The 230,686-nt window shown below is 60.3% G+C and carries 204 protein-coding genes and 3 tRNA genes (1 of these 207 cut by a window edge); 74 read left to right on the forward strand and 133 right to left on the reverse strand.

Annotated features, from left to right (window positions below):
* A protein-coding gene (locus tag VSP_RS24530) for a hypothetical protein (protein ID WP_157211037.1) crosses the window boundary here: on the forward strand, positions 1-1,013 show its 3' portion. The gene continues 49 nt to the left of window position 1, outside the view; 1,013 of the gene's 1,062 nt are visible here — the last part of the coding sequence; the start codon falls outside the window, past its left edge; it ends in the stop codon at positions 1,011-1,013.
* Between the two features lie 76 nt (positions 1,014-1,089).
* On the opposite strand, the gene murQ is transcribed toward VSP_RS24530, so the two are convergent.
* The 22 genes from murQ to VSP_RS24640 form a co-directional block, all read right to left on the reverse strand.
* Complete coding sequence (gene murQ, locus VSP_RS39990) at positions 1,090-2,949, reverse strand: N-acetylmuramic acid 6-phosphate etherase (protein ID WP_009964027.1); 1,860 nt, start codon at positions 2,947-2,949, stop codon at positions 1,090-1,092.
* A gap of 244 nt (positions 2,950-3,193) precedes the next feature.
* Positions 3,194-3,520 (reverse strand): hypothetical protein, encoded by a 327-nt coding sequence (locus tag VSP_RS24540; RefSeq protein WP_009964028.1) that lies wholly within the window; start codon positions 3,518-3,520, stop codon positions 3,194-3,196.
* Positions 3,521-3,585: 65 nt separating this feature from the next.
* Positions 3,586-4,422, reverse strand: a complete 837-nt coding sequence (locus VSP_RS37275; RefSeq protein WP_009964029.1) for a DNA adenine methylase — start codon at positions 4,420-4,422, stop codon at positions 3,586-3,588.
* Positions 4,423-4,466: 44 nt separating this feature from the next.
* A complete protein-coding gene (locus VSP_RS24550) occupies positions 4,467-5,162 on the reverse strand; it encodes a hypothetical protein (RefSeq protein ID WP_156346286.1) in 696 nt (231 codons plus the stop codon).
* A gap of 127 nt (positions 5,163-5,289) precedes the next feature.
* Positions 5,290-5,565, reverse strand: coding sequence for a helix-turn-helix domain-containing protein (locus VSP_RS24555; RefSeq protein ID WP_009964032.1), 276 nt, complete (start codon positions 5,563-5,565; stop codon positions 5,290-5,292).
* Entirely contained in the window at positions 5,565-5,891 is a 327-nt protein-coding gene (locus tag VSP_RS24560; protein WP_009964033.1) for a hypothetical protein, read from the reverse strand. The genes VSP_RS24555 and VSP_RS24560 overlap by 1 nt, the downstream gene beginning before the upstream one ends.
* 1 nt (position 5,892) lies before the next feature.
* Positions 5,893-6,255, reverse strand: a complete 363-nt coding sequence (locus VSP_RS24565; RefSeq protein ID WP_157211269.1) for an ASCH domain-containing protein — start codon at positions 6,253-6,255, stop codon at positions 5,893-5,895.
* Positions 6,256-6,260: 5 nt separating this feature from the next.
* The gene (locus VSP_RS24570; RefSeq protein ID WP_009964036.1) at positions 6,261-6,512 is read right to left on the reverse strand and encodes a hypothetical protein; all 252 of its coding nucleotides are present in this window, start codon (positions 6,510-6,512) and stop codon (positions 6,261-6,263) included.
* A gap of 6 nt (positions 6,513-6,518) precedes the next feature.
* Positions 6,519-6,977 (reverse strand): hypothetical protein, encoded by a 459-nt coding sequence (locus VSP_RS24575; protein WP_009964037.1) that lies wholly within the window; start codon positions 6,975-6,977, stop codon positions 6,519-6,521.
* Positions 6,964-7,425: a hypothetical protein gene (locus VSP_RS24580; protein ID WP_009964038.1), complete on the reverse strand. Its 462-nt coding sequence runs from the start codon at positions 7,423-7,425 to the stop codon at positions 6,964-6,966. The genes VSP_RS24575 and VSP_RS24580 overlap by 14 nt, the downstream gene beginning before the upstream one ends.
* A gap of 51 nt (positions 7,426-7,476) precedes the next feature.
* On the reverse strand, positions 7,477-7,821 hold the full coding sequence (locus VSP_RS24585; protein ID WP_009964039.1) for a hypothetical protein: 345 nt from the start codon (positions 7,819-7,821) through the stop codon (positions 7,477-7,479).
* A 66-nt stretch (positions 7,822-7,887) separates the two neighbouring features.
* Entirely contained in the window at positions 7,888-8,085 is a 198-nt protein-coding gene (locus VSP_RS24590) for a hypothetical protein (protein ID WP_009964040.1), read from the reverse strand.
* Between the two features lie 3 nt (positions 8,086-8,088).
* Entirely contained in the window at positions 8,089-8,481 is a 393-nt protein-coding gene (locus VSP_RS24595) for a hypothetical protein (protein WP_009964042.1), read from the reverse strand.
* A 49-nt stretch (positions 8,482-8,530) separates the two neighbouring features.
* Positions 8,531-9,148, reverse strand: a complete 618-nt coding sequence (locus VSP_RS24600) for a host-nuclease inhibitor Gam family protein (RefSeq protein ID WP_009964044.1) — start codon at positions 9,146-9,148, stop codon at positions 8,531-8,533.
* A 28-nt stretch (positions 9,149-9,176) separates the two neighbouring features.
* Positions 9,177-9,506 (reverse strand): helix-turn-helix domain-containing protein, encoded by a 330-nt coding sequence (locus VSP_RS24605; RefSeq protein WP_009964045.1) that lies wholly within the window; start codon positions 9,504-9,506, stop codon positions 9,177-9,179.
* A gap of 20 nt (positions 9,507-9,526) precedes the next feature.
* Positions 9,527-9,721, reverse strand: a complete 195-nt coding sequence (locus VSP_RS24610; RefSeq protein ID WP_009964047.1) for a hypothetical protein — start codon at positions 9,719-9,721, stop codon at positions 9,527-9,529.
* A 30-nt stretch (positions 9,722-9,751) separates the two neighbouring features.
* Entirely contained in the window at positions 9,752-10,723 is a 972-nt protein-coding gene (locus VSP_RS24615) for an AAA family ATPase (RefSeq protein ID WP_009964048.1), read from the reverse strand.
* Positions 10,724-10,752: 29 nt separating this feature from the next.
* The gene (locus tag VSP_RS24620; RefSeq protein ID WP_009964049.1) at positions 10,753-12,780 is read right to left on the reverse strand and encodes a hypothetical protein; all 2,028 of its coding nucleotides are present in this window, start codon (positions 12,778-12,780) and stop codon (positions 10,753-10,755) included.
* Positions 12,781-12,808: 28 nt separating this feature from the next.
* Entirely contained in the window at positions 12,809-13,363 is a 555-nt protein-coding gene (locus tag VSP_RS24625; protein WP_009964050.1) for a hypothetical protein, read from the reverse strand.
* 35 nt (positions 13,364-13,398) lie between these two features.
* A complete protein-coding gene (locus VSP_RS24630; RefSeq protein WP_009964051.1) occupies positions 13,399-13,728 on the reverse strand; it encodes a hypothetical protein in 330 nt (109 codons plus the stop codon).
* A gap of 4 nt (positions 13,729-13,732) precedes the next feature.
* Complete coding sequence (locus VSP_RS24635) at positions 13,733-14,821, reverse strand: hypothetical protein (RefSeq protein WP_009964052.1); 1,089 nt, start codon at positions 14,819-14,821, stop codon at positions 13,733-13,735.
* A gap of 4 nt (positions 14,822-14,825) precedes the next feature.
* Entirely contained in the window at positions 14,826-15,041 is a 216-nt protein-coding gene (locus VSP_RS24640; RefSeq protein ID WP_009964053.1) for a hypothetical protein, read from the reverse strand.
* 266 nt (positions 15,042-15,307) lie between these two features.
* Between VSP_RS24640 and VSP_RS39995 the strand changes: the two genes are divergently transcribed.
* The 26 genes from VSP_RS39995 to VSP_RS24775 all read left to right on the forward strand — a co-directional run bounded on the left by VSP_RS39995 (position 15,308) and on the right by VSP_RS24775 (position 38,266).
* Entirely contained in the window at positions 15,308-16,168 is an 861-nt protein-coding gene (locus VSP_RS39995) for a helix-turn-helix domain-containing protein (RefSeq protein WP_009964054.1), read from the forward strand.
* Positions 16,169-16,177: 9 nt separating this feature from the next.
* Entirely contained in the window at positions 16,178-16,822 is a 645-nt protein-coding gene (locus VSP_RS24655) for a DUF4339 domain-containing protein (RefSeq protein ID WP_157211038.1), read from the forward strand.
* Positions 16,823-17,019: 197 nt separating this feature from the next.
* Positions 17,020-17,688: a hypothetical protein gene (locus VSP_RS24660; protein ID WP_009964056.1), complete on the forward strand. Its 669-nt coding sequence runs from the start codon at positions 17,020-17,022 to the stop codon at positions 17,686-17,688.
* On the forward strand, positions 17,685-18,074 hold the full coding sequence (locus VSP_RS24665) for a hypothetical protein (RefSeq protein WP_009964057.1): 390 nt from the start codon (positions 17,685-17,687) through the stop codon (positions 18,072-18,074). The genes VSP_RS24660 and VSP_RS24665 overlap by 4 nt, the downstream gene beginning before the upstream one ends.
* A gap of 3 nt (positions 18,075-18,077) precedes the next feature.
* Positions 18,078-18,524: a TIGR02594 family protein gene (locus VSP_RS37285; RefSeq protein WP_009964058.1), complete on the forward strand. Its 447-nt coding sequence runs from the start codon at positions 18,078-18,080 to the stop codon at positions 18,522-18,524.
* Between the two features lie 28 nt (positions 18,525-18,552).
* Positions 18,553-19,104, forward strand: a complete 552-nt coding sequence (locus tag VSP_RS24675) for a hypothetical protein (RefSeq protein WP_009964059.1) — start codon at positions 18,553-18,555, stop codon at positions 19,102-19,104.
* A 43-nt stretch (positions 19,105-19,147) separates the two neighbouring features.
* Positions 19,148-19,630, forward strand: a complete 483-nt coding sequence (locus tag VSP_RS24680; RefSeq protein WP_009964060.1) for a hypothetical protein — start codon at positions 19,148-19,150, stop codon at positions 19,628-19,630.
* Positions 19,627-19,893 (forward strand): hypothetical protein, encoded by a 267-nt coding sequence (locus VSP_RS24685; RefSeq protein WP_009964062.1) that lies wholly within the window; start codon positions 19,627-19,629, stop codon positions 19,891-19,893. The genes VSP_RS24680 and VSP_RS24685 overlap by 4 nt, the downstream gene beginning before the upstream one ends.
* Positions 19,894-19,896: 3 nt before the next feature.
* Complete coding sequence (locus VSP_RS24690) at positions 19,897-20,409, forward strand: hypothetical protein (RefSeq protein ID WP_029190730.1); 513 nt, start codon at positions 19,897-19,899, stop codon at positions 20,407-20,409.
* Complete coding sequence (locus VSP_RS37290; RefSeq protein ID WP_053332385.1) at positions 20,406-21,761, forward strand: terminase large subunit domain-containing protein; 1,356 nt, start codon at positions 20,406-20,408, stop codon at positions 21,759-21,761. Before VSP_RS24690 ends, VSP_RS37290 begins: the two co-directional genes overlap by 4 nt.
* Before the next feature lie 183 nt (positions 21,762-21,944).
* On the forward strand, positions 21,945-23,507 hold the full coding sequence (locus VSP_RS24700; RefSeq protein ID WP_009964065.1) for a phage portal protein family protein: 1,563 nt from the start codon (positions 21,945-21,947) through the stop codon (positions 23,505-23,507).
* A gap of 8 nt (positions 23,508-23,515) precedes the next feature.
* Positions 23,516-24,709 carry a phage protease gene (locus VSP_RS24705; RefSeq protein ID WP_009964066.1) on the forward strand — a complete coding sequence of 398 codons (1,194 nt, stop codon included), beginning with the start codon at positions 23,516-23,518 and terminating at the stop codon, positions 24,707-24,709.
* 68 nt (positions 24,710-24,777) lie between these two features.
* Positions 24,778-25,275: a capsid cement protein gene (locus VSP_RS37295; RefSeq protein WP_232289507.1), complete on the forward strand. Its 498-nt coding sequence runs from the start codon at positions 24,778-24,780 to the stop codon at positions 25,273-25,275.
* A gap of 97 nt (positions 25,276-25,372) precedes the next feature.
* Positions 25,373-26,410 carry a hypothetical protein gene (locus VSP_RS24715; protein ID WP_009964068.1) on the forward strand — a complete coding sequence of 346 codons (1,038 nt, stop codon included), beginning with the start codon at positions 25,373-25,375 and terminating at the stop codon, positions 26,408-26,410.
* Positions 26,411-26,521: 111 nt separating this feature from the next.
* On the forward strand, positions 26,522-26,998 hold the full coding sequence (locus tag VSP_RS24720) for a C40 family peptidase (protein WP_009964069.1): 477 nt from the start codon (positions 26,522-26,524) through the stop codon (positions 26,996-26,998).
* A gap of 4 nt (positions 26,999-27,002) precedes the next feature.
* On the forward strand, positions 27,003-27,467 hold the full coding sequence (locus VSP_RS24725) for a phage protein Gp36 family protein (protein ID WP_009964071.1): 465 nt from the start codon (positions 27,003-27,005) through the stop codon (positions 27,465-27,467).
* Between the two features lie 4 nt (positions 27,468-27,471).
* Positions 27,472-28,416, forward strand: a complete 945-nt coding sequence (locus tag VSP_RS24730) for a hypothetical protein (RefSeq protein WP_009964072.1) — start codon at positions 27,472-27,474, stop codon at positions 28,414-28,416.
* A complete protein-coding gene (locus VSP_RS24735; protein ID WP_009964073.1) occupies positions 28,409-29,032 on the forward strand; it encodes a hypothetical protein in 624 nt (207 codons plus the stop codon). The genes VSP_RS24730 and VSP_RS24735 overlap by 8 nt, the downstream gene beginning before the upstream one ends.
* A gap of 9 nt (positions 29,033-29,041) precedes the next feature.
* Positions 29,042-29,782: a chitobiase/beta-hexosaminidase C-terminal domain-containing protein gene (locus VSP_RS24740; protein ID WP_009964074.1), complete on the forward strand. Its 741-nt coding sequence runs from the start codon at positions 29,042-29,044 to the stop codon at positions 29,780-29,782.
* Between the two features lie 38 nt (positions 29,783-29,820).
* Positions 29,821-30,759, forward strand: coding sequence for a hypothetical protein (locus tag VSP_RS24745; protein ID WP_009964075.1), 939 nt, complete (start codon positions 29,821-29,823; stop codon positions 30,757-30,759).
* A gap of 50 nt (positions 30,760-30,809) precedes the next feature.
* Positions 30,810-31,538: a hypothetical protein gene (locus tag VSP_RS24750; protein ID WP_009964076.1), complete on the forward strand. Its 729-nt coding sequence runs from the start codon at positions 30,810-30,812 to the stop codon at positions 31,536-31,538.
* 51 nt (positions 31,539-31,589) lie between these two features.
* Positions 31,590-32,093: a hypothetical protein gene (locus tag VSP_RS24755; RefSeq protein ID WP_009964077.1), complete on the forward strand. Its 504-nt coding sequence runs from the start codon at positions 31,590-31,592 to the stop codon at positions 32,091-32,093.
* Positions 32,094-32,164: 71 nt separating this feature from the next.
* The gene (locus tag VSP_RS24760) at positions 32,165-33,784 is read left to right on the forward strand and encodes a hypothetical protein (RefSeq protein WP_009964078.1); all 1,620 of its coding nucleotides are present in this window, start codon (positions 32,165-32,167) and stop codon (positions 33,782-33,784) included.
* A 30-nt stretch (positions 33,785-33,814) separates the two neighbouring features.
* Complete coding sequence (locus tag VSP_RS37300) at positions 33,815-35,770, forward strand: hypothetical protein (protein WP_009964079.1); 1,956 nt, start codon at positions 33,815-33,817, stop codon at positions 35,768-35,770.
* A gap of 15 nt (positions 35,771-35,785) precedes the next feature.
* A complete protein-coding gene (locus tag VSP_RS24770; RefSeq protein ID WP_009964080.1) occupies positions 35,786-37,489 on the forward strand; it encodes a hypothetical protein in 1,704 nt (567 codons plus the stop codon).
* A gap of 12 nt (positions 37,490-37,501) precedes the next feature.
* Positions 37,502-38,266, forward strand: coding sequence for a hypothetical protein (locus VSP_RS24775; RefSeq protein ID WP_009964082.1), 765 nt, complete (start codon positions 37,502-37,504; stop codon positions 38,264-38,266).
* 610 nt (positions 38,267-38,876) lie between these two features.
* Here VSP_RS24775 and VSP_RS24780 read toward each other — a convergent pair.
* The 6 genes from VSP_RS24780 to VSP_RS24805 form a co-directional block, all read right to left on the reverse strand.
* Positions 38,877-39,758 carry a metallophosphoesterase gene (locus VSP_RS24780; protein ID WP_009964083.1) on the reverse strand — a complete coding sequence of 294 codons (882 nt, stop codon included), beginning with the start codon at positions 39,756-39,758 and terminating at the stop codon, positions 38,877-38,879.
* Positions 39,755-41,026, reverse strand: coding sequence for an outer membrane protein assembly factor BamB family protein (locus tag VSP_RS24785; protein WP_009964084.1), 1,272 nt, complete (start codon positions 41,024-41,026; stop codon positions 39,755-39,757). The genes VSP_RS24780 and VSP_RS24785 overlap by 4 nt, the downstream gene beginning before the upstream one ends.
* Before the next feature lie 30 nt (positions 41,027-41,056).
* The gene (locus VSP_RS24790) at positions 41,057-41,851 is read right to left on the reverse strand and encodes a thymidylate synthase (protein WP_009964085.1); all 795 of its coding nucleotides are present in this window, start codon (positions 41,849-41,851) and stop codon (positions 41,057-41,059) included.
* A 113-nt stretch (positions 41,852-41,964) separates the two neighbouring features.
* On the reverse strand, positions 41,965-42,390 hold the full coding sequence (locus tag VSP_RS24795) for a peptide chain release factor family protein (protein ID WP_009964086.1): 426 nt from the start codon (positions 42,388-42,390) through the stop codon (positions 41,965-41,967).
* A 101-nt stretch (positions 42,391-42,491) separates the two neighbouring features.
* Positions 42,492-43,856, reverse strand: a complete 1,365-nt coding sequence (locus tag VSP_RS24800; protein WP_009964087.1) for a Gfo/Idh/MocA family protein — start codon at positions 43,854-43,856, stop codon at positions 42,492-42,494.
* A 40-nt stretch (positions 43,857-43,896) separates the two neighbouring features.
* Positions 43,897-44,751: a sugar phosphate isomerase/epimerase family protein gene (locus VSP_RS24805; RefSeq protein WP_009964088.1), complete on the reverse strand. Its 855-nt coding sequence runs from the start codon at positions 44,749-44,751 to the stop codon at positions 43,897-43,899.
* 195 nt (positions 44,752-44,946) lie between these two features.
* On the opposite strand from VSP_RS24805, the gene VSP_RS43680 reads away from it, so the two are divergent.
* A complete protein-coding gene (locus VSP_RS43680) occupies positions 44,947-45,474 on the forward strand; it encodes a LysM peptidoglycan-binding domain-containing protein (RefSeq protein ID WP_009964089.1) in 528 nt (175 codons plus the stop codon).
* A 94-nt stretch (positions 45,475-45,568) separates the two neighbouring features.
* Positions 45,569-45,835 carry an SDR family oxidoreductase gene (locus VSP_RS24815; RefSeq protein WP_009964090.1) on the forward strand — a complete coding sequence of 89 codons (267 nt, stop codon included), beginning with the start codon at positions 45,569-45,571 and terminating at the stop codon, positions 45,833-45,835.
* 77 nt (positions 45,836-45,912) lie between these two features.
* Here the strand turns inward: VSP_RS24815 and VSP_RS24820 are convergent, their stop codons facing one another.
* Positions 45,913-46,314 carry a hypothetical protein gene (locus tag VSP_RS24820; RefSeq protein WP_009964091.1) on the reverse strand — a complete coding sequence of 134 codons (402 nt, stop codon included), beginning with the start codon at positions 46,312-46,314 and terminating at the stop codon, positions 45,913-45,915.
* 179 nt (positions 46,315-46,493) lie between these two features.
* Here VSP_RS24820 and VSP_RS40000 point away from each other — a divergent pair, with 179 nt between their 5' ends.
* Positions 46,494-49,961 carry a PVC-type heme-binding CxxCH protein gene (locus VSP_RS40000; RefSeq protein WP_009964092.1) on the forward strand — a complete coding sequence of 1,156 codons (3,468 nt, stop codon included), beginning with the start codon at positions 46,494-46,496 and terminating at the stop codon, positions 49,959-49,961.
* Between the two features lie 343 nt (positions 49,962-50,304).
* On the opposite strand, the gene VSP_RS24830 is transcribed toward VSP_RS40000, so the two are convergent.
* The 6 genes from VSP_RS24830 to VSP_RS24855 form a co-directional block, all read right to left on the reverse strand.
* Entirely contained in the window at positions 50,305-51,096 is a 792-nt protein-coding gene (locus VSP_RS24830; protein WP_009964093.1) for a TatD family hydrolase, read from the reverse strand.
* 129 nt (positions 51,097-51,225) lie between these two features.
* Positions 51,226-52,128, reverse strand: coding sequence for a formylglycine-generating enzyme family protein (locus VSP_RS24835; protein WP_081452698.1), 903 nt, complete (start codon positions 52,126-52,128; stop codon positions 51,226-51,228).
* A 222-nt stretch (positions 52,129-52,350) separates the two neighbouring features.
* Entirely contained in the window at positions 52,351-53,556 is a 1,206-nt protein-coding gene (locus tag VSP_RS24840) for a hypothetical protein (RefSeq protein ID WP_157211039.1), read from the reverse strand.
* An 84-nt stretch (positions 53,557-53,640) separates the two neighbouring features.
* On the reverse strand, positions 53,641-54,582 hold the full coding sequence (gene lgt, locus VSP_RS24845) for a prolipoprotein diacylglyceryl transferase (protein WP_029190734.1): 942 nt from the start codon (positions 54,580-54,582) through the stop codon (positions 53,641-53,643).
* An 85-nt stretch (positions 54,583-54,667) separates the two neighbouring features.
* Positions 54,668-56,734, reverse strand: a complete 2,067-nt coding sequence (locus VSP_RS40005) for an FAD-dependent oxidoreductase (RefSeq protein ID WP_081452699.1) — start codon at positions 56,732-56,734, stop codon at positions 54,668-54,670.
* Between the two features lie 109 nt (positions 56,735-56,843).
* Positions 56,844-57,794: a DMT family transporter gene (locus tag VSP_RS24855; RefSeq protein WP_029190735.1), complete on the reverse strand. Its 951-nt coding sequence runs from the start codon at positions 57,792-57,794 to the stop codon at positions 56,844-56,846.
* Positions 57,795-58,003: 209 nt separating this feature from the next.
* Between VSP_RS24855 and VSP_RS24860 the strand changes: the two genes are divergently transcribed.
* Both VSP_RS24860 and VSP_RS24865 read left to right on the forward strand, forming a co-directional pair.
* Positions 58,004-58,864 carry an aminotransferase class IV gene (locus VSP_RS24860; RefSeq protein ID WP_044133660.1) on the forward strand — a complete coding sequence of 287 codons (861 nt, stop codon included), beginning with the start codon at positions 58,004-58,006 and terminating at the stop codon, positions 58,862-58,864.
* A gap of 94 nt (positions 58,865-58,958) precedes the next feature.
* Complete coding sequence (locus VSP_RS24865; protein WP_009964100.1) at positions 58,959-59,420, forward strand: AP2 domain-containing protein; 462 nt, start codon at positions 58,959-58,961, stop codon at positions 59,418-59,420.
* A gap of 249 nt (positions 59,421-59,669) precedes the next feature.
* On the opposite strand, the gene VSP_RS24870 is transcribed toward VSP_RS24865, so the two are convergent.
* Entirely contained in the window at positions 59,670-59,948 is a 279-nt protein-coding gene (locus VSP_RS24870; protein WP_009964101.1) for a DUF167 domain-containing protein, read from the reverse strand.
* Between the two features lie 228 nt (positions 59,949-60,176).
* On the opposite strand from VSP_RS24870, the gene VSP_RS24875 reads away from it, so the two are divergent.
* Entirely contained in the window at positions 60,177-60,818 is a 642-nt protein-coding gene (locus VSP_RS24875) for a 3-keto-disaccharide hydrolase (protein ID WP_009964102.1), read from the forward strand.
* 93 nt (positions 60,819-60,911) lie between these two features.
* Here VSP_RS24875 and VSP_RS24880 read toward each other — a convergent pair whose 3' ends face one another.
* The 8 genes from VSP_RS24880 to VSP_RS24915 form a co-directional block, all read right to left on the reverse strand.
* A complete protein-coding gene (locus tag VSP_RS24880) occupies positions 60,912-61,655 on the reverse strand; it encodes an FkbM family methyltransferase (RefSeq protein ID WP_198141226.1) in 744 nt (247 codons plus the stop codon).
* 614 nt (positions 61,656-62,269) lie between these two features.
* Entirely contained in the window at positions 62,270-62,683 is a 414-nt protein-coding gene (locus VSP_RS24890) for a hypothetical protein (protein WP_009964107.1), read from the reverse strand.
* Positions 62,684-63,160: 477 nt separating this feature from the next.
* Positions 63,161-63,481 (reverse strand): M28 family peptidase, encoded by a 321-nt coding sequence (locus tag VSP_RS37315; protein WP_009964108.1) that lies wholly within the window; start codon positions 63,479-63,481, stop codon positions 63,161-63,163.
* Positions 63,478-63,825: a L,D-transpeptidase family protein gene (locus VSP_RS44020; protein ID WP_053332386.1), complete on the reverse strand. Its 348-nt coding sequence runs from the start codon at positions 63,823-63,825 to the stop codon at positions 63,478-63,480. Before VSP_RS44020 ends, VSP_RS37315 begins: the two co-directional genes overlap by 4 nt.
* 69 nt (positions 63,826-63,894) lie before the next feature.
* Entirely contained in the window at positions 63,895-64,605 is a 711-nt protein-coding gene (locus VSP_RS24900) for an NlpC/P60 family protein (protein WP_157211042.1), read from the reverse strand.
* 19 nt (positions 64,606-64,624) lie between these two features.
* A complete protein-coding gene (locus VSP_RS24905) occupies positions 64,625-64,960 on the reverse strand; it encodes a hypothetical protein (RefSeq protein ID WP_029190738.1) in 336 nt (111 codons plus the stop codon).
* Between the two features lie 93 nt (positions 64,961-65,053).
* A complete protein-coding gene (locus VSP_RS24910) occupies positions 65,054-65,446 on the reverse strand; it encodes a VOC family protein (protein WP_009964111.1) in 393 nt (130 codons plus the stop codon).
* Positions 65,447-65,640: 194 nt separating this feature from the next.
* Entirely contained in the window at positions 65,641-66,981 is a 1,341-nt protein-coding gene (locus VSP_RS24915; protein WP_009964112.1) for a class I adenylate-forming enzyme family protein, read from the reverse strand.
* 361 nt (positions 66,982-67,342) lie between these two features.
* On the opposite strand from VSP_RS24915, the gene VSP_RS24920 reads away from it, so the two are divergent.
* From VSP_RS24920 to VSP_RS24945, 5 genes are all read left to right on the forward strand, one after another.
* Complete coding sequence (locus tag VSP_RS24920) at positions 67,343-68,617, forward strand: beta-ketoacyl-[acyl-carrier-protein] synthase family protein (protein WP_009964113.1); 1,275 nt, start codon at positions 67,343-67,345, stop codon at positions 68,615-68,617.
* 17 nt (positions 68,618-68,634) lie between these two features.
* Positions 68,635-69,735 carry a beta-ketoacyl synthase N-terminal-like domain-containing protein gene (locus VSP_RS24925; protein ID WP_009964114.1) on the forward strand — a complete coding sequence of 367 codons (1,101 nt, stop codon included), beginning with the start codon at positions 68,635-68,637 and terminating at the stop codon, positions 69,733-69,735.
* Between the two features lie 68 nt (positions 69,736-69,803).
* Positions 69,804-70,532, forward strand: coding sequence for a 3-oxoacyl-ACP reductase FabG (fabG, locus tag VSP_RS24930; RefSeq protein WP_009964115.1), 729 nt, complete (start codon positions 69,804-69,806; stop codon positions 70,530-70,532).
* Between the two features lie 82 nt (positions 70,533-70,614).
* Positions 70,615-70,878 (forward strand): phosphopantetheine-binding protein, encoded by a 264-nt coding sequence (locus VSP_RS24935; protein ID WP_009964116.1) that lies wholly within the window; start codon positions 70,615-70,617, stop codon positions 70,876-70,878.
* A gap of 611 nt (positions 70,879-71,489) precedes the next feature.
* A complete protein-coding gene (locus VSP_RS24945; RefSeq protein ID WP_157211043.1) occupies positions 71,490-71,837 on the forward strand; it encodes a hypothetical protein in 348 nt (115 codons plus the stop codon).
* 116 nt (positions 71,838-71,953) lie between these two features.
* Here VSP_RS24945 and rimO read toward each other — a convergent pair whose 3' ends face one another.
* Positions 71,954-73,390 carry a 30S ribosomal protein S12 methylthiotransferase RimO gene (rimO, locus tag VSP_RS24950; RefSeq protein ID WP_009964121.1) on the reverse strand — a complete coding sequence of 479 codons (1,437 nt, stop codon included), beginning with the start codon at positions 73,388-73,390 and terminating at the stop codon, positions 71,954-71,956.
* A gap of 711 nt (positions 73,391-74,101) precedes the next feature.
* Here rimO and VSP_RS24955 point away from each other — a divergent pair.
* The 3 genes from VSP_RS24955 (at position 74,102) to VSP_RS24965 (ending at position 76,440) form a co-directional block, all read left to right on the forward strand.
* Positions 74,102-74,473 (forward strand): hypothetical protein, encoded by a 372-nt coding sequence (locus tag VSP_RS24955; protein ID WP_009964123.1) that lies wholly within the window; start codon positions 74,102-74,104, stop codon positions 74,471-74,473.
* A gap of 144 nt (positions 74,474-74,617) precedes the next feature.
* On the forward strand, positions 74,618-76,036 hold the full coding sequence (locus VSP_RS24960) for a hypothetical protein (RefSeq protein ID WP_009964126.1): 1,419 nt from the start codon (positions 74,618-74,620) through the stop codon (positions 76,034-76,036).
* Positions 76,037-76,074: 38 nt separating this feature from the next.
* Complete coding sequence (locus VSP_RS24965) at positions 76,075-76,440, forward strand: hypothetical protein (RefSeq protein WP_009964127.1); 366 nt, start codon at positions 76,075-76,077, stop codon at positions 76,438-76,440.
* A 248-nt stretch (positions 76,441-76,688) separates the two neighbouring features.
* Here the strand turns inward: VSP_RS24965 and bla are convergent, their stop codons facing one another.
* Positions 76,689-77,600, reverse strand: coding sequence for a class A beta-lactamase (gene bla / locus VSP_RS24970; protein WP_029190740.1), 912 nt, complete (start codon positions 77,598-77,600; stop codon positions 76,689-76,691).
* Between the two features lie 326 nt (positions 77,601-77,926).
* On the opposite strand from bla, the gene VSP_RS24975 reads away from it, so the two are divergent.
* Both VSP_RS24975 and VSP_RS24980 read left to right on the forward strand, forming a co-directional pair.
* Positions 77,927-79,243, forward strand: coding sequence for a hypothetical protein (locus VSP_RS24975; RefSeq protein WP_009964129.1), 1,317 nt, complete (start codon positions 77,927-77,929; stop codon positions 79,241-79,243).
* Positions 79,244-79,649: 406 nt separating this feature from the next.
* On the forward strand, positions 79,650-80,930 hold the full coding sequence (locus VSP_RS24980) for a glycosyltransferase (RefSeq protein ID WP_009964130.1): 1,281 nt from the start codon (positions 79,650-79,652) through the stop codon (positions 80,928-80,930).
* A gap of 1 nt (position 80,931) precedes the next feature.
* On the opposite strand, the gene VSP_RS37325 is transcribed toward VSP_RS24980, so the two are convergent.
* From VSP_RS37325 to VSP_RS25050, 14 genes are all read right to left on the reverse strand, one after another.
* Positions 80,932-82,002 carry an FAD:protein FMN transferase gene (locus tag VSP_RS37325; protein WP_157211044.1) on the reverse strand — a complete coding sequence of 357 codons (1,071 nt, stop codon included), beginning with the start codon at positions 82,000-82,002 and terminating at the stop codon, positions 80,932-80,934.
* Between the two features lie 88 nt (positions 82,003-82,090).
* A complete protein-coding gene (locus VSP_RS24990) occupies positions 82,091-83,851 on the reverse strand; it encodes an SUMF1/EgtB/PvdO family nonheme iron enzyme (RefSeq protein WP_157211045.1) in 1,761 nt (586 codons plus the stop codon).
* A 208-nt stretch (positions 83,852-84,059) separates the two neighbouring features.
* Positions 84,060-85,358, reverse strand: coding sequence for a Gfo/Idh/MocA family protein (locus VSP_RS24995; RefSeq protein WP_009964134.1), 1,299 nt, complete (start codon positions 85,356-85,358; stop codon positions 84,060-84,062).
* Between the two features lie 180 nt (positions 85,359-85,538).
* Positions 85,539-86,000, reverse strand: a complete 462-nt coding sequence (locus tag VSP_RS25000) for a hypothetical protein (protein ID WP_009964135.1) — start codon at positions 85,998-86,000, stop codon at positions 85,539-85,541.
* 92 nt (positions 86,001-86,092) lie between these two features.
* On the reverse strand, positions 86,093-86,416 hold the full coding sequence (locus VSP_RS25005; protein ID WP_009964136.1) for a hypothetical protein: 324 nt from the start codon (positions 86,414-86,416) through the stop codon (positions 86,093-86,095).
* A 259-nt stretch (positions 86,417-86,675) separates the two neighbouring features.
* The gene (locus VSP_RS25010; RefSeq protein WP_009964137.1) at positions 86,676-87,392 is read right to left on the reverse strand and encodes a ubiquinone/menaquinone biosynthesis methyltransferase; all 717 of its coding nucleotides are present in this window, start codon (positions 87,390-87,392) and stop codon (positions 86,676-86,678) included.
* 34 nt (positions 87,393-87,426) lie between these two features.
* A tRNA-Leu gene (locus tag VSP_RS25015) sits at positions 87,427-87,511 on the reverse strand.
* A gap of 94 nt (positions 87,512-87,605) precedes the next feature.
* Positions 87,606-89,435 carry an SLC13 family permease gene (locus tag VSP_RS25020; RefSeq protein ID WP_009964138.1) on the reverse strand — a complete coding sequence of 610 codons (1,830 nt, stop codon included), beginning with the start codon at positions 89,433-89,435 and terminating at the stop codon, positions 87,606-87,608.
* A 72-nt stretch (positions 89,436-89,507) separates the two neighbouring features.
* On the reverse strand, positions 89,508-90,755 hold the full coding sequence (locus VSP_RS25025; protein ID WP_157211046.1) for an L-dopachrome tautomerase-related protein: 1,248 nt from the start codon (positions 90,753-90,755) through the stop codon (positions 89,508-89,510).
* 18 nt (positions 90,756-90,773) lie between these two features.
* Positions 90,774-91,145 (reverse strand): hypothetical protein, encoded by a 372-nt coding sequence (locus VSP_RS25030; RefSeq protein ID WP_009964140.1) that lies wholly within the window; start codon positions 91,143-91,145, stop codon positions 90,774-90,776.
* A 302-nt stretch (positions 91,146-91,447) separates the two neighbouring features.
* The gene (locus VSP_RS43485) at positions 91,448-92,101 is read right to left on the reverse strand and encodes a prepilin-type N-terminal cleavage/methylation domain-containing protein (RefSeq protein WP_029190742.1); all 654 of its coding nucleotides are present in this window, start codon (positions 92,099-92,101) and stop codon (positions 91,448-91,450) included.
* Between the two features lie 99 nt (positions 92,102-92,200).
* Positions 92,201-93,481 carry a type II secretion system F family protein gene (locus tag VSP_RS25040; RefSeq protein WP_009964143.1) on the reverse strand — a complete coding sequence of 427 codons (1,281 nt, stop codon included), beginning with the start codon at positions 93,479-93,481 and terminating at the stop codon, positions 92,201-92,203.
* Between the two features lie 124 nt (positions 93,482-93,605).
* On the reverse strand, positions 93,606-95,276 hold the full coding sequence (locus VSP_RS25045; RefSeq protein WP_009964144.1) for a GspE/PulE family protein: 1,671 nt from the start codon (positions 95,274-95,276) through the stop codon (positions 93,606-93,608).
* Between the two features lie 107 nt (positions 95,277-95,383).
* Positions 95,384-97,039 carry a GspE/PulE family protein gene (locus VSP_RS25050; protein ID WP_009964145.1) on the reverse strand — a complete coding sequence of 552 codons (1,656 nt, stop codon included), beginning with the start codon at positions 97,037-97,039 and terminating at the stop codon, positions 95,384-95,386.
* Between the two features lie 177 nt (positions 97,040-97,216).
* Here VSP_RS25050 and VSP_RS25055 point away from each other — a divergent pair, with 177 nt between their 5' ends.
* Entirely contained in the window at positions 97,217-98,272 is a 1,056-nt protein-coding gene (locus VSP_RS25055) for a DUF3500 domain-containing protein (RefSeq protein ID WP_009964146.1), read from the forward strand.
* 87 nt (positions 98,273-98,359) lie between these two features.
* Here VSP_RS25055 and VSP_RS25060 read toward each other — a convergent pair whose 3' ends face one another.
* A complete protein-coding gene (locus VSP_RS25060) occupies positions 98,360-99,259 on the reverse strand; it encodes a peptidylprolyl isomerase (RefSeq protein ID WP_009964147.1) in 900 nt (299 codons plus the stop codon).
* A gap of 91 nt (positions 99,260-99,350) precedes the next feature.
* On the opposite strand from VSP_RS25060, the gene VSP_RS37330 reads away from it, so the two are divergent.
* Entirely contained in the window at positions 99,351-100,412 is a 1,062-nt protein-coding gene (locus VSP_RS37330; protein ID WP_009964149.1) for a D-alanyl-D-alanine carboxypeptidase family protein, read from the forward strand.
* A gap of 67 nt (positions 100,413-100,479) precedes the next feature.
* Here the strand turns inward: VSP_RS37330 and VSP_RS25070 are convergent, their stop codons facing one another.
* On the reverse strand, positions 100,480-101,157 hold the full coding sequence (locus VSP_RS25070) for a YggS family pyridoxal phosphate-dependent enzyme (protein ID WP_029190743.1): 678 nt from the start codon (positions 101,155-101,157) through the stop codon (positions 100,480-100,482).
* Between the two features lie 52 nt (positions 101,158-101,209).
* Between VSP_RS25070 and VSP_RS25075 the strand changes: the two genes are divergently transcribed.
* Complete coding sequence (locus tag VSP_RS25075; protein ID WP_009964151.1) at positions 101,210-102,091, forward strand: LysR family transcriptional regulator; 882 nt, start codon at positions 101,210-101,212, stop codon at positions 102,089-102,091.
* Positions 102,092-102,107: 16 nt separating this feature from the next.
* A complete protein-coding gene (locus VSP_RS25080; RefSeq protein WP_081452704.1) occupies positions 102,108-103,052 on the forward strand; it encodes an endonuclease/exonuclease/phosphatase family protein in 945 nt (314 codons plus the stop codon).
* Positions 103,053-103,059: 7 nt separating this feature from the next.
* Here the strand turns inward: VSP_RS25080 and VSP_RS37335 are convergent, their stop codons facing one another.
* Positions 103,060-103,734, reverse strand: a complete 675-nt coding sequence (locus VSP_RS37335) for a 3-keto-disaccharide hydrolase (protein WP_009964153.1) — start codon at positions 103,732-103,734, stop codon at positions 103,060-103,062.
* Positions 103,735-103,788: 54 nt separating this feature from the next.
* Here VSP_RS37335 and VSP_RS25090 point away from each other — a divergent pair, with 54 nt between their 5' ends.
* From VSP_RS25090 to VSP_RS25105, 4 genes are all read left to right on the forward strand, one after another.
* Positions 103,789-104,472, forward strand: a complete 684-nt coding sequence (locus VSP_RS25090; RefSeq protein ID WP_009964154.1) for a L,D-transpeptidase — start codon at positions 103,789-103,791, stop codon at positions 104,470-104,472.
* Positions 104,473-104,506: 34 nt separating this feature from the next.
* Entirely contained in the window at positions 104,507-105,799 is a 1,293-nt protein-coding gene (locus VSP_RS25095; protein ID WP_009964155.1) for a 4-hydroxy-3-methylbut-2-enyl diphosphate reductase, read from the forward strand.
* Positions 105,800-105,894: 95 nt separating this feature from the next.
* Positions 105,895-105,969, forward strand: a tRNA-Val gene (locus tag VSP_RS25100).
* Between the two features lie 264 nt (positions 105,970-106,233).
* Entirely contained in the window at positions 106,234-107,052 is an 819-nt protein-coding gene (locus tag VSP_RS25105) for a DUF899 domain-containing protein (RefSeq protein WP_009964156.1), read from the forward strand.
* A gap of 16 nt (positions 107,053-107,068) precedes the next feature.
* On the opposite strand, the gene VSP_RS25110 is transcribed toward VSP_RS25105, so the two are convergent.
* From VSP_RS25110 to VSP_RS25125, 4 genes are all read right to left on the reverse strand, one after another.
* On the reverse strand, positions 107,069-108,376 hold the full coding sequence (locus VSP_RS25110; protein WP_009964157.1) for a leucine-rich repeat-containing protein kinase family protein: 1,308 nt from the start codon (positions 108,374-108,376) through the stop codon (positions 107,069-107,071).
* Between the two features lie 67 nt (positions 108,377-108,443).
* The gene (locus VSP_RS25115) at positions 108,444-109,697 is read right to left on the reverse strand and encodes a Gfo/Idh/MocA family protein (RefSeq protein WP_009964158.1); all 1,254 of its coding nucleotides are present in this window, start codon (positions 109,695-109,697) and stop codon (positions 108,444-108,446) included.
* A 74-nt stretch (positions 109,698-109,771) separates the two neighbouring features.
* A complete protein-coding gene (locus VSP_RS25120) occupies positions 109,772-110,182 on the reverse strand; it encodes an OsmC family protein (RefSeq protein ID WP_009964159.1) in 411 nt (136 codons plus the stop codon).
* 33 nt (positions 110,183-110,215) lie between these two features.
* Positions 110,216-111,892: a nucleotidyltransferase domain-containing protein gene (locus tag VSP_RS25125; protein ID WP_029190745.1), complete on the reverse strand. Its 1,677-nt coding sequence runs from the start codon at positions 111,890-111,892 to the stop codon at positions 110,216-110,218.
* Positions 111,893-112,034: 142 nt separating this feature from the next.
* Between VSP_RS25125 and VSP_RS25130 the strand changes: the two genes are divergently transcribed.
* Genes VSP_RS25130 through VSP_RS40015 form a run of 4 tightly spaced genes read left to right on the forward strand, consistent with a single transcriptional unit; the run spans position 112,035 to position 115,757 of the window.
* Complete coding sequence (locus tag VSP_RS25130) at positions 112,035-112,466, forward strand: PqqD family protein (RefSeq protein ID WP_009964162.1); 432 nt, start codon at positions 112,035-112,037, stop codon at positions 112,464-112,466.
* 8 nt (positions 112,467-112,474) lie between these two features.
* Positions 112,475-113,566, forward strand: a complete 1,092-nt coding sequence (locus VSP_RS25135; RefSeq protein WP_009964164.1) for a hypothetical protein — start codon at positions 112,475-112,477, stop codon at positions 113,564-113,566.
* Entirely contained in the window at positions 113,566-114,675 is a 1,110-nt protein-coding gene (locus VSP_RS40010; RefSeq protein ID WP_009964165.1) for a glycosyltransferase family 4 protein, read from the forward strand. Before VSP_RS25135 ends, VSP_RS40010 begins: the two co-directional genes overlap by 1 nt.
* A 26-nt stretch (positions 114,676-114,701) precedes the next feature.
* Positions 114,702-115,757: a glycosyltransferase family 4 protein gene (locus VSP_RS40015; RefSeq protein WP_256199082.1), complete on the forward strand. Its 1,056-nt coding sequence runs from the start codon at positions 114,702-114,704 to the stop codon at positions 115,755-115,757.
* An 8-nt stretch (positions 115,758-115,765) separates the two neighbouring features.
* On the opposite strand, the gene VSP_RS25150 is transcribed toward VSP_RS40015, so the two are convergent.
* From VSP_RS25150 to VSP_RS25210, 13 genes are all read right to left on the reverse strand, one after another.
* Positions 115,766-116,464, reverse strand: a complete 699-nt coding sequence (locus VSP_RS25150; protein ID WP_157211047.1) for a glycosyltransferase family 2 protein — start codon at positions 116,462-116,464, stop codon at positions 115,766-115,768.
* Positions 116,465-116,530: 66 nt separating this feature from the next.
* Positions 116,531-117,505: an N-formylglutamate amidohydrolase gene (locus tag VSP_RS25155; RefSeq protein ID WP_009964168.1), complete on the reverse strand. Its 975-nt coding sequence runs from the start codon at positions 117,503-117,505 to the stop codon at positions 116,531-116,533.
* A gap of 48 nt (positions 117,506-117,553) precedes the next feature.
* A complete protein-coding gene (gene tatC / locus VSP_RS25160) occupies positions 117,554-118,723 on the reverse strand; it encodes a twin-arginine translocase subunit TatC (protein ID WP_009964169.1) in 1,170 nt (389 codons plus the stop codon).
* 59 nt (positions 118,724-118,782) lie between these two features.
* On the reverse strand, positions 118,783-120,168 hold the full coding sequence (locus tag VSP_RS40020) for an NUDIX domain-containing protein (protein WP_156345110.1): 1,386 nt from the start codon (positions 120,166-120,168) through the stop codon (positions 118,783-118,785).
* Complete coding sequence (gene argH, locus VSP_RS25170) at positions 120,165-121,529, reverse strand: argininosuccinate lyase (protein ID WP_009964172.1); 1,365 nt, start codon at positions 121,527-121,529, stop codon at positions 120,165-120,167. The genes VSP_RS40020 and argH overlap by 4 nt, the downstream gene beginning before the upstream one ends.
* A 66-nt stretch (positions 121,530-121,595) precedes the next feature.
* Positions 121,596-124,151, reverse strand: coding sequence for a DEAD/DEAH box helicase (locus VSP_RS25175; protein WP_009964173.1), 2,556 nt, complete (start codon positions 124,149-124,151; stop codon positions 121,596-121,598).
* A gap of 69 nt (positions 124,152-124,220) precedes the next feature.
* Positions 124,221-125,225: an OmpA family protein gene (locus VSP_RS25180; protein WP_081452706.1), complete on the reverse strand. Its 1,005-nt coding sequence runs from the start codon at positions 125,223-125,225 to the stop codon at positions 124,221-124,223.
* 59 nt (positions 125,226-125,284) lie between these two features.
* Positions 125,285-126,232 carry a hypothetical protein gene (locus VSP_RS40025; protein WP_009964176.1) on the reverse strand — a complete coding sequence of 316 codons (948 nt, stop codon included), beginning with the start codon at positions 126,230-126,232 and terminating at the stop codon, positions 125,285-125,287.
* A gap of 128 nt (positions 126,233-126,360) precedes the next feature.
* Positions 126,361-127,014 (reverse strand): Verru_Chthon cassette protein D, encoded by a 654-nt coding sequence (vccD, locus tag VSP_RS25190; RefSeq protein WP_157211048.1) that lies wholly within the window; start codon positions 127,012-127,014, stop codon positions 126,361-126,363.
* A gap of 2 nt (positions 127,015-127,016) precedes the next feature.
* Entirely contained in the window at positions 127,017-128,102 is a 1,086-nt protein-coding gene (vccC, locus tag VSP_RS25195; RefSeq protein WP_081452708.1) for a Verru_Chthon cassette protein C, read from the reverse strand.
* Positions 128,103-128,144: 42 nt separating this feature from the next.
* Entirely contained in the window at positions 128,145-128,693 is a 549-nt protein-coding gene (vccB, locus tag VSP_RS25200; RefSeq protein WP_009964179.1) for a Verru_Chthon cassette protein B, read from the reverse strand.
* Positions 128,694-128,730: 37 nt separating this feature from the next.
* Entirely contained in the window at positions 128,731-133,317 is a 4,587-nt protein-coding gene (vccA, locus tag VSP_RS25205; RefSeq protein WP_198141227.1) for a Verru_Chthon cassette protein A, read from the reverse strand.
* Positions 133,318-133,410: 93 nt separating this feature from the next.
* Positions 133,411-152,154, reverse strand: a complete 18,744-nt coding sequence (locus VSP_RS25210; RefSeq protein WP_081452710.1) for a beta strand repeat-containing protein — start codon at positions 152,152-152,154, stop codon at positions 133,411-133,413.
* A 248-nt stretch (positions 152,155-152,402) separates the two neighbouring features.
* Here VSP_RS25210 and VSP_RS25215 point away from each other — a divergent pair, with 248 nt between their 5' ends.
* A complete protein-coding gene (locus VSP_RS25215) occupies positions 152,403-153,626 on the forward strand; it encodes a hypothetical protein (RefSeq protein WP_009964183.1) in 1,224 nt (407 codons plus the stop codon).
* Between the two features lie 5 nt (positions 153,627-153,631).
* Here VSP_RS25215 and VSP_RS25220 read toward each other — a convergent pair whose 3' ends face one another.
* The 3 genes from VSP_RS25220 to VSP_RS37360 are packed head-to-tail and all read right to left on the reverse strand — an operon-like array spanning position 153,632 to position 156,801.
* Complete coding sequence (locus VSP_RS25220; RefSeq protein WP_009964184.1) at positions 153,632-154,336, reverse strand: response regulator; 705 nt, start codon at positions 154,334-154,336, stop codon at positions 153,632-153,634.
* A gap of 24 nt (positions 154,337-154,360) precedes the next feature.
* Positions 154,361-155,734: a sensor histidine kinase gene (locus VSP_RS25225; RefSeq protein WP_029190748.1), complete on the reverse strand. Its 1,374-nt coding sequence runs from the start codon at positions 155,732-155,734 to the stop codon at positions 154,361-154,363.
* A 17-nt stretch (positions 155,735-155,751) separates the two neighbouring features.
* On the reverse strand, positions 155,752-156,801 hold the full coding sequence (locus tag VSP_RS37360) for an ABC transporter substrate-binding protein (protein ID WP_198141228.1): 1,050 nt from the start codon (positions 156,799-156,801) through the stop codon (positions 155,752-155,754).
* A 145-nt stretch (positions 156,802-156,946) separates the two neighbouring features.
* On the opposite strand from VSP_RS37360, the gene VSP_RS25235 reads away from it, so the two are divergent.
* Genes VSP_RS25235 through lpxA form a run of 3 tightly spaced genes read left to right on the forward strand, consistent with a single transcriptional unit; the run spans position 156,947 to position 159,592 of the window.
* Positions 156,947-157,402: a hypothetical protein gene (locus VSP_RS25235; RefSeq protein WP_009964188.1), complete on the forward strand. Its 456-nt coding sequence runs from the start codon at positions 156,947-156,949 to the stop codon at positions 157,400-157,402.
* A gap of 58 nt (positions 157,403-157,460) precedes the next feature.
* Entirely contained in the window at positions 157,461-158,774 is a 1,314-nt protein-coding gene (locus VSP_RS25240) for a bifunctional UDP-3-O-[3-hydroxymyristoyl] N-acetylglucosamine deacetylase/3-hydroxyacyl-ACP dehydratase (RefSeq protein WP_009964189.1), read from the forward strand.
* Positions 158,775-158,803: 29 nt separating this feature from the next.
* The gene (gene lpxA, locus VSP_RS25245) at positions 158,804-159,592 is read left to right on the forward strand and encodes an acyl-ACP--UDP-N-acetylglucosamine O-acyltransferase (RefSeq protein ID WP_009964190.1); all 789 of its coding nucleotides are present in this window, start codon (positions 158,804-158,806) and stop codon (positions 159,590-159,592) included.
* A gap of 16 nt (positions 159,593-159,608) precedes the next feature.
* Here lpxA and VSP_RS25250 read toward each other — a convergent pair whose 3' ends face one another.
* The 9 genes from VSP_RS25250 to VSP_RS25290 all read right to left on the reverse strand — a co-directional run bounded on the left by VSP_RS25250 (position 159,609) and on the right by VSP_RS25290 (position 167,310).
* The gene (locus tag VSP_RS25250) at positions 159,609-160,190 is read right to left on the reverse strand and encodes an HNH endonuclease (RefSeq protein ID WP_009964191.1); all 582 of its coding nucleotides are present in this window, start codon (positions 160,188-160,190) and stop codon (positions 159,609-159,611) included.
* 153 nt (positions 160,191-160,343) lie between these two features.
* Positions 160,344-160,982, reverse strand: a complete 639-nt coding sequence (locus tag VSP_RS25255) for a hypothetical protein (protein ID WP_157211051.1) — start codon at positions 160,980-160,982, stop codon at positions 160,344-160,346.
* A gap of 48 nt (positions 160,983-161,030) precedes the next feature.
* A complete protein-coding gene (locus VSP_RS25260; protein WP_009964194.1) occupies positions 161,031-162,116 on the reverse strand; it encodes a type IV pilus twitching motility protein PilT in 1,086 nt (361 codons plus the stop codon).
* Positions 162,117-162,158: 42 nt separating this feature from the next.
* On the reverse strand, positions 162,159-163,220 hold the full coding sequence (locus VSP_RS37365; protein ID WP_009964195.1) for a type IV pilus twitching motility protein PilT: 1,062 nt from the start codon (positions 163,218-163,220) through the stop codon (positions 162,159-162,161).
* 449 nt (positions 163,221-163,669) lie between these two features.
* Positions 163,670-163,744 (reverse strand) — tRNA-Glu (locus VSP_RS25270).
* Between the two features lie 64 nt (positions 163,745-163,808).
* The gene (locus VSP_RS37370; RefSeq protein WP_157211052.1) at positions 163,809-165,152 is read right to left on the reverse strand and encodes a 3-deoxy-D-manno-octulosonic acid transferase; all 1,344 of its coding nucleotides are present in this window, start codon (positions 165,150-165,152) and stop codon (positions 163,809-163,811) included.
* Positions 165,040-165,720 (reverse strand): 16S rRNA (guanine(966)-N(2))-methyltransferase RsmD, encoded by a 681-nt coding sequence (rsmD, locus tag VSP_RS37375; RefSeq protein WP_053332388.1) that lies wholly within the window; start codon positions 165,718-165,720, stop codon positions 165,040-165,042. The genes VSP_RS37370 and rsmD overlap by 113 nt, the downstream gene beginning before the upstream one ends.
* Positions 165,721-165,810: 90 nt before the next feature.
* Complete coding sequence (locus VSP_RS25285; protein ID WP_009964198.1) at positions 165,811-166,782, reverse strand: rhomboid family intramembrane serine protease; 972 nt, start codon at positions 166,780-166,782, stop codon at positions 165,811-165,813.
* Positions 166,783-166,812: 30 nt separating this feature from the next.
* Complete coding sequence (locus VSP_RS25290) at positions 166,813-167,310, reverse strand: YfcE family phosphodiesterase (RefSeq protein ID WP_009964200.1); 498 nt, start codon at positions 167,308-167,310, stop codon at positions 166,813-166,815.
* 146 nt (positions 167,311-167,456) lie between these two features.
* Here VSP_RS25290 and VSP_RS25295 point away from each other — a divergent pair, with 146 nt between their 5' ends.
* On the forward strand, positions 167,457-168,053 hold the full coding sequence (locus VSP_RS25295; protein ID WP_009964202.1) for a hypothetical protein: 597 nt from the start codon (positions 167,457-167,459) through the stop codon (positions 168,051-168,053).
* 198 nt (positions 168,054-168,251) lie between these two features.
* Here VSP_RS25295 and VSP_RS25300 read toward each other — a convergent pair whose 3' ends face one another.
* The 3 genes from VSP_RS25300 to VSP_RS42570 form a co-directional block, all read right to left on the reverse strand.
* Positions 168,252-170,783 carry a M16 family metallopeptidase gene (locus VSP_RS25300; protein ID WP_009964203.1) on the reverse strand — a complete coding sequence of 844 codons (2,532 nt, stop codon included), beginning with the start codon at positions 170,781-170,783 and terminating at the stop codon, positions 168,252-168,254.
* A gap of 91 nt (positions 170,784-170,874) precedes the next feature.
* Complete coding sequence (locus tag VSP_RS25305; protein WP_009964205.1) at positions 170,875-171,267, reverse strand: Minf_1886 family protein; 393 nt, start codon at positions 171,265-171,267, stop codon at positions 170,875-170,877.
* Positions 171,268-171,318: 51 nt separating this feature from the next.
* A complete protein-coding gene (locus VSP_RS42570; RefSeq protein WP_009964207.1) occupies positions 171,319-171,483 on the reverse strand; it encodes a hypothetical protein in 165 nt (54 codons plus the stop codon).
* A 106-nt stretch (positions 171,484-171,589) separates the two neighbouring features.
* On the opposite strand from VSP_RS42570, the gene VSP_RS25315 reads away from it, so the two are divergent.
* Positions 171,590-173,293 (forward strand): glutamine--tRNA ligase/YqeY domain fusion protein, encoded by a 1,704-nt coding sequence (locus VSP_RS25315; protein ID WP_029190750.1) that lies wholly within the window; start codon positions 171,590-171,592, stop codon positions 173,291-173,293.
* Between the two features lie 63 nt (positions 173,294-173,356).
* Entirely contained in the window at positions 173,357-173,710 is a 354-nt protein-coding gene (locus VSP_RS25320; RefSeq protein ID WP_009964211.1) for a translation initiation factor, read from the forward strand.
* A 13-nt stretch (positions 173,711-173,723) separates the two neighbouring features.
* Here VSP_RS25320 and VSP_RS37380 read toward each other — a convergent pair whose 3' ends face one another.
* From VSP_RS37380 to VSP_RS42575, 8 genes are all read right to left on the reverse strand, one after another.
* A complete protein-coding gene (locus VSP_RS37380; RefSeq protein ID WP_009964213.1) occupies positions 173,724-174,971 on the reverse strand; it encodes an alpha/beta hydrolase in 1,248 nt (415 codons plus the stop codon).
* Positions 174,972-175,456: 485 nt separating this feature from the next.
* Positions 175,457-175,726 carry a hypothetical protein gene (locus VSP_RS25330; protein ID WP_157211053.1) on the reverse strand — a complete coding sequence of 90 codons (270 nt, stop codon included), beginning with the start codon at positions 175,724-175,726 and terminating at the stop codon, positions 175,457-175,459.
* 415 nt (positions 175,727-176,141) lie between these two features.
* Positions 176,142-176,504 (reverse strand): hypothetical protein, encoded by a 363-nt coding sequence (locus VSP_RS25340; protein WP_009964216.1) that lies wholly within the window; start codon positions 176,502-176,504, stop codon positions 176,142-176,144.
* A 181-nt stretch (positions 176,505-176,685) separates the two neighbouring features.
* Entirely contained in the window at positions 176,686-177,219 is a 534-nt protein-coding gene (locus VSP_RS25345) for a hypothetical protein (RefSeq protein WP_029190751.1), read from the reverse strand.
* 189 nt (positions 177,220-177,408) lie between these two features.
* Positions 177,409-178,188 carry a glycoside hydrolase family 71/99 protein gene (locus VSP_RS25350; protein WP_157211054.1) on the reverse strand — a complete coding sequence of 260 codons (780 nt, stop codon included), beginning with the start codon at positions 178,186-178,188 and terminating at the stop codon, positions 177,409-177,411.
* A 1,662-nt stretch (positions 178,189-179,850) separates the two neighbouring features.
* Positions 179,851-180,279 carry a hypothetical protein gene (locus VSP_RS25360; RefSeq protein ID WP_009964220.1) on the reverse strand — a complete coding sequence of 143 codons (429 nt, stop codon included), beginning with the start codon at positions 180,277-180,279 and terminating at the stop codon, positions 179,851-179,853.
* A gap of 389 nt (positions 180,280-180,668) precedes the next feature.
* Positions 180,669-181,208, reverse strand: coding sequence for a hypothetical protein (locus tag VSP_RS25365; protein WP_009964221.1), 540 nt, complete (start codon positions 181,206-181,208; stop codon positions 180,669-180,671).
* Between the two features lie 462 nt (positions 181,209-181,670).
* Positions 181,671-182,138 carry a hypothetical protein gene (locus tag VSP_RS42575; RefSeq protein ID WP_157211055.1) on the reverse strand — a complete coding sequence of 156 codons (468 nt, stop codon included), beginning with the start codon at positions 182,136-182,138 and terminating at the stop codon, positions 181,671-181,673.
* 114 nt (positions 182,139-182,252) lie between these two features.
* On the opposite strand from VSP_RS42575, the gene VSP_RS37385 reads away from it, so the two are divergent.
* The 4 genes from VSP_RS37385 (at position 182,253) to VSP_RS25390 (ending at position 189,123) form a co-directional block, all read left to right on the forward strand.
* Positions 182,253-183,824, forward strand: a complete 1,572-nt coding sequence (locus tag VSP_RS37385) for a formylglycine-generating enzyme family protein (protein WP_009964224.1) — start codon at positions 182,253-182,255, stop codon at positions 183,822-183,824.
* 33 nt (positions 183,825-183,857) lie between these two features.
* Positions 183,858-186,524 carry a glycosyltransferase family 4 protein gene (locus VSP_RS37390; protein WP_044133662.1) on the forward strand — a complete coding sequence of 889 codons (2,667 nt, stop codon included), beginning with the start codon at positions 183,858-183,860 and terminating at the stop codon, positions 186,522-186,524.
* 143 nt (positions 186,525-186,667) lie between these two features.
* The gene (locus VSP_RS25385) at positions 186,668-187,585 is read left to right on the forward strand and encodes a sugar phosphate isomerase/epimerase family protein (RefSeq protein WP_009964228.1); all 918 of its coding nucleotides are present in this window, start codon (positions 186,668-186,670) and stop codon (positions 187,583-187,585) included.
* 89 nt (positions 187,586-187,674) lie between these two features.
* The gene (locus VSP_RS25390) at positions 187,675-189,123 is read left to right on the forward strand and encodes an MFS transporter (RefSeq protein ID WP_009964229.1); all 1,449 of its coding nucleotides are present in this window, start codon (positions 187,675-187,677) and stop codon (positions 189,121-189,123) included.
* Positions 189,124-189,203: 80 nt separating this feature from the next.
* Here VSP_RS25390 and VSP_RS25395 read toward each other — a convergent pair whose 3' ends face one another.
* The 10 genes from VSP_RS25395 to gcvT form a co-directional block, all read right to left on the reverse strand.
* The gene (locus VSP_RS25395; RefSeq protein WP_172682583.1) at positions 189,204-189,773 is read right to left on the reverse strand and encodes a hypothetical protein; all 570 of its coding nucleotides are present in this window, start codon (positions 189,771-189,773) and stop codon (positions 189,204-189,206) included.
* Positions 189,774-189,794: 21 nt separating this feature from the next.
* On the reverse strand, positions 189,795-191,330 hold the full coding sequence (locus VSP_RS25400; RefSeq protein WP_076611853.1) for an IS66-like element ISVsp4 family transposase: 1,536 nt from the start codon (positions 191,328-191,330) through the stop codon (positions 189,795-189,797).
* A 217-nt stretch (positions 191,331-191,547) separates the two neighbouring features.
* Complete coding sequence (tnpB, locus tag VSP_RS25405; RefSeq protein WP_009960173.1) at positions 191,548-191,904, reverse strand: IS66 family insertion sequence element accessory protein TnpB; 357 nt, start codon at positions 191,902-191,904, stop codon at positions 191,548-191,550.
* Positions 191,898-192,245, reverse strand: coding sequence for an IS66 family insertion sequence element accessory protein TnpA (gene tnpA / locus VSP_RS44025; RefSeq protein ID WP_075090741.1), 348 nt, complete (start codon positions 192,243-192,245; stop codon positions 191,898-191,900). The genes tnpB and tnpA overlap by 7 nt, the downstream gene beginning before the upstream one ends.
* 262 nt (positions 192,246-192,507) lie before the next feature.
* A complete protein-coding gene (locus tag VSP_RS25415) occupies positions 192,508-196,320 on the reverse strand; it encodes a glycosyltransferase (RefSeq protein WP_009964232.1) in 3,813 nt (1,270 codons plus the stop codon).
* 65 nt (positions 196,321-196,385) lie between these two features.
* Complete coding sequence (locus tag VSP_RS25420) at positions 196,386-197,657, reverse strand: class I SAM-dependent methyltransferase (protein WP_157211057.1); 1,272 nt, start codon at positions 197,655-197,657, stop codon at positions 196,386-196,388.
* A 134-nt stretch (positions 197,658-197,791) separates the two neighbouring features.
* Positions 197,792-198,274, reverse strand: a complete 483-nt coding sequence (locus VSP_RS25425) for an 8-oxo-dGTP diphosphatase (RefSeq protein WP_009964236.1) — start codon at positions 198,272-198,274, stop codon at positions 197,792-197,794.
* On the reverse strand, positions 198,264-201,092 hold the full coding sequence (gene gcvP / locus VSP_RS25430; RefSeq protein ID WP_009964238.1) for an aminomethyl-transferring glycine dehydrogenase: 2,829 nt from the start codon (positions 201,090-201,092) through the stop codon (positions 198,264-198,266). The genes VSP_RS25425 and gcvP overlap by 11 nt, the downstream gene beginning before the upstream one ends.
* A gap of 16 nt (positions 201,093-201,108) precedes the next feature.
* A complete protein-coding gene (gcvH, locus tag VSP_RS25435) occupies positions 201,109-201,483 on the reverse strand; it encodes a glycine cleavage system protein GcvH (protein WP_009964240.1) in 375 nt (124 codons plus the stop codon).
* Between the two features lie 45 nt (positions 201,484-201,528).
* Complete coding sequence (gcvT, locus tag VSP_RS25440; RefSeq protein WP_009964242.1) at positions 201,529-202,644, reverse strand: glycine cleavage system aminomethyltransferase GcvT; 1,116 nt, start codon at positions 202,642-202,644, stop codon at positions 201,529-201,531.
* A gap of 106 nt (positions 202,645-202,750) precedes the next feature.
* On the opposite strand from gcvT, the gene VSP_RS25445 reads away from it, so the two are divergent.
* Entirely contained in the window at positions 202,751-203,518 is a 768-nt protein-coding gene (locus VSP_RS25445; RefSeq protein WP_156345855.1) for a hypothetical protein, read from the forward strand.
* A 14-nt stretch (positions 203,519-203,532) separates the two neighbouring features.
* Here the strand turns inward: VSP_RS25445 and VSP_RS25450 are convergent, their stop codons facing one another.
* The 7 genes from VSP_RS25450 to VSP_RS25480 form a co-directional block, all read right to left on the reverse strand.
* Positions 203,533-204,222 carry a response regulator transcription factor gene (locus VSP_RS25450; protein ID WP_009964246.1) on the reverse strand — a complete coding sequence of 230 codons (690 nt, stop codon included), beginning with the start codon at positions 204,220-204,222 and terminating at the stop codon, positions 203,533-203,535.
* A complete protein-coding gene (locus VSP_RS25455; RefSeq protein WP_086010732.1) occupies positions 204,219-205,889 on the reverse strand; it encodes a sensor histidine kinase in 1,671 nt (556 codons plus the stop codon). Before VSP_RS25455 ends, VSP_RS25450 begins: the two co-directional genes overlap by 4 nt.
* A gap of 88 nt (positions 205,890-205,977) precedes the next feature.
* On the reverse strand, positions 205,978-207,351 hold the full coding sequence (locus VSP_RS37395; RefSeq protein WP_157211058.1) for a vWA domain-containing protein: 1,374 nt from the start codon (positions 207,349-207,351) through the stop codon (positions 205,978-205,980).
* 148 nt (positions 207,352-207,499) lie between these two features.
* On the reverse strand, positions 207,500-208,180 hold the full coding sequence (queC, locus tag VSP_RS25465) for a 7-cyano-7-deazaguanine synthase QueC (protein ID WP_009964250.1): 681 nt from the start codon (positions 208,178-208,180) through the stop codon (positions 207,500-207,502).
* A 21-nt stretch (positions 208,181-208,201) separates the two neighbouring features.
* Entirely contained in the window at positions 208,202-208,663 is a 462-nt protein-coding gene (gene queF, locus VSP_RS25470; RefSeq protein WP_009964252.1) for a preQ(1) synthase, read from the reverse strand.
* A gap of 127 nt (positions 208,664-208,790) precedes the next feature.
* Positions 208,791-210,569 carry a phosphoenolpyruvate carboxykinase (GTP) gene (locus tag VSP_RS25475; protein WP_009964253.1) on the reverse strand — a complete coding sequence of 593 codons (1,779 nt, stop codon included), beginning with the start codon at positions 210,567-210,569 and terminating at the stop codon, positions 208,791-208,793.
* Between the two features lie 118 nt (positions 210,570-210,687).
* On the reverse strand, positions 210,688-211,545 hold the full coding sequence (locus VSP_RS25480; protein ID WP_009964254.1) for a hypothetical protein: 858 nt from the start codon (positions 211,543-211,545) through the stop codon (positions 210,688-210,690).
* Here VSP_RS25480 and VSP_RS42580 point away from each other — a divergent pair.
* The gene (locus VSP_RS42580) at positions 211,544-211,717 is read left to right on the forward strand and encodes a hypothetical protein (RefSeq protein WP_156345852.1); all 174 of its coding nucleotides are present in this window, start codon (positions 211,544-211,546) and stop codon (positions 211,715-211,717) included. The genes VSP_RS25480 and VSP_RS42580 overlap by 2 nt on opposite strands.
* 239 nt (positions 211,718-211,956) lie before the next feature.
* Positions 211,957-213,162, forward strand: coding sequence for an MFS transporter (locus VSP_RS25490; protein ID WP_009964257.1), 1,206 nt, complete (start codon positions 211,957-211,959; stop codon positions 213,160-213,162).
* A gap of 50 nt (positions 213,163-213,212) precedes the next feature.
* On the opposite strand, the gene VSP_RS25495 is transcribed toward VSP_RS25490, so the two are convergent.
* The 7 genes from VSP_RS25495 to VSP_RS40040 all read right to left on the reverse strand — a co-directional run bounded on the left by VSP_RS25495 (position 213,213) and on the right by VSP_RS40040 (position 218,659).
* Positions 213,213-214,142: a LysR family transcriptional regulator gene (locus VSP_RS25495; protein WP_009964259.1), complete on the reverse strand. Its 930-nt coding sequence runs from the start codon at positions 214,140-214,142 to the stop codon at positions 213,213-213,215.
* A 34-nt stretch (positions 214,143-214,176) separates the two neighbouring features.
* Positions 214,177-214,902 carry a YebC/PmpR family DNA-binding transcriptional regulator gene (locus tag VSP_RS25500; protein WP_009964260.1) on the reverse strand — a complete coding sequence of 242 codons (726 nt, stop codon included), beginning with the start codon at positions 214,900-214,902 and terminating at the stop codon, positions 214,177-214,179.
* 42 nt (positions 214,903-214,944) lie between these two features.
* Positions 214,945-215,937, reverse strand: coding sequence for an alpha/beta hydrolase (locus VSP_RS40035; RefSeq protein ID WP_009964261.1), 993 nt, complete (start codon positions 215,935-215,937; stop codon positions 214,945-214,947).
* Positions 215,938-216,188: 251 nt separating this feature from the next.
* On the reverse strand, positions 216,189-216,980 hold the full coding sequence (folE2, locus tag VSP_RS25510) for a GTP cyclohydrolase FolE2 (RefSeq protein ID WP_009964262.1): 792 nt from the start codon (positions 216,978-216,980) through the stop codon (positions 216,189-216,191).
* 120 nt (positions 216,981-217,100) lie between these two features.
* Positions 217,101-217,340, reverse strand: a complete 240-nt coding sequence (rpsR, locus tag VSP_RS25515; protein WP_009964263.1) for a 30S ribosomal protein S18 — start codon at positions 217,338-217,340, stop codon at positions 217,101-217,103.
* Between the two features lie 30 nt (positions 217,341-217,370).
* Entirely contained in the window at positions 217,371-217,544 is a 174-nt protein-coding gene (gene rpmG / locus VSP_RS25520) for a 50S ribosomal protein L33 (protein ID WP_009964264.1), read from the reverse strand.
* A 20-nt stretch (positions 217,545-217,564) separates the two neighbouring features.
* Complete coding sequence (locus VSP_RS40040) at positions 217,565-218,659, reverse strand: TraR/DksA C4-type zinc finger protein (protein ID WP_009964265.1); 1,095 nt, start codon at positions 218,657-218,659, stop codon at positions 217,565-217,567.
* 454 nt (positions 218,660-219,113) lie between these two features.
* On the opposite strand from VSP_RS40040, the gene VSP_RS25540 reads away from it, so the two are divergent.
* The 5 genes from VSP_RS25540 to VSP_RS37410 all read left to right on the forward strand — a co-directional run bounded on the left by VSP_RS25540 (position 219,114) and on the right by VSP_RS37410 (position 222,944).
* The gene (locus tag VSP_RS25540) at positions 219,114-219,419 is read left to right on the forward strand and encodes an ArsR/SmtB family transcription factor (RefSeq protein WP_009964267.1); all 306 of its coding nucleotides are present in this window, start codon (positions 219,114-219,116) and stop codon (positions 219,417-219,419) included.
* A gap of 78 nt (positions 219,420-219,497) precedes the next feature.
* A complete protein-coding gene (locus VSP_RS25545) occupies positions 219,498-220,358 on the forward strand; it encodes a phosphate ABC transporter substrate-binding protein (protein WP_157211059.1) in 861 nt (286 codons plus the stop codon).
* Positions 220,359-220,467: 109 nt separating this feature from the next.
* Positions 220,468-221,337 (forward strand): phosphate ABC transporter permease subunit PstC, encoded by an 870-nt coding sequence (gene pstC / locus VSP_RS25550; protein ID WP_009964274.1) that lies wholly within the window; start codon positions 220,468-220,470, stop codon positions 221,335-221,337.
* Entirely contained in the window at positions 221,330-222,181 is an 852-nt protein-coding gene (locus VSP_RS25555) for a PstA family ABC transporter permease (protein WP_009964275.1), read from the forward strand. The genes pstC and VSP_RS25555 overlap by 8 nt, the downstream gene beginning before the upstream one ends.
* On the forward strand, positions 222,174-222,944 hold the full coding sequence (locus VSP_RS37410; protein ID WP_009964276.1) for a phosphate ABC transporter ATP-binding protein: 771 nt from the start codon (positions 222,174-222,176) through the stop codon (positions 222,942-222,944). The genes VSP_RS25555 and VSP_RS37410 overlap by 8 nt, the downstream gene beginning before the upstream one ends.
* A 51-nt stretch (positions 222,945-222,995) precedes the next feature.
* Here the strand turns inward: VSP_RS37410 and thiH are convergent, their stop codons facing one another.
* The 6 genes from thiH to VSP_RS25590 form a co-directional block, all read right to left on the reverse strand.
* Positions 222,996-224,117, reverse strand: a complete 1,122-nt coding sequence (gene thiH, locus VSP_RS25565) for a 2-iminoacetate synthase ThiH (RefSeq protein ID WP_009964277.1) — start codon at positions 224,115-224,117, stop codon at positions 222,996-222,998.
* A 48-nt stretch (positions 224,118-224,165) separates the two neighbouring features.
* The gene (locus VSP_RS25570) at positions 224,166-225,251 is read right to left on the reverse strand and encodes a prephenate dehydratase (RefSeq protein ID WP_157211060.1); all 1,086 of its coding nucleotides are present in this window, start codon (positions 225,249-225,251) and stop codon (positions 224,166-224,168) included.
* A gap of 9 nt (positions 225,252-225,260) precedes the next feature.
* Positions 225,261-226,562 (reverse strand): tyrosine--tRNA ligase, encoded by a 1,302-nt coding sequence (tyrS, locus tag VSP_RS25575; protein ID WP_009964282.1) that lies wholly within the window; start codon positions 226,560-226,562, stop codon positions 225,261-225,263.
* Between the two features lie 97 nt (positions 226,563-226,659).
* Positions 226,660-227,622: an MBL fold metallo-hydrolase gene (locus VSP_RS25580; protein WP_053332390.1), complete on the reverse strand. Its 963-nt coding sequence runs from the start codon at positions 227,620-227,622 to the stop codon at positions 226,660-226,662.
* A gap of 112 nt (positions 227,623-227,734) precedes the next feature.
* Positions 227,735-228,646 (reverse strand): thiamine pyrophosphate-dependent enzyme, encoded by a 912-nt coding sequence (locus tag VSP_RS25585; RefSeq protein ID WP_009964286.1) that lies wholly within the window; start codon positions 228,644-228,646, stop codon positions 227,735-227,737.
* Positions 228,647-228,700: 54 nt separating this feature from the next.
* The gene (locus VSP_RS25590) at positions 228,701-230,503 is read right to left on the reverse strand and encodes a 2-oxoacid:acceptor oxidoreductase subunit alpha (RefSeq protein ID WP_198141229.1); all 1,803 of its coding nucleotides are present in this window, start codon (positions 230,501-230,503) and stop codon (positions 228,701-228,703) included.
* Positions 230,504-230,686 lie beyond the last annotated feature (183 nt).

Here is a 230,686-nt window from a genome sequence, read left to right on the forward strand (position 1 = left end):
TCTGTCCGACCGCTTCCGCTCAAGAAGCCCCCGCGCTCACTCCCGAGCAGACCGCGAGCATCATGAAGCAACTCGAACAAATCGAGGGGCAGATCACCAAGAACCGCGGCGATGCCCTCAGCGCGGCCTTGACCCGCTTCCGAGCCGCCATGAACGGAGACAAGGAGGCGATCGACCTGTGGCTTGCCTGTAACAAACTTGAAAACTTCGACAAGCGCGACCTCAAGGCCACGGAATTCCAGACCTGGAAGGATCAGCAGGATAACCGGATGAAGGACCCTGATTTCGCCACCGGTCTGCGTCTTCAGTTGGAATATCTTGTCCTCAGCATCCAGGCTCAAGATATCAAGGACATCGAGAAGATGGGCCCAACTGTCGCCGCATTGCAGGCCTACCTTCCTAAGACCATCGGTGCCGTACAGGCCACCATGAAGCACAACGCTTCCGGGGCCGTTGAGGAAAAGAATCCTGGAGGTCGTGGGCCTGGCGGCAACAGAGGCGGCGGCGGTGGCAACCGAGGAGGCGGCGGCGGCAACTTGGGACAGATGCTCCGTCAGCCCGTTAAGGGCTCCATCTTCAGCCAGGCTTACACGCTGGACCAGATGATGAACCGTCAGGATTGGGAGTACTCCCCCCTGAACATCAACGGCATCTACAAGAACGTCATCCTCCCCTACTACCTGGATCAGAAACCAGCGGATGTCCCTGCCCAGTATGATGCGATGATCAACGCTGAGCTGACCATGCGAAAAGGGACCATGAGCGAAACGGAGTTTGCCCAATACTACAAGGAAGAAGGTCCCGACCTCCAGTGGGGCAGGGCCAGCTACCTCCTCCAGCACAAGATCACGCCAATTCTGGCCATGGCCGACATGCTCAAGATCATCCGTGAGAACCCCACCCACCCCAAGGCGGGCGGTTGGGTGAAACAACTTCGCGAGGCGGTCAACCAGACCCAGATCCCCACCACGCCGACCTCCTCAGAGCCGGCACCCGCCGCCCCCCAAACCTAGCGGCAGGCAGGGTCACTCCCGGCCATCGTTTCCTATAGCCGGACCCCCAGCGGGGCCCGGCTTTTTTACGGCCGGATCACGGCTGTTCAGGTGACCGGTGACTGCTGCCCTGCACCAGCCGGACCGCCTCCTTCACCCGCCAGCCAGCCGTCTCCAGCATCGCCAGCGCCGCCGCCGCCTCGCATCCTGTTATTTCCCTTACCAGGCGTACCGCACGATCCTTGAGTTTCACATTGCTCGCATTCAGGTCCACCATCAGATTGCTCACCACCTTGCCGGTGTGCACCATGGCCAGGGTGGTCAGCGTATTGAGCACCACCTTGGTGGCCGTGCCAGCCTTCAGTCGCGTGGAGCCCGTGAGCACTTCCGGCCCCGTATTGACCCTCAAGATGCGATCTGGAGCGTGCTTCGGAGCCACTTCCAGCGCGGGATTGAAGCACAACATGGCCGTGACCGCACCAAGCCGGCGGGCCTCATGCAAAGCCCCCCAGACAAACGGTGTGCGCCCGCTCGCAGCAATCCCCAGCACCACATCTCCACGACGGACGCCGCGATAGCGCACCGCATCCGCACCTGCCGCCGAGTTGTCCTCCGCCCCCTCCACCGCCGACCAGATGGCCCGCCGGCCACCGGCCATGATTCCTTGAACCTGATCCGGTGGCACGCGAAATGTCGGAGGACACTCGCTGGCATCCAGCACGCCCAGCCGGCCGCTGGTGCCAGCGCCCACATAATAGAGGCGCCGCCCCGCCTTGAAGGCGCGCACCGTTTGCTCAACCAGCCACTCCAAGTCCTCGGCCACCTCCAAGACCGCCGCGCAGGACGCTTCACTCTCCCGGATCATGAGGCGCACCGCCTCTGAAAGCGGCATGGTGTCCAGATGCATGGAAGCAGGATTGCGCTGCTCGGTGGGAGACTTTGCCAGTGAAGCCAGAGCGACTACCTCCACATCGCTAGTCAACGGCGCAGCGCCTCGCGGACGAAGTGACTGCCCGGTCTGCAACAAGGGAGCCCGTGATCGGGCCAGTGCCACCGCCCCCCACACGCTTTCGCGGTCCAGGGGACGAATGCTTGATTGGGGTCGATGAATAGACAGCAGGCTGGACACTTCACCAGAAAAACGGGGCTGTTTGAGAAGCGTGCTCCCCGCCAGGATGTATTGCACCTTGGCGTCAGCATGCACCAGATGGTGCGTGCATCGGGCCGCCATGTCGGCAAGCTTTTGCGCAGCATCGTGCACGAGCTGAGTGGCCAGATCGTCACCCCGGCCCGCCTCAGTGAAGACGGTGATCGCCAGCCGGGCAATCTCCTGTTTCTCCGCCTCCTGGGTCCACGGGATCAGATCATCCGGATGATTCAGCAACAGAGCCTGCAAGATGGCCTCACCCAGGGCCGGGAACCGGCCGTTGACATCATGCTGGTACACCACCGCACGGAGAGCCTGGAGCGCGATGTCTGAGGCGCTGCCTTGGTCGCCTAAAATGTGCCCCCGCCCTCCCACTTTCACCACCCTTCCCTCGGAATTCCGACCATAGGCACAAGAACCAGTTCCACTTAGCAGAAGCACACGGGCCTCCGCATCATCCGGCCAGTCGCCAGCGGCCTCCAGGGCGGTCTCAAGGTCATCAGTTGCCAGAAAGGGTGTGTCGGGCCAGATGCCTTGAACCAGATTCACGACCCTCCGCCGGTCGTCTTCATTGCGCAACCCCGCGAAGCCGCCGCCAATGGCGGAAGGAGCGATGGTGAGCCGGTCACGAATCGACTCAAACAGGTGAATGAGCTCTGCGGACGTGGCCAGCCGGATGTTGGCCGGCCCGAGATCGAAGCGATCGATCACTTCATTCTCACCTCGGACCGAAAGCACCGTCGTGTGAGTGGCTCCGGTTTCAATGCCCAGCCAGACAGGACCTGGCAGGCGGCTCGCAGCAGTGCTCATGGGTGTTCGGTGGGCAACTAGCCCCATAAAGATACGCCTTCTGGAGGCGGAGCAACCGTGAAAAACACAGCCCCTGGTGATCACGGTCATCAATTCAGCCTTAGAGGGTTAGCACGAGACCCTAAAACCCCGATAGAGGGTGAAAAACGCTGAAGATCAGCACGATCCAGCGAGGACGGCGGCCCTGGGCAATTCTGAGAAAGTTCGGAGACGAATGCATCGAATTGCAGCGATCTGAGAAACTTCAGGCCCTCGGTGCGGCACTGTCCGTGGAGGCCGCCTTGCCGAGATCGGACTGCCAAACCATCGCCAGGGAGAGCACCTCCTGAGAGTCGACGCCGGTGCCGATAAAGGCGCGGCCTTGACCACCGTTGACTAGCTCCAGCATGGCGGCCGTGACTTGGGGAGTGACCGCAATGGGCAACGTACTCATAGCCATGGGAGTGATCGGCCAGGTGACGGCGGCAGCAAACGCCTCGTGAGCCTCCGAGGCTTCCATGTCCGCCAGCCCATGAGCGATGGTGGTGGCCATCTGAGCGTCGATGTAGGTGGCAATGGCTGGCGTGGACATGGGGCGAGTGTAATGGCCGCTGCATGGGCTTTGCAAGCCTCTTGCAGCGGCCGTGCATTGAGGGCCTATACGGTGCAGGCGGCGGCGAGCTGGACCAACTTGGTGCGCTCCGAGGTGGCGGGTGCAGGCGTCTTGCGGATGATGATCTCCCCGAAGGTCTGCTTGCCCTTGGCCTGGGCCTGGTTGAGCGCCCCGTTGCGTGTCTTCACGGCGGTGGTGTGCCAGCCGTGGAAGAGGCGGCGGTTCAGTGGCGAATCGTCGACTGTGACGATCCAGTCCCCTTTCAGCTCGGCCACCTGGGCAGAGAACTTGGTCATCTGGGCCTCGTTCCAGCCATCGTAGCAGTCGACGTCGCTGACGGTGTACGGTGGGTCCATGAAGAAGAGCGTGCCTGGGGCGTCGTACAGGCGCAGCATGCGCTCGTAGGACAGGTTCTCGACGCTCACACGGTCAAGGCGAGCACTGAGGTCCCGGATGGCTTGCTGCACGTTCTCACGGCTTCCTGTGGCGGCACCGCCGCTGGTGCGGGAGACGCCGTAGCTCGTCATGGAGGTCCCGAAGCCGATCTTGTTGCGGATGAGCCAACGGGCCGAACGCTGGAGATCCGTGAGGCCTGGTTGAGCAATGAAGTCCTTGAGGTTCTGACGGGCGTTGAGCGTCCACTGGAGCTCGGCGATCAGGGCCTCGGGATGGAACTGGACGCAGCGGTAAAGCGTGACCAGATCGCCGTTCAAATCATTGACCACCTCGACGGTGGACCTTGATTTTGCGAGGAGTACTGCGAGGCCACCAGCGAACGGTTCTACGTAAGCGGTGTGCTCTGGCAGTGGTAGGAGGTGCTTGAGCAGGCGGGATTTTCCGCCTGCCCAGCGGATGAGCGGTTTGGTGCGTTGCGCGGTCATTGGGGCGACTGACGCAATTCGAAGACTGACGTTCAATGAATGATCTATCGACCAAACCACTTTGTCAGGTGGTGCAGGGCATCTTTGGTTTTCTTAAAGATTGAAATCCCTGCGGTAGGTCCTGCACTGCTTCCGTTTGTGCTCCCTGTGGTAGGTCCTGCGCTGCTTCCTGATGTCGTGTCATCCGCCTGGAGCTCAACGTACGCTTCCTCCATTTGTTCAAGCAGCTGTTTGAGCCGTGTCAGCGTCTTACGGACGTCAGAACGATTTGCGGAATGAACTCCCATCATTCCTGTCTTTTCAATGGGTTTCGTTAGCAGATCATTGATCTTCTCGACCCCGAAGCCATCCACTTGTTCCAATTTGAAGACTTGTGGGGCAAGCGCATGGAGCCAAGTGCGTTGCTGACAGATCAAGACCGGTAGAGCTGTTAATAGTCCTGCAAGCTGTGCATGCCTAGTCTGCTGCTTCATGAATCTCAGGTTGGAGCTGTACTCAAATTGCTGAAATATAAGCCCGATGAAAAGTATGATGAAGGCGTAGGCCGCGAACTGCGCATTTAGGGAGCCAAAGATGTCACCAAATTGGCCCACCTCAGCCAAAGTCACAGTTTCATCGGCTTTAACTGCTTCCCCACCAGCGTTTGAGATCGCAATTTCCTGTTTGAATTTTTTGAGTCGATCCAGAGTCACCGAGGGGTGGGAGGTGGTCATCCAGTATACCAGAATACCAATCGCCATGAGCGACAAACTGTAGAGAACACTGTGCCTTTGATGGTGCCTTTGATTCATGGAGGCACCTATCATGCAATTTTGGCGTTCGCAATAGCCGTGAAACTTTCGTTAAACTGCGAAACGCAGCCTAGGTTTACTCCACCGTGGTCTTATGGGCGAGGGCTTCGACCTCGGAGCGGTCGAGGCGGAGGCGGGCCTTGGGCTTGGTCTGCTTGGCCGTGAGGAGTCCTTCCTTCACGTAGCGGTAGACGCTGAACTGAGAGCAGCCGAGGATCACGGCGGCCTCTTTGGCCGAGATCTGGGGCAGCTTGGGGACGGGCTTCCCGGCCTTAATCACCCAGGCACCATCGCTCCGCTGGAGGGCGATGGTGGGAAACTGAAATTCAAGCTGTGATCCGGGGACGGGCATCAGAGCAAGGTCAACTGTGGGTCAAGGGCTTTGCGCTGTTGCTCCGTAAAGTGTGCAAGCGCCTCTTGATAGCTGTACGCACGATAGACACCCTCACGGCCGCGCTGATCGCCCGCACCGTGCCACACCGTGATGAAGCCGAGCTGGAGCAGCTCCGTGGTGCGTGGGCGAAACGTGAGGATATCCATGTTGGCTTTGGCCGCGATCTGACGGGTCGTGCCGGGGCCGTGTTGTTTCCACGCCTCATAGACCGCCAACCGCAGCTCACTGAGGCGAGACTGGAGGCTCTCCCACGTTTCGATTGAGTAGTCGATGGCGGTGTCCATATCAGAGGTCGTGGTATTTGAAGCAGGAGTCGAGGTATTCGAACTCGATGCGGGTGACGGTGGTTTGCGGGCTGCAGCCCTTGTGGGTCTTGCAGAAAAAGGCGATGAACTCGTCTGGTGTCATGTCTGGGAAACCTTCACGGGCGGTTTCGTTCGGTCGGTTGAGCAGGGCTGAAAGCGGCTCCCGGATGACGCTGATGATCTGGATCCGGCCGAGCTGCACGTGCTTCTCACCCTTCTTGAGGCCCATGCCCTTTTCGATGCCCATCACGATATCACCCGCCTTGAGGTCAAGCCACCCGAGGCGACGGGTGACGTCTTTGGTTCGGGCCTTGAACTGCGGCGTCGTGAGGGCGAAGGACATGCGCTTCATGGCTTGAGTGCCTCCTTGGCTTCGCGGTTGGCTGTAGTGACCTGCTCGAACTCTTCGACGGCCCGGGCGTACTGGGCACGGAGGACGGCGAGTGCCTGGTCCCACGTGAGCTCCCCTGCGGGTGGCAGGTTGTTGGCAGCGGCGATATCGACATCGACGCGGAGACGGAAGGTGCCCCAGTAGAGCGAGACACGATTCTGACGCAGCTCATCGGCCAGCGGAATGGGTTCGTGAGGTGGACGGGGCATGGCGGTCTATTTGCGGAGTTGCTTGAGCTTTGCCTCCAGGAGCTTGATGCGGCTCTTCTGGCTTGTGGGCGATTCGTTGGCCAGGCGTAGGGCCTCGAAGATGATGGAGGGCTCGTTGGTGTGAGGGAGGCTGGCGCGGCAGTCGTCGACGCTGGTGTGGACCAGGGCGAAGGCGGTGTGCAGGCCGTGCTCAGCGAGCACGCAGGCAGAGCAGAGGTCTGCCTTAACCCAATGGCAGGCCCTGCCATTGCGGTCGGTGCAGCCATGGCAATCCATGTCGGTGCAGTGGCAAACGCGGCACTGCCTCGGAGTGGTGAACTCGTGGCCCAGGAAGGCAGCGCGAGATCCGCAGCACATCGGAGGCTTGGTGTCTGGGAAGACCTTGGGCACGTAGAGGTCCGATTTGCAGACGCGGCAGAACCAGTGAATGCAGTCGTACTGCTTGATGGGCTTAGGCTTGGCCATGGGTGGAGTTCCTCCTGTTTCTGATGGTGTACATGAGCTGCCAGGTCTGCTTGGGGCTGGCCTGGGCGATGGAGCACTTGTAGGTGCTCATGCAGATGGCCTCGGCATAAGCTCGGTCGAGACCGGCCTTGGTAAGCTCGCTGTCGAGCTTGTGAAGGGCCTGGCGCTTGGGGTCGTTCTGGGCGCGCATGGTGCTTGCAAAGGCCTTGCCGCTGTCTCCAGCGAGAGACTGGAAGTGAGCCAGCAAGACGAGGTAGTCACCGTTGGTGGCCTCACTGATGCGGCGGCCACAAGCGGCAATGGATTCGCGGCCGCGCCAGTCGGCTTCCTTCTCGTCAGTGAGGTCCAGCTCCTTGGCGCGGGTGTAGCCCTTCTTGGCCCACTGTGAGAGTGTGGCCTTTTGGAGATTGGTGAGGGGCTTGCTCAGCGTGGGGATGGGTTTGGGCATGGCGTGTGCGGGTTTGAGAAACCACTAATTGACGCTGATGAACGCTAATGGTCAGCCGTCGATGATCATCTTCAGTGTAGCTGCGAGGGCTTGGTCATCGTCACTCATGAGGTCTTGGGTGTCTGGGTCTTCGCAGACCTCGATGTAGTGACGGACGAACTGCTTCACCTGGCTGCGAAGTTCGCTGGTGAACTCCGGGCTGTTGGTGACGCGGTCTCTGACCTCGTCGTAGTAGTCATCCGCCCGGAGACGAGCCGTAGGATGAACTGTTTTGGCCATCAATAAGACGTCAGCCAGGGTTTGCGTCCCGATGCCCGCGAAATAGCGGAGAGCTGGGCTGGTGGCAAAGCGACGAAGGACACGGGTAGCAGCGTGGGTAACATCAGTGTTGGACATGGCGTGGCGTGGGTGGTGGTGGTGAATGAGTGATGGAGCAGCTCCGGGGAGCTGCTCCAGTGAGGGTCAGGATTCGAGAGAGGTCTCGCCCAGGGCGCTGAGTTCGCAGCCCACTACAGCGAGGCCCATGAGGCCGTAGTCACCGAGACTCTTGACCGTGGTCTTGATGGCCTGGGCGGCCATAGCGATCTTGGCCTCTGCTTCCGGTCCCATCTGTTTGATCTGAAACTGGAGGGCGGCGAGTTGGAGTTCTTCTGTGGTCATGGCTCAGGGGTTGGGAAGGTTGACTTTGAACAAGGGAGCGGTGCGACGTTGGTGGTGCTGCTCCTCCAGCACTTCCGCACGGCCGTCGTAGAGGGCGCGGAGACGGGTTCGAGAGGTCACAACCCACAGGAGAGCGGACCAGTGGGCGAGGATCAGGGCGATGAATCCCCAGGTCAATCCAGCGGGTGCCTCGGAGAGGAGGCCGCAGAACTGGCGGGGCCATTCCCACAGGCTGTCGGCCTGCGGGGCCTCAGCGGGCACGGTGGCCGCGCTGAGGTTGGGTGGGGCGTCCATGATGATGTAGAGGGGTTCCTCTGCGACATCCATGGGCGGCATGGTGGTGGTGGCGTTGTCGCCACCGAAGGCGATGAGAGCGGCCAGGAGCAGTGTTTTCATAGGCTTTGCAGTGGGCTTGCGGTTGAGGTTGCGGTTGAGGTTGCGGTGATCAGGCGGTGGCGACGGCGGGCTGGACGATTTCCGGTTGAAGGTCGAGATCGATCACGAACTTCTCTTCCTGAGTGACCTCCACGCCCATCGCTGAAAGGTCTGCCTTCAACTCCACCAGCTTGGTCTGGTCTCCGGACTTTTTGCAGAGTTCCTCCGTGGCCCGGTACTCGATGATGATGGCTTCCTTGTTGATCTCCTCCTTCGTGCGGACAAACTTTTTGACGTACTTCACGAAGGCCTTCACTGCGGCAAGAAACCCCTCCACGGTCTGCTTCTTCTTGGTGCCAGTGGGACGAACGAAGGTCACCGCAGGCGGTGAGGTGTGCCAGCCGATCTTGTGGCCACCGTAGAGCTCCACCTTCTGGCGCTTCTGAAACAGTTCGGGGTGACCCTCAGCATACTGCATGAGCACGGTCTCATGCGCGTCCCTGAACGCGACGATAGGACGCGCTTTGTCGTCATATTTCTTCTTCAATTTCTCCACCAGTTTGGCGGCCTTGATTTCAAGCGCCTCCACCTTGAGGTGGGCCTCAATGTAGGAGGCCAGGCTGGCGCGGGCCTGGGCCTCGGTGGGGACGATGGCGGCGACGGTGCGAGATGTGGTACGTGTGCTCATGTGGTATGTGGCGTTATAGGGTGATGGGTTACTCGGCGGTCATGAGGACGGCCTGGATCAGGGCAGTCACGCGGATGCGGCCTTCCTCGGTGAGGGTGTGGAAGTCACCGCGATGGGTGGCAATGAGGCGGTGACGGTGCAGGGACTGACGGACGGCTCCGAGCTCGGCCTCGCTCATGCCCAGCTCCTCCAGGAGCTGGTCTTCGCTCATGCCCCGGCTGTGTTGAGCCAGGGCCACGAGCACCAGGCTCGGAGCCACGGTGATCTTGGATGCGTGCAGGTATTGTAGGAGAGCGCGGGTGCCGTTGAGCACCTGCTGGGCTCCTGGCATTTCGGCGGGATCGTATTCGATGGGCATGGCGTGGCTTGGGTGGAGAGTTAGCGGAGGCACTTAGGACGAGAGGCATCACGGCGGCGGCGTTTCACAAGGCGAGCGTGCATGCGGTAAAAGCGCCGGCGGGTGATGCGCAGCGCGAGGTGGTGCTGCTGGCGCTCGGGGTAGTCAGCGGGCAAGGCATTGAAGCCTGCTTCGGCGAGGGCAAGGGTGTACTGGAGAGCTTCGGTGACGTTCATGGCGTGGCGTGGTGATGGGTTCCAGGAGTCTTAGGACGGGTCTTCCAGGAGGCGGTAGTTCCGCACCAGGTGCTCGTGGGCGAGCTGGAAGGCTTTGGTCGGGGTCTTGGCCCCTTTGGTCATCAGCTCGCGGGCAATGCGGATCTGGTGCCACAGGGCACGCAGGCGGCCGTGGTGGGTGACGACGGTGGTGGCCAGGTCGAGCAGCTCGGCGACGGCCTCGGGCCAGACGCGGGTGAGCAGCTCGCCAGCGGCTTCCTCGGCCTTGTCCTTGAGGTCGGCCTTCATGCGCACGCCGACGCGGCTGAACTGCTGGTCGTTCTCTTCAATGGCGTCGAGCAGCTCGGGATTGCCGACCAGGGCAATGGGGCACCCGGTGGCATCATGGAAATCGAAGAGAGCCTCCCGGCCCACCCGGGTGAGACGATGGGCGTTGTCGATGATCAGCATGCGGCCGGACCCCTTCAAACGTTCCACGAGGAACGAGCCGCGATTCCCGTCACGCTTGCGGCGGTAGGCGCTGGTGTCGATCTGACGCCAGATGGCGGTGATGATGCCGTTGGTATCTGAGCCACTGAAACGGCTCAGCGTGATCTGGAGGCTCAGCGGGGTCTTGCTGGTGTAGAGCTGGATGGCGCGGCTCTTGCCCACACCCGCGTCGCCGAAGATCAGACCGACGTGAGAGTTCTTGCGGATCAACTCCAGGGCGTTGTGGACCTGCTTGGTGACCAGCGTGGGAAAGGTCTCGATCTCCTGGATGACCAGGGCTCGCATTTCATCGAGCTTGATGAGGTCGCGGATCTTGAGCTCAATGCCGCCGACGTCGCCCTCAAAACGGTCGCTGAGGTAGCGGCTGACCATGGCCTCAGAGGCGTCGATGCGTTTGCCGAGGTCCTTGAGGGAAAGGCTCTCGCGGTCCTTGTACTTCTGGAGCTGCTGACGCAGCAGCTGGTCGATGGGCTTGACGCGGTCGTTGGCGGGCGTGGCGGTGGGCGGTGTCATGGCGTGGCGTGGCGTATGAGTTGAGGAAATTACAGGTCGAAGATGCTGCACCCATCCCCAGCGTCCGGGGCGGGAGTGGTGGCCGGAATGATCATCACTGGCTCCTCGTCGAGGATGCTGGCGGCCTCGCGGGCGGCGGCCTTGCGCTTTGTCCTGGCCTCGTGCTCCTTGGGTGTTACGGGCAGACCCTTGATGACGCGGTCATTGTGCTCCTGCTGCTCGGCACGCTCGGCGGCCAGGGCCTCGGCACGGTGGGCGACGGGAGCCTCGACATCGGCATTCATCTGGCTGACGCGGCCCATGCGGCTGATGACGGCAGCGTGGTCAATGCGGGTGCTGGCGACAATGCGGTGGAGCAGGCCGATGGCCGCGCCTGTGGTGTCGCAGCACAGGGCGATATCAGGAGAGAGCGGATTGGAGAAGATCATGAACTGCTCACCCGGGCGGAGCATGATATCGCGGCCTGTGGAGGTCTTGGCGTGGGCGTCGTAGCGGAGGATCTCGCCGCCGCCGTAGACGCGGATCTCGCGGTCCTCGACATGGCGGACATGAGCCATACGGCCTGGCAGGATCTGATTCCAGGTCCAGGGCGTGAGGCGGGTCAGCTTGTGCTTTCCTCCATCCCACACCTCACGGGGGCTGAGGTTACGGATCTCAATGAGCTTGTCCTTCTGGGCCTGGCTGGCGAAGGCCATGGTGATCAGCTCGGCCCTCTCGGGTGGGAGCATGAGGAGCTGCTGCTGCATGTCCTCAATGGGCACAAACTGGTCGTCTCCCCACTCGGGCAGGCGGTAGAGGGTCTTGGTATGGCCGAGGGTCTTCCAGCCCTCCAGCGTGTGCCAGTGGCGGTCACGCAGGGCCTCCTTGAGATCGACCATCAGGCTCATGAACTGGGCCTCGGTGAGGACGGGCAGCTTGAGCAGGTGCCAGCGTTCCTGGGGCACCTTCTTGAGCAGCTTCTCCACGTAGGAGATGATGGCCTTCTGCTCCTCCGGGGATTCCTCACGGTTGCGGCCCGTGGCACCGGGAAGGGCGGCGATCATGTTTCGCCAGAGGTTGAAGACCGATTCACGTGATGCCTTGAACCGGAAGTTGCCCTTGGCAGGACCGTCGTAGATGAGGCCTTTGAGGGCGCGGTTGTCCATGCCGCCCTTGTCGATGATGATCTTCTTATCGGTCGCGGCCAGGAATCCCTCGGCCAGCTCATTGCGGACCGTGGCGGTCCCACGCTCGACAATGACATGGGTGCCGAGGTCGGCCCGGTAGCCGTTGGTGGAAAAGTGGGTGAGGATCATCCAGAACGCGTCCTCTTCCTTGAGGCCGAGTTTGGAGCCGTCCTCCTTTTCCAGACGGGGCTGGAATCCATCCATGATCTCGTAGCCGCTGAAGAAGTCGAGCAGGTTGAAGGACTGGGGGCGGGCCACCTGGCCGTTGGACCAGGCGACATTGATGTCGTGGTACTGGTCATCAATCATGAGGACCTGGCCGACGTCCAGGCCGACGCGGGTGGTGTACACCTTGGAGAGCAGAGCCTTGGCCTTGCTGCGCCCCTGGCGGGCCAGGGTGCGCTCCACCTGGTCAGGGAGGTGCTTGGTCAGGTTCTCATAGCTCCACCCGCGAGGGTGCAGGCATCCGGGCTGGTTGGCCGGGGGCTCGCTGTAGCCAGGGATGACCGAGGCGGTATTTCCTCGACGCCACTGGCGCAGACGGTCCATCAGGACGCGGTAGGTCTGCTTGGCTCCGCCATTGCGCTGGAAGCGCTCGTACTCGCCCTGCCAGTAGCTGATGAAGGCCGGGGGCAACCCGCGCACATCACCTTCCCCCAGGTACTTGGCGTACTTGCGCTTGTCGATGAGGCCGAGCACGCCCTCCTTTTGGTAGGCATAGAAGAAGCGGGTCAGCGTGGCCTGGCTCACGCCCCAGGCCTGGGCGAGGGTGCGGGATTGCGTAGTCCATCCGCGCCCAATGGCTGTGAGCTGCTCCATGCGGGCAGTCCAGAGCTGGACATGGGTGCGGGCCTCGGGTGGGAGGCATGAAGCGGTGATGGTGGAGAGCATGAGAGTGGGAGCGGTTGAGGCGATGCGATCAGGCAGCGCAGGCGATTTGTTTGGCGGCGGCCTCACGGGCGGCACGGCGTTTGCAGGCAAAGCGGAGGGAGACCCAGGCCCCACGTCCATGGCGCACGCCTGCGACATTGAGCAGGATGTCTATATCCCGCTGGTCGAGCTGGCAGAGTTCGCGGAGATAATCCTCATCATCCATCTGGCCAAGACGCAGGAGCTGACCCTCGGCAGCAGCAGTGACCACCTCAACGCGAGGTGGAACCTCACTCCCAAGGATGACTGGGACGGACAGGGCGCGGAGGTATTCTGCCGCTGCTGGATCTTGAGCGATCTGCTGTCCTGCCATATCGCTAATGCGGATCTCGGGCTTCCAGCGCTGATCACAGTCTTCCAGCTTGGCACTCAGGGCCTGCATGGCGTCTTTGAGGCGCTTGGCCCAGGCGATGAACTTGAGGATGCCGTAGTCGTCGTCAGTGCCGCCCCGGGTGAGGTAGGCGCAGTACTCGAAGCCGTTGTGCAGGACTTGAATGTGGTAGTCCATGGCGTGGGTCGTGGGGGTGGTGGCGTGGCTTTGCATGGCGTTTGCAAGTGGGTTGACTGTGGACAAAACGGTCAGAGGTCTGCGGCGATGTAGTGGCCCCGGGAGGTGCGGGTGATGAAGTTTTCCAGGTAGAGGTTCTGGAGGATGTTGCTGACCTTGATCTTGTCGGCCCGGAGGATCATGACGATATCCTGCGAGCAGACTGGGATGCGGCTGGAGCGCACCACGGCCAACACTTGCCCCACGAACCCACGCGGCCCGAGCCGCCGCCTGTTTTCGTAAGCCGCCTCACTGAGCAGGCTCCGTCTGGAGCGGCGGGGTGCCCGGGCGATGGCGACATGGACGGTTGACTCTGCCTCGCGGCAGATGCGGGACTGAGACCAGATGGGGTCGGTGATCATGGCGTTATTTCCCTTCTCCTTTCGTGGGTTTGGGTTTCTTGACTGGGGGGAGCTTGAAGTCCTTGCCGGGGCCTTCGTAGCCGACGTGGCAGCCCTTCCCGTACACCCGGGTCCAGGCCTCGCGCTCGGCGGCGGTGACCAGGATGTGGATGTTGCCGGGTGCTCCGGTGGGGGCGTCGGGCGGCCAGGTCACGAGGACCTCAGTGGTGCCCATTTCCTTGATGGCGGTCGCGGCGTCCTTGAGCGTGGGGTGCTGCTTGGTCTGCGCGATGAGAGCCTTGGCCTCCTCGTCCAGGATCTGCTCCCGGGCCTCTGTCTCCCGGGCCTTGGCATCCTTGGTCTTGCTGGCGTGCATGGCCTTGGCCATGCGCTCCTTGGCCGTCTGCACCACGCCGAGCCAGTTGGTCAGCTCTTCTTCGAGGTCCTCAATGGACACGTGGCCCGTGATCTTCTGGTTGGGGTCACGGGCCAGGGGCAGGCTGTAGACCAGGGTTTCCCACTTGGTGATATTCTCGGTGCGGAGGCCGATCATGTGCTCGGTCACGCTGCCGAAGTAGCCCTGGGCCTGCTGCTCCGGGGTCTCGATGGGCTTGGTGGAGTTGCCGCCCTTGTGCCGGTCCTTGTCGAGGTTGGCTCCTGCGTCCTTGCGGGCGATGCCCAGTTCCTGCATCACCTCCTTGGCCGTCTTCCCGTCCGTGAGGTTCTGCACGGCGGCGGTGATTTCCTGCTGCTCCGCTTCGGTGAGGGAGGACAGTGGAGCGGTGAGGAGTTTCTCCTCCAGCTTCTCCAGCATGGGGATGCGCTTTTTTGAGCCCTCCGCCATCAGGATGTACTTGGTGGCGGTGTCATCAGTGATGCCGACCTCCTGCTGTACGAGCTCGCCCCAGGAAATACCCGACGCGTTCGGGTTTTTGCGTCCCCGGGTCTCCCCGAGGTTCTTTTTGAGCCGCTTCAGTTCAAGGCCCATCAAGATCATGAGGCTGGAACCAGCCGTCAGGTGCATCTTGATGTGGCGGTAAAGCTTGCGGACGCCTTCGAACTCCTGGGACAGGGCAACGGTGGCTGCGGGCTGGGTGGTGAGTGAGCTAGTCATGAAGTTAGGGCTGGGTGTCTTGAAGGCTTAGGGGCAGTTCCATTTGCAGGCGCTCTGCATGGCGGAAGTGGGCAGCGGCTACCTCGCACTTGGAGGCGAACTCGTGATCCTCCCGGAGTTGCCTCGAAGCCTCTTCTAGGATTTCCGCCCGCTCCCCCAATGACGGCACATCGGGGAGGTGCTTGAGGGCCAACCGAATCAGTTTGCCAGTGGCGTTCATGGTTGGATTTGAAGGTGGGTTGCGATGCGTGCCCTCAGATGGGGACAAAGCTCAGTGTCGATTGCCCATCGCACTGAGTTCCGATGGGAGCCCAGTTCCTTCGCCAGCTTGGTGATGCTGGAATCCCGGTCGATCAGGGCTTTGCGGACAGCCTTACCAAATTTTGATTGGCGGCTCTTTTGTGCTGTGTTAGGGTGCGCCATAGTGCTCTTGCACTATGCAATAGCACACAGTGCTATTTCGGCAAGACTAAAAATGACACACAGATGGATTTTTCTGAGAGGTTGAAGGCGCTACGGACCCGTTTGGGTCTCACACAGAGGGATTTTGCAGAAAAGCTGAAGCTCAGTGTTGGTTATGTGTATCAGCTTGAGGCTGGGAAACGTGCACCGAGTGAGAGTCTCCTCGTGTTGCTCGATCTCATTGAGAAGGAAGCGGCGGCAACGCCCTCCCCACGTAGCAAAATGCGGGATGCTCGCGAAGCCAAAGGGTGGACGATCAGAGACCTGTCCAAAGCCACCGGATACGCCGTGGGGGTGCTTCAGGCCATGGAGGAGGCTTCAGGGCGTGCCAGTGAGAAGATGATCAATGCGATATCGACCGCATTGGGCATTCCAGTGGAGGATCTGATGCAAGGCTCTGATGCGCCCAAGATCATCGACGAGACTGGCCGCACTGGCACCATGGGGGCGATCCCCAATCTCCAAGTGCCGCCTGGGACAACGGCCCGGATCATCCCCCACTTGTCCTTTGCCCAGGCCGGGAAGATGGAGGCCTGTTGGGAGGATGGCGGCTATGAGTACGAAGGGCGTGTCGCTCTGAATGTCAAAGACCCAAAAGCGTTTACTGTCGAGATCCGAGGGGATTCGATGGAGGACAAGATTTCCCCAGGCGATACCATCATGGTCTATCCCAGCAAGGAGCCTCGCAATGGAAGCGTCGTGCTGGCCCGCCTGACTGACGACGCTGGGGGGGATGTGTTTTGCAAGCTCTACACCGCTAAAAACCAGGGCAAGGAAGTGCTTCTTACCAGCTTTAACCCGGCTTACCCTCCGATGGAATATCGTCGGGAGGACTTCCGTTTTATCTATCCCGTTGTCGAAGTCAGGAAACCCTTAACCTATTGAATGTCCGCTATGAGCGATTCCAAGACGTTGTATCAGGTCCACACCGGCTCAGAGGAGCTTGGCCCGTTCACTCTCACGCAGCTGCGGTCCATGTGGAAGGCTGGCCAGTTCACTGCTGACTCCAATTGCCGCGTGGCGGGGAGGGATCAGTGGTTTCCCTTGATGCGGGTTGCCGAAAGGCAGCCATTCTTTACGCGGCTGAGGATCGTGGGGTTAACACTTATCGCGGGCGTGGTCACTCTTTACGGGCTGGCGTTTTGGCAGAACAACACTCGCGAAATGGCGGTGGCGGCGACACTGGAACGGTTTCCCAATGAGTATGTTTTCCCGGATGACCCCCTGGCACTGCGGTTTCGTGCATATGTACTTGAGAGGATGGCAAAGAGCATCGTCCGCAACGCGCCGTTCATGGGGGGGAATGTGCGCCCCGTTCATAGGCTTGCCGCTCAGGCGGTATCGTTGGCAAAAGACATGGTGGCGACTGCTGATGAATTGGGCGTGCCTGCTGAAGGCGTGAATGTGGATGATGCACAAAGAGAGGCAATCGAGCAAAAGGCATCGCCAACGAGCGACTTCATGTACCCATTGAGGGAAAAGCGTGTGGAGTTGATCAGAGCGCAAAATGAGCTGCTGAAGCAACTGAAGCAGCGCTGATTGCCAAACGGCCGCCAGTGTGCGATAAGGCGGCCTGAAATACTGAGTGCATCCCGACAAGTGCCCCTGCTGGGCCTGTCTGGATGCACTTTTCTTTTGCGGATCATGCGGCTTTTGCGGGGTTGTTAGACCCTCGTACCAAGTGGGGTTAAGAGGCGGGCGTTCCACCGAACGTCCCACTTCAACCCACGCCGCCCATGCCGCCCAACCTTGATTCGTTTCCCCGCCGTCGTCAGGACGCCCCGGCTCCTGAGCCTTCCTTTGCCACCCTTGAGCAGGTGGCCATCCAGAAGCCCCAGTTCCTCCAGGGGCACATGACCAAGCTTGGCCTGGTGCTCACGGGTCTGAGTTTGATCGGCGGCCTCTTCGGGATTGTGGTCCCGGCTGAGGAGTTGAAGGCCCTGGCCAAGACGGCCTCTGACAACTGGGGGGTGATCGGCACGCTCGTCGGTCTGGCCCTGGCCGCCTACGGCAAGATCCGGCGCAACTGGCGTCAGGACAATCTCGCTCAAATCATCGAGCCTGGCATCGACCCCTATGTGGAGGAAGGCCGGGCCTCACAAGGTTCCCCTGCGGACATCAGCGGGAAAAGCGCGGCGGCGGACGGTGGGCCAGGCGTGGCGCGCACCGTCGCCGCGCTCCTGCTGGCAAGCTGCTTGCTGAGCAGCTGCGCCACGCAGAACTCGCCCATTCAACAGGCCATCGCGGATCGCATCCGGGGTGCCCTGGTGGTGCCAGAGTCGGGGCTCGTGGGCGGCATTGGTGCCAGGGCCTTGGGTGGGGCGGTGCCTACTACACCTTTTCAGGCGTTCTTTGCAGCGCCCTTGCAAAGTGGTGCCAACCTCAACCAGGGGGTGCAGCCGTGAAAGGTGTTGTTTCCTCTCTCTGTCTGCCTGTCCTGCTGGCGTCCTGTGTGGTCCAGGGCGAGAAGATGCAGCGGCCTGATCAGTCCAGCTACACTTACTTCTATGGCCAGCTGGGCGGTGCGGCCAACGCGACCAGCTCCTCGGGTACATCGATCACAGCGGACCTACAGAAGTCCTTCCAGGACTTCCTCGCCATGGTCGGCGTCTCGGTCGCCGCCTGGTCACAGGCTGCCATCGCCAAGGCCAAGGAGATCTCAACCCAATACCAGGCGGGACAGCTCACGAAGCAACAGGCCCAGAGCCAAATGCATGCCCTCCAGATGGCTGAGTTGGCCAGCAAGGAGCGCATGGCCCTGACGCCCGTCACCGCAACCCCACTCCCCTGAGCCATGCCTACTCCTACCGTGAATCAACGCATCTATGCCGAGGGGCTCAAATACATTGGGGTCAAGGAATGGCCGGGGCCGAAGACCAACCCGCAAATCGCGGAGATGTTCCGCCTTGCGCCCGACTGGCTGGACCAAGACGACAGCAAGACTGCCTGGTGCGGGATCTTCCGGGGTACCGTGGGGCACCTCACGGCCACGGGTGTGCCTGCTGAGCACTACCGGGCCGCCAACTGGCTCAACTGGGGCGAGCCGGTGAAACTGGATGATGCCCGCCAGGGTGACACCGTGGTCTTCAGCCGCACGGGCGGCAATCACGTGGCCATCTTTGACCGCCTGGAAGGCGACAAGGTCTGGGTCCTGGGTGGCAACCAGGGCAACGCCGTCAGCATCGCCCCCTATGCCCGCTCCCTGGTGCGCGGGGTGAGGCGGTTCAAGGAAAGTAAGTGAAGCGCCTCAACCTGACCCCGATTCGAGCATGATCATTCCACCCATCTACATCGCCCCCTTCCTGGGCATCCTCTTCCTGTTCCTGGTCGACTTCGGGACGGCGCTGCTGCTGACATGGCTGTGCACCGTGGCCGTGGTCCACTTCGTGGAGGAGGTGCAGGGGGAGCTCTGGACCTACTTTGGCCGGATCTCAGGCAACCGCCTGGTGGAAGGCTTTGGGTTCATCGCAGGTGTGGTCTTGGTGGTGTTGCCTGCCCTGGGGCTCCAGGTGGTGGCCTCCTGGCTGACCTTCCGGCATGGCCTGCTCGCGCCTGACCCGGTGTGGCTGGGTGTGCTGGTGGGAGCCCTGGTGGGGGATGCCCTGGCATCCCATCTCTTGCTGGTGGCCCAGGGGCACACTCCCAACCCCGGCATCGGCAGTGCCCTGGTCTATGTGGTCCAGGGGGTCATGCTCACGGCCCTGTGCCAGCCCACCATTGCAGAGCATCCCTGGCTCGCAGGTCTCGGCTTCGCGGCCGGGGCGGGCTTCTTCGCCTCCGTGTTGCCCCTCATGCGGGCCACGGCACGACTGACCGCCTGAAGGCGGAACTCCAACACTCAACACGACTCCCACGCTCCCACGTATGTTATTTCCGCTACTCGCCGAGACCTTGCCCCAGACGCCCCCTGTCGATTCAGGCTTCTTCAAAGACTGGATCTCCATGGCGGTATTTGTCGGGGGGCTGGCTCTGGCCATCTACGGTCGGTTTGCCAGTCGCAAGGTGATGGTAGAGCCCAACCCTGTGCAGGTGCAGGTGCAGACTGCTCCCGTCTATGCGACCAAGGAGCAACATGAAGACCTGGCCAGGCGGATGGACCGCTTTGAGGCGAAGTTCGACAAGGCTTTCGAAGACCTAAAAAAGTCCCGGAGCGAGGATATTCAGAACCTCCACCGTCACCTGGATTCGGTGGTCAAGACGGTTGAGGAGCATTCCAAGGACGTCTCTCGCATGCACCAGGACTCGATCAAAACGGCGTTCGACCGGATCAACGAAGTCTCTGAACAGGCCAGCAAGACGGAAGGCGTGGTCGAGATGCTGAGACAGAAAGGAGCCCGTTCGTCATGAGCAATGCCAAAGCATCAGGAGAGCTGATCAAGGAAGTGCGGCGCATCTTGAGCGCCTTCCCGACTGGGAAGCGGGCCACGGCCCAGTGGCTGGCTGGCAAGATCAACAACGACACGCCCCTGGTCACCGACGAGGACCTGGTGAACGCCGCCCTGCTGTGGAACCAGGGCAAGGGTTATGTCTCTTACACCCACAACGAGGAGATGGACCAGGACGAATGGATCCTGACCGAACGCGGCCGGAAACAAGAGGGATTGGCATGAACCATGTCTACCAGGAAACCACGCGGAGACGCGAAACTCAAGATGCTATCAGACGAGCTCCAGGAGGAGATCTGGGAGCGTCAGAACAAGTCCACGCACGCTGCGGTGTGCAAGTGGCTGGCCGAGGAGATGGACGTCTGCACCTCGGTGGGTGCCTTGTCGGACTTCTATGCCTGGTTCTCGCTGCGACGGGATCTGCGGGAAGCGGACACGGAGATCACCGGTCTGATGGATCTCATCAAGGAGCGCGGCTCCAGCCTCGACTTGCAGCAGCTCCAGGAGCTGGAGCAGGCCCTCTTTCTGCTGCGTGCCCGGAAGAGCGGGGATTGGAAACAACAAAAGGCAGCGCTGGAGCTGGTGATCAAAGCCCAGACGGGAAAACGGGAGGATCGCAAGGTGGCGCTCATGGAGCAGAAGGTGGCCCAGGCCGACAAGGCCAAGGAGCTGCTCGGCGACAAGGCGCTCACTCCCGAGGAGCGGGATCGGAAGATGAAGGCGGTGTTTGGAATCTCATGATGAAGTCTCCATTAGATCTCTTGCTGCCCTACCAGCGGAAGTGGGTGGATGATGAATCGCGGTTCAAGTATGGGCTGTGGTCCCGTCAGACCGGCAAGGACTTCTCCTCTGCGGCTGAGATCGTGCGTGACTGCAAGCTGCGAGACAAGACGACCTGGATGATCGCTGCACCGTCTGAGCGGCAGTCCCTGGAGACGCTGGCAAAGTGCAGTGAGTGGTCTGAGGCATTCGACCTGGCCAGTGAGGGCATCCGTGAAGAGCGTGATGGTCCCGAGGCGCTGCTGAAGCAGGGCGAGATCAAGTTTGCCAACGGCTCCCGGGTGATCGCGGTGCCTGGTCGGCCAGACACGGTGCGTGGCTTCAGCGCCAACGTGCTGATGACTGAGTTTGCGTTCTTCGAAGATCCTGACGCGACCTGGCGGGCGATCCTGCCATCCATCACCAACCCGCTGAGGGGTGGCGAAAAAAAGGTGCGTCTCATCACCACGCCCAATGGCCAGGGCAACAAGGCACATGATCTTTGGACCAAGGAAAACTCCACCAAGCACAAGTGGAGCAAGCACAAGGTCACCATCCATGACGCGGTGGCCGCTGGTCTGCCCGTCGATCCCGAGGAGCTGCGGGCCATGCTGGATGATCCCGAGGGCTGGGCACAGGAGTACGAGTGCGAGTTCCTGGATGCTGCTGGGGTGCTGCTGTCCTACGAGCTGATTGGTTCCTGCGAGGCACCGGAGGCCACGACGACACAGCCTGATGCATTCTGGGCCGCCCGCCCACAGTTCCCGCTCTATGCTGGGTGGGACTTCGCCCGAAAGAAGGATCTCTCCGTCCTGTGGACGGCCCAGAAGATCGGCCCGCTCCTGGTGACCAAGGAAGTGCTGGTCATGCGAGGCATGAGCACCCCCAAGCAGGTGGAGCTCGTGAGTCACCGCCTGAAAAACATCACGCGCCTGTGCCTGGACTACACCGGAGCGGGTGTGGGCGCGGGCGATCTCCTGGTGGAGAAGTTTGGCGAGTGGAACTTCGACAAGCACCAGTTTGGCAAGGTGGAGCTGTGCACCTTTACCGACTCCCTGAAGCGTGACATCTTCCCCAGCCTGAAGGTGGCCATGGAACAGCGTGGCCTCCTCGTACCAGGCACTCGTGAGATCCGTGAGGACTTGCACTCCATGTATCGGGTGGTGACAGCGGCGGGCAACGTGACCTACCGCGCTCCTCACTCCCCCAATGGGCACGCGGACCGTTGCACTGGACTGGCTCTCTGCCGTCGTGCTGCGGGTACTGGTGGAGCTGTCGGCGGCATGCAGTCTGTGAAGTCTGCGCGTCCTCGTGAAAGGAGGATGGCAGCATGATTGTTTCATCGCACATTCCAAGCCACAGAAACGGCCGCTGCTGCGTCGGGGCGAATCACCGCCCGAAGACCGGGCGTTTCGCCACGCGCCAAAATGCAAGGCCCTTGCAAGCGAATGCAAGGCCGTTGGGACGGTCATCCCATCGACCAAGGCAACTCGTGATCAGAAAGGGGGGCGTGAGCCATGTCTGACCGTCACCAAAGTGGACTGATCAACAAGCCTGCCACGGGCAATGCGGCCAGGCAGTGGAAGCAGACGCGCTACAACCCGTTGCGCAACTGCACGCCCGCCACGCTGAGCCGTGATCTCGACATGTTCGAAAGCGGCTGGGTTCGCAATGCTGCCTTGCTCTGGAATGCCATCATCGACCGCGATGACATGGTGCGCACGGTGGTGTCCAAGCGCACCAAGGCGGTGGCACATCGACCGTGGGACATTGTGCTGGTGGAAGAAGACAGCCCGGAGGCGCAGAGCCACAAGGATGCGCTGGAGACGTTCTTCAACCGGCTCACGGTGACCGATTGCCTGGACCTCAATGTCCGTGGCGGGTTCAGCTTGCTGGTGCGCCAGATGATGGGCGCGCAGATGCACCAGTATGCGGTGCATGAGATCATCTGGAAGCCGGGCCGCGAATTGCAGGCCGAGCTGAAGTTTTGCCCACTGTACCTTTTCGAGAACACCGAGGGCAAGCTGCGCTACACCGGGCCGATGAGCCAGGCGTCTGGCATGGAACTGGATCCAGATGGGTGGATGGTCACTGTGGGCGAGGGTCTCATGAAGGCCATCTCGGTCTGCTGGATGTTCAAGAAACTCTCATTGGCCGACTGGCTCAACTTTAGTGAGCGATTCGGGATCCCGGGTGTGCATGGCACGACCAACGCGCAGATCGGCACCCCTGAATGGGATGCGTTCGTCACTGCCCTGGAGGAGTTTGCCAACGAGTGGGTCATGGCCTCCAGCACAGGCAGCGAGGTGAAGCTGATCGAAGCGGGCAAGACAGGGGAAGCCCCGTTCCGCCCAATGGTGGACCGCATGGATGCGGCCATCGCCCGCCTGGTGCGTGGAGGTGACCTCTCCACCATCAGCCGCACGGACGGTGTGGGAGCCAGTCTGCAGGGCGAAGAATCGGGCATCCTGGAGAAGGACGATTGCGAGCTGATCTCCGACACGCTCAACATCCAGCTGACCCGCCAGGTTATTGCCTATGTCTTTGGGCCTGCGGTTGAGCCGCTGGCTTACATCAAGATTCAGCCCACTCCCGACCAGGACAACCGGGCGGAGATGGAGATCGACAACCACTTTGAAAAATTGGGCATCCCGCAGTCCAAGGCAGATATCGCCGAGAGATACGGCCGTACGCTGCCGGACGAGGGCGACGACCTGGCCGGTGAAGCGGGCAAGGCCCAGGCAGCGAGTGTGGCTGCTGCTGTCACAGCTGCCGCCCCTTCCACTACTGTGCTGGCCAATGAGGCCCCTGCTGAAGAGCAGGCCCTACGTGAGGCCGTGGTCACTGACCTGGCTCCGATCTATGCCGCCATCGCCAAGATCCTGGAGGCGGATGACGACCAGGACCTGGAGACACGTCTCCGCGAGCTGGACGGCAAGTGGGATGAGATCACCGAGGCCGTGCTGGATGGCGAGGCCACCGAGGCCGCCCTGAGCCGCATCCTGGGTGATGCCTTTGTTGAGGGCTTGAACCCTGTTGCAATCACCCGGGAAAACCTCGCCACCAAGACCAACCCTTGATACCGATCATGCACACCCGTCTTCTCACCGCTGCTGCCAGCCTGCTGCTCCGCCTTGTCTCGATGTTCCGTGCCGCGCCTGGTCGTGTGGCAATGGCCAATGAAGCCATCGCCAACGCCCTCCTGGGCGATGCCGGGTTCGAGGTGGTGGACCAGGGGCATCTGTTCGTGCCTTATGGCAACTACGCGCACAAGCTGGGGGAGCAGCGCTTTGATCAGGCGGCGGCCCAGCAGCTCGTCTCGAATTTCAACAAGCCCTGGTCCCGTATCAAGCGTTTGGCCAATGTGGGCACGCCTGTCTACATCGGGCATCCTGACGTGCCAGGGCAAGGCCACCTGTATCCCGATGGCAAAGCCTATGCCTGGATCGAGTCCCTCCAGGCTGAAGCCACGGGCCTGCGCATCGTGCCCAAGTGGAGCAAGCCTGGGGCGGAGATGATCGCCAACGCCCACTACCGCTACCACTCCGTGTACTGGGACGCCATGCCAGACGGCAAGGGCGGCTACCGCCCCGTCTACCTCATTTCCGTGGGCTTGACCAACACGCCCAACATCCCTGTGCCCGCTCTCGCCAATGAGGCGGACAACACACCCACCAACGAAATCGCACCCATGAAACTAAGCCCTGAGCTGCTCAAACTGCTGGGTCTGGCTGAGACCGCCGATGAAGCGGCCGTCATCCAGGCTGTCACCAAGATCGTCGCCGACCTGGCCGCCCTTAAAGATGCCAAGACTGGCGCTGACCAGGCAAAGAAAGACGCGGAGGTCGCGAAGACGGACTTGGAAACTACCAAGACGGGTCTGGAAAACGCGGTCAAAGCCGCCCGCTCCGCCCGCATTGAGCTCGCCCTGGACCGCCTGGTCACTGAGGGCCGCGTGCTCCCCGCTGAGCGGACCGCAGAGTCCACCCGCCTGCTGGCCCTCGCCAACGATGCCGCCATCGGCACCGAGCTGGAGACGCTCGGCAAGGCCGACCCCAAGCTCAAGACGAAGAGCCAGACGACCGAAGCCGCCGCCCGCCGTGCAGAGGCCTTGCAGCCGAAGACGGACCCGACCCGTGCCCAGGCCATCGCCAACGCGGTGCAGGTGGAGCGGGACATCCTGGAGCGGACCTACCCAGGCAACCCCAACAACCACGCGCAGTCCTTCACCAACGCCCGCAGGAAGCATCCCACCGTTTTCCAGCCGCAGACGGCCGCCTGATCAGGTGGCAACACGACGGCACGGACCGCAACCCAGAACCCACAGAACCCACCCACATGAAATACACGATGAAACAACTACTCGTGGCTGTTGCGACCGCTGTCGTCACAGCCGGTGACCGCCTGTTTGGCGGACGGCCCCGCCACGGCGTGGCCATGGCCAATACCTATGAGGAGGCAGTCGGCACGCATCACAGCGCCGTCGACCGCAAGGCGGAGGCCGCCATCACCACCCGCCATCTCCTCTACAAGAAAGGGACGGCGGACAACCAGGTCTCCGCCTGCGGAGCCGCTGAAATCCCCCTGGGCACGGTGGACAACATTGTCGATATCGATGAGCGCGTGAGCGTGCTCCTGCTCGGCAAGGGGTCCACCAAGAAGATGGTAGCCTCCGAGGCCATCACTGTGGGCGAGCAAGTCTTCACCGCCGCCGCTGGCAAGGTGCAAGATCTGCCTGCGGGTGCTGGCACCTACTACGGGGTCGGCACGGCACTCACTGCGGCGGGTGCAGACGGCGACCTCATCGAGGTGCAGGACTGCGTGCCTGTGAAGCTGGTCGTGACCTAAGCCCCAACCAATCAACTGCCGAGAGGGGAACGCCACCTGGGATCAGGCGTGACAGTCGGAGAGACGGCAATGGTTCAACTTCAAATTTCCATTCCATATGAAACAATCTTTTTATCTTGGTCCTGAAATGACGGCGTTCCACAACGCCGCCCCGGCCGACCTTTTCACCATGCGTGCAGGTATGATGTACGCATTGACCGACGAGACACTCGGCACCCTCCATGGCTTCGCCAACGACGCCAACCTGGACGCCGCCACGCTCTCTGAGCCGCTGCAACAGTTCATCGCCACCATCGTGGATCCGACTGATTTGCTCGGCACCCTGGAATCCCTGGCTCCCTCAGTGCCAGCGGCCCGCCGCTTCAGCTACCGCACGCATTCCAACAAGGAAGCGTTCATGACGGATGACGATGATTCTGACATGCGTCAGATCGGTGGAGACTTCAAGACGGTCGACGCCAAGGGTGATGATGCGAACGGCAAGACTCACAACAAGGGTCTGGCCATGGTCATCGATCACGATGAAGGTGGCGAGATGCCGGAGATCCAGCAGCGGGCCGTGGAGAGCCTGCGCAACCGCCTCCTCCGCACCGAGATCATCCGCGTGCTGCGCATCCTTGATGCCAACGACAGCAACACCGGGGTGAACTGGGGACCGACCAACGCCGCTCGCGATCCAGACGCTGACCTGTTGAGTCTCGTGGACGGTTCGGGAGACAAACGTGGCTTCAATCCGAGCCTCGTGGTGCTGGGTGGTGGAGCAGCTCTGAAACGAGTGATCGCCCTGCGCACCAAGACCGCGCCGGATGAAGTGGGTGCCCGTCTCACCGACGAGCAGCTCGCCGACTTCCTGAAGGTCGAGCGGGTGGTCACGCTCAACGCTCGTCGTCAGTCGACGGTGTCGACGAAAGCCAAGCTGCTGGGTGACGTCGCGTTCGCCTACGACGCTCGGAAGGGACTCAGCAAGGAGGATCCGTCCAACATCAAGCGCTTTGTGACGCCGACTACGAGCGGCCCGATGAGGGTGCACGTGATCCCGAAGATGAAGCGCACCCTGGTGGCCGTGGAGCACTACAGCGACATCATCTGCACCAGCGACGTCGGCATCGAGAAGCTGACCGTCACCTTCAACTAAGCCTGTTCTGCCCGGTTCATCGGGCCTGCTGACACCAGACAAGGGGCGTGGCTGCTCCGCTGCACTGCGCCCCTTGTCTTCTCTTCAACTGTTGATTCCTGCATCCTGACCATGTCACTCAAAATCTCATCACCTGGTGTGATCCTGCTCTTCAAAGGGCGGGGCATTGTGAGTGGCCTGATCCGGCTGCAGACCCGCAGCGTGTACAGCCACGCGGCCCTGCTTTACCCCGACAACCACACCCTTATCGAGAGCTGGCAGGGGGCCGGGGTACGGAAGAAAACCATCACCGACTGGGAGGGCGTGGATGCCTTCATTGTGCCCGGCATGACCGAGGCCCAGTGGAAGCAGGCGTTCCGGTTTGCGGAGGCGCAGATCGGCATGGGCTATGACTACCGATCTGTAGCGCGGTTCGTGTCACGTGTGTCTGCCCGGGAGAATGAGCGTTGGTTCTGTAGCGAGCTCGTGTTCGCCGCCCTGCACCATGCCGGGGTGGATCTCCTGGCCCGCATCCCAGCCGCAGAGGTGGCTCCAGGGCACCTGGCCTGGTCAACGCTCATGCAGCCCGTGCAGCTCTCCACCATCTGACCTCATGGCCTGGATCACTCTCACTGATGAAGACTTGAAACGCCGCCTGGCCGCGGCGGAGTACACGGCGCTGCTCAATGCGGCCAAGCAGGCCAGCCAGGATCCCGCAGATCTGGTGGCCGAGGCCATAGAAGAGATCACCGGCAAGGTGCGTGGCTACGTGGCAGCCTGCCAGAAGAACACCCTGGGCGATGGCCAGACCATCCCCTCCGAACTGAAGGCCAGCGCCCTGGCCCTGGTGCGTGACTACCTCTTCACGCGCCTGCCCCAGATGGGCTCCCTGAACGACGCCCTGCGCCAGAAGGAAACAGAACGTGCGGTGGACGAACTCCGCGATGTGGCGGCTTGCAAGCTGGCCATTGTGCCGCCCCAGACGCCAGACGTGGAGCAGGCGGGGGGTCCCGCCATCAAGCTGGTGAAGAGCCGGCCCACGATTGCCAGCCGCAAGGACACCAACGGACTCCTCTGAACAAATGGCCCTCTCCATCAAAGCCCAACCCATCAGCCAGGCACTGGCCCGCGCCGCAGAGCGTGGCCTGATGCCGACTGCCCTGGGGACGGCCCAGATCCGGGACCAGGTGGCCCAGCAGATCGTGCGCAATGCGGTGTTCAGTGCCCGGACGACCAATGCCTTCTACGTGCAGTTTCTGAAGGCGGCGGTGGAAAGGCTCCTGCAAGGGGGTCGAGGTAATGACTGGCCGCAGATCCGGCTGGAGCTGCGGATGCTCCTACAACGACTGGGCTACACACCGGAGAAGGGATTCCCTGGCGATGCCGCCCGGGGCGTGCCTCCTGCCGAGCCTGGCAGCCTGCGTGACCTCTCCTCTGACCTGCGCCTCAATCTGATCCTCAAGACGCAGGAGGAGCTCATGCGTGGAGCAGCTCTCCGCGCCCGTGGTCTGGATGGTTCGAGGGTTGATCAGTTCCCAGCGTGGGAACTGGTGCGACTGATCCCCAGGCAGGTGCCCCGTGGGTCCCGTGACAGTCGCACGAAAGGCTGGCCCCAACGGTGGGTCGAGGCCGGTGGCGAGCTCCGCAAGGGTCGCATGATCGCGCTCAAGACGGACCCGGTCTGGGATGGCCTGGGTGATAGTGCCACCTTCAGTGACGCCTTGGATGTCTCGCACCCGCCCTTCGCCTTCAACAGCGGCATGGGCTGGCGGGAGATCCACTGGCGAGAGGCTCGTGAGCTGCTCGATACGCCATCACCCAGCCAGGTGGCCCGCCAGCCTGAGCAGGCACAGAAGGTGCCAGCCACCAAGCCGGAAGCGGTGATCCCGAAGAGCAAGTTCAGTGTGCGGGGTCTGGATGATGACCGTCGCGCCCGGCTGGCAGCGGCTCTGCGCAAGAGTGAGGCAAGGCATGGGGTGATCACCTCTGCGACCGTCTTTTCCATGGGAGGGCCAGTCGATGCTTGAAATCACCATCAAGATCGATGACACGGTCACGCAGGCCCTGAAGTTCCTCCTGGGGGATTTGACGGATTTGAAGCCGCTGAACAAGAGGATCGCGGATGCTGCTGAGGTGGTGACTCGTGAGCACATCCTCTTTCGTGCTGCCCCCACCCGCCATACGACTGCCGACCGGCTGGGAGCACAGCCCACGGGATACCTCATCCGGAGAGGCAACGCGATAGAGAGTGCGAGCAATGCGGAGGGGGCCACGGTCACCCTGGGCGGTGCGCCTGAAATCTTCGCCCGGGTGGAAGGGCCTGTGACCATCAAGCCTGTTAACTCCAAGTACCTGACCATTCCCGCCAGTGCCCAGGCCTACGGCCGCCGCGCCCGCGAGCTCCAGGGGCTGAAGCCGATCCGCCTGGGACGACACCTGGCCCTGGTGGAGGAGAGCGACAGCGGCCGACCCATCAAAGGCGACAAGTCTGGCCGCAAGATCGTGGTGCACTACTGGCTCAAGGAATCGGTCACGCTGCCCCAGGACCGGGGCCTGCTGCCGAGCGAAGAGCAATACACGGTGGCCGCTGAGGGGGCGGCGGCTGACATGCTGCGAGAGGACCTCGCCCAACTGCAATCTTGAATCTTGATCATGAGCAACACCTGGAACGACGATGTGATCAGCCTCCTGCAAGAGGACGTGTACGGCCGCTTGGCCAACGATGTGTTCTTCAGCGACATCCCTGTGCTGCTGGCTCGCAAGGGGCTGGTGGACAGTGACGTGGAACTGGCCCTGAGCGGGCTCAATGAGAAGGATGGCAAGGCAGGCTCCTGCGTGATCGTGCTGATGCCCGAGGTGGATGCGCCAGAGGGGGAATCTCCCGGGCCGGTCATTGAGGTGGTGCAGTCCTTCCAGGTCATTGTGCGGCCGCTCATCGCTGATGACACTGCCAGCGGTGGCGTGGGGAAGAACGCCGAACAGATCGGGGTGAACGTGCTCAACCTCCTGCACCGCTATGTGCCCCGGCGTGTGGGCAACGTCCTCACCGCCGACAAGAAGCCGATGCGGCCGCTGCAAGCCCCAGTCCAAGGGGAGGTGCACTACCTGGTGGTGCTGCGACTGCGCACGGGGCTGGACCGCGTGAGGAAGGTGATGGAGCCGCAGATCACCCCGGGCGAAACCATCACCCTCACCTGTGGCACTGCTGGAGCTGAGATCTACTGGACGGCGGACGGCTCCTATCCCGGTCCCGCCAATGAGGCGGCCACGCTCTACAGCGGCCCGATCACGCTGCCCCCGGAGACGGTGTTCCCCATCGACTTCCAGGCGGTGGCCTACCTGGAGGGGATGATCCCCTCCGACTGCAACTGGGCCCCCATCGCTGACGAATAAGCCCACCCCAACCACCCACCTCCCACCTACTAAAAGTTATGTCTAGAACCGATATCTTGCGCGGCCCCGCGATCATCCAGTACCAGGCCCAGACCTTCTACTCCCAGGGCGACATCACGGTCACGCTGGGCCGCGAAACCTTCGCGGTGAACGTGGCCAACTTCGGCAAGGTCGACGACCGTGTTGACCAGATCATGCACCAGATCAGCTTCACCCCTGCGGGACAGTGGGCGGCCCTGGGCGTGCTCTTCCCCTATGCATCGGCGCTCATTGGGTCCAGCGTCTTTGGCGCAGACAAGACAATCACCATCTGGACCATCGATGGCAAGAAGCGTGTGTACAAAGCAGGCGCGGTGACCAAGATGCCGAACATCATGCTGGCGGCCACGAGGACGCTGTTTGGCGATGTGCAGTTCACCTGCCTGCATGCGGAGGCCAGCGCCTGGGCTGACGCCAACTCGCTCTTCACCGACAGCACCGAGGCCTACCCGGGCGATGCCGCCTTCAACGCGGCCCAGATCATCACCCAGCCTTACACCTGCTCATGGGGTGAGGATGCGCCATGGGACAGCTTCCAGACGCAGGAAGGCATTGCTGTGGAGTTCAACCTCCAGCTCAACCCGGAGACGAATGATCACAAGGGCCTGTTCGACTATACCTTCCAGTCCCTGGATGTGTCGGCGAAGTTCATCCCTGACGGGGTGACGCCCGCACAGGTGCTGGCCCTGCTGAAGCACCAGGGCGCTGGGGCCGTGCGTGGCGGGAGTACCGCGACCACCAACAAGCTCAAGATCGCAGGCACGGGTGTGTTCGTCTCCCTCAGTGGAGCAGCTCCGATCCTGGGCAACGAGGCCTATGGTGCGAGTGTGCGCCGGGTGGGGCAGATGGAGTTCCGGGCCACCCGCACCTTCACTGGCGGAGTGGTGGATCCGCTCTTTGTGGTGGGGACGGAAGACCCTGATGAAGAGGGGGCCTGACAGGCCCTGACGCAACGCCTCTTGCAAGGCCCCTGCAATGACCCGCCACCATGGCCAGCCTCAACGACTACAGCGCCCGCAGCTCCTCCAAGTTCCAGGCCGCCAGTGCCCGACGCACGGCGACCTGGAAACAGAAGGATGCGGGGCGTGCGTTCGCCCGGGCGAGCCAGCGGCAGAGCGGGTTGTTTCTCAATGCCTCGCGGAGGCAGAGCGCTGAGATGGCCCGCAGGTCACCGGGGGGGCTCTTCCGCCAGGCGTCGCAGCGCCAGAGTGAGGCCTTCATCGCGGCCTCCCAGCGGGCCTCTGCGGAGATGGTGCGACGGTCCCCTGGCAACCGCTTCCAGGAAGCGAGCCAGGCCCAGAGCAACCGCTTCCTGGAGGCCTCCCGCAGGCAGTCGGCCGAGCTGCTCCGCCGCTCGCCAGGCCGGGGGTTTGTAGAGGCATCGAGGGAGCAGTCTGCGGACATGATGAGGCGGTCACCAGGGCCAGCTTTCCAGCAGGCATCCCAGGCCCAGAGCGGCCGCTTCGTGGCCCGGTCCCAGGCGCAGGGGGAGCAGATGGACCGGCAAGCTCCCGGGGCTGAGTTCGTCCGCAGATCCCAACAGCAGAGCGCGGCCGCAGACCGGGGCAAGGCCCTGCCGGCCGGCCGCTCACGACGACCCCGCAATCTCCACACCATGCCCATGGCCCAGATGCGGGCCAGCCAGGCGCGGACCCGCCAGACGACCAGTGCCGCAAAGCAGCAGATGCAGCAGGTCCGCATCAATGCCCCACGGTAATTTCCTCGTTAGCCACCCACCCCTTCATCACCACCCACACCCTCCCACTCTATGCGCGTTTACATCGGCACCTTCTACCTCGCTGGCGATCCCGCCCTGGGCGAGCACCGGAGCTCCTCCTGTGGGGAGTTCAACATGACTCCCCGCAGAATCCAGCAGCAAGTCGAAGGCTGGCAATGGGAGGTGCCCCAGTTCGCGGACCGGGGCAACCTGGCCCAGCAGGTGGAGTTCGACACCATCCGCCGTTTCGACAGCTTCGCCGAGGTCCATGAGTTCATGCGGTCGATCTCGACGGCCCATGCCTGGGAGGGCACCGTGACTTTTCGCGAAGACGGTCCCATGCCTGGCACCTGGACGGAGTTCGACATTGCCAACTGCATCATCACCCCGCCGGTGATGTACCCGATGGGAGTGAGCCTGCGACTGCACTACAGCATCCTGGGCGGGGCCATCTCTCCCAACCGCACCGGCGTCTGGGGAGCCCGCATCACTGAGGGCGACGAGGAGCGCGAGACCGAGGACGGCGGCATCCGCGTGCAGGAGGACGAAGCCTGACCTGGCCCGAGCAGCTCCACCCACAGCAAGTTTCCACCCATAACCACAAGCCAACCCAACCTGAGAAACCCATGATGAAACACCTCCTCAAACCCACCCTGCTGGCCGCCAGCCTGGCTCTGGCGTTTTCGTTCGTCGCCCCTGATGCCCATGCCCAACCCCCCAAGAAGATCAGGGACCTGACGGCCGCCAGCTCGCTGTCTGGCACTGATATCTTTGAGGTCACGGTTGACCCAGACGGCACCCCCGCAAGCCGCAAGGCGACGATCACGCAGATCGGTGAATGGCTGGACAGCGTGACGATGACGCTCACTGGCAAGACCATCGATGGCGGCAGCAACACGCTCTCCAACATCGGTCAATCATCCATCACCAACCTGGTGAGTGACCTGGCGGCCAAGCAGGCGGCAGACGCCACGCTGACCGCCCTGGCTGGGCTTACCACGGGCGCGGACAAGCTGCCGTACTTCACGGGCTCTGATGCTGTTGCCACCGCCGACTTCACGGCCTTTGCCAGGACCCTCCTGGATGATGCCGACGCCGCCACGGCCCGGGCCACCCTGGGCATCACCAGCCCCCAGGAGAGCCTGACGGCCGTCGTGGATGCCAGTGGCAACGACAGCACCGGCACCGTGGGTGACCCGAGCAAGCCGTACCTGACGATTCAGGCTGCACTGGATGACCTGCTTGCAGCGCCGTCCACCTTTGAGATGCGGACTCTTCGTGTGCGGACGCTGGCGGCCACCGAGAGTGTGACGATCCAGGAATACCCTGGGTATCTGTTCCTGGACCTTCTGCCTGGCTACAGCAACATGGGCAACTTCTCTGAGTTGACTGTGACGTGGGACGCTGGTGGGGGGCACTCCATCAATCTGTATCTGCGGGGGGAAATGGGGAACCTCACGGCTCCAGGCCAGTTCGTGAATCTCGTCGGGGTGGAGCAGGCAAAAGTGCAAAACATCGTCATCACTGATGGATCGCTGGCGGAGAGCAATGCGGGTGGGAGCCTGCAAGCAGCAGGGCCATTGTTGCTGTCAGGTAACATCTACGGGTACGGAGCAGCCGGTGATATGTCCACCCCAGGCGTCCCCGGCAAGTCCGTGAATCTAGGAAATGACGTAAAATGGACTGGCGGCGGCAACAGCATCCAACTGGGTGGAGGCAGTGATGGCGGGGCTGGTGGTGGCTCGGCTGGGACGGTCACCATCAGTGGCAACGCATCCGTGGGTGGACAGAACAGCAACATGTTCTTGATCTCCAACCTCGACTGGAACACAGACGCCAAGACGGGCATCGTGCAGTACAACCGCACCTCCACGGACACTCTGACGGCGACATCCACCCAACTCGGTGGCTATGTCGAGCTGCCGATGCCCGGGGTGTATCTGCTGTTTGGCCACGTCAATCTCCAGTTCGCCGCTGCCACATTCTCCAGCTCGCGGACCATGACCCTCAAATTCCGCCGCATCAACAACACGGCGGCGGATGTGGGCGGCCCGTCTCTGACGCTTCCCACCCAGATCACGAGCTCGCAGACCCGATCCCTCGGCTCCTGCATGATGCCGCTGGGCATCTACGTCACGCCCCGCTCGGGTGATCGCATCGCCATCTTTGGCGATGTGTCTGTGGTGCCCAGTGCTGGCTCTGCCGATGTGGTGGGGCTGAGCATCACTTCATTCAAGGCCAGCTGACCCTGTTGACTCCTCACCCCTCCACGCCCCGTGCCCTACGTCATCAAGCTCACCACTCAAGCCGACACTGCCGCCCTGAAACAGGTGACGCAGGGCCTGGAGGAATCTGCCAAGGCCGCTGAGGCGGCGGCAGATGGGATGGAGAAGGTGGGTGACAAGGCCACGGAGGCGGAGGGCGCGATCCAGCGGGCGGCCAAGGCGACCAAGGACTGGAACCAGCTGGCCAAAGAAATGGGAGCAGTGGCCGGGTCGCCCCTGGCCAGGGCTGCGGGGGATGATGAGGATGACCTCGACAGCTTCCTGGAGGGGATGAACGGGGGCGAGGGTGACGTCTCTGCCGCGGAGCGGAATGCTGAGCTGAAGGTCAACCGGGAGACGGCCAGGCAGGATGCCATGCAGCGGGCCGCAGAGGCCATCGCAGCGGCCAAGGAAAAGACTGAAGAAGCCCTGGCCGAGCGGCGGCAACGCCGGATGGCGGAGGAGCAGCAGGCGTCCGATGAGGCCATGAAGTCCGGGGCCATGCGCATGGCCGCATGGGGCACGGCCGTCTTCGCCGCCGGTGCGGTGGCGAGGTCCGCCTTCCGGGGGTTTCTGGATCAGAACCCAGAGGTGGAGAAGAGCATCAGCCGCCTCGCGGCCGTGGCCCAGACGGAGCTGGGGCAGAAGTTCACCACGGCGGTGGAGTGGGCCTTCGGTGCGAACGCCGTGAGCAAACTGGAGAGCTTCTCCAAAATGATGACGGGCGCCGCTGATGTGGTGGAGGCCATGGGCACGGCCTCGGCCACCGTCCGCGAGACCACCTTTGCTGAAGTGCTGCAACAGGAGTCCGACGCGATCGACAGGTGGAAGGGCAAGATGGATGAGCGCACCGACTACCTGAAGCGGGAGCTGGAGCACGCCAAAGAGATGAGGAAGCTCATGCTCCAGCAAGACCTGTCCGACCTGGAAAAGGCAGACCTGCCAGAGAGTGAGAAGACGGCAAAACGCCGCCAGCTCCAGCGTGATGCGGGCTGGGATGAGCTGCAAATCAACGATGCGGCAAGGGCACGTGATGAGGAGAAAGTCACGGCCAAAGCGACCCAGGCCGGGGAGGCCCAGGCAGAAGCAGAATACCGGCTGAAGCAGGCCCAGGAACTGGTGACCAAGCTGGAAACCAAGCGCATGGTCGAGGGGGAAATCACTGAGGGGAAGGCGGCTCTCTTCGCCTCGCCGAGCATCACGGATGCGCTGAAGCCAGGGGAAGTGGCAGCTGCGAAGCAGGAAGTGAAGAAGCAGATCGCCCGGGACCAAGATAGACTCAATAAGATCAATGACGAAGCCAAAGGCATCTTCAATGATCCGAATCTCCCCGATGAAACGAAGGACCAGCTGAGGAGCATCGACGACCAGGTGGGCAAGGGAGAATTACCCTTTAAGGAGGCGATAGAGAAATACCGCCAGGTCCTGGAGGGATTGCGCCAGGCGGACAAGCAGGCCAAGGAAAACGGGAAAAAAGTGGCTGACGAATGGCAGAAGACCGTGGACCGCAATGTGCAGGACCGGGCCAACGAGGGAGAGCAGTGGCAGGAGAGGTCGGGCATGGAAGATGACAAGGCGGCGCAGCAGGCCGAGCAGCAGCGAGCCCAGGAAGATATCGGCGAGGCCCGCCAGGAGTTGGAGGCGACCGACAAGTCAGTGACAGAAGATGCCAAGAATCTTGTGGAAGGGCTCAAGGCCCTGGAGGCCAAAAAGCGTGGCATCGACGACGCCACCGCCGACGCCATGGCGCGATTGGCTGCCAGCATCGAAGATGGGATTGCACCGCAGGAACTGCAAAAGGTCCAGGATGTCCTCAATAACATGGGTGGTGAAGTGGCGAACGGCTTCTCCGCCATGGCCAGCGCCATGTCATCTGTGGCACTCCGGCTGGAGAGCTCAACGAAGGACCTCAACGCAATCAAGTCCCGTCTGGAGGCCCTGGAGTCATCCGCGAGCGCCCAACGGTAAACACACCTCAGCACCATGGCAATCGAATGGCTCATCAATGACGAGACCCCAGAACACTGGGGGGTGACGCTGGGCACCCTGACCCGCAACAACCAGGCGGTGGACGTGCTGTCCCTGCCCATCAATCGGGCGGCCGATGCGGTGATCCCTTTCGACTACGACCAGGTCATCACCCTGAAACGCGATGGCGAGCCGTACTTCCGCGGGCGGGTGATGAGCCGGGTGGTGAGCGGCGAGTCTGCGGGCGATGGCATGACCATCGAAGTGGGCGGCCCGTGGTGGGAGCTCTCCCGCATGCCGTACGTAGTGCTGACGCTGAGCGTGGAGGAGACTCCCGAGAAGACCTACCGGCTGCGTAGCAACATGTCTGGCGGTGTGCGCCAGACGAGCCTGCAAATGATCCAGCAGGTGTTGGACTATGCAGTGGGCAAGGGCTTGGGCTTTCAACTCCAGGAGGAGCCGTATGTGCTCTCATCCTTCAAGCCGCCGCGCACCACGAAGCAGGACCGCCGCTGTGATGAGCTGATCCGCAGTGCCCTGACGGCCCACCCCGATACGGTGGTGTGGTTTGACTACAGCACTGAGCCCCCCACCTTCCGGCTCACGACGAGAGGGGACGAGGGAACAACCATCAGCTTCACCAAAGGGGTGCCCCCGTTGCGGGCGGTGAACCTACAGCCCCGGCCGGATCTGGTGCCTAGTGGCGTGGTGGTGCGCTACGAGCGCAGCGGCACGGCCGTGAGCACAGATGGGAAGCGGCCCGCTGTGTTGGTGGATGCGTACCCGCCGGAATCGGAGCCAGACGTGCTGGATGCCATCGCCATGACCATCACCCTCAAGAAGGGTGAGCACGCGCTGGCAGGCTATGCCCAGCGGCTCTACACGGCCTTCTCCGTGATGCCCTGGGAGGGTGGCGTGCAGCTCTGGGCGGCCGATGGTGTGACGGGCCTGCACCCGGGGCAGAGCCTCAACATCACGAGCGACCAGGCGAGCTGGGCCACCATGGGGGCGATGGTGCAGACGGTGCAGGAGAGCCTGGACAACGGCTTCGTCAATGTCTCTCTGGGCCTGCCCCAGTACTGCGGCTACAAGCCCACGATCTGGACGATCACCCGCCGCCAGCATGAGGACCAGCGGGTGGATACCATCGACAGCGGGGAGACGGAGGAGTATGCGCCAGAGTTCGAGGAGACGGTACCCTCAACGGGCCTGACTGTGTATGCAGCCGACGTGAACGTGGACACGGGGACCTGCCAGATCCGGGTGTCGCCCGGATGGGTGAGCGCCTCGCACCTGGGCACCGAGGAGGACGAGATACCGCCCACGCTGGACACCACGGAGCTGGACTTTATACCGCCACCCTACATTGCCCTGGGCAAGGGTGGCACGGTGACGGTGTGGCTGGAGCTGGAGATCACCCCGACCATGACGGAGATGACCTTCACGGATGCCGAGGGGGAAGAGGTGGTGGAGTTCCGCCCTACAACACCGATGACCTTCGACCAGTGCCGCATCGTCTCAGGCTCCATGCCTGATGAGCAGATGTGGGACCTCGACTACGAGACGGGCGAGGTGAACCTCACCCTGAAGCTTGCCCTGGCCATCGGCAGTGCCAGCTGGCCCGTGGATCAGGATGGACCGACTGTGAACCCTGAGAACGACGGCAATGTGGTGATGCTCCTCATCCCCCCAGGCGGGCTGATCCGCGTGCGAGCCTGACCCCTGACGCCCATGCTGGACGAGCTGCTCTACGCTGAGATTACCGCTGCCGACCTGCTGCGGGAGTGGTATCCGACCCCGCCACTGTGCGTGCCGCTGGCTACAGGGGAATGGCGCGCCCAGTATGTGCACATGATCTTCGTCTACCAGATCAGGAACTGGGAGGACGATGAAACGCCACCGGCATGGGAGACGCTCGGCGTGACTGTGACCGATATCTTCCCGCTGCCCTTCTTCCGCCTGGCCAGGTTGCTGCGGCGCAAGCAGAAGCTCACCGAGGAGAGCGACATCGTGGTCACCACGCAGAGGGAGCAGGTGCGTTGGCGCTGGATCTGGCAGGTGGGTGACCATCCCATGCACTGGAACATGGTGCACATCAGGTGGCGCTATGAGGAGCGGCTGACGGTGAATGGTGCACCGAGCACCACGTGGGGTGACACCAACGAACACTGGTGGAAGGGCGCTGTGCCCGAGGGCTATGACCCTGGCATCAACACGACCTGGCCAGGGACGGACTGGGAAGAGACGCCCCTACCCGCAGTCCCTGAGCCTGCCGACCCTGGAGTGGGGATCACCAATTCCAACGAGGGGCAGACCTGGATGGACTGGGTGTGGCCGCATCGTGATGTGATCGCGCTGTACCCGCACTACCCGTTTGACGGGAGCAACTCCCTGTTTGCCCCTGGCTTCATTCCTGGGGCCTACGAGCCCGAGCACATCTATGGCCGCCCCAAGTCCAACGGGGTGTTCTACGGCCGCCCACCGACCCCGCCGTGACGTCTTGCAAGGGCCTTGCAAGGTGGGTGGGTGAAGGCTGCGAAACTGGAGCCGTGACGTGAAAGTTTCTCAGATCTCTGCAATTCTTTCTCAGATCGTTTGCGGCGTTACTCCTTTCACCTTTTTTGGAGCCCTGTACCCGCCGGGCCCTCCAGGTTCATGAGTCAATCACGGCTCTCCCGTGCCCCCCCACTACGTCGCGCGCCCCTGACAACAATCCCTTGGCAGACACAGCCCCCCCGAACCCGGAGGGTTCACCATGAATAGCCACAGGTCGACCGAGCCTAGCGAGGGCTACCTGTGGATTCATCGCCCCGACGATCTACCGCGGAGCGGTAGGCCCATCATGCTGCCGCCCTCGCATGACCGTCCCGCTATTCACGACATCCGTCATTCGGACCCCATTGGCGTACCGCTCCGCGGTACAATGCGCACAACCGCTTTCCATGGGTAGTCCTCGCTCCGCTCGGCCGACCCATGGCTACGCATGGCGAACCCTTCGGGTTCATGAGATAACTCGAGCAAAAGAACCAAGAACCAAGAACCAAGAACCAAGAACCAAGAACCAAGAACCAAGAACCAAGAACCAAGAACCAAGAACCAAGAACCCCTAAACCACATCCGTGTTCACCACATCAAAGCACGCGATCTCCGGCGGACACATGAAACGCACATGGTACTGGATCGTGCCGATCCCCCGGTTCACATACAACCGGATGTTGTCCACGTCATAGAATCCGGCCTGGAACTTCACCCCCCAACTGGGAAGGCGCAGGGCACCGATGCCGGGAAGGCGAATCTGCCCTCCATGGGTGTGGCCGGAAGCCTGAAAGACGATTTGTTTCTCCCCCGCCAGATGACTGGCGTAGTCCGGCTCATGCACCAGCATGAGGGTCCGGTCGTCCGGCCTCAACCCCTGGGAGGCCACCGCCCAGTTGGGCCGACCACCCCAGACGCTCTGCAGCCCGGTCAGCACCACCTCGCCTCCAGCGCAAGGCACCCGCGTGTGCCGGTTCACCAGTACGTCAATGCCCTGTTTCACCAGGATGTTCTGAATCCGCCCCGGTTGGTGCCAGTGATCATGATTGCCCAGGCAGGCGAAGACGCCGCAGGCGGACTGGAACCCACCCACCACCTGGCCAAATTCCTCGAACTTGTGGCTGGTGTTGGAGATGTAGTCTCCCGTCAGCATGATGATGTCCGGCTTGAGGGCATTTGTCCGCCGCACCACCTCCGCGAGGTATGCCTCCTCAAACAGGGGGTCAAAGTGAAAGTCCGTCAGGCTCACCGCCCGGAACTTCGCCGGAGCCCGACTGCCCAAAGCCAGACGCACATCGTGGCGATCCACTGTCACGCGATGGCGCTCAATGAGAGACGAGTAGCCGTAGGTCGCACCGCCCCCCATGATCATGGAGGGAGCTGCCAGCAGCCGAAACCGCTTCAGGAAGGCGCGTCGCTTTTCGCTAAAGGGGGTTCGAGGATCAGCGTTCATGGGGTTCCCACGCAAAAAAGTGTATTCTGGGTGCGGATGAGGAGCTGACGACCATTCACCGCATAAGAAGCCAGCGACTTCTGACCCAAGGCATTGGTGGAAAGCAGCTCCAGTTGGCGGCTCGCTTTGATGACGTAGCCATTGCCCAGTTCATCCTGAATGTAGATTTTGCCATCCGCGTACAAGGGCGAGGCCGAAGTCGCCCGAGCCACCCTCTCCTGCCAGAAGAGCTTGCCGGTCTTGGCCTCAAAGCACGAAACAATGCCGTTGTCCGCGACGGAGAAAAGATCTTCCCCCACGGCCAGCATGGAGGGCGTCAGCGGAGCCCCTTTCTCCATGCGCCAGACCACATGAGTTCCGGTGACATCGCCCTTGCCATCTGGACGAATGGCCAGGCCGGTGGGCCGGTCGTAGCCCGTGCTGAGGAACACCAGGCCCTGCGCATAGATAGGCCGTGGCACCACGGAGTAGCCTTCGTAGCTGACCTTCCAGATCTCGCTTCCGTCTTTGGGATTCAAAGCGCTCACCACATTGCTGCCGGGAGAGACGAGTTGCTTCTCCCCCTTCACCTCGATCACCAGCGGGGTGGAAAAGGAGAACGTTTTCTTCGCCCCGGCCGTGCGATCCGTCTTCCACTTCATCTTGCCAGTGCGCTTGTCCAGCGCCACAACAAAGGGGTTGCTGGCCGCATCCGCAGGAAAGATGAGCAGATCATCCACCAGCACCGGACAAGCTCCACCACCGTGTACCGGACTGTAGGTGACTTGCTGGTTCTTCCATTGAACGTCCCCTTTCGTGTTCAGGCAGGCGGTGCCGAAATGGCCAAAATGAGCATAAATCCGGTCACCTTCCAGGACAGGGGTGGGGCTGGCGTAGCTGTTCTTACCGTGAATGCCAAAGGTGTGCGGATCCTTGATGACAAACACCTCCCGATCCCAGATCGTTTTGCCATCCGTGGCGTTCAGAGCCATCACCCGGAGCGAGAAGGTATCGTGCGGATCCGTGGAGTCCTTGGCCCCTACGGCATTAGTGAGATACACCACCCCATCTCCCACCACAGGGGATGACCACGCTCTGCCGGGCAGGTCGGCCTTCCACGCGATATTCTCCGTGGTGGACCACTTCACTGGCAGGCCGACGGCATCGGAGGTGCCCTGCCGCGTCGGCCCGCGGAACTCAGGCCAACTGGCCTCACCGGCGGGCGCTGACCAGGCCAGCGAAGTGCCGGCGACGAAGGAGAGGGTAAGCACAGCGCGGGTGAAGGTCATAGTCGGGCAGGGTCGGCTCTGGCAGATGAGTTAAACGGCGATCTCGGCCTTGATGGCCGGCCACGGGTCGTAGTTTTCCAGGGTAAAGTCCTCGAACTTGAAGCCATCGATGTCGCGCACCTCGGGATTGATCTTCATCACCGGCAGGGAACGCGGCTCGCGCTCAAGCTGCAATCGCGCCTGATCGAGATGATTGGCATAAAGGTGAAGATCGCCAAAGGTGTGCACAAACTCTCCGGGCTGCAGATCACAGACCTGTGCCACCATCATGGTAAGCAGCGCGTAGGAGGCGATATTGAAAGGCACCCCCAAAAAAAGATCCGCACTCCTTTGGTAAAGCTGGCAGCTCAGGCGGCCCTGATCCACAAAGAACTGAAACATCAGATGGCAGGGCGGCAGAGCCATCTCCCCAATCCGGGCCACATTCCAGGCACTGACGATGTGACGGCGGGAATAAGGGTTCTTCTTGATGCTGGCAATGACGTCCGCAATCTGGTCGTGCACCAGCCCATCCGCCCCCTGCCAGCGACGCCACTGTGCACCATAGACGGGGCCCAGGTTGCCCTCCTCATCCGCCCACTCGTCCCAGATCGTGACCTTGTTCTCGTGGAGGTACTTGATGTTTGTGTCCCCCTTCAGGAACCACAGCAGTTCATGAATAATGGAGCGAAGGTGCAGCTTCTTGGTGGTCAGCACGGGGAACCCGGCGCTCAAGTCATACCGGGACTGCTCGCCAAATACGGAATAGGCCCCCACGCCGGTGCGATCCTGGCGGAAGTTGCCATGCTCCAGAACTTTCTTCAACAGGCGTTGATATTCGAGCATGAGTAAGAGTGCACAGATGGGCTGAGGTTGCAACGATTAGACGGCAACATGTCCCGGATGCTCGCAGTTTCCCAAACAAACTTTTGGGCTCCGCTCAAAATTCCCCCGTCCTCTCAGTCTCCAGAAGCAGACCGTACCCGGCTTCTTTGCTTCTTCACCTCACTGCGCTGGTGCTTGGTTTTCAAGATCCGCTCCTTCAGTCCCCGCGGCCGTTTGCGGTTCTGGCGCTTCTTTTTCTCCACTTCGTTCCGCCTTTCCAGCTTCACGGCAGCGAGCCTCTCCTCCAGCTTCGAGCACAACTCCTCCCGCGCGACCACCCGGTTCAGGCTTTGAGATCGCTCCCGTTGACAGCGAACTTCCAGGCCGGTCGGCACGTGTGTGAGCACCACGGTGGAGGAGGTTTTGTTGATTTTCTGCCCCCCCGCGCCCGTGCCACGGATGAAGGTCTCCTCCAGATCTTCCTCCCGGATGCCCAGTTTGAGCATTCGCTGGTGGAGGGCGTTGTCGTCTGGAGCGGCCATGGCAGAATCTACCACCATGTAGGAGGATGAAAAGACGCTTGTTCTTCGCCTCCTGAAATGCGAGACCCCGGCCTGCCGTGGGCAAACCGGGGTCTCGAGAATAAGGCGGGAGGGTTGGGCTACACCACCTTGGTCACGCCAGGGATGGCGATCGGGTAGTTGCCCGATTCATCCGGCTTGCTCGGCGGCACGGTCTCCCAAGTCACTTTCGCCGGCATGAGCTGGATCTCGCTCTTGATGGCATCGTCCCACTTCACTTCCTTGCCGCCGTAGGTGGCCATGCGCCCCAGAATGGAGGTCATGGTGCTCTCGGCGGTGTAGTAAGCGTCGTTCTTGGGCTTGTTGTTCAGGATGGCGTCCTGAAGCTCATTGTGCTCCACCTGGTAGGGGTTCTCATCTTTCTGGCGGAAGTCATACTTCCAGATGACGTTGCCCTTGTAATCCGTGGCGTAGCACTTGTTGTCGTTCTTGAGGTACAAGATGCCCTTGGTGCCGTGGAATTCTTCGCGGATCTGGTTGAAGCAGCCCTTCTGGTGACGGCACTGGCTGTTCACACGCACGCCGTTGGCATAGGTGAACTCGACGAAGTGGTGGTCGAAGATTTCTCCGTACTTGCCGGGGGTGTCGCCCTTCTTTTCCTTGCGGACTTCACGGCCGCCCATGCCCTGGGCACTGATCGGCGTGCTGCCGATGAACCAGTTGGCGATGTCGATGTTGTGCACGTGCTGCTCGGAGATGTGGTCACCGCAGAGCCAGTTGAAGTAGTACCAGTTGAGCATCTGGTACTGCATTTCCGTCATGCCATCCAGGCGGTCCTTCACCCAGACGCCACCGTCGTTCCAGTAAACCTGGCCGCTGACGATCTCGCCGATGATATTGTTCTCCTTGACCTCTTTCAGAGCATCGCGGTAGCACTTCTGGTAGCGACGCTGAAGGCCGGTCGCCACTTTGAGTCCCTTCTGGTCAGCCACCTTGGCCATCTCCAGCACCTTGCGGATGCCTGGAGCGTCCACGGCCACAGGCTTCTCCATGAACACGTTCTTACCGGCGTTCACCGCCGCTTCGAAGTGATAGGGGCGGAACCCGGGAGGAGTCGCCAGGATCACGAGATCGCACTCCTTGATCACCTTCTCATACCCGTCCAGGCCCACGAACTTGCGGTCGTCGGTCACAGCCACCTTGTCGGCGTGTTTGTTGCTCAGGTTGCTGTAGGAACCGTCGAGACGCTCCTTGCTGGCGTCTGCCATGGCCCAGAGCTTGAAGCCGCTGTTGGGGCTGCTCAGTGCCTGGTCTGCCGCGCCGGATCCACGACCGCCGCTGCCAATGAGGCCGATTTTAATATCCTTGCCGGAGGCGGCGAAGGCGTGAGTGGCATTGCTGAGAGCGACGCCAGTGCCCGCGGCGAGAGCCCCGCGGAGGAAGCCTCGACGCGACGCCTTTTCAGGCACGTAGATGGCATGGTGGTTGGATTCGTGCGTAGTCATGGTTGGAACAAGTTCACTTTAACGTGCACTTCACGCCATTCTATTCAGCCAGCGTGCTCTTGATCAGTTCGTAGCCTTCCGTATAAACTTCCTCAGGGGAGGAGAAGAAGTCACGCCACACGCGGGTGGCAGCGGCGAGGTCTGGCAGGGAGCCACCAAAGGCCTCAATCGTGAGCCAGCCATCATAGCCCAGCCCCTTCAGCTTGCGGATCGCCTCACGGCAGGGGGCGTGGCCCCGCCCGGGAGTGCCGCGGTCATTCTCAGAAATATGGACGTGGTTCAGCTTGCCTGAGTTGAACACGGTGTCGATGGCCCCTATCGGGTCCTTCTCCTCGATGTTGGCGTGGAAGGTGTCATACATCGTGCCGAAGTTCGGGTGGTTGACCCGCTTGGCATAGCTGGCAGCCTGCTCCATCGTGTTCAGCAAGTGGGACTCGAAGCGGTTCAGGGCTTCGATCGCGCACTTCACCCCTGCGGCCTCAGCCACAGGCGAGATCGCGCGGTGCACCTCGGCGGCGTGTTCCAGCTCAGTTTCCGTAGGGAAACGGCCGGTGAACTGGCCCAGCACCTGATAGTAAGGGCCGCAAAGCACCTGCACGCCCGCATTGTGGGCACACTCAAAGACGGACTTCAGGTGGTCGATCGCGCCCTGGCGGTTCTTGGCATCCGGGCTGATCGCGTTGTGTGCCTCGTCCGGAAGCACTGTCACCGCGGTGGCTTCCAAGCCATTGTCCTTCAACGCCTGCCCGATGGTTTTGAAGTGAGCGGGATCGCTCGTGTCAAAAATGGGGATCTCCAGACCATCATAGCCCACGGCCTTCAGTTTGGGGAACAGGGAAAAATTCTCTTCGGTCACGTGACCGGTCCAGAGCAACAGGTTAAATCCGATTTTCATGGGACTGCGAGACTAGGGAGTCCCCGCGGGGGACGCAACTCCTCGGTGCGTGAAAATGTAGGCTAAATCAGACAAGGCAAAGCCGCTTGCAACGGTGCCTATCACAGCGATAGTTAACCCCCGTTAATCATCTTTCGCTTGCGCTGGCGTACGGTTTCACCAGCATCTCCACCTCCACCTTCACCACTCCTTTCCATGAAGCCCGCTCTGATCCTGGCTGCCGCCGCAGCCCTCTGCGTCGCCGCAACATCCTGCAAAACCACCAAGGGTGCCGCTGGTGGCGGTTCAGACTACCAGGAGTACACCAGCGCAGGGGCTGATGGCGGTTACAATCCCTATCCCGGCCAGCCCGGCTATCAGGAGTACACTGCTCCGAGCAAGACCAAGCCCCAGCCGACGCCGTCTTACGCGTCCAACAGCGCTCCCCAGTACCAGCAGTACACTCCGCCTCCGCAGCCCTCCTACACCCCACCGCCACAGCCGAGCTACACCCCTGCCCCAGCCAAGAAGAAAACAGTGGCCGCCAAGTCCACACCCAAGAAATCTCCTGCCAAAACCGCTGCCAAGAAGCCCGTGGCCAAGGGAGGCAGTTACACCGTGAAGCAGGGCGACACCCTCTACCGGATCGCCCTCAACAAGAAGACCACCGTGAGCAAGCTCAAGAGCGTCAACGGACTGTCCTCAGACACCATCCGCCCCGGGCAGACCCTCAAGATCCCGTAAGTTCTCCCATAGAGGTCTCTCTCTCAAGACACCTCCAGCCAGGCTCCGCTGAGACGGGGCCTGGCTTTTTTGTGTGCATCCACCACCACCGAACATGCAGGTGACCGTCAACACCATCCTGCCCGGTTCCACCGGAACGGAGAGAGTCGCCGAGATGGCGCAAGGGCTCTTCCCGGACCTGAGTGTGGAGGAAGCTGGACCCGAGTTTATGAAACGCGACCACCCGCTTTCCTTCATCGGCCGACTCATCAAACCGTGGGAGATCGCCGACTCGGTGGCCTTTGGCTCCAGCCCGCGAGCCTTCGCCACCAACGGAGCCGCACTCCGCGTAGATGGCGGGTTGGTGTATCACATAGCCTGATCCCCTGAACTCCGCCTGCGTCACACGAGCCTCTCCATTTCCTTGAACCTTCGCAGACTGGACGCGAGCTGCGGCACCTAACTCATCTCCAGCCGGAACTGGGCTCCTTGAGCCTTTGCGATCTTGAGCACTTCTACCAGAGCCATCAGGTCATCAGCCACAGCTTCGGGGGTCTCCAGAGCCTCTGCTGCATCGGGATTCTGAAGGATAACCCTCGCCAGTGACTCGAACGCGGCGATGCCTTGGGAACAGTCAAACCACTCTTCGCACGGTCCCAGCAGCTCGTCCAATTCGTCCGGGCCTCCTTCGAAGTCCTCAGGAATCTCACGGGTGTCACCGAATGAAGAAAGCGCCGGGATTTCATATTCCTCTGCCAGTTCATCCAGTGCCTCAAACTCCAGGGCCAGGTCTTCCCCATGGCTGTCGAAGCTGGCATCTGACACAGGTGGATGGAAGACGGGATAGATTCCTAGACTCATAGCGAAGGTGTTGAAAGTGAACTGGAGGGTTGTTAGTCCGCAGGCTGCGAGAAAAATTCGACAAATCACAGCACAAACCAACCCACCCGTCAATGTTCCCTCCTTTGAGATGAGGTGATTGATCTAGTGCGGTGTTGCCCACCTGAAGTTTCCCCACCCTGCTTGCGTATGAGAAGGTCATGCACCTTCCTCGAGCACTCTACCTGCCCCTGATCTTCGCCAGTGGCTGGGGCGCAGGCATCTACGGCCAGGAATCCAAGGACCGTCTGGTCCGGGACACGGAGCTGCTCAGTGCAGTGCAGGAACAAGCCACCTTCCAGGTCCCGTCAGGATTTGAGGTGCAACTTTTCGCCGATGACGCCCAACTCGGCGGCAAACCGATCAATCTGGGATTTGACCGGCGCGGAAGACTCTGGGTCACAAGCACCCTGGAGTATCCCTATGCTGTGCCCAAAGAGAGATGGGAAAACGGGGGTGTGCGCGCAAAAGGAGGACGCGATACCATTCGCATCTTGGAAGACTTGGACGGTGACGGTCGCGCCGACCGCTCCACCGTCTTTGCCAATGAATTGAACATCCCCACCGGCGTGCTGCCCTACGGCAAAGGCTGCATCGCCTGGAGCATCCCTAACATCGTCCACTTCGAGGACACGGACGAAGACGGCATTTGTGACCGCCGCACCATTCTCTTTGGACCGCTGGGCTACGAGAAGGACACCCACGGGATGATCTCCAGCCTGCGCCTCGGGCTGGACGGCTGGGTCTATGCCACCCACGGCTTCTCCAACACCTCCCACTTCAAAGCGAAGGATGGCATCCCCCTGGATCTCAACAGCGGCAATGTCTTCCGGTTCAACCCCGATGGTTCGAGAGTGGAACGCTGGACCACCGGCCAGGTGAACCCTTTTGGCCTATGCTGGGACTCGCGAGGCAATCTCTATTCCGCCGACTGCCACAGTTCCCCCATCTACCAGCTCATTCCCGGGGCATCCTATCCCAGCTTCGGCCGCCCTCACGATGGCTTGGGCTTCGCTCCGGTCATGTGTGAGCATGCCCACGGCTCCACCGGCATCGCTGGCGTGGTGTACCTGGATCAAAATGTCTGGGGGCCTGAATGGAACGATCACATGCTGGTGGGAAATCCCGTCACCTCCAGGGTGAACCAGGACCTGATCACCTTCACGGGCAGCACGCCGAAGGCGAATGAGAGGCCGGATTTTCTCACCAGCACGGATCCGTGGTTCCGCCCGGTGGATCTGCAACTGGGCCCGGATCGCGCACTGTACATCGCGGACTTCTACAATCGCATCATCGGTCACTACGAGGTGCCGCTGGATCACCCAGGCCGGGACCGCGCCAGCGGACGCATCTGGCGGGTGGTGAAGAAGGATGCCACCCGTGCGTTGCGCCAGACCGCCCTGCACCAGATGACTACGGAAGACGTCATCACCAGACTCGGTGACGCCAGCCTCACCCTGCGGGGCCTGGCGGTGGCAGAGCTGAAAGAGCGGCTCAGCGGGCCTGCGGCAAGCGAGGCGCAACAGATACTGGAGAGAGTCGCCCCAGAGAATGCGCGGCAAAGCGCTTCAATGGTCTGGCTGGAGGCAGCCAGTAGGACAAGACCCTCCGGCGTCGATCCGCTGGAAGCGATTCATCGTGTTCGCTCGCTCGCGGAAAAGAACACGTTCGATTGGACCCAGACCGATCCACACCTCCTCTCTGTCGTTCTGGAAACTGTCCCGTATCGAGATCACGCGCCGGAGGTCGGACAACTCCTCGACCTTCGCGCCCGGTTGCCTGAAGGTGATCTGCGCATGCAATACGCCTGGCGACTGGCCATGCAAAGCGTGTTGCGACGTCAGACAACCGCCGACTGGAGCTCGCTCGCAAAGGGGCGGCTGGATGAGGTTGTCGAGCGGGAACTCTTGCTCGTCGTCTGCGCCATCCCCTCTCCTGACTCTGCGCGATGGTTGCTGCGGCGCCTGCAGCAGTTCGCCTCCCCTGCCTACTTCCAGGCTGTGGGTGGCGCGGGTCCTTTGTTGGCCCACGTCGCCAGACAGGCAGGTCCAGAGCTCGAGACCGAGTTGGTGGAGCTGGTGGAAAAATGCCACCCCGGCGATCTGGATGCCCAGTTGGAACTCTATGCCGCCATCACAGAGGGCAGAAAGCGGGCGGGGCAACCAGCTGGCCGCGCTGTGGAGAAATGGGCCGGAAGCCTGCAATCCGCCCTGCAGTCATGGCTCATTCAGGTGAAGCAACCGGGCTGGGTTCGCACGGGCACAGGAAACAACCCCTGGGTGCTCCAGCAGCGGTCCAGTGAGGACGGGAGTGAGGGCGCCTTTCTGGGCAGCCTGCCTCCCGGCGGTGAGAAGCTGACAGGCACTCTACGTTCTCCAGATTTTGACCTGCCGGATCAACTTGAATTCTGGATCGCCGGACACAGCGGCCCGACCAATCAACCACCTCACGGGCGAAACGTCGTAAGGTTGAGAGATGCGCTCAGCCATGAAATCCTGGCCACCGCCTGGCCGCCCCGTCAGGACCGGGCTCTCCCCGTGGCCTGGACGTTCTCCCGACAGAAAGAAGCTCTGAAAGCCTTGGGACAGGCCTTGCCTCGCGTTTACCTCGAACTCGTGGATGGCGACAGTGGCACCGCCTACGCCTGGCTCGCGACGGGACGCTTCACCCCGCAACCAGTGGCCTATCCCGATGACGATGCACAGACCTTGAACCGGCGCATCGCGTCCCTGGCTCAACTGGTGCGAGACTTCCCCACGCCGCACGGAGTGAGTCAGTTGCAGAAGGTGGTAGCCCCCACTGGGTCCCTTGCCCCTGCCACCCGGGCGCTCATTGCAGAAGCTCTCGTCACTGCCCAGCCCTCACTCCAGCCTCTCGCAGCACTGGCGCGGGAGGCGGAACTGGCACCGCTGGTCTTCAGCCTCCTCACGCAGCCGTCTCAGACGGCCGCACTCCTTGACAAGGCCTTCAAAGAACAGCCCTACCGCACCCAGGTGAAACTGGCGACCGCCATGGCCGCCACCCCGGAACAGAGCTCCCAACTGCTCAAACTGGCGCCCCCTCGCGTCCTGGCCGACCCCGTGGTCACTGGGAAACTGCAAGCGCTGAACCTGGCAGACATCACCCGCCGGTTGGATGAAATCACCCGCGCCCTGCCGCCAGTGAACGCCGGATTGGACGAAATGCTCAAAAGCCGCCTCACCGCGTTCACTCGTGAACGGGGCAACGCCGCGGCAGGCGAACAGTTGTTTCAAACAAACTGTGCCGTGTGCCATCGTATCGGGGTGAAGGGCAACCTGGTAGGCCCCCAACTCGACGGCATCGGTGCACGGGGTGCCGAGCGGTTGTTGGAGGACATTCTCGACCCCAACCGCGCCGTGGACCCGGCGTTCCGGATGCACTTTGTGAAGAAGCGCGACGGCGGTGTGCTGGGAGGCCTATTGCGACGGGAGCAGGATGACCAGCTCATCTTTGCCGATGCCGCCGGTCAGGAACATGCCGTAAAAAAGGCCGACATTGCCGAAGACCAGGAGTCACCATACTCCCTGATGCCCATGGGACTGAACGAAGTGCTGGCGGGGCAGGCGCTGAATGATCTGCTGGAATACCTCCTGGCCAGGAAATCGTAAAGCCACCAACTAGGGAGAACAGACCCACCCACGCGCTCGAACCCGGAGGGTTCACCATGAATAGCCATGCGGTGAAACGAGCGTAGCGAGTGAAACCCATGGAAAATGTCAGGAGGAAACACTACCGCAAAGCGGTAGGCCATCAGCGCAGACAAACATCCCATGTGGGCAGCACCCGCCCAAGGCCTACCGCTCCGCGGTAGCAGGTGTTAACGCTTTCCACGGGTTTGGCTCGCTAAACTCGCCTAACCCGTGGCTATTCATGGTGAACCCTCCGGGTTCGAAATTCCAAACTTGCGTTGAGGGTCCGCTCGCCCCAACCTCCCCTCACTACACCCACGATCTACGCCGGCTTCCGAAAGAATGCTGCCGCCGTTGCCCCGGTCTCACTCACCAGATCCTCCAATCTCACTCCCCGCAATGAGGCCACGAACTCCGCCGTATTCGCCACATACGCAGGTTCATTGCGTTTTCCACGGAATGGCATGGGGGCCAGATAGGGGCAGTCTGTTTCCAGCATGAATCCGCCCGACGGCACCGCGCGGGCGCATTCCTGAATCACCTGCCCGTTCTTGAAGGTGACAATCCCGGTGAACGACACGAGGTGCCCGCGCTCAATCAAGGGCAACGCCTGCTCACTGCCCCCTGTGAAACAATGAAAGACCCCACGCAGCCGGTCTGACCACGGCAGAACTTGCGCGACTAGATCCTCAAAACTCTCCCGATTGTGAAGCACCACATTGAGCTTGAGCCCCGCCGCCAGCTCGAGCTGCCGCTCCAGGACAAACGCCTGCTGTTCTTTCCACGAATCCAGCGTGAAGCCCTCCGGGGGCTGGTGATAGTAGTCGAGGCCGATCTCCCCGATGCCGACCACTTTGGGGTGTCGCGCGAGATCCTTCAACTCTTCCACGAAGCCATCCCCCTTCACAGTGTCCGCGTCGCAGGGGTGAATGCCCACAGTCGCCTCCACCTCAGGATACATGTCGGCTATCTCCAGCACCCGCTTGGAATCCTCCAGCGTGGTGCCGATGCAAATGATCCGCTTCACCCCCGCCGCCCGGGCCCGCTCGATGATCTCAGGCAGATCATTGGCGAACTGCCGGCTGGCAAGATGAGCATGGGTATCGGTGAGCATGGGGGAAGCGTGTAGAGTTATGGGTTATGCGTTAGGTGGAAAGCTCACGATCTCAAGTTCCATCGTCGGCAATCCCGTCCTCACCAGCTCACAACCCATAACATCTAACCCCTAACCCTTAACCCCTGCCTAATTTTTCACACACCGGAAGCCGGTATGATCCGCACTGCTGTCCGGATCGTTGAACATCCTCGACCCTGGCCGGTAGCCGGTGCAGTAGAGAGGGCTGCACAGGAAGGATCCGCCTTTGATCACCTTCTTTGGGAGATCCGGCTCGTTGGGATCGTACCCCACGCTGGGTCCGGGAGGGTTGAGCTTTGGGCTGTTGCGGAAGTAGTCGGGATGGAACCAGTCGGCGACAAACTCCCAGACGTTTCCTGCCATGTCATAGAGCCCGAATTCATTGGGCGGGAAACTCTTCACCGGCGCGGTGCCTTTGAAGCCATCCACGGCGCGATCTTCCACGGGAAAAGACCCTGTCCAAGTATTGGCCATCTTCACCCTCTGCTCACCATTCTCCCCCCAAGTAAAGGTGTTTCGCTTGGTGGGCCCTACACCCCCACGCGCTGCATACTCCCACTCGGCTTCCGTCGGCAGGCGCTTGCCCGCCCACTTGGCATAGGCCTCGGCATCCTTCCATGACACACAGACCACCGGGTGGTTCATACGTTCCTTGATGCTGGAGCTGGGGCCCTCAGGATGACGCCAGTCGGCCCCATGAATATAGCGCCACCATTCCAGGAAATTATCGAGATTGGGCGGAGCCACCGCAGGCGGGGTGAAAACCACCGCCCCCGGCTTGAGTTGATCTGGCTTGATCATCGGCCGCAACCGTTCTGGAAAGTCCTCCACCTTCGGGACTCGTTCTGAAGTCGTGACATAGCCCGTGGCCTTCACAAATTCCTCGAACTGAGCGTTGGTCACCTCATGCTCGTCCATCCAGAATCCATCCACGGCGATCTCATGCACGGGACTCTCCTCCCGCCGCACGTTGTCGCCCATCAAAGCCTCTCCACCAGGAATCCAGACCATACCAGCCGGAGTCGCTCCAGGAGGAGTCCTGGAGGTATTCCTGGGGCCCGTGGGTTGACTGGAGGATGGTGAGCAATGGGTACCCAGCGGCAGAAGGCTCAATGACAAGAGACCAAAGATGCAACGGGACAGAGGCAGGGAAACGACGGCCATGAACTATTTATGTCAGTGTGGGGATCGGGGCAGCGGCGGTGACTTTGCCGCCCTTGGGAACGAGGCAAATCAGGGATTCTGTCGCTCGTCTTTGGGCTTTGTGACGGTCGCCTCCACCGGGGGCGGCGGCGGCGGCAGATCCCATGCCGTCACCCACTCGTTTTTCTGCAGCGTAAATCCCATCGCCAGCAGGCGCTTCTCCATATCGGGCAGGTGGGCTGCGCCATAGAAGATGGCGAGGTGCTTTTTCCCCGCCTTGATCTGCTGCTGCAGGACGCGAAGAGCCACCTTGTTTCTCTCTGAAACAATGACGGTGCCGTCCCCTGACTCCATACCCGTCATGACCGCCTCGACACTGTCGAAGGTGCGACCAAAAAGACGCTTGAGCTCTGTGGCGCTGTCCTTGCGGCAGAGGATCTCCAGGATCTTGAGCAATCCCGGCTGGCTGGCACTCGATTGCGGCTGGTTCATCTGTACCTGCACGGCCTTGAGCCAGAGGGCAACGAATCCTTCGTTCCGCTGGTTTTGCATGACGGCGAACTCCGCGAGGCTCATATCGGCATGGACAAAATTGGCCGCATGGTAGTCAATCACATCGAGCTGACCCTTCAGAGCCAGCGTGTTCTGGAGGGTGGCGTGCAGACCATGCAGCCAGGAGAGCTTGCCTGCGGCAGCGTCTTCCTCCGCCTCAAACGCCTCCTCAGCGGGAGTCGCCCCCGTCGTGCCCTTCATGTAAGCCTCAAGATCGGCAACCTTTTGCTCAAGGCCGAGTTCACGGGCTCCCCCCTTGGGCGCCGGGACCTTCTTTTCAGCAGGGGGGGCCGGTGCCGCAGGAGAGGCTGGCTTCGCGTCACCTGGCTTCTTGGCCAGATCCTGCGGCTTCTGCCGGGCCTTCTCCGCAGCCAGTTCACGGCGCTCGCGTTGGCTGATGGGGCCGCCCACCATCTCATAGAGGACGACCTCGTAGCCTTTGAACGCCGCATTGAGCTTCTCGAAGTAAGCCTGGTCCGCCACATGGATCGCCCCGATCAGATCCACGACCAAGCCTTCTTTGTTCCGATACGAAGCAATGCCCGTCTGAAGACGGGCTCCAGCATCGTCCTCAACAAAGCGGACAAAGTCCGTGCCAGCAGGCGCTTGGACAGCGGGAGCGACTTCGGTCGCGGAAGGCACCCCGACCGATGGCCTGGACTCCGCTACCGGATCAGCCGCCAGCAGCGCTGGTAGCAGGGGGATGGCCACAGCGGCAGCCGCAATAAGACGTCGGGGGATCATGAAGCACATGCTAGCATGAGACCCGCCCCTTTCGCAAAACTTCAAAATTCAAACCCCAAACTTCGCCACCCCTGGCAGGGCCCCCTAGGTGGGCATTTTTTTGCGGTTCACAAGATAGGCCCAGGCAATGAACGCCACCCCGATCAGGATCATGAACGTGGAGTAGAACTGCCCCTTGGTGATGCCCATGATAAGGCTGGAATCAGGCTCACGGAAGTTTTCACAGACGATGCGTGCGATGGCGTAAAGGATGAAGAAGATGCCAGTCAGGACGCCATTGGGGAGGTTCTTCACCCGGGTGCGGACCAGGAAGAGCACCGTGAAGAGGAAAGCGCCCTCTGCGAAGCCTTCATACAACTGGGATGGATGGACCGGGTGCAGGGCGGCTTCCAGCTTTTGCATCCCATCGGGGACCTGCTTCACCAGGGCAATAATGTCGGGGCTATGCTGGGGGAACACATCCCCGGCTGCCTGCAAGCCCCAGTCGGACGGGCGCACATCCATCTGATGAAGCTCAGTGGGGAACTTCATGGCCCATGCTACGTCCGTGGGCCGGCCGTAGAGCTCGCCGTTGATGAAGTTCGCCATGCGGCCGAACAGGATGCCCAGCGGCGCGCCCACAACGAGATTGTCCCCCAGCCCTGTCCAGGAGATCTTGTGTCGCCACGACCAGTAGAGAGTGAATAATGCCAGCCCCGCAATCCCGCCATGGCTGGCCATGCCGCCGTCCCAGAGCTTGAAGATGATGAGCGGACTACGAATGAACTCGTTGAAGTTGTATAGCAGCATGTAGCCAAGCCTTCCCCCGGCCACCACGCCAAACAGCGCCGCGTAGGTGATGAAGTCCCCCACCTGCTCCGCCTTCAGCTGCCCATAGCCCCGGCGGGCCAGTCGCACCATCACGAGGTAACAGCAGTAGAACCCCAACACGTACGCCAGCCCATACCAATGGATCGCCAGGCTCTTGCTGAAGCGGATGACTTCTGGATTGAGATCGTGGAGGTAGTAGGCGAGCGTGGCGGGCATTCGGGAAGGGGCTGAAACAAACGCAGGGCAGGGCAGCCCTGCAAAGCGGGCCACACCCATTAGTCACCCTGCCGGGGAAGGCAAGCTACATCGCAGGCACGGCCGCCAGCTCTTCCGGGGATGGGGCAGCTTCGGTCGGAGCGGTGAGCAGGTCAAAGAGGGTGAGCATGCCCACCAGTTTCTGATCAGCATCACACACCACCGCCTTGCTCGCCCCCGTGCGAATCATCAGCTCGAACACTTCCGGCAGTGGCATGTGGGTGGCAATGACCATGGCTCGCTTGATTGGCAGGTCCTTCACCAGCGTGCCTGGGTCCATGGCATGGTGTTTCAGCCATTCGTAGCAGTCGGCCCGACGCAGCAGCCCACGCACCCGCCCTTCCGCATCCAGCACCGGATAGGTGCTGTGCCGCTCCCGGTGAAAAAGGTCCAGCGCTTTGTCCAGGCGATCTTCCTCATTCAGGGAGGCCAGTTGGCGCACCATCAGGTCACCTGCCGTGCCGCTGCGGGCCCGCTGGGGCAGTTTGGCCATCACATGCTCAATCTCCTGCGCACTGTCATAGGTCTCCGCTGTGCGGCGGAAGAGAGTGCTCAGGGAACCGATCGAGCTGACGAGCTTCTGGAAGGTGCGTTCATCGATGGCCACCAGGGTGCTAGGTTCCTTGGCAGTCGCAGTGTACCGCCAGATATGGTCCTCCAGCAGAGCCCGCTCGCCAAAGTGATCGCCCGCCAGAGCCGACTTCACCACCTCACCGCTTTCGTCAGTGATGTCCACCCGCCCATTTTTCACGGCGTAGAAGGAGAAGGCAGGCTCTCCCTTATGAAACAACGGATCCCCGGCCTCCAGATGCATCTCCTCCATGGGCGAGGAGTATTGAGGCGTGAGGAGGTTGATATCCCGCGGGAAAAAGAGATCGAACGTCCATTCAGACATCACCCTGAGCTTCCGGTCCAGTCCCGGGAGCTTCATCAAGTAGATGGTCCGCCACATGAACCAGGCGATGATTCCAGAAAAATGCCAGCCAAAGATCTCCGCCACCGCCTTGCGGTGACCAATGGAGGCCAGCTCTCCCAGCCCCGTAAATGCGAACGGAGCAAGTGACCGCCCCTGCAAGCAGGCCGCGATGTTGTCCCCCACCAACAGGCCCTGACGGTAGGCAAACTGTGCCGTCTCCGGGCACTTGCCGCCCCCCGCTTTCGGGAAGGAGGCACAATCCCCGGCTGCCCAGACATGCGTGCAGCCCTTCACCTGGCCGGTCGCCTCCACCACCACATGCCCTTTTTCCAGCGGCAAGTCCCCAGACGCACCGAGGGCCAAAATTTGCGGATGGGGAGCATTCCCCACGGTGCAGACCACCGTGTAGGCATCGATTTTCCGCCCGTCATCCAGAATAACCGTGCGGGCGGTGGCCGCCTTCACCCGGGCTTTGAAGAGGATCTTCACCCCCATGTTCTGCAACTGGGTGCTAGTGTAGTCCGCCAGCTTGGCCGAAAGCATGGGCAGCACTTTCTCCCCGCTGTGCACCAGCGTGACACTGAAGTCCTCCGGTTGCACCTGCTCATAAAAGCGGCACATGGAGTGCAGCAGATCGATCATCTGGCCAGCCGTTTCCACCCCGGAGTAACCGCCGCCCACCACAATAAAGCTCAGCAAGTGGCGTCGAGTAGCCGCATCGGAGATCAGGTTGGCCTCCTCCATCCGGCCGATGATGGTGGCCCGCAGCTTCATGGCATCGCCGCAGTTCCGCACCAGATAGGCGTGCTCGCTCATCCCGGGGATGCGGGTCAAATCCACCTCCGCACCCAGGGCAAAAACAATGTGATCGAACGTGAACTCCACCGTGCCAGCGGTCACCCCACCGTCCAACAGCAGCCGCTTTCCGGGCAGGTTCACCAATTTCACCAGACCCCGGAAGACATCCGCGCCGTCGCAGATGAGGCGGATGGGGTTCACGACATGCCGGGGGGCCAGGGAGCCTCCCACCACCTCCGGCAGCATCGGCTGGAAGACCATGTGATTCTCCCGTGCGATGACTCCTACCGATTTGCCGGTCCCCTCTAACCTTTTGACCAACCGCTGGGCGCAGTACACACCAGCGAATCCGCCGCCAAGGATTAGAACGTCATAGTGCCGGGGGGAAGGTGAACTCATGCTCAGAAGACCATAGCAAGAATGGGGGCAAGGCGAGTGATGTTTTTGTCGCGTTGGGTAGCGGCGTGAGCCCTTGCCCAACTCTCATCATACGGATTCCAGGCACCGCTCACGCTGCCACAACCATGCCAATCACGCCTGCCACCGCGATAATCGCGCCAAGAACGCCGCGCCAGCCAGGACGATCCTGTTCCAGCCAATAGGAAAGTGGCATGACCAGCAACGGCGTTGTGGCAGTGATGGACAGCACCACCCCGCTGCGCAACTCACCCAGAGCCCACTGAAAACAACTGACGCCCCCAATAGGCCCGCAAGTGGCGGCCACAAGCAACCAGAGCCATGCCCGTCGATTTATAACCTTGTTTGCACCTGGAATAAATTCTCGATCATCTGCGCCCCTCCTTCCACCTAGCCAGTTGGGTAGTTTCATCGAGAGACACCAGGTCAGCAGCGCAAAGCCCATCCCGGGCAGCACGCGCAAAAAAGCCTGCCCAATGCCGGTGACCACCAATCCCTCGCGGACCGCTTCTGCCTGCGCCAGGCGGCTTAATGCGGCCCCAAAGCCCTGCCCACAACCTGCCAGCAGTGCCAACAACACCCCCCAACGAACGGCCGAACGATGCCCCGCACCCCTCAAGGCAGGAGGTAATCGCAGCCCCGCACTCAGGGCAAACGCCACACCGCACAAAATAACCCCGCCCATCAAGGCCTGATGCAGCGTCAGAAAAGTACCAACCAGCCAAATATCCCCTATGGTACCAAACAATGGCGCACTGCACAAATGCAGGAGCAGGGTAAGGCGCGCCCCCAGTCTCGGATAGGCAAGAAAAAGCGCGACATCCCCCACCCCAAATCCTACAACGCCACTGTAGAACAATCGTTGCGCCGTACACGTAGTGAGATCCACCGGCCCAGTCCAGCACGCCAAACATCCCAATACCAGGGTCGCCAGCAACAGCCTCAGGGCGTTGGCTTTCAGCGCCCCCAGGCCCACTGCGGCCCTCTGCCCGCATATGCCTGAACCTGCGAACAAGATGGCAGTGAGGATGGCGGGCAGCATGTCCCCTTGCGTTAGCAGCGACGTCAGGACAAGCAAGTCTCATCATCCCTCTCCTCGCGTGAGAACGAATTGCCCGGCATTTTCTCCGACCAGACCCCGCTCGACCCAATCCAGTTTTTCCGTCCACTACTCCACCACCCTAATGTATGATAGGTTTGATCCACCCAGTTTTTCCGTGAACGATGGTTCCGTGCTCCAGTCACAACTACATGAAGTCTCCTGCTGAACCTTTCGTTTGGTTTCGGGGCAATGTGGTGCCGCAAAGCGAAGCTCATGTGTCCCCACAGGATCAAGGGTTCTCAGTGGGTGACGGTGTATTCGAAACCCTAAAGACCTATAAGGGAAAACCTTTTTCCCTTATGCGTCATTGGAATAGACTGGTGAATTCCTGCCAAAAAATAAACGTCCAAACTCCCACTTTCATCGCATTTAAAGACATGATCGAGCAAACCATCACCGCCAACCATCTGGAGGATGCGGATGCACGGGTGCGCGTGACCGTGACCTCAGGGGCGGGGACGTTGGGAGCCCCGCGAGGCGCGGTGGAGCCCACGGTGGTCTGCACGGCGGCGCAGGTGGTGGAGCGGGGAGATGCTGAGCGCGTGGTCATCGTCCCGTGGACTCGCAACGAGCGCAGCGCTCTGGCCGGGGTGAAATCCATCTCGTACGGCGAGAATGTTATCGCCCTGAACCACGCCCGTACCCACGGTGCTGGTGAACCTGTCTTTGCGAACACGGCGGGGCATCTTTGCGAAGGTGCCACGACCAACGTCTTCCTCGTTCACCAAGGCAGCCTGCACACCCCGCCGCTCAGCTCAGGCTGTCTCCCCGGCATCACCCGTGAGAGGGTGCTGGAGCTCTGCCACGAGCACCGGATCCCCGTATTTGAAGACAATCTTCCCGTTTCCTCCCTGCGCGAGGCAGAGGAAGCTTTTTTGACGTCATCCATCCGCGAAATCCATCCCATTTCGCATGTGGACGACATTCCCCTTTCCCTATGCCCTGGCCCAAAAAGCCTCCAATTGAGGGGCTTGTTCAGGAAGCTCATCAGCGCTCACACTGACCCGTGAAACGCTCGTGCCAAAAACAGGCCCATCTGCCCCACCAAGGCATCATGGAGAACCCCAGCAAAACAACCAAGAAACCCTAACCCACCCACTAACTATGGCCAAAGATCCAAACAACCGTAACATCACCCGGATTGAAAACACCGGTGGTGAAGGCAAGCGCCCCGTGCGCGGCTTCGAAGTCCGCATCTATCGTCGCGGACAACGCTTCAACCAGTTCTTCTCTGACTCCGCCCATGGCGGCAAGAAGGGCGCCCTGGAGCAGGCTCGCACCGTTCGCGACAAGATGGAGAAGAAACTCAAACCCTACACCCGGCGTGAACTCGCGGAAAAGATCTCCGCCCGCAACACCTCCGGCTACCGTGGTGTCCGTCTCCGCAAGACCATCGTGACCAAAGACGACAAGAAATATGTCTATGAGCACGTTGAGGCTTCCTGGAGCCCCGAACCTGGTAAAGTGGTGAAGAAGTCCTTCTCCGTCGCCAAGCTCGGTCTCGACAAGGCTTGGGAACTTGCCGTCGAGTGCCGTAAGAAAGCCGTCTCCAAGATCAAAGGCTGATTTGCTGCGGGCCAGCGCCTGGGTGCTGGCCTGCCGTGAATGATCCAGCCGCGATCTGATCGCTGGGATTCCCTCCAAACGCTCTGTGCAAGAGCACCCCCATTGGGGGGAATCCCGCATTCAAAAAGAAATCTCGCCAGACACCAGACCTGAAGCAAACCCCATCCTCAGCCGCCGCCATCGAGCGACGACCGGGCTGGGGTTTCTTGTTGGCCGGAGCCAGGCCTGCCGTTGGTCCCCGCCGGACAACTACGGGGACGGAAGCCTCTCGTAAGCCTTGCCAGGCACCCGCAGAAGTTTAGTGCGGCTGGCATCCCCCCTCAAAAGGCTGACTTCCCCCTTCGCACAGCCCAGCTGCTCCGCCAGAAAGCGGACCAGCTCCTTGTTGGCCTTCCCCTCCAGCGCTGGAGCCGCCAGTTTGACCAACAGTACGCCCCTCCCCTGCTCATCCGCCCCCCAGCCAACGATCTCACTGCGACGCGCATTCGGCGTCACCTTGCAAGCCAGATTCACTGAGTCATCTCCCATCAGAGGCTGACCTTAGAACGGCCTTCCCCAATACTCCAGGCCTGAATCATGTGAGGGAGGCCGACCAGAATACCGAGAGGGCGCTCCGCACAAGCCACGGTCCCCCTTCCTCCCCCACTTGTAAATCCTTCTAAAATCTTGTTAATCCTGTCTCCACGCGCACCCAGCCACCCTTGTCCCGCCGAATTTGGGTGACAACCACCCGCCCTCGTGCAAAATCCGCGTCCGATGAATACCACGTTTCTCACCCTCCTCAGCGTCATCGCCATGAGCGCCGTCGCCCTTGCCGAAGACGGCTGGACCAGCATGTTCAACGGCAAAGACCTCTCTGGCTGGAAATCAAACGAAGAAGTGCCCGGCGTCTTCACCGTGGAAGACGGCAATCTCAAGGTCTCCGGCGGCCGCGCCCACATCTTCTTTGTCGGTGCTGATGGCAACGCCAAGTTCAAGAACTTCGAGTTTAAGGCCAAGTTCATGACCACCCCCGGTGCCAACGGCGGCATCTACATCCACACCGCCTATCAGGAAAAGGGCTGGCCCGAAAAAGGCTATGAGTGCCAGGTGAACGCCACCCATACGGACCGCAAGAAAACGGGCGGCCTCTACGCGGTGCAGGACGTGCTCGACAACGCTCCCAACAAGGACAACGTCTGGTCGGACTACTACATCAAGGTGGAAGGCAAGCACATCACGATCAAAATCGACGGCAAAACCACCGTGGACTGGACGCAGCCCGATGACTGGGATCCTACCAAGTCCCTCAAAGGCATGCCCGGCCGCAGCCTGAGCGAAGGAACCATAGCCATCCAGGGCCACGACCCCAAGAGCGTCGCTTTCTACAAAGATCTGGAGATCAAGCCTCTCCCCTGATCCAAGACCTGGCCAGGTCACTCGTCCCTCATCCGATCCAAACGAAAAAGGCAGCCCTCACCGGCTGCCTTTTTTTGCGACTACCTCACGCTTCTACCTTCCCCTCCTCACGAAAATCGCATCCACCTGCCGCAACTGATTCTCCCTGGTCAAAGAGGCGTTGTAGAAGTTATGCAGATCAAAACCCAACTCGTGATAGAACCGTAGCGCTTCATCCAGCCGCTTCTGCCCCTGATAGGTCGGTCGGGTGATGATCTCAGAGTACAGCACCTGGATGTTTCCCATTGCACAAGCCGTTCGACCGCCCGCCATGACCAGGTGCTCCGCCCCTTGAACGTCGAGTTTGAGTAGATCGATCCGCGGGACCTCCAGTTCCTTCATCACGGCATCCAGCGTCCGGATCTCCACCGTCATGGTCCGCTGGGTCGTCAGCAGCCCCTCCCCCCAGGTCACCGCCCCTTCACCATCTGTTGGTAAAAGTGAGTTCGTCTGCTCATGTTCGTTCACGTGGAACGTCCGGGGCCCGTCCTCCTCGCCCAGACCATAGTTAAACACGCGAACCCTCGAGTCTCCAGCCACGTTCGCCTTAAGCACCTCAAACGACTCGTGGAAGGGTTCAAAAGAGTACACCCGGCTGTCCGGCAACAACTCGCGAAACGCCTTCACCATCATTCCATGGTGGCCCCCCACATCAAACACCACCGGCTCAATCACCCCGTTCATCAGGCGCTTCAGTTCCCCCATCGCCGACTTCCCCCCACCATCGCGCCGACAAGCAGTCTTCGAGATCGTATAGCCCAAACGACCCGCCATCGTCTTAATCACATCCTTCAACATGTCGCGACCCATTGCACAGGAACGCGCACCTCACAACCTACAGCTTCGCAACATCCATATTCTCCACAATCCTCGAACCCAGCCAAACCCGCTTCCGCAAGTGCCACCCCCTCAAACCTCCACACTTTCCCCTCCCATTTTGCTAATTTTCCTCAGAACCTTTTGATCGATAGCCTCACCACTCCGCCCTTTGTCACATACCCCGTCACGGCGGAATCGTTCTGCGGGCCTCCGCAGCAGATCCACCGGCCCCGCTGCACAGATTCCTCCGCTCAGTCCAGAACGCAGTCGATGTGCCTGCTCATCGCATCCTCTCCTTTCTCCAGAAGATGGGCATTGTCACCCCCGCCGCCCGGACCATCGCACACATCCGCCAAAACCATCAAGAGCGCTGCAACAGCCCATTTCATGCGATTCAGCCCACCGACCATCTCCCTCTGAAACACGCTTTTTCAAACCTGATCCAGAGTCAGCCGGCCATCAGCCATTCCCAGCGACTCTCGCCAGCGTGATTCCTCACACCGGAAATGGCAGGTGACTCACGTCGATGTCCACTGAAACGGGGCTGAATGCAACTCAGCTCCTCATCCCTTATCTCTTTCCCCTCTTCCCTTTTATTCGTCATACTCGCCCGGCTCAAACCGAATGGCTTGAAGGGCAGTCACCGGGCGGGGTTCATCGCTCTGGCCGATAAACAGGTCGTAGGTCTCGCCGTTGTCCGTGGAGATGGAGTCATCCTGTAGCACATCGTGCCGGGGCTGCCCAGGACCCACGCCCTCTGCGTGCGCCGCAGGCAGGGCTTCCGCCAGGAACTCCGCCACTGCATGGGCCACGCCACGGTCTCCCTTGGCGCTGAACATGAAGTACGTCTCCGGCATGGTCTCCTGCGGCTGCTCCCAGGTGAAATAGTGGTTCAGCGTCTCCGCCAGCGCCTCCCGCACATCCGTATCGGTCAGCTCCTCATGATCTTGGGCCAGATCTTCAAGGGCTTGATACAAATGGCCAACGGCGTCTCTGAGCGAGGTCATGGGGGTAGGTGATGAAATATTTTTTTGGCGAACGCAAGAATACCAGGGTGAGCCCTCTGCTCCTGCCCCGACCGCCCCGCCATATCACCCGAACTCCCTGTTGTCCACCCCCTCGCAGCACTTTTACCCGTTCCATCATCCCAAAGCACCACTTTTCCTCTTCAGGCTTTTGGGAAGGGTCCACCCCTGCCAGCATCCCGGCAGACGGTCTCGACAGATCCCGGCGGCGGTTCAGGATCTAACTTTTTCTCCTGAAAAAAATCGTCGCAGCCCGATCCAGATCAGGGCCGCATAGACCTCACCTCGGGGGCGCCACACTTCCATGCACGGCTCCTTCCCAGGGAACGGTTGCCGGTACGAGTCACTTTGATCTTTTCTGGCTTTTTTGAATCGAACCGCCCAGACGATCAATGCTGGCCCTGCAAGAAGTCGAAACAAAAAGCGCACAGGCCATCTTTCTTTTGCGCACGACTTTGCTCAGCGTTCACTGCGCCCCTTGGCACCCACCAAATAGCCCACCACCATTTTCGTCACATCCGCCATGGCTTCGTAGTCCAGCATTTCAGGAAGATCGCTAGGCCGATGGTAGTGGGGGTTGCGAAAGTTGGAAGCGCCTGTCCACATGAGCGCCGGCAACCCGGCTTTCCAGAATGGAGTATGGTCGCTCCGCAACAGATCGCCAAAGACCTTCTCCAGGCCGCACAACACCTTCAGCGATACAAGGGGCGAGCGACTGCCCCATGTGCCCACCGCCCGCAATACTTTAGATGCGATCCGGTTGGACTTGGAGTTGCTCACGAGACCGATAAAGTTTCCTTGATCCGGAAGGGAGACAGGCAGCCCCTTCGGCTTGCCCTGTGATCCCGGTGCTGTCGTAAAGGATAGACTCCCTCTGGCGTCCGCTGGTCGCCTTCTATGGACTTTGCCCCCACTGGTTGTCCGCCCAAGGACACTAGATACACCACCAAGACCTTGTTATGTTTCCACACCGTCAGCGTCCGTTGCGACTTGATTACCACGAGCCGGTCAGCCCTGGTCCCCTTGGGCAACGGTGAGGCTGGCCAGTTGGCCCACACCAGAAGGAGGACCACCACGCTGGAGCCAGCCAAAACGGCTCGCGATCCAACTTTGAGAAACGACATGATCTCCAAACTGACCGGTCGCTGCGTCCCGGCAATCGCTTCTCTGTCCTTTGACAAGCACTGCGCTGACTACGGATCCGCCAAGACGATCCATCGATGCAACGTCACCTTGGTTCCGAACCAATGGTTCTCATCCCGCCTTCCATCCAGCGTCGCTACCTTCTCCAGTCCAGGGTCCGCCTGGATCCAGCGATTCCCACCCACATAGACAAGCACATGAGCTCCACCCTGAGTCACTGCCAGATCTCCCGGTTTCAGTCCGGCATAGTCCATCTCCTTCACGGTGCCCTTGCGCCCCAGTGATACCGTGTAGCCCCGGTAGCCTTCACTCAAGGCCTTCGCGCTGGCGTCATACCACCAATGCTCCAGCGCCATGCGTAACGCGCCGCCATCCGCGTGCCCCGTCCCATAGGCCATCAACGCTTGGCGCAAAGACCGGCGCGGCAGACCCGAGCAATCAATCCCTCGATACGCCTCCCCTCCCCAATGATAGGGTGAGCCCTCGAACCCCGACAATGCCTCCACATAGCGTCGTCGCAGTTCCACTTCGTCCATCTTCCGCCCCGGCAGCAAGAACGGCAGCGCCACCAGTCCCGGCAGCATCGCCCAGCCAAGGCGAAACCCTTTGCTCGGCCATGCCAGGATCAGCACTCCTAGCCACACCACGGCAATAGAGCCCACCAACGCCAACCGGAGCATTGCGCTGCTCACGGGATTGATCGAGATCAACGCCATCGCCAGCACCGCCCCCACCGTCATCAAAATCACCAACCTTCTCATTGTCGCGTCATACCCTCCATCACTCCTTCGTCGCCCCCCTCTTTTTCGGATCATCCCGCTCCACCTTGTGCTTGTCCAGGAGACGGTTCATGAGCGACTCCACTACCGGACTGGGAAAGGGTTTAACCTTGTTCTGCGGTACCATCGCACCGTAAATGGCCAACTCACTGCACTTGAAGCAGATCAGCACGCCTGTTTCACCGTCCGGCAACAAACCGACACCGCCCTCGGGCGATTCCGCCGCAGACAACAAACCTCTCAACGCGAACCCGAACCCCAATGCACCGAACCACCCCTTCATATCATTCTTGATCTCAGACAGTCGTAGTAGCACCCCTCCACCAAACAGTTTCATATGTCGCAACTCAAACGTCCCACTCTGTGAAACGCCGTGACCGCTATGGTTAAATCTCATTTTGCCCCCATTCTTCATCTTGTTAATCCTGTCTTAGGAAGGCACCTCCCCATACACCGCCACTTCCACCAGATTCAGATCCGGATCACGGAAATAAACCGACGTGATCAACCCCATCGCACCCGTCCTCGGCACCGGCCCCTCTGTGACAAACACATGCTGCGCCGCCAGATGAGCCAACACCACATCCATGGGTGACGTCGTGATCAAACAAAGATCGGCCGAGCCCGGTGTTGGATGCATGGCGTGCGGAGCCACGGGGGCGGCTGCCGGATGCAAATTGATCTTCTGTTGACCGAACTTAAGAGCCCGACGTCCACCAGCAAACGTCACCACCTCCATGCCCAGCACGCGAGCATAGAAGGCGCAGGATGCGTCAACATCACGCACTGTGAGCACGATGTGGTCAAGGCGCTGGATGATCATGGGAGTCGCATTGGGGGTGAATCGTTGCCACTTTTCTCGCCCTCGACCTCCCTGTTGACATCACAACCGGACTGCAAACCGCCAGGGAATGGTCAAGAATGCTGCGAAATTTGTTGAAGATCTTTTCAAGACTACCTGCCCCTCTGGTATCACGCAATCAAATCCACCCAATTGCAGTTCAAAACCCCGGGCTGTCAGTCCTTCAACAATCCGGCCCATCCCGTCTCCAGGAACTTCCCCTTCCATTCCGCCCGGGAAAGCTTGCCGCGCGCGTTCGGCACGAGGTCCTGCCGCAGCCAGTACCGACGGGGGCGCTGCCAGCCTGGAAGACGTTCCCCCATCCAGCGCACCAAGTCCTCCTGCCGGACTCCGGCGGAAGCGTCCACATTCACACAGGCCACCGTTTCCTCGCACCGCACCTCGTCCGCGCTGGGCACGCCGAAGACGACGCAGTGGCGGACACCGTCGCACGTGAGCAGGGCCGCCTCCACCTCGGCAGGGTTCAGCTTTCTGCCTGCGACATTGATGGTGTCACTGAGGCGTCCCCGCATGGTCACTCCACCGGTCTCGACATTAAGGTCCACCACATCACAGGTGCGAAACTTCCCGCCCCCCAAGGTTGCACGATCCTCGGTTTCCGCAGGCCAATAGCCCTCCCCCACCGCCGGACTGTGCACACATAGGCACCCGTCCTCCCCCAGCGTCAGCCCCGCCCCGTGCATGGCCTGGCCGGCGTAGCTGGCATCGCTCCGCGGTTCGGGGCTGGCATCATAGGCAATGCCGCCGCACTCGCTGGAGCCGTAGAAGTTGTGGATCTTGATCCCGGCCTGCGCAAAGACCTCCTCCTCCAGCTGGAGGGGCAAAGGAGCCCCTGCCGAGATGGCCAGGGCAATGGGCGCATCCTTCAACAATCCCGCCTGGTGCCAGGCCCGCCACATGGCAGGGACAGCGGGCACTGTGTAGCGAATGCCCAATGCGTGTGCCTGCCTTTTGGATGATGGCATGGGATCCGGCACCAGCACCATGGGGTGCCCCTGGAGAAGCAGCGGCAGGATCAGGTTGGAAAATCCGTAGCTATGGGCGAGGGAGATCACAGCCAGATTTGGGCATGAGACGTCCAGACCCATGGTCTGTCGGATGTTTTCCCCGTCCGCCGCCAGCTGGTCGCCGCGAAAGAGCACCCCCCGAGGCTGCCCCGTGGAACCAGAGGTGAACTTGATGTGGCAGATCTCTGGCGGGAAGCACACCCGCTGACTCGCAGCCTCCGCCAAGAGGGGCGGAGTATCCAGCTCCACCGGGCAGAGGACCGCATCGTCTCTCCACGCCCGCAGGCACTCCAGCACGAGTTGTCGCGCCCCGCCCACCCCACGGACGGTGGCCACATGGACCTGCCTGGGCGTGAGTGGGGGCAACATGGCAACCTCTTCATGCAGAGCAGAGAAGGTCCACTGCTCTCCCGTGGCTGCGTCCCTCACCGCCACAGCATCGGCGTGCCGGTTCAGAGTCTGCAGCCAGAGGTCGTAGAGAGTGGGCATCAATCAAGATAGGCAAGAAGAAGGACTAGACCCGGTGTCGGGCAGCCAGAATAGGAGCGTCCGGAACCAAACCGCTAACTAGGCCCATCCAACCCGTTTCGCAAGCAGTCGCCACATCGAAGGCCCCGACATGTGTGTGGATTCAGGGCCCGTCATTGACCATGACAGCGTCTCTGCCTGATTCCCCCCCGGTCGTCCCGTCACCAAGCCCTCACACTCAACAAACACCCCATGAACGAAACACCATCAAGCACCTGCCCCCCCTCCGTCCATTGCCAACCTTGAACTCGGACCAAGATCCCCTTGAGCGTCCCTCGCACCCTCGCTAGAGGTGGAGGTTCATTTCACCCGTCATTCCTCCATGCCGTATCCCTCCTCCCCCTCCCCCGGCGCGCCCTTTCGCGTAGCGGTCACAGGTGTGGGCATCATCACGTCCATGGGCATCGGGTGGCGCCAGAATGCCGACGGATTCCGTGAGGGGCGGCAGGCACTGCGCCCCATTACCCTCTTCGATGCCTCCAGCCAGCGGGTGCAGCGTGCCGGCGAGGTGGTTTTTGACCAACCCTTGCCTCCCACCCGGCTAGGTCGGCGGCAACTGGCCCGCTTGGATAGAGCCTCCCGCCTGCTGATTCACGCTGGCACAGAAGCTTTCGCCCAGAGTGGCTGGACAGCCAATGGTGATGCAGACGGCCCTCCTGCCGCAGAGATTCCCATTGTGCTCGGCACCAGCGCAGGTGCCATGGCGGTGGGTGAGAGCTACTATCGCCAGAAGGTGGAGACACCGGGCACGGCCCACTCGCTGCCACACAAGGTGATCCTGTACCAACCGCACACACAGGCTCAGTTCCTGGCCGATGCCCTGGGCGTCCAAGGCCCTGTGACAATGATCTCCAATGCGTGCGCGTCTGGAGCGAATGCGATTGGCCACGCCTTCCGGCTCATCAAAACGGGTCGTGCATCCAGGGCCATCGCTGGCGGCTACGACGCGCTGGCCCAGATGGTCTTTGCGGGCTTCGACTCGCTTCAAGCTCTGAGCACCACCTTACCTCGCCCTTTCGACGCCCAACGCGACGGGCTCGCCTTGGGTGAAGGCGCAGCCGTTTTCACTCTGGAGCGCTATGAAGACGCCGTGAGTCGTGGGGCCACGATCCTCGCAGAAGTCACCGGATACGGGGCGGCGACGGATCTCCACCACCTGACTCAACCCCACCCCCAGGGAGACGCAGCGCTCATCAGCATGACCCGCGCCTGCATGGAAGCCGACGTACCGCCCAGCCAGGTGCAATACATCAATTCCCACGGCACTGGCACGCCGCTCAATGATGTGGCAGAAGGCATGGCCATCCAGCGCTGGGCTGGCCCACACACTACGGGCTTGATGGTCAGCAGTACCAAGGGAGCCATCGGTCACCTCCTCGGCGGTGCAGGGGCCGTCGAGGCCGCCATCTGCGTGATCGCCTTGCGCGAAGGTTTTGTGCCGCCCAATTCGCCAGTCTCAAATCCAGACCCCGTCTGCACCTTCGATCTGGTGCGCGAGCCCCGTCATGCGGAGCTCGACTGCGTCTTGACCAATTCATTCGGCTTCGGCGGAGCCAATGCCACCCTGGTGCTCCAGAGCACCCCTTCCAGACCGTGACACCGCCGACTTCCTCCATGTCCCCGTCTTCAGGTTCTTCCACACCCATCTGTCTCACCGGCTGGGGGGCCGTCTCCCCAGCGGGCTGGAACGCCACCACCCTGGCAGACGCCGTACTGGCGGGAATACCGCTGCCCCATGCCGCAGAGCGACGCGTCCCAGAGGCCCAGGAGCGGAAGTTCCGACGCGTGCCCCCCATCCCTGTCACGCCAGAATGGATGAAGCTACCCCGTCTGCGCCGCACCACCTCAGCGGCGCGCCATGCCGTGCACGCTGCCATGCAGGCTCTGGGCGAAGGCAATCTGGAGGCGATCCGCAGCAGCGGACGCCGCATTGGCACTATTTTCTGCACCATGAGCGGCTGCGTACAGTTCAGCCGCCGGTTCTACGCCGAAGTCCTGGCAAATCCCCTCCTGGCCAGCCCTATCCTCTTTCCCGAGACTGTGTACAATGCGCCAGCCAGCCATGTCTCCTCGCTGCTCGGCTCTCCAGAGATGAACTACACGCTGGTGGGAGACTCCGCCCAGTTCCTCGCTGGGCTGGATCTGGCGGCTCAGTGGCTGGATGACGGTCTGGTCGATGCCTGTCTCGTGATCGCCGCTGAGGAGCTGGACTGGATCTCTGACGAGGCACTTCTGCTCTTTGCTCCCCACGGGGTGGCCGCAGAAGGAGCCGCTGCGGTGTTGCTGGAGAAGGACACATCTATGTCGGAAACGCCCCCCGGCGTCACTCTGCACGCGGTCACCGAGGCCTTCAGCTATGGTCAAGGACGCGATCGGGCTCAAGCTGCGGCGGCTGTCCGTGGCACTCTCGAACCCCTTGCCGAGCCGGGCACGGTGTTGTGTGAAGGCTCCTACCCCGATACCCAGCCCGGCCCCCGCACCAGAGGTGATACCACCGAACAGAACCTCTGGCAGGACTGGGGCGGTCCTCGGTACGGGGTCAAGCCAGTGGTGGGAGAGGGCTTCGCCATCACCTCCGGCTGGCAGACGGTGCTCGCATGTGAGCTGCTCCAGCGGGGCCTTGCCAGCCAGGCCCTCATCAGTGCTGTGGGCCTCACCCAGCAGGCCATGGGCGCTATGCTGAAGGGTTCCCTCCATGAGCCTCTCCAGCCCTGACCCCCCCTCACAGCAGATTCCACCGTATTATTTCGTTCCCCCCTCTTCTTCAAAAGCACCCTTTTTCAATGCCCACAGTCACTCTCATCACCGGCGGCAATGGCGGCCTGGGCATCGCCCTCGCCACCGCATTTCTCCAGGCCGCCCCTGACAATGTCGTCTGGCTGGGCGTTCGCAACCGCCGGAACAAAGCGGAAGCCCTCGCGGAGGAGCACCCTAAGCGCTGCCACCTCATCCCGCTAAATGTGACCGTTGATACAGAGTGGACGGCCGCCATTTCAGAGATCCTCAGCGCTTCAGGCAGGCTGGATGTACTGGTGAACAATGCCGGGCATCACGAGGATGCGCTGTTGGCCACCATGTCCGATGCCATCTGGCAGGACGTCCTGCAGAGCAACCTGACCGGCACCTTCCTGGGCTGCCGAGCCGTGGTGAAACACATGATGGGACAGCGCTTCGGCCGCATCATCAACATCTCCTCCCTCAGCGCGCTGATGGCCCCCGCAGGCCAGACCAACTATGCCGCCGCCAAGGCAGGCATCATCGGTCTCACCCAGAGCTTTGCCAAGGAAGTGGCGCGCGCCGGCATCACCGTGAATGCTGTCTGCCCGGGCTACATCGAGACCGACGCCCTGGTCCAGATGTCTCCTGAGGAGCGCCGGGCCGCCGCCATGCGGGTACCCATGCGCCGCCTGGGCAAGCCGGAAGAAGTGGCCGCCGCCGTCCTTTTCCTTGCATCCCCGTCGGCTGCCTATATCACAGGAGCCGCCCTCAAGATCGACGGTGGCATCCTCTGAGCCCAACACCTCCGATCCCTCTGCAAGGCCCTCCTCACCCTGCTTCAAAGTTTTCGTCCAACTCCGATCCGACCCCAGCAAAATGGCAGACCTCGACCTCGACGCCCTTCGGCAGCAAATCAAAGAAGCCATGGTGGAAGAACTCATGCTCCCCCAGGGTGCAGATGAAATCGCCAGCGATGCCGCCATCTTCAGCCCAGAGGGTCTCGGCCTCGACAGTGTGGACGCCCTTCAACTCGCCGTCGCCCTGGAGAAACGCTTCGGCCTGAAGCTCGCCGATGCCGCCGCCGCCCGCGAGGTGCTGCGCTCCGTGGACACCATCGCCGCCGCCATCCAGGCGAAGTAGCTTCCCAGTGCGTCAGTGGGCGGTGCGTCAGCGCGTCATGCCCCCAGCCCCTAAAGGTTGGAGGAGCCAAAGGATTCTTATCCCGCTCCGTCGCACGTTCTGAGTTCTCCGCCTCCCCAGATAGGCGGCCTGCATCGGAATGCATCACTCCCGGATCGACCTGTGGCCCCGATGCCAAAGGCGTCATACCCCCGGGGATCGGCGAAAACGGCCCCATCCTGATAGGATGGCAGCAAGGTGCAGCCTCGGCATCCACTCCACCAATCTACTCCCCAACCAGCAACGCGTTTCAACAGGCGCTTGCACTGAATCCCCCTCGCCGCTACCCTATCAGGCAAGCGCAGAGCATGAATAATCAGCTTCAAGAGCCGATCCGTCGCAGGGTTGGCGGAAGTCTCTCCCAGCTACCTCCGCTGGTCCGGTTGGCGATGCTTCAACGCAATGCACTCCTTCTCCGGGGTGGCAAGTGGCAGCCCCCTTCCAACGATGGAACCCTCGTTCGAAAAGCTGTTGGTGCGCCTGGTTGACGCCGGGGTGCAGTTTGTGGTTGTTGGCGGAGTAGCCGTCCCCTAAACGGCTATGTTCGTCTGACTGAAGACGTGGTTCTCCTCTTGGACGGCGCACCCGACAACATCAACCATCTGCTCCAAAGCCTTGCCACCTATGGCGAGGGATTCGCGAGTGAACTCACTCTCGATGACTTTGGGGACGAAGAGGGAGCGATCCGCATCGTCGAGGTCACGGAACAGCGCCAAATCGACCTTTTCACCCGTATGTCGGGCTTGCACTTTTCCGACCTTCGCCAAGATGCGGAGACTTGGAAGATCAATGGCCGATCAATCTTCTATGCATCGAAGTCTTCCCTTATTCGTTTGAAGCAATCTTCTCAACGGGAAAAAGACCACATCGACGTCATGGCCCTGAAGCAACTCCTGATTGACCCTCGATCAATGGACTGAGCGTCCAAAAGCAACTCAACCAGCGGAGCGTCTCAACCAGGCGAAGCCGTCTCAACAGGCCGCTTGCGGCCCCCTCAACCAGCGCAGCGTCTCAACGATCCCGCCCTAAGCGGGATCTACTGAGCCATCTTCGGCACCCGCTCACGGAAGGCCTCACGGCCTCCGTCACGCCCATTGAGACCGCCGTGCGCCACGAGGTCGTAGCCGCGCCAGTCGGAAATCGTCACCTCCGCGAACTCACCCACCGGGAGTGCCGGATCCACAAATACAACGCCATCGATATCGATGGAATCCATGTAGGAGCGGCCTTCGCCGGGATTCTCCACCAGGACGCGGTAAGTTTTGCCCAACTGGCTGGCGTTGAACTCCTCTGCCCGATGCTGCAAGACACGCATGGCTTCATTCCAGCGACGCTTGCGGGTGGAGTGGTGCAGATGGCCTTCCATTTTGTCGGCACGCGTTCCTTCTTCACGGGAGTAGTTGAACACACCGGCCCGCTCGAACTTCGTTTCCTCAATGAATTGGACGAGCTCCTCGAAGTCCGCCTCCGTCTCTCCGGGGAAGCCGACGATGAATGTGGTACGGATCGCGATACCTGGAATGCCCGCGCGCATGCGCTGGATGAGTTCGCGAATGTACGCACCATTGGTCTCACGCTTCATCAGCGTCAGCATGTTGTCGCTGATGTGCTGGAGCGGGATGTCCACGTACTTCACCACCTTTTCGCACTCTGCCACGGCCTGGATGAGCTCGTCACTCCAGTGCGCCGGGTGCGTGTAGAGCAGGCGGATCCAGAAGTCGCCCTCCAGGGCATTCAGCTCCCGGATCAACGTGGCAAGACTCTCGCCGCGGCTGCTGTCCACGCCGCTGCGCGGGTTCGGGCGCTGCCCTTCCCACTTGTCCATGCCAAAGTAGGTCGTGTCCTGGGAGATCAGGTTGATCTCCTTCACCCCGCTCTTGATGAGCGCCTTGGCCTCGAAGACCACGCTCTCCTGCGTGCGGCTGCGGTGCTTTCCGCGGATCTTCGGGATGATGCAGAAGGAGCAGGGGTGGTTGCACCCCTCAGCGATCTTGATGTACGCAGTGTGTTTCGGCGTGAGGCGGAAGCGCGGGGTGTCGTAGTCCGGGATGTACTGCGGCTTCTCCGTGACATGGTTTTCCGGGGCCTCGTCCTCCTCGCGCTTCTTGCCCATGAGCCCCTCGATGATGGGAGCCACCTTCGTGAGCTGGTCCAGACCGATGAAGGCATCCACCTCAGGCATGAGGTTCGGCAGTTCCTGGGCGAATCGCTGGGCCATGCACCCCGCCACGATGATCTTCTGCTTGGCCCGGACTTTTCCGCCCTCCGCACGGCCGTCCACGGCCTCATGCACACTGGCGATGCTCTCCTTCTTGGCCATATCGATGAAGGAGCAAGTGTTGATGATCAGCACGTCTGCTTCTTCCGCCTGCGGCGTCATGGCCATCCCTGCCTGCTGCAGGTGCCCAATCATGATCTCAGAATCAATGAGATTCTTCGCACATCCGAGGGAAACGAGGCCGACTTTGGTCATGGGGCGCAAAGTCTAGCACAAATGGCAAGGGAAGAAAGAAATTACAGCAACCCGGGACCATTCGCCCGCACATAAGGAGAATCCCGATGGCTTTGGATAGACGTCTTCAGAGCTTTTTGGCATAACCAGAGATTGCCAAAAAAACTGTTCATTTGTACCCAGCCCCAGATCCCCAATCTCCCCAGCGACCACTTTTCCCCTTTCCTAAGAACTCCGCAAATCCTGTCAATCCAGTCCAAAACCCCTTGGACGGTCACAACACCCCACAAAGACGCCTGTGTCCCCAGATTCCTATTCACCTCCCGCTACCGTTTGGAACTCGCGGCCACTGGGAAAAGTCCCTCCACCGCTACACCTGGCCCAGCGCAGACTAAACCCAAACACCTTGAGGGAATACCATCATCAACAGCATTTGATCAAGATGCCTGTCCTGCTCGATGAGTTTGCCCAGGGCATTACCGCTCACCGGTTGACGCTGATTCAGATCGCGATCAGGCGCTATGACCTCGACCGCGACAAACTCTCAGAGCGATTGGGCGAACTGGTGCCCAAGTATCTTTCAGCAGTCCCCACCGCCCCTTCACACGGCTGGGTTCCCACTTACTACAGGGATGCCGAAGTCGTCGATCCAATCGGGACGAGCACCGGCACAGCGGCAACTACATCGCCAAGCACATTCACCTCCACCTCTCAGAGGTCAATTATGCCCTCTTGCGTTCGATCCTTTCCGCGCACGCCTGGCATGATGTCACCCGCGTCATTCTTGCTCTGAGAATTTATGAACTAGAGAAGCAGCGTCTTCCCAGCCAGCTCGCCGACCTCGCCCAGGGCATCCACCCAACCGTGCCATTGGACATTTTTTCAGGCACACCTCTCAACTGGGATCGCAACACACATACCATCTACTCCATCGGTCCCGATCTCCAATCCAACAACGGCAACGTCACCACCTATCGCGATGGCGAACATCCCGGCACCCCTGACATTGGCATGAAATACTGGTGGGGCGCCCCCACCCCGGCCAAATCAGAAGAGCCACCACCACCAAGAAACAGCAGTCTTCCCTTCACTCGAAAGTTCTAGTCTTCCCAATCGGGTGTGTCGCCCCCTCACTCTGCATCTACACATCCAGTTTCGGGCACCAGCCACATCTCTGCCAGCGGCCAAGCCCCATGTCATCATCAATCCCGCAAGACGAGAGTGAGATTAAATCAAAAACATTCCTACATGCCAGCAATCTCAGATCCCACTGCTGCCCAGGCACCCACCAGTCGACGTGTGCTCATCGTCGTGGTCACGTTGGCGCTTTCGCTCATTACCACCTTCATCGCCTTCCTGGTGATTTATGACATCGAACCACCCGATGCCAGCGACATGGCCCCAGTCCCAACCGCGAAAACGTCCGAATCCGGTCAGATCAATCCCCTGGAGAAGTTTCTCACGACGCTTCAGCAACACCCTGTGGACGCCCCGCCTCCGCGGAAGAAAGCTCCATCGGCAACGGGCCCCTCACCCCAGGAAACTGTTCTGAACAACCGCGCGTTGGTCCTCAAGTCCTATGAGGAACTTCTACAAACAGACCCCACCTCCTGGCGATGGCCGACGGAGACAGGCGTCTCGCTTGAGGATTCGCTGAATGGACAATTGAGACATCTGATGCCTGTCGCCAACCTCATCCGGGTGCAGGCAGGTCTCGCGGAATCGATATCCCCTGATGAGAGCATCCGGACAAACCTCTCTCTGGCACGATTCGCCCACGGCCTGAACAATTCGAGAGGCCTGCTGATTCACAACATGGTAACCGCTGCCATTCAGCGCACCGCCATCCTTCAACTCGAACGCCCTCTGGTTCTCAACGCCATTTCTCCCATCACGTTGACATCAGTTCAAAGAGAACTGGATGCCCTGGATCCCTCCCTAGCGGCATTTGCCGAGACATTGAAGGCCGAATACCTGTTTGCCGCGCAAGCCTACCGGGCCGCCAAAGGCGGTGCGCCGCTGCAAGTGGATGCACGCAAGCTCAACCTTCGTGGCTATCCTGAACCAGTGAGAGGGATGCTGCTCAAACCCAACCTCACTCTGGCCACCCGCCTTGATCTTCATCGCCAGTTGATCAAGGGGCTTCAATCCAGCTGGAAGTCTGCGCTGGATGCCCATCAGATCAGCAGGGGGAATCTTGATAAGATCTACCAATCACCGGTGCGCTTCTGGCTCAACCCCAACACCACCGGCATCGCCTTCAGCGTGTTGGATGCACAGGATCTGCAAGACTCACTCATCCGCCAGATGGGTCACGCAACCATCCACAGGCAAGTCATCCTGCAGGTCGCCCTGCGCCGCTATGAAGTGGATCATCACCGTCTGCCTGATGATTTGAGCGAGCTTTCGCCTGCCTATCTATCCTCTATCCCCCAAGACCCTTTCACGGATTTGCCGATGCGCTGGAACCCCGGCACTCAGGTCCTATACTCCGTTGGCGTGAATGGCTCTGACGACGGTGGAGCCTTTCGCATACCTGTCACCATCGATGAGCGTGACATCGGTCAATATTATTGGTGGAGCAAGGCCGCCTCCCAAGCCCGAGACGCGCAACGCCTGGCACCTCCGGAGGAGAGTGGCCGCCCCGGGGTTCCCTCCGCTCGATAACTCCCTCAATCCCATCCCGCTTTCACCTCGTTCCAATCATGAGCACTGCCTCCGCCCCTCCCCGCCGCAAGCGCTCGCTCGGCAAGCGCATTCTGACCTCCCTCGTCATCCTCATCCTCGCCGCGATCTACCTCCTCTACTTCCACGACGCCGCACCGCAGGATGACAGGGACATGATGCCGCCCGCCACCCCAGCGCCCACTGAGGCTTCGCATAATCCCCTAGAACCCTTCTTCTCCGCGCTAAAGGCCGACCGCATCTCTCTTCACGACGCCCTTCCACAGCCTGCTAAAAAGTTGGAGCCCGGCAGCTCGGGCAAGGTGCGGGAATTTCTTGATGCCCATGTTGCAAGCCTCCAGTCGTTTGCTGATCTGATAAAAACGGATCCGGCCACATGGCGTTGAAGCTTCTCTCACACAGAAAATCTGGTGGAAGATCAAAAGAACACTCCTTGGGGGATGGTCGGCTGCCTGCCGCCCTGCAGGAACTCGTACCCCAATACCTCGAGACCGTCCCTATCGATCCCTTCAATGACAAACCCATGCGTTGGAATGCATCCCTCCAGTCCGTCTACTCTCGACGCCCAGAATAACAGGACAAGGCAATCGCAATTGCCCAAAGGGACGTGATTCCCTAATACATTAGTAGTAGCTCACCCTTTGACGGGCAGCATACCGAAGGCCTCCAGCACCACACGAGCCGCCGCGGCGACCACCTCATTCTGCCACTTCGCATCCGCCGCCTTTTGCGTGTGATAAATTGCGAGCACAATCGGCTTGCGTCCCGGTGGCCAGAGGATTGCAATGTCATTGGCCGTGCCGTAGTCCCCTGACCCAGTCTTGTCGCCCACCTTCCAGCCGGGGGGCACTGCCGCCCGGATCCTTTTGTCCCCGGTGGTATTGCCTTGCAGCCACTCCACCAGCTTTGCACGCTGCGCCTCCGGCAGTCCGTCGCCCAAGGCCAGCTTTTGCAAGCTGTGCCCCATCGCCGCAGGGTTCGAGGTATCACGCGGATCGCCCGGCAACGCAGTGTTCAGTTCCGTCTCCCATCGATCCAGGCGGAACTGCGTATCGCCGATCGAACGCGCATACGCCGTCACCGCGCCAGGTCCGCCCAGGATCTTCATCAGAAGATTCGCCGCCGTATTGTCACTGTACTGCATGGCGGCCGCGCACAACGCCTCCACCGTCATCCCACCTTCCACATGCTTCTCCGTGACAGGTGAATAGGTCACCAGATCCTCTTTTGCATAGGAGACCCGCCGCGTCATCAAGCCTGCATCCTGCACACTCTGTTTCAGGATCGCCGCAGTCAGCATCACTTTGAAGGTGCTACAGACGGGAAACCGCTCCTCCGTCCGACGACTCACCTCCATGCCACTTTCCAGATCCAGTGCATACACACCCAAACGCGCGCCACTTGAGCCTTCCACCCCCTCGAGCTTGCTGATCGCAGCAGCCAGAGTCGCGGCCGGTTCTTGAGCAGATGAAGTGACGATCCGGAGCACCACCACCCCCGCCACCCCCAGGTGCCAGAGCGTTTTACAAAAGGACGAGCGCGTCATCATGCGGAAGGAGGATCGTACAGTGTTGCAAGCCATCCCGCAAGACCAAGCCCTTTACCCGACACGGAATGCCGGTTGACAGCACCCGACTCACGACGATCCCCATTCCTGGGCGACGAACCGGACGCCATTACACCACGTTGGACAAACCCTTGTTGACTATCGTCATGACGTGTGAAACCTCATGGGAAAACCTGCTCATGCATGCCATCTGCCAGTTCTGCGGTGCCCCAAAGGCAAATCCCGTGTACTCATGTCCTCAATGCTACCGGATTCCCCAAAGTGATCTGGAGTGTGGAGAGGCCATCCTGCTTTCAAGAGCTTGCATGTCAGACAACGATCTCGCCTCCTGTGCCGTCCAATTGAAACAAGGCATCCCGATAGGCCTGCCACCAGCCATTATCGCCTCGGTGGCGGCAGACTACCGGAAAGCCCTGACTGATGGCGCGATAAAACGCAAAGCCAACGAGCACGCACAGAAGCTAAAGAAAGCCAAGGAGGACGCGCTGATCCGTCGGGTTATTCTGACTTTCGTCGCCATCTTCGTTCCCGCGTTTTGTTTCTGGCTTGCGTACGAAGCCCCGTCCGTACGTCTTTGGTACGCAAAAAAGCAGGATACTCCCGAAGCCTATTCGAAGGTGATGGCGGAATTCGCAGGCACGATTCACGCCATCGAGGCGAAGCGGCGGTACCTTGAGTTGACTGACGACTCCGCCTGGGCTTCAGCTTCCCAAACCAACACCTTGCAAAGCCTCCGCTCTTACCTCACGGGGTACCCAGATGGCAAACACCACGCGCCCGCCAAGGATGCACTGTTCAGTCTGGCGCTCCCCCTTTGGGAAGAGACCGCCTCTGAAAAAGTTCCTGAAAATATTGCGGCATTTCCTGAGGGTTTCGAAGAAGTGGCGGAACGCTTTCCCGTGGTTCCCGTCTTGGACAAGCTTTGGAATGAGATCACCACAGAAAAATCACTTCAAAAGGTCGCCAGCTTTCGCAGACTGCCACCCCCCATCCAATCCCACTGGCCCATCATCGCCACGATGAGAGAACTGGCCAGTCCTGAATGGGAACAGGTGAAAAAAGCTCGATCCCTCGAAAGGATCGCTGAATTTGACCGGAACTATCCGCAATTGCGGCAGTGGTACAAGGCTGAAGAGGCCCGGGAGTTGCTCTACAACGATCCCTCATGGGTGAAGGAGCAAGATCAACTGGCACACTATCAACGATTCGTCGCCAGCCACCCGAAGCACAAAGATACTCCGTCGATGCAGAAGCGCATCATCGACCTGGAAGTAGCGGCAATTGCGGCGGGCGATCACGGAGCGCTTCCCAAAGCCGAAGCTACGGGACAATCCCGCGGTGCACGCACAATCATTGCTCTCAAGAATGACACTGGGTATGAACTCACCGTGCGGTTCAGCGGAACGGAATCCACGAAAGTAGTTCTCGCACAACGCACTGCGCAATCCGTTGACCTCCCAAACGGTACGTTCAAAGTAGCCGCCTCAGTCGATGCCTCTCATGTCGCAAACTACTATGGCACAGACGTGTACAAAGGTGGCGTCTATGACCTTTCGTTCTATATTTCCAGCAGCCCCCTGAACCTCCCAGGCGACTATCTCCCCAGCCCTTTGGAGAACTAGGCAGAAGACCTCGGTTTGCCCTAGAGACAATCAACCGGTCTCCCCGGGCTGTGCCAGCTACGTTCGGCTCCTGGGACGTCTCTACCCTATCCGCGCCGCCGAAATTTCCAGCACCGTCCGGAAGCACCGGTTCCAACTCCGTGCATACGGGAAGCTGCCATAGCAGTTCGCATGGCAGGCGTCCGACAGCGCAGCTGCCTGGCCCGATGATATCAGCATCGCCCTCCAAATAGTGGATGCTCCTGACTCCTGCGTTCTGCTTCTCCTCCACAAGACGCTACAGTCCACGCCAGAAGCATCAACAAAACTGGGACCACTCAGATGCCAGAGCCACACCGAGCACCACTTTCTGGGTGCATCCCGCGCCCCCGCCCGTTAGTCTCACGCTCAGCCCCCAGCCCTCCCCATGGCCCACTACCTCCTCGTTCCCTTTGGCAGTGCCGGTGACGTCAACCCATTCATCTGGATGGGCCGTCTGCTCAAGGCGCGCGGACACGATGTGGAGTTGATCACCTCCCCGCTCTTCGACGATGCCGCCCGTCGGGCTGAACTCCGTTTTACCGGCGTGGGCAGCAAGGATGAGTACGAGAAGATCCTGAGTCACCCCGATCTCTGGAAACCGTACAAGGGCACCGCGCTGGTCTTTGAGATGGCAGGCAAGCTGTTGCGTCCGTTCTATGAAACTATCGCCGGGCGCATCCGCCCCGGCGAGACCGTCCTGGCCGCACCTTTCACCATGATGGCCGCCCGCGCTGCGAGGGAGAAGTTCAAGTGCCCCCTGGTCACCGTGCATCTGCAGCCCGTCTGCTTCCTGAGCGTACATGACACACCCATCATCATGCCCGGCACCGAGTGGATGCTGAAGCTGCCGGTTTGGGCCAAGAAGATCCTCTTCTCCCTGCCGAACCCTTCAGATTTTAAGCTCACGCCCCAAGTCAAAGCGATGTGCCGGGAGATCAACATCCCGAGTCCTCGACGCGTAGTGCCCGACTGGATGCACTCCCCCGATGCAAACCTCGCACTGTTCCCGGAGTGGTTCGCCGCCCCCCAGCCCGACTGGCCAGCCAACACCCACACCGTCGGCTTTCCTCTAGCCGACCTCCGCACGCTTTTCGAGCTCCCGGCCGATCTTGCCACCTGGCTCCAGGAAGGCACCAAGCCGGTACTATTCACCCCGGGAACCGGCAACACCCAGGCCACCGCGTTCTTCCGTGAGGGGTTGGCAGCGTGCGAGAAACTCGGGCTGCGAGCCTTGCTGGGCACAAGCTTCCCCGAGCAATTACCCTCGCCTCTCCCTTCGTTCGCGCGACACTTTGCCTATCTGCCTTTCAGCGAGGTGCTCCCGCACGTCTCCGCCTTTGTCCACCATGGAGGCATCGGCACACTCTCCCAGGGGCTGGCTGCCGGGGTGCCCCAGCTCATCATGCCCATGGGGCACGATCAACCGGACAACGTGATGCGCCTGCAAAGGCTCGGCACAGGGGATTACCTTGCCCCGAAGCAGTTCAAAGCCGGGGCCGTGGCAGCGAAGCTCAACCACCTGGTGCGAGATGGAACGGTCAAAGAGGCAGCCGAACGCGCCTCCACCCTGTGCCGTGCTGATGAACCCGCAGCCAGGGCGGTCGCCGTAATGGAGTCGGCAGGTGCCGCGGCAAGATCAGGACGCTACCTGTTCCAATGTCCTTAATTCAGTCTCCCTGCTGGGGAGCATCCTTGGCGGGCCATTGCCCCCAGTTCATCAGATGGGTCTTGAACCCACCCCCCTGATCCGACTGCCACGTCATCCGCACGTGCATCTGGAGTTCCGGATTCGTTTCCCCAAACGCTTCCGTCTTTGCCACTCCCATGACACAGAAGGCGGTGGCATACGCATCCGCCGTGGTAGAATCGGGTGCCACCACACTGCAGGCGATGCGATCAGTCAGCCCCAGGCCCGTCTTCGGGTCAACGATGTGAGAGTACCGTCTGCCGCCGAGTTCAAGGAATTGATGCAGATCTCCTGAGGTGGAGCAGCCGCAGTTGCTCAGGGTCACATGCTCGTACCGATCCGCATCCTCCGCGCTTTCAAAAGTGCGGAGTGCCACATCCCACCCTGCTTTCCCGGGGGGCGGATCACCAAAAGCGAGGTCCCCGCTCGCCGCAACGACAGCCCGGTTCAGGCCGCGATCTCGCAACACTTTCAGCGCAGCATCTGCCGCATACCCCTTGCCGATCCCTCCTAGATCGATCAGCACGTTCTCGGCAAGCTTCGTGACGGTCCCGTTCCCGGAATCAAGCTGCAACTTGTGCCAGTCCGCCATGGCCACCGCCCTGCGCGTGTCCGCCTCATCCGGCAGTTGTTTCCTCCGCTTCGCGCGACGCCACTGCTGCACGGCGTACGCCGATGTCACATCGAATGCGCCCTCCGTCCGTCGCGAGGTCTCAGCCGAACGGGCCAGCAGGGTGAACAGATCACCACTGACCTTCACAGCCTGTCCGGGGAGAGCCCGATTCAGCCGGCTCAGCTCACTTTCCGGAAGATAGTCCGAGGCCGCAGCATTGATCTCCTCCACCCTTTTGTAAGCTGCCTCCACCGCCGCTTCAGCCCTTGCCTCATCTGCAGCGTAAACCGTGATGGAGAAGACGGAGCCCATTTGGGGGCGGGAATAGTGGTACCGTTTCAGTGCAGCTGCTTCTTCAGCATGCGCTACACAGCCCCACACAAATGCCAGCACCCCTGCTGCCACGAAGGAAATCGCTCTGCGCAAACCCGTCATCATGAGCCAACGCAAAGGAGGCGGCGCTTCCTCAGGAAACGCCGCCGCCTTCATCAAATCACAATTCTAAAATCAGCAATCCAAAATACGCCTACTCTTTCTCCACGCCGTTGTTCCAGTAGTGGAACATTTCCTCGGCACTGGGGATCTCCAGAGGGCGCACAATGCGGAAGCCGAGGAACTTGGCATCCGTGAGGTACCAGATGCTCTTGGGCAGCTGCGGATCCTGCTGTTTCCAGTCGGGGTTGGAACCACGACGCACCGCGGCGCGGAGTCCGATCGCGTCATCGTCATAGGACCCTCCACGAGCCGTCTGGGGATAGGGCTTCGTGGACTTCACGTAGAAGCCCACCGACTTGTCACCCAGAGCTGCAAGGTTCTTGTAATAGTCGGGCTGATACTGGTCGATCGTCCATTCGCACACGTTGCCCAGGATGTCATAGAGGCCCCAAGGGTTGGGCTTCTTCTTGCCCACTTGGGAGTACTGGAAGTTCGGCGCGTTGTCGTAGTACCACTCGTACTCCTTGGCCTGGCCAGCATCGTTACCCCAGTAGAACGGGGTCGTGGTGCCGGCCCGGGCGGCGTATTCCCACTCCTGCTCTGTCGGCAGGCGGTAGAAGTGGCCCGTCTGGGCACTCAGCCACTGGCAGTATTTGTTGGCCGCGTGCTGCGTCATGCAGATGGCAGGATAGCCATCCGTCCCCATGCCGAAGCTCATCTCAGTATAGGGAGTCGTGGGCTGGGAAATAACGTCCGCAATCCCGTCCGCCGGGTTCGGCTTCTGTTTGGAGCCGTTCTTGTTGCGGCCCACATCCGTGATCATGAAGGGCAGGTACTCGTCCCAGGTCACTTCGTGCACGCCCATCCAGAAGGGTTTCACCTTCACCTTCACCTGCGGCCCTTCATCGTCCTTGCGGCCCTGTTCAGATTCCGGGCTGCCCATGAGGAACTCCCCCCCTTGGATCGCAGCCATCTTGTAGCCGATGCCGGTCTTGGGCACCTTGCTGTCGTAGGCTTTCATCTCCCCTTCGGCTTTCTCCTTGGAAGTCTGCACGATGAAATCGTGGATCTTCTTCGCCAGCTCCATGTTGTCCAGCGTGTCGCCGGTCGGGGCTTTCTTCTCCTTGGCCTTCAGCGTTACGCCCTCTGGCCATACTGCCCCCTGGTCGATCCAGCCGCGCAACAGGTCGAGTTGCTCCTTTTTAAGAGGGCCACCACTTTTGGCCGGCGGCATGAGGTCATCGTGATCCGCCGGCAGCGAGGCCAGGGAGTACACGGAGCTCTTGGCAGAGTTGAAAGCAATGATCGTCGGCGCATTCTCGCCGGTGGTGAAGGCGTCCTTCTTCGTCGCCAGGTTCAGGTCACCCTTGGCCTTGTCCGCATTGTGGCAGGAGAGACAGTTTTCCTCGAGAATGGGCTGGATGTGCTTCTCAAAGTTCACGCGTACCGTCTGCTCCAGCTTCACTTCCTTGGGCCAGTTCGCTCCCTGCTGCACCCAGAGCTTCAGGATTTCTGCTTGCTCAGGAGCCAGCAAACCTTCCTTCTTGGGGGGCATGACAGCATCCTCATCAGCCGCCAGCACGGTCGTGGTGTAAAGAGGGCTCTTGGCAGGATCGCCCGGCACCAGAGCCGTCCCATTGTCGCCACCTTTCACGGTCAGTTCCAGCGTCGTCACATTCAGTCCGCCCTTGTCGGACTTGTCGTTGTGACAGTGCACACAAGCCGCCTCAAGGATCGGCTTCACATGTTGCTTGAAATCAGGTTTCTCAATCTTGGCGGCCGCTTCAGCGAACACTGAAGCCCCCCCAAAAGGAAGGATGGAAGCGATGGCAAGTAGGGATGTCGGTCGCATGGGAACCAATGGCTTAGCACAGCGCGGGAGGGAGGAAACCCCAAAGTTCAGAGATCGAGTCTCAACTACGGACCTCCTCTCCCACCGTAAGTTTTTACGATGAGTGTTGAAAGAATGACAATCTGACCACGGGTATCCGAAGGTGGCTCACGCCACCTCCCGGCTCCCCCATGCGATTGTTCTCAGCGGTGGAGAACAGCACAGGGGCTCACGCCTTGATCAGCCCGGGTCGAGCGATTGGGCTTGGCTCAAATTTATCACCCCACTTCAGCGTGGTCTCAGGGGCCAAGTCTTCGTCGCTGGTGATGGCTTCTTGCCAGGTGATCTTTTTGCCTGAGTAGGCGGACATCCGGCCCATGATGCCCACCATGGTGCTGTGCAGCATCCAGGTGCCGTCGTTGAGCACCTCGCCCTTGCGGATGGCGGCAAAGAGCTCGTCATGCTCCACCTGATACATGTTTTTCTCCTCGCCGCGGAAACGCCAGCGGTCCTCTCCGTCGATGAAGGGCTTGTCGCCACGGCCGATAATGAGAGCCCCTTTGGTGCCCCGGATGTAGTCTGCATTCTCATTGTAGCAGCCTTTGATCTGGCGGCAGCCGAGATGGGCCATCACGTTGTTGGGGAACTCATAGGCCACATGAAAGTGGTCGAAGATGTTGCCGCCCTCATTGGGCAGCTGACGCCCGCCCGTCGCCACGCAGGAAATCGGGTCTGCGTCCTTGAGGGCCCAGCAGAGTTTGTCCACGCTATGGATGGCCTGCTCCACGAGCCCATCACCGCTCAGCCAGGAGAAGTTGTACCAGTTGCGCACCTGCCATTCCACATCACTCCACTCCGGCTTGCGGGCGGAGGCCTCCGGCATGGGCTTCACCGGACCGGTGTAGTAAGTGGCAAAGACGGAAGCCAGCTCACCGATCTGGCCATCATGCAGGCGCTTGAAGGCTTCCACACGCGACGCACTGCGACGCCAGCAGTAGCCAGCCACCACACTGAGTTTCTTCTCCTGGGACTTCTTGATGGCGTCCAGGGCCACACGATAGCCGGCCGGATCCACGGCCATGGGCTTCTCACAAAAGATATGCTTGCCTGCCTCGACAGCGGCCGCCAGATGGGCCGGACGGAATCCGGGAGGGCTGGCGAGGATCACCACATCACAGATATCAATCAGCTTTTGGTATGCATCCAGCCCGATAAACTGGCGCTCCTTGGGCACGTCCACCCGTTTGGCAAAGCTGTCACCCAGCATTTTCACGCTGGCCTCAGCCTTCTCCGCAAAGGCATCTGCCACGGCAAAGAGAGTGGTGTTATAGTCCGCACTCAGCGCCTGCTGGGCCGCGCCCGTGCCACGGCCACCGCAACCCACCAGGCCGATCTTCAAGGTATCAGCATTCTTCGCGTCAGCGCCCGTCGCCCCCTTCAGGACAAAAGGAAACAACACCGGGGTGAGGGCGGCGGAGTGGCCCAGGAACGAACGGCGGTTGAGCGCTTGCAGTGTAGTGGGATTCATATGAAGGAAGATTGACGGTGCACAACGAAGTTCGCGCCACCGGCGCTACTTCTTTCCGTCAAATGGCCACGCCTTAAAAGGTGTGACACGCTTCCTGCAAAAATCGCACACTCCACGGGGGCCGGCTTCGATGCGACTCCCCGGTCTCCCTCTCCTCCGAAATCTCCGTCAACGCGCCCCTCAGGACACCACATTCGTCAAATTGGGATCCAGACGAGGGGGCTGTGGCAGCCAGTTTTCCTCGTCATCCCCACCGGCCGTTTCACCATTGCTAGGGCTGAGCGCCGCCGCGACAAGCAGCTGGGCATCATTCAGGAATGTCTTCACCACTCCCGTCAGGAAATCCGCCTCCTCCTGGCGGGTGTGCAGCAACACCACACTGATATCACCCGCAAAGACGACCAGGGCATGCACATCTGGGAAGCCCAGCCAAAGGGAGTCCACCAGACGTGTTCCGCCACTTTGAAAATGATCGCGCCCGTCATTGAGCACCTGCACGAGCTGCTCCACCCGGAAGTCTTCATAAGGCATGAGGCTCACCAGGATCTGCCTACGCCATGACAGGCACAGCCCGTTGACAGATCCCGCGTGTTTGAGGCGCTCAAGGCTCGCGCGGAGGGAGGGAGTGATGGGATTGGCCATGGGAGTATAATTGCGGGAGGAAGTTGTGATCAGCGCCGACAGGAATCGGACTGCCTGCCGACCTTTCAGTCATCTGGGTGGGAGAAAGAGGGTCACACTCCCTGCTGCCGCAGGGTCACCAGCAGCTCATTGTTGGAGACATTGGCGTCCACCATGGCCCCCACAGCTTGCGTGGCGGGCTTGTCCGCACCCACAGGCAACAGGAACATCATGGAAAACTCCGGCTCATGGATCGCCGCGTACAGAGAGCCCCCCAGTTCCAGAGCACCACCCACACGGTCCGCGAAATGGCGCAACCCCTGATAGTCGGCAGCGAAATCATCCGCATCCTGCTGGCCAGATTCACTGATCACCAGGCCATTCTGAATCTCTAAAACCCGCAGTGAGGGTGCCGTCGCAGGAGAGGAGTCGTACATGATGGCAGATGTAATTTGTTGCTATCCTCTTTCCTCTCAAAAAAGGCCCCCTGAGGCAAGAACAAAGCACTGGAGAGGACGGAAAGTGAGCAAGTTGCTAAATTTTAAGATTCGCAGTCGGACATCGAATCTCCCTTATCCCTCACGGGGGCGTTTTTTTGAGTTTCACATGCCTCTTGACACAAAAGTACCCTCGCTCAGAACCTGGCGGACCACGGTTTCACCTTCCCTACCTCGCCCACCCCCTGTCCAGATTACACTAGCCAGCTTTCCGAGCGTGATATAGCGAAGCGATGCCAAAACTGAGCGCGGAGGCATCGCTCTTCACGAATCCATTCTCGCAGATCATGGCGTTCATCTTCTCACCACTGGGGAAGGCCTCAATGGTACCGCACAAGTACTCGTATGCCGCCCGTTCACCTGTCAACCATCCCGCCACACGAGGCATCACGTGGCGGAGATAGAAGAGGTGCCCCGTCCGAATCACTCTTGATTCCGGCAGGGAGAAATCCAATACGAACAAATGACCACCAGGGCGAAGAATGCGTGACATCTCCCTCAGCGCATCCGGCCATGAAGCCATGTTGCGCAAGCCAAAGGCGACGGTCACCACATCAGCACAGGCATCCTGAAGAGGCAGGTTCATGCCATCCCCCACGACCAGCTGAGTCAGCCCACGTTTCCGGGCCTCCATCAACATGGGCTGGGAGAAATCCACCCCCAGCACCGTCGCCTCAGGGCAGCGGCTCTGAACCTCCGCAGCAAGATCTCCACTGCCAGTGGCCAGATCCACCACCTGTCTCGGCTCGCAGGCAGCAACATCCCGACCCGTGCGCCATCGCCAGAGCACATCAATGCCGAGACTCAACACATGATTCGTCAGCACATAACGGCTGGCAATGGAAGCGAACGCCTTCCGGACGAAGCTGGCATCTTGCCCTTTTTTTGGGGCGCTGTCGCTTGAGGCTGGCTGCATGCCACCGCTTTCGATTTAAAAAATAGAATAGTGATGGTGCTCACGAGAGGACTCGAACCTCCACAGGTCTCCCTACAAGATCCTGAATCTTGCGCGTCTACCAATTCCGCCACGTGAGCATTTTCATTGCGGCCGGGTCGTGAACATGGACGGGGCACCAAACTTCTCAACTAGAATTTTGCACTTTTCACATGTTCTTCAGCCCATCGCATTTCACCGCACGGGAAACAGCCAGGGAACGACCAGCACCGTCACCAAAAGCACCAGCAAGGCAAACGGCACCCCCACTCTCACGAAATCCCCAAACCGATAGCGCCCAGGTGCCATGACCAGCGTATTCACCGGAGAAGAAACCGGCGTCATGAACGCAGCGGAGGCCGCAATCGCCACCGTCATCCCGAAAGCATGAGGTGCCACCTTTAGCTTCTCCGCCAGACCCAGCGCAATGGGAGTCATCAACACCGCAGTGGCGGTATTGGAAATGAAAAGCCCAATCATCGCCGTCAGAGCAAACACACCGGCCAACATCCCCCGTGGCCCGGCGTCTCCGAGCACGGTCGTTAGTCCATTCACCGCCATCTCCACTCCGCCACTGGTCTCCAAGGCCCGGGCAAAGGGCATCATGCCTGCGATAAGCACCAAGCTTTGCCAATGGATGGAGCGGTAGGCACTCTTGAAATCAACGCAACCGAACGCCCCCATGAGGAGACAGGCGATCAACGCGGCCGTCACGTTCGGAACGGCACCGGCAATCATCAGCGCCATCATGATCCCCAAAACCACCAAAGCGTAGGGAGCCCGGCTGGCTGCCGGTGCCACTTCATCCATCTCCGCCGGGAGACTGAGCACCAGAAAATTCTGAATTTGCCCCCGCAGCTTTTGGATTGCCTTCCACGGGCCCGCCACCAGCAGGACGTCTCCCATCTTCAGTTTCTCTTCCAGAATCCCCGTCCTCAGCGCCGCACCATTCCGCCGCAGCCCCACCACGCTTACCCCATGCTGCGTCCGGAAATGTTGCCCCAGCACCGTCTTCCCAATCAGGGACGACTCCGGGGGTACGGCCACCTCCGCCATCCCCACCTCGTTTAACCTCTCCATGAAATAGTGCCCTCGCAACGGCATCCGCTTGAGGCCCATCTTTACACCAAACTCCATCGCATTGTGGGCGGCGAAGAAATCCACGAGCAGCACATCCCCTTCCCTCAGCACCGTCTTGCCTGCCGGTTGGAGCAGCTCGGATCGGAAGCGGCCGGGACGCTCCACAGAGATCAAGTTGGCCCCATGCGTCTGCCGCAGATTCAGCGTCTCCAGTTTTGCCCCGGCCAACGGCGAACCTACAGACACCCGGAATCGGCATCCACGGTTCTGAAGTTGGTATTCCTCAATGAAGTGGGACAGACCCCGGCGACTTATGACCGTAGCCGCGGCGTTTTGGTCACCCACCAGCCAGCGCCTGACCAGCAGCATGTAACCCACCCCCAACCCCAACACAGAAAGTCCCACAGGCGTGAACGCGAAGAACGAAAATCCATCGTGTCCCCGCTGCTTCAATGCCGCATCCACCACGAGATTAGGCGGCGTCCCCACCAGAGTCATCATTCCGCTCGTCAGCCCGGCAAAACACAGCGGCATCATCAACCGCCCCGGATGGATCTTGAGCTTCCTGCTCACACCCAACACCACCGGAATGAAGACCGCCACCACGCCAGTGGAGCTCATCACAGCCCCCAGCCCCGCCACCACCAGCATCAGCAGGATCAACAGACGCGACTCACTGCTGCCCGCTTTCTTCAACAACCACTCCCCCACCTGGTAGGTCACGCCAGTTCTCACCAGCCCTTCCCCGACCACAAAGAGAGCGGCAATCAAAATGACACTGGGATCTCCAAAGCCTGCGAACGCCTCCGGCACCGTCATCAGCCCCATCAGGGGCAAAGCGATCATCACCAGCAGGGCCACGACATCCATCCGCGGTTTATCGCGCACCAGCATCACCACGCACACAGCCAGCGCGAACAGCACCTTGATCAGATCAGCATTCATAGGGTCGCCCGACTATCCGGAGCCCAAGGGCATTCAGCAACCTTTGGTGAGCGGCTTAGAGCCAGCCCCAATCTAATCTCCCACCTTTCCGCTGCCCACAGTCGAGAGCCTGAAGAGATAATTCGTCATCGGAGCCTCCGGTGCTGAAAGGGATGCCGTCATCACCTCACCAGCCCGTCCCTTCCGTGAGTTGGTAAAGAAGTAAAGCTTGCCATCCGTGCCAAAGCACAGACCATCTGGCCAGAACACCCGGGAATCTGTCGCCAGCACTCGGTATTGCTTGGTGCCAGCCGCGATCATCCCAACTCCTTTGGCCCCGACGTCTGAAACGTAGATGTTACCTTTGGAATCGAGGCTGATGCCGTTGCAAACGGGCTTGCTCGCGTACTCTTCCACCAGCCCGGCCAGCTTGTCCTGGGCCAGGGCCGTGTTGCGCAGATGTTCCGTGCGGATCCGATAGAGCCGACGCGACCGCATGGGGCCGAAATAGAGCCATTCCCCCTTCCGATCCAAGGCCAGCGCACTCACCCCGCCCTGGGTATTCGCCACACTGCCATCCAGTCGCAGCGTCTGATGCCGCTGCCCGTCGATCTCAAGCTGGGTGCCTTCCTCAGGTACCACCGAGGGATGGCCTTGGAGGATCCGCCGACCAAGTCCAGTGCCAATATCCACGACAATCAACGCTGCGTCCGAACCGTTGGCAGGATCACTGAGGTACACAAAGGGGTACTCGGGATCCACTGCAAGATCATGCAGCAAAGAGTCTGGCAGCACTGAAGGAGGAGCAAGATGGATGACACGTTGGAGCTTGTTGTGGTCAAAGTCCCAAGCCACCAGCTTGGGCGGCAGCTCGCTGCGCCGACCGTTGTCCACCATCCACACCGTCCCATTCTTGTCAGTATGCAAGCCTTCCACAGCGTCCAATAGCAGCGACTCCTCTTTAGAGGCCTGACTGATCGGCAGGGTCGGGAAGGGACGAGACTCCCCCTTCTTATTCACCGCCACCACCCGGTTCTGCGGCTTTTCCTGAAAACTGATGCTGAGCAGGAAGGCTCCATCTGGAGCCATCGTCAGTCCCGCAGGGGCCAGAGGAAGCTGAAACACCACCTCCAGCGGGGGAGCCTCGGATGCAGCCACGAGCGGGAGAGCCGCCATCAAACAACACCCCAAAACTGGCCCGCGAGACATCCTGGCGATCCACTGGCGCAACCGGGTGTCTCTGCTGAACGCCTGTCGATGCCCCCCCATGGAGGGAGAGCCCCCTTTCCCGCCCCCCCACGCCGTACCTTCATACTGGCTGATGATGTCGGGGGAGTTCATGGTGCGCATGCTTCAGTCTCAAACCTGCTTCCGTGCCACGCGGGCCTGGATGAATGAACGTACACAGAGCACCAGAAAAACAAGGCAAAGAACGCCCAAACTTCCCTGCGTAATAATCTTTAGCCAATGAGGTTCCCCCAGCAGGCCCTTGATGGCCATCATGAGACCACCCACCGTCCCGAGCAGCGCCACCAAAGCTGCCACATGCATGACGTGCTTGTTGGCCCCAGGGAACTTTGCCCCAATCAATCCACAGAGGATCAAGACACCGCCAAAGGCAGAAGGGATGATCAACGCCGTCTTCGCCGCAGCTGTGGCACCAGCCGCCACCCAGCCAGCCACGCCCAGAAGAACCATCAGGATGCCAAAGAGAATCGAGTTTCGTGCCATAGTGTCGGCACGATAACCAGATCCTCGCTGTTTACCAGTTTTTGATCCAGCTTGCCGTTTTCTGGTGATCCCTTTTGTTGAGACATCCCGACTCACTGTCCCGGACTTTCACATTTGATGGCAGGGAGCCATGGCGTGGTTGCGACCTTCGCTGATTGGAGTCCTCCCACTCTGTAGCCCTTGCCGGATCGCTGCTTCATGAAAATCACCTTGGCTTTTTCGGGAACCTCCCTCCCTGGAAACGAGAAGGCCTCGCGCCAGAAATCTGGAACGAGGCCTGCAGTCAATACCAACAACTAAGATTACCAGTTTTTGATCCAGGTGGCCGTTGCCGTGGCGCTCTTCTTGGTATTCAGATCGTCAGTGGGGGTACCAGAGCTATCTGAGTGGCCAAAGGACCAGATGTCATAGGTGGGGTTCACAGCAGTAGCCTCGCCACCTTTGGTGTACTGGAAGGGCCGACCAAAACCGTCAATCAAATAGCGACTGCCCGGGGTTCCTCTGCTCATCCCGCCGGAGAAGATCATTTGAGGAGGCAGATTGCTGTTGATAGAATTCGGCACTTCATCGGCCGACACCTCCCCGTCAGACTCCACCCCTGCCGCTCCGCTCAACTGAATGTAGGTATTGCCATCACCACTGAGAGCCTGATAGAGCATGGCCGCTGCGGCGCGCTTCACCGTCAATCCGCCATAGGTGCCCGTTTCAGTAGCCATCCCTGCTGGCACTGCAGGATACTCACCGAACTTTTCCTTGTATTGTTCCAAACCGGACTTGATGGCCGCGAGGGAGGCGGTCGTTTTGTTGCGGCCCGCGGCCTGCTGGGCGTACTGGAAGCCGCCCAGGGTGAGCGCTGCCAGCAGTGCAATGATGGCAATCACCACCAGGAGTTCAATAAGCGTGAAGCCGCCTGCTAAATGGCGGTTCAAATGACGGGAAACGGTGCGAATTTTCATGACGTTTTACGGAGCAGTTGGGGGTTTGAAGTAAGCCCCGGCCAGTGCACATCAGAAGGCACCGACCAGGGCATGAATTCCACTTCGAAGGTTGTAGAACTAGGTGTTCTGGTTGATCCCCTGGATGATCTGGATCAGCGGCATGAACAAGGCGAGCACGATCACACCGACCACCACAGCGAGAATCACGATCATCAGCGGCTCAAGCATTGAGGTGAGGGCGGACACCGAGTTGTCCACTTCATCTTCATACACGTCAGCCACCTTGAGCAGCATCTCCGGAAGCTGACCCGTTTCCTCACCCACGTCCACCATGCTGATGACCATTGGCGGGAAGACCTTGCTGGCTTCCAGCGGTGCCACCATGCTCTCCCCTTCCTTCACCGCGTCATGCACCTTATTGATGGCGTCGGACACGACCACGTTGCCAGCGGTTTCACGGGTGATGTTGAGCGCTTGTAGAATCGGCACACCGCTGGTGACCAGCGTTCCCAGAGTGCGGGTAAACCGGGAGATGGCGCTCTTGCGCTGCACATCCCCGAAGAGCGGCATTTTCAACTTGAGCTGGTCAATGACCCGGCGACCACCCTTGGTAGCCTTAACGACCTGCCACAGGACAATCAGCGCTGCAGTGATGGCAGCAAGGATGAGCAGGTTCCCCTGGATCCATCGGCTGGTGTTGATCACCCACTTCGTCAATTCAGGCAGCTTGTCGCGGGAGCCGAGCATGTCTTCGAAGATCTTCTCGAACTTCGGAACAATGACCGTCATGAGGAAGATCATGATGCCCACGGCGATGATCATCACGATCATCGGGTACACCATGGCAGCCACGATCTTGTTCTTCAGCTTTTGGGCCTTTTCCTGATACTCTGCCAGACGGTTCAACACCAGTTCCAGCACCCCGCCCAGCTCCCCAGCTTTCACCATGTTGATGTAAAGCTTGTTGTAGATGCGAGGGAACTGCTGAAGACTCTCCGAGAACGTGCTGCCAGTCTGCACCGAATCCGCCAGCGTGTTGATCGTACGCTTCATGATCGGGTTCGGCTCCTGGCGCCCCAACACTGTCAAACCACGCAACAGCGGAAGACCGGAGTCGATCAGCGTCGCGAGCTGACGTGTGAAAATCATGAGCGTCTTGCCCGCCACCTTGGCGGATGCAGAGGCTTTGCCCCCGATTTTTGTCTTGCCCTTGGCGGAGGTGCCGCGCGCACGGCGCTTGATCGCGGCGGAGTCCCCCTTGCCTTCTTCCACGACCTGAGTCGGGTAGAGCTGGCTCCGGCGCAACTGCCCGATGGCTTCCGCCTCATTCGGGGCGTCTATGTCTCCGGCAGTCTCCTGACCGTTCTGGTCGAGGGCGATGTAGTGAAACTTCGGCATGGCTGGGGTTCGTCAGTAAATCAGGATTGTATTAACTCTGGGGAAAAGCTTACTGGTTCCGGCGTCAATTTGTCCACTCTGAAAAAGACGGTTTTTCGCCGGGGTCCATGAGAATGAGGCGCGGTTAGGTGTATTTCAGCACTTCTTCGATGGTCGTGACACCGTCATAAATATTGCGCAGACCGTCTTCGCGCAGGGTATGCATTCCCAATTCGATGGCTTTTTGGCGGAGCACCAGCGTGGGAGCCTTCTGGGTGATCAACTCCCGGAGCGGGTCGTTGATGTCCAGAAGCTCATAGATGCCTTTTCGGCCCTTGTAGCCACTGGTGCCACAGGCGCCACAACCTGCACCAGTGAAGAATTTCTTGTCCCCAATGTCACTTTGGGACAGCCCCAGTTGGTTGAGCACAATTGGGCTGGGCGTGTAGGGAGTGACGCACTCCTTGCAGATGGTCCGCAGGAGACGTTGCGCCAGGATGCCTTCCAGCGTGGCCGCCACCAGGAAGGGCTCCACACCCATGTCAATGAGACGGGTCACGGCACCAGCGGCATCATTCGTGTGCAGTGTACTCAGCACCAAGTGGCCCGTCAGCGACGCCTGAATGGCGATCTGCGCCGTTTCCACGTCACGCATTTCCCCCACCATGATGCGGTCCGGGTCCTGACGCAGGAAGGATCGCAGTGCCTTTCCGAAAGTCAGGCCCACTGCCTCATTGATCGGCACCTGCATGATGCCCTCGATGTCGTACTCCACCGGATCTTCTGCCGTGAGCAGCTTCGCATCAATGGTATTGATCTCTTTAAGCGCGGCATAGAGCGTCGTGGTCTTGCCTGCACCCGTGGGCCCCGTCACAATGAAAATGCCGTTGGGCTTGTGGATCGTGTCCTGAATGTAGTCGTACAGATAGGGTGGCATCCCCAGTGCGGAGAGCGTCAAGTTCACCGAAGAACGATCAAGCACGCGGAGCACCACGCTCTCGCCGTACTGGGTCGGCAGGGTGGAGACACGCATGTCCACCGGACGGCCATCCACGACAGTCATAATACGACCGTCCTGTGGCACGCGTCGCTCAGCGATGTTCATGTTCGACATCACCTTGATACGGGAGATGACAGACATCGCCAGGTGCACCGGCGGAGGAGCCATTTCGTAAAGCGAGCCATCCACCCGGTAGCGGATCTTGAACTCGTGCTCGAACGGCTCGAAGTGAATGTCAGACGCCTTCTCTTTGATGGCCTGCTCAAGCACCAGGTCCACAAAGCGGACAATCGGTGCGCTGTTGGCCTCCGCCTCAACACTCGCCCGGTCGCCCGGCTTGGAGTTGATCCCCAGCTGGCCGAATATATCTTCAATGCTCTGGGTGCCACTGCCGTAATGCTTGTCGATCAGCGCCTGGATCTGCTCCTTCCGGGCCACCACGGGCACAATGCTCTTGCCCAGACCGAACCGAAGGTCCTCCAGCAACTGGGGATTGAGCGGGTCAGTCAGTGCAACATACAGGCCATCTGGCCCCAGCTGAATGGGAAGAGCGCCACAGAGACGGGCCATCCCGGCGGGAATCAGTTCCAGCGTATCCCGCCCAGGCTCGAAGGTTGTCAGATCGTAGTGCTCGGCACCAATCTCTTCCGCCACGAGAGCCCAGAACTCATCCTCGTTGTTAAAGATGCCATACTCCACCAGGAGGTCCACCGGGTCTTTCCCCGTCGTCTTGTGGTCCGACAGGATGTCCGCCGCTTGCCCTTCATCGAGCAGGCCCCGGTTCGTCAGCAGTTCCACCACGCTTTGCGCTGTCATTGTAAGTGTAAAAAGTAAGTCTAGTCTCTGTCGTTGTGCTCCCGGCAGGGTCTGGGGCGGCCGTTTTGCAGTCCGGCAGGGCCCCGCCCCCAGTTGTCTTCAGATCATCAGTTCGCGTCAGACATGGTGGCTTCAATGACTTCCTCCGCAGTGGTCATGCCTGCCAACACCTTGCGCACCCCGTCTTCACGCAGCGTACGCATGCCCAGCTCGCGGGCCTTGCGCCGCAGCACCGGAGCCGGCAGCGACTGGTTGATCATTCCGCGCACCTCGTCATCCATCTTGAAAATTTCCACGATCGAAAGACGACCTCGGAAACCGTTGCCGCGGCATTTCGGGCAACCGGTCGCATCCATGATGGTCGCTCCATAGGCCTGGGACGCATCCAGTTGCAGGGAGCGCAGTTCTTTCTCAGTCAGGGAACCTGGCGTCTTGCACTCCGGGCAAAGCTTGCGCACCAGGCGCTGGGCCTCAATGGCCCGCACGGAGGATGCGATCAAGAACGGCTTGATGCCAATATCCACAAGACGGGAAACGGCGCTCGGAGCATCATTCGTGTGCAGGGTGCTGAAAACCAAGTGCCCGGTCAAGGAGGCGTTGATGGCGATGCTCGCCGTCTCCATGTCTCGAATTTCCCCCAGCATGATGATGTTGGGTGCCTGTCGCAGCATGGCGCGGAGCGCGGCGGCGAAGGTCATGCCAATGTCCTCCTTCACCATCACCTGGTTGATGCCCGGCAGTTCATATTCGACCGGGTCTTCCACGGTGATGATCTTGCGGTCCGGCCGGTTGATGAAGTTCAGACAGGCGTACAGGGTCGTCGTTTTACCTGAACCGGTCGGGCCGGTCACCAGGATGATGCCGTCCGGCAGCGTGATCAGCTTTTCAAACGTCTCCTGGTCATCAGAAAGGAAGCCCAGATCGCTCAGCCCCAGCCGCAGCGAGGACTTGTCCAGAATACGCATGACAACGCTCTCCCCGTTGCTCGTGGGGATGATGCTGACACGCAGATCCAGCTCCTTGTCTTGGAACTTCATCTGGATACGACCGTCCTGAGGGATGCGCTTCTCATCGATGCTCATCGTCCCCGTCATGATCTTCAGACGGGCGATGATCGAGGAATGCAGTTTCTTGGGATGGTGTTCCACATCGTGCATCACCCCGTCAATGCGATAGCGGATCCGGAGGTCCTTCTCCATCGGCTCGATGTGAATATCCGAGCCCCGGTTTTTGAACGCCTCCATCAGCGTGTTCGTCACCAGGCGAATGATGGGGGCGTCCGTCTCAGAACTGCCTTCCATGCCCTTCACCACGGTGCCCGCCATATCACCCTCATTTCCGTAGATGCTGCTGGTCAACGTACGTATGGACCCAGGCGTGCTACAGATGAACTCGATCTCCGTGGAGAGGACGTGCGGCAGCGCGTCCAGAGTCTCGAAGTTGTTGGGATCGCTGATGGCAATCTGGAGACGCCCGTGCTCGAAACCGATGGGCACCACCTTGTAGCGTCTTGCCACATCCTCAGGCACCACGTTTTTCAGGTCGGGAGAAACGGCGTACCCCGTGAGGTCGATGAACTCCATCCCGGAGTTCACCGCCATCGTCTGCGCCACGTCTTCTTCAGAAAGCACCCCTCCTTTGATGAGCCCCTCCATAAGGGTCTCGGAAGGTTTCTTGGTGGTGCGGGCGTGATGGAGATCCTGCTCGTTCACCATCCCGGATTCCCGGAGAAGTTCGAGCAAAAAGTCTTCGTTGGAATACATGTATGACGAGGCGGTGGCAGTGAATAATTCGAAAATAGTCCCTAAGGCGCGCCAGATTACCCCGCTGCGAGTTTTCGTGTCAATACTCTCAGGTTTTTTTGACAAAATCTTGAGAAATAACGCGCTACAGAGCCGTTCGAGTCAGCCGCAAGCACCGTACGCATCCTCCGCTCCCCTATGTCACTCCGCCGCTTCCTGACCACTCTTCTCGCCTTGGGCTGCCTGTCGTCCCTCTGCCCATCCCGCCTCCAGGCCCACGAGGCAGGCCAGCAAATGGTGGATACTGCCACCGCCCTCCTGAAGGCCCTGCCAGCGGAGGCCCGCACGAAAGCCCTGTACCCCTTTGAGTCAGAGGAACGGTTCAACTGGCACTTCGTCCCCAGGGAACGCAATGGCCTCTCTTTTAAGGAGATGCCCCCGGAGGCCCGGCTTCTCGGGCACGCCCTGCTTACCACCGGGTTGAGCTACCGCGGCTACGTGAAGGCAACCACCATCATGAGTCTGGAGGAGGTCCTTTTTGGCATTGAAGGGGCTGACCCCGCCAAACGCGACGCCGCCCGGGCCCGTCGCGACCCTGAGAAGTATTTTATCAGCATTTTTGGCGAGCCTTCTATGAAGGGCGTTTGGGGCTGGCGCCTGGAGGGGCACCATCTGGCCCTGAATTTCACGGTTAAAGACGGTTCCCTGTTCCGCAGCACCCCTTGCTTCTTCGGCTCCAACCCGGGCGAAATTCGTCAGGGCCCCCGCACGGGAGTCCGTCCGCTCTCGGCGGAGGAGGATCTGGGTCGCCAGCTGGCCAAGTCTCTCAATGACGATCAGTGGAAAATGGCGCTAATCCAGGAAACCGCCTTCAAAGACATCCTCACAGAGGCGAAACGCCAGGTCAGCCCCCTCTCCCCGGATGGCCTCAGCGATGCCGAGTTGAACGCCGATCAGAAAACTCAGCTCCAAACGCTGCTCAAGGAGCACCTGTTCCGGATCCGCCCGGAGGTGGCCGAAGCCGCCTGGCAGGAGCTCCTTGCCAGCGGCCCCATCCATTTTGCCTGGGCAGGCAGCCGCGAACCCAGTCAGGGCCACTACTACCGGATTCAAGGCAAGAGCTTCGTGGTGGAGTATGACAACACCCAGAACAACGCCAACCACGTGCACACCGCGTGGCGCGACTTTGACTCTGACTTCGGGCTGGACCTCCTTGGCGAGCACGTAAAGACGGCCCACCAACCCACCAAATAACACCGGCCACAACGCCCGTTTTGCCTTTCAACAAAAAAGAGCCCTCTCCACAGAGGGCTCTTTTTTTGGAAATTGGCAGACTCCGCCTCAGCAGTGCCCGCCGCCGCAGCCGCAATCTTCTTCCGGCTCAGTGTCCTCAATTTTGGCCCCGCCCTTGAGCGTTTCCAGGAATTCGTTGAACTTGCCATCCCGATACTCCTCCAGGATGCGGGCCCGCACGGCCTCCCGCACCTCGTCCAGAGGCTTGGGCACCGCCGCTTTGCGGTCGGTGAGGCGGCAGATATGGAACCCCAACTGGGTGGTGAACACCGGGCTGATCTCGCCGTCCCGCATGGAGAAGGCTATGGCCTCAAACTCCTCCATGAACTCACCCTTTTTGAACCAGCCAAGATCAGGAGACATGTCCTTGTTGGAGTTGTGCTCGGCCGCGAGCGCATCAAAGTCGGCCCCGCCCAGCACCTGCTCCCGCAGTTCCCGCATGGTCTGGTACACCTCCGCCCGGCTGCGGGCACCGCTGAGGTTCAAGGAAATATGAGAGACACGGATCTGCTCCTCGGAGAGAAAATGCTTCACATTTGCCTCATAATAGGCCTGAATGTCCGCCTCCCCAGGCTCCGGCTCGGGCGAGTACACATTCTGGAGCATCTTGTCCATTCTCACCCCGTTTGCCAGATTGTCCTGAAGCAGGCTCTCATCCTTGAACGGCATCCCAATGCTCATGTAGAACTGCTCCTCACCCCCCGCCTGCTCAATGAGCTTTTCCAACCTCGCTTTGGCCTCCCCCTCGCTCACCTCAGGGAAACGACGCCGGGACTCCTGCTGGAGGAGGGCCCGGGAGGCGAGATTGTCCTTGGCCATGCCGCGAAATTCTGGATCACGCTCGCAGCACGAAACTTGAAGCGCCCGCTCGTAGTGCCCCTTGATGTGACGGAATTCTTCCTCAATAATCTCGTCGTCAATTGTCTCGCCGTTGATGATCAAAGCCATGGCATGAAGTGTGCGTGTCTGGTGAAAAAGAGCAAAGGAAATCCCGGTTGTGAATACGCTCCGCTCCCGCCATCGTGATCAAGCTCCCCTCATGAAAACCCAGATCAAGGTGAACCTGGCCATCCTAGCCTCCATTTTCCTCGTGCAGTGCGCCGACAAGCCTGCTCCGATGCCCGCCTACGGGTATCGCGCTGGCACGGGCCTGACAAACCCTGCAGCAGGTTATGCCGCACCGGCAGCCCCCTCCTACCAGCTGGCCACCTACTCCCAGCCCACGGCGCGGCCGCCCCAGATGCCGCCGCCCAATCCCATCTCTCTTTCCGTCCCCCAGCAGGGTCCAGGTTATCCCTCGCCGTACGGAGCGCCGAACTATGGCGCTCCGCAGACCATGTTGTTTTCCAGCGGTTCGAACGTCGGCAGCGCCCCTCCGATCCGGGCCGAGTCCTTCATCCTCGTGAATGCTGACACCGGAGCCGTCATCGCCGCCCGGAATGCGGACACCCAGCGAGGTGCCGCCAGTACCCAGAAAATCCTCACCGCCCTCATTGTGGCCGAGGCCGGGAATCTCGATCAAAGGGTCAGGATCGCTCCCAGCGATGTGGTGGTGGAGCCCTCCAAACTGGGCGTGAGACCTGGTGAAGTTTACACCCGGCGGGACCTTCTGATCGCTTTCCTGGTGAAGAGCTCCAACGATGTCGCCAATGTGCTGGCCCGGGACAACGCTGGGAGCGTGGAAGCTTTCGCGAGGAAAATGAATGCTCGCGCACGATCCCTCGGCGCGGTCAACTCCTACTTCACCAACCCCCATGGACTGACGGGAGGAGGCCAGCACTCCACTGCACGTGACCTCTCCCGCATCGCTTGGGCAGCCTACAACAACCCAGTGGTCCGCGACGCCGTCCGGCGGAGGTACTACACCTTCACCTTCAACAACGGGCGTCGCGTCACTCTTGAGAACACCAACGAGATTCTGGGACGCATGGCGGAGTGCAACGGCATGAAGACAGGGTACACCGTGGCCGCCGGCCGCTGCCTCATCTCCACCGCCCATTCCGGTCGCAAGGATGTGATCCTGGTGCAGCTCGGTACCAGGACCAAGTACATCTGGGACGATGGCATGGTCATGATGCGTTGGGGCCTCCAGCGCTCCTGATTTCCCGCCCGCACTCGCTGTTTTACAGTGAAGCCACAGAATGGAGATCAAGGGTGCGCCAGCAGTGTCAGCGTCCACCGAAGATGGCACTGCCCACCCTCACGATGGTAGCCCCCTCCTCCACGGCGGTCTCGTAGTCGCCACTCATGCCCATGCTCAGACCCGGCAGCCGTTTGCCGCTCCGGGTCTCCAGCCGATCCCGTAGTTCACGGAGCTCCGCAAAGTAACGCCGGCTCTCCTCGCCTGACTCACCAATCGGAGGCACGGTCATCAGGCCCACCAGATTCAGCCTGTCTAGCGCCAGCAACTCCTCCAGCTCCGCCTCCAGCCCGGCGGGCTCAAAGCCATACTTGCTCGCTTCACCAGAGACATTGACTTCCAAATAGATTTGGGAAACAACGCCAAGCTCCCCGGCGATCCGGTGGATGTTCCGGGCAAGATCCAGACTGTCCACGCTGTGGATGGCCTCGACCACGGGAAGCACCTTGCGAACTTTGTTCGACTGCAAGTGGCCGATAAGATGCCAGCGCACATCCGGGGGCAGCAAGGGCACTTTTGACATTAATTCCTGAACCCGGTTCTCTCCGAACAAATTTTGTCCAGCCACGACAGCTTCGTGAATAATCTCAGGAGAAAATGTCTTTGTTACGGCAATTAGCTCAATTTGGTCTGAATTCCTTCCAGATCTTGTCGCTGCTGCGACAATTTTTGATTTTACAACGCAAAGATTGTCACGGATAAGCATGCTTTATCAAGTTGGTAATTTATTTGCAAAGTATAATTAATACCCTAACTTCATGCAGCTGCAAATTTTCAAAATCTTCTGCGATCTCGTTGAGACCGGCAGCTTCAGTCTCGCCGCCGCCAAGAACAATATCACTCAAAGTGCAGTGAGCCAACAGATCCGGGTTTTGGAAGAGAAGTACGGCGTGACCTTCTTCGAGCGTGGCGGCAAGAAGTTCTCCATTACTCCTGAGGGCGAGATCTTTGACAGAGCATCCCGGGAGATTCTGAGCGTGTATGACAGCATCAACTCCCGTCTCAATGAACTGCGGGATGTGGTGGCGGGCCCGCTCAAGGTGAGCACCGTTTACAGCATCGGTCTGCATGAACTGCCCGCCAAGCTGAAGAAGTTTCGCGAATCCCATCCCGACGTGGACGTTCAGATCGAGTACAAGCGCTCACCCATGATCTATGACGACGTGGCGGATGGCCGTGCCGACATCGGCCTGGTCGCATTCCCGGTTCGAGGCAAAGGCATCATCAGCGATGTCTTTGATGAAGACGAGATGGTGGTCATCTGCGCCCCCACCCACCGCCTGGCCAAAAAGCGCAAGGTGAAGCTGAAGGAACTGCAGGGTGAGAGCTTCGTGGCCTTTGATCCTGACACCCCCACTCGCAAAGCCATTGATCGCGCCTTGAAGGGGCACGCCATCACCTTCTTGCAGCAGCATGAATTTGACAACATCGAGACCGTGAAACGCGCCGTCGAGGTGGCAGGCGTTATTTCCATTGTCCCCCGACGCACCGTGGATAAAGAAGTCGCCGAGGGCCGTCTCGCCGCCGTGAAGGTGGAGGATGCATCGCTCAACCGCCCGTTGGGCATCCTCCGCAAGCAGGCCCGCATCACCACACCCGCCATGCGGGAGTTCATGAATGTGCTGCTGGGCACCAAGTAAGCCCCCCACGACCAGAATGGTTTCCCGGACCGCCATGGATCGAGCGTTGCGCTGGGCGCGCCGCCCGACCATGGCGGTTCTTCTTTTGGGGGTAGCACTGCATTTGACGGTGCGCGACCGGTACCCCGTCCTGGCCACTGTGTTTTACGGCCTGCCACTTCCCCTCCTCACACTGGGCTGGTTGGGAGTGGCTCTTGCGGGGAAACAGGGACTCATCAGCCGCGCCGTCAAACTCAGCCTGGGCGTCGCCTGCGGACTCTGGTGGCATGGCTCATCGTACCAGCAGCATGCCCCCTTGGGGTCCCGCCCCGGTCAGCGCGAGCTAAAGGTCTTGTATTGGAACCTCGCCCATCGCCGCCTGCCGCACGAGGGCGTCGCCCGTCTGCTGGCTGAACATCACCCCGACATCGCGGGGTTCGTTGAAACAGGCCGCCTTTCCGGGGACCCCAATCCGTTGGTGACCTCCCTTCCAGACGGCTACCAGATGCTGAAAACCGCCCACGGGACCGCGGTGCTGGTCCGGGGCAGAGCCCGCGTGCTGAGTGCCCACGTCCTCCCATCGAGAAGCAAATACCTCGAACTGGAGCTGACCGTGGACGGCCAGAGCTGGCAGCTTTTCATGGTGGACGGAGTCTCCTCCCCCATCCGTTCCCGGCAGGACGTGCTGGAGCAGGTGCTGGCACAGGCCCGGGACAAACCTCGAACCCTCATTGTCGGGGACTTCAACACCCCGCGGGAATCCGTCTGGCTCGCCCCGTGGCAGGAGGCCTTCCATCACGCCTTCGATGAAGCCGGCCATGGCTGGAGCGAAACCTGGCCCCGCCAGTCACCACTGCCATTGCTCAGTATCGATCACATCTGGAGTTCCAAGGACCTGCCGCCCTTGATGGCGCAAAAGCTGTGGTCATCTGAGTCCGATCATGCCGCCCTGCTAACGTTGCTCCGGGTGAATACACCGTGAGACCTCACTATTTCGGCGCTATCGGCGTCAGCACCACATTCTTGATGGCAGCCGTGGTCTGATACGTGGTGAACGAAAGAGGCTGGTAATCCTCAATCGGCCCCGGACGCACCCCGATCTTCTTGCCCGCGATATCAACATCGATCATCTTCTCATCGTTGATCCACGCCGTGAGCGACTCAGGCGTGACGCGCAGCTTGATACGGTACCACTTCTTGTCCTCCAGTTTGCGGAAGTGTCCGGTAGAGTTCTCGGAAGCATCCAGCCCATCAATGCTAGAAATGCCGGTGACACTGCCACTCCACCCGCCGACGACCAGCGTGGCGCAGGTCTTCAGGCTTCCGACGGGAAACGTGAGGCCGCAGAAGAAATCGATCCCCTCCACACGTTGGGCCTCCAGGGTGATCTCATAATTGGTCAGCGGGAGATCTTTGGTCTTCTGATAGATGGTACCGGTGATGGATTCCCCAGAGCCAATGATCATCTGTCCGTCTTTGACCGTGATCTCACCACTGCCCCCCGCATCATAGGCCTTCCAGCTGTCCAGGTTCTTTCCGTCGAAGAGCACCACGCCCTTGCTGGTCGCCGGTGCCGTACTGGCCACCGGGGCGGGCTCAGCCTTCCCGGTCATGGGTGTGAGCAGGGCAACGACGGAGAGAATTGGGGCAAGCAGGACCTTCATGGGCGGACGAAAACGGTGGAGAGTAGCGGGGTTGTGTGCTACGAAACAATCGCCATGAGTCTTCCGAGTCAACTCCCCAAATTCGTCATCCTGGCCTTCGCAGGGCTGTCCGCCCTGGGTCTCTCCAGTTGCAAAACCCTTCAAGTAGCCAAGCAGGACGACTATGACTCACCGGCCTACCGGCCGCAGAGCCTGTCCAATGTACGGGTCAAAGTAAGCCTGAACAAGCAGATGGTCTATGTGATGGAGGGGGACAAGCCGCTCCTGGTCACCGCGACCTGTGTCGGCACTCCGAGCAACCCAACCCCGAAGGGAAACTTCACGGTCTATAAGAAGATCGAGAAGAAGCGCTCCATGAGCTACGGATTTGCCGTGCAGGGGAACGCCATCACCCCCGTGAAAGCCACCAGCATGCGTGGCGGACGTTACGTCGGCTACCCCATGCCCTATTGGGTGGAGTTCTCCCCGGCCTACGGCTTCCACCAGGGGTATGTGTGGAATGTGCCCCGTTCCCACGGCTGCCTGCGCCTGCACAAGAATGTGGCCCCCAAATTCTTCGCCCTCACCCGCCTGGGTACCCCGGTGAACATTGCCAACAGCCAGCCGGAAGACAGCACGCTTGGAGCCAGCGCCACCCGCCCCGGGCCGGAACATTACCTTGCGCCGGACCCGCCGAACAGCGTACTAATCACTGAGGCCGCCTTCAAGGCCCCTGACAAACCCCTCTTTGCCAACTGATCCGGCCTTGAGTTCCGTTTTCTGACTCCGATTCATGTCTGCCGCCTCCACCCCTGTGTCCGCTCCAGCCCCTGCCGCCAAGTCCCGCCGCGTCAATGTCCGCACCCCGGAGGTGATGGAGCGGGTCCAAGCAGAGGTGGAAACGCACTACCGCAGTGTCCTGGTGGAAAACCTGCGGAAAGCTGGCGGATTCATGACGGTGGGCAACACCACCATCCGTCTGGCGCGGGATTTCGGGTTCTGCTACGGGGTGGAACGGGCCATCGATCTCGCGTATGCCGCCCGGCGGGTGTTCGCCGACCGGCGGGTTTTTCTCCTGGGGGAGATCATTCACAATCCCGAGGTCAATCGGCAGCTCACGGAAATGGGGATTGTCAGCATCCCCATCAGCCAGCACCTCGAGGCCGTTTCCAAGCTCGGGCCAGAGGATGTCGTCATCGTGCCCGCGTTTGGCGCGGAGACCCAGTTGATGAACATCATCAGCGAACGTGGCTGCCTGGTGGTGGATACCACCTGCGGCGACGTTATGAGCGTCTGGAAGCGCGTGCGAGGCTACGCCAAGCAAGGCTTCACCTCCATCATTCATGGTAAGGCCTCTCATGAGGAAACCCGGGCCACCTCATCAAGAGCCCAGGGGGATGATGGGAAGGGAAATTTCGTGGTGGTGCTCACTCTGGGCGACGTGGATTATGTCTGCGACTACATCCGCCACGGCGGCAACCGTGAGGAATTCCTGAAGCGGTTTGAAGGAGCGATGTCGCCGGGCTTCGATCCTGACCAACATCTCAAGCGAGTCGGTGTGGCCAACCAGACGACCATGCTGAAGTCGGAGACTGAGGAACTTCAACGCAGGGTGCAGCAAGCCGTGATTGACCGGGACGGCCCGGAACCGGCACAGCAGAACTTCCAGGTCTTTGACACCATCTGCGGAGCCACCCAGGAGCGCCAGGACTCCCTGTTTGAGATGCTCCGCAAGCCACTCGACATCCTGCTGGTGGTGGGAGGCTACAACAGCTCCAACACGACTCACCTCGTGGAAATCGGTGAAAAAGAGCTCCCCACCTTCTTCATCCGCACGGCCGAGCTGCTGAAGAGCTTCACCGAGATCGTGCACTTCGATCTTCACCTGAAGGCGGAAAAGACCAGCTACTCCGAGAAGCTGGCGAGCAAAGAACCCATCGTGGTCGGCATCACCGCCGGAGCCTCCTGCCCCAACAATCTGATCGAGGACACGATCCTGCGGGTGTTTGAACTTCGGGACGTGGCCCCCGATCTGGTAAAGCAGGAAGCCGCCCGTGCCGCCGAGGCACAACAGCGGCCAGAGTGATTTGAGGTCTCAGGCAGAAGCGCAAAAAAACATTTGCGTCCTGCACCACCTCATTGTATCAAGCAGGCCGCTTCCAAAAAGAGGAAGCACCGTTTGCGCGGTTAGCTCAGTGGTAGAGCACCTCCCTGACACGGAGGGGGTCACAGGTTCGAACCCTGTATCGCGCACCATTCTTAGCCTCCTTGGCAAGATGTTTTTGTGGCCGACATCGACATGTGTGGCAGCGCTGTTTTCTTGAGCAAAGGGTACTCTAGTCCGACGAGGCATCATCTTTCATTCGCACATCAGCGGTGCCCTGGTTCACCGACCACTCGACGGGAGAGGTAAGAAAAATCTTGGATCGAGTGTCCAGCCAACTGGGAACGATTCGTCATGGGGCTGAAGCCTGCTGACCGGGAATTTCCCGCCAGCCCAACGAAACAGGAGAAAAGACCATGAGTACCAACACCATCGAAAGCCCCTCCCCCCAGCCTCAAACCGCTGTCGAATCGCCCCTATCCAGCCATGAGATCGTCTCTCGCGCCGAGTGGATCGAAGCCCGCAAGGCGTTGATCAAGAAGGAAAAAGCTGCCGCGCAGGTGCAGGATGAACTGGCAGAGGAACGCCGCAAACTCCCGTGGGTGAAAGTGGAGAAGAACTATGTCTTTGACACCCCAACAGGAAAAAAATCATTGGCCGACCTCTTCGCCGGCAACAGCCAGCTCATTGTGTACCACTTCATGTTTGGTCCGGGCTGGAAGGAAGGCTGTCCGGGCTGCTCCTTTATGGTGGACCACTTCGATGGACCACACATCCATCTCTTCCATCATGACGTGACCCTCATCGCCGTGTCGCGTGCAACGCTGCCTGAGCTGGAGGAATACAAAACCCGCATGGGCTGGAAGTTTCCCTGGGTGTCCGCACATGATACGGATTTCAATCAGGACTATCACGTCTCCGCCACCGAGGGGGACAAGGCGCGAGGAAAAATGGAGTACAACTTCGAGGAAACAGACCTGGAGATCGACGAACTGCCCGGCGTGAGCGTCTTCTACAAGGACGATCACGGCAACGTCTTCCACACCTATTCAGACTACGCCCGCACCACGGAGTCACTGCTGGGAGCGTACCACTTCCTCGATATCACGCCAAAAGGCAGCAACGAAAACGGGCCCAACTTCAATCTGGGGGACTGGGTCAAGCGGCGCGATGAATACTCCGCGCCAACCTCAGGGACGCCAGCCTGCTGTAGCAATCCCCCGACGGACCGGTGATGCCCTCAGAGAAGGATCAAGCAGAGAGCCCAGTCATAATTTCCTTGAACGAAGGGCGCAGGGCCACGGCGGGCTGACCACAGGCTTCTCGAAGCCGGGTCAACCTGCCCGTCAATGGGTTGCCACGATCTGGTTCAGGAATCAACCTCACCAGTTCCTCCAGCAGGCAGCCAAATGCCCCCACCTCCAGCCGTTCCAGCGCCACTGCCAAATCCTCTTCGTCACGGTCATAGTACGCAGCTGCGCCAAAGTCCCCCAACAGGCATTCGCCACTGGGCTTATGGAGAATGTTATGGGCATACAGGTCCCCGTGCAGTATCCACTGCTCGTGCAATTGGGCGGCGGCGGAAGCAATGGCAAGGACCATCCGGAAAGCCGCCTCGGGTGCCAGGGTCTGTCCGGGCGCGTACACATCACGGGTGCAAGTCTCAAAACTCGGCGGCCCAGCCAGCACGGTGTAACCGGGATTGATAAGCTCCATCACCAGACCTTGAGCCCCTTCAGGATGAGAGGAGACCCTCCCCAGCACCTTGGTGAGGTGGGGATGATCTCCCACGCCAAGGCTTGCCGCCATCTCACTGGCGGGCAGGCCGTCCGAAGTAATCGCATTCTTGAACACCTTTACGGCGACCAGTCCCGGCGGCGGTGCCGAAATCCAGCGTGCGCGATGGATGATCCCCGATGCTCCCTCCCCCAGCTTCTCCTGAAGTTCCAGTTCATCCCAAGGAATGCACGGGTCATGAGCCTGATCTACTGAAGGAACACCCCCTGTCATCGGATTTCCCGCGAGAGCCAGCCAGTAAAGCCGCGGCAGCTTCAACAGCCACCCAGGGAGAGTTTCAAACTGGTTGGCAGCCAGACGCAAGAGCTCGAGGTTTTCACACGCCGCCATCTCCTCTGGCAGGGAGTGGAGGAGATTCCCAGAAAGCATCAGCTTCTGCAAACGCCCACATTTCCCCAGCGCAACAGGCAGCTCACGGAGCCGGTTCTCTGTGAGAATGAGCCACTGCAGATTCTGGGGCAATGCCCCTTCCTCGATCTCCTCGATCTGGTTCGCGCGAAAGCCCACCATGGTCAGGCTTGGGCAGGTGCCCAGCACCGCCGGCAACCGGGTGAACTCATTGTTGGAGCAGAAGAGGATGCGTAGCTTCTTCAGGCGTCCTAAATCATCCGGCAGGGAGGAAAGCCGGTTGTTCGAAAGGTTCAGCACCTCCAGCGTGTCCGCGTGATCGAACACCTCCCGAGGAAACTCGGTGAGTCCCGAGGCAAGATCAATGCGCTTCGCGGGTGGGGCAACGGAACTGGCAGTATCCTTTACAGACATTGGAGAGGCGTGGGAACGCCCTTCCTACGCCAAGACCCCGGCCAGCGCAATGCGACAACCGCACTCCCTAGATGCCCACTTCCCAACCCTTGCGATACTTGCGCCCCAGATACTTTTCGGCCTCCGGATTCCCGGTGATCTTTTTCGTCTTGGGGTCGAAGTGCACCATGCTGCCCGTGCGATAGGCGATGTTGCCCAGGTGGCAAAGCAGGGTGCTCTTCTGCCCTTCATCGATGGGCGAATTGAGCTTCTCGTTGCCACGGATGGCTTCAAGGAAATTGCCAATGTGTTCCACGTCGCCCCCTTTGCCCTTGCCCTTGGCAATCTCTGTGCCCTTCAGGTCGTAGAACGTGTAAGCGGCCCCTGCGGTGTGCAGGGAGCCCCCTTCGGCGTAGAAGACGCACTCTCCTGTCTTCTCCACGGGGCGGGGATGGCAGCTGCTCTGCTCCCAGCTCATGCCCACCCCACCAAAGTCATACACGGCTGATCCGGTGTCCGGGGTTTCCTGCTTGTCATTGTACCAGTAACGCCCGCCGTTGTAGGTGACGCGCAGGGGATAGTCCACCTGCAGCCCCCACCGGAGGACGTCCAGGTGATGGATGCCGTTATTTCCCAGTTCCCCGTTGCCCCAGTGCCACAGCCAGTGCCAGTCATAGTGCACATACGGCTCCATGTTCCGCTCGGCCGCCATCGGCCCCTGCCAGAGATCCATGTCAATCTCAGGTGACGCCGGATTGGCCTTCTGTCCGATCGCCTTGCGATTGGCATTGTAGAAGGCACGCGCATAGTGCACCCTGCCAATCTTTCCCTCATGAAGCAGGGCGATGGGCTCTTTGAGCCAGGTGCGGCGCTGGTTGCCCATTTGAACCACCCGGTCATACTTCTTCGCCGCCTCCACGATGAGTTCAGCCTCCTGCATGTTCTGGCTGCCGGGTTTTTCCACGTACACGTGCTTGCCCGCCTTCATGGCCAGTACGGCGGCGGGCGTGTGCCAGAAGTTGGGGGTGGCGATGAAGACGGCATCCAGTTCCTTGTCATCGAGGAAGGTGCGGAAGTCCTTCACCCCCACGCAGGAGACCTGCTGTTTCTCGGCCACCACCTTCAGCCCCCGGTCGAGTCGGACTGGATCCACCTCAGCCAGGTACTTGATCTCCACATTGGGGATCTGCAGAAGCGCCTGCACATGTCCCATGCCGCGCCCCAGGGCGACCACGGCCACCTTGAGCTTTCGCACATCCCGCTCCTCCTGTGCATGGACTGCGGAGATGGCGAGACCGGCCCCGAGGGCGGTCGTGTGTTTGAGAAGGGAGCGTCGGTTCATAGGAAATAAACTGAGAACAGATTTGCCGGCTGCTTCCGTTTTCACGACCCGGAAAAATGAGCCCTGGGAGGCAATCAGCCGTTCCAGACAAACTCAATGGGTGCCTGCACGTCGGGATGAAGGCTGCGATGCACCGGACAGCCCCGGGCTGCGCCTTCAAGCAGTTCCCGGTCTGCGTGATCCTGCGGCAGAGGAATGGTGACAACCACGGGCAGGCGCTCGATGCGACGCGGGGGAGCCGAGGTCATGTGCTTCTCTACATGCACGGTCATTTGTGGCAGATCATACCCCTTGCGGTTGGCGACGATGGCCATGGTGGTGGCAATGCACGTCGCGAGAGCCGTGGCTACGAGATCAGTGGGGGAAAAAGCCTCCCCCTTGCCCATATTATCCTTCGGAGCGTCCGTCGTCAGCACCACGCCGGAGGGACCATGTTGGGCACGGCATCGCAAGCCGCCATCGTACGTCACATTTACTTCAACCATAGGGCTCTTACGCAAGAGCCGGACACGGATCTTTCAAGAGGCATCTACAGGATTCATCTGGACTTCAGACAGCGCCTCATTCGGCACCGTCGAATCCGATTTGGACGGACGGACTGTTGCCACCTTCACGGAGAGCACAGGCAGGCCCAAGGCCCGCGAGTCGCCCGCAGCCACGTGGGGCAGACAGGCCCAGGAAAGCTCCGCACGACGCCCGCTTTGGTCAGCCACCGCAGACAGGGCGATCGAGAGCGTTAATATCCCCTGTTTGCCTTTCACACACGACTGCGGGAGGGGCTCCCCGTCCACACTAAACTGAAGGTGCTTGCTGAGATCTGAACTCCAGGCACGCAGCCTGCCCACATCTATCCAGACCTTGAAGAAGAGCCCTTCGGGAAACGTGAGCCAAACCGTTGCCTCGGGTCGGGACCAGCGCAGCAGCCGATTCCCATAGGGCTCCAGGGGATAAAAGCCTCTCAGGTCCTCACCCTTAAACTGGCCCACACTTCCAACTTCACGGTGCTGGAGCAGCCTCGGCACCTGACGCATGTACCAGGGGAGCCAGTGTCGAAACCAATAGGCGGCCCGCGCCCGGTGGTGCGAGGTGAACTGCCCCGGCAGAAGGTTGTTGACGTGGCGGAAGTACACTGGAAACCCCCTCAACTGACGCCACATGCCCTGCCCACGGGAGCAACGCAGGTGATGACTGAAGTCCAGCGGCATCCTGTGCAGCGGAGAAGGGAGGCGCTTTCCCAGCAGTCGGGATTCCCATCGTTCCTGAAAAGTTGGCCTCAGATCCCCCAGCCATCGGGATGCCTCTGCCGGAATCTTTACCTCCAGATGCTTCTGCAAATAGTCCAGAGTGCCCTGCACCCCCTGAACCGTGCCCACCGCGGGTGCATGCTCCGCCACCCGCCGCCAGTCAATCTTGCCCCCCGCCTGTTGCACGAGGAAATAAGCATCGGCAATCCAGCGCACCGGCGAGACAGCCTTGTACTGAGGACCATGCGCGCAGGTGTGAAGGAACTGGTCGGTGGCGCAGGGCACCCCGGCGGGCTCGCCATGCAGTTCCAGGAGCTGTCTGCCCTCCCACAGGGTGCGGTCAAAATCTCTTCCCGCAGGCAGGTGACAGAGGCGCCAGTGGAGATCAATCGTGGCCTCTGCCGCATCCCGGAACGAACAAGCGTGGATGCTTGCAGGAAGTTCCCGCGGAGCGTGAACCTGCGACTGCCAGCCCAATCCTTCCAAGATGTCCATCGCCTGCCCCACACGAGAGAGCGGCACCAAAAGATCGAAATCATCCATGGGGCGCACGCCGTGATCACGATAGACTGTGAGAGTCAACCCTGCTCCTTTGAGCAACATACAGGGAATCCCTTCTGCGGCCAGGGCCTTCAGCACTGTGCCTTTGCGGCCTAGCACGATCTGATTTTTCGTCCAGAAATTGCGATAGATCCCCCTCAACCTGGGCAGCAGAGGGTCTGCAGGATCCACCCCCACCCGCACGAGATTCCGGTAAAGCAGGCCCAGGAGCCGGAAAGTCCCGGCCTCCAGATGGTTGATGTCATTTTCCGCCTTCCAACGGTCCCAGGCCGGCAAGGCCTCATTCGCATCCAGAATCGCAGCCCGCAGCAGCAGTGTTTGCCCCGGCGTGGGCCAGCAGCCTCCGGTCAAAAGCACGGCGGTGACAGCAGGGGGGGCTGAGATGGGCATGAGATCAGGACGGTGCGGCAGATTCCCACACTTCGCATGACTGCGGCACGAATCATGCAAACATTTCATTCCTGGACAAAAATTCGGGCTGGAATTCTGCATCCATTGGTGAAGCCTGCGTTCCTCCTTCCGTTTGAACCCCATGTCTCCCCGCTACCGCCTCAACGAGCCCGATGTCAGTGCCGAAGTCTTCGACGAAGAAGTTCTCGCCATCAATCTAAAGACTGGGCACTACCACAGCCTGAGGGAGTCTTCCATTTTCCTCTGGCAGACTTTGATGCAGGGCTTTTCCATTGAGGAGACCGCCTCCCGCTTGACCTCCAAGTATCCCGAAATCGCGGCGCAAGCCCTGGCGGAGACGGAGACCTTCGCAAAACATTTGGTGGAGGGAGGGCTGGTCGTTGAGGCGCCTGATGCGACAAGCTCTGCAGACGTGCCCCCTGCCGAGCCTGCTGGCAAACCTTTCGTCAGCCCGTTGATTGAGAGCTACACAGACATGCAGGATTTGCTCCTCATCGATCCGATCCATGAAGTGGACGTGCAAACCGGCTGGCCTCAAAAACCGGCTTCCTGACCCCGGGCATGGCAGCGACACATTCCCCGGTCGAACCTTCGGAGATTCGAACGAGACTGGACACCTATTTTGAAGCGCTGCTCGCCGCCTACGAGGAGGCGACCAGGAGATCCCCTGCCCATTCCTACACCCGCGCTCTGGCCGAACGACGCCTTGTCGTGCGCACGGTCGGAAAGGCACTTCAGGAGGTGTTCACGCCTTCGCTCACTCACCTTCCCACCTTGTCCACCTGCCTTCCTGGCGGGTTGGAGGTGCTCGCGTGGGATGAGGCTGCCACTGGAGTTCCGCTCCCCGCTCCCCCGTGGCCTCCTCCTCCTGAAGGCACAGCAACCTCGGCCCCAAGACTGACCTTGCCGGCAGGGGGGGAAGACTACCGTATCCAACTCGCAGAACAGGAAGCGTTCTTCATCATGTACTCCCTGAACAAAAGGCAGGCGGTCATCTGGACGCGCGAAGCGGCCAGCCTCCCCACCTACGTTCACTCCGCCCCCTTTCCCGCACTCATCCGCTGGTGGTCCCAGCAAAACGCACTTCTCATGCTCCACGCGGGTTGCGTCGGCATCGGTTCCGGAGCTGCATTGCTCGTCGGCAAGAGTGGCTCAGGCAAATCCACCACTGCTCTTCATTGCGCCCTCTCCGGGTTTCACTACCTGAGCGATGACCTCTGTCTGGTGCGGACCCAGCCGCACCCCCATGCCTACTGCCTTTTCAACAGTGGAAAGCTCCTGCCCCATACCCTGAGCCAGTTTCCCCAGCTTACATCCCTCGCGGTGGATCCACAGCCGGGATCAGAGGGCAAGCCAGTGATCTTCATGCACCAGCATTTCCCAGACAAAGTCGCGGGGGAAATGCCTTTGAAGGCGGTGATCGCTCCCCGGGTGGCAGGCACCCCGGAAACTCGCTCCAGCGTCATTTCGCCGGCGGAGGCGCTCAGGGCATTGGCCCCCAGCACGCTGCTGCCACGCTCGCATCCAGAGCATGCCTCCTTTCACGACATGGCCCGGCTCGTGCGGCACCTGCCCTGTTATCGCCTCGAACTCGGCACCCGCATGGAGGAGATCCCCGCCGTCATCCGCCAGCTCATAGAATCCTCGGATTGATGCGCATCCTGCACTGGAACGACGGATACTACCCGCACATCGGCGGCACGGAGTTGCTCGTACGTAGTCTCTGCCATGTGCAACAGGCAGCCGGTCACCATGTCACCGTGGTGGGGCGGTCTCTTCCTGACTGCCCCGCTGAGGAGGAAATCGACAATATCCCGGTATGGCGGCGCCCGGTGCCGGAGGAGAGGCTCATTCAGCAGCCTGGCTTGTTGAGCCAGCAGGTCAAGGCATGCGCCGCTTTCAAACGCAGATTTCAGCCGGATGTCATCCATATTCATGGCTCCCACATGGCGGGCTGGCTCCATCTCCTGACGCGGGAGGCCGTATCCTGCCCCACCATCCTCTCGCTGCACGCCCCCATCCGCCTGCCGGCTCCCGTGCAGAGAAGGCTCCTCATGGGAGTCGAGGCTGTCGCAGCCGTCTCTGCCAGCATGAAACAGCAGTTCGCCCCCCTGCTGGAAGGGCGCACCGGACTGGTTCAAGTTGTTCACAACGGCCTGTCCTTTCCCGCCATCTCCCCCGCCCCCCTCCAACAGCCGTTCACCGCCCTGTGCCTGGGGCGCATCGTGCGCGAGAAAGGTTTTGACATCGCCTTGCAGGCACTCGCGAAGCTGCCACAACTCCGGCTCATCGTGGCTGGAGACGGCGCAGCCCTGCCCACCCTTCAGCAACTGGCACTTGAGCTCAACATCGCCAATCGCGTTGAATTTCGAGGCTGGGTGCATCCTCACGCTGTGCCAGGGCTCCTCAACGAAGTCAGCGCGGTGGTCATGCCCTCCCGCTGGGAGGAACCGTTTGGACTCGTTGCACTCCAGGCAGCGCAAATGGGCCGCCCTATCGTTGCCAGCCGTATCGGAGGTCTGCCTGAGATCGTCCATCACGGCGAAACCGGGCTGCTCGTTCCACCAGAAGATCCCTCCGCCCTTGCGGATGCCCTGCAATCCCTGTTTGCTGCCCCCAGCACAGCTGCCGCGATGGGGGCGGCCGCCCGGCTGCATGCGGCAGCCCGCTTCTCGATCGAGCGCTGCGCCTGTCAATACCACGAACTCTACACCCTCGCCGCAAAAACAACACCCATTGATGAAACTCCTATTCTGGACTGAGTTCTTCCCCCCCCCACATCGGCGGGATAGAGGTCCGCTCCGCAGAACTTGTGTCCGAACTTTGCCGGCAAGGGCACGATTGCATGGTGATAACGAGCCGCCTCCCTGCCACCCTTCCCGCGCAGGAGACTTTGAACGGAGCCTTGGTTCACCGCATTGAGTTCCGGCAGGCGATCGAACGCAAAAATCTTCGCGCCATGCTCGAAGTTCGTGAAAACATCCAGGCGGCAAAACTGAATTTCCAGCCTGATGCGGAAGTTGTTTTTGTTTCCGGCCCCATGGTTGCCCTCCAGCACATGGCCAACTCCCGGAACGCTGTCCCAACCATCGCCAGCCTCCAAGGAGCCCTTCAGGACTATCTGAGCCCCGGAGGATCAGTGAGGAAACAGCTCGGGGCTTGCCATGCCATCATCACTGTTTCACAATTCCTCCATCGCGCCGTATGCGGGGCCATGCCAGAGCTGGCCTCCAAGGTAGTGGCCCTTCCGAACAGCCTTCCTACACCCAGGTGCGCTCCGCAGCCACTGCCATTGGATCCCCCTGTCATTCTGGCGCTGGGGCGTCTCGTCCATGATAAGGGCTTTGACCTGGCCCTCCGTGCCATGTCCCGTCTCCGGGATGCAGGATCCAACGCCGTCATGGTCATCGCTGGAGACGGACCAGAACGTCAATCCCTGGAGGCGCTTGCGATGGAACTCCGTCTGCACGATCACGTTCGTTTCATGGGATGGGTGTCGCCAGACCGGGTACCAGAGTTGATCAACACCGCCAGCCTGCTGGTGGTCCCTTCACGCTGGGAAGAAGCTTTTGGACTGGTCAGCCTCCAGGCAGCCCAAATGGGTCGTCCTGTCGTGGGCTCCCGCATGGGAGCCACCCCTGAGATCGTGGTCCACGGTGAGACCGGCCTCCTTTTCGAAAACGAGAATGTACCCGAGTTTTCCCATGCTCTCGGCTCTCTGCTAAGCAGCCCGGAGCGCATGCGCACCATGGGAGAGCTCGCAGAGTCCCGGGCGGCAGCGGAATTCGGATTTGATCGCTACGTCGAGCGCTACCTGCAGGTCTTCGCCAGCCTCACACGCTGACCCAGGTTTCAGCTCTGCGGTTCGCGGGAAGCAGCCGCACGCTGTCTTTCCATGTGCTGCCGGATGAGGTGCATATAGCCGGGAGCAAGTGTGGGCATCGTCAGCACTGAGTTGGCACCATGAACCCGACGGAGAACTACCAACTCCTGAAAGGTGGCAAACTCCAGCCCCTGGTCGCGGGCCAGGGAGACCCATGCCACCAGCTCCGCAATGGAAGTGCCTTCATCAAAAAAGCCCACCTTCTCGAAGGAGTTCCTGCGCAAGAGCAGCCCCCCGGCACCCCAGCATTGAAATGCCCTCTCCACCAGAGACGCTGGACAGGCGAGCGCCTCGTCCATTGCACTGTCCGGAACATTGACAATTCTCGCGCTGGCCCCTGCTGCCTCAGGATGGGCTTCAAGCCCTCCCACCAGAATCTCCAGGGCACCAGGCAGCCAGATGTCGTCGCTGTCGAGGAAACACACCACCTCTCCCACCGCCAGCTTCAGCCCGGTATTGCGGGCCGCAGCCGCCCCTCCCCGCACATCCAGCCGTACATACCGAATTTTGTCACCAAAACCGCGAGCCACCTCCACAGTGTTGTCGTCAGACGCATCGTCCACAACAATGACCTCCATCGCAGGCAGGCTTTGCCCCAGGATACTCTTCACAGCATCCGCGAGAAACCGCCCGTAGTTCCGGGTTGGGACAATGACCGAAACGTTCATGGAGCGGCTCAGGGACGACATACTGTCCTCATCCTTCTGCCAGAATCCTGGCGTGTGCCAGCAAATTTACCGGGGCCCGGCCTGCTGGGGTGGGGGCGCGAGCTTGTCCGCATCGGGGCGATCCAACGGGAGCTTGAAGTGGACGGTGAAATAACTGCCCAACGCATCGCTCACAGCACGGGAGAATTCCACCCGTTTGACCGCAGTGTCCCGATACTCCCCCGGCATCTCCATCTGGATCGCATCCAGCCCCACCCCGTCGCGCGAGCCATGCGTTTCCGTGCTGTATCCACCGTTGAAGTAGAGATCATCCGGCTCCAGCTGGCTGGAAGGCGATGGCACACACGAGAAACCGCGCTGCTCCAGCAGAGCCCCAAAACTCGTGGAGCCCCGGATCAATGCCGCAAAGCTCAAATCGGTACGCCCAGCGAGCAGCCGGATGCTGCTGCGGGTCGCCACGTCTGGCGCGTTGAGCTGTTGATCGTTCTGCTGCAACTCCCGCGACTTCAGCAGATAGCCCAGCTCAATCCGGGCCTTGGGATGCGCATGCCCGTGAATGTCGAGGAAAATACCTTTGCCGTACTGACTCACTACGGCCGACTCAGCGTTACGCAGGAAGCCATGATACTCCTCCCAGGCCACCTGCCCTTTGGAGTTGCCTTGTGCGGCCTCACGCACCTCGCGATTGCAGTCCAGCTTCACTCTCGCCAGCTGGCACACCACCAGATGCGGAGCCCGGCCAAATTGTTTGAGCATGGCCGCCCGCATCTCCACCGCGAGCTCCAGGGTGCCCGTGTCCCGCAACAACTTGCCGTAAGGCCGGTTGGGAATGTCCTTGGGGAGCAGTCGCCCCCCATGCGGAGCCGCCAGGACGACGGGCAGTTCCCCCGGCCAGTATTGAATGTAACCCGTGGTGCCGACCTGCGGATTTTCAGGCAGAGGGCTGTCTGCCCGGACTGGCACGGTGCTCCAGAGCAGGGTTCCCAGCAGAGCAAGAAAAACCCCTGCTGGAATGGGTAGGCCAGCAGGGGTTGGGCTCATCGTCGATGAAGAAGTTCGCAGTGCAACAGCGGAGAGGAACAGTGAAGCCTAGTCCGTGTCCCGCTTGTCAGCGGTCGGATCAGTCTCTGATTTTTCCTCCGGCTTGGATTCATCAGGCGAAGGATCAGGGGAGTTCACCGAGTCGTCCGGCTTAGGAGCAAAGTCGTTTGCCGTCGAGGACTCAGTAATGACGCTGCTGGCTAGGGCAGGCGTGGCTACTGTCGCCGCAGCAGCCTGCTTTTCCTTCCGCTTGCCTTCATCGTCTTCCTCTTCCTCATCATCGGAGTCGCCGGTGTTCCAGGGATTGTAGTTCTCATTGTCCCAGTCATCCGCCACTTCCACGGCCTTGGACTCCTCATCCTGTTCCTTGTAGTACTCGGGATAGAGCTGGCGGTCCTTCTTCTCCATGTAGTAGGCCAGCCAGATGCAAACCTCGTACAGAACGTACATGGGCACTGCAAGCAGCGCCAGAGTCAGAGCATCTTGAGTGGGCGTAATGACCGCCGCAACTACGCAGATGATGATGGCAGCCCAGGCACGGGAGGTCTTCATCACCTTGTAGTTGAGCACGTCCATTTTCACCAGGGCCATCACGACCACCGGCAGCTCAAAGCAGGCTCCGAAAATCAGGACGAACTGGCAGACAAACTTGACGTATTCCACACGCTCCCAGATCAGCTTGTCAGGAGAGGCCGCGCCTCCCTGGCTGGCACTGAGCTGATCCATGCTCACACTGAATTCATAGAAGAACAGCAGGGCACGGGGGCTCACCACATAGTACGCAAAGACCACTCCGAGCAAAAACAGTCCGCCACCGACACCAATCGCGGGGAAGATCACTTTCTTCTCTGTGGTTCGCAGCCCAGGAAGGATGAACTGGAGCAGAAAGTACAACAACAAGGGGAAGGCCAGAATCACCCCTGCCACGAGTGATATGTTCATCACCGTCATAAAGCCTCCGGTGACTTTCAGGTTCTGCAGGCTGATCTTGTCCCGAATACCCGCCATCACCAGCGGATGCTCGATGATCTGCAGCAGGTACTCATAAAAGAAGAACGTCCCCAGGGTCACCACCAGCAGGGTGACGACCATGTTGACGATCATCTTCCGGAGATCATCCAGGTGATCCAGAAACGGCTTTTCTTCATCGGCACCGCCGAGATCCACTGCGACTTTTTCACGCAGGGTAACGACTTTTTTGAAGATCCAGTTGAACATGGGTGGGAATTCGCGGGAATGAGAAAACGATAAAGATGCAGGGGTTCGCGTGACAGGAGCTAGACCATGCCATGGGCGGCCATCCTTGCAAACAGGGCGAGGGTAAGCGCATCCTGAATCACATGGCTGGCGACCATCTGGCGCAATTCGGCCCCGGTCACAAGCCGCACTTCGCCAATGTGCTCCCCTCCGACAGGCTGGGGAGTCCGGACGATTCGCACTGGATGAGCGGCAAACAAATAAACGTGCTCATTGGTAAATCCTTGCGAGCCAAAAAACCAGCCCAAAGGTGTGAGCGTGCCCTCTGGGGCGACCACGCACCCCGCCTCCTCGTCGAGCTCCCGGTGCACCGTATCCAGGATCGCCTCATGGGTTTCCCCGTCATCCAGCTGTCCGGCAGGGAACTCCCAGAGCGTGCGCTGCACGGGCAACCGCTCCTGGTGGATGAGGATGAATTTTCCGTCATCCGTGATCGGAGCCACCGCAATGGCGGATTTCCGGTGCGCCACCGTCCAGTGTACGGGAGTTTCCGGGCGGGCGGGAGTGAGGTAGGCACACTCTTCGATCTGGACGTACTTCCCCGGGTACACCATCTCCCCCGGCAGCTTCTTCCAGTCATCATGGTCCCTGATTTCGCACAGGGGGAAGGGTAGGGCAGGTTTGCAACCTGTCGGCTGGACAGGATTACATCCTGTCCCCTCCCCGCCACCATCAGGACAATCCCCTTGGATTACACTTCCGTCGCTCTCAGTTTTCATCACGTTCCGAAGTTCCACGCTGTACTCACCCGTCGACAGACCGGCTTTTTGCGGATTCTGCAGGATGTAATCGCGATACCGTTCAAGTTCCACTGCGTCACGCACAATCCGATCATGGCTCTCTTCCATCCAAAGTGAGCCGGAACGGCCCAACTGTTTGTGAATCAATCGGGCGGCATGCCTTTTCCATCCTCCGACAACGTCGGATAGCTCAACTCCGGGCAACGGTTTGACCAATACATGTGCGTGGTTGGGCATCACCACATAGCCATCCAGCAGGTACCGCACTCCGTGGAAATGCCGCAGGGAATCTTCCAAGACTTCACGGAACCGGGTCTGTCCCAAAAGGCACTCCCCATAACCACGATCAAACCAATCCTCTCTCCCATCTACAAACCGGGCTTGGTACTCAGCGAGAGTCTTCCCTTTCCAAGGCTCAGGATGGTGATGCATCCAGATTTCCAACTCCTCCTTCCACTGGGCCAGTACGTGAACAGGCAGCGAATCAGCCAGCCTGAAGGTGACGAAGTAGGTTGCACCCTCTTGTCGCCAATGAGGCAGGTGCCTTTGCTTCACACGGATCGCACGGGTCCAGTCCAAAGGGACAAAGACGTCAGCAGCAGGGAGCGAGGCAGGATGAAATCCTGCCAGCCCCACAGGTTGGAAACCTGTGCTACGGTTTTTCACGCCAAACTCTCCCGCCAGTGCCGCAACCTCCCGGCCACATTGGCAGGCGATGGGGCACCGATGCCCTTGCGGGCGGCGAGGGCGGCATCCATCTTGAGCACGGCAAAAACGTCGTCCCCAAAAGCGTCGCTGAACTGGCGATAGTCCTCCAACGACAGCTCGGGGAAGGGACGACCGGTGCTCAGGCAGTGGGCCACCAGCTTCCCGATGACCTCATGCGCCTGGCGGAAGGGCACGCCCTTCAGCACCAAATAGTCGGCCAGGTCGGTGGCCAGCAGAAGCGGATCGCTGGCCGCCGCCGCAGTCCGGTCACGGTTCACATCCATGCCGCGCACCATCTCGGTGAAGACTTCCAGCGCCAGGGTGATCGTTTCCAGCGAGTCAAACAGAGGTTCTTTGTCCTCCTGCATGTCCCGGTTGTAGGTCATGGGCAGACCCTTGAGTAGGGTCAGCAGGGCCATGAGGTTCCCCACCAGACGACCAGACTTGCCACGCGTGAGCTCCGCAACATCCGGATTCTTCTTCTGCGGCATGAGACTGGAGCCTGTGGTGTGGGCATCGCTCAGATGGATAAAGCCAAACTCCGCACTGGCCCAGAGGATGACGTCCTCACTCAAGCGGGACAGATGCACCCCCTGTAGAGCAATGGTGAAGAGCAACTCCACCACAAAGTCACGGTCACTCACCGCGTCCATGGAGTTTTGCGTCACGCCGTCGAAGCCCAGCTCCCGGGCCACAAATTCGCGATCCAGGATGATCGTGGATCCCGCCAGCGCTCCAGAGCCCAGCGGCATCACATTCACCCGCTTCCGTGCATCGGCCAGGCGCTCAGCATCCCGGGCGAACATCTCCACATAAGCCAGCAGATGATGGGCAAAAAGCACCGGCTGCCCCCGTTGCAAATGGGTGTACCCCGGCATCACAGCATCCGCGCCCCGCTCAGCGCACTCCACCAGAGCGCGCTGGAGTTCCCTGGTCAGGGCGATCAGGGAATCAATCGCATCCCGCGAATAGAGGCGCACATCCGTGGCCACCTGGTCATTCCGGCTCCGGGCGGTGTGCAACTTCGCCCCAGCGGGTCCGATCCGCTTCGTCAGCGTGGACTCGATGTTCATGTGCACGTCTTCCAGCTCCTGGCTCCAGGCAAAGTCGCCGCCCGCGATCTCATCGCGGATCTGCAACAGCCCGCGCTCGATAGCCTCCCGCTCGGCGGTGGTCAGAATGCCCGCTTTCTCCAGCCCCTTGGCATGGGCGATGGATCCGCGGATGTCGTGAGCGTAGAGTCTCCAGTCAAATGACACGGACTCGCCGTAGCGCTGCACGAGCGCACTGGTGGGTTGTTGGAAGCGTCCTTTCCACATGGCTTTTAAGGGGGTGGAATGTCTAAATGATAGCTCGCAGGAGGGCAATGGGGACTTTGTGTCGAATCAGTCCGCCACCACGGGTGCCGCCGAAACCAAGAGCAACGTGGGCTTACCCTCTTCCCGGGCCAGAGTCAGATCCACGCGGAACTCCACCTGCCAGTCGTTGATCGCCTCCGCATCCACCAGCACCTGGCAGACTCTCCAGGTGCGCCCATCCTCCAGCGCCTCCACGTAGGTGTGGCGACCATTCCGGGCCTCCGCATCCAGGAGGATCCGGTCGTGCTCGTCGTAGTAGGGGTCCATGGCCGCCGCAAGCTTATCCGCAGTCCATTCCGCTCCCGGGGATCCCAGAGCCTGGATCGCTGCGACGTAGTTCTCGGTCGCCAGAGGTCGCAGGAATTTGAAGATCTCCGTGCGAATGAGCGCGGTGAACTCGCGGCGATTGCGGGTGATGTCGGGTGCCTGCTCCGGTTCTTTCCCCTCTTCATCCTCTTCGCCCGGTTTCCAGTTCGGATCCCGCAGGCGCTCCCACTCATCCAGAAGGCTGGAGTCCGTCCCGCGCAGCACCCCGGCCAGCCAGGCTTCCATCTCCTGCACCGGTTCGGTCTTGAACTGGTCCGGCACTGTCTGGGCCAGCACCTTGTGAACGGAGGAGAGGTGGCGCAGCAGCACACCCTCCGCCCGATGAAGCTCGTAGTCGTTGATGTAGTCCGTGAAGGTTCGGAAGTTCTCGTACATCTCCCGCGCGATGCTCTTGGGCCGGATGTTCTCCTGACCCACCCACGGGTGCGTGGCAGAGAACTCATTGAAGGTGCTGTACACAAACTCCCGGCAGGGCTTGGGATACTCCAGTTCCTCCAGCCGTTCAATGCGCTCCTCATAGGGCACGCCCTCCTCCTTCATCGCCGCCATGGCCTCGTCCTTCACCTTGCTGAGTTGCCGGCGCAGGATGGTGTCCGGATTCTCCAGGATCGACTCACAGAGTGTCATCACGTCCGCAGCATAGTTGGGCGAGTTGGGATCAATGAGGGCCAGCGTGTCGATGAGGTAGAGCGACAAGGTGTAGTTCAAGGAAAAATCATCCTGGAGAGCCACATTCACCCGGAGCTTCTGGCCACCGGCCTTCTGTTGATCCCTGGGCAGGATCTCGATGATCTTCCGCGTTACCAGGGCACGGAAGAGCTGCCACGCCCGGTCACGGTGCTGTTTCTTGGCCGCGGCGGTTTCATGCGAATCACGGATCAGCTTCTGCATGGCCCGGCAGCCGTCACTCTCCCGGCTCAGCACCTGCAGCAACATGCCGTGTGATACCTGAAACCGTGACTGAAGCGGCTCCGGGGCGGCGGATTGCAGCTTCTTGAAGGTGTCCTCACTCCAGCCGACAAAGCCCTCGGGCGGCTTCTTCTTCACCATCTTGCGCAGCTTCTTGGGGTCCCCGCCCGCCTTGGCGTCCATCTTGGCGTTTTCGATCACATGCTCTGGTGCCTGAGCCACCACGTAGCCAATGTCATCGAACCCGCGCCGGCCCGCGCGGCCGGTGATCTGGTGAAAGTCCCGTGCCGAAAGCGTGGCCACCTTCTGCCCGCCGTACTTGCTGAGCCGGGTGAGCACCACGGTGCGGATGGGCACATTCACCCCCACTCCCAGCGTGTCTGTACCGCAGATCACCTTGAGCAGCCCTTTCTGCGCGAGCTGCTCCACCAGCACCCGGTACTTCGGCAGCAGTCCCGCATGGTGGATGCCGACACCGTGGCTGAGGTACTTTTTCACCTCCTTGCCATACGGGCTGGCAAATTTCACCCCCACCAGATGCTCCTTGATCGAGGCCTTCTCCGCCTGGGTGCAGAAGTTCAGGCTCATCAGATCCTGCGCCGCCTGGGCTGCATCGTTTTGGGTAAAGTGCACCAGATAGACCGGCGCCCGGCAGGCACCCACCAACTCCTGTAGCGTCACATCCACCGAGGTCTCCGCATAGCTGAACTCCAGCGGCACCGGGCGGGTTTGGGAGGAAACGATGGAAGTCTCAGCCCCAGTCAGCCGGATCAGCTCCTTTTGGAAGAAGTCTGTCGCCCCCATGGTGGCGGACATCAACAAAAAGCGCGATTGGGCCATGGTAAGAAGCGGCACCTGCCAGGCCACCCCACGCTCGCGATCCGCGTAGTAGTGGAACTCGTCCATGATCACCTCGCGGAACGGAGCATTCTCGCCATCCCTCAACGCATAGTTGGAGAGAATCTCCGCCGTGCAGCAGAGGATGGGCGCATGGCGGTTCACCGTCGCATCCCCCGTGGCCATGCCCACGTTGTCCGGCCCAAAATCCCGGCAGAGCGCGAGGAATTTCTCGTTCACCAGCGCCTTGATCGGGCAGGTGTAAACCGACCGACGACCGCGTGCCAGGGAGAGGAAGTGCAAAGCGGTCGCCACCAAGGACTTACCTGAGCCCGTTGGCGTATTGAGGATGACGTTCTGCCCCTCGAAGAGCGCCAGAACCGCCTCCTCCTGAGCCGGATACAACTCCAGCTTCTTTTCTGCCACGTAGTCCAGGAACCGGTCCAGCAGCTCATCGTTCGAGCAGTCAGGTGTGGAAGGGAGGCGGCGTAGCAGAGGGTGGTCAGACATGGGGCGGCCCGCAGTGTCGCCAGAAGCGGCCTGCGGGCAACGGAAGAGTGCATCTCCGGCGTGGGGTACTTACATCTTCACCAGTTCCACCCGGCGGTTCTGAGCACGACCTTCTTCGGTGGAGTTCGTAGCGGCAGGCGCAGCGTAGCTGACGCCGAAGGAAAACAGCCGCTCGGCGCTGATTCCATATTTGGCCTTCAGTTCCGCCACCACCGCCGCCGCACGACGCTCGGAAAGGCTGCGATTGGGCTCAAAACCACCCACGGTATCCGTATGGCCCACCACCAGCACTTTCAGCGCCGGGTCTTCGGTCATCAGCTTGGCCACTTCGTCCAGCGCGGGCTTGCTCTCGGGCTTCACCTCGGTGCGATTCGTGTCAAAGAACACGCCATGGAGCGTGACGCGACCTTTGGCATTCAGACCGCTGGCCATTTCGGCAGCAGTCAGCGTCACCATCCGCTGTTGACGTGGACGGGCATCGATCACATCCACCTGCACAATGACTTGACCTTTTTTCACCGCCACCTTGGGAGTATAGCCATCGCGATACTGCGTCACAAAGATGGCAACGGCCACCTCGCCCTCAGGCCTGATCTGACGTGCCGCCAGATAGTGGGCTGCCTGGGAACTGTACTCGAACAGCTGCCCGCCCACCCCACCATAGCGATAGCCAAATTCATAGCCTGTGTCAGGGGCCTTGGCCGACCAGAGAATCTCGTAGCCCTGAGCCTTCAACTCCTCCTCATAGTTCTCATACACCTCCAGGGCTGACCGCCCCATGGGAACGAGGTAGGTGATGCGCGAAACCTGGCCGCGAAGGACCGTTTCCTTCTCAATCTTCCGGCCCTCATTTATCGCCGGATTCAAAGCCTTCCCCAGCGCAATGGGATACTCGGCAAACGCCTGCTGCGAATAGACCGCGATCTCCGCACCATCATAACGCTTGAACAGAGGATGGTCCGCTGAGCCCTCAATGTCTGCCGCATGGGTCATGTCCAGCGACAGCGAACAAAAGGAACCAAGGGCAAATGCCGCAATCATACGGCCACAACGGATGGCAAAGTTGGTACTCATGCTGTCTGCATGTGCCCGCACCCCCCGCCGTGACGAAGCAACTCAAATAATTCCCCCGGTCAAACCAACTCCATGCTGCGGGCCGGAACACTCCTCACCACTGGCTTCCGACGTTGCCTGATGGGGGCGGTTGACTGATCGAAGTCATCCGCCTCCCGGAGCCCGCCAATCATCCTTCCGTCAAGATGGGCCTGCATGGCATAGACCGAACGACGGAAAATGTATGCCTGGTTCGCCCCACCACGTGGCATGGAGTGGAGAACCGATTCGCCCATCAACAATTTGCGCAGCCTCAATGCAGGATGATCCAGGGCCAGGCCGGCCCCGGTGCGGATGGCAGCCATGAACTCCAGGCACTTCTCCGCATTGATCTCGTGGTAGAGCACCGCCGCGGCCAGGAAGGAGGCCTGGGAAATGCCCTTTACACTCTTCTCTCCCATGAAATCTGTGATGGCCGTAATGGCCACTTTGTGGGTCTCAAGAGCCTGCTTCACCACGCTGTCAGGCGGTGTGCTGCCACTGTTGCTGGATACGGTACGCCTCGCCAGACAGGTGGCGATCTCCACCCACTTCCGATTGCGCACCTGGCCGGAAAGATAGAGCGCATCAAAGAGACTGCGGCGACGTTGACGGTCCACCTTTTCCTGGGACGCCACAGGCAGCCCGGTGGTGAGGACCATGGGCACCGTCACGCCCGCTTTGACGATCGCCGACAAACAATGCTGTCCGTCCACCAGGGTACCTTCCGCATCGAACCCCACCGCCGCGGGCGTGAGCCGCCATTCGTCATTCAGTATTTCCTCGACATACTTCTCCACCACCTGGTCGGAGAGCTTCCTGTTGCGAACATTGCGCGCCAGCATGGCCTTCGCCGTCTCAGGGCTCAGATACACCGCCAACGATTTCACCCCTGGCACCGGCTCCAGATGCCCCAGGTCCAGACGCGCATACTTTCCATTCAGATGAAAGCTGCTTTCGGCGGTGGATGGGGGCAACGATGTTTGCATGGCGGGGAACAATTTCTACTCCCGATAATGCGTCAGAGAGACCCGGCTGCACCATTGGTCATGCGCTTTAAGAGCCAGGCAAGAATCACACAGTAAAGCATAAAGATTTCACTTAGCCTGACCACAAGCTACGGCCGGTAAGAACGTCCCCGTCCGGTCACCGGGTCAATCTGCAACGTATAATAGTTGTCGGGTGTGGAGTTCGCCCCTGCCGCAGGAAAGCTGCCCGGCTGGGCCATCGTTATATATGCGCTACGCAGAGGCAGGTGAATGTTCGTCGAGCCATTGGGATAGAATACCAGGCTTTGGTACTTGGCACCGAGGGTCTTGAACGGCTCTACATCCACAACCGTCTCCTTTCCCCCGTTCAGAGCATCCAGCAGCGGAGATAGCCCTCCTTTTGCGATCATGACACTGCCCTCACCCAGATACGTCGGGTTTTCCATGGCTGTAGCCGCTCCGCCAGATTCGTTGAGGAAAAACAGCTGGTAGGCATGAAATCCAGCCTCTCCGTCGGCAGTGTACGAATAGAGTCTGAGTTCGACCGGTCGGCTCTCAGTCACCGAAACCTGTTGCGCCAGGGAGATTTTAAACAGCAACCCCTCTCCCGCGGCTGTCAGCCGGTTCGCGGCGATCACCCTGGCGAGGCTGGGTGCCGCAAATGCAAGGAGCATGCTGATGACTGCCAGCACCACGATCAGCTCAACCAACGTGAAGGCACTACAGGTGGCTGGGGGGCGGCCGTTCACTGGATCCGTAACGTCCGAAGGATCTGTTTTCATTTTCATTGGGGAATGAGGTTCCATTTGGAGCTGCGCAGTGGCACCGCTGCGGAAAAGACACGGTAGTTGACTTTTTCTGCCACGAGTTTTGCCTCCAACTCTTCAAGATCCTTTTGATAGTTGTTGCAATCCTTGAAGGCCCCTTCAGCCAACAATTCGGGCATGCTGCCGGAAGCCCCGTCGGCCAAACGAGCCGCCGAGCTTTCATCAATGGCCACCAACGTGACACGCACCACCGGCGGCAGCAAATGCTGGAACCCTTGAGGGTTTGTTCCCGTGGCCCCCACAACGTTGCGTGAGTTATAACTGTAGTCTGGAGCAATCCAGCTTGCCACCTTCTTGGACAGTGTTGCATCGCTTTCCGTCACCTGAGGGGAGAGGATCAACGCGATGATATTCTCCGCCACCGGCCGGGAGGACGACAACTGCTCGGCACTCTCCGAGGTGGACACCGTCTCCTTGGCCGCTTGATCAAACCAAGAAGCCGCCGTGTAAACTGCGTTCCGTTCTGCCGGCGGTCGAAACTCCCAGAGACGGAACCTCGTCCGGGCCGTCGCAACGTGCGCAGGGCGGTAGGCATCATCATTCCCATGGAGCACAAAGTAGCCCCGGGCGCACAGCAGACGGTTTAAAGCCTCGTAGCCGGGACGCTCCGTCACCCCCACAGGTGCTTGGAAAAACAAGCCGTGCGAGACCAGCGCACCCGCTGTGGGGGCCTGCAGAAGGGACTGTGACTCACCAGTTACGAACTGCAGCTCTGAATGCCTGAGATACGCCAGCGGTGCCTCTGCCTGAGTGGCAGGAACAGTCGGCGTGGCACCCGTGTTGTACCGATAGGCGAGATACGGATTCAGCGTGGCCTGCCGGAGGCTCTGCGTGATGGTCTCAAACGCCATCCGCGCCTCGCGGAATTGTTCTATCCGCGAAGTGCTCTGCGTCCAGGTACGCTGCATCTGGGTGACGAAACTGGCTGAGACCACCATGATGATGGATAACACCACCATGGAAACCAGCAACTCGACAAGGGTGAAGGCCGGGCTCATGGCCCTCCCGGTGCCTAGCCGGGGAAGTTGGAACTGCGGATTCATTGAGAAACGGTGGGGATGTGCACTTTAGCGCCAGCAGCAGGATCAGCCGTTCGACTGGGAGAGCATGACCGTATAAGCCCGCACCCGGCGTGAAGCGGCCCCGGAGCCCTCAAATTTGAAGCCCGGATCACTGGTCGGGACGATGCAGATTTTGGCGCGTCGCAGTGACCCTTCCACCTTTTGCGCGGAGGCACTAACTCCATCGGCGGGCAGGCGCACATCCATAGCGCTTGCGGGTAGGTTGACGGAAACGACATAAGCCACCGCCGCATACCCTGGACCTTTTGAATCGACGCTGGCAGCGGGAATCTCCACACCCTGGTCATTGAACAGACGAGACCTTCCGTAGCCCGACCAGTCCAGTTCGTCCCACGCAGTGGACTGCAACTCTCCCCCAATGAGCTGGGTAATTCTAGCCTCCGCCGACAGGTCGGCAGAATTTCTCGCCATCTCCAGGCCGCTTGGGAGCAACCCCAGCAGGGTCAAAAAACCCAGCGAAGCAATGGCCAGGGCGAAGACCACCTCCACAAGGGAGAATCCCCGCTGATTCCTCCAGTCGCGGCACACCGCGTCATGCAATTTTGTATTCATGTCGGAATTGATTTAAGTTAGTTGGATTCCGGACTTATCAGGGGTCGAATCGCTTCTGGGCAATCACACGGAAGCGGTGCAAGGAATCAAGCGTCGGTTTACTCAAGGGATTGGCGCCCGCGTAGTCGAGCGTGGAGCCCGCGGCAAGCTGTGGCTGATTCAGATCCAGGTAACGTTCCACTACTGCAGATCCTCTGTACTCCGCCGTCACGGAGTCCTTGGTGGAGTCGAAGGTCTCTGGATCCGTGGAACGCGCCTTGCGGACAACCTGGCTGCGCACGTGGACCTGGAAGGTGTTGGAGCGTGTCGTCAGCCGGGGATACATGTTGGTATAGGGCCGCTCCTTCAGGTTCTCCGCCGTGATTGCGTGATCTTCCCAGAATTTCGTGATTCCGTTCGGCGCACCCACCTTGAGCAGGTCCTTGAAGTTGTCAGGCCACGGCTCAGGCACCCGCACGTCGCTTGGGTCCATACGTTTTGGGAGCAGATGCATTTCGCAGATCTGTGCTGGGGAGATGAAGGCGAATCCCGAGCGGAACCGTTCATCGAAGAGTTTCAATGTCGCCTCTGTGTCCACCTTGCGGTGCCAGAACAAACGGCCCACATTCACCTGCTTGCCGCGAATGTCGTACACATTGTCCACGTGTTCCTTCGCAAACCAGCTCTCACCCTTCCCAGTGGGTGCCGCCCGCGGGCGACGCAGGTAGTAGTTCGCATCCGCATGAGCCACCGCCGTGAGCACCTCACTCTTCATAACCCCATGCAATGCAGTGGACCGATGAATGTGCTGAAAGGGTGCCATCTGGTAATTGAGATTGATTTTACCCATGGTCGAGCCCGGCTCGCTGATCGCATAGGGCTCAACAACCGGCATCCAGAAGAAATCCATGAACAGGTAGTCGGGTGGATCGACTCCCTGATTGTTGAAGTTGCCACCGTAACCCTTGATGAATTTCGGAGCCCCCGGATGCGCCTGCTGGTTGAGCGCCGTGCTCCACGTTTGGGGACGAAAAAGCAGCGTCCGCCATGGCTCACGCTTCCGCCCCGCCGGTGCGGCACCGGAGGCATGGACCCCTGTAGGCAGAGAGCCAAACATACCCGGTGATGGCACCTGACGGTTCGGGGAGAAGTAGGTAGCCCCCCCCATCCACGTCGCCCAAGCTTCCGTGAAATAAGGAACAGACTGTTCCTGGGTTGTGGAGTTGACCTTGCCAAGCGTATTGCCCTCGTCGGGTTTGTTGATGTAGGCCCCATCCGTCTGATTGGATATACCCCGGTCAAAGTCGCCGTACCGTTGCAGTCCCGCTGCAGTGCCGGGTGAATAGGGATGATCCGGCACGAAACTGAAGAAGTAGTCTGCATTGCGCACCAGACGTGCACCCAACTTGTCCTCGCCGCGGTCCAGCCCTGGTCCATCACTCCAATGGGCAAGCACAATGTTGTGCGCCATACGCCGGGCTGGATCGCCGTAGAAGCGATGCTGTTCGAATTCTCCCGACGGCACCACAAACTGTCCCATCGTCAAGCGAGGGTCCCCATGACGCAGCACCAGCGACTGGAACGTGTCGTCCCACGTCACCAGATTTCCCCGGTTATACGTGCCCGTGGCTTGCGTTTCACCGTAACTGCCAATCTCATTGCCGATGTAGCGGAATCGCCCACCCATGCGGGTGCGGGGATAGGCCGCAGTAGAGGTGATTCTCCCGCTCTGGTCACGTCCCAGCGCCCCGTCACTGTGATAGGACCACCAATAAGGTGCCGGCACCGGCTGGTTGACCCAGTAAGTATCGTCCCAGTTTTTACCGAAGCGTGTATCCTCATTCCGGGTGACGAGTTTTGGAGCGAGGAAATCGGCGGAGGGGAAATCAAAGTTGAACGTTTGCAGCACCTTCGCCGGAGAGGTGTTGGTCATGATTTTCACCGTTACCGCGCCACCTGAAAAGGGTATTTTCCCATCTTCGGTGGCCGGAGTGGCCGGATCGTCCACCGGCACATCAAAGAAGTCGCTAACGAGGTTGTACTGGTTGCAATCCTTCAGGATGTCGGATCGGCTGGAGTAGTAGCTGTAGTCCACCTTGCCGGGCGTATAGGGCGGCTTGTCCGTGTCATTGGCAGGAATATTGGTATCAGGAAACAAGATGCTCCCCTTGGTGTTCCCGTTCACCCCTGCTGCCACGGCAGGAAGCTTTCGCTCCTGGAGAAAGGCCCGGTAGGAAATGGTCCCTCCCCGCTGGTAAATGCCCCAGGCGTTGCTCATGTGCTTGAAGGGCCGGATCACTGTCTTGCCCCCGTTTACAGGAAACATTTTCTGGTTGCCCACCATCAGAGAACTGGCATCCACCTCAATCTGAATGTCGGGGTTGATCAGAGTCCAGCCGGTGGCAGGGCAGAACCACTCCAGAAGAAAGGTCGCCTGCACCCGCTTCATCCCCGAAGCCAGGGGCGCGTCCTTGTCCAGGGTCCAGTTCCAGTTAAGGGGATTGTAGCCAGGATGGAGGGCTTCATCGCCCTTCTTGCCCTCCAGTTCATGCTGGGTGGGGTACTTGTTCTTGTAGAAGCCGTTCGCGGGGTCCTGATTGGTGGCGGATAGCGGTGGAAAGTTGGAGTACCAGAAGTCGAAATTCCCCCACTCGCCGCCCCGCCAGGTTGGTGGGGTGTAGTTCGCCGCAGGTGGTGGTGTCGTAGGAGTGATGCGCGCAGCCGACACCCCGCCTGCGGTGTCTGTGCCCTGGGCACAGGCGATGAAGTTCAGGCCAACCTCTGAAATGGTCAGGAACCGGCCCATGCCACGGTACACTTCGTCCTTGCCCTTGGGCAGTACGGTTGGCGTCACCTGCCCATGTCCGGCAAAGCTGTTACCGTCCGCATTCCGGATGGGCGTGAAAGTCTTGCTCTTCAGCCCTCCGGCGGCCGAGTAGGCCGTCAAACGATTATCCGGCAGACCGGCTATGGAGGGGGTCAAACCCACACTCTTCTCAGCGATGGCGTCATCGTAGAGGTTCGTGCTGCGGATGTAATCGAAGATCTCCACAAGAATCTGTTGCCGATTGTCTCCGTACTTCGCTTCAAAGGTCGCGGAAGTGGATGGGCTGAATCCGGGGATGGGCTGCGCCGTCAGGGCCATCAGGTAGTCGAACAGCTGTTTGTTCCGGGCAATGCCGGTAATTTCATTCTGGCTCGTGCTGTCCTGCCTCGTGAAAAAATAGTCCCGCCCAGCGAGCGTTGAACAGTAGGCGATCGTCTTGTCAAAGACCGTCCGGTAGTCGCTCGTGTTCATCCGGTGCTCCGGCCACATGGAAATCTTGGGCAGCCCAAAAGGATTGGTTTCAGGTGATCGACTGTGCGGCGTGAGAAACGGACGCAGCCGCTGCATCAGGTCCGGGCGGGAGACGCCAGACCACACCCCGGCAGTTGCCAGGTCTATCTCGTCACGAGTGCCGCCTGAACCAGTCTTGGAGCGCAGCAAAAATTCGTCCACGCTGGCAAACAGGCGCTCTCCCAGCGCATTCTGCACCTCGGCAAAATCAGTCGGCGAGAACGCCCTGCCAGCAGGGACCAGCACCGATCCTGAACGAGAGCCGCCGGGCAGGATCTTCGGCATTAATTCATATATTTTCTCCTTGCAGTCCCGGATCTTGTTGAACGCATCCTCGTCCTCGTCCTTGCGGACATTCATATCCTTTCCTGGAAACAACACCGTGCTCATACACACCGTGGCGGGGTGACCGGGATAGCGCTGGTATTCGTATGCCATGGGCTGGAAGCGAGCCCAGTCACCGTCGCGGTCGTGAAACAGACGGGGAGTATCCCACGCGGTTCCCTCGCCAGCGGTGTTGATGTTGATTTTGCAGGACTCGTCATCCGCCCAGAATGCCACCCGCGACACAATAGGGTTGTCAATCGAGGCCTTCACGCCGCCCGCCCCGACAAATTTCCCGTTATTACTCAAGTATCCCAGAGTTCCGTCCTTCAACATGTAAAGCCACTCCACAGGCATGGGCACCCGTTGCCCGTCCGAAGCCCCTCCACCAGAGGGCAGCACCACACCAGCCAGCGAGGTCCCTCCAGCTACGCCGTTCGTGCTGGTGGTGTATGAAAAGCCCTCCACCGAATTTTGTGGATCAGTGGAGTAGGCGCGGGGGTCAATGATCGGAAAAAACCACCGGGGTCCCGCCGCCGGGTTGGCGGGGTCCAGCCTTGCCACTGGTTCGTTCAGGTCCACATAGTTGTCCGGCAGAGTGTCCCAGTTCCAGGCCGGAAGGTCAGCGGCAATCGCGCTCTCCGAGGTAGCAGTCATCGTCCGGTCCGAGTAAAGCTTGTGGCCACCCAAAAGCACCCCTGTTTCACGGTATTGTCTCACCATGCCAGGCTGGGAGGTCCAAATCTCCCGACCTGTCACGTCCGACCGCTGCTCTGTCGCCTTCCGGATCTGACCCATGACGATGTTGACCGCAGAGTCGGCATTGATGCGGGCGGCCGACCCGTCGGCAAACGCCACCGTGGACTTGAGCTCCGTCTGCGTGGTGGAGAGCAGAGCCAGAAGAAGCACGGTTGCCAGCGTGAGCACGCTGATCACCACGATGAGGGCCATGCCTCGCGGGCGGCGGTGGGAGGATTTTGACAAAGGGCGGGGTGAGTTCATGAAACGACTCTCCATCGATGGGTTGTTGGTTGGTAACATGGGGCCACGCGTGAGGACACGGAACCCCCATGAAAACTAGTCATGCATGCGCCGCCGACGGCGGAGCAGAAGGAAGGCTGACGCCGCCAGCAGCAGAAGAGACCGCCCCGGCTCTGGCACCACCATCAGCACGCCGTGGCTCTCCAGCAGGGTGGTGTCATAGAAAAGACCACCGGACAGGGTTGGCAGGGAGAGATCCCCCAGCGCGCCTCCCAGTCGGAGATCGCCACCAAAGTCGAAATCATTCTGATAGAGGTCGGCCCAGTCGATGAGATTAAACACATCGCCGAATTGCGGATTGAACCCGGAGTCCGCGTTGTCCACAACAATGTAGCCACCAGCGTCAATGGAGAACTCCCCGTTGACTACAAGGCGGTCATGGTTTCCTGCCGTCAGGCCATCATAGAAGGCACCCCGATCTGCACTGGTCAGCCAGGTGTTGAAATCGCCCGCACCGAGGTGCTCGCTAAATGCCGCAGCATCGTTGTAGTCCGCCGCCCCGGCCCCCAACTGAAGCACCAAGCGGACTGCACCACCCGAGTCCCCTGAAAGCGTCAAATTTCCGTCCACGGTGAGGGTTCCGATCAGGTTCCCGGCCTTGGCGGGATCAGCGGGATCACTGGACATGCCCGGCCGGAGCATGCCCGCTCCGCCATCGGTGCCAATTTGCAGCGTATTTCCTGCATCGGGGCGCAGGGTGCCGTTTCCGCTGATGACATGGTCGTAAACGTAGATGCCACCCGTCACTTGCGAGGTGTCAAACGTCGCCCCTTGGTGCACTTCGATCCACTGTGAATTCCCCACTGTGCCCTCTTCCAGCATTGCCAGAGTGCCCTCTTCAACGGTGGTCTTACCGGAGTACGTATTCAGGCTGCTGGCGAGCGTCACCGTTCCCTCACCAGTTTTACGGATGCTCAGGATGTCATCAATGACCGCCTCGGTGATGGCACCCCGAAATACGACTCCCACGCCCCCATCCAAATTCTCTTCGTCAGAGGCTGAAGTCAGCGAGAGCTCACGCGAAGTCGCCACGCCATCTGCATCCTGGAAAGTGATGTCCCCAAAGAAGGTGCTGCCACCGACCGTGTGATCGCCGCCAATCGAAATTCTCCCGGTGCCATTGGTACCGTTGATGTCCACCGCATTGTAGATGGCAATGCCGTCCACAGAGGTTAGCAGAGCGATTTCGGGATTCTGCAACTCTTTTTCCCAGTACACAGGGTCCGTATCCACTCCATTGACCTGGGCCACATCTTTGGCCGCCATGAAGTATGCCCCGCCCGCCTGGGTGACTCCCGCCGCGACGGTGATGCTCGTGCCGTAGTTCATCTCGCCGCTTTCATCGAAGTCGGCGGCCCGCACCAGACTCATCAGACCCGTTGCAGGATCCACGCTAGTTACCACATACACACCGTTCCTCTCTGGATTGCGCCCCTCGTCCTTCACAAGAATGCGTTTCCCAATGTCAGCGCCGGTGACAGCAACCCCGTCCACCTCAGCCTTCACGTTGATGAAGGCACCATTGCCAGCCCCGCCGGCACCATTGCTTGTTGCGTCGAACTCGCCGCCCTTGTCCGTGGTCAGCAATGAACCGGTCGTGGCCAAGTAAGCACCTGACGCCAGCGGCGTCACCTTGTCTCCCATCTCCACCACAGTGGTTCCCAGGGAATCGGAGTTGTACAAGGCCAGGGTGCCGTGGCGGACTATCGTGCCACCATCAATGGCTACGCCCGCGGCCTGGTAGTTCCCATAACTGTTGTAGTTTCTCAGCTCCACGCGACCTGCACCCACTTTTGTGATCGAAGTGGCCCACTCGTCAGAGCCATTGTTCCCAACCGACCCGCCGAAACTAAAGGTAGAAGCCCCTTCTGCCACTGCAAAGAAATTGCCGTAACCGTACACATAACTCGTCTCCGCAAAGCCATAGCTGCCGGAGGTCGCACGGGTACCAATGAGGGTTATCCCCTCATCATTGCCGTCAAAGTTGTTCATCATCACGCCCTGGGTCACGGCATCCGCCGTGCCGTCCAGAAGCAGTTCCACGCGCGCATCAATGGGATTCACCGTCAGTAGTTGCACTCCGCCCAACTGGATGGTGTCCGACACGCCCAGAGATTCATTGGACCCAAACACCAACGTGCCACTGATGACCGCCAGATTGGAAGCGTAGAAGGTATTGGCTCCTGAGATCCGCTGGGTACCCGTCCCAACTTTGTAGAGATTTCCGATGCCCGTAATCTCGCCCGAGTAGTCGGCATCGTGCGTATCATCTCCGCCCACCTGCATGGTGCCGCCCCCGTCAATATCCACCAAAGCACCCGGTCCGCCCACCAGCGAGCCGATGGTGCTGTCAAAGCCGATTTCAGCCTGGTCAAAGTAGAAGCTCAGCTCCGCTCCGCTCTGAACGTGGAATCGTGAGTAGGGTGAAAAAGAATTGTTGGACCCAGACGTCAGAATCCCCTCAGCGACCGTGGTGGTGCCAGTGTAGTCACTGAATCCGTCGATGTCGGCACCGCCGCCAGTGCTGAAACCAAAGACGGTGATCCCCGTCCCCTGCTTCACAACGTTAAGTCGCGCACTCCCCCCACCAAATCGCGTGGCCGCAACCCCGTCACTGAGGCCCACCCCCACGTCTTGGAAGTCAACCCCTGTTTTGTTCGTCTCAAACGTCACCGCCATCTCAGTCTCAGACGCATTTTGAACCTTTGAGGACCACGGATTGGTGCCGGAATAGAGGATGTCCTGGGTAAAGGTACGGTCCATGCCTGCGAGTTGCAGGAAGCTGTTGTTCCGCAACGTGATGGTCTGCTGCCCGATCGCATTCTCATGGCCAAGCCGGACAACTGCTGTGTCGTCGAAGTCCACCACCGGGCCGTTGTCATTGCCAATCAACAAACTGCCTGTCCACTGGGAGTTGTCCCCGCGCAGCCAGATCGTAAAGAAGATGTCATGGTCGTCGTTGGCGTTGTTTCCTTCATTGGGCTCAACCAGGAGGCTGTTGTTTCCAGAAAGACTTCCAGTGATGTCGAAGACCGCGTGCTGGTTGTGCCCCACGAGTGCGGGATCGAGGTTCGTCGTGTCCTCGTAATAGAAGCGCACGACATTGTTCGAGTCGGAACCCAGGTGGATGGAGTTCATAAACGATATCGTCGAGCTTTGGGGCAGATAGCCGGCCCCGATCGTGACCATCTGGCGCAGGTCATCCCGGACGATGATGTCCCGGTTGAACGTCAGATCAATGTCCGCCCCGTCAATACTGGTGGTACTGTTGCCGACGAACCGGTTTTCGATGCGCAACTGAATCGCCGAGGTTTCCATGCCTGCAACATCCCCAAAATACACCTTGCCTCCCGGATGGAACAACGCCCCACCGTTCATCTGGAGACCCAGGTAGCCGTCCTGCACATCGAGATCGCCGGACCACTCGTGCAGCCCCGTATAGAAGCGCAGGTTGCCGTCCCCTTTTTTGATGATGTTGCCCGTCCCATAAATGCCACCCTGGTTGGGGTTGATGAGGAATTCGGAATTCCCGGTGCCACCGGCGTCTGCATACAGGTTGCCTCGCGCGATGAAGGTCAGGTCCCCGACAACGTTCAACACCCCGTCAAAAGTGGGCTGACGTTGAGTGGTGCCGTCAAAGGTGATCTGGTCCCCTTCCTTTTCACCAATCTGGAACCACTCAAGGAAGCGGACCTGACCGTCACGGGCTCCATCTCCCCGGCGCGAAGAGAACTCCATCGTCACATTGTTACGAATGACCGTGGCATCCGCCCAGGACTCGTTGGCACCAAAGACTGTCGCGTCGTAGTTGCCATCATTGGGCTGCCCCTGGATGTCCACACGCAGGGCATTGACCCCGTCACCCAATACAGTCAGCCCTGTATAGTTGTTGCGGATGCCCAGAAAGTCATCCGAGGTGATGGCACTCATGGACCGGTCGCCAAACTGCACCGTTCCTGCGCCCACAATGACGAGCCCGCCGTTGTTGGGATTGTTTGCGCCGTAGCTGGAGATGACGTTGTTCGTCTCAGAGGAGAACTGGTTGATGGCAGATCCGCGGAAAATGAGACGGCCTCCCGCGTCGCTGACATCGATAATCCCGTTCCCACCCCCCAGCGTGATGTGCTGGGTGATGGCCGTGCTTGTCCCGGAGCCGGTGTACCGCAGGGTCCCGCCATTGAGGTAGAACTCCGAGGTCGCGCCAAACCGGGCCACGCTGTCGAATGCCACGATGGAGTTACCGTTGATGTGCGTCGCGCCCGTGTAGTTGTTCGTCCCTCCCAGGGTCAGCGTGCCCGCCCCAGAGAAAATCACATTCTGCGCCCCGGTGATGCCGGCATTAAAATTCACCATGCCGGTGGCAAAATTGTGGATGACAAGATCCGTGGCTGCCGCCGCCGTTGTCAGCGAGACATTGCTGTCGAACGCTGCCCCAGTGCCGTAGTCGCTTGTGAAGAGGATGCCCCCGTCGGACAGGGACAGAGTGTGCACCCCGCCGTCCGTCGTGATGCTCCCGGTGTTCGTGTTGAACCGCAACGAGGCAGCTTCCGTCGCACCACTGAGCTCATGATCGGTCGTCACGTCAGTGTTCAGCCCCGCTCCGAACTGGTCCACTTCTCCGGGGGCGTGGGTGTACGCGATGACCTGGCCGCTGGCATCTGTCGCCGCCCAGGCACTGGCATAGGGGGTTGCTGAAGCATTCGCCCCGAAGGTGGCATAGGAGCCAAGCCGGGTGATGGATGCCATCCCACCGTTCGTGAACTGGATTACGCCTCCCCCGATGGACTGGAAGTGCAGCGTGCCGTTGTTGCTCCGGTCGATGGACGCCCCGCCAATCAGCAGAGTGCCAAAGTTTCCAGCACCATTCCCGGCGGCCACCAGGCCGCTCCCACCCTGGCGGACCGCCAGTCCGCCAAAGTTCTCCGTGAAGGAGGCGCCGCTCGCATCCATCACCAGCGTGCCGCCCGCGAGCAGCAGACCGGCTCCCGCCCCCACTCGGCGGTTGTTGTGCTCACCGTAGTTGGTCAAATTCAGAATGCCGCCCATGACGTGGACAGACTCCACTGACCCGGCACCAGCGCTTGATCCGGCGAGATTGACCACACCGCCTCCGATCTTCGTGATCGAGGAGTTAACATTGCTCCCGCCATCCACAAATGAGACATTAAAGGTGGCCGTCCCGCCGTTGACTGCGAGCAGACGCAGATCACGGTCATACGCACTGGTCTGCCGCGTGGACTGGGTCAGGGTCACGGTGCCCTCGCCGGTGCCGAACACGACCTCACCTTCGAGATTGAGCCCGCCCATAGTGCTGTTCCCAGTGGTGTTCCCCCTGCCGTAGTTGTCATTGCCCGTCAGGTTGAGCGGATCATAGGTTTCGACACCCACCTCCCACGACTTCAGATTGAAGTTGCTGCCCGCATTGACCAGGAAGAAGCCGAGATTGTCTCCGGCAGTCTCCCCATCGCCCGACATCACAGAACGCCCGCCCATCTGCAGCCCCACCATGGGGTTAAGCGGATTCGAGTTGGCCGAGGCAGCCGCTGCGGCCGTGTAGAAATCTCCGGTGCCCTGGTAGAACAACCCGCCCTGCAACAAACGGATGCGGCCCGCCGTGTCATAAGACTGCCAAAGCTGCACCGAGGCCTCGTTGGTGGTGGCAACCACTTCCATGCGCAGAAGCTGACTTTGGTTCAACTCCGTTATGGGTCCGCCAATGGAGCCGCTCACCGTGTCACTGATCCGTCCACGAAGGTCAAACAGACCCGCCGCTCCGGTGTAAGTGCTGAACATCCGGGAGTCCGTCAACCCTGGCCCTGTGGCAATCGCGGTCGGACCGCCATAGATGTTCCCCTGAATCGTGCCCGTGCCCGTCGTGTTGTTGAAGATGCGCGGGGTGAAATTACGACCGTATCCGGCAGCACCGGCAGAATCCACGTTGTCGAGAATCACATCTCCGGCCCAAAATGAATTGTTCTCGATCTGGAGGGCCGTGTTGTTTCCACTGATCTTGCCAATGTAAAGGTCTGTGTCCGCCACGCGCGCCCCGAACCCAATGACAAGGGTGCCGCTCCCAGAGATCACCACACGGTCGCTAAATCCCAGAGCGTTGTCATGCCTCGCGTACAGCGCCCCCTGGTTGACGGAAGTCGTGCCGGTATAGTAGTTGCGTGCCGCAAGAATCAGCGATGCCTGCCCGGTCTTGGTGAGGCCGTTGGCATTGCGGATGCTGGAGTTCATGAAGAGGTAGTTGTTGTCCCCGTCAGAGCCGCGGTACGCATTGAGCGAATCCGAGCTGTTGTAATGGGCCCACAGACCTCCGACGGAAAAATGCGCCTCCTGTCCGTTGAAGTTCACAGAGCCGCCGTTGATCGCACTGCGGATGTCCAGATTCCGGTCGGCCCAAGCGGCACCGTTGAAGTTCTGCACCCCGGTGTTGGACAACTGGATGACGCCGGAGTTGATCTTCAACTCCCCGTCTGCATCCATGTAGATGGCCGTGAAGTTTCCTCGTCCCGATGCAGAGCCGTCCGCGAAGGTTTCGGAGGCGAACGTCAGGGAATTCACCTCCACCGGCGTCGCACCGATGGTCAGGAAGGAATTGCGGCGGTCCGTAAGCTGTCCCACCCCGATGGAAGAGTCCGTGGTGACCCCGACAATTTTCAAGTTCTGGTCGGCGGTCAGTCCTTGGGCATCGAGCGCGATGGTTGAGGTCTGGGCCGTATCAGGATTGGACACTTCACGATATTCAGAATCGTAGAGCGGGCGGAGGAATTTCTCGCCTTGCTCATTGGTATCCACTGTCACCAGCCTGTTGCTGGTGTACTCCTCATTGTAGCGCTGGGCCGCCCCATCCACGCCGATCCATGCGGGCCGGGTGCCGCCAAAGAAGCCAACCGCAATGGCGCGGTTGCCATTGCTTCCATCTCCAGACCCATACAGCAGGGGTGCAATGTCCACTTGGACCACCGCCTGATTGGCACCAGTTGCCGGGTTAAAAGACCCGTCGGCAAAACTGGTCCCTGCATCAAAATTCCTCAGATGCACTGACGCTCCAGCCTGACGAACGATCTCGGTAAAGTGCCAGCCCGCCGTATCGCCCTGCAGCCGGGGCGCCCCGCCAAACAGGTCCGCGCCAAGGTCAAACTCAATGCCCACCTGACCGCCAGCCACGGTCAAGGTCCCGACCTTCTCCTTGCCAGAGAAGATGCCGGCACCTGCCTCCATACGCAGTTTCACATAACCGTCAGTCGTGATGGCCATGTTGTCACCCAGGCGATCACGGAATTCGTCCACACTCGTGCTTCCAGCTCCGTAGCCAAAGTAAGTGTTTCTCTCCAGGGTCATGCCCTGGGCACCTTGCAAGCTCGCCGCGCCGTAGAGGCGGGTGTTGCCGCCGGACGAGACGTAGTTCCCAGTCCACTCCGGCATGTTGCCGTAGAAGCGAAACTCCCCGGTGCCAATCTTGATGATGTCACCAGAGCCAAACGTGTCCCCGCCACCATTGTTGAGGTTGATGTGCGAACCGTTCTTGAGATTGAACACAGCATCACTTTCCAGGCTGATCTGTCCCGCCAGGTTGTAGGTGCGCACCGTTCCCGCCGTGCGGAAGGTACCATTGCCCTGGTAACCGTCGCCCCGCACCGTGAACCATTCGTAAATGGTGGAGTCAGACGTCATATTGAGCATGAGCGTCCCTTCGGCACCAATGACGGTGCTGTCCACCCAGGACCGGTGGGTGCCCAGGATTCCACTTCCCGTGCTGCCTGCGGAAGCCAGCCAGAGCGTGCCATCATTGATCCAGGTGATGCCACCGTAGCTGTTGTACACGTTGGCGCGCACCGTGCCGTCTGGTGCTCCGGTGAGCACAACGGTGCCGCCACCGTTGATCACCAGGTCGCCTATGTCTGGATTTCTGTCGCTGGCAGGCTGGTCACTCAATCCCAGGTGATTGGCCGTATAACCGTTCGTCCCGTTGATGTGGCTGAACTCACTGGTGATGTAACCATTGATCGTAAGGGTGGACCCCGCCGCCACTTCCAACGTGCCCCCGTTCGCCCCCAGGAAGATCGTCCTGGCCCCGTTCAGGTTGATGTCATTGGTCACCTTCAACGTGCCTCCATCAAAGTGCAGGTTGCCTGAATCCAGGATCGCCCAGATCCCGGCCGAACCGGTGCCGTCGGCCTTCGCATTTACATACAAACCACTGGTGTAACCGCTGCCTCCGCTCGTGACCGAAACCCCGGTGACTTGGTTCGATGAATTGGCCGTGAAAGTGCCCGCAGCTCCGCTGCCACCCCCACCCCCAAAAAAGGTGAGCGAACCGTTCGCGGTGCCATTGCTCCCCCCCACGTTCACGCGGATCAACTGGGCCACACCCCCGTTGACATCCCCAAGTTGGCCATCGCTGGAGATCTCAAGCACACCTCCGTTCAGATATGTGTCTCCGGTGTAGGTGTTGTCCGCGGTCAGCACCATCGTCCCCGTGCCGCCGTGCACCAGGTTCACCTTGTTGGCACCGTCATTGGTGATGGTCGCGCCAATGGTCAGCTTGCCACCTGTTCCCCAGTTGTGAATCATCAGGTCGCGGCTTGTGCCGGCCTCCGCCAGATCCGCATCAAACGCGCTCGTCAGGGTGCCCCCGGAAATCGAGTTGAAGCCAGTGTTCCCGCTGGTGACCAGAATCGCCCCGCCTGCCAGGGTCATGCTTTGCCCGTCCAGCGAGAGGTTCACTGGAGCAGCCAGCCGGAGCGTGTTCGCATTGGCCGCGCCCGTGAAGGCCACATCACCAGCGACGTCCATGTTGGCGGAGGGGGTGTAGTCACCCTCCACTGTGCCGCTCGTGTATCCACTGTAGGCCTCAATCGCACCACCAGTGCCATTGCTGGCAAAGTCAGTGATCCCCGTCGCAGAGTTGCCATAGACAGCCCAGGACATGATCCCGCTTCCGGTCACTCCGGTGGCCTGCAGGGTAATGTTGGACGAGCCAGCGCCTTCTTCCACAAAGGCCATGGTGCCGCCCGCCCGCTTGGTGAGCGTGGCCGCTGCCGCCCCCAGGTTCAGGTTCGTGGTCGAGCCTGCCCCGCTGTTCACACGTACCATGGAGCCCCCGTTCAGCACCCAGACATTGCCCGTCATGTTTTGCGTCCGGGCCACGGCTGCCGTGTCACCATTGAGGGTCAGATCCCCCCCGCCAAACAACGCCTGCGCCGTTGACACCGCGAACCGATTGTCCCCCAGCAGACCGCCGTCTGAAACCTGGCCCTGCCAGACCGCCTCCCCCCCTGTGAAGTTCCACCGCTCCACGGTGGATGCCCCGGCTCCATTGGCATTGAAGGTCACCGTCCCGGGTCCGGACACAGTGGCAATGGCATTCACACTGCTGCCATTGTCCAACAGTCGGGCGTTGATGACGAGCTCCCCCCCGCGCACCTGCGTGAACCGCAGATCCCGGTCGCCACCCTGGTTCTCAAAGACAATCTGGTAGTTGGCCCCGTCGGCGGAGCCAATATAGACTTTTCCAGACTCCTGTTCGCCACCGATGCTCAGAGTGCCGTCCCGATTGTTATTGTACACATACAGGATGTTTGCCCAGTTGAACACCTGCCCAGCCTTCGTGAGCATCAGGTGGGAGTGGTAGGTCCCGGTATTGGTGGAGCTGTCCACACCCAGGGCGGCGCGGGTCCAGTAGTCATTGCCCTGGATCAGGGCGTTGGCGCCTTCCGTGAGAAAGCCGCCCTGGGCCGGATCATACATGATGCGGAAATAACCACGATTGAGATCAAGCCGCCCCGTCGCATCCCACTGCTGGTACACATTCACATTCCCCTCATCATGTCCCGTCATCTGGAAGCGGAGGGAGTGATTGGCGTCGAGCCGTGTTTCAGAATCCCCCGTGCGGTAGATCGAAGTCACTGCGGCATTGGCGGGGTCCGTCCCCAGATTGCCCGTCTTCACATCCCGGAACTGCCCACGAAGGTTCAGCGTGTAGGATTCACCAATGTTGGTTGTGACCAGCGGAGGATCCACAAACGCGTCACTGTCCGAGAACCGGTCATTGTTGTCGGTATAAACGTTCCCGTACAGGGTCAACGTACCGTTGTTCCGTGCGGTGATGGTGTAGCTCTGCCCCTCCGAGGAGCCAGCGGCATCCGCCACGTCAAGGATCACATCGCCGCCCCAGCTGCTATGGGTGGACCCCTCGTTTCGCAGAACGGTGGCCGAGCCCTGGAATGTATTGGTCACCCGCAAGTCAATCCCGGAGATGTTCGTGCCGTATTCCAGCAGGAAGGCTGCACCGCCGCCGACCAGGACTTCCCTGCCCGCAGCGCCCAAACCCAACGCTCCACCGTGACGCACGACCAGGCTGGACTGTTCGCTAACAGAGATGTTCCCCGTGAAGTCGTTCCACGTGTCCAGGTACAGGTTGTCCCGCCCGGTCTTGACCAGGTCCGTCACATTCGTGATGTTTGACCGGATGAATGAGCTGTTGCCCGTCATCAGCTCATACCAGTTGGGTGTATCCCGGTCCAGATCGTGCCAGAGAGTATTGGAGTTGATGATCGCGGCACCTCCGTTCATGTCAAGGGTACCGCCCCGGATCACGGCTTCCAGATTGGCGCTGTTGGCCTCTGCGAAGCTGATGATGTTGATGATGCCGGAGTCGATCTTGAGCGTTGCGGCACCGTCAATGATCACGGTGTCTTTGGCAGACGTGGCAAGGGCCTGGCCCGAGGCCGCCGCATCAAAGCTGATAGACAGCGAGTTGATCACTGTATCCGCCGTCACATTGCGATCCGCGTAGTTGTTCCGGTCAGAGTAGTTCCCGCCTGTGGGGGAAATGTAGCGGTTGACCATCCAGTTGCTCCCCGCGTCCGGCGTGGTGCTGAATTCAGCCGCCGTCAGAGGGCGCAGGTAGCCGTTGTCCAGCGTCATCAGACCTGTGCCGCCCCCGCTCATCATGTAGGATCCTTGAACCGAAGCCAGCGGCCGCGTGTGGCTGGAGATGGTCGGGGTTTGCAGCGTGGGGATCACCGTCCCAAAGACGCCCACCACCACATTCGTGGTGGAAGTCCCCGCCGCGCCAGAACCCACCGTCACCAGCCCCGTCGTGTCCTCCACCTTGATACGGACATCGTCTCCCGCCCCACCGCCGAAGGTGTCGGCCGGATCCGTCGCGTAGATCTTGAGCACCCCACCATTGTTCCGCGTGAAGGTCTGGAACGACCCGTCGAACTTGCCTCCCGCTGTGGTGTCCACGTAAAGGTAGTTTGTACCGATGTCAGCGACCACATGCCCGAGGTTTTCACGGTTGGTCTCCGTGGCATGGGTGTTCAGCAGGAGATAGCCGTTGCGCAGGTTCATGAAACCCCCGTCATTGAGCCGGTCGTCGTTGTTCGCGTCCCCGTTCAACAGGGCGAGGGAACCCCACCGCGTCAGCGTGATGGAGCCCGCATTTCGCATGCTTCCATTTGCCCCGGCGAGGGACATGTTGGTGTACTGCGATGCAGCCTGCCCCCCATTCGCCCGGTCAAAGCTGTTCGTGATCCAGCGGCCCGTGCTCTGTTTGATCAGAATGTCGCCGTCAAACGCCACCGAATCCCCGGTCAGCCGGAGCTCCCGGCTCCCCCTCACGGTGAAGCCTGTGCCGTTGTTGCCGCTGCTGGTGTTGTCAAAGACACCCTGGATTTCCGTGATGCCCGGGTGATCAAACACACCCAGCGTGCTGTTGTAGCCCGAGGCTCCGCCTTGCATGTCAAAGAGGTTTCCGTTCCCCGCGGCATCCCGCCCGATGCCCCCCCCTGTGAGGTTGATCACCACTCCAGTGCCAAAAATCTGATCAAACGTCCGCCCGGTTTCGCCATGGCCCTCACGCTGCCAGGTGCCGTTGTTCAGATTCACAGTGAAGTTGTCGAAGAAGTCCGTCACTTTGGTGTTGGCCGCATGATTCCCCCAATAGGTACCAAACGACAGACGAGAATCGATGACGGCATTCCCCGTAGTTCCAGTGTGGATTGACGGAGGATTGAGCGGATCATACGTGCGCGTGCCGTTGGCAGGATCCAGCCCGTCATAAGGTTTGCGATTGTAGACCACATTTATGGTCAACCCGTCCAGGTTGTTGCCATACGTCGTGCCGTCAATCAGCCCCCCGCCACCGAGTGCTCCATTGTTTTCAAACTTTACCTCGCCTTCGTAGATGTTGAGCGTGGCTCCCGTCCGATTTCGGATGTCCACATTGTGAAACCGCCACTCGTTCGCCCCAATCTTGGAAAGGCTGTTCCCCGCCCCGCCCATGTCCAGAATAGCCGCAACCTCGTTGCTCCCACTGGTGTGCCGAGTCATCGTTCCCGTGGACGACCCGCCAATAGACGCGTCGCCATAAACAATAATGTGTCCCACATTGGAAGTGCCCGTGGTGTTGCGCAGTGCCCCCAGCCCACGGTCCCCCATGCCGCTGATGTGAAAGATTTCAGTGAGCGCGTCTGATGGGCGAAAATCTCTGCCGCGCAGATCAATAGACCCCGTCGCTCCGGGTATGGGCGTCAGCGTCTCCGGGTCCACATTGACAAAAGTCTGCGTCGAAAGGTCGCTCGCATTGAAGACGCCCATGGCCTGGTTGTGCTCCAGCAGCAACGTTCCCCCCCGTACAAGGGTGTATCCGGAATAGCTGTTTGACGCATTGTTGATCCGGAGATAGCCGGGACCGTCCTTGATCAGGTTGGTCACACCAGCCGCCGCGTTGATCGCAGTCGTGGGATCCTGGTCGTCATAAGCGGGTGCTGCCGCAATGTTGAGGTCCGTCAGCACACTGTCGTAGTTCTGGTTGGTCAGGTTGTACGCCACAAGATTGAACTCGGCACCCGTATCACTCATGTCCACGATGATGCGTCCAGTGGTGATGCCCGTTTCAGTGTCCAGATCAGCCAGCGTGATGGTTTTCGATCCCGTTCCGGGCATGGCCAGGCGCAGGTCCAGATAGCCATTGGTTTCAAGATCGATCAAAGACGGCAACGCCTCAGCAGAGAGCGGCCTCGCATAGACCCGCACGTGGGCGTCACTATTGCCTCCCACGATCAATTTCCCCGTATAGGCGGAGTTGTCCCCGCTCAGTTTGTAGAGGGCATAGAAGGAGTTGTCCGGGTCCGTGACGTTCCCGTTTTGCTCCACATAGAGCTGGAGGTTCCGGTCGCCGTACAAATCGCCATTGAGCTCGATGTGGGCCCGCTCACCCATCGTCAGGGTTTCGGAATCACTCTGGTTCGGGGCAATCAGGAGGTCATCATTGAGGTAAATATCCCCGTTGATCTTGTAAGTCTGGCCATTGTAGGTATGCCCGTAGATGCGGAGCCGCTTGTTCTGGTTGGACGTGCTCCCAGCCCCCTCCAGACGGACAATGATGTCGTTGTTGATATAATAGTCCTGGCTGAAGGCATCCACCGCCGCAGCGTTGGACGAGGAACCAACGCTGCTCGACGTCCCCAAAAAGGACCCGTTCGAGCCGCCGTTGTTCACGCTGAATCCGATGTTGACCTCGCCGTTGTTCACCGAGGTCACCACACCGTCATTGCCGAGCAGGATCGCCTGGCCCTTGCTGCCAGGGGTGCCGTCCAGCGTGCCATACCCATCAGCCAGAGAGCGGTTCCAAATGGAGCCTTCCAGCACCACAATCTGGCCGGTGAAGTCCACGCTGTTTTCCATGAGCTGCACTGATCCTCTGCCCGTCTTGATCAGGCTGCCCGCCCCTTCCATCGTCCCGCCAAACCGGTTCATGTAAAGGGTGTCCCCGGATGCCACCTCAATGGTGGAGTCCTGATTAAATGTGACCATGCCACCCAGACTGTACTGCCAGTTCCCCCCGCTCAGGTCCACCCGCAGGGTGCCACCATCCATGACGAGCCATTCACGGCTGATTTGATCGTTGGCCGGGGCATTTAAAAGGAGCACCCCTCCACTCCGGATGGTCGTCCCGTCCAGATAATTGCGGTTCGTGCCCAAAACATCATCGGCGTTGCTCAGCACCGCAACGATCCCCTCTTGAACATCAAGGTGGCCCGCGAACGTGTTGTTGGCGTTGCCGTTGAACAGTTCCAGCGTCCCGCCGCCAGTCTTGGTGATGTCACCCCACATGTGACTCGCCGAGTAGCCAGCCACCACATTGGTTTCAGACGCCAGCACCCCGTCAATCCGGAGTGCCTTGCCGGCATCTACTTCGAAGGTGGCACCACCGCCACCGATCAGGATTCCCCTGTTGGCAGACAGCGTCACATTTTCCATACTCCGCAGCGTGCCCCCGTGAAACCAAAGGTTGTCAGCGCTCACGGCGGCTGGCGCAGCACCCAACTGGTTCTCCTGGCTGATGACTACAGTTGAGCGGTTAAGCACCGTCCCGCCAGTATAGGTGTTGCCAAGGCTGTTGCCCGAGAGGTCAATGATCCCGGAACCCGCGGTAACCAGCGTCACTGCCCGCCCATTCACTGCATCATCAACGATCTGTGCGCCCACCTTGAAGACACCGCCACCATACTGGTGGATCACCAGGTCATTCCCCCCCGCGTCATTTTCCCATGCACTCGTGAGGGTGCCGTTGGAGAGATCCACATCACCACTCTGCGAGGACGTGACTAGAATGCCCCCCTGCTCCATCGTCAAAAGGTGCCCACCCAGATCAAGAGCCCGCTGCAGACCGTCATTGAAGCGAAGCGTGCTGGTGCTGGCATCACCCCCCAAAAGCAGATCGGTGGTCACATCGGTGTGATTGCCCGTGGCAAGCACGTTAGCCACATAATCGGTAAAGGCTTCCACAAGAGTCCCATTCAGCGCCGCCCAGCTCGTCGCCTCGCCGGAGCCTTCGCCGTACGTGGCCCAGGCACCCAGGAATCCGGATGACACATTGTTCCCACTCAGGCTGATGGAGGCTGAGCCAGCCCCCGCCAGGACAAAGTTGAGCACACCGCCACGATGGCGCTGCACCCGTGATACGGACATGGTGCCATTACCGACAGAGCCGAGGTTCAACGTGGCCGACTGTCCAGCCTGGGACGTTATCACAATCTCCGAAGCCCCTGCCAGCAACCGCAACCCTGCAATGTCCTGCACCGTCGCCGCAGCCCCATTGCCCACCATTTCCAGAACACCCCCGCCCATTTGCAATGGCGTGCCACGCACAGCCAGCAGCTGGGCCCCAGTGCCAGTTGCCGTGCTGGCACTGCCTTGGGCAACGGCAATGGATGTTGGATCCCCCGTGAAACCCTGGCCCTGATTTTCGATGATGATGCCCGTGATGGCTCCGGTACCGTCCACACTGCTGACACGCGCACGGAAACTCGCCCCACCGCCGCCTGCAACGGTAATGACGTTACCCACCGCATAACCTGACCCACCATTCAGCACCTCCATGCTCGTCAGTGCATTCGTGTTTGTCACCCGGTTGTTGTTGTTGGCGGAGTAGTCCAACACCAGCCGTCCATCCATCACATTCAGCCCTTCCACCGTGGAAGCACCTGCGGTGCTGCCCAAAAGGCGCGCACTGCCACGTCCGATTTTGCTGATGGTGGAGTTCACCATGCTGCCACCGTCGTTCACCCGTGCCGCAATATCCACATTGCCCCCTGCGTTGGCATAGATGCGAAGGTCCCGGTTATAAGTCTGGATCACCGACGCACCCGAACCGCCAGCCGGGTCACCGGGAGTAGAACGGTTGTTCAGGGTGATCGATCCTGTCCCCCTTCCAAAAGTCACCGTGCCCGTTTCGTTCTCGCCCCCCAGCATGGAGTTGCCCGTCTGATTGGTGCTATCCCCACCCACACCCCAGCTGTCGAGGTTGAAGACCTGCCCGGCCGTGGTCAGCATCAGCGCCAGGTTGCTGCCACCCGTGGATCCGCTTCCGCCCATCTGCAGACCCGCAAACCCGCTGGACGAGCTGGGGGTGATTCCCGCTGTCCAAAAGTCACCCGTGATCCCGGACATCAGCCGCATGTAGCCCCTCTCCAGGTAGATCCTGCCCTGGGCCTCCCATTGCTGGTAAATGTTCACATTCAGATCCTCCGCTCCCCCAATCTGAAACCGGGTCACGGTATTTTCGTTCGAGCTGCCAACGGCACCGGCCACCGCTCCCGCCGCCGTGTCTTTGAAGACACCCTTCAAATTCAGAATACCGTTGCCCGAATTGTAAGTGGAGATGAGTTGCGGATCCGTGATGTTTGTGTCGGAGGATATCCCGCTGGGATCTCCATAAATGTCACCATACATGGTAAGCGTCGTGTCTGATGACGCGGCAATTCGCGCGGAGTGAAGGGACGCCAGACCGGCAGAATCCACGTTGTTCACCACGAAGTCCCCATCCCACGTGTTGTGCCCGGAGTAGCTTTGCAATGCGGAAACGGAAGAGCTGAGCAACCCCACGGTGATCTGCTTCTGCCCGCTGACATGAATGCCACCAGAAAGTCCAAAGTTCCCAAGTCCATCCACCAGCACCCCCGTGCTGTTCTGGATGGCGAGAGGATCTCGCAGCACCAGAGTGCCCTGGTGCACGATGGTTGCGCCAGTGTACGTATTGGCAGCCTGGAGATAGATGGTGCCAGCCCCAGTTTTGATGAGATCACCACTACCTGCCAACACAGAGTCAATGAATCCCTCTGTATAGCTGCTCGACAACGTGTTGTTGGACGAGCGAAGCCAGACAGCACTGTGATGCAGGTAGAAGTCTGAGGTGCCAGCGTCTATCGTGCCACCACGTATAAACTGCTGGATGTTCAAGTTGCCGCTGTTGCTGTTGTAGTCTCCGGTTGCCCCGAAGACGATCATCCCCGACGTAAGGTTCACCGTGGTGTTGGGCGCAAGTTCGAAGAGGACCCGGTTGCCGTCTTGATCGTTGGCCGTCAGATCCGCAGGATTGCTCACCCCAGTCGTGTAGTCTTGCGCGAAAACCAGAGAGTTGAATGTGAGATCTTCCGTGACCCGATAAACCGAATCCCAACGGGTCTGGCTGGCCGCAGTGATTGTGTCCAAACCAAAGCCACCCGTCAGCCGCACGTTGTCAGATGCCAGCACGTTGCCAGCATGCAGCGCCATGTCCTCAGTGAACGCGTGAGTGGGGGAACTGACAGTCTTGTTGTTGTAATCTGACGCCGTCATTGGGCGCAGAAACAGCTGCCCCGGCTGTGAAGTGGCATCCACCATCATCAAATCTCTCGCCACCCAGGGATATTCGTCTTCCCGCCCGGCATTGATCAACCCCATCTGATAGCGCTCCGCCCCTCCAAAGGCCCCTACCATCACGCCATGGGAAACTTGACCAGCCCCTGTTCCAGCCGTTGGCGCATTGTTGAGCCGCATGGTAACCGTGTTTGCCACCAAGGCCCCGGCCGTGGTGCCAAACGACTGGTTGGAACCATAAACTGTAAACTGGGCTGCGGCGTTCTGTTGGATTTCCACACCGTCGAGAAGGACATTCACCCCACCTGCGGACTCCGCTGTACCGAAACCTGCCGCCCCATAAGTGAACACCAGAGTTCCCATGGTCTCAGTGGAGCCAGAGGCATTGCCGTAGTACCTCAGTTGGGAGCGGTGATTCAGCCCCAACCCTCCAAGACGTATTTCGCCATCGTCAGAAAGTCGGTCAGTATTGGCGCTGCCACGGTCATCAATCCACAAAGAACCATCACGCTCCGTACTGATGATCGTGCCCGCGCCATTGAGGGTCCCATTGGCCCCGGACAACAGCACGGAAGCATTCGCATTGTCGTTGTTCGTGCCCCGGGCAATGCGCAGTTCGCCATCAAATCCGCTGCCATGCCCCTGCAGTTGCAACCGGCCGGTGTCCAGCTTCGTCACCAGGCCGCCCCCCAGCAAGGCTCCCGTGATCCTTGATATCCGGTCGTTGCCTGCATTGCCCAGCTGCAGAATGTTGGAGCTGCCGGTCACGATTTCCAGATCCCCTGAAAACACCTGGGGAGTGGCCCCTGCATTGGTTGTAAAGATGAGGTGTCCCGCATTCAATTGAATGCCCGCTGTCTGAGTCGTGTCCGTCCGTTCAAAGCGGAAAATCGGGCGCACCCGCAGCCCGCTGGAAATCGAACCGTCACCCACCACCAGCAGGTTGGCACCCAGTACATTTCCTGAACCTGAAATCCTGACCTCGCCGTCACCCACAACCCTCAGGGTGCCGATGCCGGCCACCACCTGGGTGGGCGTGCCCGTACGGTTGAAGTTCACGAGAGCTCCACTGTCATTGCTCCCGAAATCCACCGTGACATCATTTCCGTTTCCCGTCCATGTCCCCCGTAGCTCCAGGCTCCGGTTGGCAAGAATTGTCAGAGAATCCTGAAGCACCACATCCGCGTCGATCCGGTCAGAATTGTTCGGGCTGATGCCTGATCCAGTCCTGTGGTCGATGACTGCCCAGGCACCCATGTTGTCAAACGTGAGGGCATTGGCACCTCCTCGAACTCCGAGCACATAGTAGTTGGAGTTGTTCGTGTCACCCAATTGCAATTGCCCCAAGGTGACCGGCACATCCAGTGTAATCGTTCTGTTGCCACCGATGTTGGCTATCACTTTTGCCACGTCCCCCGCCGCTCCTCCGGGGACGCTGCCGCTCCAGTTGCCAGACACCCCCCAAGATCCATCTCCGGTCTGGGTCCAGGTGCCCTCTGCGGCCCTTGAGCAGTTGTCCATGTCGACCAGCACCATGCCAGCCCAGATCGCAGCAGCCTTAAGCATCACGAAGAAGCCGGGCTTCGAGAATGGAGTTACATTGTATGAACGTCGGCAATTCATGGTGACTCTAATGGATGGGAAGAAGCGTCGGAGGCTGACCCGATTTATTCGAGTCGGGATTATCCTATGCTGTGTGCCAGACTCCGATCCATTAGCTGATGGTTTGTATTTACATCAACCATACTACAGCGAGCGGTTGCACAATCGCGCTAAGCTTGCTAAAGCTTTTGCTTACAACGGGTTGCTTGCAGGTTCACACGACGCGCGCAAGGTGATTGAGTGCGTCGCACGCGCACTTCACATCGCATATGCCGCTCTCCGCACCATCTGCTTGGCTACCGGCCGTCTGGCTGTTGGCGACCACCTCCATCTCCCCTGTTTCCAGCTTGGTTGCAGCAGAGGCCACCCCTCGAGAAACCGGACGCCCTTACCTGCTGCATGAATGCAAGCCTGGGCCCTGGGGAAAGCTCAGCTACTTCTACTTCTATTTGGAGGCCCCCGACCATGTGGTGGCCCAGTTCCCCATGCCCAGTCCGGTGACACGATGGACCTTCGACGGCAGGGGTTTCGACACCGTACGGGGACGCCTCTCAGAAGCCGGTGTCCCCAGTGGCACCCTGGACAGGTTGTTTTCTGAGCGCCGCATGGTCAAAGATGCCCGCCATGTGCATCTCTTTCCCACCAGGTCGGATCTCGAATCGCTCTCTCCCACAGTGCGGAGCACTGTCTATGCCGAACTGGCCAGCCTCCCTGCCAACGAATTCCATTATTCCCCCATCTTCTTCCTCTCAGACACTGTAGAAGAATGGGCCCAGGATTCCCAGCTTCCCAGCAGAATCGTGGAGAAGATAAAACTCATGAGCTACAAGGTGGGAGAGGCCTTGGTTTTTTCTGACATCCCCTACTTGGTCAGCATCGCAGAATCAGACGCAGAAGCGCGCATGCTGGTGCGGAAAATGACCCGGGTGAGAACGCTGATGGCACGGTTGGAAATCTCCAAGACAGAATCTGTGGCCCCTCTCCTTGCGTACTGGTCAACGGGCCTTGGGCTGCGTCGGAAAGAACTGGAGCCTCTGATCAATGCCATCTCGCAAACAGAGGGCGTCTCCCACCTGGACCTGTTGCATCTCTTGCCGCCCCTCCCACGCAAGCTGCTCTACACGTATCCCGATGCAAGCCATGCGGCCATGGGACGGCTTCCGGACTGCCACTGGACGTGTTTGAATTTTTTCAATTTCCAGCCTCAAAACTATTTCCTAGACACCAGGCTGGCCACCAGCGCGGTACTGGGCAGCTTTGACCGGGTGTCCACGCCCTACCGCTATGGTGACATCCTCATGTTCGTGAACCGGGATGGGCAAGCCGTGCATTCCGCCACCTATATTGCGGATGACCTGGCCTACACCAAAAACGGCATGACCATGATGGCCCCCTGGGTGGTCATGCGTCTGGGCGATCTCCAAAAGCTCTACGGGGTATCACCGGAAGGCACCCGGATCGAAGGATTCCGCCACAAGGTGCCCTCACCATAGCCCGGCTATTCCACAGCCCCATGCTTGCGAGCCTCAGCCCAGCGGATGGCGTAGCGGGTCACGGCGGCGCCATCCTCCAGGTTCAGCTTGTTCTTGATGTTCATGCGGTGCACGTCCACCGTCTTGGGACTGATCCGCATTGATTCAGCCACCTGATGGGTGCTTTTGCCCTCACCCAGATGCTGAAACACCTCAAATTCCCGGTCGCTCAGGTTGTGGAGCCCGCTATCAGGCCGGGGTTGCACCCCGGAGGAGAACGCCATCAGCACCCGGTCAGTCATTTTATGACTAACTGCCACCCCTCCTTGCGAGACACGAGTTAAAGCACTCTCAAACACATCGTGGGGTGCATTTTTCATGATGTATCCTTTGGCTCCCGCCTTGAGCGCCCTCTCAGCGTAGAGATCCTCCTCGTGCATGGAGACCACCAGCACATGCATCTGATTGTGTGTGGCATGCAGGTCCTTGATCAGTTCCAGGCCGCTCCGGTCTGGAAGCGTGATGTCCACAATCAGAACATTGGGTTCATCCTGTGCGATTTTCTCCACCGCCTCTGCGGCCGTGCCCGCCAGCCAGGCGCACTCGAAGCCTGGCAGACTCTCAACAAAGACTTTCATGCCTTCCTGCATGAAAGTATGGTCCTCCACTATGCCGACCCTGCAGGTCGGGTCGCTCTTGCGGCGGGTGGGCTCGGGAATTTGAATCGTCATTCTTCCTTATTAGCGGCTTAGCAATTAATGATCAAGCCTTCGTGGCACCGGCACCTCACACAATGCGACTGTCCCCCCTCCCGATTCCCGGCGTTCAAGGAACAACAACTTGCCATTGAGAGCCCGAACCCGCTGCTGGACCAGTTGCAAACCCATCCCCGACGTCGCCCCTGACTCCGTGGCGAATCGCCTGCCGTCGCTCTCCACCTTTAATTCCAGCACGTCATCGCGAAAGCCAAGGCTGACATTGATAAAGCTCGCCCTCGCATGCTTGGCCGCATTGGTGGCCAGCTCTTGGGCAATGCGAAAGAGATGTACCTGGGTGGCATCAGGCAACTCCTGCACCGCAGGATCCGTGTTGTGGTGCATGGGCACCCCAAATGCCTTCCCCAGATGCGCCGTCATGTCGCGTAGCGCAGCGTTCAATCCATCCCGGTCCAGCGTGGCGGGCGCCAGCCCTCTGGCATAACCACGTGCAATCTCCGCGGCATCGGCAAGCTGCTCAGCCACCTGCTTCGCCAGCACGCTGTGCGGCGATTGATCCCGAGACAAAGAGACCCCCAGCACTCCCGCTTTGAGCTGGGCCGCCGCGATTCTCTGACAGATATCATCGTGGAGATCCATCCCTAGGCGCCAGCGTTCTTGTTCCGCCGCTTCCAGCAACTGTTTCTCTGTGCTACGCAGCTGACTTACCGTGTCGGCAAACGCCTGACCCACGGCCCCGATCTCATCCCCCCCGGTTGCCGGGACGCCCGGACTCCGCCCAGATGCCACTTGCTTCGCGTACACAAGAATTCGGGCGATCCGCCGGGTGATCAGAGTATCCAGCAACATCCACAGCACCAAAGATCCCCCCAGCAGTCCCAAACTCTGGGAAATTGACTCGTGTCTCGCCAGACGGGTGGACTCCTGCTTGGGCCCGACCAGATCATAGGCCAGCACCACCACAAACGGGGTGGTGGTGGTGCGCTCGAAAAACGGAAACACCGCCCAGAGCACTTCCCCGTCGGGGTAGATGGCCACCTGGCCGTTCAACTCTTTTCGTATGCCCGCCAGACGTGGCATGATTTCCTTCAGAGGAGTTTCCTTCAACGGAACTCCGCGCCACTGGATCTGGCTCGCATGACGCACAACATCCTCTCCATCGCAGATCACCCCCAAGGCCAGGTGAGGAGACAGTGCCACATAGCTCATCTCCAGATCTGCCGCCTGCACCAGCCCCTTGCGCAGCAAATGTTGCGCGATATGGGACAATCGGGTGCCTTCACGGTAGGCATTGTCCCAGAGTTCTTTCCGCGAACGATCCTGGAGTTGCTGTTCATTGCGCAGGTATCCCACCACAATGAGGGCCATGCCAAAGCAGGCCACGGCCGCTGGCACGAGAAGATGGAGGGTCATCAATCGTTTCATCGAACTCACTCTGTCAGACATTCCGCTGTTATCCAGTCTTCAGCCGGGTGGGATTCAGCCAGCAGTTTCTGCCGCACCATCTTCTTCGCCACACTGTTGGCCAGCGACTTCAAGGTCGGGAGCCCACCCCCAAGCAGGCGGCGATTCTCGCCGGCATCCGGCATGTCCATGTTGGCCAGCAACTTTTTGTAGTCCTCATCCGAAACCCCCATACGGCGCTTGATGACAGCCAGAGCAGCGGGATCCCCACCGGCTCCAAGCATCTGCCTGGACCTGAAATGGGCCGCAACCAGCCGGACAAAGTCGGATTGCCGCTCTGCCAGCACGTCCTCCCGGACTACCAGTACGCGACACACATCCCGGTCCGTTTCGCGGCTGCTGAAGAGCTCTACGGCGCCCTTGGCTTCCAGCCTGGTGGTCCACGGCTCACCGGTCACCACCGCATCCAGTTCACCGGCCAGATAAGCCGTCTCCATTTCCGCCAGATTCATCGACACCGCCTCGATCACGCCCTCGGGCAGCCCTGCTTTCTCCAAAGCCGTGCTCAAGACAAAAGAGCCCACAGAGTTCAATTCCACGCCCACCTTCCTGCCCCGCAGACCTGCGAGGTCATGGATTTCCGGTCGTGCCAATAAAGCATCCCCACCCCTGGAGAAACCAAAGACCATCACCACCTTGAGATCATTCCTGCTTTCCAGCAGTCTCAACACCTCATCCAGTGAGACGACCGCTGCATCCACCACCCGGTTCGCGAAAGCGACTTTCGTGGCGGAAGACCACGACATCTCCACCAGCTGCACTTCATCTCGCGGTAACATCCCAGTTTCCCTAGCATAGACAAGCGTCTCAGATCCTGGCCAAACGCCGATTGCCACCTTCAATGGGCGAATTTCCTCTGGAGGGTGCCAGGTAAACGTCCCGTAGAGCAAGAAAGCCGAGGCCGCCAGCAGCCCCCCTACGGTCCAGATCCAGCCCTGCTGAAGTCGCTCCGCCACTCTGCCTGCTTCCTTCTCGCTCATCGCCCCCCCCTTTCGCACCCCCGGTGCAGGGAGCACAGGACACCTTCTGAGTTTTTGCAATGGTGGTCGCTCATGTTCTTCACTTTCCCAGTCAACCGGAAGCAGTCCGCTTGGAAAACCCCTTTTCTTGCTGATGTACAAATTTTGACCTTTAGTCAGCCTCACCGGCGATTAATTCCCTATGAGATTCAGCCCCGTCCTGCTTTCGATCGCGCTCCTTGCACTGGCCTGCTGCACTCGCATGCCCCCTGACGCTCCAGGGAGTGGTATGTATTCCGGGCAGGGCGAGGCCGCCTACCGCGGTGGCTATCATCACGGATTTCAAGACGGCCGACGCGGACGCGACAGCGACTACGAACGCTATTACTACGAGTACAATCCGCGCACCGAGAAACCCTTCGAAAAGGGCTATGACCTCGGCTATGAGGCCGGGGAGGACCAGGCGGAAGCCAGGGAGGTGGATCGCGACGCCGCTCGGAACCATGGCTACGACGCCGGCCACACCGACAGTGAGAACGGCCAGCCCCCCTACTACCAGCGCCACCGGCATGCCTACACTTTGGATACCGAGCCCACCTTCGCCAAGGGTTACGAGAAAGGCTACCGCGAGGGGCGCTCGGCCTTGCGCGGGGAATGACCGGGAACTGTTCTCAAGGCTTGACCTCCCCGCATGGCGCGGCTAACTCCCGCGTTCCATGTCAGACCGCCAACACACGATCGCCAAAGCCGCCTCCCTGGAAGGGACCTCCCTGCACACTGGGGAAAAGGTCACCCTGACGCTGCAACCCGCCCCTGCGGATTTTGGCATCAAGTTCCGTCGTGTGGACTTGGAGGACCGCCCTTTCATACCGGCCTCCGTGGAAAAAGTGCAGAAGGTGGAGCGTGCCACCACCATCGCTGAAGGCGGCGTGAACGTCCATACGGTGGAGCACGTGATCAGCGCCCTGGTCGGCATGGGAGTGGACAATGCCATCGTGGAAATGGACGCCAACGAGCCACCCATCGCGGACGGCAGTTCCCTCCCCTTCGTCGAGCTGATCAAGAAAGCCGGCCTCCAGGCGCAGGATGAGCCCCGCCGCGTATTCGAAGTGCGGGAACCCCTCCACCTTGAATCCCGTGACGGAAGCTTGCTGACCATTGTCCCGGACAAAAAGTTCCGTATTTCCTGCACCCACGTGGGCCCGGAAGGCCGCACCACCCAGTTTTATTCTACCGAGATCAATCCCACGACCTACGAAAAGGAGATCGCCCCGGCGCGCACCTTTGTGTTCTATGAGGATATTGCCCCCCTTCTGGAGAAGGGCCTCATCAAAGGCGGCACGCTGGAAAGCGCCGTGGTCATCCGCGGTGACACCGCCCTGAGCAAGCACCCCCTCCGGTTCAAGGAAGAATTCGTCCGCCACAAGATCCTCGACATCGTGGGTGATCTGGCCCTCTTCGGCCGCCGCATCAAGGGGCACGTCATCGCCGTGCGCCCGGGCCATGGCCCCAACACGGAGATGGCCCGCGAGCTGCTCCGCACCTACAATGAGATGCGCGCCATGGTGCCGGTGCCCATCCAGATCCCCTCTGGAGAAGCCGTCCTCAATATCAATGAGGTGATGAAGATCCTCCCCCACCGTTATCCGTTCCTCATGGTGGACCGCATTGTCGGCTTCGAAGGCGAGAGCAAGTGCACAGGCGTCAAGAACGTCACCATCAATGAGCCCTTCTTCCAGGGGCACTTCCCCGGGCATCCCATCATGCCAGGCGTGCTTCAACTCGAAGCCATGGCCCAGGTGGCCTCCATCCAGCTCCTCCGCGCCCCGGAAAACCAGGGCAAAATCGGCTACTTCATGAGCGCGGACAACGTAAAATGGCGTCGCCCCGTGCTCCCCGGAGACATTCTCTTCATCGAGACGGAATTGCTCAAGGTAAAACGCTCCATCGGCACGGCAAGAGGACGCTGCATTGTCAACGGACAGGTGGTAAGCGAAGCCGACCTCATGTTCGCCTTGATGGACCGTTGATGCCCTGATCCGATCCGATTTGCCGCCTCATGCCTGAGTCACAGATTCATCCCACCGCCGTTATTGACCCTTCCGCCCGCTTGGGCGCAGGAGTGGTCGTCGGCCCCTACTGCATTATCGGTCCTGATGTCGAGCTGGGGGACGGCTGTTGGCTGCAAAATCACGTCACCCTCTGCGGCCCCAGCCGCATCGGTGCGCGGAACAAATTTTACGCCTACACCTCGATCGGCCAGCAGACGCAGGACTTGAAATACGCCGGTGAACCCACCTGGCTGGAGGTCGGGGACAACAATGTCTTCCGCGAATTTTGCACGGTGAACCGCGGCACCCTGCCCCACACGAAGACCACCGTGGGCAGTCACAACAACTTCCTCGCCTACAGCCACATCGCCCACGATTGCGTGGTAGGTAGCCACGTCATCTTTTCCAACAACGGCACCCTGGCTGGCCACGTCACCGTGGAAGACCACGTCATCCTGGGCGGGCTCACCGCGGTGCATCAGTTCTGCCGGATCGGCCAGCACGCCATCACCGGCGGTTGCTCAAAGATCGTGCAGGATGTCGTTCCCTTCACGATTGTGGACGGCAATCCGGCCCGCGCCCGCGGCGTGAACATGGTCGGTCTCCAGCGCCACGGCCGCAGCGAAGCCCAAATCCGCGCCCTCCGTCAGGCTTACAAAACCCTGTATCGCAGCAAGCTCAACATCAGCCAGGCTTTGGAACAGCTTCGCCAGGAGACTGCTGACCGGGATTTGGAGCATTTGATCACCTTCGTCGCAGCCAGCCAGCGAGGGATCGTCGGAGCTGGGAAAGAATAGCTGGCGCAATCACCCGCTACTCCAGGAACATCTCCCAATCCGGAACGCCATGAACGTTGCGAATGAAATAGGTGGAAGGCATCTCTCGTGGGGTACCTGGCTTGCGCTGTAGCTTCAGCCCCACCTCCTCAGGAGTCCGGTCCGCCTTGCGGCTGTTGATGCGCTTGTCCGCCAGCACGCAGTTGTCCCAGCTCGTTTTCCCACCACGCGACCGCGGCATGATGTGGTCGATGTTCCCCTCATCCCGGGTGAGCTTCCTCCCTGTGTACTGACAAACGCCCCCATCGCGATCCCAGATGCCACGGCTGCTCAGCTTGGGCCGACGCTTGGGCACCTTGTCATAACGGGCCAGCACCAGAACGGTTGGAATACGCACCGGCCCATGCACGGTCAGCACCGCATTGTCGCTCTCCCGCACAGGCAGAAGCAGCCATTCAGGCCACATGGTGGGGCTCATGCTGTCGCCCTGCGCGATGTCCAAAGCCGTGGCTGTCCCGGCGGCCATCATGCAAAAAGCATCAGCCGGCGTTTTGATGTCGATCGCCTGCCAGTTGCGGTTAAGCACCAGCACCGTCGTCTTGTGGAGGACATCGCCCATGGCTGGGACTACTTGGTGCTAGAGACACGGCACTTAGTCAACCAGTTTGATCTGAGTAAAGCTTCACTCAGGATCCACAGCCGCGAATCTCTCCACATCCCCGGACTCAGGGAAACCGCATTTTCCACACTGGCAAAAAACACCAAGATCACCCTACTCCCCAGAGCGGGAGGCGAGGTAGATGGAATCCAGAGTGGACTTGGGCAGTGCTCCCGCGTGCTCGAATTTGCGGGCGGCATCCGTCATCTCCCGGGTCAGGCGACCCGTTTGGGAATCGCGCACACTGGACGGCAGGAGCACCAGATTGATCAGATGATTGGAGAGCTCAGGCGCATGGGTGGGAGGGATAACGACCCCCACCGCCACCGGCTCCCCCTGCCATCCCACCAGGGCAATCAAAGCAGCCTGCCCCTGCTCCAGCCGCACCATGTTCATCGGATCATCAAAGACTTTCAGCTTCCGGGCAGTCTCATAGTTGGCGATCAGCGCGTCCTGGATCAGCCCGCGCTTCTCACCCGTGATGCCGATTTTCTCGCAGGCAGTGCCCACCATCGCATGGAGGTCACGCCCGTCCATTTCCGCCTTCCGCAGGAAATGCAGGATCTTGAAGTAGGCCCCTTCATCCGGGGAGCCAGGGGCGGCGGTCACAACCCGGCCATTGGCCTGGGAGTCGAGCACCTTGGAGCATTGCAGCGCCCACCCATCCTCCACCTTTTTGGCACGGTCCCGCTGGAGAAGAATCCAGCCGGAATACATACCGACGGCAACGATGATGATGGAAAGCATTCTCATGACTCTGCTTCGATCTTAAGGCGTTTCCTGAGGAGGAGCAAGCGTCCATCAACGCCGCATTGCCTGCTGCCGCTGGTGGTTGGCCTGGTGAATCATGTTCTTGTCGCGGCAGCGCGCGAGGGCGTCCTCCAATGAAATGAATCCGTGACGGAGGAGGTGGCTGAGGCTGTCGTCGATGGTGTGCATGCCGTCGTTTCCCCCAATTTGGATGAGGCCGGGGAGCTGGGCAAAACGACGACTGCGAATGCACGCAGAGATCCCGTGGTTGTTGGTCATGACCTCCGTCGCCAGGACCCGTCCAGGTTGATCCAGACGGGTGATGAGGTGCTGACAGACCACCCCGATCAAACTGTGGGCAAGCTGTGAGCTCACATAGTCCTGAATCTCTTCCGGAAAGGCATCAAGGATGCGCGCCACCGTCGTGCTGGCATCCGTGGTGTGCAGCGTCCCAATGACAAGGTGTCCCGTCTCTGCCGCGGTGATGGCGATGCGAATGCTCTCGAGGTCGCGCATCTCTCCAATGACGATCACGTCCGCATCTGAGCGGAGGGCACTGCGCAGGGCATGCACGAAGCTTTGGGTGTCAGCCCCCACCTGCCTCTGCCGCACCACCCCGCGGTGGTGCTTGAAGACGTACTCCACAGGGTCTTCGATGGACACGATGTTGCCCCCACGCTCACGCGCCACTTTCTGGATCATGCTGGCCAGGGTGGTGGTCTTGCCAGATCCACTCGTCCCTGCGATAAGGATGAGCCCATGCTCCCGGTCACACATCCTCTCCACGTTCGGGCCGTGACCAAGATCTGCCAGATCGGGAATATGCTCCGGCACATGCCGGAAAGAACCTTCCAGATGACTGGTCACGTAGTACACCGTGCCGCGGAAACGTCCCAGGTTTTCCACTTCAATGGCGAAGTCCAGCTCCCACTCCTGCTCCAGACGGGAACGCTGGGATTCCTTCAGACCACCCAGGATGATTTCCCGGCAGGTCTCCGCATCCAGCACCTCGTCTGTGAGGGGTTGCAGAATGCCGTTCAACCTCATCATTGGAGGTGATTCCGCACTGAGATGCAGGTCCGAGCCGCCAAACTGGCAGACCAGGTTGAGATAGTCGATGAGGTCGTGCTGAGCCATGAGGAAATGATGGATGAGGTTGGGGACGACAACGGCGAATTGTCAGCCCCGGATGCCGCGAGCCGCCCTGCGGAATTCAGTCTCACTGCCCAGCGCTTCTACCGCCGTGGCTTCAGTGATGAGTCCCGCATCAAAGGCAGCCATCGTGCTGTGCATAAAGGCTCGCGTCATGGCATCCGACCCTTTTCGGAGAAAATCCTGGATGTGCGCGGAGTCTCTCTGGGAGATCCAATCACGAATGGCCCCCACGTTTTCGATGTGCTCCACCAGAAGATGCAGACCACCATCGGTGCGGGGCACCAGCTTTTGGCAGAGCACGCCCACCAGCTGGCTGGAAAGCATGTGAGTGCCCACTCCGGCTTGATCCTTGGGGAAAAGGTTTAAAAATCGCTCCATGGTGTCGCTCACCCGCTCGGAGTGCAGCGTCGCCAGCACGAGGTGCCCGGTTTCAGACGCCTGCAGGGCCGTCAGAGCGGTGTCGAAGTCGCGGATTTCTCCCACAAAAATGGCATCCGGCGCCTGGCGCATCGCGCCCCGCAATCCCTGGGCGAAAGAGCCCGTATCCCGCCCCACCTCGCGCTGGGTGAAGTGGCTCATGTCATTTGTGAAGACATACTCGACCGGATCTTCGATCGTGACCACGTGCCTGGCCAGATTCTGATTCACCCACTGGAGAAGGGAGGCGATCGTCGTGGACTTCCCAGTCCCCGTCGGCCCGGTCACCAGGACCAGGCCAAAGTTTCGCGATGCCCAGCGGGTCAGCAGGTCCACCGGCACGCCCAGCGTGTCCAGGGAGGGAATCTGCGTCTTGATCCGCCGCAACACCGCCCCCAGGCGGCCCATGGTGCGGTGCAGATTCACACGAAAGCGCACATGATTCTGGGAGATCAGACCCGAATCACGGTCCATGTCCGTGGCGGGATCTGCGCCGCAGGCCTGCCAGAGCGACAGGATCTGAGGCAACCCCAACGGCTCCTCCCCATAAACCATCAGCTGTTCGTTGATCTTGAATCGCGGCAATTCCCCCTCCTGGAGAAACAGGTCGCTGACCTGGTGCTGTTCCGCGGCCTCGAGAAGGGAGTCAATGCTCAGAGAAGATGACATGAAGAACGGCGTTTTATCACAGGGTCAGACAGGCTGGCAATGGCATTTGTGGAACGTCTCTGTTCCCCGGGTGCCAGCCACTCTTCCGATGAACCCCTGCCCAAGCCTGAAGTTGCACGTTTTGCTGGGGGGTGAAGCGGGAAAACCACCCCTCCCGGCACCTCATGATGACACCACCAGGACTTTTTCAGGAGAGTTGGGCCGTCCTTTGGATCGAAGCGGCCTTTCGTGGCACGGCAAAAGCCCGACGCGGCGTCAAAGCTCCATGAAATAACAGCATCACCAGGAGGAACAGATCCACCTGGATTCAGGAAATACCCATGCCCGGAAACCAGTGCAGCCATCGCTTTTCGGACACACGCAATCCAGCCCGACGGACCAAAAGTTCTAGCCGCCAACCATGGTATTGACAGCTGGTTCAGCCACTTTTCTCATTGCTGGAGAAAGAGTGGCGACCCCTACGAGAATCGAACTCGTGTCGCATCCGTGAAAGGGATGTGTCCTAACCGCTAGACGAAGGGGTCGTTTGTGCGGGCTGTTATTGTGCCCAGGATCCGAAAATGTGCAACTGGATTTTGCTCATTTTCTTCAACTTTTCTTCTTTTCTTGGATCAGCAGACGGGCAGCCGTGCGGGCCGTCGCCCCTGCATGGGCACGCAGTGCCTCGCGGCCTGCATGTGCCATGGCCTGAGCCTCCTGCGGATGTCGCAGAAGATGGTCCAGATGCCCGTGCAGGGCCGCAAAATCCGCCACCTGGGCGGCCCCCTGCCGGAGCAGAAGCACGCGCACGAGGGCACTGAAGTTTTCCATGTGCGGGCCGAACAGGACCGGCTTGCCCAGCATGACTGCCTCTGCGGGATTCTGCCCGCCCGTGGCGAGGAAACTCTTCCCAACCACCACCAGCGTGGCCAGCCCCTGCCATGCCTTCAGCTCTCCGGTCGTATCCACCAGCAGGCAGTCCGGAGCAGCGGCCTGCTCGCGGTCCACCATGCTTCGCCGCCGCACTTTCAGCTCCATCGCCCCCAGCCGCTGCTGAATCTCCGCCGCCCGCTCCACATGGCGCGGCACCAGCATCAGGAAGAGCGCGGGATGCTCCCCCCGCAGCCGCAGGTAAACCCTGGCAATTTCCTCTTCCTCCCCCGCATGGGTGCTGGCGGCCAGCAGGACGGGACGAGTGAGGCGGATCCCCTCACGCTCCAGGATCCGGCGAAACTCCGCGATCTGCTCCACCGGTTCCCGGTCACCGACCTCATCAAACTTGATGCTGCCCGTCCAGGCCACCCGCGCAGGATCCAGCCCCAGCGAAAGCCAACGCTCCACATCCTCTGGCTCCTGCACCATCACCTCCTCCAGCAGGGTGAAGATCGGCCTCACCAGGGCTCGCAGCTGTCGGTAGCGCCTTTCGGAGCGAGGGGACAGGCGTGCGTTCACGAGCCGCACCGGGATAGCCCGGCGCGAGGCTGCCTGCACCAGATTGGGCCACACCTCCGCCTCCACCAGCACGATCTGCGTGGGCCGGATGGCCGACAGACAACGACGCACCACAAACCAGCCGTCCAGCGGACTGTAGAGGGGAACGACGTGGCCCGGAAGTTCCGCCGCCAGTTTCTCCGCCTGTGCCATGCCCGTGGGAGTCGTGGTCGTGATCACGATCCCCACTCGGGACCTCTGCCGCACCAGTTCGTGCACCAGCTTCACCGCGATGCCCACCTCCCCCACGCTTACCGCGTGCACCCAGATCACTTCAGCATGGGAGCGGCGCAAGTCGTCCAGTTTCGCCCGCGCTGACTCGGAGAAGAAGCCCAACCTCTGCCAGAGATCACGCCAGCGACCGCCCCGGGCTCGCATCTTCTTGATCGCCCCCGGCAGCATCACCAGGAGCATGATCGGCAGGATCAGATTGTAACACAGCAGCACCAGGGTTCTCGGCATCGGATATTGTCGGAAGTTGCAGCAGCAGAATGCGGGTGGAGCCATAGGAACGATCACGCACCACCTCCCAGTTCGGAATAACCCCGCTGTCGCGTTTTGTCACCATGGTTTCCAGCACCAGCCATCCCCCCGGTGCCAGCACCTTCGGGAGGGATTCGTTGGCCAGCAGCAATCCGGCAAAGTCTGTATCCCCCGGTTTTTTCGTATAAGGAGGATCGGCAAACACAAGGTCAAACTTCGCACCGGTATCGGCCAGCCGACGCAGAGCCGCAAAGGCATCCGCCTTCGTCACCTTGCCGCCGGCGAGCTTCGTCTTGCTCAGGTTCTCCTGGATGAGCGTGGCGGCGGACCCATGCTGTTCCACAAACAGCGCTTCCTTCGCCCCTCTGCTCAAGCACTCCAGGCCCAGAGCACCGGAACCTGCAAAGAGATCCAGCACCCTGGCTTCCTGCACCAGGTCGCCCAGCATCGAAAACAACGCCTCCCGCACCCGGTCTGCGGTGGGGCGGGCCACCATGGCGGGTACTTTGAGGTGAATGCCGCCAGCGCGGCCTGCGATGATTCTCATGATGAGGCGGAAAAGTTTCACCCCTATACCGGGATGCACCGCCGTTCAATACGAGGCTACAGTCTCCACTCGTTCCTTCACACTCAGCGCTTATGACTTGCCCTTGCCCTCACGCTCCATGATCTCCTGCCGCGCCCGTTCCAGAAGCTGACGCTCCTCATGAGTGAGGCTGCCCAGTCCTTGTTTGGCAATTTTGTCCAAAATGGGGTCGATCTCCCGCTCGATGAACTCCTTCTTCGTCAGGGCGGGCACAAAGGAGCCTGAATCTGGCTCATTCACATCCACCACTCGACGGCGGCGGACGTTGGTGGCGGCCACAGCCGGGCGCCCGGCCTCGCGACGCTGCCGCTCATGCCAGAGCCGCTCGTAGGTCACGGGTGTCCCGCCATACCCCAAAAGACGCATGAACCACATCCCGGTGAGTGCCCCGCCCAGGTGGGCAAAATGAGCCACACCCGTGTCGATCACTCGCAGCATCTCCAGCACACCCAATACCGCGCTGACGCCCATGACGACCAACGCCAGCGTCCACATCCGCACCCGGACGGGAATGATCAAAGAAATCATGGCTGTGACCACCTCCTGCGGGAGCATGACCGCCATGGCCACAAACACCCCGATCACGGCAGCAGAAGCCCCGATCACGGCATGCTGCTGACCGGCCATCCAACCCACCAGCACCTCCAGGAAAGCCCCCCCAAGCCCGGCAATGAAATAAATATACAGGAAGTAGCGGGGCCCCACCAGAGACTGCAACCCTTTGCCAGAGAAGAAGAGCATCAGGCAGTTGCACACCAGGTGGAACAGATTCCCGTGGACAAACATGTGCGTGACCAGCGTCCAGACCCGACCTTGTAGCAGCGCCTGGAGGGAGAACGCCCCCCAAGGTTGCCAGTCTGTGGTCCCGTCAGGCATGACCACTACCGATGATCCCACGCCAAACACCTGCAGCACAAATACCGCCACATTGATGATTACCAGAAGCGTAACGGCATCCGGCCACATGACCTCCAACCAGCGGGAAGGCTGGGGGCCACGCATGTAGTCACGATCACTCAGCATATCGCTATTTCTGCTATACCATAAAACGACTCACAACACCAAGTCCACGTGAGAAAATTGCCCGGCGTCGGTGTCGTACAGCCCAAACCCCGGATTGCCAAACCGTCCCATGAGCTCTCCAGGGTTCGCCCAGAGGGTCTTCCCCACTTGGTGAACGTAGCGCTGATGGTCGTGGCCGCTGAAGACCGCCTCGTAGGCGCCACTCTCAGCCAGACGGCGGGAAATGTCCGGATAGTGGTTGAGGGCGATTTTCTTTCCGGCCAACTCCAGCTCCGCCAGGAGCCCATGCAACGTCACGTGAGTGTGCTTGCCCGCCACCCGGGAGAGCAGGAACTGGTCGCCATCATTGTTCCCAAAAACCACATGGATGGGGCCAGAGAAGCTCTCCGCCAGCTGGGCCAGCGTGAATGGAGCGCAAAAGTCACCCAGAAACACCAGCACCTCCGCCTCCAGCTCCCTGACCTGCCGGGTCGCGGCAGTCAGATGATGCAGATGGTCGTGGATGTCACTGAGAACAGCAATTTTCATGGCGGCAAGGAACAGACTTTCGGAGGAGTCGCACGTTCGACATGAGACGATTTCTCATTTGACGCGCATTTCAGCGGAGGCTAGGAACTAGCACGAACAAACTTTTGCTGTTCGGGTCAAACGTTTTCGCATCCCCTTCTTTTTGTATGAATTTGCGCGCCTTCCTGGCCTCCGCCGCCGTTGCCCTGCTTTTTACTGCTGGTATCCGTGCTGAAAACCTTCCGCTTGATCATCCAACGGCAAAAGTCGTGAACGCTTATCTCGAAGCGGTGGTGAAACAGGATTGGAAGACTGCCTCCACGATGCTGTTGCCCGTTTCTCTGGAGCGCCGGAAAACCCAGATGATCAATTCGGTCAAAAACTCCACCACCATGACGGAGGAGGCCGCCAAGCTGAACATGCTGGGCGTAAAGGATGTGGCCGAGCTTCAAAAGATGACCCCGCAGGAAGCGTATGTCGCGGATCGCGCCGCCGTGCACAGCCGCATGAAGGTGAGCCCGGAGACGATCAAGAAAAAGCAGGAGACCCTCAAGATCAACATCCTCGGCCTCGTGTCTGAAGAAGAAGGCAAGATCGTGCATGCCGTGGTCCGCACTCGTCAGGAAACGACCGATGTTGCCATCGAAGAGCTGCTGCTTATTTCCCTGACCCAGGACAAGCTCGATACGAAGAAGTGGCACGTCGTCCCCGACATGCAGCAGCCCATCACGACGCCTCTGGCCGCCGCCAAGGCCGCCCCCTGATCCAGGGCTCGATAAAGAAGTTTCCCAACACCGGTGTGGCGCAGGTCACACCGGTTTTTTTGCACCTGGCCCGCTGCGCGGGAGACGAAAGACTTCAAGACAGAAGACCAAAGACATGACCTGACGCCATTCGCGAAGCGTCAGGTCTTCTGTCTTTCGTCTTCTAGTCTTTTGTCTGGCCGCTCCGCGGCCTACGGCCTACGGCCTCACCGTTACGACAAACGCCTTGGCGGGATCGAAGAACCGCGCGGCGGTCTCCTTCACCTGGGCATCCGTCACGGACTCCATGAGTTGCGGCAGCTTCTGATGATGGCCAAAGCCAAAGCCGTTCAGCTCATCCCAGCCCAGCGCATCCGCCATGGCACCATTCCCCTGCTGTTGACGCAACCAGGAGGATTTCCACGTGGTCTTGGCGCGTTGCAGTTCGTCGGACTCCAGACCTTCCTTGGCCAGGCTGGCGATCTCTTTCATGAGCTCAGTCTCCACCAGATCCAGCTTCTTCGGATCGGTGCCAACGTAGAAGTAGAACGCACCCGAGCCCAGTGCGTGGAAGGCCTGCGTCCCCACATAGTAGGCCAGCCCCATCTCTTCGCGGATGCGGTTGAACAGGCGCGATCCCATGTCACTGCAAGCCTCGTCGATGAGTTGCAGCGCCGGCGCATAGGCATCCTGCATGCCCACCGTCGGGAAGCCGATCACCAGCACCCCTTGTTCCTTGTCGAGCTTGAGATCCCAGCGGGCGGCAGCAGCGGTGGGATGATCCGGCGCAAAGCCTGCCGTGGACTTCGTTCCAGGCTTCAGCTTGCCCAGTCGCTCTTCCACGAGCGCGAGCACCTCCACGGCCTTCACGTCACCGAACACGGACACCACGCCGTTGCCTCCCTGAACCGTGCGCTCCCAGTGGGCGCGGCACTCTTCTTCGTTCAAGTTGGCCACCGATTGCTGGGTCCCGAGAGCGGTGCGCTCAAAAGCCAGGCCAGCGAACATCTCCCGACGCGCCCGGCGCAAGGCCACGGTGAGCGGGTCCTCCAGCTCTTCGCGAATGGATGCCTGCTGACGTTTTTGAATCTTGGGCAGGTGGCCTGCCGGGAAGACTGGCTGCGTGAGAATCTCAGTCAGGAGGTCCAGCGCCACGACTTCGTCCCCCTTCACCACGTCCGCCCCGACCACCAGTCGGTGGGCATCTCCGGTGGAGAGCAGCGATCCCCCACGATCTTCCAGCACGGCAGCGATCTGCTCATCCGTGCGGCTCTGGGTACCTTTCACCAGCCACTGGGCGGTGATCTGGGTGACCCCGGCGTTCTCATCCGTTTCCACCGGCACGCCGGCCAGGAACTGAATGCGCGTGGACACCAGCGGCAGGCGAGGGTTCTCGCCAACCAGCAGCGTCATGCCGTTGCTCAGCGTAAAGCGCTGCGCCTCTTCCCGGTTCACCCGGGCATTGGCCTGGCTCGCCTTCTTCAGGGTGCCCTGCGGATGAAGGGAGACACGGCAGCGACGATGCGGCTGAATGTACGTCCGGGCCGCGTTCGTCACGGCGTCCACCGTGAGGGTGCGGATGCGCTCCAGATAGGTGCGATCCTGGTCAAGGTTCCCCACCGTCAGCCAGCTGTGACCAAGACTGTTGGCCATGCCACGGGTGGTGCTGCGCAGCCGCAACTGGTGGCTGAGGGTGGCGCGCACTGCCTTGTCGAGCTCTTCCTGGGTCGGGCCATTTTGACAAATCTTGTCCAGCACCTGACCGAGCGCCTCCTCCACCTTCTCCAGATCTTCCGCATCGCACTCCGCCTCCACGGCGAAGAGGCCGCGATCCAGCGCTGACCATGCGCCCGCTCCCACCCAGTGGGCAATGCCAAGGCGCTCCCTCAACTCCAGATTGAGACGGGAACTGCGTCCACTGCCGAGAATGAAACCCAGCACATCCAGCGCTGGCTTGTCCGGGTGCGAGTCCCCGTGAATCGGCCAGCCCAGGCTGAGGCGGGCGATGTCGGTGTTGAACTCCTTCTCTGACTGACGCGGGGCCACCTGCACGGGCTCCTCGGGCATCAGCACCGGCTCATAGGGGCGACGCTCCCAACTGCCAAAATGCTGCTGAATCGCCGCACGTACGGTGGCGGAATCAAAGGCGCCCACGACCACCAGGAAGCAGTTGTTGGGCACATAGTGCCGCCGCACAAAGCCGACCACATCCTCGCGCCCTGCCTGATTGAAGATCTCCAGGTGTCCGATGATGGGGTGACGCAGCGGGTGCTCCCGGAAGGCGGTCGCCTGCATCAGATGTTGCAGCACAGACTGGGGGTCATCGTTGTCCATGGCGAACTCGCGCCGGATCACCTCCTGCTCCTTCACCAGTTCGTCCGCATGGAAGTTCGAGCTGCGGGCCATGTCGGCCAGAATGTTGAGGTAGCCATCCACGTTCTCGGCCACCCCGTCGATCCAGTACACCGTGCGGTTGAAGGTGGTGTAGGCATTCACATAGCCGCCCAGCGCCTGAATCTCCTGGGAGATCTGCGGAGCCGTCCGGCGCTCCGTGCCTTTGAAGAACATGTGCTCTACCAGGTGGGCCAGGCCTGCCCCGGTCCACTTTTCCTCATGCAGGCTGCCCGCTTTGACCCACAGCTGCACGCTCGCCAGCGGGTGCGCGTGGTCTTCCAGGAGAATCACCTCCAAGCCATTGTCCAGGGTGTGCAGTTGGGCGGCGTTGGGAGGGATGGTGAGATCACTTTTCATGGAGTCAGATTGAGATCGGCGGGAATGCAGTCTTCACGCCGGTGGAAAGGGGCTGGATTGGGATACGAACAGAGAGTCGAAGCAGAGGACTTCAGCGACGGCGGGCGACTTGAAACGGACGCCGCAGCGCCTCCATCAAGTCCACCCCGTCGGAAAAGTCATCAATGGAATCGGTCTCGTTCCTTCCGAAATAGCCGACTCCAATGAGGTTGTACACCATGTTTCCGACGTCCTCGCTGCGTTCGAGGCCCCAGTCCCGGATGACAAATGCCGCCATGGGACCAAATTCCAGCACCGCCAGGTCCCTGAAACCCGAGAGCAGCTCCCGGCCATTGACGTGACGGTCTTCGTCATTTTCGCGCTCCAGCATCTTCACCGTGTGGCCCAGGGCCTGGCACAGAAAAGCATAGCTCTCTGGAGCATAGCGATTGTCGCGCTGCTGCACCTCATGAACGGCAAGCTGGAGGGCAAAGGAATCTCTCATGAACGGAAAAAGCTGGTGGGGGTACCCAAGATGACGCAAAGGCGGAGTGGGTCAATCTGGAGCCGCTTGTGGGGGCTCCACCTCCTCTATTGCGGGGATGACCGCCTTGGGAAGCTCCGTCTGGACGCCACGATGACGGCACGCCTTCACCCCGGCACCCAGCAGCAGCAGGGCCAGAATGCCGAGGATCAGTTTCTTTTCATCAGGGGAGACCATGGAGGAATCCGCACCTCTGGGCGCAACCTTCGCACTCGTCAAGCGTCCCACCCCTCATTCTCCATTGACTCCGCCCCCTTGCAAAGGCACTCATCTTTCCCGTTCCATGAGCAATCCGACCGAATCCGCCACGCCCCGACTCGACTTCATCCGCGAGTTCATCGCCAACGATGTACGCTCCGGCAAGAATGGCGGCCAGGTGGTGACGCGTTTCCCCCCGGAACCCAACGGCTACCTGCACATCGGCCACGCCAAGTCCATCTGCCTGAACTTCGGCCTCGCGGAGGAAAACGCCCCCAACAGCCGCTGCCACCTCCGCTTTGACGACACCAACCCCACCAAGGAGGAGACCGAGTACGTGGACTCCATCATGGAGGACGTGAAGTGGCTCGGCTTCGACTGGGGCACCCATCTCTACTACGCCAGCGACTACTTCGGGAAGTTCTACGAGTTCGCCGAGCAGCTCATCACCAAGGGCCTCGCCTTTGTCTGCGACCTGAACGCCGCCCAGATGCGCGAGTACCGCGGCAATCTGACCGAGCCGGGGAAACCCAGCCCCTTCCGGGATCGCAGTGTGGAGGAAAACCTCGACCTCTTCCGCCGCATGCGCGCCGGGGAGTTTCCCGATGGCAGCCACACCCTCAGGGCCAAGATCGACATGGCCAGCTCCAACCTGAACCTGCGTGATCCGGTGATCTACCGGATCCTGCATGCGGAGCACCATCGCACCGGCAATGAGTGGTGCATCTACCCCATGTATGACTTCGCCCACCCGCTGAGCGATGCGCTGGAGGGCATCACCCACTCCCTCTGCACCCTGGAGTTTGAGGATCACCGCCCGCTCTACGACTGGCTCGTGGAGAACGTGGACGGCCTGCCCAGCCGCCCCGTACAGAGGGAATTCTCCCGCCTGAACCTGAACTGGACCGTCATGAGCAAGCGCAAGCTGCTCCGCCTGGTGAAGGAAGACCGCGTCTCCGGCTGGGATGATCCTCGCATGCCCACCCTCAGCGGCATCCGCCGCCGGGGCTACACCCCTGCCGCCATGCGGAATTTCAGCAAGGGCGTCGGGCTCACCAAGTTCAAGGCGCTCACCGACTACGGAGTGCTGGAGAACGCCGTGCGCGAGGATCTCAACAAGGTGGCCCTGCGCCGCATGGCCGTCCTGCGCCCGCTCAAGCTGGTTCTTACCAACTACCCCAAGGGCCAGGTCGAAGAGATCGAGGCCCCGAACAACCAGGAGGACCCGAACGCCGGCATGCGGAAGGTGAAGCTGGGCCGCGAGCTCTACATCGATCAGGAGGACTTCGCGGAAGTGCCGCCCAAGGACTGGCGTCGGTTCACCTTGGGTGCCGAGGTCCGCCTTACCAACGCCTTCTGCGTCATCTGCATGGGCGTCATCAAGGACGAGGCGGGCAATGTCATCGAACTCCGCGGCACCTATGACGAGACCACCCGCCACGGCAAAAACCCGGAAGGCCGCCCCAAGGTGAAAGCCGCCGTCCACTGGGTTTCCGCCGAGCATTCCGTCACCGCCCCGGTGCGTCTGTACGACCGCCTATTCACGGTGGACGATCCCGATGCCGCCGCTGGCGAAAACGGGGACTTTGTTGATTTCATCAACCCCAAGTCGCTCGAAGTCCTTGAAGACGCCCGCCTCGAAGCCACCCTCGGTGAAGCCAAAGCAGGCGAGCACTTCCAGTTCATCCGCGTGGGCTACTTCGTGGCAGACTCCAAGGACTCCCAGCCCGGTGCCCCGGTCTTCAACCGCACCGTAAGCCTCCGGGATGGTTTTGCGAAAGGGAAGTAAGACAGGTTTCCAACCTGTCCGTACCGCAGGATTCCATCCTGCTTCTTCACCCCCCCAACCACCATGTCCCCCACCCTCGAAGACTCCCCTTTCGGCGGCCTGAGTTCTTCAGGTCTGCCACCGGGGCCTTCGGCCAAGGGTGGCCCCGACTCACCTCAAAACCGGTGGAAGATGGGCAAGGTCACGCTACAGCGTGAGACCGCCCATCGCGGCGGAAAGACGGTCATCGTGATCAAAGACTTCGCCTCCCATCTCCCCGCCTCCGTCATCGAGCAGATCGGCAAACGCGTCCGGGCCGCCTGCGGATGCGGCGGTACGTTCAAGGACCGCCGCATCGAGATCCAGGGAGATCAGGTGGACCGCATCCGCAAGGTCCTCGAAGCGGAAGGCTTCGAGGTCGGCGGCATCAAGAAATAACGTCCGGGGTTGCTCACTCCCACTTCAACTCCAGGGCGAGCTTGTTGGCTCCCGCGCCTTCCTTCACATCCCAGACCAGAGCTTCCCCACCCTTGTTGGAGAGGGTCGTGGTGCTCACCGAGCCATCAGGCGCATCTTGGTCCGTGATCGCCGCTGCCACCGCTGAAGTATAGCTCACCGTCAGCTTGTTCTTTCCCAGCACCGCGCCATCACGGGCGGGCAGGTTGAATTTGCCATTCATCACCCGTGCCGTTACCTCCGGGGCATGGGGATTCTCGGGAGTGAAGGTGACGCTGCCCCAGGCCACCGGCGTGCCGTTCACACTGACGGTTCCCTCCACCGCGCCACGCTTCGTGCTGGCTGGGCTCAGGAAACCCTCGTTACGCAACCAGGCCGCCAGATGTTTACCCCAGGTGGACAGCACCGGATCTCCCTGGAAGAGCCCCACGCCATGAGGTCCGCGACGGTAGATGTGCATCTCTGCCGGCACCTTGTTCTTGCGCAGGGCCAGGTAAAACGCCACGGCATTCTCCGCTGGCACCACCGTGTCTTCGTCCGTCTGGAAGATAAAGGTGGGCGGCGTGTGCGGTGAGACATTGCGCTCACTCGAGACCTGGCGGGCAATCTCCTCGTTGTCCTTGTCCGGACCCAGCAGATTGTTCCTTGAACCCCGGTGCATGTAGCCCTCGGTCATGGAGATCACCGGGTAGCACACCACCAGGAAGTCCGGCCGGGAGCTGAGCTTGTCGATGGGATCGGGTGCATTCGGATCCCCATTGTCGAAGAGCGTGCCCACCGTGCTGGCCAGGTGACCGCCCGCGCTGAAGCCTATGACCCCGATGCGACCCTTGTCCACCCCCAGCTTGTCCGCATTGGACCGGAACCACCGTACCGCCCGCTTGGCATCATTGAGTTCGGTGGGATGGTGATAACCCGCCGAGCCAAGCCGGTAGTAGCAAACCACCGCGGTCACCCCCAGGCTGTTGTAAAACTTCGCGATCTGCCTGCCCTCGTGATCCGCCGCCAGCCCACCGTAGCCGCCCCCCGGCAACACCACCACCCCGGCCCCGCAAGATTTTTCCTTGGCCGCAGGGAAAATCTCCACCCGCGGCACATCCTTAGGCTCCGTCCCCTTGGCCTCCGGAGCCCCCTCCGGCCAGAGCGGCACGGATTCAGGGGCGGCGGCGTTGACCGCGCTGTTGAAGAACATTCCCAAGGCACAAACGATGGTTGGACCAGGCAGGTAGAATTTCAGGTTCATGGAAGCAGTAGTAGCAGGTGCGATTGCAGAGAGACGAGAAGATTGTGAAACAGAAACGCAGCTTGCTGAACAAAACTTCAACCGTCGGCAATTCCCCCGCGAGAACATCCTCCGCAGCCAGGCCAGTTGTATCCCACAATGAACCCTTGGGGCCCCAAGGAGCGGCGGTTTGTGCTTGCACAACCGCCGATGGGAAACGGATAGTCCGGCTAAATTACCTTGGTGAATCACGGAGTCGCGATGTTGCATCCTCGCTATGTAGGAGGGAGCGGTGCCACTTCAGAAGGGCCGAAGGTCCGGCTTCAAGCCAGCCTTGGGCAACGCCCAAGGAATAGATGACCAAACAACCTTTGAGGGCTGAAGGCCCGGCCTCATCAACCCTGCCCACGACGAGCATCCCTGAATGACCCCGGGCTTACAGCCCTCAACATCTTAATCTGACACCCACCTTGGGCGTTGCCCAAGGCTGGCATCACACCGGGCTTTCAGCCCTCAACTCGTTCGCCAAGGGCGATCATCGGCCTCAATCGCCCCGGCACAATCGTCGCTGCCAGAGCATTGCCCTGATAGTCGTCCTCGTAGGAAACACCATCTCGCTTCACATCACGATGCTGGTTCGAACCAGGAAAAAACACCGCGACCGAATCAGTCAAAAGGCACTTCACGAAGCATCCAGGCTGCTCGACGTAGTGCTTGATGGACTCGATACCAGCAACCGTCATTTCATGATTGATCGGCGTCCAATGAGCCGACATTCCTACGTCGAGACCTCAAAACGAAATACGAAAGGATCACCGATTGAATGACAGCAGCAGTTTTTACCGCTGTCATGGACGGTGCGAAGCCCAATAGCAGGCCTACGCCCGTTGTGACGAGATTCGCAGGCTGGTAAAAAAGAATGGCCAATATGACGAGCGGACTCGTGTAGCTGATATACCAGGGATGGTAGTCTTCCCTCATCATCGTGAACGGGAGAAACAAGCACGGCAAAGGAATCCAGACGGCAATCAGCCAAAACAAGCGACGCAATGGAGAGGTTCTCATGACTTGACCTCCTGCGAGGGAGACAGAGTTGTCGTTTATCCTATGTCTAACCCGTGACAATGACGAATGCAAGACTTTGCCACTGGGACCAACTCCTTCCTGAGAGTCATTTCTGAACTCGATGATCTACTCTCTGCTCGGCTTTCGGGAGACAGTACTCGCCACGTCCACGAAGTCAGCCTTGTTGATGTCTGCATACTCCTCCGGAGAGATCAATCCTGTACTGCCGTCTGAGTACGCCGCAGCATGAGTCGGAGGCCCCGGCCACCGCCAGATTCCCACCCTATGTTCGGGGACATTGCTGTAGGGAGTATCACAGACCGCAACGATCCTCCGCGCTGTCTCAGAAAAACTGATTTTCCCGGATGCAACGTAGAACTTGGCTTCGCGATTCCAGGAGGAGTCAACCAAATCCACGAGCTGATCCAATTCGGTTTCGGAAAGTTCCGTAAAACTGAAGATCCCGTCGTGCCTCTCGGCGATCGCCATCGCGGCAAAATTTTCAGACTGTGCACCTTGTGCAACGCAGATGAGTTCCCACCACAATTTGAGGTGCGCATCATCGGCGTGAAGCTCAACCCGACAAGAATCGCCGACAAGGTCACTGTAGCGTTCACGACAAATCGCCAAAGAGCTTTGAACCCATTCACGATGCTCATACCAGTACCATTTAAACTCCGATGGTTGGTTTCTGCTTGTCTGACTTCATTGCGTAGGCGCCGGTCCATACAAGCATCGACGCTAACGGCGCTACAATAGTGCTGAGAATACCCGACAGAAAAGTCATGACCAGTGCAGTCTGAAGTGTCTCCGCGTACGAGCGAAATCCTTTACCAATGCCCATTCCCGAAAAGTCGTGGTAAAAGTACCAATTGCCCAAGTCGGAATGCACTCCACGAACCTCTCGAAAAGCAGCAGCCAGAGTCTCCGCCAATGGCCAGCCTACAGCAAAAAACAGGAATGAGCCCAAAACCATAGTCCCGGTAGCGGAAACGTATCCCGAAATCGGCGCAGGAAAATGGAGACGGCGAACCACGAACGAGATGGCAGCAGAGGCGACCAGCCAATTAATCGCAAAAATCCCGAGCATCCAAGGCCTGAGGTCGAACGATGCAAGAGAAAAGCGGAAGTACCACAAAAGCCAGCCTACAGATAAACCGAAAAGCAGCAGTGCGGGCAGATGCCTGATTATTCTCGCTATCATGCCTTGTGGGAGTTCCGAGTTGCGATCAAGAACCCTGCCCACACTTAATGAAAGAAATGTGAAACTCTGGTGAAACCGAAGTGAATTGGCGGTGAAGTCATCTTATTTCGAAAGCCAAAGCTCAGCGCTGGTGCCCTTCGCAGCCCGTGCGCGATGTATAGTCAGGCGCATCGTGAGACACCGTTTCATTCACTTCCCCCTAACCGTATTCCAGCCCGTCAGCCTTTCGTGAAGCGCGTCGATCCTTTCGGTGTTCGGCCCTTGGGGGGTGAATGTTGGGCAAAGCCAACCACCTTCGGAGTGTTCATTCCACGTGTACACCAGGATGGTATTGGCGGGAACTTTGCCCGGATTGGCACGGGTCCAGACAAAGACAGACTCCATACTGGCAACCAATTGCTTGGGTGTCGCTGACCAGCCGACAAAGTCCTTCTCAATGTTTTCGCGAGGATACCAAGCGACGTGAGTGTCCCGAAAAAGGGTGGGATCCCAACCGGTGCCCACATTGGGGATGATTTCTTTGAGCTTGGAGTAGTCGCTCCAGCTCTTCTCCATACCGCCTGCATACATGCTGACCGCGTCAGCGCCGACCGTTTCGCAGGCCTGCGCCGCCTCCGCGGCAGTCCAGCCCATCATGGCAACGTAGGGACTCTTGCCGCAGGATTTCATCGAGAGATCTCGCAGTACTGCAAGATCCTTGCGGGCGATGGGCGTGAAGAGATAAACCAGGGGACGGCCGTCTAACACCTTCTGGTACTCCGGCTTGGCAAACCCCGCGGCAAGCCAGGGCGCATCTCGATTCATGTCAAAAGGATTGGTCCCCAGAACCACGCACCACTTGAGGCCCTGCCGCTTGGCCGAAGTCAGATAGAAGTTCCGTGCCAGCTCCATTCCGCTGCCTGGCGGGTACCAGTCAAACGCCCAGTAGTCGATACCGGCGTGAATGGCATAACCAATCTCCGTGTCCATGATCTCCTGGGAGAGAGGTTTGAACTTGATCAACTCCGGCCCAGCCGAGCCCACAAAAAAGGGCGCGCGATGCCGATACTTCGACGAACTGAGAACTCGCTCGCAGTCCCTCCCGACCTCGCAGTTGTTTCCCCATCCATCCCATCGGATGGCACCGATCAACGGACGTGTTGATGACGCAGGCGGAGTCGCCTCCCCGAGGCTTTCCTTCCCGCCAGCCTCCCTTCCCAGCTTTTCGGGAGATTCGGAAGCCAGAGCCCCAAGGGACGCGGCAATACCTAGGAAAAACGCTGAGCTGAGTTGGATAAAGTGCCTGGATGTCACTGGGACAGGTGGTTTGATTGAGTCGAAGGTTGGCAGGCGAACCGCCTCTGACAAGTACTTACACGAATGAGCTGTCTACGCTACGCCCCCCTGCCTTGCGATCTTTAACTTTGCAGCGACTGCATTCAGCGCTGGCGCTGACCGGCCGAACATCGTCGTCTTCATCACCTTGATGAAAGCTGACCGGAACGCAGAGCCCATGGCTGAAACAAAGCGGTGACGCCAGATTGGAATAGGCTTGCGCGTGAAGGCACTCTCTTTACCCACGCGTACGACTCTGCACCGAGCTGCGCGCCGTCGAAGCGAACGCCTCCTCGCCCTGCCGTTACCAAGCTAGATCATCCTGAACTAGTCCCTGCGTCGCAAGGGACTCAAGTTCTCCAATTCGATCTCGGAAGCCGAAGCCGACTTGACCCGAGCTGCGCTGATCCAGTTCACTCCGTACTCCTTCCAGAAGAACACGGCCCAAACGTGTGTCATGGTAATGGTGAGCCGTCCCTTCTACACCGACCAGTGCCCCTTCCCCGAGCTGACGATTCCATACCCTCCGCTGCCAGAAGTTTGATCGGGGAAATCCTCGGCCGCAAAAGTGCCGTCTCTATTGAGGTCGAAATTGATACTCCGACCATTGGTTCGCCACCTCCATTTACCAGCGCAATGGTCCATTCGGGCTACGAAAGGCGGGGGTGCAGGCGGTTGGGATGGTGCCGGGGGGCGGCGCACCGCTTGAGTCTGCCCAGAGTCAGGCTGCGCCGATTAGTGCCACGAAAATGGTCCACGTTGTGAGTCCTATGTTCGTTCGCTGAGTTCGTCGTCATGATCACCGCTCAATCGCGAAACGATAGAGCTCAGTTAGCTACGGAGCGAGCAGAATGTAACAAAATCGAAAAAAACCGCACCTTCATCGCGACACTTGCTGACCGAACACTAGGAACAGAATAATCAAGACTGTTTGCTGTTATGGTGGGCACAAGCCGAATGGAGCATCGCGTCCAGATCTCCGGCCCATCCACAGCAAACTCGACACCCTTGTTACTGCAATGACGGCCTCGGCAGCGCTGCCGAAATCTCACGCCGACCAAGTCTGTGCACGCAGGCACATAGACTGGCGGACCTCCAAAATCGGCCCGACGCGACGTCATCGACTATCCCAACGCCACCGTCTTCGCTGCGCGAAACAATAAGGCTCTTACGCGCTGGCGCCCAAGTGAACCGCGGCCGCTGAATGCGAACACATGCACCATACCCCCCCCACAAACCGGGCTTGTTCGACCATGGGCGCAGTTGCTGGCTCGCAAGGTCGCAGCACTGCACCCGTTATTGTTAAGCGACGCTCGATCAATCCCAGAGGACATGGCAGGCAAGATACTCATGGATGACAATGCGAATGGAAATGCCGGAAGTCACCGAAGCGTGGAAGCGATACAGGCCGGGCTGAACTACTAGCCAAGGATACTCGGGCGGAGTGTCGATGCCGACCATGCGCTGCATGGCACGACTGCCAACCTCGGGCCAAGTTGAAAGGCCCCCAGTACGTGATGACTCAAAGGCGTCTCGGTCCGACTCGGACATAAGTCCGAACGGAGTAATCTGAATGGCGTCGGGTGGATCGGGGTGGGGCTCGTGCAACTCGTAGAGCGCATGTCCTTGCGCCAGCTTCGTGATGACGGCGGAGACTCGCTCATACTCGGGACTGAAAACAATCCCATCGGCGGACTCGGAGCGACTCTGCTCTATGCGTGCGCGAAGGGCGGGAGTGTCCGACAAAATCCGTTGAATCTTTAGGCGAGCAATCTTGGTGGGGTCGGTTGAGCCAGCGAGGACGCACGAAATTAGACAGGCTAGGTACTGCTCGTGTGGCGAAAACCGTGTATTGCAATTCGAGCAGGCAGGAACGACTGGCAGGTTGGCGGGGTAAGGCTCGTCAAGGAGAACGCGAGATGGGCAGTGATCTCGCGTGCCCGTGGCTCCGCCGCAGAAAGCGCAAAACGCCAACTGGCGATCGTCGCCGTATGGAGGTGTCTGGTGCATAGAAAACGTGTAAGTCGCTCAACAACTAAACTGTGGCGACACCGAGCGCAAGACTCCGAGACACGACGGAGATCTACGAGCCTTTGCAGCCAGCGCCTTGTTCGCACACGCTGATTCATAGTTCCTTACTTGCTCGATTCAGGGTCGACGGGCATCTCGAAGGTTACAATACCTGTCGCAGGATCAAAGTCTGTAAATGGTTGCAAAAACACGAAGCCAGGAGTCACTTCGGCGACTGCTCGCGCGCTTGCAGAACTCACCAATGTGGAGAGTTCCTGGGGCAGAGTGAGGTGGGCCAGCAAGATGTCCTGTGGCAGTCGCCCCTTGCTCCGCTCCTTCAACACTCGATCATACATCGTCCTGCCAGTGAACACCAAGCATCGAACCGGGGTTTCAATGCCTGAAAGCATCAAGACATCGGCTCTGATTTTGTTGAACTTTCCCGCACCAGGATTGCCCCCGTGGGTCAAATACTCCGCACATGAAAGACAATACACGGCCACAATCTTGCCATTCTCACGTACCACAGCATCGGCCTCAAAAAAACCTCCCCATTTTAGCCGCACCGACTCCTTGAGGATTTCAGCGCCTGGATGTCTTTCCGATACGAATCCACCCCGAAACCAAGGCTCTATCTTCTGTTCATAATCGGATGTGTTGGCCATTTAGAATTTGTAGCTGGGCGAACAAGCGACTACACCAATAGATGAGCTTAGATGGCGGGTGCCGGCCCTGCCATGGGCGGACACAAATTCTGTGTCCTCACAAGGGATTAACCTGTTGATTTTACAATGCAATGGAACTACTTGCGTCGCAGTTTCTCTGTTGAGGTCGACCGGCATTCATTGGGATCATATCCAAAAATGGATACTGCGCCAATGAATTGCTCACGCTTCGTCTTGCTATCTTGACCGAACTGGCTCTTGAGGTCCGCCCAACCTGGGAATTCCGCCCGGGGAACATGCGACCACCTAAAGCTGCCCCACATCTTCCACCACACTTTTCCAAACCATCTACTGCTGGCGGGCTACGATCTCCTGACAACAGCGCCTCCTGGGGTATCGTGGCGTCAAAACGACGATGATTTATCTGCAATGGTTCCGGCTGTAACACTGCAAGCCCGGCACCTACCTCCCCCGCCCCACCGGCACAAACCGCAACTTGGTCGCCAAGACCTCGTCATGCTCGGACTCCGCCCACGGCCCTTTTGACGCTTCGCGGACATAACCGAACACCTGCCAGAAGGACGGACCTTCATCCGCTGCCGCCTGTGCCCCCAGACGAGTCGCCCCTGCCGCGATGCGATACGGTGCGGCGTACATGAACTTCACATCCAGCACAAAGTCCCGGTCCACGCGAAAGACCTCCGTGCCCGTCAGGACAGAGTCGCTCTCCGGCCCCCGCGGTGGCGAGAGATGCTTCAATCCCGGGAACGACTTCTTGAGATGCGCGCGCAGGGCGGGATCGGGCAGCGCAGCCAATCGGCTCCGGTAGGCGGCCTCCCGTTGTTTGACATCGCCAGACGTTGCCGACCCTGCACAACTGGCAAGCAACACCGGCAACAGCCACACCATCCAATGCCATGCAGACCTCATAGGAAGGCATCTCAACAGATAGCCACCTGCTTGGCAAGAAGTTGCCAGATGAAGTTTTTCTGCGGCCCTATTTTATCACTTTTCAGTTTGGCGACTTCGACTAGCATCCCGCGCATGCGACTCCGCCTCTTGACTGCGAGCCTCCTGCTGCTTGGCACCGCATTGCGTGCCGCCGACCCCGCCCCTGCCCTGAGCCTTGAGCTTGGCAAGGGTGTGACGCTCCCCGTGGTGCTCATTCCCAAGGGCACCTTCATGCAAGGCTCCCCCACAGACGAGGCCGACCGGGGGAACGATGAAATGCAGCGCTTCGTGAATCTCACGAGCGACTTCTATCTAGCGAAGACTGCCGTGACCGTGGAGCAGTTTGAGCGGTTCGTGCAGGAGACCGGCTACCGCACCGAGGCCGAGAGCGGCCCCAGCGGCGGCTTCGGCTGGGCGGGAGACACCCTCGTTCAGAAGAAAGAATTCACCTGGAGGAATCCCGGCTTCACCCAAGCTCCAGACCATCCTGTCACGATCATCACCTATCCCGATGCGGAAGCGTTCTGCCAGTGGCTCTCTAAAAGGGTGAAACGCAAGGTCACGCTGCCGACCGAGGCGCAATGGGAATACGCCTGCCGCGCTGGCACCACCACCGCCTGGCACAACCTCGGTGACGAAGCCGCAAGCAACAGCATCGCCTGGCACAAGAAGAACGCTGGCAACCAGACTCATCCCGCCGCCAGCAGCTCCGTGAACCCCTGGGGCCTGCACATCGGCGGCAACGTGGCCGAGTGGTGCCTGGATTGGTACGGTCCTTATGAGTCCGGCCCGCTCACCGATCCGGTGCAGACGAATCAAAATCTCTCGGATAAACCCCGCCGCGTCCTGCGCGGTGGCTCCTGGTCCCGCGATCCCAAGAACACCCGGAGCGCCGCCCGCTACCGTGCGGATGCCCGCAGCCGCAATGCTGACATCGGATTCCGCGTGCTCTGTTCCGTGGCAGAGGTCACCCCCCCTCCCGCCCCCAAATCAGCTCCGTCCCCCGCTGCCACAGGCGGCCTCCTGCCCCGCATGGATGGCGGTTCAGAAACCTCCGTGGGTCGGCCTTCAGCGCCGGTGACCTCGTCTCATCCCGCCCCGCCAACGACTTCCCACGATGCCCAAGCCCATGGCACGACACCCACCGAAACCAAGGGCGGACCTTTCGACCTCCTGGTGGGGTTCATGTGCCTCCTTTGCCCGCTCGTCGTGATCAGCCTTGTGATCTGGCTGGTAGTGCGTGCGGTCAAAAGCAAGAACCAGGGCGCGCCGCCACCCGTTCCCGGATCACGTGGGGGCAGGACCGCCGGAGCCGCCCTGGCAGATGCCCTCCAGCAGCCCTCCGGTTCAGGCCGTGGCCCGCGCATCCGCCTCGTCGAGGACGGTTTCTGGATCCTCGTCGATCTCGCTCGCGGCAGCACCGTCCGCTATGTGTACCGACCCCACGGCGGCATGGATGTGAGCGGCCAGGTCCAGTATCAACCCGGGCCGGATGGGCAATATGTGTACACGGGAGCGAAACCCGAGAGCGTGCGTGTGACGGAAGCAGGGGGCCAGCCGATGGACGACGCCTTCGTGTACGACTCTGACAATCGCGACACCCGGCGCGACAATGCATTTGACCGGGACGACAATCGTCCCCCCACCTATCCCTCCGCCTACTAATCCCGTCCTTCAGGTCGTCGCTTCGCCCCTCTCGTGGAAGCCTTCGTCTTCGACGCGGATCCCCGTCTTCCGCACCTTGCCGCCCGCAGTGCCCGCAGCCTGCGGGCGGCCGGGTTTGAGAAAATCACCCTCCGTCGTGCGGGGAGCCCCCCACCAGGTCTCACTGGATCGGGGCCAGTGTTCCTGCTCCGCGCCGGGGCGTGGTTGCGCCACCCCGCCCACTTTCAAGCTCCGCCGTTTCATCCCGCCAGCCACCCCGTGATGGCGGTGGGACACATCGCAGGCACTGGCCCGGCGGAACCCTGGTCGCGGTTCTTTGAAACGCACGGCGGGGACTTCTCCACCGCGGAGGAGCTTCCTCCTTGTGTATGCGAGTGGTTCGATGCAGCAGCCGTTGCCATCGGACTGGCCGAGGCCCGGCTCACCGCGAGCCCGCTGCCAGTGGCTGCAGCGCTCAAGTCGCCGCGCATCTTCCACTGGTCTCCCCTGGATGCCGGGTTTGCCCCGGGACTCCGCTGTCTCCAGATCGTCACCAGCCTCCAGCACGGCGGCGCAGAGCGCATCGCCTGGGATCTCGCCCAGGAGCTTCCGCGGACGGGCATTGCCACGCGACTCATCGCCTTGGGCAAACCCTTGCGCCGTACCCTGCCAGACCTCCCCGGCACTCTCGACCTGAGCCAATATGATCGGGCCACCCGTGCGGAGCGCCTCCGTATCGCGGCGCATCACTTCGGAGCCGATGTCCTGCATGGTCACCTCATTGACCAGGAGGACATGCAACTCTTCAGCGCCTCTGGCATCCCTCTGGCCACGACCATTCACAACACCCGGGCCGCCTGGCCTATGGGTCTGGAATCCCTCCGTGCCGAGGACGCCGGTCTGCTCATCGCCTGCGCCCAGACGGTGGAGCGTGAACTGGCAGAGCTGAAGCTGCCGGTGCCCCTGCGCACGGTTTGGAACGGCATCTCCATGACGGAGTATGCGGGCAATCAAACGCCCGCCCCTGCCAGGGATGAGTTTATGCTCGCCTGTGTGGCCAACCCCCGCCCGCAAAAGCGCCTTCACCTCCTCCCTGCGATTCTCGCCGCCACCCAACAGGCCTTCAATCGCTACGGAGTGAAGCGCCAGGTCCGCCTCATCCTGGCGGGCGAGGCCTCTCCACGCAGCCCCAGTGCGCTGGAGTGTTATGAGCGGATCCGTCAGGAAGCCGCCAGACACGGCGTGACCTCAGCCATCACCTGGACACACGGGGCCCTCGACACCAAGAGCGTGCTGACCCAGGCCGATGCCGCCATATCTTGTAGCGCCTATGAAGGCCTGAGCCTCGCTCATATGGAAGCCTTGGCCATGGGGCTGCCGCTGATCTCCACCGATGCAGGCGGCACCCGGGAGCTCGCTCCCGGCAATCCAGCCCTGACGCTCCTGCCCCTTGATGCCGCCCCCACTGATTTCGCCGAAGCCATCCTCGCCCTCATCCAATCGCCCCCAGCGTCCGGCGTCGAAGCTGTAGCACGAGACTTTTCCACCCACCACATGTCCCGACGGGTGGGCTGGCTGCTCCAGAGTCTGGCCACCCAGTCCGCCTCGCCCACAGGCAAAGGCATCCTCTTTGTCACCAACAACCTCTCGACCGGCGGAGCCCAGTCCTCCCTGCGTCGCCTGGCTCTGTCGCTACAGGCACAGGGCGTACCCGTCACGATCGCCCTGCTCCAGGAGTATCCAGAGCATCCCACTCCGGGGCGAGCGGCTCTGGAACAGGCCGGCATTCCCTTCATCGTGCCGCCTCCAGCGGGCACCATCGATCCCGCCATCGCGGTGCGGCAGATCCTGGACAACGTGGCGGCCGCCCCTCCCGCCACCCTCGTGTTCTGGAATGCCATTCCGGTTCACAAGATCCTCTTTGCCGACGTTGTCTGGTCCGCCCGCATCTTTGATGTGAGCCCGGGTGAGATGTATTTCGCCTCCCTGGATCGCTATTTCCTCAACACCCGCCCCGGCCTGCCCGTTCGTTCCGCCAGGGACTATGGTCAGCGGCTCAGCGGGGTGATTGTTAAATACCAGGACGAGGCGGAAAAGGCCCAGCAGGTTCTAGGAGCGCCCACTCACGTGGTGCCGAATGGAGTCCTCCTGCCCGAGCCCCTGCCACCCCGCCCCGTAGCGCCAACACCCTTCGTATTCGGCACGGCTGCGCGTCTCAGCCCGCAGAAGCGGCTCGGCGACTTGCTGGAAGCCTTCCGCATCGCCTTGCTCGAGTTGCCCCCATGTGAACTCCACATCGGGGGTGGCCCTGAGCACGATGGCGCGGAGCATGTGGCAGAACTGCACCGGCTCTCCGAAGGCCTGCCCGTCGTCTGGTGCGGAGAGCTGACCGACCTTCGGCCGTTCCACGCCGGTCTGGATGCCTTTGTCATGATTTCAGAACCAGCCGGATGCCCCAATGCCTCTCTGGAGGCCCTGGCCGCCGGGTTGCCCGTGGTGGCGACGGATTTCGGTGGTGCCCGGGAGCAGGTGATCCACGAGCAGACGGGCTTGCTGGTCCAGCCGCGAGACGCCGCTGCGCTGGCGGCGGCCTTGGTCCAGATAGCCACCGAGCCAGATCTCCGCCTCCGTTGCTCGGCAGGGGCTCGCGCTCACATTGCGGCCAGCTTCACCCTGGAGCGGATGTTGTCCGCCTATCGCCGGGTGCTGCTGGGGGACTGATGCAGAGAATCCACGGAACGCCCGCCTTTCCTGTTGGCTGATTTCGGGCAAATCTGCTTAAAAAAAGTCAGTTTCCGCCCCCGAGTCCGTTTTCTGCCATCTCCCTTCCCCGAACCGTTCCCCGGCTCCTCCCTCTCATCACCATGCAACGTCGCGATTTCCTCTCCACCACCCTGGCCACGCTCGGTGCCAGCGCCCTCCCCGCTCTTGCCACCGGCCCCGTCAACCGGCCTGGAAAATCCCGCATGATGCTCGGCCTGGCCGCCTATTCCTTCCGTGAATACTTCAAGTGGATGCGGGGCAAGGAGCAGAAGCCCAAGGACGGCAAGCCGCAGTGGGAGGTCTCCGATTTCATTGACTACTGCGCCGATCAGAACGTCCCCGGCGCAGAACTGACCAGCTACTTCTTCCCCCCTGATGCCACGGCGGCCACCATGCTGGAGGTCAAGCGTCGTGCCTACCTCCGGGGCGTGAGCATCACCGGCACCGCTGTGGGCAACAACTTCGCCCTGGCCAAGGGCAAGGAACTGGATGACCAGATCGCCGACGTGAAGAAGTGGATCGACTTCGCCGCGATCCTCAACGCCCCGCACATCCGCGTCTTCGCTGGCAATCCGAAGAAGGACATGAACTTCGACGAGGCGCTGGCGAATTGCATCGCCGCCTACCAGGAGTGCCTCGACTACGCCGGCACCAAAGGTGTCTTCCTCGGCATCGAAAACCACCATGGCCTCGTGGCGGATCCGGCCAACCTCATTAAGATTATCGAGTCGGTGAAGAGCCCGTGGGCGGGGATCAACTTCGACAGCGGCAACTTCAACACCGAGGACCCGTATGGCGACCTTGAAAAGATCGCCCCTTACGCCATCAATGTGCAGCTCAAGATGCGGGTGAAGCCCAAGGGCAATCCCGAGGGCACACCGAGCGACATCCCCCGGGTGCTGAAGATGTTGCGCGATGCCAACTACCAAGGATGGTTCACCCTCGAGTTCGAAGAAAAGGAGGATCCCTTTGTGGCCGTGCCCAAGATTCTCAATGACCTCCGCCCCCGCCTGGGCTGAGTGACTGGTAGTATGTCCATTTTGCTGCCTGGGTACGGTTAAACGAGACCCCGGCAGCCCCCTCCCCACCACAGATCAACCACCCCTCCATGTCCACAGCTCCCAAGCTCACCACCACCCAATGGCTCATCTGCTTCATCGCAGCCTTGGGCTTTGCCTTCGATATCTACGAACTGCTGATGCTGCCCCTCATCGTGGGCCCGGCATTGCAGGAGCTGATCGGGGCCGCTCCCGGCACCCCTTTGTTCAACGCCTGGGTGGGCAAGCTGTTCTACATTCCGGCCATTGCCGGCGGTATCTTCGGGCTGCTGGGAGGTTATCTGACGGACCGGCTCGGTCGGCGGCGGGTGCTCACATGGAGCATTCTTCTCTATGCGTTCTCGGCCTTTGCCGCGGGCTATTCCACCAGTGTGGAGATGCTGCTCGTGTTCCGCTGTCTGGTCTTCGTTGGTGTTTGCGTGGAGTTCGTCGCCGCGGTTGCGTGGCTGGCTGAACTCTTCCCGGATCCGAAGCAGCGTGAAAAAGTGCTCGGCTACACCCAGGCCTTCTCCTCCATCGGCGGCCTTCTCGTGGCCGTCGCCAACGGGCTCTGCATCAAGTACTCCGCCAGCTTTCCGGCCATTCATTTCCCAGATTTTCTCAGCAGCATTTCGGGTGGCAATGTCGTGGCAGACGAACACGCTGCCTGGCGCTACACCTTGATGTCAGGCCTGATTCCTGCCATTCCCCTGATCATCATCCGCCCCTTCCTGCCCGAATCCCCTGCCTGGGCGAAGAAGAAGGCTGAAGGCACGCTGAAGCGCCCGAGCATCGGCGAACTGTTCACCCCGGAACTCCGTCGCACCACCTTGGTCACCACCGCCATGTTCGCCATGGCTTATGGTGCCGCATTCGGTGCTATCCAACACATTCCCCGCATCATCCCCGGTCTTGCGGAAGTGAAGGCGGCCTCGAAAACAGCCTCCGAGGCAGCAGCCAAAGCCAATGAAGGCAAGCCGGCCGACGTGATCAAGAAAGCTTCGATTGGTGCCGGAAAGAAAGCAGAGCAGGCCATTGCTGCCAACACCACCAAGGTTCAAGAGGTGGGTGGCCTTGTCGGCCGCTTCCTGCTCGCAGCCCTCGCCGTGGTCATCGTCAGTCGCCAGAAGCTGCTGCGATTGTTCATCGCCCCTGGTTTGCTGGTCATGCCCATCGTCTTCGCCTACTGCGCGGTGACGGGTTTGATACCGTTGCAGATCGGCATCTTCTTCGCCGGCCTGCTTACCGTCGGCCAGTTCAGCTTTTGGGGGAACTACCTGCCCCGCGTGTATCCGGTCCACCTTCGTGGCACGGGAGAGAGCTTCGCGGCCAACATCGGCGGTCGGTTGATCGGGACCTCCTTTGCCTGGGTCACCACCGCACTGGCCACCACCTCAGATGTGGCGATGGCTCCCACTAAGCTCGCCTACACGGCTGCTGCCGTGGGTCTTGGTGTCTATGTGGTAGGCTTTGCCCTCTCCTTCTTCCTTCCGGAACCAAAGGAGGAGCTGCCCGAGTAGCCTCACTTGTTTGAAGAGCGGCCGGATCCTTGACCGGGGTCCGGCCGTTTTTTGTGCCCCCCTAACCGGAGACAATTCGCTCAGTCCAGATTGTAGTTAAGCGGTTCGTACAGGTTCATCTCATGCAGGGCCAGGGCAGCGATCGTCCGTACCGGATAGTACTTCCCGGGGTGGATCCCACAGGCGTCGTTCCGCACGAACCGGGGGTCGCCCAACGCGTCAATAAAGAACTCGCCCGACTCCACGTCATGCAGGCGGCGCAAGACCCGGGCCGCACAGATGCGCACCGCAGGATACTCGGAAAGCACCATCAGTTCCCCCACGGGCCGGAGTGACCCGCGATCCCCCAGCCCCAGCATCAGCACCTGAAGCATTTCAGCATATTCGGTGGTATCACGCCGATCCAGACGCTGACGGATCGCCGACAGCACCGGCTCTTCATCCGCCAAGAGCGCCAGTTCATTCAGGATCTTCCCACGGGCCAGTTCCGTCGGCTGGGCGGTGGTGGAAAAAACATACTCATTGGTGACGGAACGCGGATTGCATTCCGCCTTCAACCGTTCCAGCACCGCCAGGGTCTCCGCGGCGCAGGGGTGGGCCTGCGGACCAGCCTGAAAGCGCAGCATCAAGACGGGTGCAGAAGTCAGCACCGCACCAAAGAAGTATGCAGTTCAGCAATCCCGTGGCATAGCTTCAGGTTCGAGCCCTGACGCAGGTTTGGGCTTCCAGCGGCTGGGCAGCAGTTCCCCGATGCGCGTGATGTTGAACCCCTCACCGTCACACAGGGTCTCCAGCGCCTCCCCAAGATACTCCCGCACGTTGAGCCCCAGCCGCTGAGCACTGGCCAGCACCGTCAGGATCGCCGCTACTTTGGGCCCGCTCTCGTGGCTTCCTAGATGCAGCCAGTTCTTGCGCCCCAGCGCCACCGGCCTCATGGCATTCTCACACCAGTTGTTGTCTATCTCCACCTCCCCGTGGCTGGCATACACCTCCAGCTTCTCCCACTGGTTGAGCGCATAGTCACAGGCCTTGGCCAGCAGGCTCTGCGGCAGGAGGGCCTTGGCCCGCACCTCCAGGATCTGCGCCTTGAGGCTGGAGAGCTTTTGCGCCACACCCTGCTCCTGCCGGTAGTCCAGACGGGCCTGCCCCTTCAACTGCTTTTCCCGCGCCCGCTCTTCAACTCCATACAACGCGCCGATGCTGGCCACCACCGCCAGCCCCGGTTCGCACGGCACTTCCTTGGGGGCGGCCTGGCACGCCTCCACGAACTTGCGTCGCACGTGGGCAAAACATCCCGCATGCCGCTGCACCTGCCCCTCCAGACAGTCATAGACCACATAGCCGTCGCTTTGCAGGATGCCTCCGTAGTCCTTCAAATAGGCCCTCGCCCCCGCCTGGGCACGGTTGTCCTGGTACTCGAAGTACACCAGCCCTCCGGGGATGGAGTACTGCCACAACCACGCCACATCGTTGCGGCCTTTACCCAGATCTTGCAGCACCGGCAGCCTCGTCTCATCGGCCTGAATGAGCGGCCCCTGCCGCAGCTCCTGGCCGATGGCCCGCGCCAGAGGTTGCAGCAACGCTCCTGCGGCCATCACCGCCCGCGTCGCCGTGGCCTGACGCACGGTCACACTGTGATCGCGCTCCCACCCCTGTAGCTGACGGTACACCGGCAGATAATCGGCGTACTTGCGCACCACCAGCTCCACCACCGTCTCGTTGGCCAGCTGCCCTTTGTCGACGATGCGCCCAGGGGAGGCGGCTGTGGCCACCGTGCGACGGTCCCCCAGCTGGATGACTCGCTTCTCGCGCTTGAGCACCCGCACAAAGAACTCCGCAGGCTTGATGACGAGCTCTTCCTTGATCTCATAGCCCACCAGTTCGCCTTGCGCCGCTTCCAAGCATGGTAGGATGACTTCCACCCGCGGCAGATGCGCGGGCAGTTCGTGCCGCCCAGGATGCACTTGGGCGTAGCGCGGGGTGCCGGGCTTTTTCTTTTTGAGCCGGGCGGCCTGCTCCTGTTCCAGGCGTCCAGCCTCGGGCAGGGTCTTGTCCGCCAGGGCCAGGCCCACTTCAAGGGCCACCTCGGCCTCCTGCACGCCGGGCTCCAGATCCAGCAGCAGGGCCTGGTCTTTGCCGAGGCCCTCGCCTTTGGGACCGTACTTCTTGATGAGGGCCAGCCGCAACTGCTCCTCACGCAGGCGCACTTCCAGTTCCAGGGTGGCAATACGCTCATCGCGCTGACGCAGGATCTCCTCCAGGGCAAGACGCTCCCGGGGTCCCAAAGAAAGCAACAGGGCTTCAGGCAGATCCGGGGTGGCAGGAGTGGCGGGCATGAGCAGCGGGAGCTGCATGATGCCCAGCAGCGGGCTCGTTGCAACAAGTTGTTACCGCGAACCCTAAAAAACACCTCTTCCCGCACCCTCACCCGACCCGGTGCCAGGCCCTCCGTTGGGTGCCTTCCAGGTCAATGCCCGCCAGCAGCAAAGTGAGCTCCGCCTGGGTGAGCACCACCTTGCGTGAAGCTCCTTGCGCTGGGGGCTGCGGCCAGTGGAAGCGCCCCTTCTCCAGCCGCTTGGCGCACACCCACAAGCCCGAGCCGTCCCAGTAGAGGGCCTTGAGACGGGTGCGGTGCTTGTTGCAAAAGACAAAGAGGTGACCGCTCAAAGGATCCTCGCGCAACAGACCAGAAGCCAGGGCGAGCAGCCCCTCAAACCCAAGGCGCATGTCGGTGGCGCCTGCCAGCAAATGGACTTTGGTGGCAGGACCCAGGCTTAGCATGGGGCACCTCCCTGCCTGGCATGGAGAAGTTCAAGGAGGGCGGCCACTTCATCGCGGCCAAAGCCTGAAGGGACGTGCAGACGCCAGAGACCCGCTTCGATGAGATAATCCAAGCCGGGAAGTCCCGCAGCAGTGCTCCCCGGAGGTGAGGAAACTTCCACCGGCAGCCATGGAGGCGGCGCAGGATCAGAGGAGCGCTTCTGAAGTTCAACATGGCGACGCCAGGCACAAAGGCTTGAGACACTCAAAGAATGAAGCCGGCAAAAAGTTGCCAGGGTCAGGCCGCTGGATTGAAACTGGCGCACTAGACGACGACGTTGCAGGGCTGTATATCGAGGCATACGCGCAAACTTGCCCGGCTGCGCTCCGCGCACCAGACGGCCTTGCTGATCTGCTTACCCAAAGAAGACTGCCGCCCAAGTCCGAAGAACACTGGATTTCATAAGTCTCCTAACGTCCCCGCCAGCCATGTCTTAGACGGGGATCCCCCCTCCACAGCGTCCTCTGATGCCAGCCTCCGGCCGCCCATCCCATACTCCTGTCCGCCAATTCCATCTGAGCGCGAATCTCCCGCGAACCGGGACCAGCGAGATTATTGAGAGGCTATTTCGGGGTTTTCAGTTCCTCAGGCTTCGCAGTGAGCGCGTGATTGCGCTCTCGATAGTGTTTGTCGCCTGACCATTCATACACCCATTGCTCGTTCTGAATGACATGCTTCAACTGCCTTGCGCTGGCTTCCCAGGTGAGGAACGGGACATGCGCGCTGCTCGGCACCTGATTCTTCCGGAAGAGAGCAAGCCAACGCTCAATCGCCGCCGCCAATGCCTCCGGTTCCCGGCCTGCAAAATAGGAAGCATAATCTCCCGCCACCTCACGAAATACTGGCAGGTCCCTACAAAGAATGGGTTTCCCATGATGAGCGGCCTCGATCAAACTTAGTCCAAAGCCCTCCCCCTCCGAAGCTGCTATCACACAAGTGGCTCGATCATAGCAATCAGCCAGCTCTGCATCAGAGGCCGACTCCAGCCAATGCAACCGCCGATTCCGCTCAGGATGCCGGTCCAGTCTTGCAAGCAGAGGCTCCACTCCCCAGCCACGCTTGCCCACAATCATCAAATGCACGGCCATGCCCTGCTTCCACAACAATTCAAAGGCTGCCACGAGTTGTTTGTAGCCCTTCCGCACCTCAACGGTCGAAACACTGAGGAACGCAGGCTCACCTGATGGCAGCCTGATGAAGTCTGGCGAAGACCTGTCCCCGGTCTTTTCCACCACGGCCCGGTAGTCACTCCCAAGATGAAAATAGCCGATCTTCAAGGGTTGCAGGCGGTGACGCTTGAGCCCGCATTGACCAAGCCAGGTATGGAGGCTGTCCGCCGTCGTTCGGGATATGCAAACCACACCGTCTCCATAGCCGACGACACCGGAAATCCAGCGATGAAAGTGCTCACACAGCGGTTCGTCGAACCACTCTGGATGCTCGAGGGGAAGCGTGTCGTAGAGGCAGAAATAACTTGCCGAGACATGCCGCAGGAATCCGTTCCACAGGGCAGCGAACGGCGTGCGAAGCGAGAGGTCAATACCCAGGTAAACATCCCCCGGATGAGGGATGATCGCACGATCCTGCCACTCCAAGGTTTGCGGAACCAGATGCCTGCCAACATACCCGTGGGCATAACAAAGCCGGTCTCCATCCGCATCATCGGGCATGCTACAAACCAACTCGGTCGTCAAACCCTCCCATGGATTCTTCAAATAACAGTTGGTGACATTCCTCACAACCCGGTGCACGCCGGTGCCGTAATCATGCGCCTGCATCTGGGTGATGTCACACAACAGCCGGGCCGGGCTGGCAAACTGCTTTTGGATGAACGCCATGGCCTTCGCCGCAGATGACCTCATGCTCTGCCGCTCTCTGGATGGCAGGCGTTGCAGCAACTGCGAAGTCCGGCTGACCGCAGGTGGGAGAAACTGACCCGCTGCTCTTTCATAAGAAGCTTCGATCCACTCGTGGTATTTCTGGGCACAGATCTCCGGGTCGTGGATGCTGGCAATGTAATCCACGCCCCGCTCTGCAAACCGTGCGCAGGCCCCAGTGTCGGCCATCAACGAAAGCACTGCATCAGCGAGTTCCTCGTTCGAAAAGTGATCAGGCACCTTGGTCACGACATCGTCTGGCAGTTCCGCCATGAATCCATGACGGTTTACCACGGTGGGAAGGCCGGCAGCCAGGGCATCCAGCACTGCCGCACTGGTTTCTCCACGGCTCGTTTTTCTCAGCTGGACCGCCATGTCTGCCGCAGCCAGATAACAAGCATACCGTTCATCAGAAACCCGCCCCGTCACGGTCGCACCAGGAAGATTCAACAGACAGGGCTGGAGCCCCTTGCCACCAGGCCAATATTGATCAGATCCCACAAACACCAGCTTCGCACCGGGATGAACTCGATTCACCAGCCTCCACGCTTCCGCCAGCCGGTCATTGCACTTGCTTGGCGCGACGATGCCGAAACAGGCGCATACAAACTCATCCTCGGACAGATTGAGGACTCTGCGAGCCTCCTGCTTCGAAGGCAGCTGACGACGCAGGCTGTTCAGGGGAATGACCTGCACCTTCCCTTGCAAGCTCCCGCTAAAATAGTTCTCCGCCAATGACCGGGCATGCCAGGAGTGCAGGATCACACCCGGCGCCACGTCGAAAACAAAGCGACTGCATGGGTAGTCACGGCAGACATCCCCCATCGTTGTTGCGCCGCTGAACACGCCCAGACCGTGCGAATCCCACGCTTCCTTCACCAACAGCTCCGGCTGCGCGCTCCGGTTGGCCAGATCAGAAAGCATGTCACCCAGATAGAGATCGTGCAGCGCCACCACTCCGGGATGCAGCCTCAGCAGCCCAAGCATGAAGTGATGAAAATGACTGTTGCCGAACTGATAAACAATCCTGTCGTACTCCTGCCCATGCTTCTTCAACCATGATGGTGGACGAATGGGAAGATTTCCTTGAATCCACTCATTGCTGCACCATTCACGCTCAGAAACCACCTCGATCTCATAATATCGGGAAAGGGCCTGCAACAGTTCGCAAGCATAGCTGGCGATGCCAGACTCATCCGGAGGCAAGGGACTGACGAACGCGAGTCGCGGCCGACGGGAAGCAACTTGACCAGCCCGCTGCGTGGCGACCTCGCCCTCATGGCTAAATGCGCAGCGTCTGTTAACCGCCTGTTCCATGGCTTCCAAAGCCACCTTGGCCGTCGTTTGCCATGAAAAACGCTGGCTTTTCTTGACACTGCTGGCCACGAGGTGGCTCCAAAAATCATCATCCTCAAGCCCACGCGCCATCTTCACCGCCATGGCTTCTGCATCATGAGGATCAAACAGGGCTTCAGGCAATTGCACAATCTCCGGCAAACTGCTCTTGTCTGAAGCCAGCACGGCCGCGCCACATTGCATGGCCTCCAGCACCGGAAGTCCGAACCCCTCGTGCCAGGAGGGGAAGACAAAAAGCCTGCAGGCGCTGTAAAGATGTCGCAGATCTTCGTCAGAGACCTTGCCAGTAAGAATCACGTCGTTTGCATTGAGCCCCAGAGACTGCTGCAACTTCTCAAGCCGTTTCCTCGTCCCACTCGTCACCTGGCATACAACCACCAGTTGGTGCCTGTATCTGACATCTGGGGGCATCAAGCCATAGGCTTTGATCAAGCCGTCAAGATTCTTCCGGGGATCATCACCTCCCGTGTAGAGGACAAAGGAGCGGTCTATCTCCAGTTCAGCCAGCACGAGCGCACGTTCCGGGTCATCGGGCATCTGGCTGAAAAAACTCGATACAGCGGAAGAAACGTTCACCACCCTCTCAGGGGGCAGTTGCAAGTGAAGCTGGGCTTCGTCACAGCTGGCCTGCGAAATGCCGAGGAGCAGGTCGGCCTGTTTGCTGCACGTCAAACCCACACCGTAGAATCTTCTCCAGCCGGGATCTCCAAGGTACTCTTCAGGGTACAGGAGGGGGATCAGATCATAATGAATGACAGCCAGCACCCAGCGTGAATCCGGTATTGGCGGCAGTGTCACGAAGGCTCCTCCAGGAAACGCCCCGGAGGCCAGGACAACATCGGGCTGGATGCTCGCTACCAGCACCCTCCATAATTCTGACGACAACTCCCGCCGCCCGTCATTGGCAGGATCACGCCCGTCCACCGGCAGAATAGGGTGAAAGTAGAGAAGCCGTTGCGCAGGCAGCAATCCTTTGAACTCCTGCCGGTAGTACTCCACTGATTCAGCGAGACCGGTATTGAGCAGAAGCCAGTACTCATGTGTGGACCCCGCCAACAGGGTCTTTACAAACGAGAGCGACCATCGGCCAATGCCCCGATGCAGATTTTCCTGAGCAGCCTGAAAGTCGATGAGGATACGCATGTTTGATCTCTTTGCAATGAGCCTGATCTCTGTGCCTCGTCGGAGGAGTCTTCACCCCGTGCCATTTATAACCTCATGGCTATATCTTCCTCCTCATAGGAGATTTTTTTCTGACCAGCGTCAAAGAAATGGGAGCGAGGTGGCAGGGGCAACAGCTGCTGCAAGTCACGAATCTCCCTGGCCAGTCGCTTCTGGCCGATTTCGATTCCTTCAAGACGCGCCTGCACTTCGTGCTGCCACAGCAAGTTTGCCCGAAGGGCCGCCAGAATGGCTTTGTTGACGGAGCCTTGCCGCCGGAATCCACTGCGATACAAACGGCTGAACACGCCATAGCGAGGCTCTGGATCATCCATGCTCATCTTCGAGTTCCCGAAGTGCTTGCGCAGAGCGTCTGTAAGATGTCGCTTTCCTCGCCGGTGAAGCTTTTTCATCCGGGGCGTGCTCAGTTTTCGAAGGCTTTTATGCGTGAAATTGAGCAGCGCACCAGCTTGCCGGCGGAAATAACCGATCACGTGCGCACTCCAGGAAAGATGCTGCTCCAGCACATCTCCATACTCACGCAACGGTTCAATCTGTTCGTGCGCCCACTCGTCAAAGGCATCCGCCATTTGCTGCTGCTCGCGCTCCACCGCCCGACACCCAGTCACCAGCGCCTGCTCGCCAGCACAGATGAAAGAATCATCCCGGCAGGGGGCGTAGGAAAGACGCTCTTGCAACTCCGCCGCTTTTTCCGCAGACACGTAGAACTGATTGCGGCGGTCACCGTAGCATCTTTGGTATCCCGCCGCATGCAGCAGGCCGTCCATCTCTTGAGCAGACGGGCTCTGGATGTCGGCAGCCGCCAGAATGACCCATGGGCGGCACCGGTGCCAGTTCATGCCTCTGAGAAGGTCTGCCGCCATCGCTGAACATCCAAGCCTCAAAAAGTGAACTTCGCTGCACGACACACGATCGAGCAATACATCAAGGGCAACCACCGGCACCATCATCTGACGGCTCTCGGGATCGTGATCGACTTGAACACCTGCCGGATGCCCCTTGGAGGCAGCGGAGCTGCCCGACTTTCTGGAGTGCCACAGTGGACCATCTCCGCTTTTCACCACCACATGTGCATTAAGGTCTAGAACTCGCGAAGCACAGAATTTGCCATATACCTGAGGCGCCGAAATGGCATTCACTCCTCTCCAACCTCTTAAATAAAACCCCTGCGTCACAGAATCCACTTCGGGATCGCCGGGTTCTACGTCCACGTAAAAACCTGCCGACACATGGGATAAAGCGCGCCACAACACGACATCCTCAAAATTGCGAGCGCAGGATACAAACGGATCTAACATACAAGAAAAAACTGCACCGCCACGGCCTCACAAATTGGCCCCCAGCCCTTTCTCCTGCCACCTTTCAACATGGTCTAAAACCATGTCAACGCCTTTGTTTATTCCCGTCATTGCCACAAAAGGTTGGAGATTTCCTAGTCACTCCACTCCACCTCATGCGTGAGCATGGTGTCATCATCAAACGCAAAGCGGCCCCAGAAGTTCTCCTGTCCGACCAGCATGCGATGGAGCCAGTAGCGGTCGTCCGCCCACATTTCATCGAAGGGGATCTCGTCCACCGGGAACCACAGCGGGGCCGCCTCTTCAGTCTCGGTGGCCTCGCCTTCGAACTCACTGCTCATGAACACCGCCACATGCATGGCCAGACCATCCACGAACTGGAACCAGAGCTCACCCCGCTTGCGCACGTCTCGCGCCCGGATGTGCAACTCCTCTTCCGTCTCGCGGATGGCACAAGCCAGCTCCGTCTCACCGGGGTCCAGCTTGCCGCCGGGACCGTTGATCTTGCCTTTGCCAAAGCCACGCTTTTTGCGGATGAGCAGCACCTTGCCGCCCTTCGAGATGAAGAGCAGCGTGGCGCGGATCGTGGGCTGCCAGGACGCCCAGTCAACTTGCATAGGCTTCCATACCCTGGCAGGTGCAGATGAGGTGACGGTCGCCGTGGACGTTGTCCACGCGCCCCACAGAGGGCCAGTACTTGTCCGCCTTCACCCAAGGGAGAGGGAAGGCCGCTTCCTGCCGGGTGTAGGGCCGGGTCCACTCATCCGCCAGCAGGACATCTGCCGTGTGAGGAGCGTTCTTCAGGACGTTATTGGCAGGATCCATCAGACCGGTTTCGACGGACTCGATCTCCCCGTGGATCTCGATCATGGCCTCGCAGAAGCGGTCCAGTTCAGCGCGGCTCTCGCTCTCGGTGGGCTCAATCATGAGCGTGCCGGTCACAGGCCAGCTCATGGTCGGGGCATGGTAGCCAAAGTCGATGAGGCGCTTGGCCACATCTTCCACCGTCACGGTCTTGAAGTGACGCAGGTCCAGGATGCACTCGTGCGCGACGTAGCCGTTTCCTCCCGTGTAAAGCACCGGGAAATACGGGGCCAGCTTTCTGGCAATGTAGTTGGCGTTGAGGATCGCGTAGCGCGTGCTCTGCACCGCTTCGCTCCCCATCATGGCGAGGTACATCCAGGAGATGGAATTGATGCTGGCACTGCCCCAGGGGGCGGAGCAGACCGCGCCTTCGCGCTGATCTTCCGGGAAGGTGGCGTGGCCCGGCAGGTAGGGCACCAGGTGCGCTGCCACACCAATGGGGCCGACACCAGGACCGCCGCCGCCATGCGGGATGCAGAAGGTCTTGTGCAGGTTCAGATGGCAGACGTCTGCGCCAATCAGTCCCGGGGACGTGAGGCCCACCTGGGCATTCATGTTTGCACCGTCCATGTACACCTGGCCGCCCTTCTCGTGAATAAGTGCGCAGATTTCTTTAATGCTCTCCTCAAACACCCCGTGGGTGCTCGGGTAGGTGATCATCAGCGCCCCCAGCTTGTCCGCGTGGGTCTCCACCTTGGCGCGAAGATCTTCCAGGGACACGTTGCCGTTTTCATCGCACGCCACCGGTATGACCTTGAACCCGCACATCACCGCACTGGCCGGATTTGTGCCATGGGCGGAGACCGGGATCAGGCAGGCGTCACGATGCAGCTCCCCTTTCGCCGCGAGATAGCGGCGGATGGCGAGCAGACCCGCATACTCCCCCTGGGATCCGGCGTTGGGCTGCAGGGACACGGCGGCAAAGCCGGTGCACTCCGCCAGCCAGGACTCCAGGCCGAAGAACATCTCGCGATAGCCCTGGCTCTGATCTGCCGGAACGAAGGGGTGGATCGAGGAAACTTCCGGCCAGCTCAGCGGCATCATCTCCGCCGCGGCATTCAGCTTCATGGTGCAGGACCCCAGAGGGATCATGGACCGGTTCAAAGCGATGTCCTTGGCCTCCAGACGGCGCAGGTAGCGCATCATTTCCGACTCCGTGTGATAGGCGTTGAACACCGGATGCGTGAGGTAGGTCGAGAGCCTGCCGAAGGCAGCATCAAAGGCCACCGGGGAGTCGCCATCCAGCGCAGGTTCATCCTTGGGCACCACGCCAAAGGCCAGCAGGACCTGCTGCAGTTCTTTGGCCGTCACCCGCTCATCCAGGGCCACCGTCACATGCGTGGCATCCTGCAGGCGGAGGTTCAAGCCCAGTTCCAGAGCGCGCGTCACCACGGCCTCTGCACTGCGAACCTCCACGGTCAGGGTATCAAAGTAATTCTGGCCTGCGATGCTCAAGCCCGCAGCTTGCAGCTCGGTGGAAAGCCACACGGCCGCCCCGTGCACACCCCGGGCGATATTGCGGAGGCCTTCCGGACCATGCCAGACGGCGTACATGGAGGCCATCACCGCCAGGAGCACCTGCGCCGTGCAGATGTTGCTGGTCGCTTTCTCACGGCGGATATGCTGCTCGCGGGTCTGCAAAGAGAGGCGGTACCCAGGATTGCCCTGGGCATCTCTCGAAACGCCGATCAAGCGTCCCGGCATGCGGCGCTTGAGAGCGTCCTTCACGGACATGAAGGCGGCATGCGGACCGCCAAATCCAAGCGGCACGCCGAAGCGCTGGCTGTTGCCCACGCAGATGTCCGCACCAAACTCGCCTGGCGGCTTCAGGATGGTGAGGGCGAGAAGATCGGCACAGACCACAAAGAGAGCCCCGGCGGCCTTGGCCTGCGCCGCCACGGGCGCGAGGTCTTCAATAACGCCGAGGGTGTCCGGATAGGTGGCCACCACGGCCGCAACATCCTTCACCCCTGCGCCTTCAAATTCGAGAACGTTCACCACGTCCGTGGTCACGCCCAACGGTTCCATGCGGGTACGCACGACGTCGATGACGTGCGGGTGGCAACGGTTCGAGACCACCACACGCGTGGCACCCGGCTTGCCGGCCAGGGCCAGCCCGCAGGCCTCAGCGGCGGCGCTGCCTTCATCCAGGAGGGAGGCATTGGCCACATCCAGCCCCGTCAGATCACAGATCATGGTCTGGAAGTTCAATAACGCCTCCAGACGCCCCTGGCTGATCTCCGCCTGATAGGGCGTGTAGGCGGTGTACCAGCCGGGATTCTCAAAGATGTTCCGCTGGATGACCGGCGGAGTGAACGTGTCATGGTAGCCCAGCCCGATGAATGAGCGCACCACCTTGTTGGCACTCATCACATCCTTGAGCTTTTTCAGCGCCTCCTCCTCGGATAGAGGAGCGGGCAGTTGAAGCGGCTCCGTCCTGCGGATCGCCTCCGGTACCACAGCCTCAATGAGCTGATCCAAACTCTCACACCCGACAGAGCGGGCCATTTCGAGAGCTTCGGCCGGAGAGGGGCCAATGTGACGGCGGGCGAACGGCAGGACGAATGACATTTCTTGTAAACTACAATTACGCGATGTGCTGACGATAGGACGCGGCGTCCATGAGGGCGCCGGTCTCGGCGGGATCTGCCACCTTGATCTTGCAGATCCAGCCCTTGTCGTAGGGATCGGTGTTCAGCAGCGAAGGATCCCCGCTAAGGGCCTCATTGGCCTCCACGATCTCCCCGCTCACGGGCGAGTAGATGTCGCTCGCGGCCTTGACGGACTCCACCACCGCGATGTGGTCACCGGCCTTCACCACTGCGCCCACCTTGGGCAACTCCACATAGACCACATCGGTCAGTTCGTGCTGGGCGTGGTCGGTGATGCCTACCAATCCGGTGGCTGTATCAACCCATTCGTGCGATTCACGGTATAGCAACTGGTCTGGAACAAGGCTCATAGGAAGAGGAAGAATGCGTTCGATTGATGGTGGAGTTGGGAGATTCTAGGAGGTAGCCTGAGGTTTGCGGTAGAACGGCTTCTTCACCGTCTCCGCAGCAAAACGCCTGCCACGGATTTCGATTTCGATGGGAATTCCGGGTTTGGTGATCGCGACCGGCAGGTAAGCCATGCCTATGCCCTGGTTAAGCGAGGGCGACAGACCCGCGCTACAGGTCTCTCCCACCACCTGCCCTTCATGCACCACCGGGTAATGGGACCGTGGCGGCGGGGAGGGCGCGGTCATGCGGAAGCCGGTCAACTTGGTCGGGATCCCCTGGGTCTTTTGTGAATCGAGGACGGATTTGCCAACGAAATCCTCCTTGGCGAGGTCCACGAAGAATCCGAGCCCCGCCTGGAGCGGCGTTTTGTCCGGGGAAAGATCGTTGCCATTCAGCGGATAGCCCATCTCCAGCCGAAGGGTATCGCGCGCACCCAGCCCCGCGGGTCCACCGCCCGCATCCCGGCAGGCCTGCACGATCTTGTCGAACCAGCCTTCGATGGTGGCTGCGGGAGCGAAGAATTCAAACCCCTCCTCCCCAGTGTACCCGGTGCCGCAGAGGTAGAGCACCCCCTCGCCCGTGAGGCTGAAGAGGATCTTGTTGTGCTCTGGGAAAGCGGCGCCCGGGCCGAACACGGCGGCGAAAACTTCGCGGCTCTTGGGTCCCTGCACCGCCAGACCGCCTGTGGCGCTGCTGATATTGGCAAAAGACACCCCCTCGCCGAAGCCCAGACTGCGCAGGTGCGCCTCGTCCTCGGCGATCATGGAGGCATTCACCACCAGAAAATACTCCCGGTCACTCAGGCGATAGACGATCAGGTCATCAATCACCCCGCCCTGGTCATTGAGCATCAGGGTGTACTGACCGTCGCCGATTCCCAACTTGCTCACATTGTTGGTCAGAGCCCGGTTGAGAAAGTTCTCAGCCCCGGCTCCTTCGATCAGGAACTGGCCCATGTGGGAGATGTCAAAGACCCCCACCTTCTCCCGCACCGTCTTGTGCTCATCCACGATGCCCGTGTACTGCACCGGCATCTCCCATCCGGCAAAGGGCACCATGCGGGCGGCCAGCTTCAGATGGGCCTGATGGAGCGGGGAACGATTCAACGTGGATTCGGACACAGGCGGCCAATTTGGCGGCCCACCCTCCCTTGTCAAACACTGCGAATCGGTTTGGCATCCCCCGTTTTGGGACGTACTTAGAGCTACAATGTCGGTGCTTAATTCCATGGAAAATCGGTTCGGGCGGTTTGCTGTCCCGGGGTTGGTGGCCATTCTCGCCACCCTTCAGGCGGCTGTCTGGATTCTGCTGCAGCTGAAGCCCACATTCATCGTCTCGCTGATGCTGTTGCCTCCGCTGGTCTGGGAAGGCGAAATCTGGCGGTTGGTTACTTGGGTCTTCATTCCTAATTCATTTACCAATCCGTTGTGGATGGTGATCGCGGTTTATTTCATGATGATCATCAGCGGCGTAATGGACCGCGCTTGGGGCGCATTTCGCACGAATTTGTACATTTTCGGCGGCATGCTCTCCATGATCATCGGGGCCATGGTTTTCGGCAGTCTGGCATTGGGTCTGATGCTGTACTCCAGCATTTTCATCGCATTTTGTTGTCTCGTTCCGAACTACGAGATCATGCTGTTCTTCATTTTGCCCGTGAAGGTGAAGTACTTGGGCATGGTCAATGGTGCGATCTTATTGCTGCAATTCATCAGCAGCTCTGAAATGAGAGGACCGATTTTCTTCTCGATGTTGAACTTCCTGATCGCGTTCGGCCCTGGATTCATCAAGTCGATGAAGCACAAGGCGGTAGTGGCGGAACGCCGGTCACGCTTTGAATCCGCCAACCAGCGGGACACGCCGCATTTCCACAAATGCCATCAGTGCGGCAAGACGGATGTGGACGATCCGCATCTCGACTTCCGCGTCACCGAAGATGGTGAGGAGTACTGCACCGTCTGCCGTCCCCGCCAGCAAAGCGCCCCGGTCGCCTGAGAGCCAAACGGGTCTCAGGGCCCCTCGTAGCGGTAGCCGGCCCCATGCACGGTGCGAATGATGCAGGGGTGCGCGGCATCGAGCTCAATGCGCTTGCGCAGTTGGGAGATGTGCTGATCCAGAGCACGACTGCCGGGGTAGTAGTCTGCCCCCCAAACGTCATCCGCCATTTCATCCCGGTCCACCACCCGCCCACAGCGCCGTTTCAGCAGACGCAGCACCTTGAGGTCCCGCAGGCTGAGGCCGATCTCCAGATCGCCCCGATACGCCCGCAATTCCGACGGAACGATGCGCAGGTCTCCCATGCTGAATTCTCCCTCGAATCCCTGAGTCCGGCGGAGCAAGCCAGTCCGTCGGGTGATGGCACGGATGCGGGCCAGGATCTCACGTACGCCAAAGGGTTTGGCCATGTAGTCGTCAGCCCCTAGTTCGAGGCCCAGCACCGCATCGATCTCCTCTGACTTGGCGGTGAGAAAGAGAATGGGCACGGTGTCATCATCTCGTCGGATACGGCGGCACACCTCGTAGCCATCCAGGTGAGGCATCATCACATCCAGGCAGACGAAGTCTGGTCTCTGGCTCTTGAAGAGCTCCCAGGCCTCCCGGCCATCGGCCGCTGGCACCACTCCGAATCCCTCGGCCGAGAGCACCTCACAGAGGGCCGCCCGCGTAAAGGAATCATCTTCTGCGATGAGGATTTTCATGACTGCTTGTTCGGGAGAGTGATGACAAACCGTGCCCCGTCGCTCCAAGCATCATCCAGCGTCAGGCCACCGCCGTGCAGCTGGGCCAGCTCCCGGGAGATGGCCAGGCCGATGCCCGTGCCAGACGCTCCTTCCGCGAGGTCGTTGCGCAGGCGGACGAAGGGCTGGAAGATGACGTCTTTCTTCGCCTTGGGCACGCCCGGGCCGTGATCTTCCACCACGAGCCGCACCATGCGGGGACCGGCCTCGGTCGCCAGCCTCAGCCAGCGTCCGGCACCGGCATACTTCTCCACGTTGGAAAGCAGGTTACCCAGGATCTGCTCCACCGCATCCGGATCAAAGAGAAAGGGCTCCGGAGCATGAAGGTCTATTTTCACCTCGAATCCCTTGGCCTCCAGACCGGGCCGCCAGAGATCCAGCGCACGGGAGACGAGATCATCCAGCACTGCCCGCTGCGGGTGCACTGCCAGTTGGTCCCTCTGGTGGCGGGCAAAGGTGAGCACATTGTGAATGAGCCTCCCGAGTCGAGAGGTCTCGGCCTCCACCACCGCGAGGTGACGCACGACCGATTCCTCTCCCGCCGCCTCGGCCTGCTGCTGGGCCATCTCGGCGTACAGGCGGATGTTGGTGAGCGGCGTCTTCAATTCATGCGAAACCTGATTCACAAACGAAACCCGCCGACGCGCCTCCCGCATTTCCCGGGTCCCCTCCCGGTACAGCATCCAGGCGAGCCCCAGCAGGGCCAGTCCAGCCGCCCCCGCCCCCATCAGCACGGGCAGGACATTCCCCCGTGGCACGCCGCGCCGCCCCGCGTAAGCCTCCAGATGCCACATGCTCAGTGGCGCGGAGCAGGCCCGGCGCACGGCAGGTGGCACAGCCCCTGGCTTGCCAGCGGGAAGACTCCCCCACTGGTGAATCACCATGGCCCCATCGGCATTGACCAGCCGCCAGAATTCATCGGATGGCGCTGAGGCCGCGGCCTGACCGAGCCGGTTCACCAGGAGAGAGAGCAGCGCGGCCATCTCCACCTCCACCCCCACGACTCGACCGTCATTGCGCTGCTGCCAGAAGAGCATCTGGGCCCCGTTCCCGTAGAACCAGACATGCCAGCCACTCTCCGCCGGCGCAGGCGCCTCCTTGTTGTAATCTCCTTTCACCAACGGCCTGCCCTCCTTGTTCCGGACATAGGTTGCCCAGCGGTTGCTGGAGCTTGCATTCAGATCCAGCGTCTGGTCATTCGCCACCGTCACAGGCGCCTCCTTGACCTGGGGGCCAAACCGCACCCCTGACTCCCACACCGGGGCCGTCCGCCTCAGGAAGGCCGCCACCTCCCCGGAAGCCTCGCCGGAGGATCGAGGAAACACCAACCGCGACCGGGCATCCAGCAGAAAGGCGTGGCGGATGAGCGGCTGTTCCCGTGGCAGGGCTCGCAGCGAGGCCTCATCCAGCCCGGCCCCCTGCAACAGCGCGTCGAAGTCACTCCCGAGGCGGTTCATCTCCTGCAACAACCCCGCGTCCACCAGATCGATGCGACGGCTCAACCCGGCCACCCATGCCTCCCGAACGCTCGCTGCATCCTGCCGCGCCATCATGTAGCCCAGCCAGGCCAGCAGCCCCAACGGAACCGCCACCATCAGTAAAAACAGAATCGTGAATCTCCAGCGCATGAGCAAACTCCGACCCTGCCATGAACACCCAAAACCGGGGGGCTGTCAGTCCCGAAGTGTCATGACAGGGCGGAAAGGGGCATGAAAACTACTTTTTGACCTCAGGCTTGGACGACAGGGTGTTCTGAGTCCGGTTGTACAGGTCTTCAGACTTTGACATCTTTCTCGCCGCATTGGCGCTTGCTCCGCCGGCATTGAACATCTGCAGCCGCTCCTGCTGGCTCAGCCCCAGCTTCTCCAGTTCCGGCGAAGCCAGGCGTTTGGCCTCGCTCAGCGACCAGGAGCAGGCGGCATTGTAGGCCTTGGTCGCCTCTTCATGCCGCCCTTCGTCGCTCAGCTTCACCGCCAGCGCTTCCTTCTCCGTCGAGATGGCGCGCGCCACCTCGACCAGCACGGCTTTGTTGACCGTGTTGGCGATGAGAGCCGGATCATTCACCCTGCGGGCTACAGAACGGGTCAGGCTGCGATTCTCGATACCCGTGAGTGCATTCACCGAGATCACCTCCGCGGTGGCCACAGGGGCATCGGTATCCGCCACACCCTCGGGAATCTCCACCTCCAGGAGGAGGTACTTGTGCTGCCGGGCGTAGATCTGGTTCATCTCCAGTTCCACGTCCTGGCCATGGATGTCAGCCTCGCGGCCCAGCACGCGCACGGGGCGCACGCCCTCCGCACACTGCACGCGCACCCGGATCCGCTGCGCCACGACGGAGAGAATGTCACCGAACTCCGTCTGGAAGATGCCCGCGAGATTCTGACTGTTCTCAATGAAGGCATGGTTGCCATCGCTGCGCAGGGCCAGCTCGGTCATCAGGTCCTCATTGTAGCCCAGCCCCAGCCCCAACGTGGTGACGGTGATGCCCTCCTTGGCCAGAGATGCACCCAGTCGACCAAGATCCTGGGGTGAGGAGGGTCCCACATTGGCCATGCCATCTGAGAGCAGGACCACGCGGTTCACCTGATTGGGCCGCTTGTTGCGCCGGAGTTCTTCGGCCCCTTTGCTGATGCCAGAAAACAAGGCAGTCGAGCCCCCGGCCTGAATGCGGTCAATCGCCGCCTTCACACGATCACGATCCGTCAGATCCGTGGCCGGAGAGATGAGGGAGACGGCGTCGTCATAGGCGACCACGGAGACCATGTCCCCGGCTCCGAGCCGGTCGAGCGCTTGCTTCGCGGCCTCGCGAGCGTGGACCATCTTGTCACCGCCCATGGACCCCGACTTGTCGATCACGATGGTCACATTCACCGGTGCCCTTTTGGCCGAGGCCTCCAGCTCCTGCCCCGTCAGGCCCACCTTCAGGTAGGTGGTCATTTTGCGCCCCGCAAGAATCTGCGGGTGCGCCAGCTCCACGGAGAGATCCATGGCCGGAGTCGGTGGCACCGCACCGGCGGCCGATGGCAACACACCAGTAAGCACGCCGAAAAGGGTCGCACATGCCGAAGCAAAGAAAGGTAGTTTCATGACACAAAGTTGAGCAGGAGGTTCACCCCGCCCCGCCATAATTGATCATGGCTTCAGCGTGGTTCTCCACATCCTCCGCCATCTTACGGCACCGTGCGTCAGACTGCTGTCAGCACTGTGTAAGAAGTATGTAAGTGCCACTCCGCCTTCAAGGCCTGGCAGGCAGCGGACCGTGGTCCAGATACTGCGTGGGATCCGGCACTCCCGCGTCTTGAAAGGCCTCCCGACGCTCCACGCAGGTGCCGCAGGTGCCGCAGTGAATGTCGCCCCCTTTGTAACAGGACCAAGTGTGGGAAAAATCGACCCCATAGGCCGTGCCAAGCTTGGCGATGCCGGCCTTGTCTTGGGCGATGAAGGGGCGGAGCAACTCCACCTGCGCGTAGGTACCACACATCATGGCAGAGGCCATGCTCTGCATGAAAGGTTCGCGGCAGTCCGGGTAGATCGCATGATCACCACTGTGAGCCGCAATCACCACGCCCCCCGCCTCCTGGCTCTCGGCGAGGCCGCAGGCGATGGCGAGCATGATGCCATTGCGAAACGGCACCACCGTGCGCTTCATGCTCTGCTCCTCGTAGTGGCCGTCAGGGATGTCTCCCCCGCTCTTCAGCAAATCTGACGCAAAGAGCTGGTCCATAAAGTCCAGCCGGATGACATCATGCCGCACGCCCAGCTGCTGGGCATGCCAGGCCGCCATCGGGATCTCCTTCGCATTGTGCTTGGAGCCGTAGTCAAAGCTCACACAACCCGCGACCTCGGTCTCCCGTGCGGCCCAATACAGAGCCGTCACGGAATCCATGCCACCGCTGAGGAGGACGAGGGTCTTCATGGCACCACAAACAAAGATCAATCAGTGAGCGTGACCGCAACCACCGCCGCCACACTCCACAGCGTCCTCATCTTCGAAGTCCGGGTAGCGGGCTTCGCAGCTGAGCTGGATGCCGCCACGGGCACCGAAATCACCCCGCACGGTCATCTGCTTGGGCGAGGTCGCCTTCACCAGATCATCCAGAATGCGGTTCACAATAGCCTCGTTGAACGAAGGGAAATTCCGGTACGCAGCAAGGTAGAACTTCAGCGACTTGGTCTCCACACAAAGCTGGTCCGGCACATACACGATCTCCACATGCGCGCAGTCCGGCTGCCCGGTCACCGGACAAAGGGAGGAGAACTCCGGGCAGTTGAGCGTGATCCGGTAGTTGCGCCCCGGTGTGCGGTTGGGAAAGGTCTCCAGCTTGGCCTCATCCGGAGAAGCGGGCAGACGGGATTCAGAGCGCCCCAGAAGGGAGAGGGAGTCAGCGGCAACAGTCATGGGATGGCTTACCCCGAGAGGGGTCAAACATCAAATGCCAAACTTCAATCTTCAAATGCCAAACTCCAAGGAGGCACCTGATACCGGAACTCCCCTTGAAGTTTGATCTTTGAAGTTTTGCGAGTCTCTAGAACCGCCCCGCGAGCAATTCACGCTGATACACCAGCTCCTTGGGCAGGTAGTCGTACAGATCGAGATACAACTCCTCGGCATTGAGCAGTTCCTGACGCAGCTCTTTGTGGTCCACCTTCATGAGCGAGTCGAAGTGGGCTTCGTCCATGCCTTCCAGCCCTTCCATGTTGATCTCGTGGAAGTTGGGCATCCAGCCGAGTTGCGTCTCGTGGCCTCGGCTTTTGCCGCGACAGCGATTCACAATCCACTCCAGCACGCGCATGTTCTCGCCAAAGCCGGGCCAGATGAACTTGCCCTCGGCGTCCTTGCGGAACCAGTTCACGTGGAAGATGCGGGGCAGATCAGCGATGCGGCGGCGCATGTGCAGCCAGTGCTTGAAGTAGTCGCCCATGTTGTAGCCGCAGAATGGCAGCATGGCCATGGGGTCGCGGCGCACTTTGCCAACAGTCCCGGCAGCGGCGGCGGTCATCTCGCTGCCCATGTTGGCACCGACGAAGACGCCATGGACCCAGTTGAAAGACTGGAACACGAGCGGCATGGTAGTGGCGCGCCGTCCGCCAAAGATGATGGCATCAATGGGCACCCCCTCCGGCTTCTCCCAGTCAGGGTCAATCGTGGGGCACTGGGAAGCAGGAGCGGTGAAGCGGGAGTTGGGATGCGCCGCTTTTCGACCGCAGCCGGGGTTCCACTCCTGGCCCGTCCAGTCGATCAGGTGGTCCGGGGGAGCACTCAGACCTTCCCACCAGACATCATTATCGTCCGTCAGCGCGACATTGGTGAAGATGGTGTTGGCCCGCATGGAGGCCATGGCGTTGGGATTGCTCTCCCACGAAGTTCCTGGTGCCACCCCAAAGTAACCCGCTTCAGGATTGACCGCATGCAGCTTGCCATCGGCACCCGGCCGCAGCCAGGCGATGTCATCCCCCACCGTGGTGACCTTCCAGCCTTCATAGCTAGGCGGAGGCACCAGCATCGCGAAGTTGGTCTTGCCACAAGCGCTTGGGAAGGCGGCTGCCACGTAGCTCTTTTTGCCATCAGGTGATTCAACACCGCTGATGAGCATGTGCTCGGCCATCCATCCTTCATCACGCCCCATCACGCTGGCGATGCGCAAGGCGAGGCACTTCTTGCCCAGCAGGGCATTGCCGCCATAACCACTGCCATAGGACCAGATAGCGCGCTCGCCGGGGAAGTGCACAATGTACTTCTCGCTGTTGCACGGCCACGTGACGTCTTTTGCCCCGGCCTCAAGGGGCGCTCCGACGCTGTGAAGACAGGGCACAAATTCACCATCTTCATCGAGTTGCTCGATGACCGCACTGCCCATCCGGGTCATCAGCCTCATGTTCACCACCGCATAGGCGGAGTCGGTGAGCTGCACGCCGATGACACTGAACTTGGAGCCCAGCGGCCCCATGCAGAAAGGCACCACGTACATGGTGCGGCCCTTCATCGAACCACGAAAAACCCGCTTCAGCGTGGCCTTCATCTCATTGGGCTCCACCCAGTTGTTGGTGGGACCCGCATCCTGCTTCCGCTTTGAGCAGATGAAAGTGCGGTCCTCCACACGGGCCACATCGTTCGGATCACTCCAGGCGAGAAAGCTGTTCGGACGCTTCACCGGATCCAAGCGGCGAAAGGTGCCTGCCTGGACCAGTTTTTCACAAAGCTGATTCCACTCTTCCTGCGATCCATCACACCATTGGATGTGATCCGGCTGGCACAGGGTGGCACACTCATCCACCCAAGTTTGAAGACGCTGATGACGGGTCATGTTGGCAGTATCGTTCGGAAAACCCCATCTTCTCGGCAATGCTTGCAAAAGTGCAAGCAGCCATTGTCAGCACGTTTCCACCCACCTGCGCCGGGCTTTTTGCCAAAGCCACTCTCAATCAACGATATGTGCCCACTCCCGGACGGCTGCCGGTCTGTTGAAAAAACAGCGGAGGGAGCGATTCATCGCCATCCGTCGGCTGGCAGTTGGCGAGATGTGGATGAGCCCCCAACATGTGCGCCATGAGTGGGTCCAGCTCAGCGCTGATGGCTGATGGCAGTCTCATGGTATCCGCCGAGCCCAATCCAAATACTTGCTCCTTAAATCCATCAAAAATAAATGCCGCGTAGGGCATCTGAGGAATCAGCACAAACACCAATGAGGGCGTCATGGACCGGATCAGGGCCAAAGCAGCCAGGGGCAGCAACCGGATTGCAGGATGCCCGTGGTAAGCCGACGCCACAGCCAGACCGCTCACCTCCACGACCCATCGCCCCTCACTGCGCCCTTCTGCCACCGCCGTATTGATGGTGCTGGTGTAGAGGACCCCTTGAGCGGGCGGCATACGCCTCACTGATTCAAACAACTTGAGCCCCGAGGCCGTGGTGCCCGGCCGATAAAACCGAAAGCGCAGGCTGGCTGCCAGAGGTCCGTTTACCTCATTAAGTACAAGGTGAAAGTTCAGTGTATCACAGGCCAGGGTGTATCGCCTCCCTACGCGCATCGCATCCAGCGGAAGAGTCCCCTGCTCCTCATAGACACTGCCACGAAAACGCTGGATCCTCGCCATCGCTTCATCATGCACCCAGAGACTGGTGGCAGCCAACTGGCTCTGGACACTAGGTGGTAAAACCGTGAGCACCAGTCTCGCACCCTCAAGAATGGCTGCGGCGGGGAAACCCTGCGCCCGTTCACCCGCCAAAGGCATGCCTGCCTCTGTACTGAAACTGGCCAGGGATTCGTTGCGAATGCTCATGAAAAAGGGACGGATTTTTTTAGGCAACTGTGGGGGAGAAAAGCAAACTCAGGGCCAGTACGGAAATTCAATGCGCAAGGATGGCGCACCGATTTGTTGTGAAAAATTCACAGCCCGTGATGCCTTGATGAAGAATCCCGATGATCATTCTGACACACAGGTAAAAGGCTGATACGACGCTCACCGAGCATAGCGCAGGGTGTGCCGATGGGTATCCGTAGGATTACGTATTTTCCGATCTAAGTGGCTCGATCTCAATCCGATCAGCCATTTGCCAATCCCGTATCCTGCTAGGAGGGGATGCCTTGCACCTTCGGGTATAATCCATATCGGTCGTAAGGACGCGGCTTTAAATTCTCCTTCTCTGGCAAACTTGCAAGCTTTGTTAAGAACACGCAGTGTTCCCGCCCTGTGTCCGCCGCTTCCCGTAAAACTCAGTTCACGGTCATCTTCATCACGATCCTGCTCAGCACCATCGGTTTTGGCGTCTGCATTCCAGTGTTGCCGCTGTACGCCAAGACCTTTGGCGCGAGCGAGTTTCTCAATGGGTTGTTGATAGGCGTCTTCCCCATGATGGTGTTCCTGGCCTCCCCACTATGGGGAAAGCTTTCCGACCGGGTGGGTCGGCGTCCGGTCCTCATTTTCAGCGTGCTGGGGTCTGCGGCGGGATACTTCCTCATGGGGTTCGCCCATACCCTGCCCCTCCTCTTCCTCGCCCGGATCGTGGACGGCGCATCTGGCGGAAATGTGGCAGCGGCACAGGCGTACATTGCCGACATCACCAGCCCTCAGGAACGTTCGCGCGCCATGGGGATGATTGGCGCAGCATTCGGGATTGGCTTCATTATCGGACCCGCGCTGGGCGGCATCGCCGCTCAGATCTCCCCGAATGCCCCCTTCTTCCTGGTGGGCATACTTTGCCTGATCAATGCGGTGTTGATCTGGACATCGCTACCTGAAAGCCTGACTCAGGAAAGGCGTCACCTGCATGGCGCGCCCCAGCCTCTCACGGCACTGCCCCGCCACGCCGATGGTCCAGTGTACTTCACCGTGGCCGCGTCTTACCTCGTCTGCCTCGCCGCCTTCTCCATCATGACCACAGTGTTCTCGCTCTTCGCCCAGGAGCGCTTTGGAATGGATGAACAGCATGTTGGCTACGTCATGGCCGCCATTGGTTTCGTGGGTGTGATCATGCAAGGCGGGGTCATGCGCAAGCTGCTGCCTGCTTACGGAGACATCCGGCTCGCACTCAGCGGCATGTCCATTCTGCTGGTCAGCTTCGTCCTGCTACCTCTGGATACTGGCTTGTACGGCCTCTATGCAGTGAGCTGTCTGATTGCCGTCGGGAACAGCTTGGTGCAACCCACCCTCAATGGGCTCGCCTCCCGCTGCGTGACGAACGCCTGGCAGGGCCGGGCGATGGGACTCCTCCAATCCTCCGCCAGCCTCGGCCGCACGGTAGGGCCTGTGCTGGGTGGCTGGTTGCTCGGTTTCGACCGGGGAGATGCCCACTATGGTCGAACCCCGTTTTGGGTGGCCGCAGCCCTCATGGCCGTGACCTTGGCCATCGCTTCCCGCTTGCGGGACCCGCAATGCCCGCCAGAACCAGGCACATAGCATTCAGAAGGACCAATGGTCCGGCCTCATCAAGCCATGACCAGCGAACCTCAACCCGGCACCTTTTTCAGAGACTCCTTCAACTCTCGCGTCAGCCAATCTGCGGCCGCCCGAGCGTGGGGGCGGATGCGCAACAAACGGGGATGAAACACCAGCGCCAGCTTCCGGGCCACGGCAGAGAGAAACGGCGGCTTTAGGACCAGCACCTTCTGTCCGGAAAAATCCGGCCGCGCCGCCACGGGCAGGATGCCCGCAAAGGCTCCCGTCGCCACGGCACGAGCCGCCTGCGGGAAACTCTCGGCTTCCAGCAGCACTTCAAAGTTATGCCCGTGCCGGGCTGCGGCGTCTTTCACGCGCGGCAGGAAACTCGCATCGGTGGCCAGGGTCGCCCAAGGGAGATTGCCCAGCATCCAGGCCACATCTTCGCGACGAACCCTGGGCACCAGGGTTTCAGGAATAAACAATGCGTAAGGAAGCTGTCCTATCACGACCTGCTTCAACGGCTCCACGGCGGTGCCGGCGCGCACAATGCCAAAATCCAGCCGCGCATGAAGCAACTGCTCCACGATGTGATCGGAGCGCAGATTCTTCAGACCCAGACGGCTCTGCGGCATGTTTTCCACCCAACCTCCCAAGGAGGGAAGCACCAGCCATTGCAGGATGCTGTCCCCCGCGCCAAGCGTGTAAAGCACAGGCTGGCTCTTGCACTCACATTTGAAGTCATGCAGCCCCGCAAGCTGCTCCCTCACCACTGCCGCGAGACGGCGGCCATGATCATTAAGTGCCAGATGCTTTCCCCGACGTTCGGTGAGCGCCACCCCGAAGAACTGCTCCAGTTCTGAGATCTGGCGGCTGAACTGGCTCTGTCGCACCGCATCATCCTTGGCCGCGCGGGCTATCCCGCCCGCTTCCGCCACCTCCAGGAAGGTACGCAGCCGGTCCAATGACAGGCCACGCTCTGAAAACAGCTCATCAAACATCTTCGCAGCGGCCCAGGTTCGAGGACATATCAGGTCACTTGACAGCCGCGTACACCCGGTGGACATCCGCATGTCCGTCCAGGGCCTGAAGGAACTTCGTCACCTCTTCGCGCTGAGCCTCCGTGAGTTCCGGATAGTCCTTGGGCTGGTAGTGCAGTTCTGATGTCGTCACCAGCCAGCCCTGCGCCTTGAGAGCCTTGGTCACAGAATCAAGACTGGCCATGGGGCAGAAGAAACGCGCACCGACGTGACTGGCTATCTCCTCGTCATCCAGCTCCATGGGCTCCACGTTGTCCGCCTCCGCCTCCAGTGCTGCGATCTCGATGTCCGTGGTGGCCTCAGGATGGTGCGCCTCCACCAGGCCGCAATGGTCGAACATCCACGCCACAGAGCCTGGCGTGCCCAGCGTTCCGGCCTTGAAGATCATCTTGATCTCCGTGGAGGTGCGATTGTTGTTGTCCGTCAGGCAGTCCACAACCACCGGCACCCGGTGCGGTGTGAAGCCCTCATAGATGACCGTCTGGTATTGCACGGCATCCGCCCCCGTGCCGGAGCCCTTGGCAATGGCCCGCTCAATGGTGTCACGGGTCACACTCTGCTTCTTCGCCACCGCAATCGCGGCCGCCAGGCGGGCATTAAACTCGGGGTTTGGTCCGCCCAATTTCGTCGCCACCTGAATTTCCCGCGTCAGCTTGCCGACGATCTTGCCTTTTTGGTCAGCGGCCAGTTCCCGCCATTTCTGTTTCCATTGTGCACCCATCCTCCGATGGTGGGCGGGATTGCCGCGGTTGCAAGACGATTGTCAGGAGCGCCCGCGCGGGGCACGAAGCCCGGGGATCACCGTTTTTTCAATCCATGCTTTCACGAGTGCCTTCTCGCTTTCGGGAAACTCATGCGCAATCCCTTCCATCTCGTGTTCGGTGATTTCCAGCCGGGCATCCTTGGCCGCCTGCATCATCGCCCTCATGTAGTCCTTGGAACCGTTGCCGGTGTTACCCCAGGCAAAGTAGCCATACTTGTCCCGCAGCTTCTTCTTGGCGGAGTTGGTCTGAGCCCCGCCCTCGATCACGACAAAGGCATTGAAGAACTCCGTGTACTCTTTCCGCCCGAACGCCACCGCGCTGCCGATGGTGTGGGCCCCATTGCTGAAGCCTGCCACCACTTTCACCTGGGGATCGAGGTTGGGCAGAAGTTTGATCAACTCTGCCAGCATGGTCTGCTGATAGTCGAGGATCACATCCATCTTCCCCTCACCCATCGCCTTGTTGGGGGAAGGCGCCGTGTCAGGATAGGGCAGGCCCGCGATGACGTATTGCGACTTGTCCACCAGGGGAAAGCCGCCTCCCGGTTGATTGCTCCCCTTGCCGCCGCCGATCCAGACCAGGAGGGGCACGGGTTTGGCAGGATCAAACGACTCTGGGATACGGACATTGCACGCAGCCGCCTCCCCGTTGTGATCCTTGGGCAAATCAGGAAAAGTCAGCGTGACCGTCGCGCCCGGCTTGAGGCGGGCATCCGTCGCCAGTGTCACCTTGGCCGCAACACCTCCAGCCAGCGCTCCCGGACTCTGCCAGGATTGCACAAACTGCTGGTCTTCCGGTGACAGGAGATTCACGGCCAGCGTGAACTCGCGGCCATCTGCCCGGCGGATCCTCACCTGTTCCCCTTGTTTGGCCACAATCTCGGCCTCAATCACCCGCCCTGACTTGTCTTTAAAGGCTCTCGCATGACCACATGGCGTCAACAGCGCCAGAAGGATTCCAGCAAGGCCACCACGAAAAACGACGGTGTTCATGGCTGCTTCCTACCAGAAACTCACCCAATGGGAAGCAAAAAAACCTTTCCTACAGAGAGATGGAACGCGCCGCGTGATCGGACATTCGCTGGCATCCTTCAGGCTACATTCATGATCCGGGTTTCCGGAGGCATCAGTCGCTATGCTCCCTCAACTGTCCGGCTACTGGCTGCGAGGCCTCCGGCAACAACTCACAGCACGAGAGCCCAAAGCCTCGCCTCGCAAACGAATCACCGCTTACCTCTTCCCGCTCACCATTTACCGGCCTGCCGAACTTCCGACTCCACCACAGCCCACGCATTGTGGTTGTGGATGGACTCATAGTTTTCCGCTTCTACACGGAACCAGGTGATACGGGAATCCTCCTTGGCCTTCAAAGCCACGTTTCGAACGAGGTCTTCCACAAACACCGGATTGTCATAAGCCCGTTCTGTGACGAGCTTTTCATCTGGACGCTTGAGCACGCTGTAGAGTTCACAGCTCGCACTGGATTCCACCAGCTCGATGAGATCCTCAATCCAGACCGGTTCGGTAAACCGGACCGAAAAAGTCACCATTCCGCGCTGGTTATGCGCCCCCCGTTCACTGATCGCCTTGGAGCAAGGGCAAAGAGTGGCCACTGGGACCTCTACCGTGGCCACGAAATCCACGTTCTGCCCTTGGGCATTCACCTGAAAATTCACCCCGTAGTCGAGCAAACCCTCTGCCCCGGTGGCAGGTGCCTTCTTGGTGCGGAAATACGGGAATTTGAACTCCACATGCGCCTTCTCTGCGTGAAGTTTTGCCAGAAGCTCTCTGGGCATCCCTGCAATGTCTGAGACGGTCAGCACGTGCCCGTGAGCGTGCAGCACCTCCACAAACCGACTCATGTGGGTACCCTTGAAATGGTGGGGCAGATCCACCGCCAGGGAGACGACAGCCACTGTGCTCTGCTCCGCGTGATCACGGTCCCGAATCTTCAGTGGAAACCTGAGGTTCTTGACGCCGACACGATCAATGGGAATCCCCCGAACGTCGCGTTGGTTTTGGGTGTCGTGCAGCATGGTCAGAGGCAAGCGAGAGGAAACGACACCACGACCGTCGTGGCATCAGAACAAAAAACGCTCCAGCCGCCAAGCCGGAACGTTTTTCTTGAAAAAGAAACCGTGACGGGAAATTCCCGATCAGGGCATGAGATTCAGGGAGCGGGCGCGCTTGATTTCGCGGGTGATGGTGCGGTGCACGTAGGCGGACACACCGGTCACACGACGAGGAAGGATTTTGCCGGTCTCAGTGGCGAACTTGGCAAGAATCTCAGGATGCTTGTAGTTCAGCTTGTCCATCGGGATGTCCATCCGGCGGCGCGGGAGCTTGCGGTTGGCGCGGCGGAAGGCGGAGAGACGTTCGCGGGTCTTGGGTTGCATAGCAGTGGTCTGGGCAGAGCGGCGTTCAGCTTAGCGAATTTCGCGGTGAAGCGTCCTGCGCTTGAGGAAGTGGTTGAACTTGACCTTTTCCAAACGGCCAGGCGTGCGCACGCTCTTTTTGTTGCGCGTGGTCACGTAGCGTGAGGTCGGCATTCCTGCCGCCTTGGCTTCGGTGCATTCGAGGATGATGATGTCGCGGGGCATAAACGGGGCGCTAAATTGTCCTACTCCTTCATGAAGTCAAGCGAGGATTCGTTCTGATTGTTGTTTGCGGGACGATCTTCGTCCTCGCCGTCCTCACCTTCTTCCCCGTCTTCCTCAAGTCCGAAGACCGAGCGGACAGGCGCGCGACGGAGGCGGCCACCCATCTGGTCGCGCTCAATCTGCTCCTGCATCTCCCGGGTGTAGCGGGCGTATGGCAGGGCCTCAAGGCGCTCGTCGTTGATCTTCTCGCCGGAAAGTTCGCAGACGCCATAGACACCCTGGCCCACGCGGTCGAGCGCTTCGTTGATTTCGTAAAGTGCGTCCTGTTCCTTGCTGAGCATGCTCAGGGCGAAGTCGCGGTCATAGGCATCACTGCCCGCATCGGCCATGTGCATGCCCCCCACGGAAGCCTCGCTACCCTCAGGGCGGTTCCGGAGGCTGTCCTTGGCCACGATGTCCATGGATTCCAGCAGAGCGCTGCGCAACTCGATGAGACGCTGCTGCTGTTTTTTGATGAAAGGAGGAAGCTTGGTTGGGTTGTAGGCCTGCTTGATCACCACTTCGGGAGCGGAGTCCAGGATGGGCTTTTTGATCTTCGGGGGGGGCACAGGCTTGCTGGGCGGAGCAGGAGCCGTCAACGGAGTATTGGACTTCGTCGCGGTCTTCGGCTTGGCCGCCTTGGGGGCAGGTGAGGCTTCTTCCTTCGGAGCGGGAGCTTCAGCCTTGGCCTTCGTTGCTTTGGGGGCGGGAGCGGGCGCGTCTTCGGCAACGCCCTCTGCTTTCACTGCGGCTTTTTTCTCAGGGGCCTTGGCATCCTTGGCCTTAGAGGTTGTGGCGGTGGCTTTTTCGGTTGTAGGGGTCGCTGATTTTTTCACGCTGGAAGGAACTGGGGTGCCCGCTGCTGAAGGGGTCGGATTGGCCTTGGGGTCAGCGGGTTTCTTGGATGGTTGAGGGGCAGGAGTGCCCTTGGATGCAGCCGGTGCACTCTTCTTTTTCTCAGGCGGCGCTTTGACACCGGTTTCCTGCTTTTTGTTCGTTGCGACTTTGGGGGCAGGGGCTGACTTGGCCCCATTCTTGGCGTCCGCCGCGGTGTTTTTCGAAGGTTTCGTGGCCATGGCAGTGAGGAATGAAGTGCGCAAGCCGGGAGCCTGCACTCTCTCCAAACGACCTTTGTATCCAAACACGGGCCGCTGAAAAAAGTGGCGCGGATTGTAACGGCTCTTGACGCCGGTGCAAGCTATTTAAATTATACGCCCTCAGCGCCATGAGAGGTTTTGTTTTTTGCAATGCCGCCGCCCAACAGCCCCCTGAAGGGACTCCTGGAGTGTCCCAAAGCGCCTGATGCGGGCAAAATGAGGGACTGTCCGGCAGGATGGAAGCATGGAAACCGCTGCTGTGGGGTGCCCGGGTCCGCGTCTTTCATGTTGGCCGACCTGATCCGATCCACCTCCCCAAGCAGGACATGATAAACAGTCTCCATGTCGTCGCTCAAAGACTCCGCTCCTGCTCCCACTTGGCCACCTAGTTCTTTGTTGAAATCCGCCCATTCCCCTGCTTAACACTGCAAGTGTGAAGATATTCGAATGCATCCACGCACTGAAGGCCCTGGGCGAGGAAACGCGCATTCGCATCGTGCAGATGCTGCTCGAGAAAGAACGCAGTGTGAACGAGATCGCTGAGACACTGGCCATCACGCAGTACAACGTCTCCAAGCATCTCCGCGTGCTGCGCGAAGCAGGCTTGCTGGAAATCAAGAAAGAGGGGCAGCAACGCTTCTACTCACTGGCGGAAGACTTCCAATCCCACCTCTCCAAAAACGACAACGTCCTGGATTTGGGTTGCTGCACCTTCCGCTTCGACAAAACAGCAAAATAATCTGCCAGCCACCGGATGGACGGAAGTTGCGCTATTTCGCTTGCCACCAAAAGCGAATATATGCTCAATTGCGCACTCATGAAAATTTTCTCACTCCTGACTGCACTAGCCATTGCGGGATCTTTCGTCTCCACGGCCGCGGCAGACACCCTCAAGATCAACGGCTCCACCACCGTGAATCCAGTGGTGGCAGAAGCCGCTGAGATTCTGCGCGCCGAGAACCAGCTGGACATTCAAGTGGACACCCAGGGAGGCAGCGCAGGCGGCATTTCCATGCTGGCAGACGGCCTCGTGCAACTGGGGATGATTTCCAAACACATCAGTGACGACGACAAGGCCAAGCATCCAAAGGTGAATTTCGTGGAGAACACCATCGGTGTGGACTCCGTGGCCATCATCGTCTCCAAAGACGTGTGGGACAACGGGGTGCGCGCCCTGTCCAAACAACAGCTCCAGGACATCTACGAAGGCAAGATCACGAACTGGAACCAGTTGGGTGGAGCCAAGTCCCAGCGCATCGCCTTCTTCAACAAAGAGCCAGGTCGCGGCACATGGGAGGTGTTTGTCCATTGGGTCTATGGCAGCCCCAAAGCGGCCCCGCAAGTGAGCTTCCCCGAAGTGGGCGGCAATGAAGAGACCCGCAACAAGGTTGCCAGCACTCGCGGCGCGATGTCGCAGCTTTCCGCCTCATGGGCTGACGGCCAGAAAGTCTTCGCCCTGGCCATGGTGCTGGAGGATGGCCGCAAGGTGGAGCCCACCAACGACAACATCGCCAACAAAACCTACCCGCTCAGCCGCCCGCTGACGGTTCTCTCCAACGGTCCGGTCACAGGTACTGCCAAGACCATGCTGGACTTCCTCCTGAGCGACCGCGGTCAGGCTCTCCTTCCCAAACACGGCTACATGAATCTCAAGGCAGTAGGCGGGCAGAAATACTGAACCATCCGGCTGTAAGCTTCCAGGTCTCAGCCCGCCATCGCCCTTTCACATTCCCACGTCCGCCGTGAGACCCTCGTCGGACTTTGCGCAGACACGGATAGCACCACTCATGACAAAAACGCTCAGCTGGATTTTCAGCCACCTGGCCATCGCCACCATGGGGCTGCTCCTGGGCATCTTCATCTGGCAGAGCGCGCCCGTCTGGAAGCATGAAGGATGGGGCTACGTGCTAGAGAAAAAGTGGTACTTCCGCCAGCACGAGTTCGGCGCGCTGCCCATGGTGTACGGCACCTTGGTCGTCTCGTTCATCGCCCTGGTCCTCGCCGTTCCGGTCGGCTGGGGAGCAGCGATCTTCATTTCAGAATACCTGCCCCGCCGCCTCCGCATGGCGGCAAAGGTCCTGATCGAACTCCTCGCCGGCGTTCCTGGAGTCATCTATGGTCTGCTTGGCATCCTGCTGCTGCGCGACTGGGTGTATGACAGCTTTGAAAAATTTGAGCCTCTGAGCGGCGATACGTTGCTGACAGCTGGCATCCTCCTTGCCGTGATGATCCTGCCCACAGTGGTGACGCTCAGTGACGACGCCTTGAGGAGCATCCCCTCCACCCAGAGACTGGCGGCCCGGGGCCTGGGTCTGACGCGAGCCGAATCGATCCTTTTCATCGTCGTACCGCAAGCAAGACGTGGCCTCGGTGCCTCCGTGCTCTTGGCCTTGGGACGGGCCATGGGCGAAACCACCGCCGTCTTTCTCGTGGTGGGACGGCAGGACAACAACCTGCCGGACAACTGGCTCTCCCTCCGCGCCTGGCTGGACTCTGGCCAGACCATCACCAGCAAGCTGGTGAGCTCTGAGACCAACATTGCCTATGGCGACGCGATCCACTGGGGTGCCATCGTGGGGCTGGGCCTCATCCTGCTGGTCATGACAGGTGCCGCCACCCTGGTGGGAACCGCCTTCGCCCGCAAACCTCATGCGTAAGCTCCTCGATGCTGCGACAGCCCTGGTCGCCTTTGCCTGCGCCCTGCTGGCCCTGGCCCTTTTGGGCGGACTGGTTTACCTGATCGTTCAGAAAGGTGGCCCCGCCATTTCCTGGGGCTTCTTCACCGAGCAGATCCGCCTCGTGGGCGCTGCGGGCGGCATCTTCTGGAACCTCATCGGCACCCTCATCCTCCTGCTGACCGCCTTCCTGGCCAGCGCCCCCATTGCCATTGCGCTGGCGTTGATGGAACGCGTCTGGCTGAACGGCGACACCAGCCGCCGCATCCTGACGACCGGGCTCTATGCCATCAATGGTGTGCCCAGCATCGTGTTCGGCATCTTTGGTTTTATCGTGCTGGTGCAGTGGTGTGGGTGGGGCAAGTCCTGGCTCGCCGGCGGACTCATCCTGGCCATGGTCATTCTCCCCACCGTCACCGTGGCGCTGGTGGAGAGGCTCAAAGCCATCCCCATGAAGTATGTGGAGGCCGCCGCTGGCCTGGGGCTCTCCCGCGCTCAGATCGTCTGGGCGGTGCTCCTCCCTCAATCCTGGGGTGGCCTGATCACGGGCAGCTTGCTGGGCCTGGCCCGCGCTGCGGGGGAAGTCGCCCCCATCATGTTCACGGCAACGATCTTCGCCGGAGCCACAATGCCCCAGGCGATCAAGGAAAGCCCGGTGCTCTCGCTCCCCTATCACATCTTCATCCTCGCTCAGGACTCGTTTGACCCCGGCGTCGGCTCCAAGCTCTGGGGCTCTGCCCTCGTTCTCCTTGGCCTTGTATTTTCCCTCAGTCTCGCCGCCCTGCCCACCCGCTTGCGGATTCACGAAGAAGCCCATCATGGATAAGCGCCCCCACATCCTCCAAACGTTCGCGCTCTCCGTCACTGCCAACCGCCGGGCGCTGGTTCGAGATGTTTCCATCAACATTGCGGAGCACCAGGCGTTCGGGCTCATCGGTCCCTCTGGCGCTGGCAAGAGCACCCTGCTGCGCGCGCTGAACCGGCTCACCGACCTTGTCCCCGGATTGAATGTCACGGGAGATGTCCAGCTGCACGGCCAGTCGATCTTCAACTCCAGCATGGATGCAAACGCCCTCCGCGCCCGCGTGGGCATGCTCTTCCAGCAGCCGGTCGTGTTCCCCGCATCCATCGTGGACAACGTCCTCTTTGGTGCGAGACGCCTACAGAGCCTCAGCAAATCTGCCAAGGCAGAGCTGGCAGAATCCGCGCTTCAAGAGGCTGCACTGTGGAGCGAGGTTAAAGATCGCCTCAAATCCCCGGCCTCACAACTCTCCGTGGGCCAGCAACAACGCCTCTGCCTGGCGCGCACGCTCGCCACCAAGCCAGAGGTGATCCTCATGGATGAACCCACCAGTGCCCTGGATCCCCGAAGCACCGAGGCCATTGAAACCCTCATAAAAAGGCTCAAGTCCCGCCACACCATCGTGCTGGTGACGCACAACCTCCGCCAGGCGCGCAATGTCGCCGATCACCTCGCTTTCATCGGAGTCCGCGATGGTGTTGGGCAGTTGTTGTGCTCCGGCAGCGTGGACTCCGTGCTGGGCCGCACGGATGTGGCCGAGATGGACGAATACGTGTGTTGCCAGTGAGAGGGAGAGGGACGAGGGAAAAGCCAGGCTCCTGAGATCCCTCCTTCGTGGTCAGTTGCTGAGGATTGCTTCATCCCAGTCTTTCCAAACAGGATCAAATCCCCGCTTGGAGAGCACCGCAGCAATCTCCTCGGGGCTGCGATGGTCGGAGATGTCAAACTGTCCCGTGGCTTCGTCTTCGGGCTTGTGTTCGGCCAGCTCCACCCGTCGACCGCGCACGGTGAGGTGCAGATCTTCCCGCCCCTGACCGGTGTAACCGCCGGGCTCGGTATGACTGCCAGCGCTCATCGTGGTGATGCCGATGGGGATCAAAGCGTCGCGCAAGGCCGCAGACTCCCGCGTGCTCATAACGATGCCCACCTGTGGGAAACACAAGCGGAAGGCGCAGAGCAGTTGGATGAAGCGGGCATCATCCACGGGATACTTCGGCTGGAATCCACCGGCGGCGGGACGCAATCTCGGAAACGCGATGGTGTACGAGGCCTTCCAACCGTGATTCTGCATGTACTCCAGATGGGCGGCCAGCCCGAGAGCTTCCGTCTTCCAATCCGCCAGGCCCAACAAGGCTCCCAGGCCCATGCGGCGGAACCCGCCAGCGTAGCCGCGCTCCGGGCACTCCAGACGCCAGTCGAAATCCCGCTTGGGGCCCATCGTGTGGTACTCCTGATAAGCCGTACGGTCGTAGGTCTCCTGATACACCACGAGACCTTCCGCCCCCTCATGCACCATGCGCGCATATTCAGGCTGTTCCATGGGACCTACTTCGATACCGATGGTCGGCACAAAGGGCTTCAGCACCCGGATGCACTCCTCAAGATACCCGTTGGAAACAAACTTGGGATGCTCCCCTGCGACCAGCAGGATGTGGCGGAAGCCCAGCCCAGTGAGGTGTTTGGCCTCTTTGATCACCTGGTCCATTGTGAGCGTGACCCGGAAGATCGGATTATCACGGGAGAACCCGCAATAGGCGCAGTTGTTGACGCACTCGTTGGAGAGATAGAGCGGCGCAAACAACCGCATCGTCCGGCCGAAATGCTGACGCGTCAGAGCAGCAGCCTCTGCCGCCATGGCCTCAAGCTGCCGGGGTGACTTGGGTTCCAGCAGGCTCAGCAACTTGCGCAGCAGCGGCGATTTCCGCTCAGGCAGCGCATTGAACGTTTCAACAAATGACACAGGACGGGGAGATGGAGAAAGGATGAAAACTGGGGCGGGTAATGGCGCTCAGGCCGTTTCCGGCCAATTCATGTCATCGGGATAATAACGCCTGCGGAACAGCGTCTGATGCTCGGGAAGCTCCTTGAGCAGCTCAGTATTTGGGAAAGAGCCCAGCCACACGCAGGACGGTGGCCAGTCCGGACGCTGGGGAAATTTTTCGTTCAGCTTGTCGTGAATGCCCTTGATGGCGGCGTCCTGAAGATGGCCCTCCACCTCTACAAAGAACATGTACTCAAAGTCCCGCTCCACCCGCGGGAACGGGTAGATGATCGAAAGGAAGACCTTATGCTCACTGATGACTCCCAGCGCATCATAGAGCGTGCCCGTTTCATTGGGCAGGCTCAGCAGAAAACACGTCTTGTTCAGGCTTTTCTCCACGTCCTTCACGTTGGCACTGTCCATCCGCTGGATGAGTTTCTTCTCGCCGAGAATCCAGAAGCGCGTGAAGCCGTTGGAATAGTCTGAAAGGCTGCGGGTTTGCTCCAGGCCGAGCTGATGATCGTGTTCCAGCTCCGCCAGATCCACTGCCCTCAGACTGCCGGAATACACTTCCAGAGCCTCACGGGAGGCGATCGCGGCCACAGAGGGATTGGCCACCGCTTCCAGCGTCGCGGCACCGGTGCTCTCCGTCTGCTCCACCCGGATTTCCAGATGGTCCTTGATCCGTTGGAGCGTCTTGGAGCACTGGCGCAAGGCGCTGGGATGGCTGCGAATGACATCGATGCCAATCAGGCCGCCACTCTGGCTCATCAGGAAGTGCTGGATGGGTAGCAACTCCTCCCACACCACAAAGGTGCGCCGCTGGCGGGGCGTCTCAAAGAGGCGCTCCAACTCCTTGACCGACTCGACGATGATGCCGTCGAGCGTGTTCTCGATCGCGATGACGCCAAAGTCGATGTCTCCCCTCGCCTGTGCGGCAATGATCTCCGGATGAGAAGAGAAAGCCACGGGTTCGAAGACCGTCCCCATGGCATCGACCCGGCCGCTATAGTGCGCCGCAAATCGCGCCGCCGCCGTGTAGCCGTTGGTAAGCCGGGCCGGCCGGAGGAAGCCGATGCGAGGGCGGCTGGGAGGAGAAACGACGTCACTCATGATGTGCACTCAGGCCACCGACAACAGGGCATAGTTGCGCCTGCCCTTGCGCAGCAAGACGTAGCGACCGTGCAGCGTGCGGTCCACCGCGAGGCGGTCCGTCGCAGCGGTGGCGCGGTCTCCGTTCACGTACACCCCGCCCCCTTCCACGTCCTTCCGCGCCTGCCCCTTGCTCTGCGAGAGCCCGGAGAGCACCAGCGCTTCCACCAGCGGCAGACCTTCGCCGCCCAGCTGGTCCGCAGTCACCGTGGCATTGGGCACTTCTTCGCTCAAGGTCTGGAGCGTGGAGGCGGAGATGCCTTCGAGACTGCCTCCGAAGAGGATCTCGCTGGCTCGCACCGCATCGCTCGTGGCCTGCTCGCCATGGATGAGCGTGGTGATGGACCGGGCCAGAGCCTGGTGCGCCTTGCGCGCCCCTGGATTGGTCTCGTGCTCCGCCTCCAGGGCACGGATCTCGTCATGCGGCAGGAAGGTGAAGAACTTCAGGTACTTCACCACGTCGCGGTCGTCGCTGTTGATCCAGAACTGGTAGAACTTGTAGATGCTCGTCTTCTTGGGATCAAGCCAGATCGCCCCGCCCTCAGACTTACCAAACTTGGTGCCGTCCGACTTCGTGATGAGTGGCATCGTCAGGCCGTAGGCGTGACGCCCCAGCTTCTTCCGCACCAGATCAATGCCCGTAGTGATGTTGCCCCACTGGTCAGAGCCACCGATCTGCAGCTCGCAACCGGCCACCTGGGCCAGATGGAAGTAGTCGTAGGACTGGAGCAGCATGTAGCTGAACTCCGTGTAGCTGATGCCCACGTCGCGGTCTTCCATGCGGGCACGGACACTCTCCTTGGCCACCATCTGGTTGACCGTGAAGTGCTTGCCCACATCGCGGAGGAAGTCCAGGTAGGAGATGGGCCCAATCCAGTCCGCGTTGTCCATCAGGCGGGCCGGATTCACGGGCGAGTCAAAGTCCAGCAGCTTGGCCAACTGGGGGCGCACCGCCTCCACGTTGGCTTTGATCTGCTCCTGCGTGAGCAACTGGCGCTCAGCGGATTTCCCGCTGGGATCGCCAATGGAGCCGGTGGCCCCACCGGCCACAGCGATGGGGTGGTGCCCGGCAAGTTGGAAACGGCGCAAGGCCAGGAGCGGCACAATGTGCCCCACATGCAGGGAATCAGCCGTCGGGTCGAAGCCACAATACAGCGTGATGGCCTTGGCCGCCAGCCGGTCAGGCAGCGGGAGCAAATCGGCACGCGACTCCGGAACACTGGTGAAATCTGCCACCAGGCCCCGGAACTGTAGGTCTTCGAAGATGTTCATGGGCACAAAATAGACTGAGGGAGCCCGCAAGATGGGACGGGAGGCCAGAGGCGTCAAGCCGGGGCCAAGGCGTCTTTGCGAGGGAGACTGGCAGCGGCTATCTGCCCGCTTTCTCGCAGTACAGAGCAATCCCGTCCGCGCACATCGCGGCATTGTTGGCTGACTCAAAGAGGTGCCACTCGGCGATGCCAGCCCCGCTTTTGACCGCCACCTCATGCTCCGCCGCAGTGAAGGCCTCCCTCAGAGCATCCCCTCTCAGCCCTTGGTCCCGAAGGGCCTGGACGCACTCATGCACCTGATGCACCCGCAGACTGTACTGGGAGAGATGTCTTGCGACATCCGTCACCTCGCCGAAGTGGGTGAGATAGAGCCTGGCAAAACCCATGGAGTGCAGGCGCTCCAGAGACTCGTCGTACGCCACGGGATCAAACTGCGGCGGCGCGGCCGTGACACTCAGGTACGGGCACCGTGGCAGCTTCATCCCCGCCACATCCCCGGTGAAGCAACCATCCCCCAGCGCATACGCGAGGTGATGCCGGGCATGCCCCGGTGTGTCGAGCGCGATGAAGTGATCCCGGCGGCCCAGCTTTACCTTGTCTCCATCCTGAAGTGCAACCACACGCTCCGCTGGTGCCGGCAGGATCTCGCCCCACAGCGTGTGCATGCGGTCGCCATAGATCCTCTGGGCGCTGGAGATGAGTTTCTCTGGATCAATCAAATGAGGCGCTCCTCTGGGGTGCACATAGACCGTCACCCCCTGTTGCGCCCACCACCCGGCCGCACCGGAGTGATCCAGGTGTATATGCGTCACCAGCACCTTCTTCACATCCTTTGGCTGAAAACCAAGACGTCCGATGCCCTCCAATAACGCTGGCAAAGTGGATCCCGGCCCCGTTTCCACCAGCGCCAGCTCGCCATCAGATTCCACCAGATAGGCCGCAATGATCTCCGGCAGCCCCTGAAAGTGAAGGTCAATCGTGTGCACTTGCATCGTGCTCTGTCCCTTGCCTTCGATCACGCGAAGATGCAACCCCTGCTTGCCCCACTTCGATCGCCCCACTTCTATTACGCAAAAAAACGCCAGCATTCGTGGATGCTGGCACCATGTCATCCCCAACCAGAATCACCCTCTGTGCTCTCTGTGACTCTGTGGTTAATTCCTCAACCCCCGCTTACCTCATCGCCTCCAACCGCTTCCGCAGCAGATCCTTCTGGCTCGCGCCGCCGATCTTCGCCTGGGTATCCGTGATCCACTTCTGCTCCAGCTCGTTCTTGGTGGGGCGCTGCACCTGGTAGTACACGCCGAACTTCCCTGGGGCCAGGTTCTCGGCCAGCTTGAAGGCTGCGCCTTCGTCCGTCACATCGTGCTGGGTTTCGTCCACGGTCTCAAACGTGCCGCCCTTGCGGGGCGTGCTGTCGTCAAAGGCACCGGCGTAGAACATGACGCACTCGCTCAGGCACTCCACGACGCTGAACCCGTCGTGCAGGATCGCCCGCTCAAACATCTGCTCCATGTGCTTCACCTGCGCCGCATGCGTGCGGGCGATAAAGGTGGCCCCGCTGGCCAGGAGCTGTTTCATCGGGTTGATGGGCCGGTCCACGGAACCGGTCGGATCGGTCTTGGACTTGAAGCCGATGGGTGAGGTGGGGCTGGTCTGCTTCTTGGTCAGACCATAAACGAAGTTGTCCATGATCACGTAAGTGAGCTTCACGTTCTTCCGGGCAGCATGGTTCAGGTGATTGCCTCCAATGGAGAAGCCGTCGCCATCGCCGCCGAAGACAAACACATGCACATCCGGCCGGCTCAGCGAGATGCCGGTGGCCAGGGGCAGAGCCCGGCCATGGATGAAGTGGATGCCGTGCGTGTTCATGAAATACGGAAACCGGCTGGAACAGCCGATGCCCGCCACACAGACAATTTTCTCATGCGGATACTGCAGCTTCTCCAGCACCCGGTAGAAGATGTTGAGCACGGCGAAGTCCCCGCAGCCGGGACACCATGTCGGGTGGTCGGCGGTCAGGGCCTTTTTCGTGAGCCGGTCCTCGGGCTCGGTGACGGTGGCGGAAGGAAGGACGGTGGACATGGCAGTGAGGAAGTGGAAAGTGGTTTAAGGAAACATCGTTCATCAGGTCCCGGATCAGCCGGCCCCGGCGAGGTGCTTCTCCACCCCGGTCACAATCTCGCGGATGCGGAAGGCCAGACCATCCGTCTTGCAGAGGGACTTGATGGCGGGATTGCAGTAGCGCGCCCTCAGCAGCGTGGCCATCTGGCCGTAGCCGTAGGCACCGTAGTCATTCATCTCCACCACCACGATGTGCTCGTAGCGGTTGAAGATGGTTTCCAGCCCGTTGGGCAGCGGATGCAGGTGACGCAGGTGCAGCGCCCCCACCTTGAAGCCCTCCGCCGGAAGGCGGTCGGCGCTCTCCTTGATAGGCCCGTAGGTGCTGCCCCAGCCTACGATCAGGACATCCCCCTCCTGATGCCCGTGCACCTTGGGCAGAGGAAACTCCGCCGCCGCATCAATGAGTTTCTGCCGGCGTTTTGCCGTCATCTGGCTGTGCATCTTGGGGCTGCCACTGGGATGGCCCCACTCATCATGCTCCAGCCCAGAGATGACTGGATACTTGCCGCTACTCATGCGCGAGCCGGGCGGAGCATGGTGCGTGGTGCGATCCAACGGGTAGGGACGATAGTCTTCGCGTCGCGTGGAAAGATCAATATGGGGCTCCACCCAGTGGACATCCAGGTCTGGCTCGGCAAAGGCCTCAATGCGACTGCTCAACGCCTGGTCACTCAGAATGATCACCGGGCAGGAGTACTTGCGGGCCAGCCGCCCGGCCTCCAGCGCGATGTAGAAGCAATCTTCCACATCTTGCGGGGCGAGCACGATGCGCGGACAATCCCCATGGCTGCCGTAGATGGCCTGCATGAGATCGCTCTGCTCCACGCTCGTGGGCAGGCCGGTGGAGGGCCCACCGCGCTGCACGTTGATCACGATGATCGGCAGCTCCGCCATGCTGGCATAACTCAACGCCTCCATCTTCAAACTCAACCCCGGTCCGGCACTGCCCGTCACCGCCAGATGACCGGCAAAGGCCGCGCCCAGCGTCATGCTCACAGCCGCGAGCTCATCCTCGGCCTGCACATAGATGCCACCGTACTTGGGCAGCTCTGTGCGAAGAGATTCCATGATGGACGACCAGGGGGTGATGGGATAGGCCGCGCCGTATCGCACCCCGGCGGCGATGAGCCCCGCCGTCAGCATCTGATTGCCATCCGTGCTGATGCGATGGCCGTCACCTGCCTCTCCATGCTCAAAGGCAAATCTCTCCAGATCCCCCACTTCATAGGCAAAGCCCGCGTCAAAGGCGAGCATGGCGTTCCGCAGCACGCTCTCATCCTTCTTGCCGAACTGCCGGCTGACGATGCCGATGAGCTTCTCCTTGTCGAGGTTGAACACCGCACACACCAGGCCCAGGACAAACATGTTCTTTCCACGATCCCTCGTGGAGCCGCCGACCGCCTCCACCGTGGCAGCAGTGAACGGAATGCCGAGGTGTTTGATGCCGCGCTCATGGCGCACCTCCTTCACCTCGCCGCTGTCATAGAGACAGACGCCTCCATCACGCAACGCGCCCAGATGGCTGTCATAACTGTGCTGATAGAAGGCCACCAGCACGTCTGCCTCATCGCCCGCATGCAACACCTCCCCGGAGCCTATGTGCACCTGAAAGATGGACGGCCCGCCACTGATCGTGGAAGGAATGGTCATGTAGGTCATGACCTCCTGGGCCGTTCGTCCGGCAAGCCGAGCCAGGAAGCCACCGATGGACTGGATGCCATCCTGTGAATTGCCCGCGAAGCGAATGACCGCGTTGCGGAGGGAATGCGGGGCATGGAGGCCCGGCGACATCGGTGTGGATGCAGGTTTCGCTAACATGTGGTTGTGGAATGCGTGCGAATTCGCATGCAATCTGATTAGAGATGGAAATGCAATACTGGAATTGCGGTGAGTCGCCTTTTGTATCTTTCAGGAAAGAATTGCGCCGCCTTGGGCGTTGCGACCTGCTCCACGCCTGTGTAAAGCCCAAAACCTCGCTTTCCCCCGACAGGCCGGGGCTGC

The sequence above is a fragment of the Verrucomicrobium spinosum DSM 4136 = JCM 18804 genome (genome assembly GCF_000172155.1).
Lineage (GTDB): Bacteria > Verrucomicrobiota > Verrucomicrobiia > Verrucomicrobiales > Verrucomicrobiaceae > Verrucomicrobium > Verrucomicrobium spinosum.

What these genes read in the sequence shown, in the direction of transcription:
- vccB (WP_009964179.1), bottom strand. Translation starts at nt 128,693, where the DNA reads ATGAATACAAAATTGCATGACGCGGTGTGCCGCGACTGGAGGAATCAG.
- VSP_RS25220 (WP_009964184.1), bottom strand. Translation starts at nt 154,336, where the DNA reads ATGACGATTCAAATTCCCGAGCCCACCCGCCGCAAGAGCGACCCGACC.
- VSP_RS25080 (WP_081452704.1), top strand. Translation starts at nt 102,108, where the DNA reads ATGGTTTCCCGGACCGCCATGGATCGAGCGTTGCGCTGGGCGCGCCGC.
- VSP_RS24745 (WP_009964075.1), top strand. Translation starts at nt 29,821, where the DNA reads ATGTCTAGAACCGATATCTTGCGCGGCCCCGCGATCATCCAGTACCAG.
- VSP_RS25480 (WP_009964254.1), bottom strand. Translation starts at nt 211,545, where the DNA reads ATGAGCATTCGCAACGAATCCCTGGCCAGTTTCAGTACAGAGGCAGGC.
- VSP_RS25285 (WP_009964198.1), bottom strand. Translation starts at nt 166,782, where the DNA reads ATGCTGAGTGATCGTGACTACATGCGTGGCCCCCAGCCTTCCCGCTGG.
- vccD (WP_157211048.1), bottom strand. Translation starts at nt 127,014, where the DNA reads ATGAAAACAGATCCTTCGGACGTTACGGATCCAGTGAACGGCCGCCCC.
- VSP_RS24595 (WP_009964042.1), bottom strand. Translation starts at nt 8,481, where the DNA reads ATGAAAACACTGCTCCTGGCCGCTCTCATCGCCTTCGGTGGCGACAAC.
- VSP_RS37325 (WP_157211044.1), bottom strand. Translation starts at nt 82,002, where the DNA reads ATGATGACGGGTTTGCGCAGAGCGATTTCCTTCGTGGCAGCAGGGGTG.
- VSP_RS25425 (WP_009964236.1), bottom strand. Translation starts at nt 198,274, where the DNA reads ATGCAAGTTGACTGGGCGTCCTGGCAGCCCACGATCCGCGCCACGCTG.
- rpmG (WP_009964264.1), bottom strand. Translation starts at nt 217,544, where the DNA reads ATGCCCCGCGACATCATCATCCTCGAATGCACCGAAGCCAAGGCGGCA.
- VSP_RS25055 (WP_009964146.1), top strand. Translation starts at nt 97,217, where the DNA reads ATGTCACTCCGCCGCTTCCTGACCACTCTTCTCGCCTTGGGCTGCCTG.
- VSP_RS24720 (WP_009964069.1), top strand. Translation starts at nt 26,522, where the DNA reads ATGTCACTCAAAATCTCATCACCTGGTGTGATCCTGCTCTTCAAAGGG.
- VSP_RS24935 (WP_009964116.1), top strand. Translation starts at nt 70,615, where the DNA reads ATGGCAGACCTCGACCTCGACGCCCTTCGGCAGCAAATCAAAGAAGCC.
- VSP_RS25150 (WP_157211047.1), bottom strand. Translation starts at nt 116,464, where the DNA reads ATGAACGTTTCGGTCATTGTCCCAACCCGGAACTACGGGCGGTTTCTC.
- VSP_RS24910 (WP_009964111.1), bottom strand. Translation starts at nt 65,446, where the DNA reads ATGATCATCCAGCGCCTTGACCACATCGTGCTCACAGTGCGTGATGTT.
- VSP_RS24655 (WP_157211038.1), top strand. Translation starts at nt 16,178, where the DNA reads ATGAGCGATTCCAAGACGTTGTATCAGGTCCACACCGGCTCAGAGGAG.
- VSP_RS24960 (WP_009964126.1), top strand. Translation starts at nt 74,618, where the DNA reads ATGCCAGCAATCTCAGATCCCACTGCTGCCCAGGCACCCACCAGTCGA.
- VSP_RS25125 (WP_029190745.1), bottom strand. Translation starts at nt 111,892, where the DNA reads ATGCCCATCTCAGCCCCCCCTGCTGTCACCGCCGTGCTTTTGACCGGA.
- VSP_RS24730 (WP_009964072.1), top strand. Translation starts at nt 27,472, where the DNA reads ATGGCCCTCTCCATCAAAGCCCAACCCATCAGCCAGGCACTGGCCCGC.
- VSP_RS24815 (WP_009964090.1), top strand. Translation starts at nt 45,569, where the DNA reads ATGCAGGTGACCGTCAACACCATCCTGCCCGGTTCCACCGGAACGGAG.
- VSP_RS24660 (WP_009964056.1), top strand. Translation starts at nt 17,020, where the DNA reads ATGCCGCCCAACCTTGATTCGTTTCCCCGCCGTCGTCAGGACGCCCCG.
- VSP_RS37275 (WP_009964029.1), bottom strand. Translation starts at nt 4,422, where the DNA reads ATGACCGCGCAACGCACCAAACCGCTCATCCGCTGGGCAGGCGGAAAA.
- VSP_RS24770 (WP_009964080.1), top strand. Translation starts at nt 35,786, where the DNA reads ATGGCAATCGAATGGCTCATCAATGACGAGACCCCAGAACACTGGGGG.
- VSP_RS25215 (WP_009964183.1), top strand. Translation starts at nt 152,403, where the DNA reads ATGCCGCTCTCCGCACCATCTGCTTGGCTACCGGCCGTCTGGCTGTTG.
- VSP_RS25475 (WP_009964253.1), bottom strand. Translation starts at nt 210,569, where the DNA reads ATGACCCGTCATCAGCGTCTTCAAACTTGGGTGGATGAGTGTGCCACC.
- VSP_RS24975 (WP_009964129.1), top strand. Translation starts at nt 77,927, where the DNA reads ATGTCAGACAACGATCTCGCCTCCTGTGCCGTCCAATTGAAACAAGGC.
- VSP_RS24540 (WP_009964028.1), bottom strand. Translation starts at nt 3,520, where the DNA reads ATGTCCACGCCAGCCATTGCCACCTACATCGACGCTCAGATGGCCACC.
- VSP_RS25135 (WP_009964164.1), top strand. Translation starts at nt 112,475, where the DNA reads ATGGCAGCGACACATTCCCCGGTCGAACCTTCGGAGATTCGAACGAGA.
- VSP_RS40005 (WP_081452699.1), bottom strand. Translation starts at nt 56,734, where the DNA reads ATGAGTTCACCTTCCCCCCGGCACTATGACGTTCTAATCCTTGGCGGC.
- VSP_RS25570 (WP_157211060.1), bottom strand. Translation starts at nt 225,251, where the DNA reads ATGAGTGACGTCGTTTCTCCTCCCAGCCGCCCTCGCATCGGCTTCCTC.
- VSP_RS25290 (WP_009964200.1), bottom strand. Translation starts at nt 167,310, where the DNA reads ATGAAAATTGCTGTTCTCAGTGACATCCACGACCATCTGCATCATCTG.
- VSP_RS25225 (WP_029190748.1), bottom strand. Translation starts at nt 155,734, where the DNA reads ATGACCCTCCATCTTCTCGTGCCAGCGGCCGTGGCCTGCTTTGGCATG.
- VSP_RS37295 (WP_232289507.1), top strand. Translation starts at nt 24,778, where the DNA reads ATGAAACAACTACTCGTGGCTGTTGCGACCGCTGTCGTCACAGCCGGT.
- VSP_RS25295 (WP_009964202.1), top strand. Translation starts at nt 167,457, where the DNA reads ATGAATTTGCGCGCCTTCCTGGCCTCCGCCGCCGTTGCCCTGCTTTTT.
- VSP_RS25000 (WP_009964135.1), bottom strand. Translation starts at nt 86,000, where the DNA reads ATGGCCAATCCCATCACTCCCTCCCTCCGCGCGAGCCTTGAGCGCCTC.
- VSP_RS40025 (WP_009964176.1), bottom strand. Translation starts at nt 126,232, where the DNA reads ATGCAAACATCGTTGCCCCCATCCACCGCCGAAAGCAGCTTTCATCTG.
- VSP_RS25025 (WP_157211046.1), bottom strand. Translation starts at nt 90,755, where the DNA reads ATGAACTCCCCCGACATCATCAGCCAGTATGAAGGTACGGCGTGGGGG.
- VSP_RS24735 (WP_009964073.1), top strand. Translation starts at nt 28,409, where the DNA reads ATGCTTGAAATCACCATCAAGATCGATGACACGGTCACGCAGGCCCTG.
- VSP_RS25495 (WP_009964259.1), bottom strand. Translation starts at nt 214,142, where the DNA reads ATGTTTGATGAGCTGTTTTCAGAGCGTGGCCTGTCATTGGACCGGCTG.
- pstC (WP_009964274.1), top strand. Translation starts at nt 220,468, where the DNA reads ATGACAAAAACGCTCAGCTGGATTTTCAGCCACCTGGCCATCGCCACC.
- VSP_RS25390 (WP_009964229.1), top strand. Translation starts at nt 187,675, where the DNA reads ATGTCCACAGCTCCCAAGCTCACCACCACCCAATGGCTCATCTGCTTC.
- VSP_RS24795 (WP_009964086.1), bottom strand. Translation starts at nt 42,390, where the DNA reads ATGGTGGTAGATTCTGCCATGGCCGCTCCAGACGACAACGCCCTCCAC.
- VSP_RS24675 (WP_009964059.1), top strand. Translation starts at nt 18,553, where the DNA reads ATGATCATTCCACCCATCTACATCGCCCCCTTCCTGGGCATCCTCTTC.
- VSP_RS25060 (WP_009964147.1), bottom strand. Translation starts at nt 99,259, where the DNA reads ATGGCTTTGATCATCAACGGCGAGACAATTGACGACGAGATTATTGAG.
- VSP_RS24580 (WP_009964038.1), bottom strand. Translation starts at nt 7,425, where the DNA reads ATGCCCAAACCCATCCCCACGCTGAGCAAGCCCCTCACCAATCTCCAA.
- VSP_RS42580 (WP_156345852.1), top strand. Translation starts at nt 211,544, where the DNA reads ATGAAAAAGGGACGGATTTTTTTAGGCAACTGTGGGGGAGAAAAGCAA.
- VSP_RS24705 (WP_009964066.1), top strand. Translation starts at nt 23,516, where the DNA reads ATGCACACCCGTCTTCTCACCGCTGCTGCCAGCCTGCTGCTCCGCCTT.
- argH (WP_009964172.1), bottom strand. Translation starts at nt 121,529, where the DNA reads ATGTGGAAAGGACGCTTCCAACAACCCACCAGTGCGCTCGTGCAGCGC.
- VSP_RS25155 (WP_009964168.1), bottom strand. Translation starts at nt 117,505, where the DNA reads ATGAGCCCAACCCCTGCTGGCCTACCCATTCCAGCAGGGGTTTTTCTT.
- VSP_RS25045 (WP_009964144.1), bottom strand. Translation starts at nt 95,276, where the DNA reads ATGACAGCGCAAAGCGTGGTGGAACTGCTGACGAACCGGGGCCTGCTC.
- VSP_RS25300 (WP_009964203.1), bottom strand. Translation starts at nt 170,783, where the DNA reads ATGAAAAGTGATCTCACCATCCCTCCCAACGCCGCCCAACTGCACACC.
- VSP_RS24790 (WP_009964085.1), bottom strand. Translation starts at nt 41,851, where the DNA reads ATGCTCGAATATCAACGCCTGTTGAAGAAAGTTCTGGAGCATGGCAAC.
- VSP_RS25070 (WP_029190743.1), bottom strand. Translation starts at nt 101,157, where the DNA reads ATGCTTATCCGTGACAATCTTTGCGTTGTAAAATCAAAAATTGTCGCA.
- VSP_RS25415 (WP_009964232.1), bottom strand. Translation starts at nt 196,320, where the DNA reads ATGCGTATCCTCATCGACTTTCAGGCTGCTCAGGAAAATCTGCATCGG.
- VSP_RS24725 (WP_009964071.1), top strand. Translation starts at nt 27,003, where the DNA reads ATGGCCTGGATCACTCTCACTGATGAAGACTTGAAACGCCGCCTGGCC.
- VSP_RS24925 (WP_009964114.1), top strand. Translation starts at nt 68,635, where the DNA reads ATGTCCCCGTCTTCAGGTTCTTCCACACCCATCTGTCTCACCGGCTGG.
- VSP_RS25320 (WP_009964211.1), top strand. Translation starts at nt 173,357, where the DNA reads ATGTCCCCCACCCTCGAAGACTCCCCTTTCGGCGGCCTGAGTTCTTCA.
- tnpB (WP_009960173.1), bottom strand. Translation starts at nt 191,904, where the DNA reads ATGCTAAGCCTGGGTCCTGCCACCAAAGTCCATTTGCTGGCAGGCGCC.
- VSP_RS25115 (WP_009964158.1), bottom strand. Translation starts at nt 109,697, where the DNA reads ATGAACCGACGCTCCCTTCTCAAACACACGACCGCCCTCGGGGCCGGT.
- VSP_RS24870 (WP_009964101.1), bottom strand. Translation starts at nt 59,948, where the DNA reads ATGGGAGATGACTCAGTGAATCTGGCTTGCAAGGTGACGCCGAATGCG.
- VSP_RS24740 (WP_009964074.1), top strand. Translation starts at nt 29,042, where the DNA reads ATGAGCAACACCTGGAACGACGATGTGATCAGCCTCCTGCAAGAGGAC.
- VSP_RS25330 (WP_157211053.1), bottom strand. Translation starts at nt 175,726, where the DNA reads ATGTCGGCTCATTGGACGCCGATCAATCATGAAATGACGGTTGCTGGT.
- VSP_RS25555 (WP_009964275.1), top strand. Translation starts at nt 221,330, where the DNA reads ATGCGTAAGCTCCTCGATGCTGCGACAGCCCTGGTCGCCTTTGCCTGC.
- VSP_RS25210 (WP_081452710.1), bottom strand. Translation starts at nt 152,154, where the DNA reads ATGAATTGCCGACGTTCATACAATGTAACTCCATTCTCGAAGCCCGGC.
- VSP_RS24565 (WP_157211269.1), bottom strand. Translation starts at nt 6,255, where the DNA reads ATGTCCTTCGCCCTCACGACGCCGCAGTTCAAGGCCCGAACCAAAGAC.
- VSP_RS24830 (WP_009964093.1), bottom strand. Translation starts at nt 51,096, where the DNA reads ATGCTCACCGATACCCATGCTCATCTTGCCAGCCGGCAGTTCGCCAAT.
- VSP_RS24605 (WP_009964045.1), bottom strand. Translation starts at nt 9,506, where the DNA reads ATGCCCATCGAATACGATCCCGCCGAAATGCCAGGAGCCCAGCAGGTG.
- VSP_RS24570 (WP_009964036.1), bottom strand. Translation starts at nt 6,512, where the DNA reads ATGCCCCGTCCACCTCACGAACCCATTCCGCTGGCCGATGAGCTGCGT.
- VSP_RS43485 (WP_029190742.1), bottom strand. Translation starts at nt 92,101, where the DNA reads ATGAAAATTCGCACCGTTTCCCGTCATTTGAACCGCCATTTAGCAGGC.
- VSP_RS25030 (WP_009964140.1), bottom strand. Translation starts at nt 91,145, where the DNA reads ATGGCACGAAACTCGATTCTCTTTGGCATCCTGATGGTTCTTCTGGGC.
- VSP_RS43680 (WP_009964089.1), top strand. Translation starts at nt 44,947, where the DNA reads ATGAAGCCCGCTCTGATCCTGGCTGCCGCCGCAGCCCTCTGCGTCGCC.
- VSP_RS24555 (WP_009964032.1), bottom strand. Translation starts at nt 5,565, where the DNA reads ATGCCCGTCCCCGGATCACAGCTTGAATTTCAGTTTCCCACCATCGCC.
- VSP_RS37285 (WP_009964058.1), top strand. Translation starts at nt 18,078, where the DNA reads ATGCCTACTCCTACCGTGAATCAACGCATCTATGCCGAGGGGCTCAAA.
- VSP_RS25500 (WP_009964260.1), bottom strand. Translation starts at nt 214,902, where the DNA reads ATGGGTGCACAATGGAAACAGAAATGGCGGGAACTGGCCGCTGACCAA.
- rimO (WP_009964121.1), bottom strand. Translation starts at nt 73,390, where the DNA reads ATGACCAAAGTCGGCCTCGTTTCCCTCGGATGTGCGAAGAATCTCATT.
- VSP_RS25340 (WP_009964216.1), bottom strand. Translation starts at nt 176,504, where the DNA reads ATGGCGATCGCCGAGAGGCACGACGGGATCTTCAGTTTTACGGAACTT.
- VSP_RS25130 (WP_009964162.1), top strand. Translation starts at nt 112,035, where the DNA reads ATGTCTCCCCGCTACCGCCTCAACGAGCCCGATGTCAGTGCCGAAGTC.
- VSP_RS24690 (WP_029190730.1), top strand. Translation starts at nt 19,897, where the DNA reads ATGTCTACCAGGAAACCACGCGGAGACGCGAAACTCAAGATGCTATCA.
- VSP_RS24860 (WP_044133660.1), top strand. Translation starts at nt 58,004, where the DNA reads ATGAAGTCTCCTGCTGAACCTTTCGTTTGGTTTCGGGGCAATGTGGTG.
- VSP_RS25095 (WP_009964155.1), top strand. Translation starts at nt 104,507, where the DNA reads ATGTCTGCCGCCTCCACCCCTGTGTCCGCTCCAGCCCCTGCCGCCAAG.
- vccC (WP_081452708.1), bottom strand. Translation starts at nt 128,102, where the DNA reads ATGAATCCGCAGTTCCAACTTCCCCGGCTAGGCACCGGGAGGGCCATG.
- tnpA (WP_075090741.1), bottom strand. Translation starts at nt 192,245, where the DNA reads ATGCCTCGATATACAGCCCTGCAACGTCGTCGTCTAGTGCGCCAGTTT.
- queC (WP_009964250.1), bottom strand. Translation starts at nt 208,180, where the DNA reads ATGAAGACCCTCGTCCTCCTCAGCGGTGGCATGGATTCCGTGACGGCT.
- VSP_RS24980 (WP_009964130.1), top strand. Translation starts at nt 79,650, where the DNA reads ATGGCCCACTACCTCCTCGTTCCCTTTGGCAGTGCCGGTGACGTCAAC.
- VSP_RS24615 (WP_009964048.1), bottom strand. Translation starts at nt 10,723, where the DNA reads ATGACACCGCCCACCGCCACGCCCGCCAACGACCGCGTCAAGCCCATC.
- VSP_RS25240 (WP_009964189.1), top strand. Translation starts at nt 157,461, where the DNA reads ATGTCAGACCGCCAACACACGATCGCCAAAGCCGCCTCCCTGGAAGGG.
- VSP_RS24610 (WP_009964047.1), bottom strand. Translation starts at nt 9,721, where the DNA reads ATGAACGTCACCGAAGCTCTCCAGTACACCCTTGCCCTCGCCGAAGCA.
- VSP_RS24875 (WP_009964102.1), top strand. Translation starts at nt 60,177, where the DNA reads ATGAATACCACGTTTCTCACCCTCCTCAGCGTCATCGCCATGAGCGCC.
- murQ (WP_009964027.1), bottom strand. Translation starts at nt 2,949, where the DNA reads ATGAGCACTGCTGCGAGCCGCCTGCCAGGTCCTGTCTGGCTGGGCATT.
- VSP_RS24880 (WP_198141226.1), bottom strand. Translation starts at nt 61,655, where the DNA reads ATGTTGAAGGATGTGATTAAGACGATGGCGGGTCGTTTGGGCTATACG.
- tyrS (WP_009964282.1), bottom strand. Translation starts at nt 226,562, where the DNA reads ATGAACATCTTCGAAGACCTACAGTTCCGGGGCCTGGTGGCAGATTTC.
- VSP_RS24905 (WP_029190738.1), bottom strand. Translation starts at nt 64,960, where the DNA reads ATGAAACTGTTTGGTGGAGGGGTGCTACTACGACTGTCTGAGATCAAG.
- VSP_RS42570 (WP_009964207.1), bottom strand. Translation starts at nt 171,483, where the DNA reads ATGGTCTCCCCTGATGAAAAGAAACTGATCCTCGGCATTCTGGCCCTG.
- VSP_RS24995 (WP_009964134.1), bottom strand. Translation starts at nt 85,358, where the DNA reads ATGAATCCCACTACACTGCAAGCGCTCAACCGCCGTTCGTTCCTGGGC.
- VSP_RS25250 (WP_009964191.1), bottom strand. Translation starts at nt 160,190, where the DNA reads ATGGGCGATGTCCTCCACAAGACGACGGTGCTGGTGCTTAACCGCAAC.
- VSP_RS40035 (WP_009964261.1), bottom strand. Translation starts at nt 215,937, where the DNA reads ATGAACACCGTCGTTTTTCGTGGTGGCCTTGCTGGAATCCTTCTGGCG.
- VSP_RS24920 (WP_009964113.1), top strand. Translation starts at nt 67,343, where the DNA reads ATGCCGTATCCCTCCTCCCCCTCCCCCGGCGCGCCCTTTCGCGTAGCG.
- VSP_RS25020 (WP_009964138.1), bottom strand. Translation starts at nt 89,435, where the DNA reads ATGAATGCTGATCTGATCAAGGTGCTGTTCGCGCTGGCTGTGTGCGTG.
- VSP_RS39995 (WP_009964054.1), top strand. Translation starts at nt 15,308, where the DNA reads ATGGATTTTTCTGAGAGGTTGAAGGCGCTACGGACCCGTTTGGGTCTC.
- VSP_RS25255 (WP_157211051.1), bottom strand. Translation starts at nt 160,982, where the DNA reads ATGAGAATGCTTTCCATCATCATCGTTGCCGTCGGTATGTATTCCGGC.
- VSP_RS24865 (WP_009964100.1), top strand. Translation starts at nt 58,959, where the DNA reads ATGGCCAAAGATCCAAACAACCGTAACATCACCCGGATTGAAAACACC.
- VSP_RS25090 (WP_009964154.1), top strand. Translation starts at nt 103,789, where the DNA reads ATGAGTCTTCCGAGTCAACTCCCCAAATTCGTCATCCTGGCCTTCGCA.
- VSP_RS24575 (WP_009964037.1), bottom strand. Translation starts at nt 6,977, where the DNA reads ATGGCCAAGCCTAAGCCCATCAAGCAGTACGACTGCATTCACTGGTTC.
- VSP_RS24805 (WP_009964088.1), bottom strand. Translation starts at nt 44,751, where the DNA reads ATGAAAATCGGATTTAACCTGTTGCTCTGGACCGGTCACGTGACCGAA.
- VSP_RS24700 (WP_009964065.1), top strand. Translation starts at nt 21,945, where the DNA reads ATGTCTGACCGTCACCAAAGTGGACTGATCAACAAGCCTGCCACGGGC.
- VSP_RS24635 (WP_009964052.1), bottom strand. Translation starts at nt 14,821, where the DNA reads ATGACTAGCTCACTCACCACCCAGCCCGCAGCCACCGTTGCCCTGTCC.
- fabG (WP_009964115.1), top strand. Translation starts at nt 69,804, where the DNA reads ATGCCCACAGTCACTCTCATCACCGGCGGCAATGGCGGCCTGGGCATC.
- VSP_RS25180 (WP_081452706.1), bottom strand. Translation starts at nt 125,225, where the DNA reads ATGAGTACCAACTTTGCCATCCGTTGTGGCCGTATGATTGCGGCATTT.
- VSP_RS24890 (WP_009964107.1), bottom strand. Translation starts at nt 62,683, where the DNA reads ATGACCTCGCTCAGAGACGCCGTTGGCCATTTGTATCAAGCCCTTGAA.
- bla (WP_029190740.1), bottom strand. Translation starts at nt 77,600, where the DNA reads ATGACGCGCTCGTCCTTTTGTAAAACGCTCTGGCACCTGGGGGTGGCG.
- VSP_RS24775 (WP_009964082.1), top strand. Translation starts at nt 37,502, where the DNA reads ATGCTGGACGAGCTGCTCTACGCTGAGATTACCGCTGCCGACCTGCTG.
- VSP_RS44020 (WP_053332386.1), bottom strand. Translation starts at nt 63,825, where the DNA reads ATGTCGTTTCTCAAAGTTGGATCGCGAGCCGTTTTGGCTGGCTCCAGC.
- VSP_RS25385 (WP_009964228.1), top strand. Translation starts at nt 186,668, where the DNA reads ATGCAACGTCGCGATTTCCTCTCCACCACCCTGGCCACGCTCGGTGCC.
- folE2 (WP_009964262.1), bottom strand. Translation starts at nt 216,980, where the DNA reads ATGCTGCACGACACCCAAAACCAACGCGACGTTCGGGGGATTCCCATT.
- VSP_RS37410 (WP_009964276.1), top strand. Translation starts at nt 222,174, where the DNA reads ATGGATAAGCGCCCCCACATCCTCCAAACGTTCGCGCTCTCCGTCACT.
- rsmD (WP_053332388.1), bottom strand. Translation starts at nt 165,720, where the DNA reads ATGAGAATCATCGCAGGCCGCGCTGGCGGCATTCACCTCAAAGTACCC.
- VSP_RS25075 (WP_009964151.1), top strand. Translation starts at nt 101,210, where the DNA reads ATGCAGCTGCAAATTTTCAAAATCTTCTGCGATCTCGTTGAGACCGGC.
- VSP_RS24990 (WP_157211045.1), bottom strand. Translation starts at nt 83,851, where the DNA reads ATGCGACCGACATCCCTACTTGCCATCGCTTCCATCCTTCCTTTTGGG.
- VSP_RS24620 (WP_009964049.1), bottom strand. Translation starts at nt 12,780, where the DNA reads ATGCTCTCCACCATCACCGCTTCATGCCTCCCACCCGAGGCCCGCACC.
- VSP_RS25110 (WP_009964157.1), bottom strand. Translation starts at nt 108,376, where the DNA reads ATGTCTGTAAAGGATACTGCCAGTTCCGTTGCCCCACCCGCGAAGCGC.
- VSP_RS24840 (WP_157211039.1), bottom strand. Translation starts at nt 53,556, where the DNA reads ATGATCCCCCGACGTCTTATTGCGGCTGCCGCTGTGGCCATCCCCCTG.
- VSP_RS24965 (WP_009964127.1), top strand. Translation starts at nt 76,075, where the DNA reads ATGAGCACTGCCTCCGCCCCTCCCCGCCGCAAGCGCTCGCTCGGCAAG.
- VSP_RS25445 (WP_156345855.1), top strand. Translation starts at nt 202,751, where the DNA reads ATGGAAAATCGGTTCGGGCGGTTTGCTGTCCCGGGGTTGGTGGCCATT.
- VSP_RS25345 (WP_029190751.1), bottom strand. Translation starts at nt 177,219, where the DNA reads ATGATAGCGAGAATAATCAGGCATCTGCCCGCACTGCTGCTTTTCGGT.
- VSP_RS25040 (WP_009964143.1), bottom strand. Translation starts at nt 93,481, where the DNA reads ATGCCGAAGTTTCACTACATCGCCCTCGACCAGAACGGTCAGGAGACT.
- VSP_RS24785 (WP_009964084.1), bottom strand. Translation starts at nt 41,026, where the DNA reads ATGACCTTCACCCGCGCTGTGCTTACCCTCTCCTTCGTCGCCGGCACT.
- VSP_RS25050 (WP_009964145.1), bottom strand. Translation starts at nt 97,039, where the DNA reads ATGTATTCCAACGAAGACTTTTTGCTCGAACTTCTCCGGGAATCCGGG.
- VSP_RS24560 (WP_009964033.1), bottom strand. Translation starts at nt 5,891, where the DNA reads ATGGACACCGCCATCGACTACTCAATCGAAACGTGGGAGAGCCTCCAG.
- tatC (WP_009964169.1), bottom strand. Translation starts at nt 118,723, where the DNA reads ATGTTCAACTGGATCTTCAAAAAAGTCGTTACCCTGCGTGAAAAAGTC.
- VSP_RS25315 (WP_029190750.1), top strand. Translation starts at nt 171,590, where the DNA reads ATGAGCAATCCGACCGAATCCGCCACGCCCCGACTCGACTTCATCCGC.
- VSP_RS24750 (WP_009964076.1), top strand. Translation starts at nt 30,810, where the DNA reads ATGGCCAGCCTCAACGACTACAGCGCCCGCAGCTCCTCCAAGTTCCAG.
- VSP_RS40000 (WP_009964092.1), top strand. Translation starts at nt 46,494, where the DNA reads ATGCACCTTCCTCGAGCACTCTACCTGCCCCTGATCTTCGCCAGTGGC.
- VSP_RS24630 (WP_009964051.1), bottom strand. Translation starts at nt 13,728, where the DNA reads ATGATCACCGACCCCATCTGGTCTCAGTCCCGCATCTGCCGCGAGGCA.
- VSP_RS37365 (WP_009964195.1), bottom strand. Translation starts at nt 163,220, where the DNA reads ATGTCATCTTCTCTGAGCATTGACTCCCTTCTCGAGGCCGCGGAACAG.
- VSP_RS25350 (WP_157211054.1), bottom strand. Translation starts at nt 178,188, where the DNA reads ATGGACACGGAGATTGGTTATGCCATTCACGCCGGTATCGACTACTGG.
- VSP_RS25120 (WP_009964159.1), bottom strand. Translation starts at nt 110,182, where the DNA reads ATGGTTGAAGTAAATGTGACGTACGATGGCGGCTTGCGATGCCGTGCC.
- VSP_RS25585 (WP_009964286.1), bottom strand. Translation starts at nt 228,646, where the DNA reads ATGTCCACCGTCCTTCCTTCCGCCACCGTCACCGAGCCCGAGGACCGG.
- VSP_RS25005 (WP_009964136.1), bottom strand. Translation starts at nt 86,416, where the DNA reads ATGTACGACTCCTCTCCTGCGACGGCACCCTCACTGCGGGTTTTAGAG.
- VSP_RS37290 (WP_053332385.1), top strand. Translation starts at nt 20,406, where the DNA reads ATGATGAAGTCTCCATTAGATCTCTTGCTGCCCTACCAGCGGAAGTGG.
- gcvP (WP_009964238.1), bottom strand. Translation starts at nt 201,092, where the DNA reads ATGTCATTCGTCCTGCCGTTCGCCCGCCGTCACATTGGCCCCTCTCCG.
- VSP_RS24590 (WP_009964040.1), bottom strand. Translation starts at nt 8,085, where the DNA reads ATGACCACAGAAGAACTCCAACTCGCCGCCCTCCAGTTTCAGATCAAA.
- VSP_RS24585 (WP_009964039.1), bottom strand. Translation starts at nt 7,821, where the DNA reads ATGTCCAACACTGATGTTACCCACGCTGCTACCCGTGTCCTTCGTCGC.
- VSP_RS40040 (WP_009964265.1), bottom strand. Translation starts at nt 218,659, where the DNA reads ATGGCCACGAAACCTTCGAAAAACACCGCGGCGGACGCCAAGAATGGG.
- VSP_RS25305 (WP_009964205.1), bottom strand. Translation starts at nt 171,267, where the DNA reads ATGAGAGATTCCTTTGCCCTCCAGCTTGCCGTTCATGAGGTGCAGCAG.
- VSP_RS25420 (WP_157211057.1), bottom strand. Translation starts at nt 197,657, where the DNA reads ATGTTAGATCCGTTTGTATCCTGCGCTCGCAATTTTGAGGATGTCGTG.
- VSP_RS37335 (WP_009964153.1), bottom strand. Translation starts at nt 103,734, where the DNA reads ATGAAGGTCCTGCTTGCCCCAATTCTCTCCGTCGTTGCCCTGCTCACA.
- VSP_RS24715 (WP_009964068.1), top strand. Translation starts at nt 25,373, where the DNA reads ATGAAACAATCTTTTTATCTTGGTCCTGAAATGACGGCGTTCCACAAC.
- VSP_RS25590 (WP_198141229.1), bottom strand. Translation starts at nt 230,503, where the DNA reads ATGTTAGCGAAACCTGCATCCACACCGATGTCGCCGGGCCTCCATGCC.
- gcvH (WP_009964240.1), bottom strand. Translation starts at nt 201,483, where the DNA reads ATGAGCCTTGTTCCAGACCAGTTGCTATACCGTGAATCGCACGAATGG.
- VSP_RS25455 (WP_086010732.1), bottom strand. Translation starts at nt 205,889, where the DNA reads ATGCGCTGGAGATTCACGATTCTGTTTTTACTGATGGTGGCGGTTCCG.
- VSP_RS24820 (WP_009964091.1), bottom strand. Translation starts at nt 46,314, where the DNA reads ATGAGTCTAGGAATCTATCCCGTCTTCCATCCACCTGTGTCAGATGCC.
- VSP_RS25365 (WP_009964221.1), bottom strand. Translation starts at nt 181,208, where the DNA reads ATGGCCAACACATCCGATTATGAACAGAAGATAGAGCCTTGGTTTCGG.
- VSP_RS24760 (WP_009964078.1), top strand. Translation starts at nt 32,165, where the DNA reads ATGATGAAACACCTCCTCAAACCCACCCTGCTGGCCGCCAGCCTGGCT.
- VSP_RS24600 (WP_009964044.1), bottom strand. Translation starts at nt 9,148, where the DNA reads ATGAGCACACGTACCACATCTCGCACCGTCGCCGCCATCGTCCCCACC.
- VSP_RS25105 (WP_009964156.1), top strand. Translation starts at nt 106,234, where the DNA reads ATGAGTACCAACACCATCGAAAGCCCCTCCCCCCAGCCTCAAACCGCT.
- VSP_RS25260 (WP_009964194.1), bottom strand. Translation starts at nt 162,116, where the DNA reads ATGGCTCAGCACGACCTCATCGACTATCTCAACCTGGTCTGCCAGTTT.
- VSP_RS25235 (WP_009964188.1), top strand. Translation starts at nt 156,947, where the DNA reads ATGAGATTCAGCCCCGTCCTGCTTTCGATCGCGCTCCTTGCACTGGCC.
- VSP_RS24780 (WP_009964083.1), bottom strand. Translation starts at nt 39,758, where the DNA reads ATGAACGCTGATCCTCGAACCCCCTTTAGCGAAAAGCGACGCGCCTTC.
- VSP_RS37395 (WP_157211058.1), bottom strand. Translation starts at nt 207,351, where the DNA reads ATGAAACTACCTTTCTTTGCTTCGGCATGTGCGACCCTTTTCGGCGTG.
- VSP_RS24755 (WP_009964077.1), top strand. Translation starts at nt 31,590, where the DNA reads ATGCGCGTTTACATCGGCACCTTCTACCTCGCTGGCGATCCCGCCCTG.
- VSP_RS24625 (WP_009964050.1), bottom strand. Translation starts at nt 13,363, where the DNA reads ATGCAAAGCCACGCCACCACCCCCACGACCCACGCCATGGACTACCAC.
- VSP_RS37380 (WP_009964213.1), bottom strand. Translation starts at nt 174,971, where the DNA reads ATGAACCTGAAATTCTACCTGCCTGGTCCAACCATCGTTTGTGCCTTG.
- VSP_RS24680 (WP_009964060.1), top strand. Translation starts at nt 19,148, where the DNA reads ATGTTATTTCCGCTACTCGCCGAGACCTTGCCCCAGACGCCCCCTGTC.
- lgt (WP_029190734.1), bottom strand. Translation starts at nt 54,582, where the DNA reads ATGCCCGCCACGCTCGCCTACTACCTCCACGATCTCAATCCAGAAGTC.
- rpsR (WP_009964263.1), bottom strand. Translation starts at nt 217,340, where the DNA reads ATGCAACCCAAGACCCGCGAACGTCTCTCCGCCTTCCGCCGCGCCAAC.
- VSP_RS24900 (WP_157211042.1), bottom strand. Translation starts at nt 64,605, where the DNA reads ATGAGAAGGTTGGTGATTTTGATGACGGTGGGGGCGGTGCTGGCGATG.
- VSP_RS24640 (WP_009964053.1), bottom strand. Translation starts at nt 15,041, where the DNA reads ATGAACGCCACTGGCAAACTGATTCGGTTGGCCCTCAAGCACCTCCCC.
- queF (WP_009964252.1), bottom strand. Translation starts at nt 208,663, where the DNA reads ATGACTGTTGCCGCTGACTCCCTCTCCCTTCTGGGGCGCTCTGAATCC.
- VSP_RS37330 (WP_009964149.1), top strand. Translation starts at nt 99,351, where the DNA reads ATGAAAACCCAGATCAAGGTGAACCTGGCCATCCTAGCCTCCATTTTC.
- VSP_RS25450 (WP_009964246.1), bottom strand. Translation starts at nt 204,222, where the DNA reads ATGAAAATCCTCATCGCAGAAGATGATTCCTTTACGCGGGCGGCCCTC.
- VSP_RS24550 (WP_156346286.1), bottom strand. Translation starts at nt 5,162, where the DNA reads ATGGCGATTGGTATTCTGGTATACTGGATGACCACCTCCCACCCCTCG.
- VSP_RS24915 (WP_009964112.1), bottom strand. Translation starts at nt 66,981, where the DNA reads ATGCCCACTCTCTACGACCTCTGGCTGCAGACTCTGAACCGGCACGCC.
- VSP_RS25175 (WP_009964173.1), bottom strand. Translation starts at nt 124,151, where the DNA reads ATGTCTGACCACCCTCTGCTACGCCGCCTCCCTTCCACACCTGACTGC.
- VSP_RS24835 (WP_081452698.1), bottom strand. Translation starts at nt 52,128, where the DNA reads ATGGTCTGGATTCCTGGTGGAGAGGCTTTGATGGGCGACAACGTGCGG.
- lpxA (WP_009964190.1), top strand. Translation starts at nt 158,804, where the DNA reads ATGCCTGAGTCACAGATTCATCCCACCGCCGTTATTGACCCTTCCGCC.
- VSP_RS37370 (WP_157211052.1), bottom strand. Translation starts at nt 165,152, where the DNA reads ATGCCGAGAACCCTGGTGCTGCTGTGTTACAATCTGATCCTGCCGATC.
- VSP_RS40010 (WP_009964165.1), top strand. Translation starts at nt 113,566, where the DNA reads ATGCGCATCCTGCACTGGAACGACGGATACTACCCGCACATCGGCGGC.
- VSP_RS25545 (WP_157211059.1), top strand. Translation starts at nt 219,498, where the DNA reads ATGAAAATTTTCTCACTCCTGACTGCACTAGCCATTGCGGGATCTTTC.
- VSP_RS24855 (WP_029190735.1), bottom strand. Translation starts at nt 57,794, where the DNA reads ATGCTGCCCGCCATCCTCACTGCCATCTTGTTCGCAGGTTCAGGCATA.
- VSP_RS42575 (WP_157211055.1), bottom strand. Translation starts at nt 182,138, where the DNA reads ATGAGGTCTGCATGGCATTGGATGGTGTGGCTGTTGCCGGTGTTGCTT.
- VSP_RS37385 (WP_009964224.1), top strand. Translation starts at nt 182,253, where the DNA reads ATGCGACTCCGCCTCTTGACTGCGAGCCTCCTGCTGCTTGGCACCGCA.
- VSP_RS25010 (WP_009964137.1), bottom strand. Translation starts at nt 87,392, where the DNA reads ATGCAGCCAGCCTCAAGCGACAGCGCCCCAAAAAAAGGGCAAGATGCC.
- VSP_RS24685 (WP_009964062.1), top strand. Translation starts at nt 19,627, where the DNA reads ATGAGCAATGCCAAAGCATCAGGAGAGCTGATCAAGGAAGTGCGGCGC.
- VSP_RS24800 (WP_009964087.1), bottom strand. Translation starts at nt 43,856, where the DNA reads ATGACTACGCACGAATCCAACCACCATGCCATCTACGTGCCTGAAAAG.